Here is a 230,686-nt window from a genome sequence, read left to right as displayed (position 1 = left end):
CGCGACCGCTTGATAGGCATAATCGACAATGCTGGAAAGCTCGGTATCGTGCCAATCGTATTTTCTTTTGAACAGGTTGGTTCCGGGCACGCCCAGTGCGCCAACGGTATCCCACACGCCAATAAAATGAATCCTGGGCTGGCGGCTGAAGCGCTCCTTGAATTCTTTGCACACCTCAGAATCGGGGTGACAATCACGTTTTCGATAAATACGTTCGGCCTTATCGAGCAGCCCTGGCGTGACGACATGCACTAGCCCGCATTTACGAATTATCCCTACTAGGCTTCTGGCGGTGTAGGCACCGCGGCTGAATCCGAATATCCAGATTTCATCGCCTTCACTGTAATGCCTTGCCAGCCAGTCATAGCCTTCCCGTAGGTTTTTGCTTAGCCCATAACCAAAGGCTCCGCCGGAAAAGCGCTGAAATTTGGATGTCCCTACGCCGGAGTCGTAATAGAACCGCTGCCTGATACCGTCATCGTCATCATGGAGCAGCCGGGTAATACGATACACATTGGTTTGATCTTCAGGGTCGTTCCATGTGCCATCAAATAGCAGAATCAATTTTTGCTTTGCCATGGTGCCCCCCCATGATGATGCACGCCTTTGAACAGTGCTCATAATCGCTTAATGAGGGGCAGACGATGCGCTCTTGGCCAACGCGTACCTGCGACCTCCACATTATTTAATGAAGGTTAGTCGACAATTCATCCCGTCACCTGTTGATAGTCAACTGTTGATAGTCAACCGGCGGACTTCCTCACGTTTTCTGCGGCGATGCAGACACAGCTCGTTAGCAAAGCGCGTTGATGCGTACCGGAGCAAACTGTCGACGATATTCGCTGGGCGATAGCTGCACTAAACGATTAAAAAGAGCGCAAAAGCTTGCCACATCCCGATAGCCAACGCGTTCGGTGATCTGCGCCACGGTCAAGGATGTCGTGCGCAGTAAGCTCTTGGCCATATGCACTCGGTGGCGCTGCAGGCAGAGTAGCGGTGTGGTGCCACTCTCATTGCGGAAGCGGCGCAGCAGCGTGCGCGTGCTGACATGGAAGGCGTCCGCCAGGCGCTGTAGATCGTAGGGCTCGGTATATCGCTGCAGTAGCCAGCGCTCAACCTGGGTTGAAAAACGCTCTTCATTGCTTCGCAACAGCAGTGGTTCGATGTACGGCGCTTGGCTTTCACGCGCTGGAGGTGTCAGCGCCAAGCCACTTACCTGCTGGGCCAAATCTGGGCTAGCGTGCCTGCGAATCAGGTGCAGAGCGAGGTCTGCTGCGGCGCTGAATGCGCCAGCCGTGATCACTCCCCTGTCTTCTACCAACAGGGCATCAGAATCTACCTGGACAGCGGGATACAGGCGGGCTAACTGGGGCGAAAATAGCCATGCTGTCGTTGCACGCCGACCGTCTAACAGGCCGGCTTCAGCAAGTAGAAAGGCTCCCGCACAGATAGAAGCAACCGGCACTCCGCTTGAAAAGCATCTGCGGATAAAGCGGATTTCCTGGCCGAATTCGTTGAGGTCGTCCCGGCCTATCTCTAGTTGCGCAACATCTATTCCCGGCACAATAAGCAGATCAATCTTGCCCGTCGCGGGAGTCGTATTTAGCTCAATGCATCCGGCAGCCTTAATCCGTCGGCCTCGCATGCTAATCACTTCCACCTGGAACGGAGGCTGATCATTGTTCGTGTTGTACTGCGCAACACGGTTAGCCATTAGCAACAAATCGCTAACGGTGCACACTTCCATGCTCAGGCAGTGGTCGAACGCGAGGATCGCGACACGCATTGACGGGCTGACCTCCCTAATGGCGTTATCGCCTAATTATATGGCGATAACGCCTCTCCTCTCTAGTACCCAGGTACGTGACACTGAGGCCTCGTTTAAACAGTAAAATCCGAGGGCGAATAGCATGGCGAAACTGGGCTCAATGGCGTGGGGTGAGAAAAGTGACGGTATCTTATCGTCAACAGACCGCATGAAAATGCTAGCGGGCCTAGTGCGGGCGCAGCTTGGTGAAACGCTATCGCGCCTAGCGTTAAATCTAGGTGCCTACCAGCAGCAGCGGCGGCGGATAGCCGCTGATCGCGTTGTAGTGCCGGAATCGTCAATCACACGAATGGCGGATGAACTGGCCGCCCAGCACTACAGCGAGCCATTACGACTGCACTGCTTGCGAACCTTTTTTTTCGGCCAGCTATGGGCGCAGTTCCATGGGCTACGTATTGATGCTGAAACGCTCTATGTTGCCAGCCTTCTTCATGATCTTGGTCTGACCGGCCATTTTCATCAACAAACAGCTTGTTGTGGCTTCGCCATCGTGGGTGCGCGTAGCGCAAGAGATTTAGCGGCAAGCCAGCAATGGCCCCTAGAGCGACAACGGGCGGTTTACGAAGCGATCAGCTACCATCTCAATCCCTATCTATCTTTGGCCCACCACGAACCCGAGGCCGTTTGTCTGCAACGCGCTGCCCACCTTGATGTGATCGGCGCGGGGCATCATCTGTTACCGGATAGCGCAATTACGAAAGTGCACGCCGATTACCCACGCACAGGCTTTCGTGAAGAAATCCTGGCCAGCATGACTGAAGTAGTACACGCCCCTGGCTCACATGCGGCAGTTCTCTCGTCATTGGGATTCACCCGCCTTGCCAACCGCAACCCGCTTGATCGTCACTACAGGTGAATAGTGGGCTGTCACGTTAACGGCATCACACACGCTTGCGATTGACTCACGCTCATCGAAAGCAAACGCGGGCTGTTGAATAAGGCGGTGACAGGAGAGGCAATGAGGATGAGTTGGATGGAATAACATCGCGCTTTGCAGCGGCCCCAGAAAAGCAGCTCTCAGAAAAGCAGTTCGCCACAGCTCTGGGGGAGATTACGATGCCGCAATCTTGCTAATCGTGCCAAGAGAAACGGCTACCAGTTTTTCCTCACCATCTGCTTGAGCGTAGACCTTACACTCACAGGTCGCTTGCCGTTTTCCAGAATATAAGACCGTTGACCTAGCGATCAATTTATCGCCGATCGCGGGTCTCACATAGTTTACTTTGTACTCTGACGTGACACAGCTTCCTAGCACTGACGCTCCGGCAAAGGTAATACAATTATCCGCCAAGTAGCTAACGACACCACCATGCGCAAAACCATTGTTTTGCTTGAGATCATCTCTAATCTCAAGGCTCAATTCAGCACTTCCGGCAGCAAACGCTTCTAGCTTTGCTCCCAATAGCAAGCTGAAAGATTGCTGTGACAGTATCTCTCTTCCTTTCTCTAACATATCACTCAATGTTCAGCTCCTTGCCCTACTCTGGAGATCTAACAACTATTAGACAGCGTTTCTATCTCTGCTTCATGAACGCCACAGCCAGACCCGATGAGACAAACGTAACGCCTGCTCCAATATTTAACCCAGAAACCAATCTGGGTTTGCTTCTCAGCCATTCCGATAACCTAGATGAAAACACGCCCATAAGGCTGAAACCTAGCGCTGTTAAAGCCGCAAACCAAACCCCATAGCCAATCATTTGCCAGGTCACAGAGCCCAAATTGGGGTTTACAAACTGGGGGACAAACGCGAGCACAAACATACCCGGCTTAGGGTTGAGTGCCGCTGAAAGAAAGCCTGTTGAGAATATCGTTTTTAAAGACTGTTTTTTTGCAGGCTCTAAGGAAAACAGGTTTCGAGAGCGAAGGACTTTAACGCCTAACCAAATGAGATAGCCCGCACCAATAATCTTGACCACATAGAACGCCAGCGCGGACGTTTGAATTAAAAGAGTCAGCCCAAATGTCGCCGCTAGCACGTGGAATAGAATTCCCATTCCAGACGATAAACCGGAAACAGTTGCGGCCAGTCTACCCTGGCTTAAACCTCGTCCTATCGCCAGCATGTTATCTGGCCCAGGGGAAATCACTAACAGCAAACATGCCAGTGTATATGTAGCCAACACCTCTAGTGGAAACATGTACTCTCCTTCTACCTGCAACCGAACGCCATCGCCAGCGGGACTTCCTGTTCAGGTGGTGAAACGTCAGCCGTGAGGCAGCTTTACTTTTGCCTTAAAGCAAGCTTTTGCATGGGTTAGCGCAAGCTTACGAGCCTGTTAACGGGTTGCATGAGATGCAAGGTACACACGATCTCTACCGTCTTGCTTGGCTTTGTACATAGCCTCATCCGCACGAGCCAGTAAGCTTTCGGGAGACTCGCCATTTTCCAACATGGCGACCCCAACACTTATGCTTAGCGTAGTAGACTCTCCGCTGCCAACATCGATCGGCGCAGCGGCTAACCGCTTTCTCAGATTATTGCCCAACTTCTGACTAGCTTCCAAGTTTGCACCGGGTAAGAGAAAGACAAATTCCTCCCCCCCTATACGGCCACAACAATCGGTGTTGCGCCCTACCTCCGATGCTAAACGAGCAAACTCAGTCAATGCTAGATCACCTGCAGCATGCCCCCATTTATCATTAATCTTTTTGAAATAATCAATATCTATTGAAAGAACACTGAAACTATTACCAAACCGTGATGCTTGGTTTACTAGTTCACTCAGGCGCTCCATTGTTGCGCGTCGATTTGGCAAACCAGTCAACCCATCAATACTTGCCAGGCGCTTCATTTCCTCCTCAGACTGCTTCTTATATAAGAGATAACTAACAGTATCTGAGAGCAATGTAATAAGAATATGGTCATCCTTACAAAATGGCTCAACCGGAGATGGGCTAGAAAAATTTATAGTTCCATATAGTTGGCCAGATAACCTTATCGGGGCACCAATATACGACTCCAGTTTGAAGTTTGTGTAGCAGGGGTGCTTTTTAATTTCACTTTTCGCCACGAAATGAAAACCGACCGACTTATTCGCACTCACCGCGTGAACACAGTAAGTTCCCGACAAATCAAACGTTGTTAATGGCTCCAGCTCTCCTTTGAGATCAACGCAGTACTCAATGGTGTATTGGTTTCCCACAATACGAGCAACAATCGCTTTTTCGAGACCAAAGTGGTCCAGGCCAACCTGAAGCAATCGTTCTATTTTATTAATCTGGCTCAGCGTGACATCTGAAGTTATGTTTTGGATCTTTTGTAGCGTATCCAAAGACTGATCTGTTGAGCGAGCTGGGCGGACAATACCAATAAATCCGGTTACTGTCCCATCCTTAGCCCGCATAACTGCGCCCGTCGTCAGGCCAAAAAACTGTTCTCCATCCGAGCGACGATATGCAACCCTGTAGTTCTCAGCAGCTATTTTACTAGAAGCATTAAAACGTATCCGACCTTGTTCGGAAAAATCATTTTCATCGGCATAGAGTATTTTTGTCTCTTCACCATATAGCGCGTTTTTTGAGTATCCAAACAGCCGCTCTGTCGCCGAATTCACATAAACCATACGCCGACTTGCGTCGGCAACGACAACGGCTTCTTCAAAAGCGTCGAATACCTCGGTGAGTAGTGAGGGTGAAATCGAATTTACGCCGCCGCCATCAACCAAAGCTTTAGTCGTTTCTCCTAGCTTACCGTCTTTCATAGACACACCTTTCATGAAGCCATGCGACTTTATCCAGCAATAGTTGACACTAATTTAAGCGATCATTCGGGCTTAGAAAGTCTCAGGGCTGATTATTTCCCGTTAGCACTGTGCCGCCGCTGTTTATTGTACTCTACGATGCACTCAAACACCTGACACCTCATATCGCATCGCATTTTTAATGGCTACCCATGGATAGCCATCTCACAGTGCCTTTTAGGATCTGTTGTTACCTGTTGAGTCTAACCGCCATGATAGCTCTCTAGACGAGTGAAGGTGATTCAGGCTTTTTTGACAAACTGGGCGGTGACCATCATATCGCCAGCGCCATCGACCTTGCAGTCGAGCTGGTGGTCTTTGCCCTCTTTGAGCCGCTTGATAACGGCCTTAGTGCCAATCTTAAGCACCAGTGAGCTGCCTTTGACCTTGAGGTCTTTGATAAGCGTCACCTTATCGCCTTCAGCAAGCAGACTGCCATTGGCATCTTTCACCGTGACAGTATCTTCTGCTTCAACCTCGGAAGGATTCCATTCGTGGGCGCATTCCGGGCAAATAAACAGGCTTTGATCCTGGTAGACGAATTCAGATTGGCAATTGGGGCAAGGTGGGCATGACATGGGAGAAAACTTCTGTGGTTGGATTGGCTGCTTATGATACTGAGCCTTTGCAGCCTTGGCGAATGCACACAGGTAAGTTCAGGGAAAGCAGTGCTTATTGATGGCTCAGTGTTTGAATCGTCGCGGGCTAAAGCCACCTCCTACGGGGCGTGTTGCAGGAGGTATTGCAGGAGGTGTAGTACGATCAAACTGGCTCCAGGTGCCAGCCTTGTTCGGTTGCTAGCAGGCGGTCTGTTAGCGCTAGGTTTTCCAGAAAGGCATCGTCGTGGGATACCACCACTAACGCGCCTTGGTAACTGCGCAGCATGGTTTCCAAGGCTTGCGCTGAAGGCAGATCAAGATGGTTATTTGGCTCGTCCAGTAGCAGTAGTTGCGGTGGGCAATCGGCGTAGAGGATGCAGGCCAGCGCACCTTTCAAGCGCTCGCCACCGCTTAGCCGCCCACTGGGCGTGGTGATTTTTTGTGCGTCCAGACCTAGCTGGGCTAGCCGCATGCGCAGGTCCCCTTCACTCGCGGTTCGGTTGGCTTGCTGCAGTTGTGCAAGCAGCGTCTTTGCTGGGTCTAAATTCCCCAGTTGCTGGTCGAGATAGGCGCTTTCAGGCGTTATGTTGCAGGCTCCTGACAAGGGCTCAATGTGGCCCGCCAGCACGCGGAGCAACGTAGACTTACCACAGCCATTTGGGCCAATAATGCCTAGTCGATGCTGCCCTCTCAGCATGAGATTGATGTGCCTAGTAGCGCCCATAACGAACGGTAGCTCAACCCTTTCTAACTCCGCCAAACAGCGCTTGGCGGCCTGGGTAACGGGTATTTCATGCAGGTTGATTTGTCGCTCGTTTTCAACCTGCTTTGCGGCGTCACGCACACGTTGATTCAGCTGCGCCTGACTGGCCGCCTGCTTTTGGCGCAGCGCGCCCGCCGAGGTTTCGCTGCGCTCTTTCTGGCGATCTAACAGGATCTTAGCCTGGTTGGCTTCCTTGCCCAGCCGGTTGCCGCGAGCCTGGCGTTTCTCCTGACGTTCTCGCTGCTTGCGCATCGCGCGCTCTTCGCGTTGACGTTCGAGTTTTCGCTGGCTTAGCTGATCAAGGGCAGCCTGCTGCTCGTGCGCTTTGGCTTGAGCATAGAAAGTGTAGTTGCCGCCGTAGCTGTGCAGCCCTAAGGGGGACAGTTCCACGATACGTTCCATGCCTTCCAGCAGTTGTCGGTCATGGCTCACCACAATCAGCCCACGCGGCCAGCGCTGCAGCTGTTCAATAAGTGCCTGCCGATTGGGTCGGTCGAGATGGTGGCTTGGCTCATCAAGAATCAGGCAATCCACTCCCGAGAGCATGGCGCCCATCAAGGCCACGCGCATGGCTTCACCGCCGCTCAATGTGTCCGCAGGTGTGCTGGCCTCAAGATAGCCCAGGCCACTGCGTTCGAGTTCGTGGCGAAATCGCTGGGGCATATCCCAACGGTCATCGACTGCTTCAAAATCCTCAGACGCTGTGCTGCCAGCCTCAATGCGTGCCAGCGCATCCAACGTTGTTCGAACACCGGCAAGATCAGCGACACAAGCGCCCTTCGGCTGCGCTACCTGCTGGGCAAGGTAATGGACGCTGCCGGGGCGCTGGCATTCGCCCGTGGTTGGCTGTAACAGGCCCGCGAGGATTTGGGCCAAAACCGTTTTGCCGACACCATTACGCCCCACCAATCCGGTTGGGCGGTTATCGAACTGCTCGTGAAGATCCGTAAAAAGCGTTCTGCCATCCGACAGAACGTAGGAAACACCTTTTAAGGTGAGATGGGTATTTGTCATATATGATTCCAAGGATGCCAAGAACTCTCTCTAGAACCCCTCCCAAGGACTATTTCCCAAGGACTATCCTTGCTGCTGGGGGGATGGAGACTGGCCGTTATTGCAACGGCGGCATCAATGGTTCATTGGACAAATACCTCTGCTAAACGTGGGAGGATTTAAACCATAATACAAATAACACTCGCTAGCTATGCGGTGTTAGGAAGATTTTCGCTCAGCGCTTTTTAGCGCAATGCTGGGTGCCGATGACTAGGCAAAAGATAACTGCCTGGGCTATCGCTATGCAGGCAATTACTCCTTTCCATGCCCATATCGCAAAGGCATACGCCGCAAGGCTTGCGCCCATTGCGCCGCCTAAATAGTAGCAAGAGAGGTAGATGCCAGCGGCAACACCGGCGGGTACGCAACGAGTACTGCTTAATAACCGGGTCGTCACTGTTTGGAACAGATAGGTTCCTATGGCAAACAGCGCCACGCTCAGCATGATAGACAGGCGTGTTGTGCTAATCAGCCACAGCGCTGCCCAAATCAACGCGATTAGTGCTATGGCAATGGCTACTTCACTTAGGTAGCGCCGCAGTATGCTGGCAGTAAGCACGCAGAAAAGTGCCGGCAAACATGCTAGATAGATCGTGCCGATCTGCTGTGAATTCCAATGATAAGGGTCTTGGGCGAGCCATAGACCCAGCGCCGTAAACACCGCACTTTGCGTGAAGAGCAGTGCAAAACCCGCAAGATAGGCAGTGAGCAGCGTACTATCAGTCAACGCGCGCCTTGTATATGCCACCGACGTTTGATGCCATTCCGTACGCTGCATTGGTTCAGCGCCAGTTGTTTTCGGATAAGTAGTTTTCGGAAGAAGACAAATCGCCACCGCCGATAGCACCATTAGGAATGCAGAGCTTAAGAAGCCCAGCTCCCAGCCCATGGCATCAACTGACCAAGCAGGATAAAACCGACTGAGTGTGCTGCCAACAATAGTGCCGGTCACGTACAACGACACAAAGCTGCTTGGTCGCTGAGAGACCAAATTCATCGTTGCGGTTAATAAAAAGGGAATCACAATGCCCTGACCTAGCCGCAGTACAAAAAGCACATCTTGGCTAGTCGTCAATGCCATTGAAGCGTTAATCGCCGCCAATGCGATAAAGCCAACGACTAATAAGTGCAAGGGATTGGCGTGTCTTGTTACAGCGCCGGTTAGTGGCGCGGTGATCATCATTCCTAGCAGCGACGCCATCGTTAACCAGCCCGCGCCAGTGGCCGTTGTTCCGAAGCGCTCGACTAACGCTGGAAACAGCGCCTGAAGCTGGTACAAATTAAAAAAAGCGCCGAGCGATCCAATGATTAAGGCCGTACGCATGGCTTATTCCTGTTTAGACAGGCATTACCATACGTACGCTAAAGGCTCGAATGAAGGTCGGATTCGGTATCGCAGTGATAGCTGTTTCGACAGAGTGCGGCACCATAAAGTGGGGTATGTTGTGGTCACCGGAGGAGCGACGGGATGGTCGAACTGAAACAAATTAAGCACTTTGTTGCCGTTGCTGAGGAGCTTAACTTCCGGCGCGCTGCCGAGCGATTGCATATTACCCAACCGCCGCTGAGCCAGAGCATTAAATCATTAGAAGAAACCGTGGGTGTGAAGCTGTTTGAGCGCAATACCCGAGGCGCTCAGCTCACCAAAGCAGGCGAGGCCTTTCTTGGTGAAAGCCTGGAGATACTCAGCGCTGCACAACGAAGCATCAGTATTGCTAGGCAGGCAGCCCAAGGGGAAGTCGGCACGCTGCGCCTCGGTTATTCGGCCAGCGCGATTTTCTCCAAACCCCTCACCTCTGCCTTGGCTAAACTGCTCACCAAGCGCCCGTTGATCGAACTGCAGCTGTGCGCAGGCAATGCCCTCTTACATATCGCATCGCTGAAAGCTGGTAAGCTTGACGCTGCGGTACTACGAGCCGACCTGGACGAGAACGCTCTAGCGGGTTTATCGGTTTCCAGGCTGGGAGATGAACCGCTGCTCGTGTTACTCCCCCCGGGCCATCGGCTGCAGGCAAAGCCTTCCATCGATTTTAGCGAAATAACCAGCGAACGGCTTTTATTACAACCCGCCACGCAAAGAACATTTCTGAGGCGCCAACTGGAGACATTGGCCGATAAAGCAGGCGTTTCTCTCAGCCATGTTGTGGAAGTGCCCGATATTGGCAGTATGCTGTGCTTCGTTAGCGTCGGTATTGGCATTACCATCCTGCCCGCCAGCGCCGCATCGATGGCCCACGGTTTGATAGCCATACCGCTTGCCGACGAAGGCTCTTCCCCGCCGTTACTGTTAGCCTGCAAGCAAGGCAACCCTCTGAGTGAGCAGCTTAGGGATCTCGTTGAAGCTGAGATGGCGGCTGAGCTTAAGGGTTGACTTACTTGGTGCGTTTCGTGAGATGTTTGACGATGAGCACGAGAACTTATGCAACGGCGTTGCAGCACTTATTAACGCGTTAATTTAATTACTCGCTTAGTCACTCACTTAATTGCATAGCGTCAATCGCCGCCGCCACCCTTTTCCGCGCATCGCCTTGCAGCGTTTGTAGCGGCTGGGGCAAACAGGGTTGGCTTACTGTTCCGGTAAGTTCTGCAATAGTAGCAACTACCCGCAGGCTGCCGCCGAAGTCGCGGTAGAGCGCCCATAACGGCTCAAACGCAGCGGAAAGCGCGTTGGCGTCTTTTGCGTCTCCCGCTTGGGCGGCACGGGTTAGCGCCAGCGCAGTTTCAGGGTATAGCCCACCAATCACCGAGTACCAAGCATCGCAGCCAGCCAGCATGCCTGTGGCAGCCGCTGGGTCACCGCTAATGCCGATGGTTACGTCGCTGGGAATTAACCCCCGCAGCCGTGCTACGCGCTGCTGTGCAGCGGCAATATCATTCTGCACCGGAGGAATTTTAATCGAGCGAACCTGGGGCAGTTGGGCGATGCGACCATGCAGTTCATCACTGAACTCAAAGTGCGTAGTGCCTGGGTTGTCATAGACACATAGCGGCACACTCAGCGAACGACAAACCGTCTCGAAAAGGCCAAATACCTCATCCTCGGTCAGCTTTTGATAAGACACGGGCGCCAACAGCACGCCACTAGCGCCTGCTTGCTGGGCGCTTTCGGCATTGGCCAGTACATCACGGGTGCGGAGCGAACCTATGCCTGCCACTACCGGCACGCCGGCGGCATGCTCAACGCACAATTTGGCTACGCGGGCGCGCTCTTCAGCGCTTAAATAAGCGTAGCTGCCCGTCGACCCCAGCACGCCGATAGAATCCACCTTCGCCTCCACCAAGCGTTCCACTAAACGAGTAAATTCATGCTCATGAATACCCTGCTCATTCATAGGGGTTAGCGGAAAAGCGCTCAAACCAGTGAACATGGTGAATGATCCTTTTACGATGAAAGATAAGAGGCTATTAACATACGTGATGCTGCATGCTGAGGCTAGCGAGTCTCTCAAGGTTAGTTAGCAATTATGTACAAGCATTTGATACCCAGGAGCGCATAAGCTAGGTGGTGTGATTTATCAGGAGGGTTTGGCATGGCGAATACCAGCCGGTTTCAATTCATCAAAAGTCAGCATGTGCCAACACTAACGGTGCTTCAGGCGGCAATTGAGGATTTCAGCTATGACCGTCATGCCCACGAGGAGTTTGCCTTCGGCGTAACGTTGGCCGGGCGTCAGGATTTTTTTAGCGGCGGGCAGTTCCACAAGAGCCCGCCGGGCAATGTGATTCTGTTCAACCCTGAGGAGGTTCACGATGGCCAACCAGGCGGTGAGCATGCACTGGACTACCTGATGGTTTATGCCCATCCTGAACAGCTCAAGCCGCTGTTCGCTGATGCGCTTGGGCGCGAACATGCCACGGATTTTCGTTCCAACCAAACGCTGATTCAGGATGTTCAACTGCGCCACGCCATTTTGGAACTGGCGCGCTTGGTCACCTCCCAAACAGGTAGCTGTATTGATCAGGAAAATGCGCTTTATCGGGTTATCGAAAGAACCGTTCAGCTCGGCGGCATGTCGCAACCCAACCCAATCACAAGTCGACCCGATGCCCTGCTAGGTCTGGCTAAGGAGTATATTCACGCCCACTTGGAAAGCGATATGTCGCTGGATGATATTTGCCAGGCAGCGCATTTATCCAAGTACCATTTCCTGCGCCTGTTTCGCCAGCATTACGGCATTACCCCCCATCAGTACGTGATTAATTGCCGAATCAATGCGGCGCGCACTGCACTAGACGCTGGTGCCCCACTGAACGAAGTGGCACTTCGCTTTGGCTTTGCTGACCTTAGCCATTTTAATCGGCGCTTTAAGCGCATTTATGGCATGACTCCCCACCAATACCAACGCGATATCGCGCGTTAACTGCCAATTTTAGAACCGCCATTAAACAAACGAGGCTTCACCATGCTAGGAATCGTCGCCTATGCCCTGGGCGCTATGTATACGCCTGGGCCTGTAAATCTGCTGGGCTTAAATGTTGGCATTAATGGCCAGGCCCAAAAATCGCTAGGTTTTTGTCTCGGGGTAGGCACAGCAATGTTAATTTACTTATTACTACTAGGCTGGGCAGGCGCCGCGTGGATCGACGATGAGGCATTGATCATCGTGAGTGCGCTGGGGTGTAGCTATATTGTTTATCTCGCAATAAAAATTGCCCGCTCAAGCGCTGATTTAAGTAGCAACTTAAACAGCCAGTTAAACAACCATGACCACTCGCCATATCTACTGCGTTTTCGCCATGGGTTGGTAATGCAGCTACTTAACCCAAAAGCCATTATTGCCACCCTACCGATTGCCACACTGCAATTTCCTGCAGCGGGTATTGAGGGGCTTAGCTTGGTGATTTGGGCATTCGGACTGGCAATATTAGCTGCTGGCGCTCCCGGCAGTTATGTCTTGATAGGCAGCTTGGTTGGCCAGCGTATCCAAAGCGCAGGGATCATTAAGGGCTTCAACTGGGTAATGGCGGGGCTGCTGGTCGCCGTAGCGATATCGATTGGCTATGAGCATGTTTGGCTGGCGCTAAATGCTAGCTAGCCTGATGACACGATAGGCTAGCCATGGATTGCTCGCTACATTTGCGCTGTGTTACAGGCCTTCTTGCGCCCTGGCAATAGCAGCAGCAATGGCCGCCTTTGCCTGTGGGCTATTTTTCCAACAGGTTGTGTGCAGCATGGCGGCCACCATTTCTGCTATCTCATCCACTTGGCGAGCGGCCAGCTCAGCAAATGAGCCGATACCAATCTCTTCAAAACGCTTGAGGACGGTAGGACCAACGCCTTTGACACTCAGCAGTGCATCTCTTTCTGCATCAGAAAAGGCCACTCATGTACTCCTCTCTCACAAGCTCTTCTTTAACAAGCTCTTATTTAACAAGCTCGATGGGGTTAAAAAAATCGTTGGGGTTAAAAGGCCTTTGGGGCGTTAGCGTTTTAAGTGCGTGCTTCTGACCAAACCGCAAACTCATTGCCACTGGGTTCTAGGAAGTGAAAGCGAAAACCGCCCGGGAATTCGAAAATAGGCTGAATAACGTCACCGCCGCTTTGCTCTACTTTATCGAGCGTTGCATTAATATCCGCGCTATAGAAAACCAGCAATGCGCCGCCGTTAGCCGTTCGGCTGCAGGTATCTGAGTGATAAAAGCCGCCATCTAACCCTTGATTGGAAAACGCTGTGTATTCAGGGCCATAGTCGACGAACTCCCAGCCGAACACCGCCGAGAAAAAGTTTTTTGTCGCCACTAAGTCTTTGGCTGCAAACTCGACATAATTAAGCTTTTCATGCAGGTGCATAAGTTGTTCCTTTACGTTGCCGAATTCAGATTATGAGCACGTTTAATTGCCACCCAGTAACAGCTTAGCCTATCGTGACTGCTTAATAACCAGTTCAATCGCTTGCTTAACGTACGCGTACATTACCGGACAAGTGCTAGCGCGGGAGCCTGCAACATTAAGTGTCGTGATATGGCGGTCGTGTACAAAATCGGCCAGCAACATCGCCGCGTGCAGCGGGTCTATCAGCTCAATATCAATCAGCTTGTAGGGCTTTGACTGCTGAATACAGAACAGAGCCGTAGCTTCTGTTCCCCCTTGAAGATAAGACGCATAGAAGATAGCGGTGCCATCGGCATCTTGTACATTTTTCTTGGTACGTTGACGATATCCCCCGCCAATTTCTTCAAGGCTATAGACGCTGCTAATCGGTCCGTCTTCAGCCATTCGGCCAACGGGACAACATCCACCGATAGAAAAGTCCAGTGCTAATGCGGCATCCAGTGCCGCTCGATCAGCGCCGGTTTGGCCGCCGCTTATAATTTTGGAAAGCATAAATTAGCCACGTGTCTTTAATTGAGCGGCAAACGGATTGCCACGCGGTGTGAAAAAGTAAAGACGAAATCCGTATGGTTGCCGCCTTCGGTCAGCAGTCATTAGCGCTGATAATGCCTGCGCTAGTAGGTAGCTACAAGCACTGAAAAATGAACATTATTTACAAACCAGCGAGCAGGATTCTAATGGTGAGGTGTCGGGAGTAGGTGACATATTGTTCACTGCGAACATTGCCCGCAGCGACGCTTCCCCTTTGGCACTGAAAACGATAACGCGAGAGTCTTCCTGCCGTTTCGCCCAGCCAAGCGCCTGAATTCGCGCAAGCAGTGCCGCCCCGAGCGCGCCGGCAAGATGATTCCTACGCTCGCTCCAATCCAAACACGCTCGACAGAATGACCGCTTCGAAGAAGCCAGCGCGTCTGCATCGATGCCATGTTTCTGGAACCACAGCCGACCCTGGTTAGTCAGCTGTAGTCCGCCTGGAAGCTGCTGAAGGATACCTGTCTCGAGCATCTGCTCGTACACAAAAACCCCCATTTCCCCTGCAAGGTGGTCGTAGCAAACGCGGGCCTTGCGCAGCGCGGGGTCGCGCGGGCCGATGGACAAATGCTTATCGTCGCCTCGGAAAGCGAGACCCATCAGCGACTCCAAAAGCTCAGCCACATGTGGCCCCGCCAGCCTAAAATAGCGGTGGCGCCCCTGCTTTTCGACCGCGAGTAAACCTTCCTCTCGCAGCTTTCCGAGGTGGAAGCTCATGGTTTGCTTAGTCACACCGGCCATATCTGCCAGTTCAGTCGCCGTTAGCGCGCGATCAGACATTAAGGCACAGAGCGCCTCCGCCCGAGCGTTATCTCCGATCAGTGCGGCAACGCGCACAATGTTAGGGGCTTCATTCATGGTTCGATCTTAGTCGAACCATTGAGGTGCGGCAATTAAGTATCGTCTCCGTTGCCTTTCAACGGAGCTAATCAGATGAGCATTACCTGCATCATTCGCTACGAGATCGACCCTTTCCAGCGCGACGCTTTCAAGCAATACGCCGAAAACTGGGGAAAAATCATCCCCTGGTGTGGCGGCCATCTTATTGGCTACTTCCTGCCTTTAGAGGGCACCAACAATATCGCCTGGGGCCTCATTGCCTTCGATAGCCTGGCTTCCTATGAGGCCTATCGCGCTCGGCTGAGATCTGACGAGGGAGGTCACGCGAACTTTACCATGGCCCAAGAGCAGCGGTTTATCCTCAAAGAGGAGCGCAGCTTTGTTGAGGTGGTAGACGGCACCTTAGGCATTGAGGCTGTCGATGTAATGAACATATCGACGTAACAACGCTGTGACTATAAAGAAGCTGAGAATATAAAGAACTTAAGAATATAAAGAGCTTAAGAATATAAAGAATTTATGAATATAAGGAATTGGCCATGATCGCTGTGATATTCGAAGTGCTTCCGCATACTGACCGTTATCAAGACTACTTGGATACTGCCAGCGCACTGCGCCAAGATTTACAAACTATTGACGGCTTTCTATCGATTGAGCGCTTCGAGAGCCTGACGCAGCCCGGTAAAGTGCTTTCGCTGTCTTTTTGGCGGGATGAAGAGGCCGTGAAGCAGTGGCGTTCGCTTGAATCTCACCGAGCGGCCCAAAAAGCTGGTCGACAGGAAATCTTTGCCGACTACCGGCTACGTGTCGCTTCCGTCATCCGAGACTATGGAATGAATGAGCGCCACGAGGCACCTGAAGATTCGCGCCGCACCCACCACTCGTAGAACGATTGAGGTCGGCGGGCAACCCAATATGCGCCACACCGACCTCAAAATATTTAGCCAACTGACTGGATGCCAGCGAAGATGCGAAAGGTGATCTCGCCCGCTTTCATTCACGCCTCATAGCAGTCAGCAAAGGAATCTAGCGTATTTAAACAGCGAGTCTTAACGCTTACTCAGCCTTTTTTAGACAGTAATAGCCCTACTCCGGCACTGGCTAATAGAGTTGCGCAACCGCGGTTAAATAAGCGCCGCATAGCGGGGCGTGAAAACCATTGGCTCAAAAAGCTACCTGCATAGGCGTAACCAGCAATCGCTACCCATTCCAATAGTAAAAACAGCACACCTAGCACCAAAAACTGCAGACCGACATTGCCGCTAGGTTCCACGAACTGCGGTAGGAAAGCGGTAAAAATCAGAATGGCTTTGGGGTTACCAGCAGCAAGCAAGAACTCTTGTCGCGCCAGCTCAAATAAGCTCATGTGCCGGATTTCAGCGCTATCACTTGCGGTAGTATCGGCGCCCCATAGTTGATATGCCAGCCATAACAAATAGAGGCCACCAACCAGCTTAATAACGAGGAAGACTTTTTCAGAAGTGTAAAGCAGCGTCGCCAAGCCAGTCGCTGCTAGCGTAATCATGCCGACAAATGCTATTAGCCGCCCAATACCCGCTAAACAAGCTGTCCGAACGCCATAGCGTTTCGCATTGGTTAATGAAAGCAGATTATTGGGGCCAGGCGCCATGTTAAGGGCAAAGCAGGCAGGGATAAAGAGCAGCAGTGTTGTCAGGTTCATAAAAGCCCGTTCCTATTAGCTCGTGTGAGTTTTCACTCATTATTTCACCATCGAACCAGCTAGACTAACCTTAATTAGGATTTTGCTCAACGTTAAAAAAAAGAGCAGGCGCGTTGGCCTGCCCTCTTAATGTTTCGTTCTTTTTACGCTGCTTGTATCAACAAACTTGTGACTCACTCACCTTCCTGCACACCCTGACGCTTTCTGCCAGCTCACTGACTAAGCCATGCACTCGCTCAACGGCGTCATCAGGCGTACTGGCATGTTCGATGCAGTCAACAAGCGCGGACCCGACCACCACCGCATCGCTAAACCGTCCAATGGTAGCGGCTTGTTCGGCGGTGCGAATGCCAAAGCCAACGGCAATGGGTAGCTCAGTGTATTCGCGGAGCTGAGTGACCGACGCCTCTAACCGTTCTGGTGTTGGCGCACTACCGCCAGTAACCCCCGCCACCGATACGTAGTAGATAAATCCAGAGGTGTTGCTGAGTACTTTGGGCAACCGTTTGGCATCAGTAGTCGGAGTGGCCAGGCGGATAAAATCAATGCCATGCTGGGCTGCTGGCTGGCAGAGCTCTTCATCATGTTCGGGGGGTAAATCCACCACAATCAGACCATCGACCCCAGCGCTGGCGGCCTCCGTTAGAAAGCGCTCAACGCCATAGCAGTAAATCGGGTTGTAGTAGCCCATCAGCACGATCGGCGTGGTGCTATTTTGCTCGCGGAAACGGCGCACCATGTCCAAGGTTTTAACCTGGGTTTGGCCACCTTCAAGGGCACGCAGCGCGGCTTTTTGAATCGCGGGACCATCGGCCATAGGGTCACTGAACGGCATGCCGAGTTCGATGATATCCACCCCAGCATCTGGCAACCCATGCAGCAGACGACGTGAAGTCTCAGCATCTGGATCGCCTGCGGTGAGGTAGCTAACCAGCGCTGGGCGATTCTGCTGCTTGAGCGCGGCAAAGCAGTCTTTAAGACGAGTGGGGGTATTCATAACAGTCTCCTGGTTCGCACTCATTGGAATTTCTCACCTAGATGATGGGCGACGCTCATCATGTCTTTGTCGCCACGGCCGCTAAGATTGACCACCATTAGGTGCTCACGAGGAAGCTGGGGCGCACGCTTAGCCACTTCCGCCAAGGCGTGGGCAGTTTCCAGGGCAGGAATAATGCCTTCCTGACGGCAGCAGATCTGGAAGGCTTCCAACGCTTCATCGTCTGTGGCGGAAACGTACTCAACCCGCCCCTGCTCGTGGAGCCATGCGTGTTCTGGGCCGATACCAGGGTAATCCAGCCCCGCTGATATTGAGTGGGCGTCGATAATCTGGCCATCTTCATTTTGCAGCAGATAAGTGCGGTTACCATGCAGTACGCCAGGCGTCCCACCGTTCAAGCTGGCGGCATGCAGGCCGCTTTTAACACCTTTGCCGCCCGCCTCTACGCCAATCATCTGCACATCTGGGTCGTTTAAGAACGGATGGAACAGCCCCATAGCGTTTGAGCCGCCACCAATACAGGCCACCAGCGAATCCGGCAAACGTCCCTGCTTTTCGAGCATTTGGCTGCGGGTTTCATGGCCAATCACCGCTTGGAAGTCGCGCACCATCTCAGGGTACGGGTGCGGCCCAGCCACGGTTCCAATAATGTAGAAGGTATCATCTACGTTGGTCACCCAGTCGCGCAGCGCTTCGTTCATGGCATCTTTGAGTGTGCCGGTGCCGGAGGTAACGGGAATCACCTCAGCCCCCAGTAGCTTCATGCGGAACACATTAGGCTGCTGTCGCTCAATGTCGGTTGAGCCCATATAGATGACACAAGGCAGACCAAAACGCGCTGCTACCGTGGCGGTAGCCACGCCGTGCATTCCGGCGCCGGTTTCAGCAATGATGCGTTTTTTGCCCATCTGCTTGGCTAGCAGTACCTGGCCAATGCAGTTGTTAATCTTGTGCGCGCCAGTGTGGTTAAGCTCTTCGCGCTTGAGGTAAATACTCGCCCCACCGAAGTGTTCGGTCAGTCGTTCAGCGAAATAAAGTGGGCTTGGCCGCCCCACGTAATCCCCTTGAAAGTAGGCTAACTGGCGCTGGAATTCAGGATCATTTTTAGCGGCAGCGTATTCTTCTTGCAGCTCTAAAATGAGCGGCATGAGTGTTTCAGCGACAAAGCGGCCGCCGAAACTGCCAAACAGTCCATTGGCATCGGGCAGGTTCACGAATTGGTTCATCACGACCTCTGAGTACAAGGTGAAAATTAGGATTGGATTGAAGGTAGCGCAGGCAGGCGAGGATAAAAATCGATAAGATGTCACCAATAGGTGAGTTTTAATCAACTATTACAGCAGAACATCATAATGGGATAAGCAATGCAGAACAGCATGCCGCCGCTTAGCGCCCTACGCGCCTTTGAAGCCACTGCCCGATTGGGTAGCGTGACCGCTGCCGCCGATGAGCTAAGCGTTACCCACGGCGCGGTTAGCCGCCAGCTTAAAAGCCTGGATGAGCACTTTGGTGTAGCACTATTCGCAAAAGCAGGCCGTGGGCTGGTGCTGACTCACCATGGTGAGCAACTGCAAAGCGGCGTGGGCGAGGCATTTAGCAAACTGCGCAATAGTTGCGCAGCACTCAAGCGTGACGTGGAAGAAGCGCCCTTTACTCTGGCCTGCCCCGGCAGCCTGCTAGCACGCTGGCTAATTCCCCGCCTGGATCGCCTGAACCAAGAGCTGCCGCAACTAAAGCTAAAAGTCGTGGTAAGTGACAGCGAACTGCCCACTCAACAGGTAGATACCAGCGCTACCCTGGCGTTTATTGAACCGCCCTGGCCCGCGGATGTGGAGGTTATCGAGCTACTTCCCGAGCAGATTTGCCCAGTAGCAAGCCCACTACTAGCCGCGCACATTGACCCAGCCAAACCAGAATCGTTATTTGCCAACAAGCTGTTAGTGACCGCTTCACGTCCCCAGGCGTGGCCACAGTGGGCGAGCGCCAAAGGGCTGGAGCAACGTGCATTGGAAGATGCCCTTCAACAGGGCCAAGGTTTTGCCCATCTTTATTATCTGATTGAAGCAGCAGTAGCGGGCTTGGGCGTCGCAATAGCGCCCAAGCTACTGGTGGAAGACGATTTACGCAGCGGGCGGCTGGTGGCTCCCTGGGGGAGTATCGAAACACCCGCCCGTCTCTGCCTATGGTTGCCGGAACAAACCAGCAGCCGCCGCAGCGAACCACTGGCAAAGTGGCTTAAGCAGGCACTCAGCGAGTGATCCCCAGCCTTACCGGGAGGCTCCGTCTCCATTCGCGAGTGCCTCATTTGCTCGTCCCTCGCAAGATTCGTTACCCCGCGCAACATAACCCAAACTATTGAATTTTATTATGTTGCAGCGCGGTTTAAGCGTCATCGCACCCGCGGGAGGCTACACAAATGCCGTCTGCTGAAAACTATCTCTGGCAATTACTGCGGCATGCCACGCTTTGAGCTGTGGGTACGCTTCCTTCCAGTGCACTTCTGGCAACCTGAAAGACACGTACTCTAGCGCAACAGCGCAGGCGATTTCACCAAGCGTCATCGATGGCGCCAGCTGACTTTCGTGGAGTTCACTGTTCAGTTGTTCGGTTATTCGCTGCATGGCTCGCTGGCGCCTTCGCCCAAGCTCACTGTGATCAATCTCAGCGCCATAATGTTTTCTGGCGATAACGGTTGTAAACGCAACATCCATAAGATTCTGACCAAGCCCCGCCAGATGCAGCACATTCGCTAATCGGGCTTGGGGAATCATAGGCGAGTGAGAACTGACGCTATCAAGATAAACAGCAATCAACATCGACTCGCTAAGTGTTGTGCCTTCGTCTGTCACTAGCGCTGGAATTCGCCCGGCGGGATTAGCTTCTAGCAGCGCTTGGTCGTCTGCCCAAGGGTCGCACCAGCGCAATGTAACGTCATCCACCAGATCCTTCTCAAGTAAGATGATCCGCGCTAGGCGCGCATAGGGTGAGGTTGCGTTGAGAAAAAGCTGCATTATGGCCTCCGGTTTTTAGTAGCGAGAGGAACAGTAGAGAGGGAAACGTGACGCTGCTGGCATCGGCTCAGCAGCACCAGTACAAAGCCGCCTACCAATACCAGGCTGCTAATCGCAAATAGTGGTGAATAAGTGCCCCAAGCTACATAGAGCGCCGACATCGCGTAGCCAGAAAACGCTTGAGCCGCAGCGAAAGCAGCAGTCGCTTGCCCCCAGAGCTTTTTGTGGGCAGCGGGGCCGACCAATTCGGCCAGTCGCCCAGACGTCAGCGCAACAATACCTGGGATCATCGCGCCCACCACGAACGAGGAAACTGACTGACTAAGCAGTGCAAGTGAAAATACGGGCAGGGCCACAGCGGCAGCCTTGGCTAAAAAAGCGAGGGTTAAACCATGGTGCCAACCCACTTTTCTCGCCAACGTTCCTACCACCAGTGGCCCGCACACAGCGCCCAAGCCGAAAATACCCCACTGTAGAGAAGCCGCTTGATGCCCTAAGGCATTTTCTCTGGCGAGATAATCCACCCAAAATACGGTATGCGGAACAAACCCGACGGCGTCCAGGGCATACGCCCCGATCACCAGTAGCACAGCGACATTTATTCCGGCATACCCGGTCTGACTTGTTGACTTTTCCTGACTGGCCAACGGCGGTGAGGAGAGCTGCGTAACGCCCCAGTCACATACCAGAGCAGCGGCAATACAGAGCAGGCCCAGCGTTGCCCAGGTAACCGTTAAGCTTAACTCCAGCAGCACAGGCACCACCGATGCGGAAAGCAGCGCACCGAAGCCAATGCCAGTAAACACCAAGGCACCGACACTCGTCCGCCTTTCCGGAGGGGTGGTCGACAGAGCCAACGATGGGCCAACCACCATAAGAATGGCGCCAGCAATACCTGAGACCAATCGCCAAAAGAAAAACCAGCCAAAACTGCCCGCCCCTGCACAGAGAAAAAAGCTCAGTGCAATCGCTACGAAACTTGCCCCCATCACCGCGCGAACAGAAAAACGCTCACTTAGTGCATGAGCAGATAACGCACCAATAAAGTAGCCGAGAAGATTAGCAGCCCCTAGATAAGCCCCTTGGCTGGCACTGAACCACCCTTCTTGAATCAGTGCCGGTAATAGTGGTGTGTAGGCAAAACGTGCAATGCCTATTCCCGCCAAGGTGGCCATCACGCCAGTCATCAGAGCAGGCAAGTCTTTGCTATTGATCATGTCGTATCCTTACTAATCGCTGTGCAGCAAGATTGGCAACAAGCGTATTTACTTGTAGCTTACCCACCCCAACAATTCTTTAGAAACGATTTATAATGATAGCCTCTATCTTTTTTTGAGATAGTTTTTAAGATGGCTCTTGAGATAGTTCTTAAGATAGTTTTTGAGATGGCTCTTAAAATAGTTCTTGGGATAGCTCTTGAGATAGCCCTTGAGACAGTGGCCATTTAAGGGAGATGGGCATGCAATTTAAATCATTGCGGCTGTTTATGGCGGTGGCAGAAACCGGCAGCTTTATGGCCGCCGCAAAGCAACTGCACACGGTGCAATCTAACGTGACCACGCATATCAAAAAACTTGAGGAGGAATTAGGCGCGCAGTTGGTTCATCGCACGGGTGGCGTGCGCCTTACGTCAGCGGGGCTAGCGTTACTGGATTACGCAGAACGGTTGCTGGCAGTGCATGACGAAGCATTAATGCTGTTTCAAAGTGCAGAGAACGCAACTGGCCAGCTGCGCTTGGGGTCGATGGAAACGACTATGGCGCTGCGCCTTCCCCCAATACTGGCGGCCTATCATGCTGACTTTCCAGAGGTTGATATGACCTTGGCGACCGGCCCCACCGCCAGTTTGATCGAGAAGTTGATGGACGGTCAGGCGGATGGAGTGTTTGTGGCCGGCGCTATCGATCATCATCGCTATCATTCGCTCAAAGTCTTCAGCGAACAGCTTGTGCTGGTAAGTTCAACTCCCATGACGAGCGCCCCCAGCTCGGAAGAACTACTAACCGCAACGTTTCTCGCATTTCGTCAGGGATGTAGTTACCGGCAACGTATCGAACTGCTGCTGGCATCTCAAGGAATTAATGCCGTGCGTGTTTTTGAGTTTGGCACGCTAGACGCCATGCTTGGTTGCGTAGCAGCTGGGATGGGATACACCGTGCTGCCACGTATTATCATTGAAGCGCACCAGCACCGCTTCGGCATTCACGCGATGGAACTGCCCTCCGAGATTGCCAATATCGACACCTATTTTGTTACTTCAGAACCCGCTACTTGGTCGCCCGCATTAGCCCGTTTTGTTGATACGTTACACCAGCAAGCCAGGCTATAGACTCTTCATCCCTTCTGAACAATCAAGTACGCGTGCAGTTCAGGATGTTGGTCATACTCTAAGTGCTTGCATACTGCGCCAAGCTTTATCAGCAGGGATAAAAAGCCGTTAGTACCGAGCGATGAGTAGTAAACCGGTGGCCCCATGAAGCTGTCGGTGTGATCACCGGGTTCATCGGTGCCTCCGAAGGAGAAGATAAATACGCCACCTTCGCTCAGGCTATTAATAATCCTGGTTATCACAGTTTCCTGCTGAGCCAGTGGAATATGCCAGATGCTATCCCACGCAGTAATGACATCGTATTTGCCCGGCGGCTGCCATTGACAAATATCCTGGTGGTGAAAAGTCACGTCTGGATGTTTCTGTTTAGCCAGCCGCAGCATTTCAGCAGAAATATCCACCCCCTCTGGTGTAAAGCCTTCCTGCTGTAGCAGGTCAATAAAACGTCCTGTGCAACCACAGCCAATATCCAGCGCCCTGCCTCGATTCTTCACAAACGCTAGCGCTCTTTTGTGCGCGTCTACACCGTTCGTGAGATTAAATTTTTCGCTCTGCCAGAGATGAGTGATCTGATTGTATGCACGGCCAATATCGGTGGGGGACATAGGTGCTTCCATATTATTAATTTCCATCAAGATGAACGTTACGCGTCAGCGTCATCATCAGTCGCCAAAGATTCTGTTTCGGCAATTTCGATCAGCCGGCGTACCGCCGACAGCCCTGAATCCCTGCGCCATACCAGCATCAAAGGCAAAGCCAGCTTGAGATCCTCCAGGCGATGACTTACTACGCCTTCTGGTGCCCCTGCCATGGTCATAGCCGGCAAAATACTGCAGCCCATGCCAGCAGCTACCAAACACAACATAGTAGCGTTGTCAGTTCCCTCCTGAACCACATGGGGCGTGAAACCCTCTCGCTGAAAAGCATGAATCAGCTTGTCGTGATAGACCGGGGTGGCACTACGATCAAACCAGATAAAATTTTCGTCATTGAGTTCGGCTAGGTATCGAGGCGGTTGTCGCGCTAGGCGTGAGGTGGCACTGGTAACCAATACGAGGTGATCCTCATACAAGCAATGGCTACAGAGGCTGTCATCATCTTCTGGAGGGAAAAACAACATGCCAGCATCCAGCCTCCCACGGCGGATTGCATCGACCTGAGGCCCCGAAAGCACTGACTCTACTTTCAGCGTGACCTCGGGATATTGCTCGCGGAAACGGTTGAGCAAACCGATTATCTGGGGTACCCATAAATGCATCACCGTCACCCCTAGACGCAACTCACCGAATTGGCCATCGGCGATGCGCCGTGCATTGCGCTTGGCCTGTTCGAATTCGCCAAGCAAACGCCGGGTATCACGGTAGAACGATTCGCCTGCGGCGGTCAGGCGAACGCCATGCCGTGAACGAGTTAGCAACGTGGTACCGACCTCATCTTCAAGCAGCAGCAATTGACGCGACAGGGCTGGCTGAGCAAGTGGTATCCGTCGTGCTGCTGAGGAGATAGCTCCCTCCTCTACGACGGTCTGAAAATATTTTAAGCGTTTGAAGTCCATCTCATTCCCATTGAATGACACGCCGTGGCTCTTTCCATCCAATATAAGCATGGAAAGCTAATAAAAAAACTATTTTCTCTATGCCACCGAAACAACCAAGATGAATTGGTCCATCCAACAACTATGCGAATCGACTATGACAGAACTCATCAACGCAAATTTCTTCGAGCGTCACCACGCCGAGCTGACCCAAATGCGGCACGAGCTGCACCGTCACCCAGAGCTAGGGTTTCAGGAACATGCCACGGCTAAGCGCATCGCTGAAGAACTAGAACGTCTCGGTTTGACCTTTGAAACTGGCATCGGCAAAACCGGTATCGTTGCGACTGTCACCGGTGATCAGCCCGACAATGGACGCCAGATTGGTCTACGCGCCGATATGGACGCTCTACCGATCCAAGAGCTTAGCGAGCACAACCACACATCCGAAGTGCCCGGTCGCATGCATGCCTGCGGCCATGATGGTCACACGACCCTGCTGCTTGGCGTCGCCCGCTACTTGGCTGAACACCGCGACTTCGCTGGCACCATTCACCTAGTCTTTCAGCCCGCAGAAGAAGGTTTAGGTGGTGGCCGGGCAATGGTTGAAGAGGGGTTGTTCGAGCGCTTTCCTATGCAGGCCATCTACGCCCTGCACAACTGGCCTTCTCTGCCTGCTGGCCAAGTGGCCGTCCGCTCAGGTGCCATCATGGCAGCCACCGATCGGCTCGATATCCGGGTACGCGGAAAAGGGGGCCATGGAGGCGTCAACCCACACCTATCGACAGATCCTGTACGTATGGCGGGTGCCCTGATTCAAAATCTACACTCCGTGGTCGCCCGTGATATTAATCCTCTCTCCCCCGCGGCCCTCAGCCTGTGTGGATTGCAGGGGGGCGATATTGACGGTTTCGCCATTATTCCCGATGAAGTACGCATCAGCGGTACAGCACGAAGCCTTGATGCCGACACTCAGGATCGTATTGAGCATGCTGTTCGCCGTGTTTGTGAAGGGGTGGCCATTGCCCATGGCGGCGACATTGAGGTCGACTACCAACGCATATTCCCAGCGACGGTCAATAGCGAGGCGGAAACCCGCCACGTGGAATCCTGCGTAGTGCAAACACTTGGCGCAGCTGCCCTGGTGCGCGACGTCGACCCTAGCCTTGGCGGCGAAGATTTCTCCTTCATGCTGCAGCGCTGTCCAGGAGCCTACTTCTTCCTCGGTACAGCCAAGGATGAAGCCACCGCACCATTACACAACGCTCGTTACGACTTTAACGACGACATTATTCCCACTGGTTGCCAACTACTGTTGGCCATCGGCCTCGGCGCACTCGCTGCCGCCTAAACGAGGCCTGCTCTACTACCGATAACACCACAATAATGAGGTATGCATATGAAATCCCGCCCCTCGCTTCCCCCTAGGGGATTGCTGATTTACTTCACTATCTGTGCGCTGGCGATGATCTGGCCTGGCGCATTAGTAGCCAACCGCATCGAACCGATGGTGATTGGCTTGCCCTTCTTCATGTTCTGGTACGTCGCTTGGGTCTTTGTCCTATTTGTGGGACTAGTGATTGCCTATCGCCATGATGCCGCACAGGAGGTGAACGATGAGTGATTCACTGCTGATCACTACCATCACCCTAGCCTACCTGCTGATCGTTCTAGCGGTGGGCCTGCGAGCAAGGCATAACCAGAGTTCGTCTTTGGAAGGCTACGTCGCTGGTGGGCGCCACATGGGGCTACTGGTGCTGTTTTTCATTCTCGGAGCGGAGATATTCTCTGCTTTCGCCTTTCTTGGAGCTCCCGGCTGGGCCTACAGCAAAGGGGCGCCGGCACTCTATATCATCGCCTACCTGGCGCTCGCTGTGATTGTATGGTGGTTAATCGCGCCACACATTTCGCGGCTTGGCCGTCGCCATGGTTTTCTGACCCAGGCGGAGTTCCTCTCTGCCTGTTATCCAACTCGGGGGAATCTGCTGGGGCTGTTCATCGGTGTGGTCAGCGTCCTGGCGATGATCCCCTACCTAACTATTCAGATCGCGGGTGCAGGGCTGCTCTTCGAGGCGGCAACCTCAGGCACCATTCCGTTCTGGCTCGGCAGCTTACTAGCCTGTGGCGTGGTGGCGGCTTATGTCTACGCGAGCGGCTTACAAGGCATCGGCTGGACCAACTTGCTCCAGGGCGTGATGATGGTGGGTGTCGCGTGGTTTCTAGGCTTGGCAACGGCTGACCAGTTCTTTGGTGGAGTCGGTGAAATGTTCCGCGAACTGCAGCGCGAAGCGCCGGAATATTTAACCATGCCCGGTGCTGGCGGCATGGGCTGGGGAGCCTTCTCGACAGCCATCCTAGTAAGTGCTCTAGGTTGCGTAATGTGGCCGCACATTTTCATGAAGTTTTATAGTGCGCGCAGTGAGCGAACCCTGAAACAGGTGTTCGTGCTCTATCCACTTTATAGCTACTTGCTGGTGCCATTGCTGGTTATCGGCTTCGCAGGAGTATTACTACTCGAAGATAGCCCGCTCGACTCTGCTGATCGCGTGCTGTTGACGTTAGTGGTTGAACTAGCTGACTTCCCTGCGTGGCTAATCGGTATAGCCCTCTCCGGCGCGCTGGCCGCGGCAATGTCTACGGCTGCCAACTTGGCTCATACCTCCGCCACTATTCTGGTAAGAGACGTTGGGCAGCACCTGCCCGTGCTGCGTGGTATATCTGATGACAAGGCACTCAGGCTGACTCGCTACGGTGTGGTAGTAATCTCCTTAGCAGCCTACTTGCTAGCCCTAGCCAACCCTGGCTCATTGGTTGGCCTGTTACTCGGCGCCTATGGCATCGTGGTGCAGTTGCTGCCGATGCTGCTTGGCGCACTATTCTGGCGGCGAGCATCACGCTCTGGTGCCTTTGCAGGTTTAGCAGTAGGCGCGGCTCTAACCCTATTGTTCCAGTTTGGGGTCAGTACCCCATTCGGCTGGCACGCTGGCTTCTGTGGCCTAGTCGTCAATACCGTCGTATTCATCGGTGTGAGTCTCGTGACACACAGTGCATCATCTTACTCACCGGCTCAGGCTCTCAGCTCCAAAGGCTAACGCTTGGCTTTAACGCTCTCTCCTGGCTACGGGAATCCTGGCTACGGAGAGGGCATTGGCGTTGATGGCATCAATTAGAGTCATACCTCTCCGCTTCTCAGCCCATGCTCAAGCGAGCGTGGTTACTAGCGACTAGATCAATAAGAAAGTCCGCCACAGCACGGGTTCGGCGTGACTGCGTCAGGTCTGTTTGGATAACGAGGTAAATAGGCTGATCCACGCCAAGATCAGAAGCAATACAGACTAATCCAGCTTCCTGAGCCAAAAAGTGCGGTAGTACTGCAATACCTAGCCCTGCTTTAGCTGCGGCGACTTGAGTTGCCAAAGAGGTAGTGGTTAACGCTGGCTCTCGCCCTTGTAGAACGCGCTCGATCCACTGTGCTGCAGGCAGATGGGCCTGCGCCTCCCCCCAGGTGATAAAAGCATCCATGTCGTAGTCGCCAGTATCAAGCGCTGTTTTACGCTGCGCCGCATAGGCTGAGCTAGCGTAAAGCCCATAGCCTAAGGAACCCAAGCGGCGAAGGGTGACATTACCGCGCTCAGGTTTGACCATTCTGAGGGCTAAATCAGCATCACGACGGTGTAGATTGGCCGTCGAGATATCCGTCACTAGCTCAAGCGTAATACCAGGGTACTGACGCTGAAATTGCGCAAGCGCAGGTAGAATCAATGCCGTTGCCAAATTCTCTGCGGTAGCCAAACGCACTCTACCAGTCAGCTGTGAGTGGCGGGAAACATCGGTGGTAAACGCCATCGCAGCCGCTTCCAGTGCTTCAGCTTTCTCGACCAGCCCTGCTCCTTCCTCGGTCAGTTGGTAGCCCGACTGTTGGCGCACAAATAGCGGTAGCTGCAGCGCTTTTTCCAGCCGTTCAATACGTCGGGAGAGCGTTGCAATGCCCAAATGCAGTTCCGCGGCGGCACCACTCAGCGTGCCGTGACGAGCCACAGCCAAAAAGGCGCGGGTGTCATCCCACACCCACCCACGGGGCATCTGTTTTTCAAAATCGGAAAATGGCTTATCGAACTCGTTCATTTTTTTCATTATGGGATAGTGCCACGCTGTCACTCCGCTACTCAAGAACGGTTCACGGAGAGACAGCATGCAACAACGTACACTTGGCACCGACCTTTCTATTTCCGCCATTGGCCTGGGCTGCATGGGCATGAGCGAATTCTACGGCCCCCGGGATGACAGTGAATCGCTACGCGTACTGGCGCAGGCAGTGGAGCTGGGCATCAACTTTTTTGATACGGCAGATATGTACGGACCGCACCATAACGAAGAACTGATTGGCCGCTTTCTGGCTAAGCATAAGCCGCAAGTGCGTATCGCAACCAAGTTTGGCATTGTGCGCAAGCCCGGTGAGTATCAACGACGCCTGGACAACAGCGCCGAGTATGCGCGCAAGGCCTGCGAGGCATCGCTGCGACGGTTAGGGGTCGAGCAAATCGATCTCTACTACGTCCATCGCGTAAGCCCGGATGTGCCTATTGAAGAGACCATGGAAGGACTCACCCAGCTAGTCAAAGAGGGAAAAATTGCCCATATCGGCCTGTGCGAGGTCAGCGCTGACACCTTGCGCCGCGCCCATGCAGTGCATCCGATTACCGCCGTCCAAACCGAGTATTCGCTTTGGACACGCGACGTAGAGCAAGCGGTGCTCCCTACCTGCCAAGAGCTAGGCATCGGTTTTGTGCCCTACTCGCCATTAGGCCGGGGGTTTTTAACGGGAAGATTTCAGGACACGACGGATTTCGAAGAAGGTGATTTCCGTCCTAACTTGCCGCGCTTTTCAGATCAAGCCATAAGTACCAACCGCCGAATCGCCGACGTGATTGGTCAAGTGGCCGCCGACAAAGGCTGCACACCCGCACAGCTTTCGCTCGCCTGGCTACTGTCTAAAGGCCCCAATATCGTGCCAATTCCAGGAACTAAGCGGCTGCGTTATCTTGAAGAGAATGCAGCTGCAACGGCTATCACTCTGACCCTGAATGAACAACGCCAGTTAGAAGCAGCCACCGCTCGCATTCCGATCATCGGTGAGCGCTACACGCCGGAAGGCATGAAAGGGGTTAATGCATGAGTCAACTAACGCCTAATCGCCGCATTATTGGCAGCGGGCGCGGACTTGAGGTGTATAGCCAAACTCCGTTTTGAAGGCAGCCACAAAACTGCTGACGCTTTTATAGCCTACCGTATAGGCCACTGCGGTTGAGCTTTCGCCTCTATCCAGGGCTTCAAGCGCGTTCATCAACTTGAAGCGGGTACGCCATTGGCGAAAGGTCAGCCCGGTGTCGGACTTAAATAGTCTTTCTAGCGTTCGTACACTCGCCCCGGCAAGGCCCGCCAGCTCAGCTAATGTGTGGCGATTATCCGGATGGTTGACCATGTGGCTGATGATACGTCGCAACCGCGGGTCAGCCCCAGCAGGTAGCGACAAATTCTCAGCGGGTAGACTATTTAGCTCATCAATAGCGGCTAGACCTAGGCGCGTCGTGCTGGCATCGCCGTCGCGACACTTTAGGGAATCGTTTAGCCTTAGCACAATCTCGCGCATCAACGTGCTCATCGCCACCATCACCACCTGGGTGTCCTGATCACGTGCCCTACAAGTAGGATCAATGTAGAGGTTGCGGGTTTCCACCAGCGTTTCACAACTCACTTGGTGGAGACAGTCACTGGGTATCCACACGCCGTGAGTAGAGGGTACAACCCACACCGCTTGTTCACTGGTAACACGCAGCACGCCGTGTTTAGCCCATAGCAATTGCCCGCGTGGGTGAGCGTGCGGCAATACCCCGGTTTCAGCCTGCATACTGCGAGCGCGAGTCAATACAGGGCGACTAGGATCGAGGACAAACGCTATATCACTGGGTGGCGACATTGTCGCCTTATCGCTATTTATTGTCATATCTTGCCCTCAAAACGTCAGCATGCAAGCGCTATTGTAGGTCCAGCTGCGCGCACCGCGCAATTGAGTTCATCGCCACCAGGACCCCCTTCATGCTCCGTTCACTTCGCTTTTCCCACGCAATAACAGCAGCGGCTTTATTGGTGGCTTTGTTATTGGCATTTTTTCCCTTAACGGGCAATCCAGCGGCATTTTCTTACAGCGCTGGCATGGTACTGCTCACGCTGGTGCTGTGGAGTACCGGGATACTCCCCCCATTTCTGACTGGCCTGATCTTTTTCGCGCTGGTTAGTGTCTTTGGTCTGCTAGCGCCGGAGCAACTATTCGCCGGGTTTGGCTCAACAGCCGTGTGGATGGTTATTTCCGGGTTTGTAATTGGTTCTGCCATTACATCAAGCAAACTTGGCGATCGACTAGCGGCCGTATTGGCACCGCTTCTAACGGCAAGCTATCCACGGCTGATTGGGGGATTAGTGTTAACCGCCGTAGCATTAGGCTTTGTGATGCCCTCTTCAGCGGGTCGAGCAGTGGTATTGATTCCTATTGGTTTAGCATTGGCTGAACGAGTGGGCTTTGAGCCGGGCAGCGCTGGCCGGCTGGGCGTAGCAACCGCTCTTGCTGCCGCTTGTAACATGCCAAGTTTTGCGGTACTTCCATCCAACCTCCCTAATATGATTTTGGCAGGTGCAAGTGAAAGTCTATATGGCATTCATTTTGGCTATGCGGAGTATCTACTTCTGCACTTTCCTATTTTGGGAGTGCTAAAAGCGCTATTAATCGTAGCGCTGGTAATAGTGGTATTTCCAGCCCGTATTGACCCACAGTTTAAGCAAGCCGTCGCTGAAACCAAATTTTCCGGCGATGCGACACAGCAAAAAAAAGTGGCTGTCATACTCGGCATTACGTTGCTGTTTTGGGTAACCGATACGCTACACGGCGTGAACCCGGCGTGGGTAGGACTGATGGCAGCGGTGGTGCTAATGATGCCAAAAGTCGGTGTCATGGCCCCGAAATCATTCAATGGAGCGACAGATTTTGGCACCGTGGTATTTGTGGCCGCCGCGTTGGGGGTGGGAACACTGGTAAATGTTTCGGGGATTGGCAATGTAATGGGCAAAGAGTTTGGTCAACTGCTGGAGACGAGCAACAGTAGCCCCTTCTGGGACTTTATGTCGCTTTCATTGATGGCCACCTTGACTGGAGTAGTCGCCACCACACCCAATGTAGCGACCATACTAACTCCCATGGCCAGCGAATTCGCCGCTGCTTCAGAACTCCCACTTTCTACGGTGCTAATGACTCAAGTGGTAGGTTTTTCCACCGTCATCTTTCCTTATCAGGTGGCGCCCTTGATTATGGCCATGCAGCTATCTAAAGAGCCTCTGAGCCAATTGTTGAAAATCATCATTCCATTAGCGCTAATAACGATCTTACTATTGATGCCATTAGACTACCTTTGGTGGCAACTGTTGGGCTGGGTGGGTTAGAGGCACCCAGTAACGATTGCTCTAGCCCAACGAAGGAGCAATTGCCTCAAACAGTTTCTTCAAACAATTTCCTCAAACAATCTCATCGATTGAGCGCCTTCCATCCAGCAGCACATACTCCTGGCAGCACATACTCCTGGCAGCACATACTCCTGGTTAGTCATACCGGGAGTATGTGCCAACGACTAGCATCGTCGTCATTGCTCTTCTTGAATGGCCTCTTATCGGTAATTGCAGGCGTTTTTGAGTCATCCAACCTTTATAGAGCGACATCCTGAAAAAGCCGCTTAGCAGGTCCCAAATGTTGGTAACTCACTGTGAGCCTTTGAGTTTCTTTTCTCAAGTGCACTTGCCCGTGTTTAGAACACTCTTTAAACTACTGCGCCGCCCAGGAGATACCCCCATGAAAATCAATGTGGTCGGCACTAGTGGTAGTGGCAAAAGCACACTGGCAAAACAGCTCTCAGTAGCGCTGGATACGTCCTACATTCAGCTTGATCAGCTGTTTTGGCGCGCTAACTGGGAAGGCACACCCGACGATGTTTTTTTCGCTAAGCTGGAGGAGGCACTGTCAGTCTCCACCCAAGGGTGGGTATTGGATGGCAACTTTGATCGCACGCGGCCAATTAAGTGGCGCGATGTCGATATGGTGGTGTGGATCGATTTCCCCTTCTGGCGTGTCTTCAGCCAAGCCTGCTCACGAGCGATAAAGCGCATTATTAGCAAAGAAGAGATCTGGCCCGGCACAGGAAACCGCGAAAGCTTTCGCCAAACATTTTTAAGCCGTAATTCAGTATTGCTCTGGTCGCTTAAAACATGGCATCAAAACCGCAAACGTTACTTCGCCGATATGATTGATCCACGCTACGCCCATATTCAGTTTGTACGCTTAACGTCGCGTAAAGAAGCGCAGATACTCGTGGATAACCTCCACCGCAATGCCACTATCTAAACAATCTAAACTAGACGAGGCAGGTGTCTATACCTGCTCTGTGTGCATTATCTGTGCGTATTAACAGTGGCTTTCTGCAACTTATTTTATAAGCCGCCTAGCTGCGCTAAGCGACTTACCATAAAACCTTGGGAGGGTATGCTCAGTTTGGCATTTACGCTTACGGGCATGTAGGATAATTGAACAATTGTTCAATTAAGGGTTTTATATGCAACGTTATCCGTTGGTTACCGTGCTATCTCTGGGTCTTTTTGCTGGTGCTACTACGTCCACTGCACTCGCAGAGACAACGCCACTGGAGCAGCAGCTAAAGGATCTGGAGTCGTTCCAGGTAATCGCGCATCGCGGTGCCAGCGGACATGCACCGGAAAGCACCATGGCAGCTTATGAACTGGCCCATGAGTGGGGAGCTGATTACCTAGAAGTCGATGTTCAACTTAGCGCTGATGGTGAGTTAGTGGTATTCCATGATGATACCGTCGACCGCACCAGTGACGGCGAAGGTAGTATCAATGCTTACACGCTAGAAGAACTAAAGGCGCTTGATACCGGCACCTGGTTCAACGACGCCAATGCCGATAAGGCAGACTCGGCATTTGCAGGAGCGCAGATACTCACTCTGGAAGAGCTATTTGAGCGCTTTGGTCACGAGGCTCGTTACTACATTGAAACCAAGTCCCCTCTCTTAAACCCTGGTTTAGAAGAAGCCTTGGTGGAGGCACTTGAAGAGCACGACATGATTGAAAATGGTCGTGTGCTGGTGCAATCGTTTGAGCAGGGTAGCCTACTCAAACTACATGAGCTTAATAAACATATTCCCCTCATCCAGTTGGTTTGGTACTCACCCAGCGCAGAAGATAATGATCGTTTAGTAGAGTGGACAGGGGTTACTCCTGCGCCAGCAGATACCACTGACGAAGATTTTCAGGCTATTAAAGAGTACGCGGTGGGTATCGGCACAAATGTAACCTATAACGGCGAAGACGTTATTGATGCTGAGTTTATTAGCCAAGCTCAAGAAAACGGCCTTTCCGTTCACGTTTACACCATCAATGAAACTGATGAGATGGAGCGTTTGCGGGACTGGGGCGTCAACGGTTTGTTTACCGACTACACTGACCGGCTTCTGGAACTCGCGAACTAGCCCATCACTAGCTCGTCACTTTTACGCTCGGCTCTGGCCGGGCGTTTTAGTTGGTCGTGATGTAATCGCTCCCCTATTTCCCACCTTGATAGCAATTAGCCACAGCTTAACTATCGAGAAGTGGGTCTATTGAACGGGTGTATTTAGTGTTTCAAACACAGGCCTCGTGTGTCATCGTCAATCAACCTTGCGATGGGGCACTATCAGACGATATATACTTTAGTTTTATATAATTTTGTTGATTGTGATGTAGGTAAGATCAACAAAATTGATGTAGGGTTTAAAAACTGTGCAGTTTCGACTTACCGCTAGCGAGCCGAGGTCCAAAAATTTATCTGCCGTCACCCAAAATATTTATCAAACAATAGTTTGCCTCTAAAGGCTGAAGAGGAGTAAACGTCATCATTTCACACACGTATAGCATGCTGGCACAACTGGCATGCTGCATGGGTTGGGCGTTCAGCAAGCGATGGAAAAGACTCGCGCTATGCCGTCTCTTTGCTTGATACACACCGTTTGCCAACAAATCACACGGGGCCTTACTGGGTTAGCACTGGCTTTGCTTCTTGCCGGACAAACCCATGCACAGTCCGTTGATCAAGACGCAACCATACTTCTAGTAGCGCACCCAGCAGTAGCCACGCAATGGTTAAACCGTGATACAACACGGGCGATATTTGCTATGCGACAACGTACATGGCCGGACGGCGATGCCGTACAGGTATTCGTGTTGCCAAACCGAGATCCTGTCCATGCGCGTTTCACTAAAGAGCAGCTCGCCGTTTATCCACATCAGCTACAACTGGCATGGGATCGCATGGTGTTTTCTGGCATGGGGCAAGCGCCTAACCGCGTTGCTGATCAGTTCGAAATGCGTGAGAAGATTGCGAATACTCCTGGCGCGCTGGGATACCTTGAAAGGGAGTATCTGGATGAAAATGTCCAAGTTATTTCAATGGAATGAACATTTTTCCGTTACCCGCAGGCCCACTGCAGCCGTACTCACAAGCTTGCTAGCACTGCCTGTTTACTCGTCAGCCTGGGCAAACGACAACGTTCTCGACACTCTACAAGTGCATGGTTTCCTGAGCCAAGCGCTTATCATTACCAATGATAACGATTTCTTCGGTCGCAGCAGCGAGAATGCAGGAAGTTTGGAGTATACCGAAATAGGTGTTAACGCCTCTATCCGCCCTCACCGCAATGTGCTGGTGGCCGCTCAGGTACTTAGCCGTCGCGCCGGTGGTGAAACCAGCGATGCGGCCCCAACGCTAGATTATGGCGTAGTGGATTATCAGATGGTCTCCAACCAGCAACGTACGCTTGGCCTTCAGTTAGGTAGATTTAAAAATCCCTTCGGCCTGTATAACCAAACGCGTGACGTCGCTTTCACGCGCCCTAGCATCCTGTTGCCGCAATCAATCTATTTTGACCGCACTCGATCGTTGGGAATAGCTGGCGATGGCGCCAGTATTTATCATGAAGAGAGAACCCCGTCAGGCGTTTTTCGCTTTCAAGCAGGCGTTGGTAAAACACGTATAGAAGGTGATGTAGATCAAGCACTGGGGTTTAATCGTTTTCCAGGATCGTTACAAGCGGGCTCTTCTGCAATTGGCCAAATTCGCTATGAAGACAACAGCGGACACTTTCTAATGGCACTCAGCACCGCGAGTGCTAACGCTGACTATGAAGGCGCTCAAGCTCCACTAACTAATGGCAGCTTTCAGTTTCAGCCTTGGGTATTTTCATTGCAATACAATGACGAGCTGTGGAGCTTAACCTCTGAGTATGCACTGAGAACAATTGAACTAGATGGCTTTAATCCCGCCATCGATAATAAAAAAACCGGTGAAAGCTGGTATGTGCAATATACGCGCCGTATGGACAATGATTGGCAGTGGTTAATTCGCTTCGATCGTTTAGTAAACGACCGAAGTGACCGCTCAGGTACTCAATACGCACAAAGTGGTTTGGGCCCTGCCCATTCCCAATTTGCTGATGACGTTACCTTTGGCGTTCAGTGGACACCCAGACCTAACCTAATGTTGGCAGGTGAATATCATCATGTGGACGGTACTGGTTGGCTACCCTTACATAAAGATGCGGATGCGTCAGAAACAAGCCGACACTGGAATATGCTGCTCTTCCAGCTTTCACTGCGCTTTTAAGCGAGATATGTAGATGCCCACACGTTCGTTCTCCAAAGCGCGCTACCGGCTTAGTTTGACTTGGCGTGTTATCGCGCTGAGCAGTCTATTACTGCTCGCGCTTGTGGCACTCTTTATCTGGTTAGGTCAACACCAGCTCACTCAACAGTTAGAAAGTAGCCGGATAGAAAGCCATGAGCGGCAGCAGCGCGAGATCCGCTTAGCAATGCAGCGCTCAGCGGATAACTTACGCCAGTTGGCGGGTTTAACCGCTGCGGCGCCTGAGCTTGGAAGCGCACTACAAGAGAATAACCAGGACGAGCTAGCTAATGTGCTCAGAGCACAGTGGCCTTCTCTGCAATTAGAAGCGGGGATTGATGAAATCTTTGTTTTTAATACCCAAGGAGCAAGAGTGGGTTACTCAGGTGCCAGTGATCCGCCGGTTGATCTGCCCATTCAAGGCTGGATAAGCAGTGTACTAACCACAGAGTCCCCCATTACCACACTACGTTGCGCCGTAACATGCCAACAGTTTGCTGCGGTTCCTGTTCTTGTGGATGGCGCTAGCATCGGAATGGTAGTGCTATCGCGCTCACTTGCCGATGTTACGCGGCAAGCTAAAGAGGTCTCCAATAGCGAAATAGCGCTGATGGTGACCGGACGCATGACGGGTTCCCCTCCCGCCGAGGCGCTTTTACTGGCAGATTGGAACGGCCATATTCTAGCGCTGACAAACCGCGACCAGACGCTTTCGATACTTCAACGAGCATCTCAAGACGTCTTTCTGAATCAATTGGCTCATATGCCTTTCAGCCTTGAATACATGGGCCGGTATTTTGAATTAAGTGCCGTGTACATGGAGGAAGACGCCGACTGGCGCAGCACTGGGTACTTCCTACTTATTTCAGATATCACTTCTCAGATCGTCGCTATTCGTACAGCAACGAAAACACTACTTGTGGTGGGCTTGGTCGGCTGGTTAGCTGCCGAACTATTACTGTTGATTATCCTCTTGGGTCCCATGGCTCGGCTAAGGCGAGTCGCTGGTCTATTGCCCGCACTGGCAAACGGTGAATTTCGTCGTGTAAGGGATAAACTCCCATTACCAAGGCGGCATTTTTCTAATGAAATTGATAGGTTGGAAGATTCAACCCGGGAGCTTTCCCACCAGTTAGAAGCACTGGAACAGAGTGTCCAAGAGCATAGCGGACAGCTAGCCGAACGCGTAGATGAGCTAGCCAAAGAGCGTGATTTTGTAAATAGTCTGCTCAATACCGCACAAGTCTTTATTGTTGTTCAAAATAGTGCTGGGCGTATTCAACTGATTAATGGCTACACGCTAGAAAGGTTAGGGCTAAAAGACGCAGATATTATTGGGCGCCACTTCTCTGACATCTTTGATCACAATGCGTACCTGGCATCGCCCAGCAATACTGCGGATGAAGCCAACTGTAACAGTAATGCTCATGGCAGTACCGTGAATCGCCTCAGTACTTCCAGCCAGGAAGAAAAGACATTTCAAACTCAGGATAAACGCTCTTTTACCGTCGTTTGGTATCACGCTTTCTTGACGAACAGTAACAACCACAATGCTTCGAAGATATCCGTTGGGCTAGACATCACCGAGCGTAAGGCTGCTGAGGCGCGTTTAACGTGGCTTGCGGAACACGACCCATTAACGGAACTCTATAATCGCCGCTATTTCCAAGATGCTTTGAAGCGCACTATCGCTAATCAAGCCAAAGGCGCTGTATTACTACTAGACTTAAACCAGTTTAAAGAGATCAATGAACTGAGTGGCCACCATGTCGGCGACCGCCTATTACGAGAAGTTGCTGATACGCTGTTTTTAAATCTCAGTCAGCGAAGCATTATTGCCCGCCTCGGTGGTGATGAGTTTGCCCTACTGCTAGAAGATATTAGCAGCGAACAAGCAATTAATGTGGCTGAATACATTGCTCAATTGCTGGACGGCCTTAGCTTCTCAGCCGCAGGAAGAAAGCACCATGTTTCTGCCAGCATTGGTATCGCGCTGTTCCCTGTTAATGGGCAGACACCTGCTGACCTGTTAGCTAGCGCTGATATGGCCATGTACAAAGCAAAAGAGAGTGGCAATCAGCATTGGTACCTTCTCAAGCAGGCGGAAAATGCTAAAGATGAGCTTCAAGAACGCGTCTATTGGGTAGAGCGGCTGCACAAAGCACTAGAAAACGATGAATTTGAACTGTGGGCGCAGCCCATTGTGCGGCTGAAAGACCGCGATATTAAGCATTACGAAGTATTGCTTCGTATGCGCAATGACGATGGTAGCTTAGTCTCTCCGGCACAATTTATACCTGTTGCAGAGCAAAGCGGTTTAATTATTCAAGTTGACCGTTGGGTACTACGCCATAGCCTAGCTGCACTGGCGACGCTACAAAAAGAGGGCTTATCGTTGGCCGTCAATTTATCAGGCCAGTCTTTACATGATCTAGGTTTAAAACAGTTTCTGGCAGATCAATTAAAAACCTGTGGTGCTGACCCCCATCATCTCATTTTAGAAGTAACAGAGACGGCAGCTATTACAGATTTCTCAACAGCGCGCAACGTGCTGCAAGCCGTCAGGGATTTAGGTTGCCGAACAGCACTCGATGACTTCGGGATTGGATTTAGCAGCTTTCACTACCTTAGCCAGCTCCCGGTGGACTATATTAAAATTGATGGCTCATTTATTCGCAGCCTACTTATCGATACGGATAGCCACACGCTTGTCAAAGCAATTGCCGATATATCAAGAGGCTTCGGTAAGCAGACTATTGCGGAATTTGTAGACCAAGAAGCACTGGTACCTGTTCTGCTTTCTTATGGCATTCAGTATGGACAGGGCTATCATCTAGGGAAGCCTGAAAAAATTCGACTTCGGTAAGCAGCCGCACTCAGAAGGAAGCAACAGATGCTAGCAGGGAAAACCACCCAAGGAAGTGAGTTTGACGATAAAAGTAATCATAAGGGGATGATTGACAAATTTATCGACGAATATCATTTTTTTATTGCTAACACCGACGACCAAAAACGGCGCGCCTTCCGGCTACGGCACGATGTATTTTTAAAAGAATTCAACTACGAAATGCATGAAGATGAGGCGCATCTGTATGAGTCCGATGAGTACGATAATTACTCGGTTCATTGCCTTATAGAACATAAACGGAGTGGCATTCTTGCAGGATGCGTACGATTAGTCATGCCCTTTTCCGGTAACACACACCCTGCTGATCAGTTGCCTGTTCAAAACCAAGGGGAGCAGTTACTAAACCATGCGACATTAACGCCATTTAAGCTACCGCCTCTTGAAACGTGTGAAGTATCACGGTTAGCTATTTCTAAAAATTTCAGAACACGAAAATCTACCACTCCAGAAGAAGCCGCAGATAAAGAAGTTGTCTTATTTTCACAAGATGAGGCAAAGACGTTCTCACTTGTCGCCCTGGGTCTTTTTTTATGTACTTACTCTATCGTTGGTTTAACTAATCGCAGGCATGTTTTTGCAATGATGGAGCCTCGCCTTCCCCGTTTATTGGCGATATCAGGCTTTAAGTTTACCAAAGTAAGTGAGCCGATTGTGTATCACGGTACTCGCCATGCTTACTACATTGACTATCATGTGGCGAAAAAAGAGATGAGTGAGCGTCTGATTCCGTTATACGAACATATCGCAGAAACATTAAAGCCTCAGATCGCTCACACATTTATTTCTTAACGCATTTTTTAAATCTAGCTCGTTAAACGACTTAAGAAAGCGCTGTTTGCCGAAAATCCTGAACTGAAATGCTGGCGAATTTTTCCAAAAAAAACACCAGTGTTTCAGGGTACTGAAAGTAGCGCTCAAATGTCTCTTGCCCATTTTTGCCACGCCGCGTCACTTTGGCATGGTATTGGCTGCCTATTTTAGTAACGTTAACGCTATTTTCTTGTTCACCTTCGTAGTGAACAGCAGATAAAGGCGAAGCACTATCAAGCAATTTTGTAAGCTGCTTTGCAGCGTCAGCCTCTACAGGCGTTGCCCACAGCGGCTGATCACGTTCTCCATAGTGAAACAGCACTATGGTTAGCATCACTGAGAAGATACTGCTTGTCAGCATCCAGGTAAGTGCAATGTTGGAAACGGGAAAGATGAAGATCACCAGCATCTGACCTGCCGCCATAACAGCAAGTACCACGGCTAAGGGCTGCCACATGCGGGGGTTCATAAACCCACGTTTCAATACGTAGCCCCACAGCCCTATCACGGCAAGCCCTCCCAGCGTGAGGTGAGCCACCGCCAGCGGCGTCCCCCCACCAGAGAAAATGGCCACTAGCCCGATAAATGGAAACAGGCTGTAAAAAGCTGCTAGCAGGTAGTAAGCGCGCTGAAGATTCATCAATAGCTCCTTTTATTGTTATCGGCACTACTTTTGGCATGCAACCAGTATTGATGAACGCGATTATCGTGCAGCGCAAGAAACCTGCTCTTTTAAACGCCTTACCCCACGCTGATGACCTACTTCACACTCACTCCATTGGTTACTTCATTTCAAAACCACGCTTAACTAAAAAGTCACGCATGTGGGGACGCAGCTTTGAATCGAACAGCGGCGTTAGATTATGCGACCAATCAGTCGTTTTGTTGCCCGTGCTGCGGGTTTGGTAGTAAGCCTGCATAGTGCTGTCAAATGCCTCAACTTGCTCAATATCTTCACGGTAAGTATCTTCCTTGAGAATAGCCTCTACTGGTAGACGCGGCTTAACCTCAGGGTTATGAGCCGGATAGCCAAGGCACATACCAAACACCGGATAAACATGCTCAGGTAAGTGTAAAAGTTCGCTGATCGCCTGAGGATTATTGCGGATACCACCGATATAACAAATCCCAAGCCCTTCCGACTCGGCCGCCACTGCAACGTTTTGTGCCACTAGCGCAGTATCAACAGTGGCAACCAATAGCTGTTCTGTCATACCTCGTTCAACGTTGGCACCTGTCCGTTCAGATGCCTCTGTCGGGCGCTTCATATCCGCACAAAATACTAAAAACACCGCGCTACTGGCGACATAGCTTTGACCACCAGCGTATTCCGCAATTTTTTCGCGATTCGCTGAGTCGGTGACATTAATAATGGTGTAGGCTTGCACATGGCTTGATGTCGCTGCGGCCTGGCCCGCTTTGATGAGTTCTAACAGTAGCCCGCGCGAAATTTTCTGGTCGGTAAACTTACGGATAGAACGGTGAGCTTGAAGCAGTTTGATAACATCATTCATTTCGTCTCGCCTCTTAATACTTGATATAACGGATATGACAACTAAAGTGCCTTGGTTCCATGCATTTATTCCTGAGTTCAGGCTTAACGCATGCTATTGATAGCAAGCTATACTAAATGAAGCCACTGGGTCCCCCCTAAAATAAATAACGCCGCTAGGAAGCCGATATGTCGAACGCCCCTCTCACACCGCAAGGGCAGGAATGGAACGCCAGCCACTACGCGGAACACGCGAATTTTGTTCCCAAATTGGGAAGCGATGTAATGAAGCTTTTAGCACCACAGCCCGGACAGCGCATCCTGGATCTTGGCTGTGGTGATGGCGCGCTTACCGAGCGCATTATGCAATTAGGTGCCGATGTACTGGGTGTCGATGCCTCCGCAGAGATGGTCGCTGCCGCTCAACAGCGCGGGGTAACTGCGAGGGTTGTCGATGGACACCAGTTACCCTTTGACAAAGAGTTTGATGCGGTATTCAGCAACGCGGCGCTACACTGGATGCTGGACCCGCAAACGGTACTGGCTGGCGTAAAACGCGCACTAAAGCCCGGTGGGCGTTTTGTTGCAGAGTTTGGGGGGCATGGCAACGTGGCCGCTATTTGTACGGCGCTTATTGCCTCGCTTCAGTTTCGCGGCATTAGCTCACGCGGCCGCCATCCTTGGTACTTTCCCACCCCGGAAGAGTACACAAATCTACTGCAAACTGCGGGCTTTCATGTTGACTCTATCGAACTAATCCCTCGCCCTACACCACTACCCACGGGTATTGCTGGATGGCTCGAAACCTTTGCAAGCCCGTTTTTGCACGGCTTAGAGGAAGACCTGCAAGCCGCCATTATTGATAATACGATTAAACTGCTCTCTCACAGTCTTAGTGATGGGCAAGGCAACTGGACAGCCGACTACGTCAGACTGCGGGTTTCTGCCCACATGTGATAGTTTCGATAGCTAACAACGCTTCTGCAGTATTTTAAGCGGCTGCGCCTAACTAAGGCGCAGCCGCTTTTATTGCCCAAGAGCCGCGTGAACCAAGCAACGCAGCTAGTCGATTATCACAGCGCGCCTAACCATATTCGCTAACGCGGCCTTGTTGAGCGGTTTTCCTAGCGCACGTTTACTTGGCAAAAATCTGGCCCTGGTCTTTAAACGCTTTGAACTCCAGGGCGTTACCACAAGGATCGAGCAAGAACATAGTGGCTTGCTCACCGACTTCACCTTTAAAGCGAATGTATGGCGCAATCACGAAATCGGTATTGCGCGCTTTTAAGCGCTCGGCCAAGGCTTCCCACTCATCCCATTCTAGAATCACGCCAAAGTGCGGCACCGGCACGTTATGGCCATCAACCGGGTTAGTGTGAGCGCTCTGTTGGCCAGGTGTTTTCGGATGTTCGTGAATCACCAACTGGTGGCCGAAAAAGTTAAAGTCGACCCAATGGTCGCTCGAGCGCCCTTCTTCCAGGCCAAATACATCGTTATAAAACGTTCTGGCTAGGGCAACATCGTAAACAGGAATGGCGAGATGAAACGGGGAAAGACTCATGGTTATCTCCTGTTGCAGCGCTTTTGTTCGTTGCGTTATTGGCAAGGGGTAGCCGTATAACTTGGCTACTGTATAGCCATCCTAGGTCGCGCTATGTAAAAATAAAATCAATAGTTTTTTGATCCATTCACAAATATTTTTTATGAGTTTCCTTATGACAGCTCTTATAAAAGCAACAACGAATGATACGAGAACTTAAAACACTAGTCGCCGTGGCACAGTACGGTACATTTGCGGCAGCAGGCCTCCAAGTTGGTCTCACCCAAGCCGCGGTAAGTGCTCAAATGAAGCGCCTGGAAGAGACCCTGGGCATTGTGCTATTCGAACGTAGCGGCCGAACCGCGGTGCTTACCCAGCGGGGCGAAGAGACGTTGCTTCAGGCCCAAAGCTTGTTAGCGTTATACGCCACATTGGGCGTTTCACCGTCAGGCCAAGGGGCTGGTAGTCGTGTCACTATTGGCGCTATCGCCTCTATCCAGCGTACCGTCTTGCCGGATATTGTGGCGCGCTTTCATCAGCAGTTTGCCGAGTGTCGCACCCGCATTGTGCCGGGTCTTTCCATGGACCTAATGAACCAGGTAGATGCGGGTGAACTGGATATGGCTGTTATTATTCGGCCACCTTTTTCACTGCATAGCGATCTACGCTGGACGCCCCTTGCCCACGAGCCGTTTCGCTTGCTTGTCCCGCAGGAGTTAGCTGGTGATTGCTGGCGGACGCTGCTAACCCAACACCCGTTTGTTCGCTACGACCGCGCTTCTTTCGGTGGACGCCAGGTAGACCGTTTTTTAAGGGACAATCACTGCCAAGTTCACGATTTGTGTGAGCTGGACGAGCTTGAAGCCATTGTAAAGCTGGTGAGTAACGCCGTGGGTGTTGCCTTAGTGCCGCAGCCAATAGCGCTAAAGCGCTGGCCCCAAACAGTCCGCGCCATCTCGTTAGAAGCGCATACATTTCATCGCGATATTGGGTTAGTGCATCGCGCTACTGGCCATCTAAGCGAAGCTGCCCGCGGGTTTGCCCAGCTTCTGGCTGAATCATCACAGCAGCTCTAAACTGCCAACGTGCAACCGCCATTGATAAGGAGATGTAGCCCATGAACCCCGAAGACCTTGAGAAGCTGGTCACGCGTACTATGCCCTTTGGCAAATACGAAGGTTGGCTTATTGCCGATTTGCCCGGTCCCTATTTGAACTGGTTTGCTCGGGAAGGATTTCCAAAAGGAGAAATTGGCCAGCTGCTGCATTTAATGCATGAAATTGACCACAATGGGTTAAGCGACTTGCTCAACCCGCTGCGCAAAAATTGAGTTTTCGCAAAGCTAATTTCTCCTCAAAACTGTTTTCTGTTCAAAACTAAGAACGACACCATTCGTTAATGGCTTGCTCGCGTTCGGCATAGTAAAACGCTTCTTGCTGGGAAGGCGCTGAGGGAAAACGTCCTAATTCCACGGCAAGCTCAAAAAAACCTGCCGCTGGAAGCCCTTGGCCACTTCGGCTAATCACCAGCGTTGCAATAAAAGGCTTTGCTGCGGCGGCGTCTTCTCTCATTAGCTGTTCAAGTGCCTGTGCGATCCGTTGAATAGTCTTAGGTGGCGAAAGGCCTAGCGCATTCGCCGCTTGCTGATAGGTCATTGGTAAAGCACTGCTCGGCGTCGCCGCCAGTAACTCTCGCAAGGGGGGTGCTAATGCAGTCGCTAATGTCATGCTTTCTTTAGCCTCTCAAATTGTCAAAACTCATATCGTCAAAGCTGACGTCCATTTGCGTCACAGCAAATACTTGCGTTACTGCTAACAGCAGCATAGTAGGATGGCTGGTCTTAACCTACTCGTCTAACAAAGACAGATGATCTCGCGCAATCTATGCTAAGTGAGTCAATATCGTATTCAAAATGAGGGAATAACTATGGCAAAGGAGCGCTCAGCACGTTCACGTAGAGGAGGAGTGTTGCCAACGCTGCTGGCTTGGCTGGGTGTCATTGCACTGCTAGCATCGGCGCTGTTAATGGTCGGTGCGGGGCCCGCTTATCGCTGGGAGTTGATTAGCCTGGGCGACGCCTTCAACCTGATGCGCAACGGTGTCTATGCAGCAACCGCAGCCGTGGCAATCAGCATCTTGCTACTGCTTATCAGCGCCTTTACCCGTCGCATGGGCGCTGGCGTAGTCGCTATTTTCGTCATTGTTGCAACCGCTGCCTTGTTATATATGCCGTGGCAGCAATGGCAGCGTGCACAGCAAGCACCGCCCATTCATGATATTACCACCGACACCCAAAACCCACCCGGCTTTGTTGCGCTAAGAGATGCCCGCGAGGCAGCGCCAAATGCCGTTGATTACCCAGGCGAAGCCACCGCGCGACAGCAACAAAATGCTTATCCAAATGTGCGGCCTTTACAAGCCACAGCGCCTAAAGCGACCGTTCTTGCGGCAGTTCAGGCAGAAGTAGAAGCGTCCGGCTGGCAGATCGCTGCGATAACAGAGAACACTATCGAAGCAACCGCCACGACCCATTGGTTTGGCTTTGAAGATGACGTCATTATTCGTCTCTCTGAGCAACAAAACAGCGTGCAGGTGGATATGCGTTCAGCATCCCGCCTGGGAGCTAGCGATGTCGGCACCAACGCGCTGCGTATCGAGACCTTCCTGGATAACCTGGCTAAGCGGCTAGAATGACGGCCTTATCTGAAGCGGCTTGCATCTATTGATCGATTTAACAAAAGAGAGTCAATTTCAGCGCACTTCTTTCAATAATTTCTTTCAGTGCATTTGGTTAGTACGCGCGGCAGCTTCTCTGCTCAGAATTTGCTGCGCATCCAACGAGCCAATCGCCACGTCTACATTTTTTGGAATATCACCGCTAAGCTGTAGCGCTTGGTAACGTAGCGCGCAGACACGCAAAAATGAGGTGAAATTACCTAGATCGTGGCCGGCGTCAATTGACTCGTGATAAAGCCGCGTAATCAGTTGGGCCGTGTTCATCCCATCGCGTTGGGCCATCTCTTCCAGCAGGTGCCAGAAGTAGTTCTCCATACGAACGCTGGTCACCATGCCATCAATGCGCAGCGAGTGTGTGGCGCTACGCCATAGCTCCGGGTCGGCATCAATAAACAGCTTGCACATCGTTACGCCCTCTCCGCTATCAAACTCTACTATTAAGCTACTAGGCAAGATCTGCTATAGCGTAAATTCTGCTCTTTAGCATAGTGGTTAACAGGCAACGCGCCCAACCGTATTGAGTTCGATACCGCTGGGCGCAAAAGGGGTAGCCTATCAGTACTACTTAGCCAAGAGCGCCATAAACTGGGCAAGCCATGCAGGGTGTGCGGGCCATGCGGGTGCAGTGACCAAGTTGCCATCCGTCACGGCTTCCGTGACTTCCAGGTTTGCGAAGTGGCCACCGGCAAGTTCCACTTCTGGCTGGCAAGCCGGATAGGCGGAACACTGCTTGCCTTCTAGCACCTTAGCGGCAGCCAGTAACTGGGCGCCATGACAGATAGCAGCAACCGGCTTCTGGGTTTCAAAGAAGTGTTTCACCATCGCCAGTACTTGCTGGTTTAAGCGCAGGTATTCCGGTGCACGGCCACCAGGAATCACTAAGGCGTCGTAGTCAGCCGGGTTAATGTTGGCAAAATCAGCGTTCAGAGCGAAACGATGGCCGGGCTTTTCAGTATACGTTTGATCACCTTCAAAATCGTGAATAGCCGTTGCCACGGTATCACCGGCGACCTTGTCGGGACATACCGCGTCGACTTGATGGCCAACCGCCATCAGTGCTTGGAAAGGCACCATCGTTTCATAATCTTCAGTGAAATCGCCGGTAATCATTAAAATTCGTTTGTTGCTCATCTCACTTCTCCTTGTCGTTATTGGCCGAGGCACAGAGCACACGAATGGTGTGTTAAATGAGAGTAGCAAGCGCAGCTTCGCAGCGGGTAGTAAGCCACTACTACATCGACTCACGACAAGGCTTATGACATCGGTTAGCTAGATTATGCAGGCCGCTCAAGAGCAAACCGGTCACTGATGCGTACATAATCACTGCCGGCCAGGCGCCCTACTGGCTTTAGCATGTCCATGTTGATATGCCGACCATCCCATATTGCATCATCAATATGCATAGCGACAATCTCAGCAAGCACTAACGATCCCGCTAATGGCTGATCGCCGAAACGAATTAAGTCGCGCAGCTTGCAACCAAAGGCGACCGGGGCACCTGCGATACGTGGCACGCTGATTCCCGGCATTTCAGCCTTCTCTAGGCCCGCTAATAAGAACTCGTCTTGCTCGGGAGGAACACTCGCACTGGTCGTGTTGAGCGCTTCTATCAAGGTTTCATTGCCTATATGCACGACGCATTCAGCTAGTTCGGTTAAATTGCGCAGCGTATCTTTGGGCCGCCCACTGCCATCAAGCAACGGTGAAAAAGCCAGGATGGGGGGATTAACGCTGGCTACGTTAAAAAAAGAGAACGGTGCAAGGTTTGTATTGCCGTCCTTATCTTGAGTTGACACCCATGCAATTGGCCTGGGACAGACACTGCCTGACAGCAAACGGTAGATAACACCAGCACTCAAAGGTTGTTCATCGAGTAAGTAATCCATGGGTATTCCTATGGCAGTGGTTATAAAGAGTAGCAAGCTACTTTAAAGTTGCGCCCCTGGCTGGGCAACCCAACCAGCCCCGTAAGGTAGCCAATGAGCATAGTACTCGTGAGGACATGCCAACACCTGCCTTAACCCGCCCCACGTCGGCTGTTTAGCACTAAGTATGCTAGCCTTACGGGCTACACGCGACATAAAGGAACTGGATGCTCACTATCTCAAACAACGTGACGCTAGCGGACTGGGAAATTGATATTAGTCAGATCAGAGCGCAAGGCTCGGGTGGCCAAAACGTCAACAAAGTCGCCTCTGCAGTGCATTTACGTTTTGATATTCAACGCTCTACGCTACCGCCGATTTACAAAGAGCGATTAATGGCGCTGTCTGATCAACGCATCAGTAAAGAGGGCGTGGTGATTATCAAAGCGCAAAGTTACCGCACCCTGGAACTGAACAAAGAGGACGCTCTTGCACGCTTAAAGGCACTGATTCAAAGCGCGGGCAGGCAGCAGAAAGTGCGGCGGCCAACGAAGCCCACTAAGGGTTCACAGCGACGCCGTGTGGACCACAAAACGCGTAAAGGCAAAACGAAGTCGCTGCGTGGTAAAGTGCCACTCTCATAAGGCGTGAACTGAATGTATGCTATGCGCCGCATAAGAGATAAGCAGAATAAGTATGCTCGCCTAGCACCGTTTTCTCACCACTGCATTGAGCTTAGCCATCATGTCCAGCGACTCATCCCCTACACGTTGCGTTCCCCGTCCGCTGTCGCCCTGTATTCAGGTATGCAACATTGATCCAGCCTCTTCACTGTGCCAAGGCTGCGGCCGAACGCTAGATGAAATCGCCTGTTGGGGAAGTATGACCGAGGCCGAGAAGACCCCGGTATGGGAGCGACTTGAGCAAACAGGCTATGTCGACACATTACGCCAGGAAGAGCACTAGCTCTCTGGTGTATGTCGGTCACTCAGAATATGATGCAGTTCGCCACACGCCACCATCGGATCGTCGCAGTTAATCACAACCTTTGATTCTGCCAACACATAGCTACGGCCTGTGGTGGTATTTTCCACCACCTGATAAGCGCCTTCTTGATGCGTGCCGGTGAAAGTGCCAATAAACCCCGTTTCGCGTAGTGACACGGTTTCTAACTTATCACCGACTGCCAGCCGACCTTCATAATTCATCAGCGCCAACCGCGCAGAGGTGCCTGTGCCGGTGGTGCTACGGCAAATAACACCGGGATGTACATAGGTTGTTGAACGCGAGCGAATATAGCCTTCCGCCACTTTCTCTTCCGGCCCCATAAAATGCAAAAACGGCAGTGGCCCTACATCTCCCAGGGTGTAATGAGAATAGCCACGCTGCGCTTGGATCGCCTCAACAATTTTATAAGCACAAGCGGCAAGCGCCTGCTCTTCACTGCGTACTAGCTTGAAGCCCAACTCCTCGGCATCTACCAAGGCATAAAAGCCACCGCTGTAAGCGACTGAGTAGGTCACTGTCCCTAGTTCAGGAACTTGAATCGTGTCGCGATAGGTGTCGATATAGCTTGGTAGGCCTTCACAGGTAACAGACTCCACCACGCCATTGGACACCTTCGCTTCAATTTGCACTAAGCCTGCGGGTGCTTCTAGTTTAAAGCGTTGAATTCCTTCCCGCTTGGGCACCAATCCACTTTCCAACACCGCAGTGGCGGTACACAGCGTGTTAGAGCCCGAGTAAATTGGGTACCCCATGACTTCCATAATGATATAGCCCGCGACGGCCTCCGGGTGCGAGGGAGGCACCAACAGATCTACCGACATCTCAGGAATACCATACGGCTCTTCTAGCAACAGCCGTCGCAAACCATCGGCATCATCACGCAGAAACTCCATTTGCTGGCGTACTGTGGCACCAGGAAGCACGCCGATACCTCCCGTCACAATACGGCTAACATCACCACCGGCATGGGTATCCATCAGCTGAATCGTATGCAGATTCTTCATTAGCACTACTCCTAGGCGGTAGTGAGGGCAAACGGCGCACCATGGGTTTCCCACTGCGCATCAGGAACAATAACTATTTTTCCCAAGTAGTTACTGCCACGATTTACAAAGTAGCGTTCAGCGTTATGTAGATCTGAGAGTTTAAAGGCCCCATGTAGTACTGGCTTCAGCGCACCACTGCGAATCCACTCAATCAGTTGCTCAGCCTCTTCGCGAGTGCCATGGGAAACACCGAAAATCTGCACTTGGTACAAGTAGACGCGAGTCCACATAATCTCGCTGATATTGCCACCACTGGCGCCTGCAATGGAAAGCCGCGGATAACTGTTACGACCTTGCATATCAACTATCATGGTATCGATAAACAGATCGGTCATCTGCCCACCGACCAAGTCCATCACTGCATCAATCGGCTTACCATCAGTGGTCGCCAATACACGCTCAACAAACGTCGACAAATCACCTCGATCAATGACGGCTTCGGCACCCAACGCTAACAGCGCATCGGCCTTATCCGGCTGACTGACAGCGTAAGGAATAGCGCCCACAATGCGGCAAAGCTGAATTAACGCCGTTCCAACACCACCACTGGCGCCGGTCACTAACACACGTTCACCCGCGCTAACATTGGCAGACGTCATCATGTGATAAGCCGTCTGATACGAGCACATCCCCATCGCAGCAAGCTCTGCATCGCGCAGTTCAGGGTTGGGAACATGGTGAAACTGATCGGCTGGTACGGCGACAAAGTCAGCATAGCCACCATCAGCCCCATGGCCGTAATAGTCTGGCGTCAGATTGATATCGCGGCGCTCATCAGCGTAAATATTGAAATCGAGCAGGCCTCGTTCTCCAATACGAGCAGCATCCACCCCCTCGCCTACAGCCACCACACGTCCAGCAATATCAGCCCCTTGAATACGAGGGAACGTCAGCGTGGGCGATCCCCCCATCGCAAACGAGGTCACTTCCTCTTTGCCTTTCGTAGGGTAAAGACCTTCACGCGCTTTCCGGTCGGTATTATTTTTGGCTGTTGCGGTTACTTGAACCAGCACTTGTCCCACCCCTGGTTTAGGGGTAGTGACATCCTGCCGATACTGCAATTTATCTACGTCGCCATGGCCTGTTAACAACATGGCAGACATCATTTTCGGTACTTGATGTGCAGCTTCGGCCATAAATTTCTCCCTTATGACATGTTGGATGAACCTAGCTGACAATAGCAAACTTTTGCCACCGCTTAATAGTCATAATACAAACGGCGCCAACGAGCATAACCCATTGACGCCATTAATATTTATTAATAATCACTAACTAAAGACAGGTACACCAATAACTAACACATGCAGGTAAAGCGCGAACAAAACATAGGCTATTAAACCAATCACAACGGTGGCTATTGTTGCGGGAGTCGAGGTGGGTACTGGATTAGTGGGATGCAGGCGATCACGCTTTTTGGCTGCCTTAAAGGCCAGAATAGCCCACACCAAAAATGCCGCAAAAAAGACAATATCGCCAAGCCGTCCATTGGCCAGCAAGTGTGAAAATGCCCAAACTTTTACGGCCAACGCCATCGGATGACCAAGCTTCGCTTTGATAGCATTACGCGGTACATAGGCTGCCACCAGCATAATAAAGGCAGGCACCATCAGCAGTGCTACCGCATGGCGTAACCCCGTGGGGGGAAGCCAAACGTAGATAGGATCTAGCCGCGTTTGGCCAAAACCGTAAATAGCAATCGCCAGTCCAACTGCCGACACTACGGAGTAGGCAATCTTCCAGGTATTTTCGCCGTAGTTAACAATTTGTCGCTGACGCCAGTCTTCAGCAAAGATACGCACAGAATGGCTGCCAAGAAAAATCAGCAGGCCAATAATCATGATGGTCATAAAAGTGGCTCTCAGGTTATTTGCAGGTCATTGGTCGACTGCGAGGATGCCACACTAGCGCTCAAACCACATGGCGAACTATCAATTTTTCGCCGATGGCGAGCAGCTATTTAAGTTTAGAACCAGTTTTTGCGTTTAAATAGCCAGATTAAACTACCCCCGACACCCAGCATGGCTCCCCAGACAAAAAAGTATCCGTACTGATAGCGCAGCTCGGGCATGTACTCAAAGTTCATGCCGTAAATACCGGCAATAAACGTCAGTGGCACAAATATGGCAGTAATCACCGTTAATAAGCGCATGGTGATATTTAACTGGTGAGAGGAAATCGAAATATAACCATCAACGAGATCGCCGCAAATGTCATAGTACATTTGTGTCAGTGTATATAGGCGTTCAAAGCGCTCTTCTACGTCAGTAATAGCATGCAGTGTTTCACTTTCTCCACGGGGCAAATGAGCATAGTCATAGGCAGTAAGCTCTTGGGTAATGCCTTTGTGGTAGCTAAAAATACGGCGCATCTTTACCAATCGTGAACGGTAGGTGGTGATTTTCCGCATCAGCACATCATTACCAGCCTCCAAAAGCTCATCTTCTATGTCGCTTAGCTCGCTTTCAAATTCCAACAGGCTATCGATGTAGAAACCCGCCGAGGTGTACATAACTTTGAGTGCAACACGCTCAGGAGATAACGCCAGCAGCGTTTTGCCGTGCTCATTAAAGAGCCGTTCAATACTAAGCGCTTCACCAGCGTGCAGCGTGATTAGAAAACGCTCCCCAATAAAGAAGCATACCTGCTGAGGCACAAAGTTTAGCTGAGCATCAAACGATGAAATACCTCGGTAAATAATCAGGGTATGATGCTCAAACTCTTCAATTTTCGGTGGATGACGCTCTTTGTGGGCATCTTGAATTGCCATTGGATGACAATCAAAACCTTCCAATAGCTGACGTTCACACTCCTCTGACTCACCTTTCATGTCTATCCATAGGTGGCTGCCGGGTATTGTTTGCCAGTCATCGATGAGGCGTTCATCGCCTTCGCGCACGTCACCTTCTGGCGTCGTTAGTAGGCTGCGAATCATGATCGTCCCTGTTAATTGAGCTCACGGCTTAACGTTACGGCCTAGCGCTTCGTCGCTTAGGCAGGTAGGCCAGTGTAATGCTGACGACTATAGACGCCAGCAACGCCCCTAGAAAAGGCCCTAACGTTGGGATACTGCCTGGAAAGGTAGCCGCCATTATGCCAGCCGAAATACTTCCCTGGCTTAGCCACCCCGGTAGTATTGCCCCAACTAATCCAGCCATGCCGCCACCAATCGCCGCAACTGGCGTCATTCGCTGCCACAGGCCAAGCAGCACAGGCACCACAATGGCAGCGCAAAGCAAGTCTGCTATCAAGAAGAGCCGTAGAACCGACAATCCCTGCAGGGCAATAACTATCACCGGCACCATCAGTGCGACCGTTATCCAACGCGCGGTCGTTAAAGATGCTGCATGTCGCTCACCGCCACGCCCTACTATCAGCGACGCTATACCGTTTTGTAGCGTATCGACACTTGAGGTCACTAACGTGACGGCCAACACCAATGCAGGTAACGCCATCCAGGCAGGCGCATCGGTTAACAGCGCAAAGAAAGGAATAGGGGGTTCGCCCAAAGCAACACCGCTCATCGCGGCCATGATGCCGACACCGCCAATCACCATCACAACCAACACGGTCAGACCGCCACCTAGCCAAGCACCGCGACCTAAGCTCTGATCGTCCCGGGCAGCCCAGACACGCTGCCAATAACCTTGGTGAAAAAGATTGGCGGCGGTCACCGCAATCACAAGCGTCAGGGCAACACTCAACGCGCTTGCGATAGGAATCGAGGGCATGACTGCATCGCTTGGCATAGTGGGTAATCGCCAAATCGCCACACTACCTACGGCTAATAATAGGGCTAGCAAAAGCCAAGCCTGCCAGCGATCCGTTGCGAGACTTGCACGCAGTCCACCAATCACCGTATACACCAAAGTAGTGAGTGCAACGCCAATAATCACTAGTGCAGGCGGCACATCGGAAAGCAGTGCGGTAATAGCACCTATCGCGGTTAGCTCCGCTGCTAAAAAACAGCCCATGTAGGCTACGGACACCAGTAGCACCCAATGACGCACACCTTTGCCGTAACACGCGTGGGCGAATTCGGCGATGCTTCTGCCTTCTGGCAATGCACGGCGAATTTTTGGCCCGTACAACCCCAACACAATAAACGGCAGTGCAGAGCCCAGGGCATACCCTGCCAACGCTAACGGTCCCACAAAGGCACCAATTTCAGGCGGCGCAAACAGGATCCAGGCGCCCATTCCCGAGGCTAAAAAGGAGAATCCAAGTGTGGAAGCGGTTTGCGAGTTTCGTGCCGTGACATAGTCATCAAGCGACCCCTGCACATGACGTGCACGCAGGCCCAGCAAGGCAAAACAGAATAGCGCCGCACCAAGTACGGCTGACGTTAGGTAAGGCATGTCGCACTTCCTCCGCCGGTATGAACCGGATCAGGTTCCAGGGTCTGCGCAGTGCGCATTCTCAGCCCAACAGCTGTGGGCTCCCCTGGCGACAGTGAATGGAGACGCTATCCTCGGTGAAAGCGGCTCGTTAGTAAAGGCTGGGCGTTAGTAAAATCTATCCGAGAGTCACGCCTAGATGTGTGTATTTAGCCTGCTAACGCGGCAGGCGTCCCATCAAATAAAACTCCTCATTGGGCGGCGTCCCCGCCATGGTCACTAATCGATTCGACATGCCGAAAAAAGCAGCAATGGCGCCAATATCCCAACAGTCCTCTAGCGTAAAACCTACTTTCTCTAAGGTTGTTTGCCACGTGGCAGAGAACTCCCCAACCTCAATCCCGCAGTGCAGTGCAAAATCCAGCATGACACGATGGCGTTCGCTTAGCCCTGCCGTCAGATGATTGATAGCGACATTGTCAGCGACTAAGGGATCTTTACTATAAATTCTCAATAGCGCGCCATGGGCAACAACACAGTAGAGACAACGATTGCGAGCACTGGTAGCCACAACAATCATCTCTTTCTCAGCTTTAGTCAGCGTGTCGGATTCACGCTCCATCAAAGCATCGTGATAAGCAAAAAAAGCGCGAAACTCTGCAGGGCGATGCGCCAGCATTAAGAACACATTGGGCACAAATCCCGCCTTGCTTTGCACTTCTAATATTGCATCCCGAATATCGTCAGGTAGTTCATCCAGCGTTTCTGGTACACGGAAACGGCTAAGTCGATCAGTCATCGCTACACCTCACTTGCTGTTTTAGCTTTAAATTTTTGTTTTGCTTAAACAATTATGTTGTTAGATAACGCGATACGGTAACAAAACACTAAACAAAGTGACTTTCAATCGCGGCTAACGCTGTCCATACTCTCAACTATTCAATGGCCTATAAGCCGTGCAGAAAATGCATCAAACGGCAATTAACAGGAACACCAAAATGCATTATTCCGAAGCCAAAGAGCATACGCCTGGGCGCTTGCATACTCTTTTTGCCGACCCTTATTGCGCGTTTAAAAACAACACCGATGAGCGTCAGCTGCATATCCGGATAATGCTACATACCCTTCTTGCACTGCCTATGCATCACGCGCGTGCCACGCTCCGGGTTATCCATGGCTGGGAAAACGGCGGCTTCGAGCCAAGTGACCTAAAGCACAAAGACTTCCCGCTTGCCTCTTTAGATGATTTCCACCGAGTGGTTAACGAGATCCCTCCTAACCCTCAAGAACACGAGACGTCATTAAGCGCTAGCACGCCGCTCCTCTCAACACCACTGGCGAGCGTATTCGCTAACGCAGCAGCCGATGGCATCATCGTTTCTGACGCGCTGCGCAGCACACCTGCCCGCTGGCCTACTTTGAAAGGCGGTTTAGCCATTTATACGCTCTTCAAAATGTATCATCGCTTAGTTTATGGCGAAGATGACAACTACCGCTGCTCTCAGTGTGAAACGCCCGATGGCCTGCATGAGCTACATGAGTTTCATCTTGAAGAAGGCGAATTTGCACTGTTAGTTCCTCACAGCACAACAGCGCAAATGACCACTCCCACCATTCTCGTTATGCACGCCAGTCAGCTTGGCCCTATCGGCCAACTTTTAAAAAGAAGCCTGCCGTTATTTCAGATCACATAAGTTGAAACGGTCAAAGCCCCGCTTAGCGCGGGGCTTCTCCATGGTGCAATTAGCTCAACGAAATAGTGCTATTAATGCCGCTAGATACATTTTCTGGTTCGAACCAGCGGGCAGTGACCGTTTTGGTCTGCGTCCAGAAGGTAATTGCCTGCTTGCCGTTCGGCCCCAAGTCACCAAGCTTGGAAGCTCGCGAACCCGTAAAGCTGAAGTACGCGACGGGCACAGGAATCGGCACATTGATCCCAATCTGGCCGACATCGATATCCGTTTCAAAGCGCCGTGCTACCCAGCCTGAGTTGGTAAATATCGACGTACCGTTGCCGTTAGGGTTAGCGTTGATAAACGCAATCGCGTCATCCAGCGTCTCCACATTGACCACACATAGTACTGGTCCAAAAATTTCTTCCCGGTACACCGTCATATCAGCGGTCACATCGGCAAACAGAGTTGGGCCAACAAAGTTGCCGTTTGGATAGCCCTCTACCGTGCAACCACGGCCGTCTATTAGCAGTTTAGCGCCCTCTTTTTCACCCGCTGTAATCAAGCGCTCAACGCGCTCTTTCGCTTGTGGTGAGACAAGCGGCCCTAAGTCGGCATCGCGCTGGGTGCCTGGGCCAACTTTCATGCTGCGTGCGCCTTCCTCAATATCTTTCAGCCACTCTCGCGCTTCACCTACCAGCACCACTACAGAGTTAGCCATGCAGCGCTGGCCAGCGGCACCAAACGCCGAGCCAAGTAGGCTATCAATCGCTTGGCTACGGTTAGCATCCGGCATAACAACGCAGTGGTTTTTAGCTCCCATCATCGACTGCATACGCTTTCCAGCGGCGGCGGCACGGTCGTAAAGCAAGGAGCCCACATGGGTCGAGCCGATAAACGAGAGTGCTTTAATATCCTGGTGGTCGGCGATTTGGTTGGCCACATCAGGGCCGCCATGAACTACGTTTAAAACGCCAGCCGGGACGCCCGCTTCATGGGCGAGCTCAACCAGCCGCATGGTGGAACTAGGATCCTGCTCGGACGGTTTCAGGACAAAGGTATTACCCGTTGCGATGGCAAGCGGGAACATAAAACAGGGCAACATAATCGGGAAGTTGAAGGCGGTAATACCTGCGCCAACGCCCAGCGGCTGGTGCATGGTATAAACATCAACTTCATTAGCGGCATTTTCCGCTAACTCACCTAGCTGCAGCGAGGTAATTGAACAAGCGTGCTCAACGACTTCTAAACCACGCCCTACTTCACCTTCAGCGTCAGGCAAGGTTTTACCGTGCTCTTCGGTGATTAGCGCGGCTAATTCAGCCGTATTTTCGCGTATCAGTGCCTGAAGTTTCAGCATGATGCGCATGCGCTTGCCAAGCGGCACTTTACGCCACCCTTTAAAAGCTGTTTTAGCGCTGGCAATCGCGCGTTCTACCTCTTCGGCAGTACAAAATGGCACCCTGGCAACCACTTCCTGAGTGGCCGGGTTAACCACATCACGCCAATCCTGGCTTTGTGACATGACTGGCTGGCCATCGATATACATAGGGATTTCACGAACGGACATGACTACCTTCCTCAACGTTGTGTTTGTTATGAGACGCAAAGATGAACCCTAGGGTATATCAGCAAGTTGACGTAAACGTCAATTAGCCACTTGATAAAGAACAGGGCAATTTGGTGCCAAGCAGGCAGCCTGGGACTGATACTCCACCATTAAACGGCATCATAAACACCGAGGAGAGCATCAGTTCAGCTAGAGGTTGAAATGAATGTGATAGCGATTAACGCTGGATAAGCCCGTTGGTTAACCACGGCAGCCAGGCAAGAAGCATAAGGGTCACTAACGTTGCTAGCAAAAACGGCAGCAGCGAGCGAAATATTTTAAGCGGCGACGCCCCCGTCATTGAGGAAGCGATAAACAGTCCTGCCCCTACCGGGGGCGTTAACAGGCCTATTACCAGGGTTAAACACACCACTACACCAAACTGGTAGGGGCTAATCGCGAATTGGCTTTGGGCAATGGGCATTAAAATCGGTACCACTAAAATTAGCGCCGCAATGCCATCAATCACCATTCCCACTAACAGCAGTGCGCCAATCACCAGTAGCAAGAATACGAAAGGGTCGCTGGTCAACGCGGCAATCCATGCGGCGGCCATTTGCGGAAGCTGCTCATAAATCACCACCCAGCCAAACACACCAGCAGCGGCAATCAGCATTATCACTAAGCCGGCGTTAATCGCAGTACGCGTCAGCACCTGGGGCAACTGGCTGAAATGCAGATCACCGTAGACAAAACGTCCCATCAATAGCGCCGCCAGTGAAGCCAGCGCGGCCGATTCCGTTGGCGTGGCAACCCCCCATAGAATGCCGCCGATAATGATCACTGGAATGAGTAGAGCAGGCAGCCCCCAAAGCAGGTCGTGAAGCGCCTGACGGCGAGTAGGCCACTGACCTTTAGGGTATTGCTGGACCAAGCCTACCAAGGCAATCACGATAAAAAAGCTGGTTCCCAAGAGCAGCCCCGGCAGCAACCCAGCAATAAACATTTCCGCAATCGGCACTTGGGCCATGACGCCAAACAACACAAACAGCATGGAAGGTGGAATAATCGGCGACAGTAGCCCACCCGCGGCGGTAATCGCTGCGCTGTAGGATTTGTCATAACCTTCCTGCTCCATTGCTGGCACCATTGCCCGAGACATAATGGCAATTTGCGAGGCTGCCGAACCAATAATCGCCGCCATCATCATGTTGGCCACTAAATTGATATAGGCGAGACCACCGCGAAATCCTCCTACTAAAATACGCGCTAGGGCGATCAAGCGGCGGGTTAAACCGCCTTCATTCATTAATTCGCCCGCCAACATAAATAACGGAATCGCCAGCAATCCATAGCTTTCAATGGCGCTAAACAGCTGCTGTGGATACGAATCAAACAACACCGTATTGCCTGACATCTGGATGTACCACATGGCAGTCAATGCCAGTACTAGCGCAATGGGCACAGCACCGAGCAACAGCAGCAAAAAAACAGCAATCGTCATAAACGTACCGTCAACAGGGTAAGCAGAATTAGCGTAGCGCTTTGGCGGTGGATTCTGGGGTCGGCGTTCGCCACTGTTTGAGTGACTGGATAAGATTCGCCCAGCTATGCAGGCTAAGGGACAATGCAAACCACGGCACAATTAACCACGCCCAGAATTTTTTAATGCCAAGCGTGGAGGTGTTTTCAGCGTAAATAAAATTGAATGTTTGCCCTTGAAAAGCACGGGTATCAAACCCTGCTTGCACCAGTGCAAGTGGCTGATACCAGCGCCAGCAAAGCCACGCTAACAGCAGGGCAAATAACAGCACCATGGTATCTACCCAGATGCCTATCAATTTCCGGCCGGATTGCGGTAATAGATCGCTCAGCAACGTGACCGCTATCCCCTGGCGGCGTTTAAACACCGTGGCGGCTATCAAAAAGGTCATCCAGATCATGGCGTAAATCGCCAGCTCGCTAATCCAGTAAAGCGGGCTGCCTAGGGCGCGAAACGCAATATTGGTGAGAATCAGACAGGTAACCGCCGCCGCTAAAGCAGCGGCGGCAATCTCTTCACAGCGTGCAAGCCCTAATGAAAAACGTTGCAGCATGTTACTCTTCACGTAACCGGTCAGCCTCGGCGCGTAACGTTTCTAACATAGGTGCCTTAGGCGCCCAGATGTTTTCCCACTGTGCAATGGCGTCAGAGAAAAACTCAGCATCCGCTTCAACGATATTGATATCCAAGGCGCGGATCTCCTCTTCCTGAGCGGCATCCTTCTCTTCAAAACCCACCAGCACGTTCTCTAGATGCTCAGCCATCGCAGTATCAATCAGCTCACGATCTTGTTCAGAAAGATCGCGCCATACTCGCCCAGACACGACGCCCACCATAGGGAACATCATATGGTTAGAAATCAGCAGATTTTCCGCTTGCTCATAGAATTTCAAAATTAAAATAGAGTCGAAATCCATATCAATGGCATCGACCTGACCGTTAGCCAGCGCGTCATACACTTCTAAGAGTGGCATGGGGGCAGGGGCAGCACCCGTGGCCGTATAGAAATCCCGAATTGGCTCAAAAGGGGTAATACGTAAACGCTGCCCCTGCAGATCGTCGGCGCTTTCAATAGGATCACGGCTGAGCACTTGGCGCATGCCTACCATGCCATAGCCAACGCCAATTAAGCCGACTTCTTGTGGCATTAACTCGAGCAGCTCCCCTGCCGCATCAGAACGTAAAAGCCGTGCCGCGTGATTAACGTCATCAACCAAGTAAGGCGCGTATAGTGCGCCAAAATCTGGAATACGGTTGGAAATTTCGGCAATCGTCAAGAAAGCCATATCTAACGCGCCGGTTTGAAGCTGCTGAACCATTTGCGCTTCATTGCCTAGCTGCTGAGCTGGAAAGACACTAACGCTATGCTCGCCACCAGAGCGTTCGTTAAGTGTTTGGGCAAAAGCTTCTGCCTCGGTAGACCATAGATGCTGTGCTGGCGTGATAAGACCGAGACGAAAGTCCCGCGCCTGAGCACTCATGGCTGAAACGGCGAGCGTAACTGCTGCGCAGGCAAGCGTAAGCGTTTTGATGCGATTCATGCAAAGCCTCTTGTATCCAGCGGAAGCGTCGAGCGCGCTTCGCGCATTTTTTTAATTGATAGGCTTTGAGAATACCTTAGCGTTAGCGTTAATGGCACCCGCCATTACGCTAACGCAACGACACTACCTACGCCGCCTCATAAGCCGCCTTTAAGCGGTAGAATTCATCAACAATCGCTGCCATCTCAGTTGCGTTGTACTCACATAAGCCGCTGACCACTAATTTTTTCGAGCCTACCCCAACCGCTTCTCCAGCAGACTCAATCGAGAACTCAAGCAAGGCATCAGCACGTTTACCTTGAACCTCTAGCGAGGAGCTCGTTAGGGCTAAGTTCGGCGAGAAACCGTCTAGACGCTCTAAGGAAAACCCCATGCTGTCGTATATAACCAAGGGCCGCTTAGGGTTAAACATTACCCCATGCTGCTCCATTAAAGGCTTCAAATAGTGAGGAAAATTCTTACCTGAAAACGCCACATAGCAGCGGGCAAACGCCTCAATCGCCGCTTCATCGTGAGTAACTTCTCCGCTACGCGTCACCTGTAGATAGCACTTGCCACCTTCATCGCAGACAAGTAGATCACCATTCGCTTCTTCACTAAACTTGAGAGGAGTGTCAGCTCCCACCATATTGGTGAAGCGAAATTCCATTTGTCGCGACAACCCAAACTTCACCAGCACCAGTGTAAAGAGCAGGTCTCCAGGTACGCAAAAACGGCGCGCATCGGGATTATGAATCGGGTTGTAGTCGCCGGCCACGCCCTTGGCGAAACGGCTGGCCTGCTCAGCAGAGATCACAACATACTCTCCGCGCTGCGCGTAAAAATCCTTGAACATGGCTTTGCTGCCTGCCTAGCGTTGAAATCGAAAACCCATTACGGCCCCACGACGCGCATAATGCCATAAAACACGCGCCGACAGGAGTCATCTGCAAGGAAGCCCGTATGCCGAAAGAGAACCTTAGGTCAAAACGTCTCCCCCGTATCCTGATAATCACGCTATTAAGCGCATTAATCGCGACATTAGTATGGGTATTTGGCAGTACTTGGCTGCTAAATAGTCAATGGCTACCCAAACGGCTGTCTCAGATCGAGGGAGTCGAAGTGCGCTGGACGAATGCAAACAGTCTGCATCCAGGGCGCTGGGAAGTAGAGAACCTTTACTTGGCACGGGAAGACGACAGCTTACCGATTTCCGTTGAAGCCCAACGTGCAACGCTTTCGCTGTCGCTACTAGCTCTTCTGCGCGGTGAACTACACATACAGGCACTTAATGCCAACGGGCTTCGCCGCTTAACCATAGGCGATATCGCTCTCGAGGCACAAGGCCAGCTGCAAGTGGCTGATACCCAGCTAAGTCGCGCTGTATTAGCCGTTCCTAACGTGTCGTTGGATATCAGCCAAGGCCACCTGATACGCCTTAGTGACCAAGCCTCGTTAGTACAAAATATCCAGTTACGCGCAGACGCCTCCCTAGACAGTGTGAATACCGCGCAAATTCCTCGCGAAGAGCTCACCACTGAGCTGCTCAGCGCCCTGTCTGCACAACTGAGCATCGCGGCGCAGGCAGATGCCTGGGACGTGTTTATGCCCTACTTAGAAGCGCTTCCCTGGCTAACACTTGATGGCCACGGCAACTTAACGGGTGAATTGAACCTACACAATGGCGAACTACAGCATGGCAGCGAGCTAACCTTAAATGCACCTGAATTGCGCTTAGCGGTAAACGAGCAGCGCCTGCAACCCCGCGAAACAGACGACCTGCGTTGGTTGGTTGCAGAAACACCACCTCCGCTCCACACCGCCGTTGGTGAAGGCGCTGTACGCTTGGCGGTAGAGGACAACAAGCTCAACTTTTCAACGCAACTCGTCGATGTCGTCTTGGCGGATACTCACCCTTATGCCACCAATACGCAGCTTCACCTATCAACCAGCATGCCCAATCAGCGCCTCGACCAGTTAGACCTGCCCACTGGCGCCTCGCTGGCGCTACAGGGCGACGTCACTCGCCTGGACATGCTTGATCGCTACCTGGCACACACCTTTGACGGCCAAGGGGTTCGGCTTGAGGGTAACGGCCAAATTGAAGCCAGCGTGACGCTACGTGACGCCAAGCCACATGACGCCTTCTTAACGATTCAAGCACCAACACTTGCGGCAAATTTAGTTAATTTCACGGCTCAAGGAAGTGGTTCATTAGCCGCACAACTGTCGAGCGAAGAGACGATAGATGCGACACTCACCTTCACCGACGCCACCCTTAGCCACCATCAGCGAACGTTGATGGCGGACGCGGCCATCACGTTAACTGCACTAAGCCCACTGAACCCAGAGCTAGCGCGAGAAAACGCTACTGCCCGGCTAACTTGGCAGTCCGCTCGGTTACCCGACATTAGTGTGTTACAAACCTATCTTAAAGCCGCCCTGCCCGACCCTGCCCCATTGCAATTGCTTAGCGGCCAAGCGACTAGCCGTGGGCAGCTCGATTTCACCACCCAAAGGGTAAGCGGCGAGATATTGTTAGCAGGAGAGCGATTAGCCACCCGCTGGCAACACACTGAACAGAACGGCGTACTGGAAAGCGACGCACAGCTTAGGTTAGCCATTCGCCAAGCCGCTCTTGATGGCACAAGGCTTGATATCAGCGGCTCACGTCTAAGCTGGCAAGTGGCGGATACACAGTCTACCAGCGAGCGATTAGAGAGTATTTTAGTGCTCAATGACGGTCGCTTTCAGCGCAGCGACAGTAATGCTAATGAGAATAAGCCGCTCAGTGGCGAGTTTTCACTCGAAGGTAGCGTTCAGCGACTCGGATTCTTAAATATTTTTTTACCCGACGCCCATGGCTTGGCAGTTGCGGGCAATGGCCAACTGTTCGCTCAGGGGGCTTTTGGTAATGACCGATTACTTGCCCCCACCCGCCTACGTGTGAATGCCGATCAGCTTGAGGTGGCCTTTTTAGATTACCTTGCCACTGGGCGCGGCGAGCTCACCGCCCAACTCGACACATCTGAGCAGGCCCAGCTTTCGTTAGGCATTCCACACTTTGAACTTATGCGCCAGGGTGATGACCGTCCCCATTTGGAAGGCCGCCACTTTGCCCTCACGACCGAAACTGAACGTTTTAGTGACGTGCTAGAGTCACCAGAGCCCGATTTCTTCACTACTCGCATCGCACTGCCTATTACGGAAGTGCCAGACTTCACCCGCTATAACCGTTACCTGCCTGAAAATGCCGGGGTTTCATTATTGGGCGGCCAAGCTAGCCTAACCAGCGAATGGTTATTGGATGGACTTACCGCCCAGGGAAACATGACACTACGCGCATTTGGTGCAGAACTAGCACTGCTTGATCAACAGCTTAAGGGCGATGTTGAGTTACACCTGCAGCTCACCGAAGGTGATTTAGAAACACGCCACTTCAACGCAAATGACTCGTTTCTGCGTCTTGAAAACGTCTTCCGGCAAAGCTCGGAAGGCACACAGGATGCTGGCTGGTGGGTCCAGCTCACAATGGAAGAAGCACAGCTTGAGTGGGGAGATCCAATCAGTTTAACCAGCCAACTGCGCCTTGGCATGCGCGATACAGGGCTATTGGCGCGACTCTTTCTTGCCCGCGCCAGACAAAGTGATTGGCTGGGACGGTTATTAAACGTGCATGACATTAACGGTAGCGCGCAGCTGCAGATCAATGGCGAACGCATACGCCTACATGATCTCACGCTTAGCGGCGGCCCCCTTTTGCTGCTTTCCGATGTCACTTTGGCTGAAAAAAGCGCCAATGGTGCGCTCTATGCACACCTTGGTGCACTAGGGATAGGTGTAGAACTGATCGACAGCGAACCCTCATTAAAGGTACTGCAACCAAGACGCTGGTTTGATCGCTGGCGAGAAGCAAATGCGTTTTGAAAGACAAGAAAAAAGAAACAAGCAGAGGCGAATACGCCTTCCTTTCGCGACATCGCCATAGGAAGTCTGCTCAGCTAACGTTTTTTACGCTCTCGCCGGATCATGCGCACCCGCTCTTTGGCTTTCTGAGGGGTCGATAACGGTGCCGAGGCCTCATCTTGCGTTTTCGGTGGCAGCGTAACCCAGGCAAATACCGGTAGCGCCAGGTGCCAGTGAATCGCCGCTAGGCGCAACCCGAGTGTCGCCGTTAATGCAGCGGCAATCGCAACGGTGAGCGGTGCCTGTAATGCATCGAGCGCCACATACACAATCCCCCCCGCCAAGGCTGCCGTGGCGTAGATCTCCTCACGGAGCACCATCGGCACCCGCTGGGCTAACACATCACGGATCATGCCCCCCGCCACGCCGGTCATCATGCCCATTAACACCGCCACAACGCCTGATGTGCCCAGCAACAGTGCTTCATGGGTGCCAATGACAGTAAATAGCGCCAGCCCAAACGCATCAGCGACAGGCAAAAAGCCCCGAGAAAGGCGATGAATATAGTGAAACCCCACCAAAGACACGCCGACTGTGGCTAATATCACCCACAAATAGGTCGGATCAGTTACCCAGAATACCGGGCGAACGCCCAACACCAGCTCTCTGAGTGTGCCGCCGCCAATACCGGTCACCGCCGCCAACACCAGCATACCGAAGGGATCCATTCGCGAACGACAGGCTAAAATCACCCCTGACAAGGCGAATACGATGACACCCGCCATATCTAACCAATAAATCACACCCGACACACGACTCTCCTTAGAGACATGCTCAGTAAGGCAAGTAGGATAGCACTCCACTGCGTATTCAGGTCATCAACAAGAGGATGAGGCCACTAAACAGTGGCTGTTACGCAGTACACAGGCCAATATACGCCGAGTAGGTTACGCTAGTGAACAGCTTCATCCATAGACTGCAAGGAGCACACATGGACTGGAACCCTGCTTATACTTGGCTGGTGATTGCTCTGCTGCTGAGTCTCGCAGAATTGACGTCTGGCGCAATGTTACTGCTTGCACTGGGAGTTGCTGCGGCGCTCACCGCGGCGGTCACAGCACTGGGATTATCACTGCCGTGGCAGTTACTTAGTATGGGGATTTTCGCGGGTGTCTTAGTGCCTTTAGGCATTATGGTTATTCGTCCGCGCTTTTCACCAAGAGGCGTTGCCTACGGCACAACCGGCACAGGTGTCGAAAAAGGTAACCATTACAAAACACTGGTTCGCGACTTTGACAACGTAACCGGCATTAAAGTGAACGGTGATTTCTACCGTTTGCGTGTTATTGAGAGCGGTGATACCGACTTACCGCCTGGCACCCGAGTTATCTTTAAGCACTTTGAAGGTACCACGGCCGTAGTGACGCTGACACCTCCAGAAAATACCAACCACTAGGATGCATCTTCCCCACGCAAGGAGCCATAAACATGAATAACCTCATGGATTTATCAATTAGTCCTGGCCTGCTCATCAGCTTGATTATTGTCGTTATTGGCGTGCTCATTATCTCGAAAGGATTGGTTATTGTTCGCCAGTCAGAAGTGATGGTGATTGAACGACTGGGCTCCTTTCATCGCGTACTTGAAAGCGGCATCAATATCATCATTCCGTTTATTGAGCAGCCACGCGCGATCACAATGCTGCGCTACCGCAAAATGGGCGAGGATTACACCGCGATTACCAGCGATGAAGTCCGCATTGACCGTCGTGAAACGGTCATGGACTTTCCTGGCCAGCCGGTCGTCACTACGGATAACGTCACGGTGAGAATCAATGGCGCGCTTTATTATCAAATTATCGATCCTAAACGAGCTGTCTATGAAGTAGAGAATATGAGCCAAGCCGTCGAGGTGCTGGCCAAAACCACGCTTCGCTCGGTGGTCGGTAAGATGGAGCTAGATAAACTGTTTGAGTCGCGTGCCGAAGTTAACAATGAAATCCAGGCAGCAATGGAAGAGCCCGCTTCAAAATGGGGTGTCAAAATCTCCCGAGTAGAGGTGCAGGATATCGCCATGCCAGAAGAGGTAGAGTCTGCGATGCGCCTGCAGATGGCCGCGGAACGCAAACGCCGCGCGACAGTGACAGAAGCAGAAGGTGAAAAGTCTGCAGCCATTGCAATGGCTCAAGGACAGCGTGAGTCGGCCATTCTTAACGCTCAGGGGGATAAAGAGTCGGCGATTTTACGCGCTCAGGGTGAGCAGGAATCCATCAAACTCGTGCTTAGCGCCATCGGCGATAGCGAAGAGAATAAGCGCACCGTAGTGGGCTATCTACTAGGCCAAAGCTATATCAAAGGGCTGCCCCACATGGCGAAAGAGGGTGAGCGGGTATTCGTGCCTTACGAGTCTTCTGCTCTATTGGGGTCAATGGGCATGTTCCGTGAAATGGCAGGCTCACCTGAAGATACTGTCGCCAACCATCTCAAAAATCGCAGCCGTAGCGAGAGCAGCTTACGCAGCGGCATCGTCGGCGGCGCCGCATCCACTTAAAAAGTATGTTTTTACTCATACTGCGCTAGCTACTATTTCTACCAATAACTTCTATCAGTTATTTCTATCAGCGACGCAAAACCTAGCAAGGCTGGGCCAACAAAGGCTCAGCCCCCTCTGTCACTCTCTAGAAACATTTAGTAACGTTGACGAAACTACCATCGCCTTCGGCATATTTTTAGTTAAACTGGGAAGAATCTTTGTTGCTTACCTCATGTGCGCTTCAGTCAATTGCAGGCTTTGGCTGATGTACTTACTAGAAGAAGGATCATAATCAGGAGATTAGACGTTCATCATGCTGCCTCGTTGGCTTGCCATACGTCATTACCCTCAGCTGCTCCTAATGCTGACCACGCTTGTGATGCTTCCAAGTGGGCTTTGCGCAGCTTACTCACCACAACCATTGCAAAGTTGGGAGTATCGCTGGGGAGATTCTCCTCAGGATTCAAATAACCGCTTTCAATGGCTACACAGCAACGCAAGCGAGTGGCAGGCGACTGCTTCTCCACTTAACCCGCCTGGCCGCGAGGGGCACGAACATCTCTGGTTACGCACGACACTGCCCGCCGGAGACTGGAATGACCCTGTTCTCTTTATCACTAGCATGAACCTTATCGGACAGGTTTACCTAGGTGACAAACTTATTTATCAATACGGCGAGTTTGACGCTCAGGGTAAGGGGAGTTTTGCTGGTTGGCCCTGGCATATGATCGATTTACCCGACAATGCTGCCTGGCAACAACTCACTTTTCGCTTCTACTCTGACTACACCAGCATTGGTCTATGGGGCCAAGTGCAAGTCATGGAACGCAGTGATGTACTCAATCAGGTTATTCACGACTCTGCACAAGATCTTGGCGTGAGTGCACTGGTGTTGGTACTAGCAATTCTGGCAACTATTTTCGCGTTGATCGGGCCGCAACGCCAAGGCTTTGGTGCCATTGCTCTATTTGCCTATTCGTCAGGGTTGATGTTGCTTGCTGAAACCCCTGCTCGCCAGCTAATTTCCGGTTGCGCTCTGGGTTGGGACATGTTGCGAGCAGGCAGCTACTACACACTGCCAGTGGCATTAGGCTTATTGCTCAGCGACTGGCTGAAAGGCACGGCAAAACGCTGGATCACGCGGCTATGGATTACCCATCTGCTATACCTCGTTTTCGCCATGGGCTTGGTTCTGTTGGACGTAATCAGCCTTTCGCTAACGTTTCCTATCTTTGATGTCATGCTAGCCATCTCGCTCCCTGTCATGTTGTTGCTAGCACTTATGCGCTTTCAATGGCTAAAGGTGGAACAGCGGCTACTAGTGGTGAGTTTTACTTTCTTCGCCCCACTGCTGTTAGCCGACATGGCCGTTGCCCATGGTTTTATAGCCTGGCGCAGTGTGCCATTAAGCTATGGCACATTAGCATTCGCAGTCGCAAACGCTGCTATTTTCCTGTGGCACTATCGCCATACTCAACAACAACTCGCCCTTGCCAATGAAACTCTTGAGCAACAGGTAGCGTCCCGCACCGCTGACCTTGACCGACTCGTTCAGGAGTTAGATAGCCTATCCCGCAAAGATCCATTGACGGGCCTGCATAATCGTCGTCACTTCGACTCAGCATTTGAACACCAATGTCAGCGAGCAGGGCAGCCTACCAGCCAACTCTCTGTACTTATGCTGGATGTGGACTATTTCAAACAGATCAACGACGATTTTGGTCATGATGCAGGAGACGCCGTTCTGGTGGAAATTGCACAGTTGCTGCGACAGCATCTACGCGATCTCGACGTCATCTGTCGTTTTGGTGGCGAGGAGTTTGTTGCCTTGCTGCCTGCCACATCGCGAACTGTTGCCGAATCCAGAGCAAAAGCACTGCTGACGTCCATCTCGCACACGGTATTTGCTCATCAGGGTATACCGCTTCGGCAGATCACGCTTTCCTGCGGGGTGGCCACTTACCCTGATCACACCCAAGACCCCAAGATATTGCTACGACTTGCCGACGAGGCACTCTATCAAGCAAAACACAGCGGGCGAAACCGCTGCGTTGTTTGGGAGGACTCTCTTGAGGATAAAGGCTTTTTATTCGGTAAGCAGCAAACACTATGAACGTTAATGGCCCAGCTTGTTAAGCAGAATCTGCCTTCAAAAAGTGCTCCACGAACACCTTATAGTCTTGAGATACGCAGTCGGCATAGGCAATTGCCAGGGTCGTCACTACCTCAATAAACTGCGCTTCGCGACCTTCTAAACGTTGGCATACCGCGTTGGCAAATGGTGCTGAATGACCACGGTGAAGCGCCTGAGCACCGCGCAAATGCTCACGCGCGAGAATTTCACCCCATTGGCGCGCCAATTTCCGATAAGACTTACCCCCTGAAAGCTTGTGAGTAGGCACATCTTTTTTAAACGGAGAGCGCTCCCGAACCGAAAAAACTTTTCCATTCATGGTCAGCCAACCCAAATAGGCATCGGGGTGTTCTGCAATGGCATGAAATGCCGCCGCATGGCGAATGCCTTCATTAGGAAATAGCTTTCGCCACGCCTGTTGCTGGGCTTTATTCATTAAGCCATAAGCTTCTGGCGTTACCTGCTCTTTAACATCTAATATAACGTCGTCGTGCTCATGGTCCGCACCACCCTCAATCAAAACGTAATATCGCTCTAAACCTAACGACCCCGTTCCGGCATCAAGACGGCGAACGGTGTCTTTGACACGAAAGTGTTTTGGGTCACTCTCTTTGATCGGGTGCTGTAACGTCTGTTGATACTCTTGCTCAATCAAACGACGCAGCTGGCTAGCGACATCTGCTGGTAAGTTCGCAAGCTTCCCAGAGCGCTCAGCGAACATGCGCCCTTTCTGACTATCGAGGGTTGTCCATTTTTCCAGCATACGCGCCCGACTCTGCTTATCAGCGACGTTGCCCATGAAGGCCTTCAGCGGGCCCTTGGCGCTATCCAGAGTCACCGCCTCAATGGGCTGCTCTTTAGCCAGCGTATCTTTTTCATACGTTTCTTGGCTATAAACAGCTAGCGTATGGATATACCCCTCTAACAGCTTTTTCAGCGCTTTAGCCGTCGCTTTAGAACTTAACGCGGCGTTTTCACGGCTATCCAGTACCACACTGATCGCCAGCCGCCATACATCGTATTGATAGTCACCGATCAACGCGTCATCGAAGTCATCCATACCGTAGCGCACTTGGTCATCATGGTGACCATAAGCGCCAAAGTTATAAACGTGTGCATCGCCCTGCAGCCACGTTTGGGTATTAGGCCATCCACCAAATAACGCAAAGCGCCAGTCGTGCCAAACGTCTTGCCAATACAAGTGATTAGTTCCACGAAAGAATCGGTAAGGAGACACGGCCATTTTGGCGTACTTCGCTTGGCGGTGCGCTGCATTAAGCGGCGCATTCACCTGTTGAATTGCCTCGATCACTTGCTGTGGGCGGTTATGCCCGGTTAGTGCATGGCTCATTGCGTTGCCTTCATCGGTGCGTAAAAAGCAGTCTGCTATCAGCGTAGGTGATAAACGTTAACAGAATAAGTCATTCACAAACTATACCCATGCCCAGCTAACTAGCGCTGTTAGATTGATCAGCACCGTTACCCAGAACACACGTCTGAAAGCGCGCTTTTGTGTTTTGTGGCGAAGCCATTGCTGCGCAACAATAGCCCCAGGCCAGCCGCCTAATAGTGACAGCACATGTAAGGTATTTTCGGAAATCCGCTGCGCGTTTTTTTGCGCAGCGGATTTATCTAACGCATAGGTAAAACACATCACCACGCTGACCGCTAGATAAGCGCATAGTAACCATATAGGCAACTTTTCAATCATGACCGCGGCGACCAGCAGCGCAAAAAAGGTCAGCGTTATTACCAGTGAGCGCCCCACAGTGCCTTTTCCGTGCCGAGGTGAACGGGTCTTTCGATTCAACATGAGTGTGTTGCTCCTTTCCCTGAGCCTCGATTATTCTAAAGCAGTTAGAAGTGGGCTTTCTGTCAACGAACCGCCCCAGCCATCACAGTGCACCAATTCAGTTAATGAAAGCCGAGAGCGCCACCCTTTTGCTTCCAGCTCGGGCTGATCTAAAAACTCGCTGACGTAGCCAAGGCAAAGATAAGCTAATGGATAAACATGTTCAGGCAACTTCAACGCCGTGCTCAGTTGATCTTGATCGAGAATACTCACCCAGCCAACGCCAATGCCCTCTGCCCGCGCTGCCAGCCAGAGGTTTTGCACGGCTAAGCACGTGCTAAATAGGTCGGTATCCACAATGCTATTGCGCCCTAGCACATGGGGGCCTCCCCGGCTGCGATCACAAGTAATGCAGAGGTTAATCGGGCTTTCTAAAATGCCTTGTAGTTTCAAACCCTGGTAGCGCTCCTTGCGTTCTCCCTCAAACCGCTCAGCGGCCTTTTGGTTTTCTCGCTCGAACATCGCCACTATCGCCGCTCTCACCTCGCGGCTTTCGATCACAATGAAATCCCAGGGCTGCATAAAGCCTACCGAGGGAGCATGGTGGGCTGCCTTTAAAAGCTTGGCCAGAATCTCGGGAGCAATCGGGTCGGGTAAGAACTGTGAACGGACATCGCGCCGTTCATAAATGGCACGGTATAACCCGCGCTTCTCAGCATCTGAAAAGTGGTGACTCGGGGTACTCATTGGGTGTAAGGCCTTCGATAATACAAATATAGGTGCAGCCTACCCCAGAACTTCACAGCATTCATGAATAGAGCAATAGAGAGTTAGATTTCAAGCAGCGGTGAGTCAAATGATCTGGAATGCACGCTATCAACTGTCACCTATACGCTAAAGCCCCAGCCCGCCAACATCACCGGCCAGGGCAGTAACATAGATCGTTAGAATGAAACAGGCTCCATTTTTTGCGCCAACGCGTCATCTATTTCATTCGCGCGTTTAGCGGCAGGCCTGCTTTCGGTGCGTTCTATGTATTCTTTGAATACCTCTTTTGGCGGAATATTTTTCTGCATTATCCCCCACCAGAGATAGCTGCTGAGCACGATATCCGCTGCGGTGAATTGATCGCCACAGACGGCAGCGCTAGTTAATAACGAGGTCAATTTAGTCGCCAGCGCAGCGGCGCTGTTTGGCCTAAAACACCATCCGCGTCCCAATCATTCCAGCCCGTAAAGGGAATGGGTGACTCGGCATCCAAATTCACAACCCGGGAAGCCCAAGCTCCTTTACATGCCTCCAAGTGACCAGTGATCTCGGTCTCCTCTTGATAGCGAATGCCGCCGCCCTGGATGCCATAGCTAACCTGGGGAGCCAACACCTCAAAGCCAACGTAGTACAGCGATGAATGAATTGGCCATAGCCAATGAACCATATTGCCAGCTCGGCCAAAGGGCTGAAACGCCTTTTCTGGTGAACCGGTGGTTACCGATAGCATTGCTCGCTTGCCACGATAGTAGCCGTGATCGTAACGCATGCGGCTTGTATAGCGTCCGCCATATACCAGCACACGATCAAACCAACCTTTCAGAATGGCGGGCTGAGCGTGCCACCATAAAGGGAATTGGAATATCACCACATCTGCCCACTCCAGCCGGGCCAGTTCCCTCTGAACATCCTGCGCCAAGGTGTTTTGTTCGTAGTGAGCACGTTGCTCGTTAAGAGGATAAAAATAGTCCGCATCCACCGCTTTTTGCGGATAGAGCTCAGTACGCTCCACTGGATCAAACCGCTCGGCATAGAGATCATCCACTTCGATGGAGTGCCCAGCATCGACTAGCTGTTTTAGCGCAATATCCACTAAGCCGCCATTAAACGACTGGCGTTCAGGATGGGCCAAGACAATCAATACATTCATACTGCATCTCCCCTGTTGATTGGTTCGATGACAGACTAGCCTGTTCATATAAGACAAAACATTGGCCAAAAATAAGAGACAGATTTGCATGAATGAACAGCAAATAAGATGGGACGACCTACAAATTGTGCTAGCGATTGCCGAAACGGGATCGCTATCCGGCGCCAGCCGAGCGCTGCGTATCAGTCATGCCACCGTTTTCAGACGCTTAAACGAAATGGAGCGACGGCTGAAAGTGACTCTTTTTGAGCGCAGCCGCACCGGTTATATCCCCACCTTATCGGGAGATGATCTGGCGGCTTCTGCCAGACGCGTACAGAGTGAGGTCAACGGCGCCGAGCGCCGGATAATCGGGCAGGACTTAACCCTTTCTGGCAGCTTGCGAATAACCACTACCGACACACTTTTCGCGGGGTTATTGTCACCGCTACTGGCAAGTTTTCGCCAGCGCTATCCAGATATCACGTTGGAAGTGGTCATCTCCAACCAGCGCCAAAGCTTATCGCGGCGTGAGGCCGATATTGCTATTCGCCCTACCCGTCAACCACCGGAAACCCTTGTAGGCCGCAAGCTAAGCGATATCAGCCTGGCGATTTATGGACAAAAGGCGCTTTGGCAAAACGCCCCTCTCCTTCTAAACACCCCACTGCCGCTAGACCCAGTGTCACTACAACAAGAAGCCTGGATAGGCCCGGATGTTCAGCTAGGCGACACGGCACTTGAAAAGTGGATGATGGATAAACGTGCCGCCTACAAGCTAGACAGCATGCTCGGTATGCAATCCGCTGTCCGCCACGGGGCGGGAATTGCAGTACTGCCCTGCTACCTCGCTGATGCCGATGAAGCACTCCTCAAGCTAAGCGCTCCCATTGAAGCGCTGACCACTCCACTATGGCTACTTACTCACCCAGACTTACGGCATGTAGCCAGAGTCCGCGCGTTTATGCAGGCAATAGCGGAGGGAGTTGGTCAGCAAAGCGCCTAGCGCCGCACTGGATATGAGAACTCACCGTGACGGTTTCACTAACTCGGAAGCAGGTCCATTCCCGCAAGGTATTTGAAAGTTTTTAATTTCTTCAATTAACCAGTGCTTAAATGCCATAACACGTGGATTGTCAATTTCAGCCGGATGTGACACTAGGTAGTAAGCAAACTCATGACTACGCCAAGGCATAATCGCTTGGATTTTTCGATCCAAAAGAAGCTGACTGGCAATGGAGTGTCGACCAATACAAAGACCAAGCCCACTAACGCAGGCGGTTAAGGTTAAGCCGCTATCAGAGAACTGTAATTTCTGTAGCAATGAATGTAACTCAACGCCTACTTCACGCAACCAAGGTTGCCAAGTATTCCAGGGCTCTGTTGGGTGAACACTACTGTCTTCCAATAAAAGCTGCGAACGTAACAGGCTCTCAGGACGCGTATCCTGGAGGCTGCTAATTAATGATGAAGGAGCAAGTATCGTCACGGCATCGCCCATCAAGTGTTCAGCATGAAGGTTTGGGTAGTCTCCTGTGCCAAAGCGGATTCCGGTATCAGCTTGATTATCGCGGAAACTCAATAGCTCACTTTCACCACGTAACGTTAGCTCCAGCCCAGGATAAAGAGCTTTTAAGTTACCTAGCCGTGGAATCAGCCAGTAGTTAATAAAAGAGTGAGGGGCAGATAGTGTCAGCGGACCGTCCACCCCTTGTTGCCTCAGTTCTTTAGTTGCTTGTTCGATTTGGGTGAAGACATTAGCTAAACGCCCATAGTAGCGACGACCAGACTCCGTCAAAAGCACGCCACGTGGTAGGCGCACAAATAGCGATATATCGAGCCTCCCTTCTAGCTCTTTAATACGGTGGCTGACGGCGGCGGGAGTCAAGCTCAGTTCCTGCGCAGCAGACGCGAAGCTACCTAACCGTGCGGCGGCTTCAAAGGCTCGAAGCGTGTTTAAAGGTGGAAAAGGGACTCCGCTCATGGCTAAAATTTAGTAACCCTATGGATGACAATAATGCAGTTTCCATTATTTTTTTTAAGGTCACAATGATGTTCTCTCTAACATAATTCCTTCCGGAGCAGAACATCGTGAGTAAACCTCTATACCACCTAACCGCGTTTTCAACCGACCCTAGCAAAGGCAACCCTGCCGGTGTTTGGATAGGTGATGAGTTGCCGGATACTAAGACAATGCAGAGTATGGCCGCAGAGGTGGGTTACTCGGAAACCGCGTTTATCGCCCCAGCTAGCGGAAACATCAGAACCATTCGTTACTATAGCCCACTGACAGAGATCAACTTTTGTGGTCATGCCACGATTGCTAGCGCCGTCATGCTAGGGCGCTTAAGTGGTACCGGCACCTACCAGCTGGATACCGCCGTTGGCCGAATACCTGTGGAGGTTCGCTCGGTCGATGGTCAGATTCAAGCAGCACTAACCTCGGTAGTCCCCTCTCATAAACCTGCCCCTACAGCGTTGGTCGATGATGTGTTAGCGCTACTGCAATGGTCATCTGATGAGCTGGATCTAGCGATCCCCCCAGCCCTCGCCTACGGTGGCGTGTGGCACCTTATTTTGGCGGTCAACTCACAGTCTCGATTGAACCAGCTTGATTACGATTTTGAAAAACTGAAGGCTTTAATGTTACGAGAAGAGTTAACCACGCTGCAGCTAGTCTTTCGAGAGCATAACGGCCTGTTTCATTCTCGGAATCCTTTCCCAATAGGCGGCGTCGTGGAAGATCCTGCCACCGGCGCTGCAGCTGCAGCGCTAGGTGGGTATCTGCGAGATGCCAAGTTGATTGATGCACCAGGGAAGTTTCTTATCAGGCAAGGGGAAGCAATGGGACGCTTAAGCCTGCTGCAGGTCGAAGTACCTGAACAAGGAGGAATCGTAGTGGCTGGCACAGCCGTAGAGATCACTTAATTATTGCTATACGCTCATAGCTGGGTCGACAAATCCTGCATGCAACACCTCCCCTATTTGGTCGGTGTTGCATCCATTACCTATCGAGACACTGCAACCTTGAGAGACACTTCCAGGCCCGCTTAGCTATTTATAATGAGGCTTCAAAAGTAATTGCGCTAGGTGATTCCACATCGCTATCACTGATTGAAAACGGGTGTTTATAGTCCAACGTAATAGAAACATTTTTAAACCCGGCTTCATGCAACAAACTTCTGAATTCAAAAACACCCCAAAAGCGCAGAGAAAAAATCTCCAACTCTGAAGAGACTAAACTTCCTGCACGCCAGTGTTCATACCTCAATTGAGAAGCTGTGGTCTGATGTAAATAGCTGGTCTTCACCCTTGATTCTGTTAAGGTCAGCATATCCGCGCCTAAATTCCACATGCGCGCTTCAGGCCCAGAATCAAGCATAAAAGCCAATGAGTCTATATCTACAATAATTTTACCCGACTCTGACAAGCAGGCTTTTAAGCGCTTAAGAAAGTCTAAGCATGCAACAGGCGACTTAATTAACTGAATAGACCCTGCAGGCATTACTACAGCAGCAAACGTCTCCTTGTAGACAAAGTCTTCAAAATTTTGCTTGCTGACATTATCGGTTAAATTCCTTTTAGAAAGCTCCTTCTTGCAGATCTCCAACATATGAGGAGAGGCATCAAAGCCATGGACAACATGACCAGCCTCAAGCAGTGGTATAAGAAACCTTCCATTACCAACCGCAGGCTCTAAAATTGGCCCGTTAGTGTCCTTGAGGCGTGACAAATAAAACTCAATATCTCCAAACGTTCGGCCAATGGGTTTGTCCACATGGTAAACCCAGGAGGCTAGAGATCCATACTCATTATCCATAAAGCCACCCTACTCCTTAGGTATCAATGCACTAAACGGCGATTCCAAAATATCTTGCTTAGAAGAGATTGGAAGTTAAAACCAACCTTACTCAACTAGCTCATTTTCATATACAGCCAGAGCTTGTCTTGCCACTTTTTCAACATCTAAGCTAAGCGCCAGATTTTTTTCATTTACATCATCCAGATTAAAGAAGCAGGCATCTAGTGCATCATCACCCGCGAAGGGCTCACCTGAGACCCATACACAGAGTACAGCCACAAGCACAAAATGATATTCAAGCTCACCACGTTTATTGAAGTCTAATACGTCAACAGCATTGAACACTCTATGCACGTTGGCAATAACATTTGTTTCCTCGTAAAGCTCTCTCAGCGCAGCTTCTTCTATGGTTTCGCCTCGCTCAATTTTTCCACCTGGAAAGCCCCACCGACCAGCATCAGGTGGGTTAGAGCGACGCACTAAGAGTACTTTATCATCTTTTAATAGAACGGCGATGGTTGCGACCACCGGGCGTTGTTCCGACGTCTCTTGAAACTCACAGCCACTCTGACCAGACATCAAACCCTCTGTATCGATTAAAAATGACAACTCATATTACACAAAGGAAATCAGGCTGAAAGCTTCTCGAGTCGTGACGAAAGAAACTGTCTCAGCGCCTGAACCGCTGGACTAAACTGGCGCCGATCGGCACAAATCAGATTGAACGGCGTGCGTTCAGTCTCCCAGTCTTCGCACAGAGGAACCAGGCGCCCATTACTCAAATCTTCAATAACATCCAAACGAGCCTTGTAAGCGATTCCTTTGCCGGCCAGGGCCCAGCGCCGCACTGCCTCACCATCATCGGCGACACGGCTGCCCCTCACTTTCACTGACACTTCCTGAGCGTTTTTCCAAAAACGCCAGCGGCCATGCACGTCTTCACCGAGCATAAAACAGAGGCAGTTATGTTTCGTTAAATCCTCAGGACGAAGCGGCGTGCCGAACTGTTGGACATATTCAGGCGAGGCGCAGAGAACACGCCGGTTGTCTGGCACAAGCGGCACAGCGATCAAGCTGGAGTCCGGCAATTCCCCGTAACGTAAAGCGATATCAACCGGTTGGCGATATATATTAACCAATCGGTCGGATAGTTGAATACGCAGGTCGATCTGCGGATATAGGTCGAGAAACTCATCTAACCAGCCGAGTAGTAAGTTCCGACCTATATCGGATGGCATGGATAGTTGCAGCACATCCTGAATAACGGTTTGACCTTTCTGTATAGCTTGGCAGCCATCATCCAGTAGTTGGAGTGCCTGCTGACAGTGACCAAGAAAGGTCTCGCCCTGATGAGTCAGGCGCAAGTGACGGGTTGACCGGATAAACAGCGGCACGCCGAGTTCAGCTTCCAGCCTTTTTACTGCTGCACTTGTCGCAGCAGGTGATAGATCCAGCAGCCTGGCAGCGGCCGAAAGGCTTCCCTGACGAGCGGTTTCGATAAAAATCTTGAGATCCTGGATAGAGCGCATATTCAAATTTTTTTTGAAAGAATTTGTTCACAAGGCTAGTTTTTCAAACCGATCAGGTCAAATAAGCTGCTTGTGTTTGTAGTGCATTCCGCTAGTTCAGAAGTCGCCATATCTCTCTTTATCTCGCAATGGCGTTTCTATTACCGGTCGCTAGCCAAGTTTTAGGCCCGACTGATGGCGATGCACAGCAGTGGAGTCGCACGATTTTCCCATCCCGATATGCCGCTGTCTTATCTGTAGATGAGTCAGCTTAGTGGATGGCAATGGCATGCGATCAACACTACCCAGTTAATCAAAGGAGTCACTCATGAAGCTATTCAGCTCATATTCGCTGTCGGGAAAGTCTCTGCATAACCGTATCGTCATGGCCCCAATGACACGTGCTCGCAGTACTCAGCCGGGCAACATCCCCAATTCACTTATGGCTCGGTATTACGCGCAACGCGCCAGTGCTGGTTTGATCATTACGGAGGCGTCGCAGATTTCCCAGCAAGGACAGGGGTATAGCTTCACTCCCGGTATCCATAGTGCTGAGCAGGTGGACGGCTGGCGCAAAGTGACAGATGCGGTTCATGCCGAGGCTGGGTTTATATACCTCCAGCTATGGCATGTAGGGCGAATGTCGCACCCTGATTTTCATCAAGGGGCTTTGCCTGTAGCACCCTCGGCCATCAACCCCGACGCCAAAATCTGGATGGCAGATGAAAACGGTGCGGGTGGCATGGTGCCCTGCCCAACGCCACGCGCACTGGAAGCCGAAGAGATTCAAGGCGTGGTAGAGGACTATCGACAGGCCGCTCGGAACGCCATGGAAGCCGGTTTTGATGGTGTTGAGATTCATGCCGCCAATGGCTACCTGATTGATCAATTTCTACGCACCACCTCGAATATGCGCTCAGACGCTTATGGTGGCAGTCGTGACAACCGAGTACGTTTTCTGATTGAGGTTGCCGAAGCAGTGGCAAACGAAGTGGGTGCTGAAAAAGTAGGCGTGCGCCTGGCCCCGTTTATTACGGCGCGTGGCATGAACTGCCCAGATGTTATCCCCACCATTCTGCACGCGGCAACTCAGCTACAGGAACTGGGTATCGGGTATATCCATCTGGTTGAAGCTGACTGGGATGATGCCCCCGAGATACCGAGCGATTTCCGCCTAGCGCTTCGTCAAGTGTATCAGGGCACGCTGATTGTGGCTGGACGCTATGACAAGGAACGAGCCAGTCAAATGATCGATGCTGGGCTGTCTGACTTGGTGGCATTCGGTCGTCCGTTTATCGCAAACCCCGACCTGCCTATGCGCTTACATCACTGTTTGCCTTTGGCCAGCTTTCAAAGTGACAGCCTTTTCGGCGGTGATGCCGAGGGCTATACGACCTACCCCGCTTACTCGGCGACTTAAAATTTTCAGATAAAACTGGAGTACAGCATGGCACAGACAATGAAAGCAATCGGCTACCAACAGGCTCTGCGGATTCAGGAGGAGGCATCACTCTGCGATATCGAACTGCCGATACCGGAACCCAGCGGGCACGATGTACTGGTTGAAGTGAAAGCCGTGGCGGTTAACCCGGTGGATACCAAAATTCGCGCCAATGTCGCTCCTGACCAAGGTAGCTGGAAGGTTCTTGGCTGGGACGCTGCAGGTATTGTGACATCTGTGGGAGAGAAGGTTAGCGCTTTCAAGCCCGGCGATGCTGTTTGGTATGCTGGGGATCTCAGCCGCCAGGGCAGTAATGCTCAATACCAGCTGGTGGACGAGCGTATTGTCGGTCGCAAGCCCAGCTCTCTCGATTTCGCTAGTGCCGCTGCGTTGCCGCTGACAGCCATTACCGCTTGGGAAATGCTATTCGACCGACTGAACATCAAGCCCGGTCGGAAGCACGCAGGTGAGAAACTGCTGGTTATCGGTGCTGCTGGGGGTGTTGGCTCCATTCTGGTTCAGCTGGCGAGCCAACTAACCAGTCTGACCGTTATTGCCACGGCCTCTCGGGCGGAAAGTCAGGCCTGGTTGGAACAGTTAGGTGCGCATCATGTTATCAATCATAAAGCATCGCTGAGTAAGCAACTGCAGGAATTAGAGGTTGGAGAAGTTGACCATGTTGTCAGCCTTAACCACACCGAAGAGCATCTTGACGAGATTGTTGCTGCACTGAAGCCTCAAGGTCAGTTTGGCTTGATCGACGATCCTGAAGCACTGAATGTACGTGCACTAAAGAGTAAAAGTCTCTCCTTGCACTGGGAGTTCATGTTTACCCGTTCCATGTATAAGACCACAGATATGGTGGCCCAGCAAAAGCTGCTGAATGAAGTCGCCGCGCTGGTTGATCAGGGTATCTTGAAGAGTACGTTGGGTGTCAATGCGGGCAAGATCAATGCGACTAACCAGCGTAAGGCTCACGAAAAATTGGAGGCCGAGAGTATGATTGGAAAAGTGGTACTCGAAGGATTCGAATAAACAGCGTTAGCCAAGATGAGCGCTAGCGTCTAATGCGAGGGGAAGCCCGTTTTTACCGGGCTTCCTCTTGTTCAACCCACGAAAAACACTCAACCCCGTTAACATTAAAAATCACCCACAAAACATGATTTGGGCTCGCCTTTTATATGTCAGCGCTTCAATGGGGGCGCTTAGCCTGGGCAGTGCTGCCCTAGCTAGGATACTCGACAATATTGATGTGTACACGGCTATAACGCACACCACTACTGCTCTAACCCCGCTAAGAATTGCTTCAGCAGAGTATCTAATTGCGCCAGCTGCTCTTCACTGAGGGCACTCACCAACTGCGCCTGTGCTTCCACATGAGCGGTAACCGCTTCATCAATCAATTCAAACCCACGCTGTGAAAGAGAGATCAAAAAACCGCGCCCATCCTCTGGGTTCTTGACCCGCTCAATCAAGCCAGCCTTTTCCAACAGATTGATACGGTGAGTCATAGTGCCAGAGGTCACCATGGTGGAAGCCATTAATCCCCCTGGCGATAACGCAAACGGGGGACCTTCTCGGCGAAGGGTTGCCAAAACGTCAAAGCTTGCACCGTTAAGCCCGTACTTTGTCCAGGTCTTTTCCAGTTCACGGGTTAAGCAGTGGCTCAGCCGCTTAATCCGTCCAAGGGTGGCCATGGGTGCAACATTAAGGTCAGGCCTTTCCTGCCGCCACTGATTAAGAATGCTATCCACATGGTCTCTATCCAAATGGTCTCTATCCACATGATTTCTATCCACATGATCCATAGAAGTAGTGCGCTCCTGATTATTGCGTAGCTCATTTATCTTGACGTCAAGAGAGTCCGCATATATCTTGATATCAAGACATTAATTGAGAGCATAACTAATGACATTATCAAACACAATTGCGACACACCCACCAAAGAGAGTCTGGCTCGCACCATTGATTTATCTACTGTCAGGCGGCGCTCTACTCGGCCTATCAACAAATCTGGCTAAATTTGCCGGGGAGATGCAGCTATCTGCACTCGCATTTCTGTTTTGGTCAATCACTGGGGCAGCATTAATTCTGTTGGTCGTCTCAGCACTGCGGGGTCATTTACCACCTATTAGCTTGCGTTCAGTTGAATACTATTCCGTATCTGCACTGCTTGGCGTGGCTGGCTCTAACTTGATCTTTTTCTCCGCTATCCCACATGTGGGGGCTGGGTTCGTTGCCTTGATCATAACGCTACCGCCGCTGCTCACCTACATTGGTGCGCTGTTATTGAAAATAGAAAGATTTCAATTTATGCGAGCGGCTGGTGTTATGTCTGCGCTATTGGGTGCCATCACCTTAGCAGCCAATAAGCTATCGTCACCTGATGCCAATCACCTGTGGATCCTGGTTGCCCTGGCTGGCCCAGTCCTCTTAGCCATCGGCAACATTTACCGAACCCTACGCTGGCCGGCAGGTGTGTCGAGCGGCGCTCTGGCCCCCGGCATGTTGATTGCCGCCGTTGTAATCTTGCTAGGAATAGGCTTCCTACCAGGTTTTTCGTTGCGTGTGCCAACTCAACACCACTTGCCCATCATGCTGATCGCACTCCAAGCGCTAGTGTTCGCAGGCCAGTTCTTTCTTCTGTTTCTGCTCCAGAAAAGCGGTGGCCCCGTATTTCTGAGCTTATTGGGTTCCGTCGGCGCTGTGGTGGGGGTGCCTGTTGCGATCTTCCTCCAAGGAGAAGCCGCTCCCGAGGGCCTACTCCTAGGCATTGTCTTAATTGGCACAGGTATTTTCCTGCTCAACATTGGCAAAGCCAAACAGCTTTCTCGTACTAACTGAATATCTACTCAATCAAGATCCACTCAATCAAGATCCACTCAACCAAGGAATAACTATCATGAAAATCGCGATACTCGGTGCCGCAGGTGACGTTGGAACACGCATTATGAGTGAGGCGTTAGCGCGGGGACATCACGTCACAGGTGTAGTAAGAGCTGAAAGTCAGCGTAATAAGCTACCTGCTGAAGCAAGCTACTGTGTTGCCGATATATCAGACTCACACCAGCTAGCGCAGGCGGTCGAAGGTCAGGATTTATTGATCAGCGCTGTCCGCCCACCAGAGGGTCAGGAAGCGCTGCTGGTGAAACTCACGGATGTGATTCTCAACAGCGCCCTCGCCGAACAACGTGTGCTATTGGTGGGCGGAGCCGCTCGACTACTCATCCCCGGACGCAACGGGGAAACAGTGTTAACAGCCCCCGATTTTCTACCGGCAACAGCACTAGAAATTGCCAAGGCTTGCCAAGCACAGTACCAACGGTGCCTTGCCGAAACTCGCACAGCGTGGACTTACGTCTCTCCTGCCGCCATGCTCCTCCCTGGAAAACGGACAGGCAGCTTTCGTCTTGGCTCGGATACGCTTGTTATGGACAAGAACGGAGAATCACGCATTTCAATGGAGGATTTTGCAGTGGCGATGCTTGATGAAGCAGAAACGCCAACACATATTCAGCAAGCGTTTACCGTTGGTTATTAAGCCGGTAAAACGTAGAACACCAAGAGTCAGGTTAGCCTAACGATGCGACCAGCGCCTCTTACGACGTTACAGCTTAACGATGACAACCACGTTAGCCGCTTGCCCCCGTTGAAAAAATTCGGCTGGGGCCAGCGGCTAAATATATTTCTGGAAAATCGCTGATTAGCTCTCGGTGCTTTAATCATCATGTTTAGCGAGAAGCGCTTGATTGGCCTCCGCTATTTCATACTGATTAAACACCCGGATACCATGCTGGCGGAGCAGTGCGGCGGTTACTCCCATACCAGGCACTTTTGTGCCGGTAAAACTGCCATCATAGATAGCGGAGCTTCCGCATGATGGGCTAAAGTCTGCCAGTACCGCGACGTTGATATTAAATTTAAGGCATAAATCTAGAGCAACGGAAGCGCCTGCCAAAAACTCGGCAGTAACATTGCCTCCCTCTTTTTCAATCACATCGGCTTCGCCATTTATTACGCTCTGACCATTGCCTTCAAAAATCTCTGCAGGCTGCCTGGGAATACTCATTCCCGCCTCGACCTCAGGGCAGACAGAAACAATTCGTCTTTCAGAATGCCACTGCTCAATAATCTGGTCAGCCACAGGAAGGGCTCCACCATCATAGCGAACCTTTTTTCCTAAAAGGCAGGCACTCATTAATACTTTTTTCAAAATACCGATCTCTAGTTTTGGTGGTTAGCCGTTAGAGCGCTTAGCAAATACTAACACTCCCCTGCTGACCACTCCCCCTGAGCCGCGATCATTGCGGGTGCGCTGTAGGTTTACCACGCACTACCAATTATTTGAAGCCAATCCGTTGCAGTCATATACAATTAACGCCAAGGCTGTGCCTTGGCGTTTTTGCTGGGTGTACTGCTTACCCCAACTGAAACGGGTACACTGATCCCACTTTTAGCAATTGCGTCAGCTCATCTAATGCCGTGAGCACTTCTGTGGCGAGCTTAGGATCGGCCAGGTCATCTGCCGCAAGGCGATCGCGGTAGTGGCGATTGACCCAAGCAGTCAAATCATCGTACAGCGCATCATTCATTAATACGCGGCCGGTCAACGCTGCCCGTTCGGCTTCGGATAGGGCAACCCGTAGGCGCAAGCAGGCAGGCCCCCCGCCGTTGCGCATGCTCTGCTTAACATCTTTAACAACCACATCGCTAATCGGGTTATTGCCGGCCAGAATAAAGTCCTGGATCGTACGCCAAACCGCATCGCGCTCTTGGCATTCGCTGGGTACGACCAGCGTCATGGTGCCATCCGGGTTGGAAAGAAGCTGGGAGTTAAACAGATACGACGCTACCGCATCTTCCATGCTCACCGCGTCTAGCGACACCCGCACGGGAATCAGTGGCGTGGACATTTTGCTACGCAGCTCGTCTAAGGTGCGCGCTTCATCCAAAAAGGCCATTTCGTGATAGAGCAATACCGGGCCATTGCCCACGGCAATGACATCGTTGTGGAAGACCCCCGCATCGATAGCATCCGGATGCTGCTGAGCAAACACCGTTTGTGCATCCGTTAGCCCGTGTTGGCGAGCCACTGCTTGGCTGGCTTCCAGGGTTTGCCGAGCGGGAAAGCGTTTTGGCTCACGCTCGCCGCTACGCACGTCACCAAATGCTTGGCGACCATACACAAATAAGTGAACGCCTGGCTCGCCGTGCTCACCGCATAGCCGGGTGTGATTGGCCGCGCCTTCATCAGAAAAAGCAGGCGTTGCTGGCAGTACAGGGTGATGAGCAAAGTGCTGCTCATCATGGAAAATAGCCTGTAGCACACGGCCGGTGGTTTGCGGCTCTAGGTAGCGATGAAAACTGGATTGCAGGTTCGCCGGTGTAAAGTGCACTCGGCGGTCAGGCGCATCAACACTGGGGGTAACGGTGCCTGCGTTGGCCGTCCACATACTGGAAGCTGAGCAGACCGCCCTCAGCAGTTGGGGTGCCTCTTTGGCGGCACGGTTCAGCACGTCGCTATTGCTACCGCTGAAGCCTAAATCCCGCAATGCGCCCACATCAGGGCGCTGTTGAGGGGGTAATACGCCCTGAGCGTAGCCAGCATCCATCAGTGACTTCATTTTCAGAAGCCCTTGTAGTGCGCCCTCTTTAGGGTTGGACACCAGCCCCCCATGACTCATCGACGCCACGTTGCCATGGGCCAGCCCTGAGTAGTTGTGGGTGGGGCCTACCAAGCCGTCAAAATTAACTTCTCTGACGCTGTTATTAACCACGTTGCTATTCACCGCGTCGCTCATAGGTTGACTCCTGGCGGTAGCGTTTCGGGCATTTCCAAGCTATCGGCCTCCATCGACGCCACTGGGTAAGCGCAGTAGTCCGCCGCATAGTAAGCGCTGGGGCGGTGGTTACCGCTGTCACCTACGCCACCAAAGGGAGCGTCGCCAGAAGCCCCAGTGGTTTGGCGGTTCCAGTTCACGATGCCCGCACGAATGCGGAGTAGGAAGTCGTCCCAGTCAGCTTTATCACCACCGATCAGCCCTGCAGACAAGCCGTAGCGTGTATCGTTGGCAAGGGCTAACGCTTCGTCCCAATCGCTGTAACGATGGATTTTCAGTAGTGGGCCGAAATGCTCTTCATCGGGCACGTCCAACCCTGTGACATCAATCAGCGCCGGGCTTAACAGGCTAGTGTTTTCTTTAAGGCGCTGCATCCGGTTAATCACCGTACCGCCCAGGGCTTCCAGCTCGTCTTGCGCCTTAAGCAAGCCATCGGCAGCCGCCACGCTGACCAAACCGCCATAGAACGGCGCTGCGGGTGCTTCTTCAAACTGCCCTGCCACGTGTAGCTTGGCGATAGCGTCGGAAAGCGCGTCGATCAGGCGATCGCCAACGTTCCCCTGCGGCACCATCAAGCGGCGGGCGCAGGTGCAGCGCTGACCACCGGATAAAAACGCCGACTGCAGAATAGTCAGTACGGCAGCACGCTCGTCGTCGACATCCTTCACCACCAGCGGGTTGTTGCCGCCCAATTCCAGCGCCAGGATTTTATCCAACTGCCCAGCGAACTGCTGCTGCAACATGCCACCCACTTTAGCGCTGCCAGTAAACAGCAGGCCGTCAATGCCGGGGTGCGCTGCCAAGGCTTGACCTACAGCAACACCACCTTGCACTAAGTTAATCACCCCTGCAGGCAGCCCTGCCTCCACCCAGCACTGTAGGGTTAAATCGGCGGTCAACGGAGTTTGGTCGCTAGGCTTAAACACCACGGTATTACCGGCGAGCAACGCGGGTACCATATGGCCATTGGGCAAGTGGCCGGGGAAGTTATAGGGGCCAAAGACCACCATGACACCGTGAGGGCGATGGCGCAGTACGGCTTTCGCACTACCCACTTCTTTTTCCCGCTCACCAGTGCGCTCATGATAAGCCTTGATAGACAACGCCACCTTTCCGACCATCGCGCCAGCTTCAGTGCGTGCTTCCCAAAGCGGCTTGCCGGTCTCAGAGGCAATCGCTACCGCTAACTCTTCACGACGGGCGGTAAGTACCTCAACAAAACGCTCAACAAGTGCTTGGCGCTCAGCAAATGTAGTGCGCGCCCACTCAGGAAAAGCCCCACGCGCGGCATCAATAGCGGCGCCAACCTGTGCGTTTGAGGCCGAAGCACCTTGCCAAAGCAGTGTTCCTGAAACCGGGTCGTGCTTTGTGAAGGTATCGGCATCGCCCGTTACCCAGGCGCCGTTAATCAGTTGCTGCTGTTGGGCGTGCATGTTCATCTCCTTCCCGTGTGCGAGCTTGTTATGTGTACTTATTCTTAAAAGCTAGTGTGAAAAACTATTGTGAAAAGCTATCGTCAAAAGCTATCGTCAAAAGCTGTTCTTAAGCGCTGTTTTTGAAGACCTATTCTTGAAAAACGGGTCTTGAAAAGCGGTTCTTGAAAAACTAGGTTTCCAATAAACGTAGGTAGTCACCCGTCGTCACGCCCAGGCGATCCGCTTCTTGAGGGTTAAGCACAATGGTGTTTTCCTCGTTGGGTCCGCGGCCTATCCAACTAGCGGTGAAGTTAAGCATCTCAGTAGTGGCTGCCAGCCAGCGACTGACGCTTTCTTCTGGAGCGTTTTGAGAAACTTCCACTTGGCAGAGCTGCGAATTACGAATCGCTCGCACGTCGTCAATATAGGCTTCCACCGTGGGGCCACCATCGAAAATATCGATATAGCCTTCCCAACGCAGCCCTTCTTTCTTGAGCATTTCAAGGGCTGGTCGAGTATGGCGGTGCACTTGGCCAATACAGGCAAGTGCCTCTTCCGACATAAAGGTGGTGTAGATCGGGAACTTAGGCATCAGCTCACCGATAAAGCTTTTTTGGCCTAGCCCGGTTAACCGATCGGCCTCATTAAAGTCCATGGGAAAAAAGTGTTTACCCAGGCTTTCCCAAAAGGGACTGATGTTATTTTCATCAAACACGCCGCGCATTTCCGCCAGCACTTTTTGCGGAAAACGGTCACGGAACTGAGCCATAAACAGCCAGCGTGCTTTGGAAAGCAGCGCGCCATTACGTAAGTGTTTATTCGCTTCGCCGCGGTATTCAGGGCGTAAGAACAGCGAACATACTTCCGCATCGCCAGTGTGGTCGGAACTTAAAAATAGCGTGTCGATTGTACGGTGCAAGTCCAGCTGTACCGATGAATGGGCCAGAGTTCCCAGGCGGTAGTGGTAAAAAGGCACTTCACGACCTACTTGACCCTCAATAGCACAGCAACCGGCCAACTCTCCACTTTGCTCATCTTCCAGTACAAAAAAATAGAGTCGATCATCGACTGGCGTGCGCTCTTCAAAGGCACGGGCAGCGGCTTCAATCTTGCCAGCCAAAAACTCACGGTTATCCGGCAGTGAGGTAAAGCCAACGCCTGCCTGTTGCGCAAGCGCCTGGAGCCCATCCAAATCGTCGCGGGCAATGGGTCGAATGCGCATTACATCTCTCCTTCATCAAGCGCATCTACCGCGCTTGGCAGGCTTAATGGCGCGGCTAGCACCGCGCGCCCCTCTTCAACACCCAACTGTTTAGCGTGCTGTGGTGAAAGCATTAATTGCCCAGTAGGCGAAAGCGCATAACGCGCCACAACACAGCGGAAATCACCTAAGGTTTGATTGGCAATCATCGCTGGCTCTGCATCGGGCAGCGCGTGTTCAGGACGTACCCTGACAGGATGCCAAGCGGCACGACGGAAGGTTTCCAACCGCTCACGCTCGGCTTTTACAATCGGCCCTGCGTCGAAAATATCGACATGGCGGGAGCGTACAAAGCCTTCTGCCAGCATTTCTGCTAACGCCTCTTCATGGGCAGGATGCTCTCGGCCAATGGCAGCGCGTGCCTGAGGCGTTAGCAGCGGTAGATAAAGCGGAAATTGCGGCATCACTTCAGCAATAAAGCTTTTCGAGCGAACGCCGGCAATATGATTCATTTCTTGGAAGCTGCGCGCAAAAAAGTGGCGGCCGACGCTTTCCCAAAAAGGCGATTCGTTGTTGCTATCCAGATAGCCCGGAAAGGCGACCGCCAGAATGCGTGAAAAACGCTCGGGGTACTGAGCAATAAACATGAGTCGCGCACGGCGTAACAGACTTTCTGCACTGGTGCCTTTGTAGCGTGGGTTAAGCGATAGCGCGCAGAGCAGCGTGGCATCAGAGGCTTCATGAGAAAGCGCCAAGGTTTGCACTTCCCGGCGCACATTCAGCTGTTGAGAAGCATGAATCAGCGTTTCCTGACGATAGGTGTAGTAGGCTTCAGCTGCGCCTGCCTGGGCGCGAATAGTCGCTGTGCCGAGTACTTCCTCGCGGTCATCATCCGCCAGTACGAACATGTAGTGCTCGTTGCCAGGGAACTCTACGTCGCTATTAAAGGCTTCCTGGGAGCGCACAATGCGCTCCTCAAGCCGATCACGGTTGGCGGGCAGGTTGGTGAGCCGCGGCACCGCGTGCTCTGCCAACTGCTCCAGGGCTGGAAGATCAGCCATTGTTACCGGTCGAATTACCAGCATCCTTAACGCCCCCTCTTGTGTGGCTTCTTGCCTACTCATGCGCTGGCAACTAGCCGCTCAATAGCACGCTCTAAACGCGCCATACCCTCAGCGATATCTGCTTCCGGAATGACTAAAGATGGCGCCATGCGTAGCACGTTGGGACCCGCAACCAGTGCCATCACACCCTCTTCGATAGCCAGCGGCAGAATGTCTTTAGCGCGGCCTTCAAAGGCATCCGACATTTGTGCGCCCATGAGCATTCCCATGCCGCGAATTTCTTTAAATACGCCATGTTTGCGGTTAATGGTTTCTAAATGCTCGCGAAACAGGTCGTGACGATGCCTAACGCCGTTAAGTACTTCAGGAGTATCAATGAATTCCACCGCCGCCAGAGCAACCGCAGATGCCAACGCATTGCCACCGTAGGTAGAACCATGGGTACCAATTGCCAGAGATTTCGCAATCGCATCCGTAGTTAAAGTGGCGCCAATCGGGAAGCCACCGCCCAATGACTTGGCACTGGTGAGAATATCCGGAGTGATACCGAAATTTTTGTAGGCGTAAAGTTCACCGCTGCGGCCAACGCCCGTTTGCACTTCGTCAAAAATCAGCAGCGCGTTGTGTTCGTCACACAGATCGCGTAGCCCCTGAAGGAACTCTTGGGTCGCGGGAACAATGCCGCCTTCGCCCTGCATCGGCTCAACCATAATGGCACAGGTATCGTCGCCCACTAGCTTGCGCACGCTTTCCAGGTCATTGAAGTTGGCATGCAGAATACCGCCTGGCACCGGGCCAAAGCCTTGCGAATACTTGGGCTGACCACCCACGCTCACGGTAAAGAAAGTACGGCCATGGAAAGACTGATAAAACGAGATAATTTTATCTTTCTGCTCACCATGGTGGTCTACTGCCCAACGGCGGGCTAGCTTCAGTGCGGCTTCGTTAGCTTCGCCACCGGATGAGCACAAGAACACTTTATCGGCAAAAGTACGCTCAGTGAGTGTTTTGGCAAGTGCTAGTGCTGGCTCGTTGGTGAATACGTTAGACAGGTGCCAAAGCTTTTCGCCCTGCTCTTTAAGCGCGTTCACCAGCACGGGGTGACAGTGGCCAAGTGAGTTCACGGCAATACCACCAGCAAAGTCGATATATTCACGCCCCTGCTGATCCCATAAGCGGCTGCCTTCGCCACGCACTGGAATAATCTGTTGTGGCGAGTAGTTTGGCGCCATGTAGTTATCGAAATCCTGACGGCTTGGGGTGTAGCTCATGGGACGATACCTCCGGTGGAGTAAAGGATAGATTCAGTATACGGGGGGCAATAGACGCCGTGCTTTCAGTATTGGGACGGTAAATTATGAAAAGCCGCGCTTATCCAAGCCGTTCTTCCCGCGGTGTAATGCCAAAGTGATTACGATAGGCGGTAGAGAAGTGCGCACCAGAAGAGAATCCGGTCATCAGCGCGATATCACCTACCGGCCGATCACTCTCTCTTAATTGTTTGCGCGCATCTTGTAGGCGCAAATCCAGGTAATAGCGGCTAGGTACCGCCTGCAGATACTTTTTGAACAGGCGCTCTAACTGGCGTCGAGAAATACCCAAATGTTCGGCCAGCTCTAGGGTAGAAAGCGGTTCTTCAATATTAGCTTCCATCAGTGTGACGGCATCTACCAAGCTTTGTGGCGCATGGCCAAGGCGATTGCGCAGCGGTACATGCTGACGTTCATCGGCTAAGCGAATGCGATCACAGACAAACTGCTCAGAAACCTGCTCAGCAAGGCGCTGGCCATGATGCTTGCCGATCAGTGTTAGCATCATATCCATTGCCGCAGTGCCACCGGCACAGGTTATCCGATCGCGATCAATTTCAAACAGTTGCTGAGAGAGCGTAACTTGAGGATACGCCTGTGCAAACGCATCGAAGCGCTGCCAAGGCAATGTGGCGCGATAGCCTTCTAATAGACCACAGCGGGCAAGCACTTCCGTACCTCCCGCAAGGCCACCAATAGCCACACCTCTACCCTGATGACTACGCAGCCACTCATTAAGCTTAGCCGGCAGTGCATAGGGTAACGGTGTAGGGGCACATACCAACAACATATCAAGCGGACCGAGCGGCGCGCCTAAGACATGCTGAGCGAGTAAGGAAAGTTGTGCGCCACTGCGCACAGGCTCATCGGTTAAGCTTAACGTAACGGTGTGGTAAAGCATCTGCCCGCTTAGCTGATTGGCCATCTGCAGCGGTTCGATAGCGCTCGCATGGGCCAACAGCGAAAAACCAGGCAGCAACACAAAGGCCACCCGCCGACGCTCACTGGCGGATGACATCAACGTACTTGAGAACATAACAAGTTGCTTTGCTGCATAGAAATCGCCGCCAACTTAGATAAATAGCTAGAGAAAAAGCCATCTTACCCAATTGCGCAAGTGAAGGCAGCGCTATGGCTCTTAAAACTAAAATAGGAGGCATAAATACAAAATTGCCGGGCCCAGGCCCGGCAACAGAAGGAGTATGTGTCTTGGTTAACCGCCGCTATTGCCAAGCCCCAGGATGACCATGCCCGCAACGATAATGCCCATCACGATAATGACGAAAGGAAGCACCTTATGTAGCCCGTTAGGCGACTTTTTCGCTTCTGGCTGCCGTTGCGGCTGAGATGTTTCAAAGTCCTCAGGCAGACGTTCATTCATTACGTGCTCTATCTCTTCTTCCCGGGTTTTGCTTTCCTTGGTATCCATACAACACCTCTCGCTTTCCGGTTAGATGATTAAAAGCGCGGCGATTAACCCTCCTCGTCACGCTTAGCGCTATAGTGTAACGACATCAAAGTGAACATCAGGGTTCACATCTGCGTCGTAATCTACGTCATCACGCTCGAAACCAAACAGCTTCAAAAATTCGTGCTTATATCCAGCATAGTCGGTAATTTCGAACAGGTTCTCTGTCGTGACGGTTGGCCATAGGTCTTGGCAGGCTTGTTGTACATCGTCACGTAGCTCCCAGTCATCAAGACGAAGGCGGCCTTGGTCGTCAGTGACCATATCGTCAGTCTGGCCAGAGTAAAGACGTTCACCAAACAGGCGATTTAATTGATCAATCGTACCTTCGTGTAGGCCCTGTTCTTTCATGATGCGGTAGACCATGGCGATATACAGCGGCATGACTGGAATCGCGGCACTCGCCTGGGTAACGACCGACTTAAGTACGGCAACATTGGCACCGCCACCTGTCTCTTTTAGCTTGGCATCAATCGCAGCCGCGGCGCGATCAAGGTCTTCTTTCGCTTTACCCAACGCACCATGCCAGTAAATCGGCCAGGTAATTTCAGTACCGATATAGCTAAACGCCACGCTACGCGCGCCTTTGGCCAGTACACCCGCGTCGTCCAGGGCGCTCATCCATAGCTCCCAGTCCTCACCGCCCATTACCGTGATGGTATCGTCGATCTCTTGCTGAGTGGCAGGCTCGACTTCTGCCTCGATGATGGCGTCTTTATTCGTATCAATCGCAGTAGCACGATACGTTTCACCAATCGGCTTCAGGCTTGAGCGCTTTACTTCGCCAGTGTCTGGCAACTTGCGCACTGGTGAAGCGAGGGAGTACACCACCAGATCAACTTCGCCCATGTCCTGTTTGATCAATTCAATGGCTTTTTCACGCGCTTCGTTAGAGAACGCATCACCATTGATTGATTTACTGTACAGCCCTTCTTGCTTGGCAAATTTGTCAAATGCGGCACTGTTGTACCAACCAGCCGTGCCGGTTTTTTTCTCACTACTAGGCTTTTCAAAGAAAACACCTAGGGTATCAGCGCCATAACCAAAGGCAGCCGTAATACGGGCTGCCAAGCCGTAGCCGCTAGAAGCACCAATCACCAGCACCTTTTTAGGGCCTTGGCTTCTATCTAAGCCACGCGCACGGGTCGCTTCGATCTGTTCCAGAACGTTTTGCTCGCAGCCTTTAGGGTGAGTGGTGGTGCAGATAAAGCCACGCACTTTTGGTTTAATGATCACATTGGACCCCTTTATCAGATTGATGTCGCTATCAGCATGGCAGTGCCATTACCGTGTGGGGGTATTCTAGCGGTCTAGACGCGCCCTGTCCGCTCTTGAGCTTCTTCGCCATTCACGGCAGGATAGCGACCAGACAACTCCTTGCCGACGAGACCCTGATGAACGCACAGCAGCTAGTCGATGAACGCGGCGACCTATGGCTTGCTCTTGCGCCGCTATGGCTGGACCGTGAGCCAAGCGAACGTGATTACGCCCATATGATTGAGATGATCGAACAGCATGATATGTCGCTGAAAGAGCTAGAGTGGATGTTCCGCTTGGAGCTTGCCCCAGTGATGGCGAGGCACCAGCTGTCTATTGCCAGTGAATGGCGAAAATTCGATGACTATACGCTGATGAAGCAATTGGTAAGCCACAATCTGCGCCTGAAAGGCTGGCGGCGCAAAAGTTGGGCGCTGTTTTCTGGCTTAACCACGATGATGGTTCGTCATCGCTGGGTAGAGTTAATGCAGCGCCTAATGGTTACCCGCGGCGAGCTCTAACCGTTCACCTTACGCTTTACTCTTTATCAAGGGCGGCTTCCAGCGCAAGTCGCAGTGACAGGCCATGATCGTTGGGAGCAAACCGTGCGATCACCTTGCCATCGCGTCCCACCAAGAACTTGGTAAAATTCCACTTGATCACTTTAGTGCCTAACACGCCCGGTGCTTCTTGTTTTAGCACTACAAACAGCGGATGGGCGTTCGGGCCATTCACTGATACTTTTTCCATGAGTGGAAAGCTGACGCCAAACTGCTGTTCGCCGAAGATACAGAAAGCCTCTGCACTCTCCGGCGACTGCTTACCAAACTGGTTACAGGGGAAACCAAGCACCGTAAAACCACGGTCTCGGTAGCGCTGGTACAAACTTTCCAGTTCTCTTAACTGCGGGGTAAAGCCACACTTACTGGCCACATTAACGACCAACAACACCTGCCCGCGCAGCGCCCGCAAGTTAAATGGCTTGCCTTGATGGGTATAACAATCCTGCTCATAAATCATCATCGCAAGGCCCCCTAAATGACTCCACCAGCATAGGCTTTACCATGCCACGGCATTGGCAGTTACACCAGTGCGGCTTATCAACTAATCGGCCCTGCGACAACGCGCAGCGCCAGTGCAATCAGTAGCACCCCGGTGATTCGATTAATCCAGTGGGCATGGCGCTGGAGCCAAGGTAATACGCGAGAGTGTGAAAGCCCCACTGCTACTAACACATACCATCCCCCATCAATAATAATCGCAGTTGCGACGATAATTGCCTTGGCAAGCACACTCATTTCAGGCGTCACGAACTGACTTAATAGCGCCACAAAGAAAATGATCAACTTGGGATTACCCAACGCCACCAGCACCCCTTCCTTGGCAGCTTGGCGTGGCGTTGTCACTGCGGCATCCGGGGATAGCGCTCCACCTCTGCCCGCCCGTAGTGCTTTTATCCCAAGCCAAGCTAAATAGGCCGCCCCACACCATGTCACTAGTTGAAATAAATCTGGATGGCGCACAATAAGCGCACCTAAGCCCCACACGGTAAGCAACGCATAAAACCCGACGCCCAGCGCATGAAAAATCGCCGCCGTCATGCCGGGTAAGCGACCACCTCCTAGCGTATGGCGCAGTACCAGTGCCAAGCTAGGTCCTGGTGACATCGCCCCCATGGCGCAGATAGCGGCCAGCGATAGCCAGAGTGACAACGGCATTTTTCTCTCCTTGAAAGACAACAATGTAGGTTGGCTGAGTATACGACAGTCGCACAAGCGTTTAGCGAATAAATCTATCCCCTTAAATAACGCTGTTAGCATGGTACGCTGTTGGGTAAAATTTTCCCCTTTTTGAAAACGATGACGCCTGCTATGCAGGCGGTTCATGGCTAATAAAGGACTTCAATATGGGTAGGGCGTTTCAAAACCGTAAGGAATCCATGGCCAAAACGGCCGCTGCGAAAACCAAGGTTTACAGCAAGTATGGGCGTGAAATTTACGTCTGCGCTAAAGCAGGCGGCACAGATCCAAACGGTAACCTTGCGCTACGCGGTTTAATGGAGCGTGCTAAGAAAGATCAGGTACCGTCTCACGTTATCGATAAAGCCTTGGATAAAGCGAGCGGCGCAGGCGGCGAAGACTTTTCACCAGCGCGCTATGAAGGCTTTGGTCCCGGTAACGTGATGGTGATCGTCGACTGTTTGACCGACAACCCCAATCGCACCTTTGGTGATGTGCGCGGCTGCTTTACCAAAACGAAAAGCAAAATTGGCACTCCTGGCAGCGTTAGTCACATGTTTGATCACTGCGCGATTTTTTCGTTTGCGGGCAGTGATGAAGAAGCCGTGCTTGAAGCCCTCATGGAAGCCGATGTCGACGTTACCGACATTGAACAGGAAGAGGAGCGTATCACGGTGTTTGCGCCGCATACCGATTACGCCAAAGCCAAACAAGCGCTGTTAGATGCTTTCGGTGAGATTGATTTCGAAGTAGACGAAATCCAATTCTTACCACAAACCACCACGCCCATCGAAGGCGATGACGTGGCGATGTTCGAGAAACTGCTGGGCATGCTCGAAGAGCTGGACGATGTTCAGAATGTCTTCCACAGTGCCGAACTACCGGAAGCAACGGCTTAAACCGTCACTCGGTTGATACATCCCTCTTGTGGTCGTCAGCACTTATGTCGCTGGCGGCCGCAGGTCGCCGCCATTAACTAGTGGCACCCTGTGAGTCCATGGCTGCATCAGGCGGTAACAATGCCGGCGTAACGCCCGCTGCACTTAGCACTTGTTTACCGCGTACGGTCAAATCGGTGATAAACAAAAATTGCTGCCGAGGATCCACCGGATAAGCGCGAATACGGTAATGCGTGCCCCAGGGTTTCTCCTCAGCGACGACAATAATCGGCTTATCAAACTTAAGGTAAGCACTGGTTAACGCAACGTCTCGTAACGCTTTACGCACCCAGCCTGCTTCGTGCTCCGGGTGAAGATAAAAACTTGCCACGCACTGAAGACTAACGTCGCCATTGTTAGCGTTATAAATAGCGGAATCCCAAAGTTTAAGATGAGGCACCGCCACCAAATCATCGTCGGGCGTTACTATTTCTACTGTGCGCATGCCAACGTGCTTTACTTCGCCGTAAGTCCCTTCAATGTTGACCCAATCCCCTGGCCGATAGGGCAATTCAACGGCAGATACAACTCCGGCAATCAAGCTACTTACGTAATCTTTTAGGGCAAAGCCTATCGCTAGGCCAATGGCCCCCAGTAGCGTTACCATATTGCGCAATGAAGGCTCAATAACGATAGGTACAGCCACAGCCAGTGCGGTAATTAAAATCAATAACCGGGTGAGTGGCACCAGCGCAAATACTCTAAACCGTACTTGGCCATGCAAGCGATTGGCTAACCAGTTCAACCCTCGCTGGCTGACAATAATCAATAGCACCGTGCTCGCTAGAATGACTCCTAAGGTAATCAGCGCTTGACTATCAATATCATTAAACAGCTTGGCGTACTGCTCTTGACCGTCCATATCAGCTCCTAAAGCGGGTCAACTAGATAGTTCCGCGATTCCAGCAGTTGTCGCACGCTTGCGTAGCTTAATGGGTCGACTTGCCAGCGCCCTTGATGGCAACGGAGAATTCCCTGGCGAGCAAGTGCTAACCGTGCGTTTAGCGCTTCATGACTCGAGAAGGGCAGCACATACCCTAACGCTTGATCCTCTAGCCCCCCATGAATGAGCAGTGTATGTAGCAACAGCGTTGCCACATCCCTCATATCTGACGCTAGCTCCGCTTCCGCCAATGCATCCAATAGCCATAGCTCTTTTGAAGGCTCTTTTGAAGACTCTTTTGACGGCCCTTGAGACTGCTCTTGTGAACGACCACTCTCTCCATTTTCCGCCGGTTCGCGCAGTCGCTCTCGCCAGTAGTGCCAAGCAATACCTAAATGCCCTCGACAGTGGGCGGCAAGGCGTTGCAACTCTTTATAGGAACGCTCGTTACAGGAACGCTCGCCATCAGCGCTATCTTCACTCACGTCAGCAAGAACTGGTTGCCCAGTACGGGAGCTATACACCGTCGGGCGGATGCCACCATTGTCCGCCAACTGGGCAAAGTAGTGCGCTAGCTGCTCACCCTCTAACGCCTGCAGGGTAACCACAGGGACGCCTTCCAAGCCAACTGCATGCTGCAAATAAGCATACGTCCAGCTATCACAACCAATCACACCCTGCCCCAAACGACCACTTAACGCCCGCTCTAATAATTCACGAACGCCTTGTAGCCCTTGGGTATGGCGTAAAAAATGCCGCTCCAAGGCAGGGATTACCCACTGATGCTGGTGGCCACAGCGATCGACCCACTCTAGGCATCCTTCTGTGAGTTCGTTGAGGGTGGGTGCAGATATGCAGTTGACGCCCTGCTGCTGCGCCCAATGGCTAACGATAGCTCCATGGCCACCATAAGGTGGTGAAATAAACAACACGACTGGCGCATCGACATACTCTTGCGTTACTTGGCTGAGCGCGCGAGCCGCGGGCGTCCAGTCAATAGCAGGCACCCAGTGCGAAAGCGCGACTTCAGGCAACTTACGCAGCTCACTCTCTTGTTTTGCTTGGCGTTCCGAGGCCTCTCTGCCCACTATCCACATAGTTGCTGCTCGCCAACTACGTCGCCACTGGCTGGCTTGGGTGTGTTCTGGTGTTTGAAACGACTCAAGCGCCACCACTTCCCATGGCGAAAAAGCAGACTTCGTTGAGCGCTGCGTCATATGCCGCCTCGAACATAGATAAGTGGATTAAGGTTAGCATGCCTCATGAGGGGTTAGCCGAACTTATCGTCTAAAATAAAGTCGTTATACAATAGCTAACTTATATGAGAGCAAAGCGCAGGAGGCGACAATGAGCGTAGTTAACGTCACTATGGCAGAACTGCATGAAAAGCTTTCAAAGTGCATTGCAGGCGAACGGGTGCTGATCGACCACGAAGGAAATCGATTTAGCGCACGTATTCAACATGTTGGCTTTACGGGGTTAAAGGTCATTCCTGAAACGCAGATCAAAAACAGCACAGGGGACCCGGGTGATATCGAAGGAGTCACCGTTCCTTATGATGATATTTGGGAACTTGAAGTCAAAGGGGTCGTGTACAGCCGCTTGGAAACGTGATCTTTTTTTGCACACCCACTCCTCAGTGGGCGTGCAATGGCAACATTCCAAAACCAAAAAAGTTAACTCAACCTAGTAATAAGCACTGCCTAGCTAGAAAGTCAGACAAATCTTACCGAAGTGTTCACCGGACTCCTGATGGCGGAAGGCGTCGGCAATGTCACTCAGTGCAAACTCACGGTCAATAATCGGCTTCAAATTAGCCGCTTCGATAGCACGAACCATCTCAATTTGATGACGACGACTTCCCACAATAAGACCTTGCAGCTTAGCTTGCTTAGCCATCAACTTGGCTGTTGGTATTTCGCCTTCCCGACCGGTTAGCACACCAATCAGCGCGATATGGCCGCCAATTTTCACCGCCTCAATCGATTGCGGCAGCGTACCAGGGCCGCCTACTTCAACAACATGGTCGACACCTTCACCATTCGTTAACGCCTTAACGGCCTTGCCCCAGTCAGGCGTTTCTTTATAGTTAATGGTGTGTTCAGCGCCCAGCTCGCGCAGGCGGGTCAGTTTTTCATTAGAAGACGATGTGGCAATTACCCGCGCGCCCATCATCTTGGCAAACTGTAGCGCAAAAATGGAAACGCCCCCGGTGCCCAACACCAGCACGGTGTCTCCTGCTTTTAATCCACCATCAACGACTAGTGCTCGCCAAGCGGTCAAGCCTGCGGTCGTCAGCGTCGCAGACTCCGCATGACTATAACCTTGCGGCTGATGGGTGAACGAGGTAGCGGCAGCCACAACTTGCTCGCGAGCATAGCCATCAATGCCATCCCCTGGCGTGGTGACAAAGTCGCCTACTCGCGCAGGCCCTTCCAGCCAATCAGGGAAAAAGGTCGACACAACGGCATCACCAACTGCGAACTCGCTAACGCCTTCCCCAACCGCTTCGACCACACCGGCACCATCCGACATGGGAATACGGCCATCTGCGGTGGGAATCATCCCTGCTACCACGGCATAGTCATGAAAGTTAAGTGAACTGGCGTGCAGACGTACTTTAATTTCACCGGGACCAGGCTCACCTGGCGTCGTTAGTTCAACCACGTCCAGTTTAGCTAAACCGCCGGGCTCTCGAAGCTGAATGGCTTGCATCACTACCTCCTATTGAACACATGTCGTCCACAGTGACTAGTATTAAAAAGCCTAGTAAACGACTGGTCTAATATGAAATGAGGGCACTGGAGTCAGTATCAAGGCCAAGATCAAGATCGTGCCCCAAAAAGCCCCCGGACTGGCGCTGCCACAAGCTGGCGTAAATACCGTTCTGTGCCAGCAATTCTTGGTGAGTACCACTCTCCACCATACGACCTTCATCGACCACAATTAATCGGTCAAGCATCGCAATAGTCGAAAGTCGGTGCGCAATGGCAATCACCGTTTTGCCCTCCATCAGCGCATCGAGCTGCTCTTGAATCGCGGCTTCCACTTCGGAATCCAACGCTGAGGTAGCCTCGTCCAACACCAGAATCGGGGCGTTTTTAAGCAGCACGCGAGCAATAGCAATACGCTGGCGCTGACCGCCGGATAGTTTCACACCGCGCTCGCCGACATGGGCATCCAGCCCGCGTCGCCCTTTGGGATCGACCAACTCGTTGATAAACGTATCTGCGTGGGCGCGGCACACTGCTTGCCACACATCATCATCGCTAGCATGAGGGCTACCGTAGCGAATATTATCTCTCAGCGAACGATGCAGCAGCGAGGTATCCTGAGTCACCATGCCAATCTGATGACGTAATGAGGTCTGGGTAACGTCAGCAATATTCTGTCCATCAATCAGGATACGCCCGCCCTGTAAGTCATAAAAGCGCAGCAACAGATTGGCCAGGGTGGATTTACCCGCTCCGGATCGGCCAATCAGGCCAATTTTCTCGCCAGGTTTAATCGTCAGGCTCAACCCGTCAAAGACGTTTTTACTTTCCCCCTTCGCCTGGGCGTACTGAAAGCGCAGCGCATCAAACACAATTTCGCCATTGGGCACCACAAGCGCTTTGGCAGCGGGCTTATCTTTGATCGTGGGCTCTTGGGCGATGGTATTCATACCATCCTGCACCGTACCAATATTTTCAAACAGGCCAGCCACTTCCCATAAGATCCAATCCGACATAAAGCGGATGCGCATTACCAGCGCGATAGCAATCGCTAAAACGCCCAGAGAAATAGCGTCAAAATACCAAGCGCTAATCGCCATACCCGCCGTTCCTACCAGTAGCAGCGTATTTAGCAGCGTCAGGCAGACACTCATGATGGTGACCAGTCGCATTTGACGATGCACCGTGTCCATAAAACCTTGCATCGCATCCTTGGCGTAGCCCTGTTCACGTTCGGTATCAGCGAACAGCTTAATCGTTTGGATATTGCTGTAACTATCAACCACGCGCCCTGTCATCTGGGCACGGGCATCGGCCTGAGCCATCGAAACGTCGCGCAAGCGCGGGACGAAAAAGCGCATAATGCCTAAATAGCCAACCAACCAAACTGCTAACGGCAATAGTAACCATGGGTCTGCACGGCCTAATAAAATTGCTGCCCCGGTGAAGTACACAATGGCGTAAACCAGTAGATCCATCACTTTGGTGACCGTCTCACGAATGGCTAACGCTGTTTGCATGACTTTTTGCGACACCCGCCCTGCAAACTCATCCTGATAAAAGGCCAAGCTTTGGCTAAGCATATGGCGGTGAGAAAGCCAGCGACCGATCATCGGGTAGTTACCGAAGATGCTTTGGTGGGTCACCAGAGACTGCGCCAGTACCAGTAGTGGCAGGCCGATAATCACTAACACGCCCACGCCTGCCAGCCAAAGTCCGTGATCAGACCAGAAATTCGTTCGATCTACGCTACCCAACCAATCGACCAAGTCGCCCATATAACTAAAAAACACCACCTCCGCCGCAGAAACCAAGGCAGTCGCGACCGACATCAGCAATAGCCACGGCCATACAGGGCGCGAAAAATGCCAAATAAACGGCAGCAGACCTTTCGGTGGCGTGGCAACCTCACCTTCAGGATAGGGGTTCACCCGCGTTTCAAAGTAACGGAACAGCGGTGCTAGCGTACGTGACAACATGGAAAGTCCTTTCGTTACCTTGGTAGACAGACGTAGTTAAGAAGAGTGGCGACGCAATAGCCAACGAGCCCAAAAAGGAGCCACGATCATCAGTGTGACCATACGCAGTAAGTGGTGAAATGCTACAAACACAGGGTCGATATTCAGCGCAACAGCAAGAATAGCCATTTCACCGATGCCACCGGGAGCCAGCGCTAATAGGGCTACGTCACGGCGCACGCCCAACAGCTGATGGATCAGTTCAGCAAACAGTGCTAACACCACCAGTGCCAGCAGCGTCGCCACCCCCGACTGCCATAAATAACGCCCGAGCAGGCGCCGTGTCATGCCTTGAAAACGCGAGCCAATCGCGCTACCCAACACCCATAACATGAGGTTCATTCCCCAACTAGGCAAGGTAAGGCTGGCCAGCCCAAACCCAGAGAGCAAGGCCGCCATAATAAGCGGCGCAAGTAACGCCGAACTTGGAATGCGCAGCCACCGGCCCACCGGTAATAAGAAAGGAATAGTGAGCAGCATCCAGCCGTGCTCAAGGGTAGCCTGGGCTGGCCCAATGTCACCTGCACCGCCTTCAAATGCCCAAAACAGGGGAGGCAGAAACAGGATAACGAGAATAATACGTAGTGACTGGGCAATGGCGATGCGTTGCGGGTCGCCGCCACATTGATCGCCAAGCATAATCATTGCTGTCATGGCTCCTGGCGATGCACCAAACCAAGCACTGACCGGGTCGAAGCCACAGCGACGATACCACGCCGCGGCAACCGCGGTGGATGCCGCAACACCGGCCAGCAAGAGTGCTGCCGAGATTGGCCAGTCCAGCACACGATGGGCAAGCTGCGGCGTTACTTGACTGCCCAGCACCAACCCCATGACCGCTAAAAATACGTTGCGCAGCGGCTCCGGTACGCCAACGCTAATTCCTTTTGCCGATACCAGCAGGTTGGCAATCAGCGGGCCTAGCATCCAGGCTAGCGGTAAACCGGAGAGATGAAAAACGATGCCGCCCACGGCGCCTACGGTAAGCGATGTTACAAGTCCCTTTGCACTTTCTGCGCTGACACGGATGCCCTTCACGCTCTCCTTCACGCTCTCCTCCACCCTAACCTTTAACGTTAAAACGCAATTGTTAACCTGCTAATCGTAGACGTTAGATTACCACTGCTAAGGGCTTTCGGGTGTTATGAGCTAGTTGTTAAGTGCTAGTTGTTAAGTACTAGACTTTAAGTCACTGATATTAGGTGTTAAGTACTGCTATTTTTAATCTTCGTCATCATCACCGCGGATGCGCGCCTGACGATCAGCCTCTTCCTCAATGGCATCATCAATCACTTCCAATAGCTCATCGACATTGGCTATGTGGCTATCAAGCTCAAAATGGCCAGTCAGCTTGCTATCGGGATGTAGCTTGCCTGCTTCATATAAAGCCCACATTTCTTTACCGTAACGGGTAGTCAGTAGCTCAGGGGCGAAACGACCGAAATAGGCGCGCATATTATCCACATCGCGCTCTAGCATTGCCGCCGCGCTGTTGTTACCCGCTGCATCCACCGCCTGGGGCAAATCGATAATCACCGGCCCTTCTGCATCAACCAACACGTTGAATTCAGACAAGTCGCCATGGATCAATCCTGCGCATAGCATTCGCACTACGTCTTGAATCACTTTGGCGTGGTAGCGCAGCGCTTGCTCCTCGGTTAGTGTCACTTCGCCTAAACGTGGTGCTACGTTACCCTCGGCATCGCTGATCATTTCCATGAGCAGTACGCCATCAACAAAACCATGCGGCTCAGGCACGCGCACATCTGCGGCAGCAAGACGATACAGCGCATCGACTTCTGCATTCAGCCACGCCTGTTCCTGCTCTTTTTGACCGTAGCGAGTCTTTTTGGCCATGGCGCGCGAACGACGACTATTACGCTCCTTGCGCCCTTCTTGGTATTGCACGGCCTGCTTAAAGCTACGCTGTTTAGCTTCTTTAAAGACCTTGGCGCAACGTACTTCTTCGCCGCAGCGCACGACATATACCTGCGCCTCTTTACCACTCATTAACTGCACCAGCACCTCATCGATCATTCCATCATCGACCAGGGGCTGTAATCGCTTAGGGATTTTCATGGTTAGCTGCGTCGGCTCCTCTTTACTATCTGTGCACACTCATTAATAGATCAATAGCGAATACGGCGAACGCGGAAAGCGCGCCCTTTAAGCTTGTCACGTTCAAGTTTGGCCTGGGCTTTTTGAACAGCACCATACTCCACCGCCACATAAGCACTGCGGGCCAGCACTTTAATTTTGCCTACCTGATCACCACGCAGGCCACCTTCGCTGGTTAGCGCCCCCAGGATATCCCCCGGGCGCAACTTGTCTTTCTTACCCCCCGCCAACTGCAGTGTTGCCATAGGCGGCTCAAAGGGCGCTGAATGCTGGGGTTTGGGCAAGGGTTCGGTGGTAATCGATTGTTCTAGCAAGCCTTCCAAACGCTCCAGCCGATAATGCTCTTTAGGTGTGACTAGCGTACAGGCAATGCCGCTAGCCCCTGCGCGCCCGGTTCGCCCTACGCGATGCACGTGAACATCAAGCTCACGGGCAATCTGATAATTAAACACCGCGTCTAATTGGGCAATATCTAAACCACGCGCAGCAACATCCGTTGCTACTAGAATAGACGCACTTTGGTTAGCAAACAGAATTAGGCGACGATCACGATCTTTCTGCTCTAAGTCGCCGTTGAGCGCCACGGCACTAAAGCCGGCATCCACCAGTTGCTCAGCCACCGCCTGAGTTTCGCGTTTAGTGTTGCAAAACACCACGCTGGTCGCTGGCCGATAAACCAGTAGCAGCTGCTGAAGAGCTGCAAAACGCGCCTCTTCATTAGCAACGTCATAGAAGTGTTGATCAATCGTAGTGGCATCGTGAACCTCGGCCACTTTGACCATTACTGGCTCACGCATAATGCCGCGGGTCATAGCAGTCAGGCCACCTGACGCCTGATCGTCTGGGAATGTCGCACTAAACAGCAGCGTTTGGCGATCAGCGGGGGTCTCATCAATGATCGCATCAATGGTGTCTTGAAAGCCCATATCGAGCATACGATCGGCTTCATCAAGCACCAAGGTGGTAAGCGACCCCAGTGTCAACGAGCCTTTGCGCAAATGCTCGTCGATACGTCCCGGCGTGCCCACGACAATATGCGCACCATGTTCCAAGGAGCCTAACTGCGGCCCAAACGGCGCACCGCCGCATAGGGTAAGCACTTTAACGTTGGGCAACCCACGCGCCAAACGGCGTAGCTCTTCGGCTACCTGGTCGGCGAGTTCTCGGGTGGGGCACAGCACAAGGCCCTGTACAGCAAACGCTTCCACACGCAACTCAGCCAGCAGCGCCAAGCCAAAGGCAGCGGTTTTTCCCGACCCCGTTTTGGCTTGGGCCAACACATCACGCCCCGCCAACATCGGTGGCAGGCTTTGCGCCTGTACAGGCGTCATTGCGTGATAGCCAAGGGAATCTAAATTGCTTAAAAGCGCAGGAGAGAGCGCCAGCGATGCAAAAGAAGTGTCAGACACAAAATTATCCTGAAGGGGCTATATTGCCCAGCAAACCCATAATGTGAAGCACCATACCAGAAAGCACCCATCTATGCCTTGGCAAGGATAGGCGAACGGTACAACATAAGCGGCTACTAGGCTCATAGATGAGTGGTTGCTAGCCCCCTAGATAGTAGATCAGAAATTAGGAAAGAGCCGTTGCTAGCGCTGCAAAACGCCCCTGGCATAACGCTGCTAAGTCGTTCGGAGTCAGCTCAATCTCCAGCCCACGTCGCCCCGCGCTTACATAAAGTGTCGAAAATGTCTGCGCCGAGTCGTCGATAAACGTAGGCAGACGCTTTTTCTGGCCCAGCGGGCTAACGCCACCAAGCACATACCCTGTGGCCCGCTCCACGTCAGCGGGCGCCGCCATTGCCGCTTTTTTCGCCCCTGCCGCTTTAGCAATTTGCTTTAACCCCAGTTGACTGGTGACCGGTACAATACCAACGGCCAGCTGCTTACCATCTAGGGTAACGACCAAGGTTTTAAACACTTGCTGAGCGGCAACAGCCAGTTTTTCAGCTGCCTCCAGCCCGTAAGATTGCGCAGCAGCATCGTGTTGATACTCATGGATCTGAAACGCAATGCCTGCATGTTTCGCGCTATTAATCGCCGGTGTCATGTAATTCTCTTAAGTTAACATCATCAGCTCGTCTGAAAAGGACACTTCTCTCTACCAAGTTTAATATCGTGATTGGTTTAATAAAGTCAACTGACAGGCGTCAGTGATATTAAAGCAACTTCCAAAGCACAGCAGAAAGCTGCGGGGGGCGGTGCTTTCTGCCAAGCGTGGTGAAAAAAAGCCTAGCGAACTTTATGACGCTTCCAAAGGCCTGTCCCAAGATCTGTCCAAAGACATATCCAAAGACATGCATGGCTCCAAGAGCGCAGAGGAACTTGAAGGGATGACAAGCACTCAGCGCAAAGATAAACCTCAAAAGAGAGTAAGTGACTAAACGTTACTAGCAAAAAGCCGGGGGATTAAGTAACTAATGTAATGCTGGTCACTGCACGCAAGTTACGCAGCTTACAATGCTGCTCCACACTTTCGACAATTTCTTCAGCATCATTGATTTGCTGCTTATCTAACTGAATATCTACCATTAAAAAACTACCAACTTGGGCTAAACGCACGTCTTCGTTGGTAATATCAAAATCTGCTACCTCTTGCACCACGTCCTGACGAACGCTGTCTAATGGTTTGCCAAACATCAATTCGCGCAGCGCACCGCGTACCATGCGAATAGGAATTGGTAAGAAGTATCCGGCGATAATCAGCACCATCACAGGGTCAGCAAAACGCGCTAGATGAGCCCAAGGGGTAAACGTTAACCCCCACGTAAGCGCAAAGCCCAGCATCACAGCGGCACTCAGCCATGTATCCATTTGCCACTGGCGCAGCTCGGCGGCCAGCAGTGATGAACGCGCAATTCGGGCATAGCGCTTCAACCACCACCAAGAAAGTAAACAACCTGCCACATTCACCACGCCAAACATCAGCGCAAGATCTAACGTTACCAGCCGCCCGCCTTGTGCAAGGCTCCACACAGCAGACACCATTGAGAACAGACACACTAACGCGATCACTACGCCTTTAAGCAGTACAGCCAACGGCTCTACGGTCAGCCGCCCAAAGGGGTAATGATCATCGGCAGGTTTGCTCGCTTGCTGTAACGCAAACAACGACAGCGATGCCAGCACTAAACTTAATAGCGAATAGCCACTATCGAATAAAACAGTAATTGATCCACTGGCAAGCCCAAGCGCAAGACCGGTAAAGGCAAACAGGCTGGCTGAGACAGCAGAGAATCTGAGCGCACGACGCTCGGCGACAAAGGGGGTCACGCGAAATACTCCAGTAAAGTGTGTTAAACCCAGCGCATAATAGTGAGTACACTCACGTTTCACCAATCGCTCAGCGCCAACTTTTTTGGCTCTCCACGGAGTAACCTATGCGCGCAGAACAAGTGCAGGCGTTTATTGACGTTACTGAACACGGCTCCTTTGCAGCGGCCGCGCGGCACACAGGGATAAAGCGCAGCACCCTCAGTGCCACAGTGAATGCTTTAGAGGATAGCCTAGGGGTCGTGTTGTTCGAGCGCTCAGGCAATAGCCTACAGCTCACGGCGGTAGGTGAAAGCGTGCTGCCGGACTGCTACCGCCTGCTGACAAGTGCCAGCCGAATAAAAAAACACTGCCAACAGCACCTGCAAGGCGTAGAAAGCCAGCTGTGCATTGCCAGGGATGATGCGTTGCCTGAAGCATTTTGGCGACAAGTCATGCACGATTTAAAGCAGCGCTATCCGCTTACGGCCATCTCGGTATATTTATTGCCTCCTCAAGAGCACCCACAGTTCGTCCTTCGCCAAACCGTCGATATCGCCTTTGGCTTGTATACCGCTGAAGGGGCCGACGTAAGTGCTAGTAATCTAGCCCCGGTGAGCATGTGCCTAGTAGCGGCAACCTCGCACCCACTAAGCCGCTTACCCAGCGTTACCCGCGATGATCTCGCCCAATATACTCAGGTGTGCTTAACCTATGAGCAGGGCGATAAGCTAGTCAGTGAGGCACTTTTTTCGACAAACTACCTAGGGCTGACCATGTTCGAGGTCATTCGCGATGCCGCTATCAATGGCACTGGCTGGGCACTACTACCCTATCCATTAGTGAAAGAAGCCATAGAAAGCCATCAGCTTTGCGCGCTAAATCATGACCTCGCCCTGGACAGCCACTATTATCGCTACGTAGAAGGTGAAAGTCTGGGCGTGGTCGCTACCGCGCTGCTAACCAAGGTGTCACGCTTTTTAGGCACGACTCGGTGATACTTTGTCATAACGTTGAAATAGAGCATTGGAAAAAATTGCTTATGCCTTCCACTCTGTTAAGGAACTTGTAAAAAAGTGCTACATAAGGAGATCAAAAGGACACGCTAGAGAACCGGCACAGGTGAGTGTCATCTAAGCGTAAAGTGCATCTGCCAGTGTCGATGTTGCCGTCAACTAAGGAGTAGTTTCCACGATGGTACGACTCGATAAGAAAGCGACTAGGCTGTATGTCCTAGACACGAATGTCCTTATCCACGACCCCGCCGCGCTCTACCATTTTGATGAGCACGACGTTGTTATCCCCATGACTGTTCTCGAGGAGCTAGACAAGCATAAAAACGGCATCAGAGAGATCGCCCGTACGGCGCGCCAAATTAGCCGTACGCTTTCCGATTTAACCAGCCAAGTCACCTTCGACGAAATTCAGAAAGGCATTCCTATTCCTCGCATCAGTGGAGAATCAGGCCGCCTCCATTTTTTGTGCTACAACGACCTTAAACCCTTCGACTCCCTTGATGACAACCCCGACAACCGTATTCTGGCGGAAACCTGCCGGTTACGCGATGAGCGTCCGGATGCTTCCGTCATCCTGATCACTAAAGATATCAACCTGAGGGTGAAAGCTGCCGCGCTAAAAGTGCCGGTGGAAGATTACCTGAATGATCGCGCCTATTCTGACAGCGATGCCATGATTGAAGGCGCACAGGTTTACGCCACTGCCGGACAGGATGGTGCTTCGCTGTGGGAAGCGCTCAATGTCGACGTCACCGTTGAACGTGTCGACCACCACACCTTTTATCAGCTAAGTGGCAACATGCCTCGCCATTGGCATGTCGGCATGCTGGTCTCCGATAGCGAAAATGGCGCTGAGTTTGAAGCCATTGTCCGTGAGCTTTCGCCGTCATCTGCCCGACTACAGCTACTTACCAACTACCGTCACCATGCGGGCGTATGGGGCGTTCATGCTCACGACAGCCGCCAAAACTTCACCCTCAACCTACTGATGGATCCAGACATTGATCTGGTCACCATTGCTGGTAATGCAGGCACCGGCAAAACCTTTATGACACTCGCCGCAGCGTTCCAGCAAACACTGGATGCCAAACTATTTGAGCGCATTGTGTTTACCCGTGCACCGATCCCCATGGGCGAAGATATTGGTTTCTTACCAGGCACCGAAGAGGAGAAAATGTCACCGTGGATGGGCGCCTTCCACGACAATATGGACAACCTATTGCGTAACGAAGAAGGGGAATCTAGCTGGGATAATGGTGCGACTCGGCAGTTAATTGGCTCTAGGGTACAGATTCGCGCACCAAGCTTTATGCGTGGGCGTACCTTAAACGATACGTTCTTGATCATTGATGAGGCACAAAACTTCACCCCCAAACAACTGAAGTCACTGGTAACCCGAGCGGGTCGAAATACCAAAATTGTCTGTTTAGGCAACGTGGGCCAGATCGACACGCCCTACCTCACCGCTAACACCTGTGGCATGGCGGCTGTTGTCGAACGATTCAGGGATTGGCCCCATGCAGGGCACATCACCCTGAAAAGCGTTGAACGTTCACGCTTGGCGCTGGCTGCCGAAGAGCTGTTGTAACGTTTGCCGCAAAAACCCTACCGATTCCACACTTCCACTAAACAACACCGCTCAGCTTGGCTGGGCGGTGTTGATTGGTGCACATCGCTGTCGGGGTCATTTATCCTGCAACTGGCGTCGCGCATCAACATTTTCGCTATTCCAGGGATTTTCCACGCCCACCGTGTCGGCAGCAAATGCCTGACGCTCGCCAATAGAGCGAGCAGCTCCCACCGTTGTGTCGTTGCAGGTCTGGCGCTCCATTTCGCAGTTAAGTTCGGCACCAAACAGCACCACAAACGCTGACAGCCAAAACCACAGCATTAGCGCCACAACAGCACCAAGAGAGCCATACAGCTCACTAAAGGTAGAAAAGTAACGTGCGTAAAGCGACAAGCCGCCTGAGCCTAATAACCACATAGTGGTGGCAAACAGCGTGCCATAGCTTAACCAGCACCACTGGGCAGAACGCCGATAAGGCGCGTAACGATACAGCAAAGCAATAAGCACGCTCATCAGTAACAGCAGCGCGGGCCAACGCAGCCATTTCAAAATACTATCCAGCGGTGGCTCAATCGTCAGCGCATCCACCACTATCGGCACAATGGCGATAAACCCTAGTGACACTAGCGTCATTATGATCAAGCCAAAGGTCAACGATACCAGCACGACACCACGCAGCAATAACGGGCGCTTTTCGTGTTCGCCATACACTACGTTTAAGCCAACCACTAACACAGAAACACTTTTCGATGCGATGTACATGGCAACTAACAGCCCCGCAAGCGCTGTCATCACATTGCCAGACTCTGTCGTCTCGACCACCTCTTGAGCCTGCTGGTCAATTAATTTTGCCGCATCCGGTGGCATAAAGCGGCTAATTTCGTAAAGCTGGCGGCCTGCCTCAACAGGATCAAACAGCAAACCCCAAAGAGAAATAACGGCGGCAATGGTCGGAAATAGCGCCAGCAGGGCATAAAAAGCGATGCCCGCAGCAAAGATAGTAATCCGATCCCGACGTGCAGCACGCACTACACGCCAAATAATATCGAGCCACCCCTCACGAGGGATATCACTAGGTACGCCAGCTCTACGACCACGGTACTGCTTACCCACTTAGCTCAACCGCTCGCTCAACCACTTGCCAATATCATTTACCTGCTGCGGGCATAGCGCATGCGCCATCGGATACTGGCGATAATTAACCGTGTAGCCCATTTCTTTTAGGCGTTCGACACCACTGCGACCCAGAGTCTCAGGAACGATAGGGTCGAAATTCCCATGATGCACTTCGATGGGTATCTCACGATTGGATTCAGCTACATCGATGCTATCGGCTGTCGCAAAATAGGTCGACATAGCCAACAGTCCGCCAAGAGGCTGAGGGAACGAAAGTGCCGCCTGATAAGCGACTGCGCCACCTTGGGAAAAACCCGCGACGATAATACGACGGCTGTCGATCCCTTGATCAATCTGTTCTTCAATCAGTGCCTGGATACGTTCGGCAGACGTTTTCAGCTGCACTTCATCTACCCGACGCCCTAAGTCCATAGCGAGAATATCGTACCACGCGGGCATCACCATGCCGCCATTAATAGTGACCGGCAAGCGCGGTGCATGGGGCATAATAAAACGCACATGCGCTGAGTCCGGTAGCGTCAGGGCTGGCACTAGCGGCTCGAAATCGTGCCCATCGGCACCCAATCCGTGAATAATAAACACGCACGCATCGGCGGGTTGACCATTTTGCGGTTCAATAATCAGTTCGCCTGGGGCTGTCATGGGCTCTTTCCTTGCTAACGTTAAAAGCGCCACCCTAGCGTAAAGTGACGCGTTGGGCGAGTCATTTGCCTGCTTAAAGCGGCCAAACCAGTGGAATAAGGGTTAAGGCAATGGCGCCCGTCAAAAGGTTTAAGCCACCACCAACACGCAAGAAATCACTAACTCGGTAGCCGCCAGGACCATGGACCATAAGGTTCGTTTGGTAACCAATTGGCGTTAAAAAACTCGCCGAGGCAGCAAACATTACCGCCACCACGTAGGGCATCGGGTTAACCCCCAGGCTTTCTGCTGCTGCCATGACCACCGGAAAAATGATCACCGCAGCGGCATTATTGGTTACCAACTCGGTTAACATTGCCACGACGCAATAAGTGGCAATTAATAGCAACAGCGGGTTACCCGCCACCAACGATAGAACATTGCCCGCCAGGAAATCCGCCGCGCCGGATGTTTGTAGCGCAGCCCCCACCCCGAACGATGCTGCAATGGTCAACAACACTTGCGTATCCAGGCCACGCTTAGCAGCGCCCACGGAACAACAACCGGTTAACAGCGCGAGCGCCGCGCCCAACATGGCAGCATTGAGCATACTTAAGACACCTAATGCCGCCAACAGCACCGCCCCCAACAGAATCGCCCAAGCCAGCGGGGCTTTCTCATGCACAGGCCGCGCTGAGCCGTTCAACTCGCTAATTAAAAGAAAGTCTTTCGATTGGCGATGGCGCTCAATGAACGGAGGGCGCGCTTCTAACAGCAGCACATCAGCAGGTTGCAAACGGACTTGACCTAAGTTGCCGGTTACCCGCTCGCCGCCACGACAGATTGCTAGGACAGCAGCGCCATATAGCGTTCTAAAACGGCCGTCACGAATCCGCTGTCCAATAAACTGGCACTGGTTCGATACCACCGCTTCAACCAAGCGACGCTCTTTAAACTCTTTTTCCAAACTCGACGCGGCGTCACGAGAAGGGATGAGTCCACGAATCTGCTGTAGCTCTACAGCGGCATCCGAGGTACCCACAAAAACGAGTCGGTCACCTGCCTTTAGCTGCTCGCCTGGCCCCACCACACTCACCACATTACCTGCACGCTCAATTTCAACTAGAAAAAGCTCTTGAAGATGGCGTAACCCAGCTTCTTCCACCGTACGGTCAACCAGCACTCCCGCAGGATCAACTTCCATTTCGATAGTGAACTCGCGAGGGTTAGCAAACGCTTTCGACATCCCCTCTCGTGAGGGCAATAAGCGTGGCCCTAAGAAGATAAGATAAGCAAGCCCCACCAGCGCAACAGGAACGCCTACCCACGCTAAATCAAATAGACCCATCTCAAGCGCGGGATAGCGCTCTACTAACAAACCATGCACAACTAAGTTAGTACTGGTACCAAACAGTGTAATGGTACCGCCGAGAATGGAAGCAAAGCTGAGCGGCATTAACAGCCGTTGAGGAGAAAGCCTTAGTCGTCGACTCCAGCTCATGACAGCAGGGATGTAGGTAGCCACTACGGGCGTGTTATTGAGAAAGCCGCTCAGCGATGCCACGGGTAACAGCAGCCGAACAAGCGCGCCCCGTTCACTGTTAGGACGCCCCAGAACATAGCGAATAATCAGGTCAATGCCGCCCGTTTCACGAATACTGGCAACCAGCACATACATAAAGGCCACGGTGAACAAGCCACTGTTAGAAAAACCGCCCAGCGCCTGCTGAGGGTCAATGACACCTAAGGTCATTAACACCACGACGGCACCAAGCAGAATAATGTCTGGCCCCAATCGAGACAGTGTCATTAACGGGAAGATAGTGAGCACTACCCCCACGGCTATCCAAGCATCCAGCGACATATCCTGCATCCCTAACCTAAAATCTTAGGAGCATTGTGCCGCCTCGAGGATATTCTAAAAAGTTATTTTTAGAAACACAGTAAGAACAAAAAAGAATATGGGCGTGTGGCGTGTGGCGTGTGGCGTGTGGCGTGTGGCGTGTGGCGTGTGGCGTGTGGCGTGTGGCGTGTGCAGGGTATTGACTAAGCAGCAACAAAAAACCCCGCTTTCGCGGGGTTTTTTAGCATATTAGCGTTAACCGCTAACAGCGAACATCATCGTTTCTAATTAAAGAACTTTGATGTTGGAAGCCTGAAGGCCTTTTTTACCCTGAGTGACGTCGAAGGAAACCTTCTGACCGTCTTGCAGAGTTTTGAAGCCGTCAGCTTGAATTTCAGAGAAATGCGCGAACAGATCGTCGCCATTGTCGTCCGGAGAAATGAAGCCGAAGCCTTTAGTGTCGTTAAACCACTTAACGGTACCAGTTGCCATGATCGAAATCCTCGATGTAGCTTGATGTAGAGCCGGGTAATACCCGAGTTGCAGTGGGTAGAACAAGAAACTTTCACCAGACTAAACGCTTGGGCGTTTCGATACTGCTGACAACGTTCGACTTGCTAACCAACTGCATTCAGCATGCGCTTAACTTAGCCGCACGTCAATACAATGATGAAAAAAAATGTCAGGATGATGACTGATCCGCAACTGCCATCCACCCTGCTGCTTTCTCAGCAATCATTAAGGTAGGTGAGTTGGTATTACCGCTGGTAATGGTCGGCATAATACTGGCGTCCACTACTCGTAGCCCGCTCACCCCCTTGACACGCAGCTTGGAATCCACCACGGCGTCCGGATCGTCGTCACGGCCCATTTTCGCCGTCCCGACGGGGTGAAAGATCGTGGTCCCAATATCGCCCGCCAATTTGGCCAGCTCTTCGTCGCTTTGATACTGCAAGCCAGGTTTAAACTCTTCTGGCTGATACTTAGCGAATGCCTGCTGCTCGGCAATCCGCCGCGTAACCCGTAATGAGTCTGCCGCCACCTTGCGGTCTTCTTGGGTGCTCAGATAGTTAGGCTCTATGGCGGGCGCCGTTTGTGGATCACGGTTTTTGATCCTTACCGAGCCACGGCTTGTAGGGTTAAGGTTGCAGACACTGGCAGTAATCGCCGGGAAGTCGTGTAACGGCTGGCCAAACGCATCAAGGCTTAATGGCTGTACGTGGTACTCGATGTTAGCGTGCTGATACTCGTCAGAACTACGCGTAAAGATACATAACTGAGAAGGCGCCATGCTCATCGGCCCCCGACGTTTCAGCACGTATTCTAAACCAATCATGGCTTTACCCAACAGAGTACTGGCCATAGTGTTCAGCGTTTTTGCCCCTTTTACTTTATAGACGGAGCGAATCTGCAAGTGATCCTGCAAGTTTTCGCCTACGCCGGGTAGCGCTGACACCACCTCAATACAGTGTTGTTGTAATAACTCCGGCGCGCCAATACCGGAAAGCTGCAGAATCTGTGGCGAACCGATAGCGCCAGCACTCAGCACAACTTCTTTATTGGCTGTCACGTTGATCGTTGTGCCTTCACGCAAAAGCTCAGCGCCCGTGCAGCGTGGCTGGCCATCTTGTGGTTCAAATAGCAGACGATTGACGTGGGTAGAGTGCCAGATCGTTAGATTGGTGCGTTGCTTGATCGGCCGCAAAAACGCTTTAGAAGTATTCCAGCGCCAGCCATTGCGCTGGTTGACCTCAAAATAGTTAACGCCTTCGTTATCACCACGATTGAAATCGTCAGTGCGCGGAATACCCGCTTGCACCGCCGCTTCAGCGAAATCATCTAGCACTTGCCAGCTTAAGCGCTGTTTTTCGATCCGCCATTCGCCACCATGGCCATGATAACGGCGATGATCGGCGTCGCCATCACCGCCTTCATCCAAACGGTGGTGGTTTTCGTGTTTCATGAAATCTGGCAAGCAGTTGTCCCACCGCCAGGCATCATCGCCGGTCAACTCGGCCCAGTGATCGTAATCGCGTGCCTGACCACGTAGATAAAGCATGCCATTAATACTGGAACAGCCACCTAGCGTTTTACCCCGAGGATAAATCAGTGAGCGACCATTGAGCCCTTTGTCAGGCTCAGTACGAAACAGCCAGTCTGTGCGCGGGTTGTTAATGCAGTAAAGATAGCCCACCGGGATATGAATCCAGTGGTAGTTATCCGGCCCACCCGCTTCAATTAGCAGCACCTTATTATTTGGATTAGCACTGAGTCTATTAGCCATCAGGCACCCTGCGGTGCCTGCGCCGATCACAATATAATCGAAGTTATTAGCAGCATGTGACATGAACTGGTTCCCGTAACGTGATGGCGTTACTTCGCCGTAGGCATCACAAACTCAGCGCCTGAATCAATCGAGTCTGACCAACGCTGCATAATGGATTTCTGTTTGGTATAGAAACGCACGCCCTCTTCGCCATAAGCATGCGTATCGCCAAACAGCGAACGCTTCCAGCCGCCAAACCCATGCCACGCCATAGGCACCGGAATGGGCACATTGATACCGACCATGCCCACCTGAATACGGCGACCAAATTCCCGTGCAACACTACCGCTCTCAGTGAAGCAGCTCACTCCATTACCAAATTCATGGTCATTGATCAGCTGAATGGCGGTGGCAATATCCGGCACTCGAATACAAGCCAGCACTGGGCCGAATATCTCTTCTTTGTATATGGTCATCTCAGGGGTGACATGATCAAACAGAGTGCCGCCCATCCAGAAGCCTTCAGCACAGCCGTCACCAGTTTGCGCGGCATCGAATTCTCGGCCATCCACCACCAAGTGTGCGCCTTCCTCTATGCCTTTATTGATGTAACCGGTAATCCGCTCATGGGCCTGGCGGGTAACAATCGGCCCCATCTCCGCATCCAACTGCATGCCGTCCTTAACTTTCAGCGCCTTGGCACGTTCAGCCAACTGAGCTACCACACCATCCGCCACATCGCCCACCAGCACCGCCACGCTGATTGCCATACAACGTTCGCCCGCCGAGCCGTAGGCAGCACCAATCAGGGCATCCACCGCCTTATCCAGGTTGGCATCTGGCATCACGACCATATGATTTTTAGCGCCACCCAGTGCTTGCACCCGCTTGCCGTGCTTAGCGCCGCGCTCGTAAATCAGGTTAGCAATCGGCGTAGAACCAACAAATGACAACGCTTTAACATCCGGATGGTCGATCAACGCTTCAACGCTGTCTTTATCGCCCTGAACCACGTTGAATACGCCATCCGGCAGCCCTGCCTGCTTGAGCAGATCGGCGATCATCAGCGAAGCACTGGGGTCAAGCGGACTAGGCTTGAGGATGAAGGTATTGCCCGTAGCAATCGCAATCGGGAACATCCACATCGGTACCATAACCGGGAAGTTGAACGGCGTAATACCCGCTACCACGCCCAATGGCTGTCGCATGGTCCAGTTATCAATCCCGGTGCTTACCTGCTCCGTATAATCGCCCTTTAACAACTGGGGAATACCGCAAGCGAATTCAACGATATCAATCCCGCGGGCAACTTCGCCCTGGGCATCGGTAAACACTTTGCCATGCTCTTTAGTAATTGCTTCCGCCAGCACATCTTTATGGGTGTTGAGCAGCTCCAAAAACTTGAACATTACCCGTGCCCGGCGAATGGGTGGGGTGTCTGCCCAAGTAGGAAATGCCGCTTTAGCGGCTTGCACAGCACTATCAACATCGTGTGCAGAGGCGAGCACCACGTTTCCGGTGACGTTACCCGTCGCAGGATTAAATACATTTTGCGAAAGACTCGAGCTTCCCTGGCTGATCTGCCCATTAATGAAATGGTTAATAGTGGTTGTTGTCATGTGGCTACCTTTATAAGCAGATTAAAATAACGAATTAAGTATCGACAGATTAACCAGCCCTGCGAGGCAATCAATTGAGTATTTTTTAACCAGGATATAAGCTTTTCAAATAACACAGCGACAACAGGTGCTCGCTTATGCAAGAAAACTCTGCGCTACGGGCATTTGTAGCCGTCGCACGTACCGGAAGCGTTTCACGGGCAGCTGACCAGCTCTGCCTGACTCAACCCGCCGTCAGTCTAAAGTTGAAGCAGCTTCAGCAGCACTTAGGGTTAACCCTATTCACCCGTCGCCCTCAGGGGTTAACGCTCACTGCCGATGGCTATGCGTTATTACCCGCCGCAGAAAATGCCCTGGCCAGCGCCCTGGCCTTTGAGCAACGCGCTAGCGCATTGCACAGCACCCTGCGTGGAAAACTAAAAATCGGCACGATTGTTGATCCGGAATTTATTCGCCTGGGCAAATTTCTCAGCCGATTGATGGCCCGCGCCCCTCAACTGGAAACCGAGTTGCATCACGGAATGAGTGGCAACGTATTAACGAGGGTGGAGCAAGGCGAACTGGATGTAGGCTTTTTTCTCGCTCCTCCCGGTGAGGGTTCAGGAAGCGACCTCCTTGCTTGGCGTGAGCTGACCCACTTCCACTACCACGTCATTGCTCCAGCAGGCTGGGAAACCAAACTGTTAGATACTCGCTGGGAAGCTCTAGCCAAGCTTCCCTGGATAGTCACTCCCCCAGTCTCAGCGCACCACCGACTGCTAGATCGCGTCCTAACCTCAAGTGGCGCCACGCCGAATAGGGTTGCCCAAGTAGATCAAGAAGCTTGTATGCTGGATTTAGTCCGTGCGGGAGTGGGTCTAAGCTTAGCAAGGGATGCGCTGGCAATGGCCGAACGCCAGGAAAGCGGTTTGGCTGTAGCCGAAAATGTGCGCCTGCCCTGCGCACTTAGCATGATATGGCGCAAAGAACGCGCTGCGGAACCGGCGCTCAAAGCAGCCCTGGATACGTTAGACACAGTATGGCCTTACCGGCTGGGGTAGCGAATAGGTTATGTAAGGTAGTCGCCACCGTTGCCACTAATTGACTCTACAGCGAGCGATAACTCACTACGTCTACTGGAGTGATTACCATGATTCGATTCCAGCTTTTTCGCCCCTTATCTCAGCCCTTAACGCTGTGTGTCATAGCTGCCGCAGGTCTCGCCAGCACGCCACTCCATGCTCAGTCTAATGCGGAAGCTACGTTTGCTGGCGGCTGTTTTTGGTGCATGGAACCTCCCTACGATAAGCAGCCCGGCGTCAGCGCCACTACTTCTGGTTATATGGGCGGCGAGCTTGAAAACCCTAGCTACGAACAAATTTCTCGCGGCGGCACTGGCCACATCGAAGTAGTGCAAATCAGCTATGATGACAGCCAAATCAGCTACGAGCAGTTGTTAGAGATTTTCTGGCGCAATATTGATCCTTTCGCCGTAGACCGCCAGTTTTGCGACAGCGGCGACCAGTACCGCTCAGCCATTTTTTACCATAGTGAAGAACAGCGGAAACTAGCAGAAGCGTCGAAGGCTGACATGGAAGGGCGCTTTGGCCAGGCTATAGCGACTGAAATAACTCCCGCCAGCGAGTTTTGGGAAGCTGAAGAGTACCACCAGGATTACTATCAAAAGAATCCACTACGCTATCGGTTCTATCGCTTGAGCTGTGGTCGGGACAATCGCCTGGAAGAGGTATGGGGCGAAGAGGCCGGTGGGCCAATATTTGAGTAGCCTACCTTAACGCGCAAGTTTAACGGAACATTTTTTACCGATGACTGCCCTAGAGGGAGCGCTGTAGTTAAGACGCTAACAATCAATTTGGGCAAACCGGCGTTTTTCTACTAGAGTGGAGAATCAACATTAATAGACCAGTCGGCTAATAACTGGTCTATTCTTTAACGCCCCGTTGATCAAAAGATAGGAGATCTTATGAGCAACAGCATCACCACCGTCAACCCGGCCACCGGCGAAACGCTTGAGACTTATGCGCTAATGGATGCCAGCCAGGCCAAGCAGATTGTCGAGGCTAGCCATGAAGCGTTTCTTGATTGGCGACTTAAACCACTTGAGCAGCGCGCTAAGGTAGTCAAAGCCATTGGCGAAGCGCTTAACGCCAATAAAGAAGAGCTTGCCGAACTGATGGTGAATGAAATGGGCAAGCTACCCAGCCAAGCCCGCCAGGAAGTCGAGCTTTGCGCGGGTATATGTAATTACACCGCGAAACATGGCCCCACTATATTAGCTGACGAACAGCGCAACCCCAGCAACGGCGAGCGTGGCATTGTTACTTACTCTCCTATGGGCGTTATCTATGGCATACAGCCGTGGAACTTCCCCGCTTATCAAGTAGTGCGTTACTCCATCGCCAACATTATGGCGGGTAATAGCGTGCTACTAAAACATGCTGAGAATGTCACTGGCAGTGGCCTACTGCTCGAAAAGATTTACCGTGAGGCTGGCCTACCAGAAAACGTTTTCCGCACGATCATTGTCTCTCACGATGTATCTGATGAGGTGATTGCACACAAGGCGGTTCGTGGCGTCACGCTTACGGGTAGTGATGGTGCAGGACGTAAAGTAGCGGCAAAAGCCGCCGAACACCTGAAAAAAACCGTACTGGAGTTGGGCTCAAACGATGCCTATTTGGTGCTGGATGATGCCGATCTCGATGTTGCCGTCAAAACCTGTGTCACTGGCCGTGTGTTTAATACCGGACAGACCTGTGTGGCTGCAAAACGCTTCGTAGTGACCGACGCTAACTATGAAGCGTTCAAAGCGCGTTTTGTGGAAAAAATGAAGGCGCTGAAGGTAGGCGACCCCAGGGCAGATGACACTCACTTAGGCCCCATGGCGCGAGTTGACCTTCGCGATGCTCTCCACGAGCAGGTGGAGCAGAGTGTGCGTAAAGGCGCAAAAATCCTCTGCGGCGGCGAAAAACCATCTGGCAAAGGCGCGTTTTACCCAGTGACCGTGCTGGAGAACGTAACGCCCGGCCAGCCCGCCTACGATGACGAGCTATTCGGACCAGTCGCGGCGCTCATTCGCGCTAAAGACGACGAAGACGCCATGCGCATTGCCAACGACAGCCGTTATGGCCTCGGTGGAGGCATCATCTCTAAAGACGTGCAGCGTGCCACTGAGCTTGCCAGCAAGTACTTCGACACTGGCATGGTGTTTATCAATGGCTTTGGAGTTGCCACCCCGGAAATGCCGTTTGGTGGCGTTAAAGACTCGGGCTATGGGCGTGAGCATGGCGGTTTTGGCATGCTTGAGTTCGTTAACGCAAAGTCGGTCATTGTTGTTAAAGAGTGAGGCGATAAACGCTCAGAACCATAGGCCATAAAACGAACGCGCCGCTAGCTTTCAACAGGCTAGCGGCGCTTTTTTCATTACTCGTATTATTAGCAGTTTTAATGTTGCTCTGCGGTTCGGCGCTGCCAAAACTTCACTATCAGGGCCATCACTACCCACGTCACTAACGCCGCAATAACATCGTCTAACACAATACCAAAGCCACCCTGCACATACTCTGCCAAATGAATTGGCGGCGGCTTCAGCGAATCAAAGAAGCGATAAATAACGAATGCCAACGCCATCACCAGTGGATGGCGTGCTGCTTGCAGCCCAATAACCGCTAGCGGGAACGCCAAGTACTCATCGGCAACAATGCTGCCATGATCTAACCCTGCGTAGTGCCACGCAGCGACGTGACAAATCGGCACTGCAAGTGTCAGCAGAACAGCGATGATAACGCCCTGCTGCACCAGCGGTCGGCTTAACAACCACCATGCTAAGGGAATGCCCAGCAGCGAACCAACCGTACCCGGCGCGACTGGCGCTAGCCCCAGCCCAAAGCCGGTGGCTAGCCAAAAATTAAAGGTATCCAGCATTAACCTGCCTGCTGCGCCTGGCGCTCAAGCTCGGCAGCCATGTCGGGCGAGAGATTCAGCGCACTTGCCAATTGATCCAACCAAGCGCGCTCCATGGGATTTTGATCATCGGTCACCGCAACGCTGATCAGATACATCTCGCGGGCAGCCTGGGGAGAGTCAGCTTCACGGGCGAGTGTCTGAGCATCCAGCGGAGCATTGAGCTGCTGCTCGACCCAGCGGTGCATCTCCTGATCGGCACCTAGCGCATCGATCTGCTCTGTGATGAGTGCCTGCTCTTGCTCATCAATATGGCCATCGGCCCTGGCGGCCATAATCATTGCTTGCAACAGCTCAAGGCTGCGCCGCTCTTGATACTCACCGCTAAGCACTTCTACCCGTTCGCCCTCGGATGCATTTTGACCAGCACTGGACGAGCTAGCCGCATTTTTCCCTTCCTGGGAGCTTTGCCATGCTTTCCAGGCCAGCATGCCCACACCAGCAATTGCGCCGTACTTGAGCGCTTTACCGCCCATGCTACGACCACGCTTAGAGCCAATGAGCATGCCCATTGCGCCACCACCTAATAGGCTCTTAATATCAAAACCGCTAGAGCCGCCCCCTTGCCGCGAGCCCTGGCCTGCGCTACTGCTACCACCGCCTAGCTGGCGCGATAGCCCATCAATAACGCCTTTAACATCGATACCGCTTCCGCTGTTTCCACCACTGCTTCCACTACTTCTGCTGCCGCTGGCCTGCTTCATCAACTGTTGTAAAATCTTGCTTGCGTTCATCCTTGTACTCCTACGTGGATAGTATCTAAGTGGATAGTATCTAAGTGGATAGTATCTCTAGGGCTCGCTAGACGCTTCGCTTCCGTTATAAAACATGCTGTATGAACGCAGCATGAATTAACGCCACCCTAGGCATTAAACAAGCGCGCCCTTCACTTCCACCGAGCTACCAAATCGGCTGGCACGCACTTCAACACGGACAGGCATTTGCTCTTTGAGTTCGCTGACATGAGAGATAATGCCGATCATTCGCCCGCCCATTTGTAACTCACTGAGCATCGCAATCGCTTGGTCTAATGCATCCTGATCAAGGCTACCAAAGCCCTCATCAATAAATAGCGTATCCAACTGAATCCCGCCTGCGTAGGCCTGCACCACGTCAGAAAGCCCTAGTGCCAACGCCAAGGCCGCCATAAAGGACTCGCCGCCGGAAAGCGTCGCTACCGAACGGCTCTTACCGGTGTAGGTATCGGCCACATCCAGCTCCAATCCCGAAGCTTTGTTGCCCTTGGATGGGTCTTCGCGTCGTACCAACTGGTAGCGCCCGCGGCTCATACGCACCAGCCGTTCAGACGCCTGAATCAGTACATCATCGAGTAGCACACCCAGTACAAACCGCTGCAAGCTAATGCGATTACCGGTGCGCCCGTTCGCCACTTCGCTTAATGTCCCCCACACCCGATACTGGGCTTCAAGCTTGGCCTGGGCCGCACGGGCGGTGGTAAGTTTCTGGTGAACACCCTGCAGCGTATTTAGCCGCCCATCTAGCGCCCGCCATGCATCGAGTTGAGTATGCTCCTCCGCCTGGGCGGCTTCGGTGAGTGTGGTGAGTGCGACGAGATCTGGCGGCGTTTTTTCGGCCAGCTGGGCGTGGTAATTGTGTAGCGCGCCGTCAAGTTCAGCCAAACGGCGTTGATACGCCTCTACGTGGCGAGCCAAATCTTGCCGCTGGTTATCCTCTAGCTGAGCCGCCTGAAAATCAGCTTCGCAGTCAAACGAACTTGCCTGTAGCGCTATTTGCCACTCAGCCTGGGCCTGCTCAAGCGCTTGCTGGTTACGCGCCAGCTGTTGGTTTGCACTGCGCAGCTGCTCTTCTGCCCGCGCCTGCTGGGTTTCGCTCGTCGAAAGCACCTGCTGTGCACGCTCCCAAGCCTGTTCAAGCTCAGCAATTTGGTTATCAAGTTCAGTGAGCGTTTGGCGCATGGCTAACGGGTTACGGGCATCTTCTGGCAGTGACTGGCTTAATTGATCGCGCTGGCTCGCTAGCCGTAACGCCTCCTCTTTGGCCTTTTCAACCGCAGGCCGCTGGGCTTTGAGCTGTTTGTCCAGCGTGCCCCAGCTGCTACGTAGCTCGTCACGGGCAGCGCTTTGCCGGTTAATCTCGCTCTCGACCTGTTGCCGACGCGCGACTTGGCGGCGCAATTGTTCGCAGGCCTGTTGCAGCTCAAACGGCGGTTGGCTGGCCCACTCACCAAGCAGGTGACTAAGGCGCTGCGCCTGCTCAGCGTTATAGCTAAGCTGTTGTGCTAATTGTTGCTCCTGACGCTCGGCGGTTTGGAAGGCGTGGCGGGCCTGTTCCTGGGCTGAACGGGCTTCTTCTACCTGCGCTTGGGTAACAATATCAGCATGCTGAACCGCTGGGGATGGATGTTCAATGCTGCCACACACCGGGCAAGGTGCATCCGCTTCCAGAGTGAGCGCTAACAGTGCGGCTTGCCCTTGGTGCCAGCGCATCTCTTGCTCGGTTGCGTGGCGCTTAGCCTGTTCTGCTTCGCTGCGCCGACCTTGAAGTGCCGCCGTTGCCTGCTGTTGTTGAGCGACAAGTTCACGCCCCTGCCGCATCAGCGCCTCCAACTCCTGTCGCTGAGCTAGCAGGCTCTCATGGCGGCTCAGCTCTGCAGGGGCGCTGGCCAACTGCTGACTTTCCGTTTGCAGCTGCTCAAGCGTAACGCTTAGCGCTTCACCTTGCTGACGAATACCGTCTAACTGAGCTTCATCACGTTTTAGTATGTCATCGGCTTGCTGCCAAGCGGTTTGTGCCGCTTGCCAGCGCGCTTCAAGCTCACTTAACTGCTGGCTTTTGTGGATAAACTCGCCCAACTGACGATGGCGCTCGCGCAGTGCAGGTAGTTCGGTCTGGCGTTGGCGCGCCGCTTCAAAGGTACGCTTGGCTTGTTGAGTATTCGTACGCTGGGTAGTCAGCGCGGCATCGGCCTGTCGCTGCTCCTCTTGAGCGGTAGTGAGTGATTGCAGGGCCTGGACTAACGCAGCACTGTAAGGTCGCAGCGCTTGAGCGTGGTCGCTTTGGGTCAAGCGGCTCTGAAAGGCCGTTATTTGCGCCTGCTGCTCAAGGTGGCGTGCTTTCTCTGCGGCGAGGCTGTCCCGCGCTTCAAATTGGCGCTGTAACGCTTGGGCTTCATCTCGTCGCTGTTCAGCACTACGGCGTTGCCGCTGAGCGGTTTCAAAACGCTGACGGGCTTGCCCTACTTGCGGCGTTAGCGCCTCTACTTCTTGCGCCAATGCCGCTTCGCTTTCCAGCTCGCCACCAGCCAAAATGCCGCTGATATGCTGGCGGTGATCATTCACCGCTCGCTCTATCTGATTCGCCTGGGTACGCAGGCGCTCTTCAATACGCTGAAAAATCTGGGTTTGAAATAGCTGCGAAAAAATTTTCTCGCGGTCTTTCGATTCCGCTAACAACAGTTCACGAAACTTCCCCTGGGGGAGCACCATTACTTGGCGGAATTGATTAGCATCCAGACCTATTAAAGCGTGCAGCTGGCTGTTGGCATCGGTGACCTTACGCGCCACCAAACATTCATCCTCATCACCTTCAAGGGTCAGCCGCCACAGCTGGGCTTCAGCACTTTGTGTGGTTGTGCCTTCACCAGTGGCCTTGGGGCGCTCCTGCTGGGGCACTCGGCGCACTCGGTAAGCACTATCACGCAGGCGAAAATCCAAGCTGACCTCGGTCAACAAGCTAGCAGCAGCTTGGTCGCAGCGCATTTGGCCGGCATCGCGGTCATTACCGGTGGTCTGGCCGTAAAGCGCAAAACAGATGGCATCTAATATCGAGCTTTTCCCTGCGCCCGTGGGGCCGTTAATCAGAAACAACGGGCTTTTGCCCAGCGCAGTAAAGTCGATCGTTTCGCTGCCAGCAAAGGGGCCAAACGCCCGCATGGTGAGCGTCAACGGCGTCATGACTGGCTCTCCTGCTCACGGCTTAGGGTGGTGATGAGTTCGCGCATGGCACTGGCCTGCTCATCACTCATGTTGCCCCCGCTGGTTTGGCTAAAAAAATCACTAAACATATCCAACGCGCTGAACTGCAGCCGTTCGCGATCTAACTGCTGACGCCCTTGGGCTTCCAGCATGCCGGGCTTTTCTAAATGCAACACGTTGGGGTAGACCTCGCGTAGCTTGCCCATGGGGTCAAGAATCGCATGGCGGTCGGTCAAACGAACGAGTAGATAGTCATCGGCTTGGGTATCGGTTTTGCCTTGTGTTAGCAGCCCGGCCAGTTCGCCTTCCAGCACACGGACCTCTCGGCGCGGCGTCAGCGGGCGGTGTTCGATCTGGCTCACACCCTCGGGGCCAATATCCACCAGCGTGACGCCTTTGCGCTGGTTAGCCTCTGAAAAGCTGTATTTAAGCAACGAGCCGCTGTAGCGAATATGCTCACCACCGCGATATTGCGGTCCATGAAGGTGGCCTAAGGCGACATAGTCAAACGACTGCATCGGCTCCCAAGCGACGCTTTCCGCGCCTCCCAAGGTTAACGGTCGCTCTGAATCACTGGCGCTGCCGCCATCTACAAAGCAGTGGCTCATAAGCACAGTAGGTCGGCCCGCTTGGCGCTGGGCGTTGATACGTTCAACTAAGTAACGGTGGGCGCTGTCGAAATCGCGGACATCCACCGAAAACTGGCTGCGCACATACTCCGGGTCAGCGTAGGGAATACCGAACACATCCACCTCTTCCCCATTAATCGACAGTGTCACCGGGTGATCGCAGGCAGATAGATCAGACAAAATATGCAGCCCTGCTTGGCGCAGGTGCCGCGCCCCAAACCCGAGTCGCTCAGCGCCGTCGTGGTTGCCGGAAATCATAATCACCGGTAGGCCACGCTTTTCACACAGCTCGCCAAGCACCTCATCTAACAGGGTGACGGCAGCGGATGGCGGCACCGAACGGTCGTAGATATCGCCTGCAACCAGCACAGCATCCACCGCATCGCGGTCAATAATATCCAGGAGCTGGTTCAGCACATGGCGCTGGTCTTCCAGCAGAGAGAGGTTGTGAAACAGCCGCCCTAGATGCCAATCGGCGGTATGAAGTAGTCGCATGGCAGGCTCAACGCAAAAAAATATGCCCCATCATAGCAATCTGCCTTCCAAACTGTCCGTCACGCAGCACAAAAAGCTATCTACCAAAGCTATCTACCAAAGCTATCTACCAAAGCTCTCTACAAAAAGCCCCGCACATGGCGGGGCTTAAGCAACAGTAGTGACTGGCGGTTAGTCGCGGAACGCGTCCGGATAGGTGGTTAAGTCAATACCCCACATGAGGGGCAATAAGAAATAAACCGCTGCGACGATCAGCAGTAGCGCGAAAATATTCAGCCAGAACCCATTGCGTACCATTTCGATAATTTTGATTTTTCCGGTCGCAAAAATAATCGCGTTGGGAGGTGTGCCCACCGGCAGCATAAAGGCGCAGTTAGCTGCCATGGCAGCAGGTACCATTAGCACGAACGGATGGATATCCAACGCCAGCGCCAACGAGGCAAGCACCGGAAGAATCATCGTGGCCGTTGCTGTATTGGAGGTAATCTCGGTCAAGAACAACACCATTCCAGCGGCTAACAAGATCACTAGCAAGAAGTTAACGCCTTCCAGCACGCTCATCTGGCCACCAATCCAGGCAGCTAAACCAGAAGAACCAAAACCAGCAGCAATTGCCAAGCCACCGCCAAATAACAGCAGAATGCCCCAAGGCACGTCTTTGGCAATATCCCACCCCAGCAGGCAGCCGCCTTTGCTTGGCGAGGGAATTAAGAACAGCGCAATCGCCGCCACAATGGCAATCATCGTGTCGTTAATACCTGGGATGGTGAGTATTTGGCCTTGCCACAGGAAAGAACGGGTAATCCAGAAAAACGCCGCTAACAGGAAAACGACCAGCACGGCTTTCTCTTCAAAGGTGATCTTACCCAGCGCGGCCTTTTCCTTAGCAATGAGCGCTTTGCCACCCGGAAGGTTGCTGAAGTTAATCGGGTAAATAAAGCGTGTCAGCATTAGCCAACCAATAAACAGCAGCACCACTACGACCGGGAAAGCAAACATCATCCAACTGGCAAAGGTAATTTCAACGCCAAACAGCTCATTCACAATCGCTGCCAGAATAATATTGGGAGGTGTACCAATCAGGGTACCCAAACCGCCGATAGTGCCGCCGTAACCAACGCCAAAAATCAGCGCTTTACTGAATTTATCGATGTCTTCGCTATGATCACCCTCGCTCTTATTAAGCTCCTGGGTTACCTGATAGACAATCGCGGTGCCAATAGGCAGCATCATCATGACCGACGCCGTGTTGGATACCCACATCGACAAAAAGCCAGTGGCCGCCATAAAGCCGAACACAATACTGTTAATGCTGGTGCCCAATACCGAAATAATGGTGAGGGCAATACGCTTATGCAGATCCCACTTTTCCATCGCCAGAGCAATCATAAAACCGCCGAGGAAAAGGAAGATAATAGGGTTGCCGTATGCTGCCGTAACCGCACTACTCTCAAGGGCGCCGGTGATCGGCAGCAATACAATGGGCAAAAGTGACGTAACAGGAATAGGGATGGCTTCGGTAATCCACCACACGGCCACCCAAAGCGTAGTGGCAAGTACCATGCGGCCTTCTAAGCTAAGCTCCGCCGGATGAAAAAACAGCAGCACGAAGGCAAACAGCATCGGTCCTAGCACTAGCCCAACCTTTTGAGCAGTCGTATAGGCAGGTGGCTTTGGCGGTTTGCTACCCGAATGTTGTTGCTCACCTGACTTAGCAGAGGATGAGCGTCCAGCGCCGGCGGCTGGCAACGCACACATAAGTAGGTTTTTGGCTTGGTCATGGGAGTGCCAAAGCGACTCCCAGAGTGTCATAGTGGCAGTTCTGCGCATTATCAAAGTACCGTTCGCAGTCAGGTGATCGAAAGGGAGCTTCTCTCAGCTCCTCCTATGGCGTATTTAAACCAGCCTAGCTGGCTTTTTGGTGCCCTTTATTCACTGCAGCCAGGTATTAGTCCAGCGAATTGACGAAAACTACAACCAAAGTCTAACAACTTTAGTTGTAGCTGTTAGCGCTCCTTACCCTGATGTGACACGGCACTTTTATCCCGCTAGGTTTGAGTCTTTTTCCAGGGAGGTACTCACATGCTCGACCGTTTTACTATGCCGTTGACCCATCGACCACTTGCCAGTATGGCTCGGCATCTCAACAACCAGCAGATTACCCCTGACCAAGTTACCTTAGTGGCTTTTTTAGTGGGTATCAGCGCGCTACCGCTATTAGCCTTTGAATATTATGTTTTGGCACTGATGGCGATTTTATTGAACCGCCTCGGTGATGGGCTTGATGGTGCACTTGCCCGGCTAAGCGGCCAGCAAAGCGATGCGGGTGGGTTCATTGATATCGGGTTAGATTTTGTCTTTTATGCTGCGGTAGTACTGGGATTCGCGCTGGCTAACCCTGGGCAAAATGCGCTGGCAGCAGCGGTATTGCTATTCGCATTTATCGGCACAGGGACATCGTTTTTAGCCTTTGCTATTGCGGCGAAAGCACGCAATGTTGAACGGCCAAACTTTCCACAAAAGGCATTTTACTATTTAGAGGGGTTAACCGAAGGCACAGAGACCGTGATCGCGTTAGTACTCTTTTGCCTATTTCCTGACTATTTTCCATGGTTAGCGGGCCTATTCGCAGTCGCTTGCCTAATCACGACTGCCACGCGGCTATGGGGAGGCTATTGGACATTGCGGTCGTGGCCAAGGTGATAATTCTATCTCTATGCGATTAAAAGCCAATCTCGTTCTTATCACGCCACTAGCTAACCAATGGCTATATAAACGGCTTGCCTCTATGCCGAAGATTCATCAGCCGAGTTGCTGTTAAGGGAGGCAAACCGTTTAGAATTTCTTATCAGTCTAAATCATCTAGCGTAACCACAAGATCCCGGGTAGATACATCTACCTTCCAGAAGGTGTAACTGTCGTCGTCTTCATCGACTAAACGAATATCGAAGTAGGGACTGTCATACCCCGTGATCGCCACCCGTTGAGTATCACCATCCATCAAGACGTCATTACCGAGCACATCCTCTTCCCAGCTTTTTGAGTCGACGGGGCTTATATACATGTAATACAAGATATAGCCCGTACGATTAGTGATATCGATATGGTAGTCGGCAGCCATTGCAAGCGAAGAGCTACACAGTACCAGCAGTGCAGCGAATAACACTTTAATGCGCATTGATAAGTTCCCTGTTCTTTTCTCTTTCTTTTAAGAGAAGCGATAGATTGCAATCTAGTATCGCCAAGATCAAAACATAGCGATCAGCACATTATATCGTCAGTTACTTATCTAATTGAGAGCCTTAGCCAAGTTTTTCCTGCCACTGCCCGCGAGATACTCACAGCTGGTAGAATGCTGTCCCTTTCAGGCACGTCCACGGCCTATCGCCACAACGTTTCCCCCTTTCTACTACCTGAGAGTCGCGCAATGATCGCCACCGTCTACACCGTGTTCCAGCCACTTTTCCGGCTGGGCCTTATCCCGCAGATTTTAATTGGCATTGTTGCCGGGATATTTATCGCCCTTTTCACACCGGACATTGCAGGCAATGTGGCACTGCTTGGTCAGCTATTTATTGCCGCGCTGCAAGCAGTGGCTCCTATTTTAGTCTTTGTGCTGGTTACCGCTGCCATCGCTGCCCACAAGAAAGGCCAACCCACTCACATTCGCCCCGTGCTCATACTGTATGTGGTAGGCACATTAGTCGCTGCGCTAATTGCAGTGGCGGCAAGCTTTCTATTCCCTACCGAACTTGCATTGAATGCGGAGCAAATTGACGGCAATCCACCTGGGGATATTTTTAGCGTTTTAAGGGATCTGTTATTAAATGCGGTGGCTAACCCGGTAAGTGCGCTGATGGAAGCGAACTTTATCGCTATCCTGGCATGGGCCATTGGCCTTGGCTTAATGCTACGCCAAGCCAGCGACACCACCCGCCAAGCGTTAAACGATTTATCTACTGCTGTCACCCGCATTGTCACGCTGGTAATTCGCTTAGCGCCGATTGGCATCTTTGGCTTAGTCGCGGGAACCTTGGCAGAGTCAGGGGTAGAGGCATTGCTCAACTACGCTCAACTGCTAGGGGTCATCGTAGGCTGTATGCTGTTTGTTGCTCTTGTTAGCAATCCGCTGCTCGTTTATCTCACTACCCGTCAGAACCCTTACCCACTGGTGTTTACCTGCCTGCGCGGCAGTGCCATTACCGCCTTCTTTACCCGCAGCTCAGCGGCAAATATTCCCGTAAATTTAGAGCTGTGTCGCCGTCTAAAGCTGGATGCCGATACCTACGCTATTTCAATTCCGCTTGGTGCGACGATCAACATGTGTGGTGCAGCAATCACCATAACGGTGATTACCTTGGCGACCACCCATACGCTAGGCATTACCGTTGACTTCCCCACTGCCCTACTACTGTGTGTGGTGTCTGCACTGGCTGCCTGCGGTGTTTCAGGCGTAGCCGGTGGCTCGCTGATGCTCATTCCGATGGCCGCCAACCTATTTGGCATTCCCACAGAAGTCGCCATGCAAGCAGTAGCAATTGGCTTTGTCATCAGCGTGGTACAAGACGCGACCGAAACTGCGCTGAATTCCTCAACGGATGTGCTATTCACTGCTGCCGCCTGCCGAGCCCGTCAACCCTCCGGTTCTGACCACAGGTTATAACGCAATTTGGTTGACTTCTCGCTGTTCCTTATATAGAACGTTCTATAAAAGGAACAGCGAGATAATCGAATGGATGAGCACTCACTAAGTACCCTAGGTCAGCATTTGCAATCCCTTCGCCAAGCGCGGGGCTGGTCACTCTCCTATCTAGCCAATGCCGCTGGCATTGCCAAATCGAATTTGTGCCGTCTGGAACAAGGTAATGGCAACCCCACCTTGGATACCATCTGGCGGTTAGCAGTGCAGCTTAATGTCCCCTTCGGCACTCTGGTCGCGCCTATCTCTGTGCCTTTAGGTGAAGATGGCGTGCAAGTTCAGTTAATCGACCAGGGAAAAGGCTCGCCTCAGGTAGATGCCTATTGGATGCGCTGCGCTCCTCATACCCTGCGCCACGCCGAAGCTCACACCCTGGGTACTCAAGAGACGCTGACCTTGATCAGCGGCTGGTTAGAAGCCGGCCCAGAAGGTGCAGTGACGACGCTAACCCCTGGCGAAAGCATCACCTTCCGTGCTGATAAGCCTCACTTTTACCGCACCCAGGACCACGAGGCCACCATGCTACTTACCATTACTTACGGCGAACAGGGAGAAGCGCTATGAACCAACTCGTCAGCCACTCGCCGTGGCGCAGCGCGCTGCAAGGTGTGCAGGAAGCGATTCCGCTATTAGGCGGTTATATACCGGTGGCGCTATCGTTTGGTTTGGTAGCTAGCCAAGCTGGCTTTAGCACATGGGAAGCCACAGCCATATCGGCGCTGATTTACGCGGGTGCCTCGCAGTTTTTGTTTGTCGGCATGATCGCCACCGGCGCTCCACTGTGGTTGGTGGTAGCAATGACGTTACTGATTAACGTGCGCCACATGGTGTACGGCCCTAACCTAGCCGAGCTACTGCCGCGCAGCCGTCACTGGCCATGGTTAATGCACGGCCTAACCGACCAGGTATTTGCTCTGGCATTAACCAGACTTCCGCAACTGCCTGACGCGAAGCGCTTTAGCTGGTTTTTAGGTGCATCGTTACTGGCGTGGGGAGCGTGGGCAGTGGGCACTGCCGTGGGGGCTACTGCTGGTGAAGCATTTACCGCCCGCTGGCCGTTGTTGGGTGAAATTATGCCCTTCGCGCTGCCTGCCCTATTTCTCACTATGGTGGCTCCGCGTTTTACCGATAAACGCTGGGCAGTAGCAATGGGACTCACCATCATTGCAGCGCTGTGTTTAACGCTGACTGGGTGGGGCAACGTAGCCATCCCACTAGCGGCTGCCTGTGGCGCGCTGTGCTTCTATATGGTGAAGTTTGAAAAAGGGAGAGACAGTCATGAGTAGTGCATTGTGGTTAGCGGTGGTGATATCTGCGATAGGTACGTTGCTGATGCGTGTGGTGCCTTTTCTATGGATGCAGCGCCGAATTAATAGCGAGACGGGGATTAGCAATATGCCTCAATGGCTCAGTATTCTCGGCCCGCTGATGATCGCCGCTGTGCTCGGTGTTTCTATCGTGCCAGTGAGCCCAGGCGCCGTTTCATGGTTTGCCACGGCTATCGGTCTTGCCGTCACATTATGGGTATGGTCGCGGCTACGCTCATTAGGCTGGCCGGTCGCCGCAGGGGTAGCTGTATTTGGCATCGTCAAGGTAGGGGTAGCGCTAATATAACGCTACCCCACCTGACTAAAACGCTTTTGGAAACACTAATTGCGGTAAATACAGAAAGACGCTTGGCAGTAGTATCATGGCGATAATTATCGACATAATGAGCACTATTAGCGGTATTACTGCCATAAAAGCACGCGGCATGGAAACTTCGCCAATCTGTGTTGCGATAAGCAGGCAAATACCATAGGGAGGCGTAATCAACCCTAGGGTGAGCGATAAAATCACTACCAGTGCCATATGGACCTGGTTGATATCAGCCGCGATACACAGTCCCTGAATAATGGGGAGGAAGATAATGACTGCTGTCACCGGGCTGAGGACAGTGCCAATCACTAACATAAACAGCATCACCAACAGCATGATGCCCACCCGCGATTGCGTTACGGTGAGGATAAAGTTAGCGACCTCCTGAGCGATCCCCAAGTACGAAATTAGCCATCCCATAATGCCTGCGGAAGCGACAGCAAACATGGGTAACGAAAAGGCGACAACGGAATCTGACAAAATGCCGGGAAGCTGCCTAAAACGTATCGCTCGATAAAAAACAAAGGCCAGCAACACGCCTACCAAAACCGCTACCGAAGCAGCTTCCGTGGCAGTGAATACGCCTAGGGTGATGCCACCTAGCACCACTAGCGGCAGCACCATAGGTGGAGCAGCGGTGATCGCAGTACGCCCCATTTGGCGGAAAGAGAACTTACCCGTTGCTTTAATATCGTGCTTTCTCGCGATGTAATACACATAGCCCATCTGCATCAAACCGACGAGTATCCCTGGCAGAATGCCCCCCATAAACAGAGCACCCACGGATACGTTGCCAAAGGCACCGTAAATTACCATGAGAATCGAGGGCGGAATGATCCCCCCCAGCACAGACGATGCTGCCGTCAATGCCACAGCAAACGGCGCGGGATAGCCCGACTTCTTCATCGCCGGAATGAGCACCGCCCCCACGCTAGCAGTATCTGCAGCTGCAGACCCTGAGAGGCTGGCGAACATCATGGATACCATGACATTGATGTGGCCAAGACCGCCGCGAACATGCCCAACGGTACTATCAGCAAAGCGCAGCAGACGGTCGGTGATTCCCCCGTCGTTCATCAGGCGCCCTAGCAATAGAAAGAAAGGCACGGCCAGTAACGGGAATGAATTAATGCTGGCAAACATCTGATTAACGACCGATGTTAAGGGCAGTCCCAATTGCATGATCGTCAATATGGACGCCAAACCAATCGCAAAAGCGATAGGGACACTTAGGCCGATAAGAATCAGAAAGCTGCCAATCAAGGTAATCAATGGACTCATGATTCGGGGGCCTCTCCACCATTGGCCGCATCTCTACCAGCACGCAGCTTGGCGATATCATCGCGAATAGTCTCAATAGAAAATAGCAACATGGAGATACCTGCTACGGGGATCGCGGCGAACACATAGGCCATGGGCGTACCTAGCGCTACCGAGCGTCGGTTCCAGCCCATATCCACCAGTACATTACCGTGCACAATCAGTACATAGATCACGGGCAGACAGGCTAGGCTACCGAATAAGCGTAATACCCGCTGAGTAATAACAAAGCTTGGAGGGAAAACGTCCACTACATAGTGCCTACGCTTACGCAGTGCAATGGCCGCGCCAATAAAGACCGCCCAAATAAAACAGGCCATAGCGACTTCATCGGTCCACGATACTGATATTTTCAAGTAGTTACGTGCCACCACCTGATAGAGCACCGTTAGGATGAAGGCTGCAAACAGCGAGCCTGCGATAAATGTCAGGAGCTTCTCCAACAGATCGTTTATTTTCCGCATTTTTCTACCCTTACATTGGCGCACTGCTTGCAGATGAGACGCATAGCAGCACGCCAAAGCGCTGATGGCTCGCGGTTTACAGGTTGCGAATCGTGTCGAGCAGCTCAGTCAAACCACGCTCCTCAGCAAACTCGTCATGCAGAGGAACGACCGCATCAATGAAGGCCTGCTTGTCGACTTCGGTCACCGTTACCCCCAGATCCTCGAATTCCTGAATAAATTCAGCATCGTACTCCACTCCTTTTTCAGTGCCGAATTCACCCGCATGCTGGGCCGCATTGAGAATGATGGCCTGGTCCTCTTCCGAGAAGCGGTTAAAGCGGTTCTCGCTGATGGAAATATGGCTCATCATCACCTGGTGCTCGGTTTTGGCATGATAAGGAGCTACCTCATAAAGGCGGCTTGAGTAATAGCCGCTGATGGTGCTCTCGAAGGCCCCCACTACGCCGGTTTGCAAGCCAGTGTAAATTTCTGTCCATGGTAGCGATGTCGTCAACGCACCGACTGATTGCCACATCTCAGCATCCAGGCGCGAGCCTGTGACACGCATCTTGATACCTTGCAGGTCCGAAGGCTGGGTGACAGGTCCGGTATTGGTACTTAAATTGCGCGTTCCACCTCCCGTCAGGCTCAACAACTTCAAGCCTACGCCTGACTCCTGCATAGCGTTGGCGAAGTAGTCAAACACGGGCGAGTCGGGAGAGGTGGCAGCCCGAAATTTATCCATATCTTCAAACAGATAATTAAGACTGAAAATTTCAAACTCAGGGGTATACGGCGAAATATTCATCACACCGCCAATGATCATATCGGTGGTACCGATACGAATCTCATCGACCATTGTCTGGTCATTACCCAATTGGCCACCTGGGAAAATCTGTACATCGATACGCCCATCGGTCGCTTCTGCTACTTCGGCTTTAAACGCTTCAGCAGCATCAATCCATGGGTGAGGAGCACTTACTACCGTGCCCAGGCGTAAGGTTTCTGCCATAGCAGGGGAAATAAAAAGCATGGAAGTTGCGGCTGCCAGGGCCAAGCGCGAAAACGTACGTTTTGTCATGGGGACGTTCCTCTTATAGGTTTACTAGCTGTCCATAGGTGCTAACTGTCTATAGGTACTAACTGTCTATAGGTACTAACTGTCTATAGGTACTAAATGCCGATAGTGACTAGCTGCCGATAGATACTCGCCAGGGATGTGCCAACGTTTTAAAAAGCGGGTGTTTGCTTAAGCTATGCTCCCGATACAGGTTCACCAAGGGTGTGCATAAGCCGGTTTGCCCAACCAAATAGAGTGGTTGAGAGGGTAAGATCCAAAATTTCCTGATCATCCAGCCCCGCTTCACGTAGGCTGGCAATATCATCTTCGGTTACTTTAGGAGGGCACTCAGAGAGCCGCATGCCGAACTTAAGGATGGCACGCTGACGTGCATCGATATCCGCCTTTTCGCCATTGAAGAAGATCTCCTGCATCACCCGCTCATCACGCGTCAGGTTGTTATAACGCTGAGCGTGCACAGCCGCGCAGTAGATACAGCGGTTGACGACCGATGCTGCCACCGCTCCCAGTTCCCGCTCTTCACGGGATAAACCACCCTTGTCATACATGATGCCGTTAAATAGAGACGTGCGAATACGCAGCGGCTCAGGATCATGCGCCAACACCAATACATAGTCGGAAATTTTGGTGTTGGAAGGCGTCTCTTTCAGCGCTTCCCGTTGAGCAGGCGTCGCCTGATCAAAATCAATCGGGGTGATATGGGGACGCCACGTGGGTACCCGGGTAGTGAACTTGTGAATGACACGACTCATTGGCTTTTCCCCATCACACTCAGCACAGCGGCAACGCGCAGCTGGTAGTTAACGAAAGCAACCAGCCCGGCTAAGCGGACAATATCTGCTTCATCAATGCCTGCGGCACGTAGCGAACCGATTGTTGCTTCGCTGGCATCTCGCGGCCGTTCGGTGACCAAATCAACGTAATCCACCATTGCAACCAAACGCTGGTTATCCGCCGGTGGCATTTGTCCTGGAAGAGCTAGTTGGTAAGGGTCGGCATCATCGCCATACCCGGCAAGCAAATCAGCATAGTGCTGTGTCAGCCCAGCTTGCTGGCAAATTCTCGCCATACGGCATGCCAGCGCCGCTCTTAAGCTGACAGGCAGGTTCCCGGCATCATTGGGTAGCAGCGCGGCTTCATAGGATGCTTGTGTCAGCTCCATTAACTTGCCGCGCATAGTTAGGGCTTCGGCCAGCGGGCCGCTGCTGGGTACGCCAGCGGCTGTTTCAAGTACATGTGACATTTCGGTTCCTTAACATTGCAATACAAAGACGATGTTAGCGCTACGCATTCAAGGCAATGGGGAAGGCTCCCACTCATCCCCCAGTAGTTCCGGAGAGTCGTAGTGTTCGAGTAGCTGCCAGTGGCGTTCAATGTCTTCTCGATAAAAGCCTGCGGCAATTGCACCTGCCAACCAGCTGGCTCCTTCGCTGATCCCAGGAATGTCACCGCTGACCTTGCCTAAGCTAATAGAGGCGCCATAGTTGAAGCAGTGAATATTACGCAGCCAGGGTGCCGCTCCTGGCTCTCGTTCTTGGAAGGCAAAGTCGCGATCCACGTAAGGAAAATTGCCCAGTTCCTCATGCTCAAGCTCGGCGGGTGGCTGATATTGGTCACGCCACAGCAGAATGCGATCGGCATACCCAGCCAGCTCGGTACGCGCCAGTGGATCAACTTCAAACCCAGTTCCCAGAATCAGAAAGTCGCAGCGAACCTGCTTGCCCTGCTGGGTCGTGATCACCACTTCCGGCCCTTCAACTTGGATATTTTCAATGCCACAACCAAAGTGAAAATAAGCATTCTCATGGCGGCTGACACGCAACGTCGAGCCACGAGGAGGCGGCGTCTGGGTGATAAACGAGTAGTGCATAATGCGCCAGCGCCACTCATCCGGCAGCGTTGCGTAGCCATGAGTAAAGCCATAGCAGCCAATACCCATCATTTTGTTGATCGTCGGCATCTGCTGACGACGAATCAGAAAGCGAACCTCGCTGGCGCCATGCTCCAACGCCTCAGCTGCATTATCAATTGCCGAAGCGCCCACCCCCACCACGACCACGCGCTTCCCCTTAAGGGCAGTAAAATCGATATCGTCCGCCGTGTGTGCCCAGCGAGACGCCGGTAAACCAGCAACGAAATCGGGAATCTTGGGGGCACCGGTACCTTCACGGCCAGTCGCCATAATCAGTTTGCGTGTCAGAACACGCTCAGCCGTCGCGCCGGAGCCAGAAAGTTCAAGACTGAGTAGCTCTCCCTCAGGCTTAACATGCTCAACCTTGACACTATTTTCGACCGGTAGATTGAGAACTTCACGGTACCAGCAAAGGTACTCCATCCAAGTAGGCCGCGGAATCTTGTCAAGAGTTTCCCAGGCTTCGGTGCCAAACTGCGCCTCATACCAAGCCCGGAAGGTCAGTGAAGCAAATCCATAGCTGGGCCCTGGTAATGTTTTCGGCGAACGCAGTGTCTCCATACGGGCATAGTTCATCCAAGGCCCTTCTTTACCCGCCGGGTTGCGATCAAAAATGCGGATATTGGAGATACCTCCCGACAGTAGCGCGAAAGCCGCTACTAAACCGCACTGGCCACCGCCCACAATCACGACATCGTAAACGTGCCGCCCATCCTCTCTCTCTAATGAGGGGACCCAATTAGCAGGCGGCAGGTTCAGACAGGCGAGGTCGTGCTTAACACGCGCATTTAAGGCTTCAAGGCCGGCACCGGCCAAAGAGGGAGTGAGGGTCATGGCATCATCTCGGCTTGTGTCTGCATGGCCTGTTCGGCCTCATGGGGCCACCAGAACCAACGAACGGGTACATCTTCAGCGTGGCGATTAACGGGTAATGGCAGGGCTTCCGCCAGTTCAACCAATTCAAGCGCTCTGGCAAAGCAATCAAGCACTGTGGCCTCGTCAGCTGTTCCAACAGATGCATCCTTAGTGAAAAGCGTATCCAATAGGCATGGCGTTACTGACTCTTCGGATTGAGCTGATGCGTCAGGGCGCTGGGCAACCCAAACACCACTATGTTCATCCACAGAGTAAAGTTTCATTAATGCCGGGGCATAACGCGCAATAAACTCGACCGCAGATATTACATAGTTAGCCGACTCATTGCTAAAAAAGAAGTTAAATCCGAGTCTTACCCAACCTGGACGATATATGCTTCTACCTTTTTGGACTAACGCTTCATGCGCTGCGGCCGTATCGCTATCAATGGAGAGCAGTTCATGACCATAAGGGCCCGCACAGGAACAGCCACCTCTAGCCTGAATACCGAATAGGTCATTCAACATGGCAACAACCAGGTTATGGTGTATCGCCCGTTCTCCAGCAGTGATATTGAACGAGAAAATGGCCAACCTGGGCGCATTAAGTGAGCCAAGCAGGTTCAAGTTAGCTATTTTTTGCCAGCGCTCCACGGCCATGGCCACCAATTCTTGCTCGCGCAGCTCAATGGTCTCAGCGCCAACTTTTGTTTTGATTCGGAACGCCAATCCCGCACGAATATCGCCCAAAATATTAGGCGTACCCGCCTCCTCCCGGCGCTCGACATTCTGAACATAGCGATGATGGGAGGCAGTTACATAAGATACCGTACCGCCACCTGCAATAGAGGGCTTCGCATTGCGGCACACCGCTTTGCGAATCACCAGCACGCCGGAACTCCCAGGCCCACCGACAAATTTATGAGGAGAAAGGAAGACGGCATCCAGATGATCGCCTTGGCCGCTGCCTGCCATATTGATCGCCACATAGGGCCCACTTGCCGCATAGTCGAACACAGCCAAGCCGCCATATTGGTGCGCTAACTTGGCTATCTGGGCCACGGGCGACAGAATACCCGTGACATTGGAAGCTGCCGAAAACGCCACGACTTTAACGTCGCGCTCGGCATGTGCCTGCAATTGCTGCTCAAGCACCTCCAGATCAACAAGACCATCGCTATCCAGAGGAGTACGTACCAGATCAACATCGCACTCGCGCCATACCAGATCATTAGAGTGATGCTCATAGGGGCCAACGAAAACAACCGGCTTAGCGGCCTTCGCTGCCACTTGCCCATGGGTCAGCTCAAGAATGCGACAGCAACGATCTATCGCCGCGGTAGCACCAGCACCAGCAAAAATGACCGCATATTCGTCATCAGCACCTACAGACTCCGCCACAGCTTGGCGAGCAGCTTCCCGTAGTCGCGTGGTCATTTTACCGGTGTAAGAGGTTTCGGTATGCGTATTGGCATACAGAGGCAACACCTCCTCTTGAATTGCCCGCTCGACGATATCCAACGCCCTTCCCGATGCCGTGTAATCGGCATAGAGCAAGGGGCAATCTCCAAATGGGCCGGGGATCAAGCGCCCTTCTCCAATGACCCCACTCTGTAGGCGTTCTATCCACTCACGAGAGATCGCCGAGGGGGAGCTCGGTGGTTTTCTTGACTTGTTCCATTGAGAAGCACGATGTGACATTACTGAGCTCTATTTTCGCAATCAGCCTTTTATAAAAGGCGTCATAAGATTGGTTATTACGCGTAATGACCTTGAGTAAGTAGTCGTATTCACCTGCAAGGCGATTAACCTCTACGATCTCAGGAAAGTTTTTAACCGTCTCCTGAAATGTATCAAGCCAAGCTTGGTTGTGTTTATCCGTTTTAACCATCACAAACACAGTAAGACTAAGATTCAATTTCTCAGGGTTCAGCACGGCAATTCTTTTTTCTATAATTCCGTCTTTTTCCAGCTTTTGTATTCGCCGCCAACACGGCGTAACAGAGAGACCAACCCCTTCTGCAAGCTGTGCAATAGAAAGACTATCATCGCGCTGAAGCTGTTCAAGAATTTTTAAATCAAAACGATCAATAAGCAATTTATTTCCCCTCTATACGATTACAAGGAATTTTATTCTTTATAACCTTTCCTTCATACGGTCAAGAGAAATAATTTTTCACCATCAACCCAGTTAAAACCAACCAAGTGCTTACTCCCACTAAAAGAGCATCCCAAAATGGTGCAGCAAACAATATGCTGCACCACAAAGAGCTATACATAAGAGTTTAAAGTCGAGCCGACTAGGAATTTAAAGCACACAATTGATTAAAACTCCTTGACCGTTCATTAACATATACGCTTTTGAACACATACTCTTGAGCTCATAATTTTAAAAATCATAATCTTGAAAAAAATAGACTCTTGAACATACCCGTAGCAAACTACTTTTTAATCGCTAGAAATATTAGCCTCCCAATAGCCGCACTTATTCTATGAATGCAGGCCGAATCCGCTGCTTTATCAAAGCCGCTATCCGCTCCTGGAACTGGTCAACAGCCACCAGAGCGCACCATGTTTGGGCAGATGGAAGGCCTATATTTGATAATGCTTTACATTAGCTTTTAACACGTGCCATCATTCTGTCTTTCAAACGTCTAGCTACCTGTGACACGTATGCCAACAATACACGCTCATTGCGGCAAGGCTTGGAGACGTGTTTTGCTACTAGCATGCGCGGCGCTGATAGCCTGTTCCGTGCTAGCCAATCCGCTGCAAAGCGCTGCTCAGAACGACAATCCCTCCCCATCCGTATCGACGCCACGTATTGTTACGCTCTATCAAGGTGCTACCGATAGCGCTGTCGCTCTTGGGCTTACGCCGATTGGTGTCGTCGACTCCTGGTTAGAAAAACCGATGTATCGTTACCTGCGTGAACCGTTGGAAGGCGTCGAGCATGTTGGTTTGGAAACTCAGCCCAACCTGGAAAAAATTGCCTGGCTCGATCCTGACTTGGTCATTGCTAGCGACTTTCGCCATGCGCGAATAGCACCGCTATTGGCAGCCATTGCACCCACGGCATCTACTCACACCGTTTTCGGCTTTAAAACTACGCTGACGATGATCGCCAATGCCACTGGCCGCGAAACGGAGGCCAGCCAATTACTTCGGCTCTGGGATGACCGAGTGAGCGATTTCCGCCAGCAGATAGCCGCTGAGCTGGGCAGTGAATGGCCTCAGAAAGTGGCCGTGGTACGTTTTAAAAGTGACCACGTGCGCATCTATACTCACGGCTTTGCTGGCTCTATTTTAGATGAGCTTGGCTTCGAGCAGCCGGATACGCTGCATACCCAAGGCTGGGGAATGAAACTTTCCAGCACTGAGAACATTCCGGTTCTGAATGCGGATGTTATGTTTGTGCTGCTAGAACCGGACGACCCTGCCATTGCGGATAACTATCAACGCTGGACGGCTCACCCACTATGGCAACGCCTTTCAGCGGTGCAAAACGGGCGCGTATTTGAAGTCGATCCCGTTAGTTGGATGATGGGCGGTGGCATCTTAGCGGCCAACGCTATGCTAGATGATCTCTATGACCATTATAAGCTGCAACATCAGACTTGCTTCCCCCACGCCATCGATCACACCGGGGAGCACCTTCAATGCTAAACAGCGCCGCTGGAAAAGGCATAAGCCTGGTCATCGGGATAGCACTAACGTTTGGTGCTTTTTCCGCTAGTGTGATGTTAGGCACGACGGAGATCGCCCTACCCACGCTGTTCGATGCACTCACCCACTATGACGCTGCCAACGTATCCCACATTATTCTATTGACCGAGCGCTTACCCCGTGCCGTGATTGCCGCCCTAGTCGGCGCCAGCTTAGCTATCGCAGGTGCACTGATGCAAACCATGACGCGCAACCCACTGGCATCACCGGGTATTTTGGGGATTAACGCTGGCGCGATGTTTTTTGTAGTGGTCGCAGTCTCACTGCTGCCGCTTCACACCCCCACTCACTATGTCTGGGCAGCCCTGTTGGGCGCACTGGTCGCCGCAAGCCTCGTGGTGCTGCTTAGCCGGGGTCGCCACGGCGAACTTTCGCCACTGCGCGTTGTGCTAGCGGGGGTGGCGGTCACGGCAATGTTCGTATCATTTAGCCAAGGACTGCTGGTGATTGATCAGCAAAGTTTTGAGAGCGTTCTTTACTGGCTGGCAGGTTCTGTCTCAGGGCGCGACCTCTCGGTGGTCATGCCCTTGCTGCCGCTCTTCGGCGGGGCACTGCTACTCAGTGGACTACTTGTACGCCACGCCAATGCGCTGCTGCTGGGAGACGATATGGTCACCGGGCTTGGCATGCAGGCCACCACCATCAAACTGCTGCTAGGGCTGATCGTGATCGTGCTAGCAGGTAGCTCTGTGGCGCTGGCAGGCATGATTGGTTTTGTGGGATTAATTGTGCCCCACATGGCACGGGGACTATTTGGTATTGATCACCGCTGGCTGCTACCCGCTTGTGCGGTACTGGGCGCCTGCCTACTACTGCTGGCCGATATCGCTTCGCGGTTTCTAATGCCCCCCCAGCAAGTACCTATCGGCGTCATGACCGCGCTTATTGGCACGCCCTTCTTTATCTATCTGGCGCGACAAAAGATGGCTAGCCAATGACGCAAGAAACAGCACTCCACCTCAATCACACGATAGAACACAAAAGCGCCCGCCTCTTGAATAGCCTGCTGCTGTTAGGCGGTCTGCTTTTCTTCAGCGTCGGCGTATCCCTCTGCTTGGGTAGCTTTCCCACGCCACCTCTACAGGTTTTACAGACGTTGATTGCTCCTCAAAGTAGCGATATCGCTTTTATTATTTGGGAGCTAAGACTGCCCCGCATCGTGCTGGCGATACTGGTCGGTGCCGCCTTAGCGGTAGCAGGTGCCATTCTGCAAAGCATTGTGCGTAACCCGCTAGCATCGCCAGATGTCATCGGTATCACCAGCGGCGCGGCGCTAGCTGCCGTACTGTTTTTAGCGCTGCTCAGCACAACCCTCAGCATTCGCTGGCTGCCTGTTGCGGCCATGCTCGGTGCGCTGGCATCCGCTCTACTGGTGGTCAGTTTGGCGTGGAAGAGCGGCATTAGCCCAGCACGTATGGTATTGGTAGGCATTGGCTTGGCAGCAGCCATGGGGGCTGCCACTACCTTATTAATCGTCATTAGCGATGACACTGCGGCTATGACGGCCTATGTATGGCTTACCGGCAGCCTTTACGCGGCGCAATGGGAAGATGTGTGGGGTCTATTGCCGTGGATATTGGTCGCAGTGCCTATCAGCCTTGTCTTCGCTCGGCATGCGGATGCCATGGCGCTGGGCGACCATGTAGCCGAAGGACTTGGCGTGCCTATTCTGCGCAGCCGAATAGTACTGCTGGCCTGCAGCGTGGCATTAGCTGGTGCCGCCGTTGCGTTTGCGGGTGGGTTAAGCTTTGTGGGATTAATTGCGCCCCACTTAGCGGCTAGGCTCGTAGGGCGCAACCTGGCACGGTTGGCGCCCACCTCAGCGCTAGTCGGGGCCCTGATCGTTTTAAACGCCGATTTATTAGGCCGCGTAGCCTTTTTACCCAAAGACTTGCCTGTCGGTATTTTCGTGGCCGGGATAGGCGCGCCCTTCTTTGTGTATTTGCTGCACAGGGCGCGCTACCGTCCTTACTAAACCGAAATTAAAAATCGACGCGATAACCGAAGGTCACGGTTCTACCGCGTCCGGCAAAATAGCGCTCGTCGTTCACCAGTGCACTTTGTGAGTAGTAGCTAACGTACTGCTCATCAAGCAGGTTAGCGATGCCTACGTTGACCTGTCCAACGGGAAGTTGGTAGCCCACGGCGGCATCCATTAACAGATAGCCGTCAAACTCACGGTTGGCTGCGTCGAAGGTTTTATCGAAGGCGTAGTTAGCTTGCACAAAGGTGGAAAGGTTATCTGTCCAATTGGCAGACCAACTGGCCGTCAGGCGATCTGGCGAGACATCCAGTCCAGACAACTTGGCGTCTAAACTGCCATCATCATTACTGTCGTAGCGCCCTTCCATGCGTGAGTACGCCAAACGACCGGTGTGCTGGTCGGTAAATTGATAATCTACCGAGGCCTCAAAGCCCTTAATTTCAGTCTCCTGACGCTGCATATAAAAGACGTCGTCGACTTCCGTGAGTCGGCTGCCGAAGTCGGAGGAGGATTCGTAATAACTAAGCTCAGCAGCTAAGCGGCCATTCTCAAAGCGAACGCCTGTCTCGATATTGTCGGTAACGATCGGACTTAGGTTTTCAATGCTATTAACCGATTGATTAGGGGTACTAATGCCCCTCAATGCTCGACCAACATCAGGAATAGAAAAGCCTTCAGAGTAATTGGCAAACAGGCTCCAATGATCCACAGGTTTCCACACTGCGCCGACGTTATAGAGCGTTTCATTGAAACTGGGGTTACCACCGGCAACATCAACACTATTGTTAGCCGCCACCGTCTGATAGTCATTGATCTTTAGCTTGGCGTACTCATAGCGTGCGCCAGCGGATAGCAGCAGTGAATCCACGGGCCTAAACTCGGCCTGAATGAAAGGCGAAAGGTCGGTGTACTCTGTTGGTGGCACATAGGTACGGTCGGACTGATATAGGTACTGTTCGGTTTCATCAAACAGCGTATCAAAACCACCCGTTAAGGACAGTCGATCATTCAGCAGATCATCTTTAGTCAGCGAGACTTTAGTGCCAAACTTGCTCGTTGATGCCATGGATTGGTCGTAAAAAGATCCCACTGGGGCAAGCGCAGGATCCTGGAAAGTCGCTGAGTTGGTTGCCCCAAACAGCGCTTCATAATCCTGATAGAACGCCTGGGCGCTTAAACGCATCCCCGCCAAGTCATAGTGATCGTAACTTAGTCCTGTGGTCCAGACTCGGTTATAGGGGGCATCTCCCTCGGGAGTGCCACGCTCAGACGTCGTTACCACACCATTGGCACGATCTCCCGTTACGCTCACATAATTATTGTGACCCTCAATATTGTAGTGATTGAGGGTAAATTGCAGGCGTTGATCGTCGTCAATCCAGTAAGCCAGCTTACCTAAAACATTGAAACTGCGAGAGTCCATTAGGTCGCCCTGGGTATTGTCCACACCCACAGGGTCACCATTTCCATCCAGGAATAGCCCCTGATCTTCAAGGCTGGCCGAAAACAGATAATCCACATCACCGCGATTACCACTGACCCCATAGCTAGTTTTATAGCTGAGTGTCTCGCTATCCAACTCGCTAGTGGGAGTCGTTACCTGAACCTCAGCATGCTGATTAAACGAACCTGGCTCTGGACGTTTAGTGATCAAGTTAATCACGCCACCTGCCGCTCCCACCCCATTAGTGGCATTAGCCCCTTGAATCACCTCGATCTGCTCAACCATGGAAAAATCGATCGTATGTGCTTCACGCCCCGTTGGGCGCAGAGGGTTCGACTGTGGAATACCATCAATCAGGATCAGCGGCTTACGCCCACGAAGGGTTTCACCGCTACCAGTCATCTTTTGGCGGCTGGGGGAGTAAGAGGGCAGCAGGTTACTTAAAATCTGCGATGAATCGCTGGTTAGCTGTAACTGTTGGTTGATCTCCTCCTCGGTGATAACACGCACCGTTTGAGGAGAATCCTGTTTTGAGGAATTAGTACGGGAAGCAGTCACCACCACCGTTTGATTTGTGTTTTCTCGCTCACCTTGTACTTCAGCGATTACAGGCGACTGAGCATGTGCCTGGGTAGCCGCTACCAACCCAGCAAGCGTTACTGTTGGCCAAAACACGTGGCGTTTTTTTATCGACATCCGCTTCTTTTCCCTTACAGTGAGTGAGTCGCCCAAAAGACAATGCACATCTAAATGATAACGATTAGCTTGTGCATATATTACCAACATGACTTCATCAACGAAACACGCCGTTCGATCTATCGAAATAACAGCGATAGAAATACATCGATTGAAATATATTGATTGGAAACACAGAGCTGGAACAAATATTTGAAAATGAGAATATTTTGTCTTACGGTGCTGGCTGCTTAGATCATGCAGGCGACTCTTCCCATGACACTCACCTCCCGTCTTACACCTCGGCTCAGAGGTGAAAGCCTTCATGCTGGGTATGAAGACAAGCGCGTGCTGGACGGTGTCGATATCGGCATACAGGAAGGCAAGCTAACGGTCCTTTTAGGGCCGAACGGTAGTGGCAAATCCACGCTGTTAAAAACGCTGGCACGTACACTCACGCCAAGCGCCGGGCATGTCTACCTGGATGGCAAAGATATTCACCGCAGCAATACGCGGGAAGTCGCTCAACGGCTGGGTATTCTGCCCCAGGGGCCAGTCGCTCCTGAGGGGCTGAGCGTAAAACAACTGGTCGGAATGGGACGTTTCCCGCATCAGCGTATGTGGCAAAAAAATCCCGAACAGGATGCCCGCGCAATTCGTGAAGCCATGGCCTACACCAACATAACCGAGTTTGCTGAGCGTAACGTCGACGCTCTCTCCGGCGGGCAGCGTCAGCGCTGCTGGATTGCTATGGTGTTGGCTCAGCAAACGGATCTGATCTTGCTGGATGAACCCACCACTTTTCTAGATCTCAAGGTTCAGGTTGACTTACTGGCGCTATTGTTACGTTTGGCCCATGAGCATGGCCGCACACTGCTACTAGTGCTTCACGATCTGAATCTAGCCGCCGCCTACGCTGACCAGTTAATCATGATGCGAGATGGAAAGATCATCACCAGCGGAGCGCCTAACGAAATATTTACCGCTGCCAATCTTAAGCGCGTTTTCGACCTGAATGCCCACGTACTTCATGACCCAGTAAGCAACAGCCCAGTGTGCGTTCCCCATAAATTCAAGGCTGACACCCAACAGCAGCATGCCGCCTCGGAAGAGTATATCGCCCTATGAAGCATACTTTCTGCGCCGACCTCAGCCGTGAGCAGAATGACCCATTAGCCGGTAGTGCTGCCCATGCCGAACGCAATCTATTAATCAGTTGGCCGCGTGCCAAGTGGCTGCGCAAGTTGCGCCATGCCAGCGACATGAACGACACGCTGAAACAGACACTAGATGACATTGCCGATAGCGGCCTACGTATTAACCTGATTCAGCAACTGGGAATGGATAAACATCAGCACCAAGTATTTCTGATGCCAGAACGACGGCGCTTTCTGATTGCCCGCCATCACTTAGAAGACTTTTTAAGCGCCCTGCAAACAGGCAACAGCTTGGCAGAGTGGGAACAGCCACCGCTAGAAACCGACCTGCTACTCTGCTGCACCCACGGCACAAAAGACAAGTGCTGCGCCAAGTACGGCTACCAAACCTATAAGGCGCTGGCTCAAACGATTGCTGACCACCAGCTACCGTTTGAGGCTTGGGAAAGTAGCCATCTGGGTGGCTGCCGCCTAGCAGCCAGTTTGATTTTACTGCCCAAGGTGCGCAAATACGGACGCATTACCCCGGCGCAAGCACTGCCCTTCCTACAGGCAGAAGCGAACGGCCAACGCTACTTGCCTGGCTATCGGGGCAGTTCACAACTCACCCCTGCCCAACAATGTGCAGAACTAGCCGCCCTGACTCACCTAAGTACCCAACTAAGCACGGATCAACACCAACCCCAGCTAACGCTGTTGGACGATAGCGGCAGTGAGCAAGAACGCCTGATACGCTGGCAGTGGCAACGGGGCAACACTCAAGGCCAACTCAGCGTGCGCTGCCAAGCCACCACCATCATGCGAATTGACACCTGCGCCGACCTTGAGAAAGGGCCCACGGAAAGTACCGTTTGGCGTATTTCTAAGGTGTCATAGCCGCTTTTTCCATTAAATACTCTGCAACCGCCTGATAGGCGGGAAGTGAAGTCGGGTCATTAGCCGCATTTCCCGCCACCGGGTGCGATGCAAAACGCACAATGACCATCTCAGCGGTGGGGTCAATATAAATGGTTTGTCCATGCACCCCTCTTGCGGCAAAGGCGCCATGCTCGTTATGCAGAGACCACCACATGCCACGGTAGCTACCGCCCGGTAAATAACGGTATCCCGCGGCGGCAAACGCTTGCCTGTCGCCACCTTCCCGAATGCGCTCAACCGCCGCTGCGGGAAATAGCCGCTCACCATTCATTACGCCTTCATTGAGCACCAACTGGCCGACCCTGGCCAGATCCCGAAGGCCAGCGCTCAAACCGCCCCCTGCGAACGGCGTACCAATGGAGTCCACGGTAAAGTAAGCATCCTGCTCCATGCCTAACCGCTGCCAAAGACGCGATGACAGCAATGACGCCACCGATTCACCCGTCGTACGCGCAATCACCCAGCCAAGTGCATCGGTATTAATCGTTTTATAGCCAAAGACCTGCCCATGCTCCCCTTCCGGTTGTACCGTTGCGAGATACTCATAATAAGTACGCGGCCCAGTGTAATCGTCTGGCTTGGGGAGCGGGCTCGCCGCTGCATTGTAGGCCCAGATCTCAGCGTTGGGGTCACTGTAATCTTCGCTGTAAGCAAGGCCTGTGGTCATCTCAAGTAGTTGTTTCACCGTAGCGTTACCAAAAGCACTATCGGCAAGTTCCGGCAGTATATCGCCTACGATGGCCTGCTCATCCAACACGCCTTCTGCCACCAATATCTCACCGAGCAAGCCGGTCATCGATTTAGTCACCGACATCGCGCCGTGCTGGCCTGTTTCATCCAAACAGCCAGAGTAAGTCTCATACACCACTTGGCCTTGATGAAGAATCAGCAGGCCGTCGGTGTAGTTTTCATTTAGCGACGCCTGCCACGACATAGGCTCACTAGCGCCAATCGGCGTAAAAGTAACCTCGTTGATTGCATCGTCTAATGCATAAGGCAAAGGAACAGGTGCCCCCAACCCTCGGCTGACCTGCTTAGTAGGCAACAGCTCGCGAAAGTGGCACACCGTCCAGCGCATTTTAGGAAAACTAAAGTAGTTGGAGTCTGGCTGGCCAATCACCTGCTCCGGCGCCGGTGGGAAGCCCTGCATCCAGCCTAAACGGTTAGGGTCAGAAGCTTCCGCGCTTAATACATCGGCTGCCCCCTGCTGAGTAGAAGCAGTAGCTGCCTCGCTTATCAATACAACAGGAAGCGTCAGCATCAGTAGCGACGTAAAACGGCTATTCAGCATTGGCATAAGCCACTCCTTGGTAATCGATGCTACCGACACACATGCCGACAGTCATCTCAGTATAGCGAAAGAAATCCACCGATTTATCACCCAGACACTAAACCAGGCACTAAAAACAAAAACGCCCGGCTAAATCGCCGGGCGTAAAAGCAAGTCAGGATTTCCAACAGCGTTTCAGCCTACCATTGATATTTAACACTCCCAATGACGCTGCGAGACTCACCGTAGTAGCACCAATATTCACAGCTCGCTACGTACTCTTTATCGGTGAGGTTATTAACGTTTAATTGGGCCTGCCAACCATCCGCAAACTCATAGCCCACCATCGCATCAACTAGCGTGTAGCTGCCTACGGCAGTGTTATCTGCCACACTGGTGTCTATTGTGCTACCTACATAACGCACACCACCTCCTAAGGTAACGCCCTTCAAGGCGCCACCGGTAAAGGCATAGTCCAGCCAGGTTGACGCCTGGTGACGTGGGATCAAGGGCGCCCGCTGATCATCTTCAAGGCGTGAATCGGTATAGGTATAAGCCGCCGTCACTTTTAAATCATCTGTTAGGTAACCAACCCCCTCCAACTCAAAGCCCTGAGAGGTCCGTTCACCTTCTTGCACCTGGAAGCCGCTCGGTGAGTTGATCAGCGTATTACTCTCTTGCAGGTCAAATACTGCGGCCGTGACATAGCCGTCCCAGCCAAAGGGCGCGACTTTGACCCCTGCTTCCCACTGGCGACCTTCGCGTGGCTCGTAAAGATCACCATCGCTATCGACTCGACCCAACGGGTCAAAAGATTCGGTATAACTGATATAGGGGTTAACACCGTTTTCCCCCAAATACATCGCACCACCGGACCAGGATACTTGGTCATCGTCTGAGCGTTGCGTTGTTCCCGCGGTAACATTCGTGTTTTCGGTATCCGCCTGATCATAGCGAACTCCACCCAAAAGTACCCAACGGTCATCAATACGCAGTTGGTTTTGGGCGTACAAACCGGTTTGCTCTTTATCAATTTCGCGGGTTAACAAATCATCCGCCCCTACAGGCGTAAAGTTGCCGTAGGTGGGGTTGAAGATATCGATAGGATCGCCAAAGGGGAATGGGTCAGCCTCTTGGCCACTCACCCCAAGGTTCTGATAATCCGCCCCCAGCAGCAGGGTATTTTCTGTACGATCGGTGTACCAAGTGCCCACCATACGGTTATCAACCGTCAAACTATCAATGGTGCCATCCCGGTACACATGCCCGCGTGCCGCCTGACGTTCATCAGCCATAAAGAAGGCGTACGTACTGCGCAGCTCTAAATCCAGTTCGCTGTAGCGTAAATCCTGCTCGAAGCGCCACGTATCATTAAGCTGATGGCGTAGTTCATAGCCTAACGCCCACTGGGTACGGTTATCCTTATCGTAACCCGGCTCACTCAGGTTAGTCTGAGGGTCGACACGGCCAAAGGGAGTGTCTTGGACCGTACCATAGGGCAGTTTGAAGGAGTTGACGGGAACACCGTCATCTTTCTGCACACTGGCCAAAAAGGTAACCGTTGTATCGTCGCTAACATCCACCGCCAAACTCGGCGCAAAGTAGTAACGCTCGTTGTTAGTCGCGTTCAGATCACCATCACGTTCTTTATAAAGGCCGACCAAACGGTAACGAACATTATCACTCTCGCCTACCGGACCGCTGGTATCAATGCCCACTTGACGATGATCGCGATTGCCAAACTGTATATTCACCTCGCCCTGAGGCGTTTCTGTTGGGCGCTTGCTAACCGCATTAATCAAGCCCCCAGGAGGCGCTTCGCCATAAAGAATAGACGATGGACCTTTGAACACATCCACACGCTCCAAGCCAAATGGCTCCGGCAGCCATTGGTAGAAGCCTTCACGATAGATCCGCAGGCCATCTTGGTAAGTGGACTGATCAAACCCACGCACCTTAAACCAATCAGTGTTGTTATCACTGCCGAAATGCCCCGAGAGTACACCGGCACGATAACGGAAAGTTTCATCGAGTTGCTGAACGTTGCGCGTTTCCAGCTCCTCACGATCAACGCTGGATACAGGGCGCGGCGTTTCCACCAGCGGCGTTTCCACTTTTAGTGCAGTTGCGGTTACCACGACAGGATCGTTAGCAATACGCTCTTCTTGAGCAAGTACCGCCAAAGGCGCAACGCTGAGCACTCCACTCAGCGATACCAACAGCGACCGGCGAACCGCCGCAGGCAGCGGCGCGACAGAAAACGACATGGACGTAGGGAGCATAGGAAGGTCTCACGGGCATGAGGAGAAACATCATTATAGTAAGACGAATGATACGGATTTTTATTTGCATGCACAATAACGACAACGGTGCACGCCAATCACGCTTTTAAGCGAATGTTCCGTAGCAATCTAAAACAGCTAGAGATGCGGGAATAATCAATGAAGGCATTCTGAAATGTATTGTTAACCGACAGTTGTGCCAAGACGACTGGACACTATCATCGCTGCTGATTTATAGGCTGTTACACAGCCTCGGACAGGAGCGCTGTTTTAGCCAACATTGATGCAACTTTTAAGCTAACCGGCGGCAATGGAACACAGCGGAATTGCCATCCGGTGCAAAGCCTTGTTCAGCATTTTCCTTGTTGGACATTGCAAGCATCGAACACGCCTGCATTAGTACTCATCCGAAAATATGAAACCCTTGCTGCAGCCTTCCGATGATTGCGAACAAACCGCTTCCCATTACCAGAGCGAGAAGGAACACTCCTGCAATGAGACACACATAAAGTAATGTCCAAGAACTGGCGGAGGCTGAATTCAGCTGCTCGTTGGAAGCTTTAGTGGAGCAACGGTGGATTCGGCTCAAACTTCGCTCCACGCCAAGAGCAATGCCACCAATAACGCCAAACAGCAGCGCGACCGCAAAAGTGATGGCTCGGTACTGCTCATTAATACAACCATCCCACACCAAAATAGCACCGTTAGTCCAAGCTAATGCGGTGCCACCCCATGAGACAAGTTGATAGATAAACCTAAGCGTATGGGTCATTGCTTGCTCGTACTATTGGTTTGCCTGCCAAATATTAATGATACACCTGTCTACATAAGCAGAATGACCCCGACGATGCCAGTCAGATAGTTGTCACGACATTTCTCAACGAAAACCTGGTGGATCAACTGCTTCTCACGAGCTAATATAGGCCTCTTCAAAGGAGGACGACCTCCCCCATCTTGGGCAATAATGACCAGGACGACCTGGCCCCGTTAGATTCCGGAGGGGTCAATGCCTTGGTTCTATCTTCTCGTTGCCGGTGTTCTTGAAGTTGTATGGGCTTACGCAATGAAGCAATCTCATGGCTTCAGTCGACTCATACCATCACTCATTACAATCTCAGCGATGGTGGCCAGCTTCTGGCTGTTAGCCGTTGCCATGCGAACTATTCCGCTCGGAACGGCCTATACGATCTGGACTGGAATAGGGGCTGTCGGGGCGTTTCTGGTCGGAATTGCCTTTTTGGCTGAGCCGGTTAGTACATCAAGAATCATTGCTATGATTCTGATTGTTTCAGGATTGGTGTTGATGAAGCTATCAAGCGCCTAAGTCGCGGGTTGATCACTTCGTTCAAGGGCCTGGGATGCCCCAGCAGATAGACCAGGAAGCCTTCGAATACGCTTCGATCGAGGCCGCCCTGGTTTAGAAGCAGCTTCACATCGAAAAGGTCCCGGGGGTGCTGGCGATCCAGCGCAGCGCAAATCTTGCCGCCGTACAGGTCCGGCAGCGACACCACCTGCACCGCCGCAAAGCCGTACTCGTCCTCAACGGATTCAACGACACCGCGCTCCTGGGTCGGGTGCAGAGTGCCACGTAGTACCGGCGATACCTCCACCTTCACCTGGCTACGCCCTCGGCGCACCAGGATCCTCAGCTCGTCTCGGCGATTATCCTGAAGCTCGGCCCGCACGCCTGGCAGCCGAGAGTTGAAGGCCTCTGCGAGGCGCTGCAGCGCCTCGCGACAGCGTCGTAGTGCCTCGTCACGGGGCTCCAACGGCAGGTAGGCCAGGTCGATATCGACCGATAGACGGGGTAATGGCTGCACGAAGAGGTTGATGGCCGTACCGCCCTTCAGGGCGAAGCACGGCTCGTCATTGAGGAAAGGCAGCAGCGAGACCAACAGCCTGACCTGTTCATGGTAGCGAGCTTCAATCGGCATGCAGGAACGCCTCCGGCACCGTCACGTGATATTCCCTATCCAACTTGCCGCCCTGGCAGAGCTGCCGCTTACCTTTGCCAAGGTCCAGTTGGCGTGGTTCCAGACGACCGTACCAGGCATGTCCGGCGTGGCGAGCCAGCACCAGAAAGGCCCGCTTGGTTCTCACCGAACGGCACCCCTCTAGCAATGCCTGCAGCCGGCGCGGGCGCAGCGTGTTAAGCCCGCCGAAGGTGTCCACCAGCTCACTGCTGAACAGCAGCGCATTCGGCGTCACGGCGATCCACTCCAAGACCGCTCGCTCGGGGGTCGATACCTGCAAGTTGAAGGCCCTGCCATCCGGCGCGTAGTCCGTGAAGCTGCCGGGAAGCTGCACCGGCAGGCCCTTTTCGGAGTGGAGCACCATCCGCCCTGCCCACTCGGCATCATTCAACCAACGGGGCAGCCGAACGGCTTCCTTGCCATACAGATACGTTGTGCTCTCCCCCATGGGCAGATAGTGGGCAAAGCCATGCAGTGCCAGGGCCGTCTGGCCACCGGGCCAAAGCGGTGGTAAACCCGTGTCGTCGCTCGTCTGCAGGGCGAAGACAGCGCTCTCCCAGGTAAGAGGCTCCCCCGCTTGGCAGTAGGCGCCGTGCCCCACGCGTTGCAGCCAGCCACTGCTGGCCAGCTTACGCGCCTGATCAGATGTGACGCCGTGTGACGCCAGCCAAGCGGTCGTCACCACGGCACCATACGGGTTGTGCAGTAAATGGTTTATCTTCAAGTACAGAAACGCCATTAAAGGACGTTTTTAGCGAAGAATTTAAACCGAAAGCTGAGTCTCCGACCCTGCTTGAATCCAAGTTTAGCCGGATCAGATAGAGCTGAACATCGGCAATTTCGTCACGCACGGCGGCCAGTTGCTGCTCATCCAGTTGCACTCCTGCAGCTTTACGCGTGTAGTAAACGATGCCAGAGCCTGCTACCGGACCAAGCCACTCCACTGCCTATGCCAACGCCAGAGCGTGAAGCAAAAATGTACTCGGGTCGATACACCACACACCAATGACAAGGCAGAGCGGTTCATTCAAACCGCTCTGCCTGAGAGTGGGCCTAAGCCTAGCACTATGAAAGTTCGGAAGCGCCAAGCGAGCCTCTGCCCGCTTGGCTTTACCAGTACAACTGGCATCGGCCCCATATCAGCCTGAATGATCAGCTTCCTGTTAGCAGGCCAATTATTTCAGTGAAAAAACCTAGTGGGTTGACACACTTAGTGCGCTGCTTGCTCAGGCATTGGCTCGCCTCCCACCAGTGTGTCCAACTGTCTCTTCGAGCTTTCCCGAATGGCAATGAATCCGATGATAAAGGCGCCGATGGGAATCACAGCAAGTACCGAGCTGACAGCCACGCTGAGTCCAGTCACCTGAGTGAAGTTGCCAAGTACTAGGTACAGGATAAAGGTCAATAGCAGACAGGCAACAACGGGGACCACACGGGTCGCCACCACCCGGCCTTGGGCGAGGGAGGGAGAGCGGTAAAAGAACACGACCGTCGCCACCGAGGTTAGCAGCATGAGAAGCACCATGCCGACCGTGGCAATGCCAGCCATGGAGCCGAATACTCCGACCAGCGGGCTGGCACCACTGAGCGCGCACAGCGCCACCAACACCAGGGCGCTCGCAGACTGGATCAGCGACGACACATGTGGCGAGCCATGCGAGTGGTGAACCTTCGAGAAGATACTGGGCAAGATATCGAAGTTCGCCAGCACGAACTGGTAACGCGCCACGATATTGTGGAACGACAGGATGCAGGCGACGAGGCTGGTCAACAGCAACACTTCCATGATGTCGGTAAGAACACGGCCGGTATAGAAACGTGCGGTATCCAGCACCATGTTGCCGCCGTTGCCAAGGTAGTCGTTGGCGACGGCATGTACGGTATCCGGGCCCCAAGCGTACACTAGGCACCAGCACGATACGGTATAGAAGCCGCCGATGATGAAGACCGCCCAGTAGGTTGCCCGGGGAATAGTACGATCCGGGTCATGCGCTTCATCGCGAAACACGGCGGTGGCTTCGAAGCCGATGAACCCCGTCACGCTGAACAGTACCGCGATGCCAAACGGCCCCCAGTCGCCGGTCGCGGCAGGCACCGCAGGCAGAATGCCCAGGGCACTGCCACTGGGTTCAAGCACAATGAACGCGTTCATGACAATGACCACCCCGATTTCCAGGATGAGCGCTACCGCCAGCACCTTCGAACTAAGCTCGATATCGCGATACCCTAGGGCGGCGACCACCACAAGCGCTCCACCGGCATAGAGCCACCAGGGCAGCGACGGCCCCCCGATAGTGGTCATCGCCTCGGCGGCGGCCCAACCAAAGAACCCATAGATGCCTAACTGAATGGCCGTATAGGTGATCAGAGCCACAAAGGCGGTTGCCTGGCCCGCTCGCGGCCCCAGCCCGGTACCCACATAGGTAAAAAAGGCGCCAGCCTCCTTCACGTGGGGTGTCATCGCGACAAATCCTACCGAAAATAGGAACAGCACGAGGGAGGCAAACAGAAAGCCCAGCGGTGCCATCGCGCCATTGCCGAGTCCGAGCGCCAGCGGAGTATTGCCGTTGACGACTGTCAACGGAGCGGCGGCGGCAACGACCATAAACACGATGCCCGCGGTGCCGAGTTTCCCCGACAGCCGATTGTGCTGGCTCGAGAGAGCCGTGGAACAAGCTTGAGAAGTCTTCATGAGTAGGTGGTTTCCTTATTGTTGTTGGTCGGAAAACATCAGTTGCACGTTTTAGGCAGGCATCGGCGGCTTCGCCTCCATACCCAATCCGGCCCGACGCATGAGCGGCGCCAGCCGCTGTAGATCCAGTGCGGGGCACCATCCCTGGGGCTTGGCCATCGGTGCGCCTTCGGCCATAAACATGGCGTTGAGAACGGCCTCGTCGGTGGCTTGCACTACTGCCATATAAAGGTCGTCGAAGCACTCGTCGTTGAGGTGGCACATCTGCTGTCGGGCTTTCCCCAGTTGAGGCAAGGGCCCGTCATTTGCGGTGCTGAAGGCCAGGAAGATGTCGCCCGAATCATTGCCACCGGGACTGCCGGTGCGCGAGATGCCGAGCCCGGCACGCTGGGCCAGGCGCTTCAGCTGGTGTGGCAGCATGGGGGCGTCCGTTGCGATAATGGCGACGATGGAACCGCGCTCACGGTTGAGTTCCTTGGGCCAGTTGCCGTCATCCAGAGACTTGCCGACAGGAACCCCTAGCACGTTGAGCCAGTCGCGCTTGCCATGGTTGGCCTGGACCAGCACACCGACGGTATACGCCTGGTCATCGATGACGACTCGCCGCGACGAAGTCCCCGTTCCGCCCTTGAAGCCATAGCAGATCATGCCGTTGCCGCCGCCGACGTTGCCTTCTTCGAGGTTGCCAGCATGGGCGCTGGCCAGGGCCGCGTGGACATGGTGAGCCTCAACGTGCTGGCCGTTGATGTCGTTGAGCACACCATCGTAGGTTTCTGCGACCACCGGCATCGCCCACAGGTGGTGTGACTCGAAGGTTGCGGCGTACTGCTCCAGCATCCAGCGCGTGGTGGCATGGTGGACGATGCCCACGCTATGCGAATTCGTCAGACAGACCGGGCCGACAAAGTAGCCGCCATGCTCAATCCAGTGGGTACCGGTCATTTCGCCGTTGCCATTGAGCGCGTGAAACCCTGCCCAGACGGGGCGCGGTGTGCGACTTCTCCCGTGGGGCAGAATGGCGGTCACACCGGTCTTGACCGGCCGCCCGTTGGCAGCCTTGCCATCGAGCGTCTCATAGCCGACCAGCACACCGGGGACGTCGGTGATGGCGTTGTACACGCCTGGCTCCCCGGGCGGTGACAAGCCTGCTTCGCGTACTCGCATTCTCTGCATAGACATAACCTCCCCATCATCGGTGGTAGAATCCCATCGCCGACGCAAGCTTCGCGTGGCCTTGAAGCGGTCGGGCACTCTCCTGTTCGGGAAGCCGACGGTATTCGTGCTCGACTTCGCTGCCCCAGACTTACTTTTCTACGACATTAAAATACCAAAATCAATAAAGGTGACATTAAAATGTCAGAATCGCGAGCTTCAGCTCATCTGAAACAGGACGTCGACGCGCTAGAAGGCGAGCTTTCGCGGGCGGAGCGAGCGCTCTATGCAACGCTACAGGCCAACCTGGAAAATCTGGCATTTGAGACCGGCGCAAGCCTTGCCCAGAAAAGTGGCGTGAGCCCAAACACGGTGAGTCGGTTCATGCGACGCCTTGGTTACAAGGGGCTGAACGGTCTGAAGGATGCATTGCGCGACGAACTGCGCTCCGGTTCACTGCTGAACGCCACCCTAATCGAGCGGATGGAACACCAGTCTGCGGACTTAGTAAGGCATTTCAGCGCCGAGATTGAAGCGCTCAAAGTCTTCGCCGAACAGCTTTCTGGCCAACACTGGCAAGACATCGTGGAGCGCGTCAGCGCTGCCGAGCGCGTCTTCGTCTGTGGGTTCCAGACCGTGCGGGGGCTGGCCGAGGATTTTGCTAACCGCCTGGCGTTGGTCAGACCTGGCGTGGAATTCATCGACCTCTACAGCGGCGTCCTGGGGCAATGGATGGACAGCCAGAACAGTCGGTGCTGCGTTATCCTGATCGATATCACGCCCTACGCTGAGGCTGGCATCACCTTTGCCAACGAGTGTCTGGCCAACGATACCGATCTGGTGGTGTTCAGTGATGAGTACGGTATCGCTCGCTATATCGATACCCCCTACATCGTCAGCATGACTACCGAAACCAGTCTTATTCTGGAGTCCACTGGGGGGCTGACGAGCGCCTTGAATGTACTGCTGCACTATGTGGCAAAAGCACACAAGAGCAATTTGCGCGAACGCCTAGAAGCATACCGCGCCCGGGTACAGCAGCTGCGGCTATATGCAAATTGAAGGAATAGGTACGACGTCGTAAAGCGACATGACGATGGAAGCTAACCTAGTTCTGTGATCGACCAGCACTCGCTGACCGCCCCCTTTCTTAGGTTGTTCGACGCGAACATTGTTGGCTGCGAACGTGCAGGTCGGGTAGCTGTCGACGTCATCAACTAATTCGCCGTTGGCGCTGAATGACAAAGGCCCGCGCTTGGCGGGCCCAGTGCACAATAGCAACTACCTTATCTTACTCAGGACAGAATTGAGCGACCCCATCCTGGAATGACCAATCGATATCTCGGTTTTCAGTGATAGTAATCATCACGTTACCAGGATCGATGCCGGGATTTCGAGCGAGTGATTCGACCACTCTGGCGTAGAACGCTTTTTTGGCATGATCCGGTCGTCCAGCTCTCATCACTAGATGCATCATGACGCGATCTTCAGCGCGTGTTTGAAGCTGAAGATGATCAGCTTCGCACTCATTGATTACCTGATAGCGATCATCTTCAGGAAAATCCATGGTATCGATCACCGCGGCGTTGACCTCATCGGCAATCGCTTTGATGTAGTCTCTCGACTTTCCTTTAAGCACATTGATAGTGACAAACGGCATCATTAACTCCAGTAGCAACCAGGACATTGGTTGTCATCGATTCATAGAAAAATAAAAATACGCTATCCATGGCAGTCTTCACGTCGGGAGATACTCTCGGCTCCAGCTCTCTGACACGACGCCATCTTCTATCAGGCGATCAATCTCGTCGGTGGAGTGGCCAAGTTCTTCGAGCACGCTGCGGGTCGAGGCTCCATACTTTTCAGATGGCGCCAAGGGATAGATCCTTCCCCTTTTGGGGCGAATGGCATAGGGGTCGAGCTGAGTGATCACGTGCCCACTCGGGTGATCCTCGTAGACTGAGAATGAATAGCTGCCACGGTCAACACCTGTACTGTCATCAGCCGGATAGGCATTGTAGGAGCGTAGCGTCTCAAGGTTTTCACAGACGGCAGCGGCGATGTCGGCAGCCTGCAAGCGCTCTACCCAGTCCAGAGCACGCATGGTCAAAAAGCGGGGTGCCAAGAAGGCGGCGCGCTCCTCCTTTGGTAGCTCGACCAGATCTTCCAAACCCTCTACATTGGCGAATTTGGGCAGATCATACTCATAGGCGCTGATCAGCAGGATGCCATCTGAAGCGGAATAGAAACGCGACAGATCATCGTAACCATTGACCTCACGGCCCGCCGGTTCATCGAATAGCCCGCGACGCTCGTAGTCGTAACAGAACGGCAGTTGAGCCAGACCGCTCAGGGCCGACAGCGAGGTCTTTACCCGGTCAACCTTGCCGGTCTTGAGCTTTTGGTACAGCGCCGTGGCGATACCGAGCGAGGCACCAAAGCCACACATGACATCGATGGTGCCGACGTGGGCGTGTTCTTCGGGCGTGTCCATGCTGCCGCCGAAGCGCAGCATGATGCCAGTTGTCGCCTGCACCAGGTCGTCGTAACCCAGGTAATTGGTTCGCGGGCCCGGTAGCACACCGCTGAAACAGTCCAATTGACAGAAGATAGCCTGGGGATTTAGGCGCTTCATGCCCTCTTCGGTCAGGCCCATACGCTCCACCTGCTTGTCGGTGGCATTCCAGACCACCACATCGCTCTGGCGAATGAGTTCGTCGAGAATTTCCCGGCCTCTCGGCTGCGTGATATCGGTCAGCACGGATTGCTTGGAGCGCATATGAGACAGGCCGAAGATGACCGTATTCCAGCAATCATAGAAGGGTTTGGCCGGATCAATCTTGATGATTTCCGCACCGAAGCGAGCCAGATACGCCACGGAATGGGGTCCAGCGATCACATTGCACAGATCAAGGACACGAACTCCCTCTAGCCAACCATCGCGGGCATTCTTGGCGCGCACCCGCGGCAGTTTGGTCTCGATTCTGAGCAGTGCGTTCAGCGCATCCTGATAGCCCACCCAACGGCGTGGAGAAGGAGACAGCATCTCCGTGCCACTGCCCTGCAGCCATATCATCGGACCCGGTTGTATCATCAGGCCAAATTCTGGATCGTCCACCTCGACCATCAGGCCGGCAGTCTCGGCATGGTCGTCGTGGATCCACTCTTGCAACCAGCGCTGGGGGGCACCGGGAAACTTGCCACGGCCGAAAATCTTCTCCCACTCCTTCGAGGTGCGGGTCATGAAGACATCTTTCATGCGGGCGGCGATATGGTCGGCCCAATGCTTGGGCAAAGGGTAGACCCCAAGCGACATATCGGAAGACCATTCGCTGGTCGGACGATAGGTATCCGGTTCCTCGTTCATACCTTCGGCAACTAGGTCATCGTAGATACCTAATACCTTCAGACAGCGTTTGGCATGCTGATTGTGGCTCGGACAGACCACATAGAACATGCGCCCATCCTTGCACTTATAGCTACGATAAAAGGGATCCAGCAGTTCCTGGAGCTCATCGTAGCTGAGGTTCATGGGCAGGCCTTCGATACGCCGACGCTCGATTTCCTTCTCGCGCTGCGTCTTGTAGCGCTCCGGCAAGCCATCGATCTTGATCGAGTTGTACGTCAGGCCTTCCATCAAGGCGCAGACCAGCGGGACTTCGATTTCATCCCCCAACCCCGTGCGCTCACGGGCCTGCAGTGCCAGCATGACCGACGATGCCGCCAGCATGGTGCCGTAAGCAGAGCCCAGTGGCAGCGGTGAGAACGACGGATTGATCCCCATCAGTACCCGGTTGAGACCCATATCCGTGAAGACACCGGAATTGGCCGCGATGACGCTCTCAAAGGCATGCCAGTCACGCCGAAGCTGGTCGTTGGAGGCAAAGCCGGGAATCGATAGCGTGATCAGCTCCGGACGCTCCTCACGCAAGGCGGAGAAGTCGATACCGAGACGCGCCATCACGCCGGGACGGAAGCTCTCGATGACAATATCGGCTTCCTCGATCAGCGCCAGGGCCTGGTCACGCCCCTCTTGCTGTTTGAGGTCGATAGATACGATCAGCTTGTTGCGATTAAGCGTTGCATTGGCAGGTGACGTCCAAAGGGGCCCCCCGGGGGGATCGACGTGGACGACCGTGGCGCCAAGATCCGCCAGAATCATGGCCACCGCAGGACCAGCAATGAACTGACCAAAATCGATAACCTTGACATCTTTCAATGGCAGGTTTGAATGGGGGTTTAATGCCATTATAGGGCTCCTTATCATGCCGATTTGTTGCTTGTTTGGATCGTAAGGAGGCATCCCTGCCTCCTGAAATGGGCAATTACTTGCGGTGATCTTCGATGACTAGGTGCGGCTCCAGAACCTTCTTGGCAAAGTCCTGACGCAGCCAACGAATAAGTGACCACGTCAGAATGCCCAATACCGGGATCATGGGGAGAGCCACGACGATGGTCGATGTCTGGACAGCCTTGAGTCCGCCCAACTGAATCAGAGCCACCCCCACTCCCGCTATCAAGAAGGCCCAGGTTAAGCGAATGGATCGCTTGGGTTCCTGATAACCAGACAGTTTTCGAGAGGTAACCGATGCCAAGACATAAGCGGAGCTGTCCAGCGTGGTTGCCAGAAAAATGAAACACAGCAGGATAAATACGCCCGTGACCACCTCTGACATGGGCAGCGTATTGAGAATGGCTTCTACGGCTGCGGGTATACCGCCTTCATCGAGAATAGCGGCCACATCCAGCGCACCACTGATCTGCAGGTCAAGCGCATAGCCTCCCCAGATAGCGAAGAAGACCCAGCATCCCAGCGCACCAAACACCATCTCCGCGATGATCAGCTCACGAATGGTACGTCCGCGAGAGATACGCGCCACGAACAACCCCATCATGGGCGCGTAGGCGATCCACCAGGCCCAATAGAAGACAGTCCAGTCTTGCCAGAAGGTCGAGCCGCCGACTGGATCGGTCCAGAGGCTCATTTCCACGAAGTGAGAGGTCATATTGCCAAGACTGTTCACCCAGCCTTCAATCATGAACAGCGAATCACCTACCAAAAAGGTGAACGCGAGTAGGAAGATGGCCAGCCAGACATTGATGTCGGACAAGATACGAATCCCCTTCGCCAGCCCGAACCATACGCTGGCCGAAAAAATCGCTGTCCAGACCAACAATATTCCAACATCGAGCATGAAAGACGGCGCGATACCAAACAACCCACTGACCAGCTGAGACACCAGTGGTACCGCCAAACCCAGCGACGTCCCCACACCGCCCACGATACCAAACACGACAACCGCATCGAGTATCGAGCCTATCCAGCCATCAGAGTGACGGCCTAGAACGCCACGCGAGGCGACAGAGAGCCTGACACCGGGACGATTGTGGACATACATCGAATAGGCAATCGGAATCGCGGGCAGGCAATAGATTGCCCAGGGAGTGAAGCCCCAATGGAACTGGCCGTAGCTGAGGGCCCACTCAGCGGCAGCATTACTCGAAGGCTCTACACCAAAGGGAGGGCTCGTAAAATAGTAAATGGGTTCAACCCATGCCCAGTTGACGATTGCAATACCGATACCACCGGCAAAGATCATCGCCACCCAGCTAAAATAGGAAAACTCAGGCTTGTCGTCCGGCCCACCTAGACGCACATTGCCAAACCGACTTAACGCCAACCCTATAAGAAACAGGACGATGCTAAGCCCAGCAAGCATATATAACCAACCGAAATTTCCGGTTGCAAAGGCGAAAGCGGCATTAACCAGGAGAGTCCCCGAGTCTGGGAACATTATAAGAGGAACTATCAGCCCAAGGATAACAAGGACCGAAGGTATAAAAACCCTTAAATCCATGCTATCGCCAGGCTTGTTTGGCGTGTTCATGTTATCTACCTATTAGTTGTTGATATTTGTTTTTTCTAGGTTTATTGACAGGGCTTTGAATATATCTAACGGTGACGAAAAACCGGAGCACGCTTCTTGACGAAGGCACTCATACCCTCCTTCTGCCCCTCGGTCGCGAAAGCCGCCTGAAAGAGCAGGCGCTCCTGACGTAAGCCTTCAGCAAGGGGAGTTTCAAAGGCAGCGTTAACGGCAGACTTGGCCATCTTGACGGCCGGTTCGTTGTAGCCGGCGATGGTATGAGCCGCCTCAAGCGCGTGTTGCATCAAATCATTCTTTGGCACCACCCGAGCAACCAAGCCAATCTCCTTGGCTTCCTGGGCGCCGATGTTGCGACCTGTTAGTACCAGATCCATTGTCATCGCTTTACCGATGGAGCGAGCCAAACGCTGCGAACCACCAATACCTGGTAGTATGCCCAGCTTGATTTCCGGCTGGCCGAACTGTGCATCGTCCGAGGCGATGATAAAGTCGCACAACAAGGCCAGCTCACAGCCGCCACCTAGCGCGAACCCACCCACCGCAGCAATGATGGGTTTGGAGATCTGCCGTACCTGATCCCAAGGCGATAGGAAGTCATCCATATAAAAGTCGGTGAAGGACTTCTCAGCCATCTCCTCGATATCCGCACCAGCCGCGAACGCTCTTGGGTTGCCGGTGACGACAATCGCACCGATGCCCGGATCCGCATCCATCTCGCGAAGCACGGCGAGTGTTTCTTCCGCCAATTGCCGATTGAGTGCATTCAGACTCTTCGGACGGTTGAGGATGATGAGGCCAACCCGTTCGCGCCGCTCAACAACGATCATCTCGGGATCGTTGTTGCTCGACTTATCTGAAGAGGCGGGCGCAGCGTGCTTCGTTTGTGTTTGCAATTTCTTATCCATTTTCCATCTCCGATTTACTTTTGGCGGTCGACTTGGGTTGTGGCTCAGAGTTTGACGATCGGCCCCGCTCGTTTTCAGACGCTACTTGGGCGTTCTTACTCTTCGGCTCGTTTCTCGAAAGAGCGGCCCCTGAATCACCGGATGCGACAGGACGAAACGCCCATGGAGTGTCCGTTCCAGATTCCGGTAACGAGCCCTGAATGTCCGGCTGTGTTGGCAAATGATAGGAACCATGACGAGCCATCAACTCCGTCAAGATGGCTTCTCGATGTTGCCCAAGACCCGGCGCACTCATTGGGACGCCACTATCAAAGTCCTCGCGCCCGGTCAGCTTGATCGGATTACCCGCTGTTTTGAAAGGCTTACCGGCCTTACCCTGAACCTGAACGATCATATTTCGAGCTTTCAGCTGCGGATGATCGAATAGCTTGTCGATGGTGTTGATCGGCGAACAAGGCACCCCCTCCTCGTTCAGCAGATCCACCCAGTGCTGCACGGGCTGCTCCAGTAGGATCTTTTCCATTTCAGCGACCAACTCGGGCCGGTTGTGACAACGCAAGTCGTTACTGATAAACCGAGGATCGAAGGCGAGCCTTGCCGCACCGATGGCATCGGCCATTAATAGGAAAAGGGTATCGTTGCCAGCGGCGATGACGAGCTTGCCGTCCTTGGCATTGAAGCTTTCGAAGGGCGCCAGTGAGGGGTGGCAATCGCCGGTTCGGTTCGGCACTTTCCCCTCGATGTCATAGCGAGCCAATGCGGTTTCCATCAGTGCCGCCTGGCAGTCGAGCATGCCGATATCGACACGGGTTCCCTGAGCATCCTTGGTTCGGCTATAGAGCGATGCGATGATACCGATCGCCGCGAACAGTGCCGCACTCAGGTCACCGAAGCTGGTTCCCACGCGAGCCGGCTCACCATCGGGCCACCCCGTCAGGCTCATAATTCCCCCCATGGCCTGCACCACCATGTCGTAGCCGGGTAACTCACTGAAGGGGCCGGTATGACCGAAGCCAGAGATCGATGAGTAGATTAAGTGAGGGTGCGTCATGGCCAAGCGTTCCGGGCCATACCCCAGACGGTCCATCACTCCAGGCCGAAAGTTTTCGACTAGCACATCAGACTCGTCCAGTAATCGTTCCAGCAGCTCGCGGTCGCGCGGCGACTTAATATCCAGGACAATGCTTTCCTTGTTCCTGTTGAAGCAGCTGAAATACGCGCTCTCGCCCTCGACGAACGGTCCAAACTCCCGCGTGTCATCGCCGGTTCCTATCTTTTCAATCTTAATGACACGGGCGCCTAAATCGGCCAGCACCATGGTGCAATAGGGCCCGGCGAGTACCCGAGAAAAATCAAGCACGGTAATCCCGTTGAGAGGGCCCTTCTTAAGTTCCGTTTGCGTTGAGGTGGTCATCGGTGTTCTCCCAAATTTCTGTCAGTTTTATTGTGATTTTAGGATCCAGCCCGCTGCCTTCTCGGCGATCATCAGTGTCGGTGAGTTGGTATTGCCGCTGGTGATAGTCGGCATGATGCTGGCATCCACCACGCGCAGGCCGGTCACGCCCCTCACCCGAAGGTGGGAATCCACTACTGCCATGGGGTCATCGTCGCGCCCCATCTTGGCGGTGCCTACCGGATGGAAGATGGTGGTACCGATATCACCAGCCAGCCGAGCGAGGTCTTCGTCGCTCTGGTACTGCACCCCAGGCTTGAACTCTTCGGGATCGTACTTGGCGAAGGCTGGCTGGGAGGCGATGTGGCGTGTGACCCGCAGGGAGTCAGCGGCGACCTGGCGATCCTCCTCCGTGCTCAGATAGTTGGGAGAGATAGCGGGCGCCTGGCGGGGGTTGCCACTCTTGATGCGCACCGTGCCACGGCTGGTCGGATTGAGGTTGCACACACTCGCCGTGATGGCTGGAAAGTCATGCAGCGGCTGTCCGAAGGCCTCGAGGCTCAGCGGTTGAACGTGATATTCGAGATTAGGATGCTCATACTCCTTGGAGCTTCGAGTGAAGATACACAGCTGGGAGGGCGCCATGCTCATTGGACCGGAGCGTTTTAGGATGTATTCCAGTCCGATCTTCGCTTTCCCTATCAACGAATTGGCCATGGTATTGAGTGTTTTGGCACCCTTGACCTTGTAGATCGAGCGAATCTGCAGATGATCCTGCAGGTTCTCGCCCACACCGGGCAGATCGGCCACCACCGGGATGGCGTGCTCGGCAAGCAGCGCTGTCGGACCGATCCCCGAGAGTTGCAGCAATTGCGGCGAGCCGATGGCACCGGCAGAAAGTACCACCTCGCAACGGGCTGTCGTCACGACCTTCTTACCCGCACGTTCGACCGTGACACCACAGCAGCGAGGCTCGCTGCCCTCGCCCGAAGCGAAGTCGAGTTTCAGTACCTGGGTGGAGTGCCAAACCGTCAGGTTACCGCGCTGCTCAACGCCCCGCAGGAACGCCTTGGAGGCATTCCAGCGCCAGCCCGAGCGCTGGTTGACCTCGAAAGCGTCCACCCCCTCGTTGTCACCTCGGTTGAAGTCGCGGGTGCGTGGGACGCCGGCCTCCACCGCCGCGGTTGCGAAGTCGGCCAATACCTGCCACTTCAGGCGCTGCTTCTCGATGCGCCACTCGCCACCATGACCATGGAATTTATAGTGGTCAGGATCGGCGTCGCCCCCTTCGTCCAAGCGATAATGATCCTCGTGCCGCATGAAGTCGGGCAGGCAGTTATCCCAACGCCAGGCATCGTCACCGGTTAGCTCGGCCCAACCATCATAGTCGCGAGCTTGGCCACGCAGATAGAGCATGCCATTGATGCTGGAGCAGCCACCCAGGGTTTTACCCCGCGGATAAATCAACGAGCGACCGTTCAGGCCCGGGTCGGGCTCGGTACGGAATCGCCAGTCAGTCCGCGGATTGTTGATGCAGTACAGGTAGCCCACCGGAATGTGGATCCAGTGATAGTTGTCACGGCCGCCGGCCTCGATCAGCAGCACCCGGTTGGCCGGGTCCGCGCTGAGTCGGTTGGCAAGCAGGCAGCCGGCAGTGCCGGCGCCCACCACGATATAGTCAAAGGCATGGGTATTGTTGGTCTGATCAGCCATGGCGTGCTCTCGCTGGGCATGCCGACCCGCCTGCGGGCGATCTCCGATCGGGGACTCGCCCCGATCGGCCGGCATACCGGTCAGTCAGTGAAGGGAGGAATTATTTTGCCGTCGGCATGGCGAACTCGGCGCCTGCGTCGATGGAGTCTGACCAACGCTGCATGATCGACTTCTGCTTGGTGTAGAAGCGTACCCCTTCTTCACCATAGGCATGGGTATCGCCGAACATCGAACGCTTCCAGCCACCGAAGCCGTGCCAAGCCATGGGCACCGGAATCGGCACGTTGATGCCAACCATGCCGACCTGAATGCGCCGACCGAACTCGCGAGCCACGCTGCCGCTCTCGGTGAAACAGCTAACGCCGTTGCCAAATTCGTGATCGTTGATTAGCTGAATGGCGGTGGCGACGTCCGGTACACGCACGCAGGCCAGTACCGGGCCGAAGATCTCCTCCCGGTAAATGGTCATCTCCGGGGTCACGTGGTCGAACAGGGTGCCGCCCATCCAGAAGCCGTCGGCACAGCCCTCTCCGGTGACGGACGAATCGAAATCGCGGCCATCGACAACCATCTCAGCGCCTTCGGCCACGCCCTTCTCGATGTAGCCAGTGATACGCTGATGCGCTTGGGAAGTGACAATCGGCCCCATCTCGGCATCGAGTTCCAGTCCATTCTTGATCTTCAGATCACGGGCCCGCTCAGCCAGTCGTGGCACGATCTTATCAGCCACGTCGCCGACCAGTACTGCTACGCTGATCGCCATGCACCGCTCACCTGCAGAGCCATAAGCCGCGCCGATCAGGGCATCGACGGCCTTGTCGAGGTTGGCATCGGGCATCACCACCATGTGGTTCTTGGCGCCACCCAGCGCCTGGATGCGCTTGCCGCTGCGCGCTCCACGCTCATAGATCAGGTTGGCGATGGGCGTCGAACCAACGAAAGACAGCGCCTTGACGTCGGGATGGTCAATCAGCGCTTCCACTGAGTCCTTGTCACCTTGCACTACGTTGAAGACGCCATCCGGCAGGCCAGCCTGCTTAAGCAGATCAGCCATCATCAGCGAAGCGCTGGGGTCCAGCGGGCTCGGTTTAAGCACGAAGCTATTCCCAGCAGCAATCGCCAATGGGAACATCCACATCGGCACCATCACTGGGAAGTTAAACGGTGTGATACCTGCGACCACGCCCAGCGGCTGACGGGTCGTCCAGTTGTCGATACCAGTGCTGACCTGCTCGGTGTAGTCACCCTTGAGCAGTTGCGGAATACCACAGGCGAACTCGACGATATCGATACCACGCGCCACTTCGCCCTGGGCATCGGTAAATACCTTGCCATGCTCACGGGTGATCGCTTCGGCCAGCTCGTCCTTATGCGCATTCAACAGCTCGAGAAACTTGAACATCACTCGCGCTCGGCGAATCGGCGGCGTATCAGCCCATGCAGGGAAGGCAGCCTGGGCAGCGGCCACGGCGCTGTCCACGTCAGCTTGGGAAGCTAGCGCGACCTGACCAGTCACTTGGCCAGTGGCCGGGTTAGTGACTTCTTGGTGGCTATCGGCTACGCCATTCGTCTTATGGCCGTTGATATAATGCTCGATTCGCTTGATGGTCATACCTGCCTCTCTTCTTATGTTGCACTGCAGCTTTTAAAGCCCTATACACTAGGGCTCTGTCGGCTCAAGACTAACGTAAGGCGGCATGTAATCAATTGAGAAAGTCAAAAGAAAGATATAAGTTTTACAAATATCTTGACGCTCTATGAACCGATCATTTGTAAGGAGGCATTCATGCATGACCTTAAGGCGCTACGCGCCTTCGTCGCCGTTGCTCATGAAGGTAGCGTGTCGCGCGCAGCCGAAGCGCTGCATCTGACTCAGCCCGCCGTCAGCCTCAAGCTCAAACAGCTGCAGGAGACACTCGGACTCACGCTCTTCAAGCGTCATGCTCAGGGGCTTGCACTGACGACCGATGGCCAGAATCTCTTAAAACCCGCGGAGACAGCACTTGCTGCACTAAAAGCCTTTGACATTAGAGCTCAGTCGATGCACGACACCCTACGTGGACGCCTGCGCATTGGCACTATCGTCGACCCGGAATTTATTCGCCTGGGTGCTCTATTGCATCAATTGGTTCAGCGGATTCCCCAGGTCGAGACGGACTTACATCATGGCACCAGTGGCTTGGTGCTGGATTCCCTGTTGCACCGCGAATTGGATGTCGGGTTTTACCTCGAATCCCCGGGGCAACAGCCGGAGACAGTTGAAGGGGCGCCGGAGGTAGAGATGATTGAACTGACGTATTTCGCTTACAACATCATTGCCCCTGAAGGCTGGTCATCAAGTTTGGTACGAACCGATTGGCCTAGCTTGGCCGCCCTGCCCTGGATTGTCACGCCAAGACGCTCCGTTCACTACCGGTTACTGGCCAAACAACTGCTACCTCTTGGCCTCACACCGAACCGTGTGGCCCAGGTCGATCAGGAGCCCTGCATGATCGACCTAGTGCGTGCTGGCGTTGGACTCGCCCTAGCCCGTGATGCCAATGCCCTGCAGGAGCGCCAGGAACGAGGGCTCATCGTTGCCAAAGGTATCAGCCTGCCCTGCGCACTGAGCTTCATATGGCTCAAGGAGCGGCGCGACGAGCCGGTCATCGCCGCCGTACGCGATGCGTTGGCCGATATCTGGTCATTGTGAGGGCCATACAGGACTAGGTGAGTAAACACCGTCAGTCTTCGGTAACAGATCTATTCCGGGGCGGTGCTCGACTTCCATGGCCGGTAACGGGTGGTCGAGCACGATGGTCGGTTGTAATTAATAGACGATCAGTCTATATTATTTCTATGACAACTACCCAACTCCCCAAGGCTCGACGCCGAGGCCGTCCCCCCAAGGTACCGCGGAAGGATCCCGATACCCGCGCCGCGCTAATTCGGAGCGGACTAGAGGTGCTAACTGAGCAAGGTTTCATCGCCTCAGGCATCGATGGCATTCTCAAGCGGGTCGGTGTACCCAAGGGCTCCTTCTACTACTACTTCGACAGCAAGGAGGCCTTCGGGCGTGCCGTGATAGAGCACTACGGCGCCTACTTCGCTGCCAAACTGGATCGCCACTTGAGCGATATGTCGCAACCTCCCCTAGCGCGCCTGGAGACCTTCGTCGAAGATGCCTCTGCTGGCATGGCACGCCATGGTTATCGGCGGGGTTGCTTGGTAGGAAACCTAGGACAGGAGGCGGGCGGGCTACCGACGGGCTATCGCGACTGGTTGCTCGCAACCCTAGCCGACTGGGAGCAGCGCTTGGCCCATTGCCTTGAAGAGGCTCGCGAGGCGGGCGAGCTCGCCAAGGGAGCCGATTGCGACCTCTTAGCTAAAGCTTTCTGGATTGGCTGGGAAGGCGCCGTGATGCGAGCGAAGCTAGAGCACAGCGCGCATCCACTGAGGATCTTCATCTCAACGTATCTTCAAGGCTTGCCCCGCTAAACGAGGCTTCTTCAGGCCTTTTTATAGACGATCGGTCTATAAAAGGGACTCTCACAATACGAGGTGCTACATGTTTAAGGCCATACTGATCGAAAAGCATGACGACAAACAGCAGGCAACGCTAAAAGACATCGATGAGTCGAAGCTGCCTGAGGGCGATGTCACCGTCCGGGTCGACTGCAGTACTCTCAACTACAAGGATGCATTGGCGATTACAGGCAAGGGGCCAGTAGTTCGTCAGTTTCCCATGGTGCCGGGTATCGATCTGGCCGGAACAGTGGAACACACCACCAATGACGCCTTTGCCCCCGGTGACGCAGTGTTGCTCAACGGCTGGGGCGTGGGTGAGGCTCACTGGGGAGGTCTGGCCGAAAAGGCTTGCCTGGATAGCCGCTGGTTGATTCCGTTGCCAGCAGCCTTTACGCCGCGCCAGGCCATGGCGATTGGTACTGCCGGGTATACAGCCATGCTTTCGGTGATGGCTCTTGAGAAGCAGGGCATTACGCCTGAGCAGGGCAAGATACTGGTGACCGGTGCTAGCGGTGGTGTGGGCAGCTATGCTATTGCACTGCTCGCGCGGCTGGGCTACCAAGTGGTAGCTTCCACTGGCCGCCCAGAGGAAGCCGACTACCTCCAGGAACTCGGCGCCGTAGAGGTGATCGATCGTGCCACACTCTCCGAACCGGGGCGCCCCTTGGGCAAAGAGCGCTGGGCGGGGGCAATCGACTCGGTAGGCAGCCACACTCTGGCCAACGTTCTGGCCTCCACCTGCTATAGTGGCAGCGTGGCCGCCTGTGGCCTGGCTCAAGGCATGGACCTGCCTGCCAGCGTCGCCCCATTCATTCTGCGTGGAGTGACACTGGTAGGAGTCGACAGTGTGATGCGCCCTCGCGAGGATCGCCTCGAGGCATGGCGGCGGCTGGGAGAGCTGCTGGCTCCCGAGCAGCTTGATGCTATCACTCGCTCTATCACTCTTGATGAGGCTATCGAAGCGGCCGACGACCTGCTTTCTGGACGAATTCGCGGGCGTGTGGTGGTGACGATGACCTAAAATGACCTAGAGATACGGTTGTTCCCTTACTTGTCGGATCCAGTGATGGCAATGATATGCGTACGACATGCCTTGGCCAGCTGGATAGCAATACCCTTCCCCCCCTTTGATCAGGCGCGAACACCGCCTGATCAATCTGGGAAGGTCACAGACGAATGGCATGGTGGAATATCCAACGGACGTATTAACGACGTGCTGGCGACTCGGCGTTATGCCTCAGGCGATGACCTGAAGCAGATACTCAAGCTCTTAGCTTGTTTGCACAATTACACGAGATCCAACACGCCCCAAACTGTTAAAACGCTTGTCACGGTAGTTGGCGACTAGTTCTGGCGTAAGAGCTGCTAGAGAATATTTATCCAAGTGCTCGATCAGCGTATTCACCTTGAAGCGTTCGCTCTTCTGGCTGCTGAGTTTCTTAGTGGGGATAACGTAGGCAGGTGCCGCTTGCCAATCCGATTTGCTGATGCCGGCTTTCCAGCTACCAGAGGGGGCTTGACAACGAGGCTACAAAAACTCCCAGGGCCTGAAAGATCAGCTCTGTACCCTTGGACTATGGGACAGAAAATTCTTCAGTAGTTGATCTGAATGGTGGGCCCAGTAGGACTTGAACCTACGACCAAGGGATTATGAGTGCAACCAAACCAACTTTGGGATCGCGCCTGCAATGCGAAAAAAAGTATTTTCAAAGAGTTAGGGTTTTACATGGTTTACATTATCCACATCGCTTTCACCCTGTTAGCAGCCAAATAACAACCAAGCGTCGACCAGTTAGCAACCAAGTTGCTACCGCTGCAGCAAGATGACGGGGACGACACAGCAAACTACACAAAGTGTCTTACAATGAGCCAGGGTGTAACCTGATAAGCGCAATACGCGCAGTAATGGAAAACAGGGTTTAGCGCTCAGCCCTGACTTCCGCCAGCGGCTATTGAGCTAATTCGTTCACTATTTTAAAGCTTTATTCCAGGTCGCTGGCTCATCGCGATGAGCCAGCGGGTCGATAAAGCGCTCGTAGCGATCCTGATGGATGGTCTGTAAGTACCCGAGGCCATATAGAAGTTCATCTGCTGGGCTGGTGACAAGTTGCGCATGCTGGTTGCCGAACTGAGCCACCTCCGTCTGTATTACCGCCTTATCAGTGTGCGTAATGCGGCCCTGTCATATCCACCGGATGTCGTCATTTGAGGGTCATAGACGTGCATCACCAGCGTTTCGCCGTCTTTTTGGGAAGGATCACGATTCCCCTGGGCTGTGCGACATAGCAAGGCCACTAGCTTCTCGCTGATCGTGGTAGGTAGGCTAATCACAGGAAAGGTAGCTACTTATTGGTGTAAATTAAGAACATCGGCATACAAGGAGCCGACAGAACGCACTACGACGAACCCATTAAGCTCCGATGCTGTGACATCTAGCTTCAAACCAGGTCGAAGCGCAGAAATGCTGCCCTGGGTACGGGGGGTAGTGAACGATAAACTCTGCATACCAGTGCTCGTTACGCTTGACGATCCCAGCATCGGGATCAAATTCTAGGATCGGACGTCGGCTAATAATTGTTTCTATTTATGTCAACATCGCTTTTCGTTCTGCCTTCAGCGCCGTTCTAGACATAGGAGCACTCCTCTTTTGCAAATAATTGCGGTATGTGAATATCAGGACGAAGCAGCGACTGCAGGGCCTTCATGGGTCCAATCTACATCTGGAGTGCCGATGGTTGATAGTGTCGATCGCAAGATCCGCAGCTGGATGATGAGCAAAATTCGCCACAAGGATACCAAGCCGGAAATGATTGTACGGCGTCTCATCCATAAAGAAGGGTATCGATATCGTTTGCACGATAAGCGGTTGCCTGGAAAGCCGGATTTGGTATTCCGACAAAGATCGAAGGTGATTTTTGTACATGGATGCTTTTGGCACTTACATGAAAATTGCAAAAAATCGAGACCTCCAAAATCCAGACAAGACTTTTGGCTACCCAAGCTGGAAGCAAATAGGGAAAGGGACGACAGAAATATTGCTAAGCTCAGGGAAATGGGCTGGGAAGTATTGGTGATATGGGAATGTGAATTAGGCGAAACCGATAGATTGTTAGCTAAAATTAAATATTTTTTGAATAATTAACCTTTTAAATTCAAACGCTTAAAGATTTTACAACACCAGCCACTTTACCCTGTAAAAACACCGGTTGACGAGCAAAAAATCTTCCTTTACCATCCTCCCTGTAAATAAACAGGGAAAAATATCGTGACTAAATTCAACGCAGCTATGGCGAATGAGTTCAAGGCCGAAAGTGGTGCCTATTCTGTAATCACTGACCGTGAAGCAACAGGTGATAAATCAGTTACCCTGGACAAAGATGAGAAAGCCGTTTTACTTTCTAAGTATAGAGCTGAAAGTATCACACGTGCAGGAGGCGGTCCCGCAGACGGTAAACCAGACAAGCAAGAGTTCAATATTTACGATTTTAAGGCAAAAAAATATAAAAAAGAGCTTTTAGCACTGAAGTTTCCCAAAGCGAAAGGTAATGAACTTCGCTTATATTTTTCTAAAAGCACTGGATTTTATCCCGAGCCCGGTGATACTTTTTTTATCTTTACTCAGCAGAATGAGGATTTACCTTTCATTGGCTTTACAAGCAATATTGATTGGAGCGTTTTTTCTGATATTGGTGAGAAAGCAGTTCAATACGAAAATAACTATCTGATTGACGAGGATGATGCGGAATATCAAAAGGCAGTTAATTCGCCAAAACCACCAATGAAATTACGCTCTACACAGGGTTTTCAATATGAACGTAGCCCTGTACTAGCTGTTGAGGCATTAGAAGCTGCGGGTTACACCTGCGAGAACAACCCAGAACACACTACCTTTATATCTGCTTCCACATCCAAACAGTATATGGAAGCCCACCACTTGATCCCAGTTTCAAAAACCGAATATTTTGAATCATCGTTGGATGTGGTGGAAAACCTTGTATCTCTCTGCCCTAACTGCCATCGGAAAATTCATTTTGCGGCCGAGGTTGAAAAAAAAGAAATAATAGCTAATCTTTATGCAAAACGAGAAGATGCTTTACAAAAAGCCGGTTTGATCGCAAGCCTTGAAGAAATCTATAATCTCTATGGCGCTTAAGCGTAAGATAAGCGGGCAGCTTACTGCCCACTTCCATACCTATAGATACTCGAAAATCTTTCTGGCTATTCTTTCAACTACAGGAACTACGACAGAGTTTCCGAATTGTTTATATGCGGATGTTTTCGAACCAGGCAAAATAAAGCTATCCGGATAACCGAATAATTGACGACATTCATTCACCGTTAGTTTTCTTGGGTTGCTATTTTCTTGAGGCACAAGGCACTCCTTACCGTCTTTTCCGTACCTGGCAACTATTGTATTTGAGGGCCTATCCAAATCTGCTTCAAAAGCTGTGAAGCCTGTCTTTCTGGCCAGATTCCTTTGGGTTCGATTGATATGCCCTTTCCACAAGGCATCTGAAATTGTATATTCCGCCGCCTCTATCGGCAATGTGTTTTCTACAACCTGACGCAAAGGTATGCTTTCTCCGCCTATGTCAGGAAAAGCGAAGCCAATCTTTTCTTTCGCTTCCCAAACATCCTCTCTTATACAAACCATATAACAGCGTACCCGTCTCTGGGCCACGAGTGATTCGGAATTGATGAGCGAGTAATAAAATCTGTAATTTTCTTTCTCGGGGTTTCCTTGGGAAAGGCTTTCCATTGTTGTTTTAATAACGTTAAAAGTAGCTCCTTTGTCATGGCTGATGATATTTTTAACATTTTCCATGAAGACTATTTCAGGTTGCTTGACATAGGCAATTCTGGCTATTGAGTGGAATAGTGTCCCTTGTGTCTCACACTCGAATCCATGCGGTGTGCCCAAGGCGTTTCTTGCTGAAACTCCCGCATTGCTAAATGGTTGACAAGGAAAACCAGCAGCAAGCACTTTATGATCAGGTATTAGAGCGTCCAGCTCATGGTCATCAACATTCTCACCAGTAAACTGATTGATATCACCAAAAGGGATTTTCCCGTAGTTATTCATATATGTTTTCTTGGCAAACTTATCCCATTCACTAGATAACACACAACGTCCACCAACACTTGTTAAAGCCAGATTGAAACCACCGATCCCAGCGAACAAGTCAATAAAGTCGAACTGATCACCGTTAGAATAAAAAGGAATTTTATTAAATATTTCTCGTTCCGACGTATTTTTCATTCGCAAGAAATTATCAATTTCCGTTTTCCAGAAATTTATAACCCGCTCATCCTGCATTTTATACAAGAACTCCCTGTTCTGAAGCCAGTGTGTAAATGAGGCTTTCAGTTCGGCGTCTTCAGATAATTCAGGAAAACTATTAACAGTGCTTGCTAAGATATGGTCTATTAATTCAAAATACATAACTAAATTCCTATAATAAATTTCAACTACAAATATCGAGCACTGTATATTTTCGCAGATCGATATTATGCCACGGATAATTTCTCGATGCGCCGCTCCATCTCTTCATGAAAGGCCTCAACCCGCTCGGCAATCGTGCATATCAGAGCCTCGTCTCGGTAAGCACGCTTCACAAACAGCGGCATACCCGGCCAATAGCTTACAAAGTCGATCCATTCCCGTTCACTGACCCAGAGCCCACCCTGGCATTGGGGCACGTGCTCGTCGGGTATCTTCCCGCTAAGCAGCACCTCAATCTGAAACTTGGGCAGCTTGGTCTTAATCTCTAATAGGCCGTTTTTGCCAATCAAGCTATCCGGTGAGTAGCCCGCGTTGTGATTGAGGATCAGGCCCACTTCTTTGGGTTTCGGTGCGCCGGTCATATCGCGATACAGCGAGCGAGCGACGCTCTCTAGCTCCTGGCCCCGCTTGGTATGGGCATTGCCTTGAAACGGCTCGGCCAGCTCTCCGGTCATACGCTCGCCGATCAACTGATGCATGTAGGTGATGGCTCCGGCACCCAACCCACTGGGACCTTTGCCATTCACCAGCAACGTCTTGAGTTCTGACATGGTTACGCGCCCAAGACGCGCTGCCAGCCACTCCGGTGAGCCTTGTGGCATGGTGAGTATCTTCATACACGCCTCATGTAAGCGATGAGTGGTCAGGCTGAGCCGCTATTTCACGGCTCGCTTGGTGAGGGATGCACGGAGTTTGTCGAAATCTGCCTGGGGCACCTGAACCGCAGCGCCGTATTTGCCGCTGAACCACTCCTGGGTAGTAGCTGGGCACTGGCTGAACAAACGCTGAATCTGCCCCGCCTGGAAAGCCGTGACCCTCTTAACGGCCGCTCGTGTACTGATCTGCCCGTTATCGTCTTGCCCACGAGTGGTGATGTTGAGCAGCGCAGAAAGTACATAGCGCTTGCCGTAGCTGGTAGACGAACCAAACGCCTGTACCGCGTTTTTGTTACCGCTCATGTCCGCAGGCAGCAGCATGCTGGTCTCTTCTCGGTGGCCATCCTTGTGCATCAGTACTCCGGTGACCTGAATACCGCGTTCCTGGGTCTGAATACGGAAGCTCACCGCAAAGCCGTGCTTTTGCAGGATGGGCCGCACGGTGTCGACGATATCCTCCAACGTGGCATAGAAGCCGTTGTTGGTTTTACCCCGCTCTTCAATACTGGGTAGTTCAGTCTGCATCGCGGCCATGGCAGTGCTATAAGCCATCATGGCCTGTCGATCCATCACGCGTTCCTGCATTTGCAGCAAGCGCTCCATTTTGTCGATATCGACGTCGGGATTAAGTGCCGCGCGCTCAATCACTTGAATAATGGCGGTGCTATCAGCCGTAGGGTGCGCTTCTAGCGCCGCTGAGCTGGGGGAATATTGAGCGTTGGCGTCTGCTTTAATGGAAGGTACTGAGCCTTTTTGGGGAGACGCATTTACTACATGAGTACGCTGTGCCATGGGGCACCTCCTGTTACGTGAATAGGGAAATGCGGGCTGGTCAGCCCTGTTCATGGGGTGTGTCATTTAAGGAGTGGAGGAACGTCAGGTAAGTGACGCGCAATGTCTGCGGGATCGATACGCTCCAGGCGTATCTCCGCGCGATAAAACTCGCCCTGTGCACACACCAGCGACGTTGCTTTGTGTGCGTCGTGTTCAAGCAGTTGTTTGGTCAGTCGAATGAGCGCCATCTCAATGGCGTCGGAAACAAAGCTCATGCGGGTACCTCGCGGCATAAGCCCCACAGCAAAACGCCCAGCCTTTTTTAGGGCTGGGCGTCTATGCCGTGAGGGTTAGGATGATCATTTGTTGGATCGCTTGTGGGTATGGATGTATGGACGACTACGACATCAGCTGCAGGGCGGCATCCAAGGCCTCTTGTTTGAGCTGAGCCCCTTGACCAAACCACGCTGAATCCAATCGAGTATCGTTACTGCGCGCACGCTTGTCGTGATCCACATACTCGGTAATAGCATTTAGCAAGCCCCAAGCCGTATCTTTGGCAGTGTCGAGATGAGAGCCGCGGCCTTCGCCGTGGTAGAGCTTTTGTACCTTGTTAAGCGCCCGATAGTTAGGCAGTTTGGAAGGATCGTCTATCGCTTTATCAATACCGCAGAGCACTGACTGAAAATACTGCTGAGCCTCGCTGTGGTCGATCTTACGTTCTGCTAGCGCCTTCATGCGGTACATGAAGTCGTTCCACTGAGAAACAGAAATACCCAGTTGGCGTTTCACTGCACTGGGGTCGAACTCCGAGCGGTGGGGCACCTTCACCGCTTGCGACGTGCCATCGATGGCAATCTGCAGCGTGTTATTGCACACCACCCGCACCGTGGTCGGCGTTGCCATGGTGGCGAGAGTGCCATCGCAGGAAGTGGCCAACAGCAAATAGTCGTTGACCTCATCCTGACCTTTGAGCGACGTACTTAAGCCGCTCCTAGCTAGCGCCCAGAACTTACGTCCGCCTTTGAGCACGCCAGCTGTTTCTAGCTCATATCCGGCGTACTCCGTCAGGTCGCGATAGAACTCCAGGATCTCTTCAGGCTGCACCACCTTATAGCGCTGTGACACCACCGACAGCGGTGCTTTGGTATCTGAGCGATAGAGCACCTTTTGCTCAGGGAACGAGTAAATGCTGCCCAGGTGGCTAGCCCCTTCGGCAATAAAGCGCACCGGTGCTTCTTCAATATGCCAGTCCATACCAGCCTGTTGCTGCCAGACCTCCAGCGGTTGATGACGAGACAGATGTTGCCCCAGGCCATGCCAAGGGGTATCACCAACGTAAGCCATGTGTTCAACACAATGTGCCATAGGTCAATCTCCTCGATAAAACGGTCAGACACGGCATAACAGCCCGCGCCAAAAGGTAGCGAGCTAAACCGTAGAGAATCAGTAAATATAAAATGGGGTAAAGGATTACACCGGCGTTCAGAACAACCCTGCGCGTTTAATAGGTGGGATACTCATTCGTGGGTAAGCGAAAGGTGTGGCCACAGTTACGGCATTCGACGTTATCCAGCACATGACTATCTAACGTTTCACCCAATCGCCCTCCGGCAACGCCGCCTGCAGCGGCTCCAGCCAAAGCCCCAAAGACCGCTCCGGCTAAAGTGCTTGCACCGGCTCCGAATGGGCCCATAACGCTGCCAGCAGCAGCACCGGTTCTCGCGCCGTGTAACGCTCCCAGGACGCCACTAACACTGCCAGTAGCCATCCCCGTGGTCGTACCAACCTTGTGACCCAGGTGGCGTGGGATAATTTGTGACGAATCACAGTGTGGACATCGAAACATAAGGTTCTCCTGAGTGAGGGAAATGATCCAAAGCCCAAGGAAGGCTTCACTCAAGTAATACGGGGCTGAGATTTTTTTAAATTAAGCTGGGTAGGGAAAAGTGTCACCGGCTTAGCGGGTACTCCGTCACTGCCGTGACATACTATGTAGGAAACAACGAGATAGAACGATTCAGTGCTGTCCATCGCTCAGCGTTATCGCTGAGCTTTATATCGCTTCATCCTGCTGTATATAACTCCAGAGTGAGGTCAGCTAGGACATTGAAGGGCTTTCCCAGCCCTTTTTGATAAAAGGTCTCGGGGCACAATACGTCTTGGCAGATCATAGAGTTAGGATACGTTAGTATTACCTATACTTTATTTATGTCAATTACCTACGTGTAACAGCATTAGTGCTCACGGATCAAACGACACCACCCAGGTGTCGTTATTACTCATGCAGACGTATCACCTCATTCCTACATGCCTCACACGCCTTCTGACTCACTCAACACTCACCCACAGTGAGTGTTGAAACATCTGATATTGCATCTTCAATTGATTAGCATGGTTTCCTACGGGAAGCCTGATAGCTAATCGCCTCCCTCAGCATCGACGCACGCCTTGCAGGGCGATGCATCTCAGAGCACCTTGAAACAGGAGCCCCTATGCTTGATGTGACCTGTGCAAACCGCAACCTCACGCCGATTGATACGCCTACCTACTCACCTGGGTCTGGCGTAGAGCTGCCTATCCAGACGCATAAAGGCCCAGTAGCGAAAGAATACCTGGATATCCTCTATAGGGTAGCGCGGCAAGCCATTGACGATCATCGGCGGGTGCTGGCCTGCCGATTTGATCTGACCTTACCGCATGGCGTGCCCTTGCCTGCAGACGCCTTCACCAACGCTCCTGTGCAGCGCTGTATCGACTCGTTTAAAGCCAGGGTCAAACACGACGGGCAGCGCCGAAGCAGCCCTCACAACCGCCGTGTGCGCTATGTGATCGCTCGAGAGTACAGCCAGCACGGACGCCCCCACTTCCACCTGATGCTGTTCTTGAACCTGAATGCCTATAATTCGCCTGGTACCGTCGATTATGACCGAACCAATCTCTTTAACATGCTGGTAGGAGCTTGGGCAAGTGCCTTGAATCTGCCGGAAGAAGTGGTTAAGCCCCGTGTGCAGCTGTGCTGTGGACATTCTGTGGAGCATGAGGCTTGGAATGCCTTCAGCCTTCAGATGCCGTTATACAGCCATTACTACCTGGAGTCTGCCAACCAGTATGCAGTCTTTCCGGCCATGTTCTTTCGAGGCAGCTACCTGTGCAAGCTCTACAGCAAGCGGTATGGAGACGGCCACCGAGCTATCTTGCATAGTCACCGCTAACTGACTGAATCTTGGCATTAAATTAACCAGAGTGAACCATTATTGGCGGAGCACTATATAAGGTGTTGTGGTAATTTACTTAAATTAACCAATTTCTCTTAAGGACGCAGTAAATGAAGTCGTCACCCAACAACCGTATCAATGCCATCATGGATGCCTTGCTTTCGGCACACGAAGAAGCACAGCGTATTTCATACTCTTCCCTGCATCGCATGCCTGAATACTTCATGACGATGCGTGTGGCTGACTATTTTGCAGAGAATTTTGTAAATTTCGGGTATCGGCTTGAAGCACAGGTAAAACGGACATTTGAAGCATCTGATATGAATGTCAGTGACATCTCTGACCTACTCTGTGAGACCGACCTGAGATCAGATGGACGGTTCGACCTAGTGCTTCATACTGGCAAGAAAGGTCGCCCAGCACATATTCTGGAGTTCAAACGTGGAGACAAGACAAGTGGAATGCTCAGCGATATTAGCCGCTTAGCACAGATCAGCAAAAGCGCTGGTCGACATAGCTTGAAAACAAATTACCTAGTATTAACACGTCGATGTCCGTCCGAAAAAAACACCATTGACCGTCTAATTCAGCGCCTTGATACGGCGCTACATGAAGTTGGCTTAGGCGACATTGAGGTCAATATAGTGAGCTCTGACCCACAATTCCCCTACCTAAACGCAAATCGTGAAGTAGTACCTGATCGCGCTTTCCAGATTGTGATTCTTGAAATTCAGGGATGATCTTGAGCGCTTCTCAACTTTTGTTAGCTGAGCGCCAGTAGGACACTGATTGCTCAGAGACAACACCTTGAGTGGTCCCGATCACAATGACAGCCTGCTGGAATGCTTCAGCTAATCCTGGCTGATGACAAAGATGCAGGCTACGGATAATGCGCGAGATACGCAGATGGTTATGGCCACCCCGCTTCAACCAGGTGTGCTCGCGCATATTCAGCTCAGGAAGTGCATTTATCCCTCCCCCCTGACGTTCAAGCCCAAAAAACGCCAACATCACGTCCAGAGAACGACGCTGGCTAGACTGTAGTGATTCCTCATTCGCAAATGCGATCTGATCTTCATACTGCAGCAGTGGCGCAAAGCTATTAAACCGGCCTGCTTCAGGAATAGGGAATAACCACTGAATATAGTCGTGGGTATGTTCTAGCCAAAAATGGGAGAGCTGCCAAACTTCTCTAATCGTTCGTCCTTGGTGGTCAATACCTTCACCTTTATAAAAGCTGACTAGCTGGCTGCTTGATTCCTTCATCTCACTATATTCCTGATGTAATTCTTTTTCACAAGGCTAACTGGTCAAGGCAATCGTAGCCACCCCGCACTACCTCATCTCTATGAGTCAATACGGCAATGACGGTTGCAGCAGTGTGAAATAACCGCCCCAAAACACCACTGAGCGCGCCCTTGCAAAGCGCGCTACGGCAGCGCCTGTCATCCCGCCGTCTTTTTCCCAGGCTTAACGTTCACACCCGTCAGGAGCTTCCCATGCCCCGCCACGATTACGATGGTTACTTCACCCAACTGATTCAGGATCACCCCGAGCAGGCAGAGACAATTCGTCAATTTGCCCAACAGCACGGGATCACCTTTTCTGAGCCTAGCCCTATACCGAAGGAAGAAATAGCCCCACACTTTTCGCCTCAGCCTTCCAGTGCCCCCTTATCCTCGTCAGCTATCCCTGAGCCGTATCCTGTCCAGCCAATTCTTCCGGAATCGACAGACGCATTGATCGCTTGCCTAATTGATTACCGGCGTCAACGAGGATTAACCCAAGTCGCGTTTGCTCGTGTACTGAATCTCAATCCACGCACCTACCAGGAGTGGGAACAAGGTCGACGGCGGCCTTCTGGACCAGCGCTTACCTGGCTTAGACAGTGGTGGCTATCGCGGCATGACGATTGACAGCATCGTCGGCTGAGAACGGCTTAGTACAAGACAAGTTTTCGGCTTGACGCACTCTGATAGAGCCATTTTTCTCATAGCTATTCATGAAAAAAGGATCCCTGAATCCAAAATTTGAGCAGCAAATCAGTCAATCTTGTGCAGCGCAGCAAAAATTTGTAGCAAAAGAATAAGTCAAGATAGATGGAAAAATGACCTCAACGACTCTCAGAAACCTGCTATAGCGGCTACGAATAGCCAAAATAGCCATTTTCTTCTAGCTAGCTGAAAACACGGATTATCGCTAAGGTAAAAATGATATTTTGTCAATAGCCATGCTTGATAAATTTTTCTCTTTAAGCTGAGCAGCATACTTAAAGATTGGTAAACGTCATCCTGCGGCTTGTCATCAGAACGCGTCTGATGACGGTTCAATCTAAACAGGAGACAGTGACAATGAGCTACCCTTTTCAACCCGTACTGCCTGCACCAGGCCAATTCGATGTTCAGAGACTCGCTCCCACTTTGCTGTGGAGAGCATCAAATGACCTCCATCTGCACTGCCAAGTATCTATGGAACTAACTGTCCTGACACTGATTGCAGGCATCAGCATGGTGGCACAAGGCCGCTATGATTTGAAGATGCCCTACGGAGCAATCAAGCCCACTTCAACTAGCGTGCTGGGAGTGGGAGGCTCAGGTGAGGGGAAATCCACTCTTTACGATAAAGTACTACACCCTATCCAAGAAGAGCAGCGCAAGCAGCGAGGAGAATGGCGAAAACGTCTGGATAATTACCGAGGTGAGCTGGAAGAGTGGCGTACTGAAGAGAAAGTATTAACCCAATTGATTTACCGCAAACGGACAAAAAAATGTACAGCAAATCACGAGCGTCAGTTATTGAAAGAGCTACATCAGCGGCGACCTAATCCACCTCGCGAATTCCGACTATTGTATGAAGATACCACACCTGAGGCTCTCTTCTCGGGCTTGGAAAAAAACATACCCAGTGCAGCTCTAGCTACCGACGAAGCGGAAGTATTCTTCAAAGGTGCCATGAACCGATCACGTAGCCATATCAACTCACTATGGAGCGGCGGTAATACGGTTATCACACGAGCCACCAAGGAGGATATCATTTTGGACGATAAACGATTGATGCTACTCTTGATGGTGCAGCCCGGCATTCTGAAAACATACATGGAGAGCCAAGGGCAGCAGGCAAGAGATTCTGGAATGTTAGCTCGCTTCCTAGTCTGCGCACCTGCATCTGTAATAGGTCAGCGTTTTTACTCATTACATACTAATCCAGAACCTGAGGCCTGGAAGCAGGCAGAATCACGCTTAGCCACCCTAACCCGAGAGAACCTAATCTTAGCACACGTGCCTGACACGCCACGTGAAGTATTGGAGTTTACCGAACAAGGTTCACTCTACTGGGTACAGATAGCCAATGAAATCGAACGACAGATGGGGCCTGGTGGATACTTCGAAGCTTGCCCCGACCACGGGTCAAAACTCGCTGAGAACGTGGCTCGTGTTGCAGCACTGCTTCACCTATTTGAGGGTGAAAAAGGGGGCATCAGCGCTGAGACAGTACAGATGGCTACAGATCTGTGTCTCTACTATTCGGGAGATTTCCAGCAAGTGTTTATGCCGCCTCCTCAGGAGGAGCAAGATGCCTATCACCTACACGGATGGTTCAACGAACTCCGACAATTTAACTGGCGTATAATGCGATACAATGATGTACGCCAACGTGCTCCGCGCTCCTTGCGTGATAAGAAGCGGCTCAAGACAGCTCTGGATGTGCTCATTGCTCAACAACAAGTGGTAGTATTTACCCACTGCCGAACGCGCTTTATCGACCTGATGCCATGGATGGGGCCACCAAACATGAGTACATTATGATCTCCCTCCTTTGCCGCCCCTTTGGGGCGGCAAGCTTTGTAAATCATCTCAAGTTATTGGACTAGAATTCAAACATAATTCATCAGGGTCACCTTGTATTTCTCTAGCACATTTTGACACATACTTTTCGCATTTTAACTGGCTCTTTAAGAGCATTTTTTGCATTCTCATTGTAAGCCTTTCTTAACTGTGGTTCTTTCCAAATCATACTTTCAACCATCTCTGAAAGCTCATCTTCTTTTTCTAAAATAGGTAACTGCAGGGAATCAGCAAAACTAGCTAGTTTAGGAGTAATTTCTTGCGCAGCAAGAACATGGCTACTCCACCCATTCCGTGGTCTCAGCCGACTAAGCCAGGGAAGTATAAGACTACGAAGCAAAACTTCTCTATCGTTATTTTTCTCTTGCTTTATTTGATTTGCTTTTTGAGATCTAATTACATAACTATTATTACGCACTTCACTCAAAACCCTCCACGCCGTAGCATGCTGATGCGCGCATTCCAAAGCAGAAATCATTTTTTTTCCAACTTCCATTATCTCGATTGCCTTTAAACCATCTACATATTCTTTCACAATCTTATTCATATTGTATTCAAACAGTATACGAACAAATACCGTTTGACGGAATGCGACTTCCAAAGCCTCTTCTATTTTCTCGTCAAGCTTAGCTTTGTTATTAACTGGCTTAATAATTAACGACCAGTCATCTTCAGGGTTAATACACCCTGCAGATATATCTTGCGCAATACGCTGGATCTTTTCTTCTATGTCTAGACAATCAATTTCACTATTCATTTGTTCTTTTGTTAAAGAAACAGATAGTTCAATTGCCCGTTTATAGACTATCTGCCAAGAATCTATTTCTGTCATTCCTGCCTCCAAATTAAATAACCATGTTGTACGCACCACGAGCTTCATGATTCGGGTAATTTTAAAAAAGTCTGATATTCCGATAATGAGTTCTCCGACAACATCACCATCCGAGCACAGGCTTTTATGGAAATAGTCAATACAGTCCTACAGCAGATGTCCAGTCTCAACAAGCCTCAGTGGCAGTTTATCTTCGTCCTGTTGCCCTTGCTGATGTGCTTGAGAGGGCGTGTCAATCTCCGTAACCTCAGTCGTTACAGTGATCATCATGAGAAGACCTTTTCGCGGTGGTATCGGTGTGATTTTGACTTCAACGAGCTCAACCGTCTAAGCCTCCAATCACTCCATGAAGAGACGGCCGACACACCAAGGTGGTGGGAAAGTTCTACAGCCACGGCACAGGCAAGCTTGAAAAGGAGCTGGAAATATCGACGCTAGCCGTGATGAACGTGACGGAAAATACGACCTATCACCTGTCAACGCAGCAAACGATAGATAATCCCAATAGCGAACAGTCGCGGGTGGATAGCTATTTTCATCATTTCCAGCAGGATCGGACATCGCTACTGCCTCAGGTACTTTATCTGGTGGCGGATGGGTCTTGCAGTAGAACCCGCTATCTCCAGAGCGTCGTAGCCCTGGGGTTACATTAGATCCGCAAGCTACGTCATGACGCTAACCTGGGTTAACTGTATCAGAGAAAACAGAAACCCCGAAGGCAAAAGCACTGTTACGATGGAAAATTTCGTATTGATGACGTGAGCAGATACAACATGAACGAGACGCAGGAGTATATCGCGATCGTCAACAGTGCGCATTCCAAACGCGATCTACAGGTCGTGTATCCTGTCAAGCGCATAGATGACAAGATGAAAACGGCCTTACTGTTTTCGACGGATACGTCGCTGAAGGCCATGACATTAGTGGCGTACTACAAGGCGTGTTTCCAGATTAAGCTCCTGTTTCGCGATGCCAAACAGTTTCTGGGGCTAAATAACTGTCAGGCACGTAAGGAAAAAGCGCTGCACTTTAATTTTAACGCGTCGATGACGGCGTTGAACCTTCTCAAGCTTGAGGATCGACAGCAACTCTCAGGCGATAGGCGAGTGATTTCCATTACCCGTTAGCGCACCTTCAATGCCAACGAGCATCTGCTGGAGCGCTTTTATTCCTACTTGGGCCTGGACTTCAATTGTATAAAATCCCAGCTCGACTTTGACGAGATGTGCCACTACGGCGCTATCGTGTCATGAAACTGTCCGAACCATTGCCCCCCTAAAACAGAAAAAAAGAAAAAAATCAATACAGAAGCTTAAATTCTTAAACAGAGTTTGGAAAGCCAGTGTGCATTTCACAGCAACTTGCAAAAATTCAACCACTAATCCAGTGCAGAACAAGGTAAGAGCTATGAACAGAGCCCTACTGAAACCCGAACAGGTTGCTGAACATTTGGGAATGAGCCTTAGCTGGGTGTACAGCAACAAGCAAACCATCGGGTTTCTTCAGTTTGGGAAAGCCATTCGCTTTGAGCATGAAACGGTTGAGAGGTATGCTAGAGGATGCAGGCGTGATCCTCAGCGGGAGGAGGATCAAGAATGGGGTACACAGTTTCAAAAAGAAAAGATCGTGACACGTGGGTCGTCCGCGTCAGGCTCAACGGCCAACGTACTCAGCGAACTTTTCGCACAGAAGGAGAAGCAAGGCAGTATGCACTGAAGGCAGAAGCACAGCGCCAAGAAGATGAGTTCAACGGTGTCATGGGCCGTAAGCCCAAATACACCTTCTCGGAAGGATTGCAGCGGATGGTCAGCGAGTACGATGTTCGCTCCCAGAAGCAGCATATCCTTCTTGTGGCTAGGTGGATGGACGAAAATGCCCCAGGCGTGATCATCGGGCAGGAATTACTGGATGCTGCACGGAGAATGCAGAAGGCGCTCAAGGAGAAGGGGTTGGCACAGTCGACTATCAATAATCGCATTCAGGTCGTCAAACGAGTGCTCTCGCTATCTTATCGCGAATGGGACTGGATCGACTTGCCGCTCGACGGAAAACTGCGTAAGCCCTCGCCAAAAAACGAGCGCCACGTTTACCTTTCGGAGTTGGAACTTGCCGAACTACTGGAAGCAGTTCCCGCACGGTATGAAATCGAACGGAAGGTGGTTTTACTAGCCATGCTGACAGGGATGAGACGTGGTGAGTTGATTGCACTGGAGCCGAGAAATGTCTACAACGGTCGAATTGTGCTCAAACCACACCAGACGAAAAACGGTAAACCCAGGGTCATTCCGCTGTCAGAAGAGGCAATACCGCTGCTTGAAAACTTACCGTTTGCAACAACGGGAGATAGAGTCAGGGGAGCGTTTGAAAGAGCCCGGGAAGCCATTGGGCGGCCGGATATTCGTTTTCACGATATGCGCCACTGCTACGCTTCATTACTTGCCAGTAAGGGGGAATCACTAACGAGTATCAGGGATTTGCTGGGGCATTCATCGCTTACCGTAACAAGCCGGTATGCCCATGCAGACCCGACACGATGGGATAGCGTGGTTGCCAGATTGCCGCGCATCGGCAACCAGATGGCAACCAAGCACTGACGAAAAGAAGCGCTAATCTCTGTAACCAATTGATTTAATTGGTGGGCCCAGTAGGACTTGAACCTACGACCAAGGGATTATGAGTCCCCTGCTCTAACCAACTGAGCTATAGGCCCGTAAAGCGTGCATATAATAGCGAATGTGTTCGGGCGAGGCTACCCCTTCCGGTGCTATCTTGTAGTGATAGCAGCAATTTTTTAGCGGCACTTATTGAAAAGTATGGGGTCTGGTAGTGAGTTACTGATGCGGAGGCGTGCTGTGAAAGCTTTGATTGCTCTTATCCCACTATTATTGGCGGTGCCGGTTCACGCGGATTGGCAGCTAGATCCCGGACAGTCGCAGGTACAGGCGTCTATTACTCAATTAGATGGCAATGCCCCGCAAACCCATCACCATCAGGTGAACAATTTGCAGGGTGATATCTCTGCCGATGGCACCCTGCGCCTGCCGTTACGTTTGAGCCAAACGGATTTGCTGACTCGCTTTGGTGATTTGCCGCCATGGGTGGGCTTACTAGCCAATACCACGCTAGTCACACTGATCGCGCAAATGCCACCGGAGCGGTTAGATGGCTTGGATATTGGTGAATCCATGGTAGAAACACTTACCTTTCGGGTACAAACCGATTTGATCAACCAGGAAGAGTCGGTGCCGCTGCGCTTTACCCGTGAAGGGTTGAACGAGGTGCGCGTTACCCATGCTGAACCGATGGCGATGGATGGCCGCGCGCTGATGGCCAACAGCACGGTGCGAACCGTGCTGTCGTTGCTGGGCTATCAGGAGATTGACGAGCATGTACCGGTCACCTTGAATGCCCTGCTAGTGAACCGCTAACGCGCCGCAAGGCGCGTTCAGTGGCTGAGTGCTTCCACATCGCCTGCCTGGGCGGCGCCGGTTTGTACTCGCCACTGGGCCGCATAGTGGCCATCAACCTCCAGTAAGCTTGAGTGGTTACCGCGTTCAGCAACGCGTCCTTTTTCAATCACCACAATTTCATCGGCATGCACAATGGTTGAAAGTCGATGGGCAATCATAATCACCGTACGGCCATGGGCGATGCGCTTTAGCGAACGCTGAATGGCAGCTTCAGTTTCGTTGTCCACCGCGCTGGTGGCTTCATCCAGCACCAGGATTGGCGGATCTTTAAGCAGCGCCCTAGCCAGGGAAAGCCGCTGACGTTGGCCACCTGAGAGCAATACCCCTCGCTCGCCAACCGGGGTCTCCAACCCTTGGGGCAACGTTTCAATAAAACTCCAGGCTTCGGCGGTTTTCGCGGCGTCAATAATCGCGGCCTCTGAGGCATCGGGTTTGCCGTAAGCAATATTGTCGCGAATGCTGCCTTCAAACAGGTACACATCCTGACTCACCAAGCCTATCGCTTGGCGCAGCGAGTGCATGCTGACCTGTGTGATCGGCTGGCCGTCGACCAGTACGCGGCCGCTGGCGGGGTCGTAAAAGCGCAGCAGCAATTTGATCAGGGTCGATTTACCGGAACCGGTAGCGCCTACCAGCGCTAGGGTGTTGCCTGCGGGCACGTGCAGATCAACGCCATTTACGCCTACTTGGCTAGCGGCATAGTGGAAGCTCACTGCTTCGAACCGCACCTCGCCTTTCACAGGTGCAGTGAGAGGCATCGCACTTTGATCTTTAACTGTGATTGGCACTTCCAGCAGATCGAGAATCCGCTTGGTGCTGGCCATCGCGCGCTCGAACAGGTCGATCACTTGGGCAAGACCGGTGAGCGGCCACAGCAAGCGCTGGGTAAGGAAAACCAAGACGCCATAAGCGCCTACATTCAGGCTGCCGTTCAGCGCCATCATGCCGCCGACGGTAAAGGTAGCGAGAAAGCCCGCCAGAATCGCCATACGGATCACGGGTATAAACGCGGAGCTGACCTTTATCGCCCGGCGGTTGGCCTCCAAATAGGCTTCACTGGCATCGCGGAGGCGCTCGGCTTCCCGTGCTTCACTGGTAAAGCTTTTGATGGTGGCAATGCCACTCAGGTTGTTGGAAAGGCGGCTGGCAAGATCCCCCACCTTTTCACGCACATCGCTATACAACGGCCCGGCTTTGCGTTGGAAAAAGAAGGCGCCCCAGATAATCAACGGAATCGGCGTGAATGCCAGCAGCGCAATTAGCGGTGACAACACAAAGAACACGGCGCCTACCGCGATTACCGTCACACCCACTTGAATCAGCGCGTTGGCTCCGCCATCCAGGAAGCGCTCCAACTGGTTTACGTCGTCGTTCATGGTGGCGACAAGCTGGCCGGAGCTTTTAGATTCGAAAAATGCCATATCCAAGCGTTGGGCGTGCTCGTAGGTGTCCTGGCGCATATCGGCCTGTAGCCGCTGGGCAAGGTTGCGCCAGAGAATTTGGAACAGGTACTCGAACAGCGACTCCCCCGCCCAGATAAAGAACGTCAGCACCGCTAGGATGGTGATTTGCTGATGAGGCGTTTCAAAACCCAGCCGCGCAACAAAGCTGTTTTCCTGATTCACCACCACGTCAATCGCCACACCGATCAGAATTTCCGGAGCGATATCAAACAGTTTATTGATAATAGAACAGGCAGTAGCCGCGGCAATCCGCCGCCGGTAACCTTTGGCATAGCGCAGCAGTCGTAGGAGCGCTTGAAAGCTTTGGTTTGAAGACGTCGCTTGAGCGCGAAGTGGTGAAGAAGCCACATCGGTTCCTTTTAGAAGTTATCGAAAGAATTATGTAGAGAGAACGAGAGCGGTGGCTAGAAGTTGCTGGGGGCGCTTAGGCAGGCTGAGCCACGCGGCGCACGTTAGCCAGCAAGGGGCTGCCGGTATCCGGGTCAAGCAGCAGCGTACAGTCTACTTGGTAAAGCTCGCGCACTAGCTCGGGTGTCACCACCTCAGCAGGTGCTCCCTGAGCAATAATCTGGCCATCACGCATCGCAATCAGGTTGTCTGAATAACGACAAGCACTGGCGAGGTCGTGCAATACCATCACCACCGTGCGGCCATGGCAAGCCAAGTGGCGCACTAGCTCAAACACTTCAATCTGATGGCCTAAGTCTAGCGCAGAGGTGGGCTCATCTAAAAGCACAAGCGGCGTTTGCTGAGCAATGGTCATGGCGATCCAGGCACGCTGGCGTTGGCCGCCGGAAAGCGCTTCTAGCGGCCGATCGGCGAGGTCTTCCAAACCAGCGGCATCGAGCGCGTACTGCACCACGCGCTGGTCTTCCGCCGACCATTGACGCAGCCAGCCTTGGTGGGGCTGACGACCAAAGCGAATCAATTCCGTAACGGTTAAGCCTTCCGGGGCCACCGCCTCTTGGGGCAGCAAGGCTAACTGAGTGGCTAACTGACGCGCAGGCAGGCGTTGAATATCCTGGCTATCCAGCAGTACCGCGCCGCTGTCTGGCTTGTGCAAACGAGCAAGGCCGGAAAGCAGCGTTGATTTACCGCAGCCGTTAGGGCCAACAATGGCGGTGACCTGTCCGCTAGGCAGGCTAACGCCCAGGTTTTCAATCACTCGGTGCTGGCCGTAGCTCATGCACAACGCATTGGTGGCTAGCGTTGGTGAAACAGGCGTTGCTGATACTTGGCCTGGTAAACGAGATGATTTGTTCATGGGCGGCTCCGTTGTGGGCGCATTAATATCCATAACAGCCAAGGCCCGCCAACCACTGCGGTAACAATGCCAACGGGAATTTCAATCGGCGCTAAGAGGGTGCGCCCGGCAAGGTCGGCCAACAGCATCACTAAAGCGCCAGCTAAGGTGGCAGCTAGGATTGGCACATGTCGAGCACTGGAAAGAGAGCGGGCAATCTCTGGGCCAATCAGCGCAACCATGCCCACTGGACCGGCCACAGCAACCGCAAAGGCGGTAAGCACGACGGATAGCATCAGGATCTGTAGCCTGCGGGCTTTAACACGAAGCCCGAGACCACTGGCGGTGGCATCTTTAAAGCGTAGTAGTGTCAGTGAACGCGCCAGCGCCAAGGCGGTAATCACCCCCAATGCCAAACCAATCCCCAGCAGTTGTACTGCGCCTCCAGGACGAGCATTGAGCGATCCCACTGTCCATGGGTAGGCGGCATTGGCGACGTCAATCGCTACCCGCGCCAGCATTAATTGGGTGACAGCACCAAACACCGCCCCCACGCCAATGCCCGCGACAATAAACCGGTATCCTTGGGTGCCACTGCCCGCCGCGAGCCCAAAGGTCAGCACGGTGGCGGTTGTTGCTCCAGCCAATGCCATCGCGGGTGGCGCAATAGACACGCCCATACCTACAACTGAAGCTACCGCGAAGGCCGTTGCGCCATTATCAATACCGATAATGCCGGGTGTGGCTAGGCGATTGCGTGCCAGGGTTTGCATCAAAATACCTGAAAGTGCGAATGCCGCCCCGGTAAAACAAGCAGCGGCCAAACGAGGCAAACGCAGCTCCTGCACCATAAAAGCCGTCATTACGTCGCCCTTACCTAGCACGGCAGGAATAACCTCACTAGGCGCCAGCGGTACGCTACCTAAGCTTAGATAGAGCAAGCAAGATGCCAGCAACGCAATCAACAAACCAATATTGACCGCTAGCGCGCGCTTTTCGAACAGAAAACTATAGCCCCAACGGGGTAGCACGATATGCCAGTAGCCTTCTGGTACTGGCACGCTACCAGCATGTGCTGCGGCATCGACTGGCACATTGTTTAAAACATGGCTGGGGGTGACAACATCCGTTAAAGGCGGATGATTCGCCATTATTTTCATATCAACACATCACCAAGATGACACCAAGACGCCTGGGCGGCAGGGTGTTTAAAAAAAGCTATAGCATGGGTAATCGCTTAGCGCGCACCACGGCAATGAGTACCGGTGCGCCACATAGCGCGGTAAGCACCCCTAATGGCAGCTCAGAAGGCGCAACGACAACACGCGAGATAATATCTGCCGAGAGTACAATCAATGGGCCAATGGGCAGGCAAAACCACAGCGTGCGGCGAATATCAGGCCCGGCAAACGCGCGCGCTACAAATGGCACCACCAGCCCAACAAAGGCGATCGGCCCAGCAATCGCAGTTGCCGCACCAACCAGCAGAGCCACGCAACCAACGGCTACCCAACGGATCAGCGTGGGGTGATGCCCCAGGCCACTCGCCGCTCGCTCGCCTAACGCTAGTGCCGCCAGCGGCCGCGCCATGATCACCACCGCGATGGCAGCAACCAGTAAGCTCGGCAGCACCGCGACAAGATCATCCAGCCGTCTTCCTGCTAGGCTGCCTACCACCCAAAAACGAATTTCATCAGCGGCGCGCTGGTCGTACAGCAGCATTAATGAGGTGAGCGAGCCTAACAGCCCAGAAAATGCCGCCCCCGCCAACACTAAACGCACGGGGTCATTTCCCACTCCGCGAAAACGCGCCACGCTGAGGACACACACACAGCCGATCAACGCCCCTAACTGAGCAACCGAAATGCGTAGCGTGGCAGCGCTAGCCCCTAGCACCAGTGCCAGCGCTACCGCAAAGGCCGCCCCTGCGCTAACCCCCAGCAGGCCAGGCTCGGCGAGCGGATTGCGGGAGATGGCTTGTAGCAGCGCCCCGGCAACGCCCAGCGCAATGCCTACCACAATGCCAATTAAGGTACGCGGAGCGCGAAGTTCCCAGACGATAAACTGCGCCTCACTGTCGCTTACCCCATACAGCAAACCCAACACTCGGCGGGGCCCTACCTCCCCTGCCCCAATTAGTAAACTAACGACGCTCACCGCCACAAGGGCGGTGAGCAGAATAAGCAGCCATGTACGGGGAGCGTAGCGCCGACTGGCGCTACTCACTGCGCTAGATAGTGATGTCACGGCATCTTTCACGGCAACAATGCGTTCTCAATGTCGTCCAAAATGGCTTGGGCGGCTAGCGGGCCATTAGCACTGCTCCACAGCTGGCCATTCACCGCCACAACCTGGTCTCGTTTAACAACGTCTAAACGTGTGAAGGCTGCGCTTTGCTTGGCGGCATCTAACGCCGCTTGACCATCGGCGTTTAGCGTAGCCAAAAACAGCCAATCGCTGTCCACTTGGGAAAGATTTTCAAGGCTGAGTATATCGCTATGGGGGTGACCTTCAGCAACCAGACCGGCATCCTGAACCTCTAACCCCACCTCCGCTAACAGCCCAGTGGCGATTAGCTCTTTGGACATCACCATCGGGCCATTGGGCATCCAGCGAGCCAGCACCGCGGTGCCACCCGCGTTAGCATCATCAATCGCAGCGGCCAATTCACTGATACGTTGGTCGACGGTCGCAATAGCATCGTCGATTTCTGCTTCACGGTTAAGTGCCTGTCCATAAAGCCGCGCTTCCGCTTTCCAACTATCAAACGCTAACGGCTGGGCATGCGGCACCACGGTGGGCGCAATGCGCGATAGCAACTGGTACTGCTCTTCCGATAGCTGAGCCGCGGCCAAAATTAAGTCGGGCTGCTGGGCCAAAACCGCTTCAATATTGATTTCACGTGTAACGCCGACAATCTCAGGACGCTCGCCATCAAAGTGGGCTTCCACATACTCAGCAACATTATCACCACCGCGCGTAGTGATCGCGCCAACGGGGGTAACGCCCGCGGCTAACGCAGCATCTAACGCCCCCTCATACAGAGTGACAACACGCTCTGGCGCATCATTAACTTCAACGTCTCCGTATGCGGTATCCAGCGTGCGCGCCTGAGCAACGCTTGCTAACGACCCGCCTACCAATAACCCGCCTACTACAATACCTACTAGTCCGTTGCGCAGCGATGAGTAACCCATAAGTAACGCTCCTGAGAGTTTATGGTGATGATAATAACGATTCTCAAAAGCACTTGCATTATTATTCCAACGAATCGAACGTTCCAGATACAGCAACACCTGCTCAGTTAGCCGCCTAACAACCTTATAGGGGTATATTTTTCTCACAACTTTGTTCGATATTTTGCAACGCAATGTTCGATGAAACAAACTCGCATATGGGAACTTTTCTTCTTAGAATCACCACCTCGCTTGATAACCATTTTCATTAGCAAATAAGTTTCATCTCAGGGGATCACCATGCCACGCTTCACTCGCACCGCGTTAGCCAGCGCCGTCGCTCTTAGCGTCACCGCCACCGCGGCGTTAGCTCAAGAAAATACCCAGTTGAATAATGTGGTGGTTACTGCTGCTGGGTATGAGCAGTCGTTGAATAACGCTCCTGCGAGTATTGCCGTGGTCACCCGTGAAGAACTGGAGCAAAAACAGTTCTCTAATATTGCCGAAGCAATTGCTAACGTGCCGGGCGTCGACGTGCGCGCGGGCACGGGAAAAACGGGTGGAATGAATATCTCTATCCGTGGCATGCCTAGCGACTACACACTGATTTTGATCAATGGCCGTCGTCAGAACACCTCAGGCAGCGTCACGCCTAACGGCTTTGGCGCAACCTCTACCAGCTTTATGCCACCGCTCTCTGCCATCGAACGTATCGAGGTCATTCGCGGCCCAATGTCGACGCTCTATGGTTCAGATGCCATGGGCGGGGTAATCAACATCATCACACGCCGTATCGGTGAAGACTGGGCGGGTTCGGTGAGCGTCGAAAATACCTTCCAGGAGGATCGAGATGCAGGCAACAGCTCGACGATCAACCTTTATAGCGCCGGGCCGCTAGTGGAAGATACCGTTGGCCTACAAGTGCGTGGCCGCCTATTCGATCGAGACAGCTCTGAGCGAATGGTCGAAAACAGTGCTGGCCGCGACCCACGACCTACCGAAGCACGCATTTACTCCATCGGTGGGCGTTTGAACGTTACACCGGACGAAGCGAACGAGTTCTGGCTAGACGCCGAGCGCGCCCGCCAAGTGTACTCCAACGACGATAACCGACTGGGCACCCAGGACGGTACCAATCGTGCAGGACAGCCCTCACTCGGCAGCGTTAACGGCTATAAAGATGAGCTGCGTTTCAACCGCGACCAGATCGCTATTGGCCACACAGGCCACTATAGCGCAGGCACCTGGGAAAGCAGCATAACGCGCAACTTCACCGAAACGCTTGGCCGCACGCTGCCAGCGGGCAGCGCGCCGGATTACGGCTACGAAGCCCAAGGCGGTGAAGACCGTCTGCTGGAGAGCCGCGACATCATCGTTGATACCAAGTTTGTGGCACCTCTGGGCGACCATATCGCCACCATTGGCGGCCAGTACATTGATGCCGAGCTTCAGGACGGTACCGCAGGCGACATTACCTTCGAACAAACCAGTTGGTCACTGTTTGCCGAAGACGAGTGGATGCTACGAGACAACCTTGCATTGACCCTGGGGGGCCGCTATGAGCACCACGATGCCTTTGGCGGTCACTTTAGCCCACGCGGCTACTTGGTATGGAACACCACGCCAAACTGGACACTCAAAGGTGGCGTGAGCCGTGGTTACAAAACGCCAAGCCTGAATGACCTGCACAGCGGTATCAATGGTTTTGGCGGCCAGGGCACCACAGTGAACATTGGTTCGCCGGACCTAGAGCCAGAAAAGAGCACCAACTACGAAATTGGCGCGGTCTACGACAACCAGAGCGGTTTCTCGGCAGGTGCGACGGTGTTCTACAACCAGTTCACCGACCGTATTGCCAGTGCTGCGGACATTCCTAACTGCCAATTCGTCGACAGCAGCGGTAATACGCCGAACGCAGGATTGGCGAACTGCTTGAGCGTCGGCAACTTCACCCAGCAGGAGAGCTTCGGTCAGTTGACCAATATCGACGAAGCCGAAACCCGCGGTGTGGAACTAAATGCTAGCTATCAGATTGCCCCAGCGTGGCGAGTTAGCGGTGGCTACACCTTCACAGATTCCGAAATCACCTCGGGTGCTAATGAAGGTCAGGTACTCACCAATACGCCTGACCACAAGCTGACCGCCGACCTGACCTGGGCGATCAATGATCGCTGGAGCACCACGCTGGAAGGTGAGTACTACTCTTCCCGCGAGCGTTTCGTGGGCGATGTAAGCGGTGAATCCGCCTCGCTTGTCGAGCAGCTAGGCAACAAGCTGGACGGCTACGAGCTGTTCAACTTGCGCAGTTCCTACCGCTTCAGTGACAACGTGCGCCTAACCGGCACCATCTACAACCTATTCGATAAAGACTTCACCGGCGCCGATACCTTCGTGCACAACGGCGATACACTGCTGGCTTATCGCTTTACCCAAACGGGCCGTTCGACCGATGGCGTAGCGTTGGATGGCCGCAGCTTCTGGGTTTCTGCCACGTACGATTTCTAATACAAGAGGTTTCCTTACTGTTTCAATGCTGACTTACTGCCCTGGCCATGCGCCAGGGCTTTTTTACGCCCGCTTAACAGCGAATTCGATGTTTATTAGGGAACTGTCTGTCATGACCGCGCACCCGCTCGTCCGCTATCTTGCCTTGGTTCTACTGTTGCTCTGCGGCCTAATGCTCTCTAGTGCTTCCTTCGCGCAATCAGCCCCCAGGGTTGAACTAGCGCCGGTAAACCGCGAACCAATTTATACCGAAACAAACCTAGTCGGCACCGTAAACTCCCTGGAAGATGCCCTCCTATCAGCATCGGTAGCAGGGCTAATTGTTCAGGTAGCAGTTAATCCAGGCGACCATGTCAGCAAAGGCGACACGCTAATAGCGCTGGATGACGACCTGGCTCGTTTTGACGTAGCAGCGGCGGCTGCCGCAGAGCAAGAGGCCCAGGCCACGCTAGCGGAAGCAGAACGGCTATTGCGAGAAGCAGAATCGGTGGGCGTGGGGCGTAACATCGCGGCGACTGAAGCTAGCGCCCGCCGTAGTGCCGTTAACGAGGCCCGCGCCGCGCGCTCGCGTTTAACAGCGGAGCAAGCGCGCCTAAGCGCGCTACTGGCTCGCCATGTAATTAACGCTCCTTTTGATGGAGTCGTCAGCGCTCGCAGCGTCAATCTCGGTGAGTGGGTCACGCCAGGAGATAGCGTTGCGCGACTGGTTAACCTAAACGAGCTGCGCGCTGATTTTCAGGTGCCCGAAACCTTTTATACCGCCATTCAAGGCGAAACGTTTATCACTCTACGTGCGGGGCAACAAACCTATGAGACGACTATCGCCACCGTGGTGCCGATCAGTGACCCTAGTGCCCGCACATTTCTATTACGCGCCCATGTGCCCGAAGCAGCGTCCCTATACCCAGGCAATGCAGTGGATGCTGTGCTACGGGCGCCGACCAATAGCGATGGACTAACGGTTCCCCGCGATGCGTTAAGCCGCTACCCAGATGGGCGAGTCACCGTATGGGTAGCCACCCCTAACGAAAACAACACCTACCACGTGACTGAACAACGTGTGCAGTTGGGCATTAGCTTTGCCGACCGTGTGGAAATTATCGAGGGTCTCACCGGTGATGAGCAGGTCGTCATTCGTGGCAATGAATCGCTGGTCGAAGGTGTCAGTGTTGAGGATATCACGGCGGGGAGCGAGTAATGTTTGCAGCCCTTTTGCGCCAGCAAACGCTGGTTACGGTTATCGCACTAATCTTCCTGCTGCTGGGCATTGCCGCCACGCTGCGCATCCCAGTTCAGATGATTCCCGATATTGAAACCCGCACAATAACGGTCGAGACGCGCTGGGCGGGAGCGACACCCCAGGATATCGAAAAAGAGATCCTCATTGAGCAGGAGCAGTACTTGCGCAATGTGCCGAACCTTACCCGCATGACGGCGATAGCCGAAAGCGGCAGCGCTGAAATTGAGCTTGAATTCCCGTTTAGCGTGGATATGACGGCAGCGCTGATTCAAGTCAATAACGCGCTCAGCCAAGTATCGCCATATCCCACTAATGTAGACCAGCCACGGATTGTTTCTGCCGCCTTTTCGACAGACGCGTTTTTGCGCTTTCACGTGGGAACGCTACCCGGTAATCCTAAGGCGCTAGATATCCAACTGATGAACGACTTTATCGACGATCGTGTGCGGCCCCGCATGGAAAGCGTTAAAGGCGTGTCCGAAGTCGGCGTCAATGGCGGCGCTCAGCGGCAGCTACAAATTTTGCTCGACCCGGGCGCACTGGCCCAGCGCGGGATTTCACTTACCGAGTTACGCGATGCCATCACCCAACGTAACCGGGATATTTCCGGGGGCGAACTAGAAGCCGGTAAACGCCGCTATCTGATACGCACACTGGGTCGCTTTGATGATGCTGAAGACTTGGCGCAGCTGGTTATCGCTCGTCAAGGCGATAGCATCGTGCGGCTTGCCGACGTTGCCGAGGTCCGCCAGGGACAGTCTCGCTTAAGCCAGCTATCGTTTTATAACGGCCAACCGGGCATTGGTATGGACCTGCGGCGGGAAAGCGGTGCTAACGTCATCGATATCAAATACGCCATTGAAGAAGAAATGGCAGCTATTAACGATAGCATTCTGCGCCCGGCAGGTATGGAAATGGTGTTGACTGCCGATGATGTGCGCTATGTAGAAGCCTCGGTCAGTAATGTATGGAGCAACCTGCTACTTGGGGCGGCCTTTGCAACGTTGGTGATGTACCTGTTTTTGCGCTCCGCTCGCATCACCTTTATTGGCGTTATCGGCATCCCCTTCTGCACCATTGCGGCTTTTTTAGGGCTGATGCTCACCGGGCGCACGATTAACGTGATTTCCATGGCAGGCATTGCCTTTGCCATAGGCATGAGCGTCGATAACAGTATTGTGGTACTGGAAAATATTGAGCGATACCGCCGTTTAGGGCTCGACCGCATTGAGTCGGCGCTACGCGGCGTACAGGAAGTATGGCCTGCGACGCTAGCATCGACGGCCACCACCATTTTGGTGTTCCTACCGATTGTGTTTATCGAAGAAGAAGCTGGGCAGCTGTACTCTGACGTGGCCATTGCCGTTTCCGCTGCTATTTTCGCTTCAATGCTGGTGGCAGTTACGCTAGTGCCGTCCCTCTGTTCGCGCTTTAGTTTTTCGATGCGCAACCAACATGAGAATAGCCCCGCGGCCTCTCCCGCTTCGTGGGCTGGGAAGCGACTTGAGCGTTTGATCGCCACCCCTTTTCGGCGCGGAGCGATCCTGGTAACCACGCTAGCGATCAGCGGCTGGACTCTCTTGGTACTCACTCCGCCCGCCGAGTACTTACCCGAAGGCGAGGAACCTAAAACCTTTGCGGTGATGAGCCCACCGCCAGGCTATAGCCTGCAGGAGATGGCGGGAATCGCCGCGCAGGTAGAGGATTACTTTTTACCTCATGTAGGCGCTGATCCAGCGGCATTTTTAGCAGGCGACACTGAGGTGCCACCGCTGGCCTATATGAACATGCGAGTCGCCCCGACGCGGCTGTTTATCGTCGCGGAAGCAGCGGACCCCGGCGACATCGAAGCGTTAATGGATGCACTTACCAGCTACTACGAGCGCTTTCCAGGAATGCGCGCCTTTGCCTCAAAAGGCTCGATCATTTCCAGTAACGATGGCGGCACACGGAGTATCAACCTGGATATCTCTGGCCCAGACTTGGCGACTGTTTATGAAGCCGCCAATAACCTCTACCGAGAAGCCCGCCAAGAGTTTGGTAATCCGCGCATTCAGAGCCAACCCTCCTCGCTGTCGCTAGATCAGCCGCTGATTCAAATTCGCCCCGACTGGGCACAGGCGTCAGCGCTTGGCTTAGCGGCAGGAGATGTCGGTTTCTCGGTCGCCGCACTCACCGAAGGTGCCTATGTGGATGACTTCTTTCTCGACGACGAAAAGATCGATATCTATCTTTATGGCCCCCAGCGGTCGCTACCTCTGGACCAGCTACCCAACCTTCTGCTCCATACTCCCAGCGGCGCAACATTGCCGCTCTCTGCCGTCGCCAGCATTGATGAAACCATGGATACCAGCGTTATTCGTCGTGTCGATGGTAGCCGAACGGTGACCCTGAATGTCATCCCACCCCCCAGTATTGCCCTGGAAGCGGGAGTTGAGCAGGCCGAGAGGATGCTGGAGCGGCTTCGCCATGAAGGGGTATTATCTTCGGCAGTGGCTATTTCAATTTCGGGAGCTAGTGATCAGTTAAATGCTACGCGAGACGCGCTAATGGGTAACTTCTTGATTGCGATTGTGATTGTCTATTTGCTTTTGGTAGCGATTTTCTCTCACTGGGGGTACCCGTTACTGATCCTTACCTCAATTCCTTTGGGCGTGGTAGGCGGCATTATTGGTTTAGCGGCCATGAATACAGTGGGTAGCTTGCTGCCTCTCATTGGCATCGCGCCACTCACTCAGCCCTTCGATATGATTACCATGCTGGGCTTTTTGATACTCATGGGGACGGTGGTTAATAACCCTATCCTGGTGGTCGACCAGGCACGGCGGCGTCTTCACGATAAGCAACTGTCCGTTCAGGAAGCCGTGTCTCAAGCAGTTCAAACCCGCCTGCGCCCGATTGCGATTACCACGCTGACAACGCTGTGCGGGCTTTCGCCATTGGTGTTTTTGCCCGGTGAAGGCACCGAACTCTATCGTGGCGTGGGAGCGATCGTCTTATTTGGTTTGCTGGGAGCTTCCATCGTGACAGTGACCTTCCTGCCAGCCTTGATGATAAGCGTGCTGCAGCTTAGCAAACGCAATACGCAGCCTGCCCAAGCCCAACATTCGTAAATAAACACGTGGTTCACTTAAAAGCGCGGCCACCTAATCAGGTGGCCGCAACGTTTAATCGCTTGGCAAAACCGGGGCTAGAACGCGACGTTCAGCCCCAACCAAACACGGCGTCCATCGTCTACGTAGCCGTACTCTTCGTAAGTAATGCGCTCATCAAATAGGTTGTAGATACCCGCATTCACCGTGGTGCTATCGTTGAGCTTGTAACCCATTCCTGCATCCACAAAGGTGTAGGATGGCGCGACGATGGAGCTTTGCGACGGCCCGGTGGTGGGCTGGCTCTCTTCGCCACGGTAGCTCACTTTGGTCCACTGGCTGAGTCGCGAGTTGACCTGCCAGTCGAGTGTAGCCGAGACCTGATGGCGTGGTAGCTGCGTCAAAGGCTCACCAGCATATTGACCACTTTTCTGTTCGGAGTCAGTGAAGGTATAGCTAGCCGTTAACGACACTGCATCTGTCAACGGCGCTGCCAGGCTGGCTTCTACCCCTTGCGTAATCGCTTCATCCACGTTGACGCGATAAGTAGGATCACTGCCAAAATCATTAGGGCCATCGGTACAGATATCGACAGGGCAAGCAATACGCGTAATCTTGTCTTCAAAGTCGTTGTGGAACAGCGTCAAGCTGCCGCTTAGACCGGCATCATTGGCGTAGAGCAGTGCAATCTCTTTGTTAAGCGACGTTTCAGGTTTAAGGTCCGGGTTACCGTAAATATTGCCACCACGGCTGACCTGCCCCCAATCGGGAGTGATTTCACGTAGGCTTGGCGAGCGATAACCGGTTGAAACGCCCCCTTTAAGGGTCCAGTCCGGTGTTGCATTCCAAACGCTGTACAGGCGCGGGCTGACGTGACTGCCGAAGTTATCGTCGTCATCAACGCGTAAACCACCGGTCAACGCCCAGGTGTCGGTCAACATCCACTCATCTTCTACAAATAGCGCCCGTTGGCTATTTTCGATTTCGGTCCGGTCAGATATTCGGTTGGTGGTGGTATCGTTCAGCGACTCTTCTTCGTAGCTCGCGCCAACAGTCACTAGGTGCATGCCTAATGGGATCACTGCACTGGTTTTAGCGGTAGTATTGGTAATTTCAATATCGCGGGATTTGTTATCGCTACGCTCACGCTGTACAAAGGTCTCGCTGGTGCCCCAGTCAAAGCGGCCACTATGGGTAACCGCAACGTGAGTATTGGTGTATTCGCCGATACTATCGGTGCAACCACCTCGACACCCTTCAGCAGCACCAGACCGCCCTACCCGTGAGTAACGATCCTGTTCGGTAACGCCAGCTTCGGCGGTGAAGTCGTGATTATCGTTAGCGGCGAAGTTTAGCCGTGCGGTCAGACTTTGCAGGCTTTTCTCTTCGTAGCCGTTCAAAATATCATCTTCATCCCGCTCTGAGGCACGCCCATAAACCTGCAGACCTAACCGGTCACCCACTAACGGCCCGCTTAGGTAGAAATTCGCTTGGCGGCTGTCTCCAGAATTGCTGTTTTCTTGTAGCACCGTGTCGAGCTGTACATTGCCGTGCCACTCATCGGCCACCTTGCGGGTAATTACGTTGATCACCCCACCGATAGCGTCTGAGCCGTAGAGCGTCGACATTGGCCCACGCACTACTTCAATACGCTCAATCGCTTGGAGTGGTGGGAGCCAGTCCTGCTCGAATCCAGCGCTGCCATTCGGGCGTGATTCACGAGAGTTTTGCGGACGCCCATCGACCAAAATCAAAGTGTACTGGGAAGGCATGCCACGAATTGAAATATCATTGCCACGGTCACCTGCGCCGCCGCCGGTAACAATCACACCCGGCACGTCACGCAGCGCGTCGGTGACATTTTGATAGTGGCCACGCTCAAGCTCTTCCCGAGAAATAACGCTAATAGAAGCAGGCGCACTGGAAATTTGCTGTTCAAACCCCGATGCGGTAACCACAACATCATCTAGCCGAGGTGTTTCTTGTGCCAACACGGCACTACTGGCCAATGAAGAGATGGCACCGGCCAATAGCGTGCGACGCAAACGAGTAGACATAGCAGGGTTCCTTTAGTGTGAAAGAGCACTTGCGATCAAATACGAATCATTAACATTCGTATTTTTGCATAATTCTTACACAAAGAGGTCGCACAGTACGTTCAGCCATCCGGAACACAAATGCCAATTATTTTCATTAACATCATTAAATGGCACAATAGCGCTTCAACTGTTGCCTAATGGCCCGACCATGTACGATTTTGATGAACTCGCCGCTTTTGCCGATGTGATGACTAGCGGCAGCCTAACGCGCAGCGCACAAAAGCTAGGACTTGCTAAATCGACACTGAGCCGCCGCATTAGCCAGTTAGAAGCAAGATTGGGCCAGCCTCTGCTTAGGCGGCAAGCCAATCGACTGATTCCTACGGAAGCGGGTCTGCTGTTTCATAACTACTGCACAGAACTGCTAGCGATGGCGGCACATAGCCAAGAAGCGCTGGCAGAACTGCGTGAGGAAATCAGCGGAAAAGTAACACTGGAAGTTCACGGGGCATTAGCACGAGGTTGGATGGCAGGCGTCGTTGATGCGTTTCTCACTCGCTATCCCAAGGTGGAATTAACCCTCCACACGCGAGAATCTCCACCTACTAAAATGCACAGCAACAGTGTGCACATCTGGCTAGGACCAACGCACGAGTGCGGTCTCAATCAGGAGCGTTTAGGACACTTGACTCGCGGCCTTTATGCCAACCCCAGCTACCTTGCCAACGCTGGTTACCCTCAGCATCCAAGCGAGCTTGAATCACACGCGTGGATTGATTTACTCGATAGCGCTTCTAGTGGCTTGCTGTTCCACCATGCTCATCACGACGACTTTCTGTTTAATGCGCCCCGTTCACGGCTGCGCGTTGATCTAACGGTGCTTCAAATTGATGCCATTGCTTATGGCCAAGGCATTGGGTTGCTGCCCCACTGGGTGGTTGAAAAACGCGAGAAGCATCATCCCGGTGATTTAGTCAGCTGCTTGCACGGCTGGGAACCCGCCCCGCTGCCCATCACCATGTTGTACGCTTATGGCCACCATTCGCGCCGAGTTAACGCACTGCTCGAGTTTTTACGCGAGCAAGTTCCGGCTGCCTGGCAAACCAACCACGCCACCGCTAACGCTGAATAACCAATTCGCCTTGCCAGTTAGCGGCCTAATTAACGACAATGAGCCGCTAATCATCGTCAAGGAATGGTAATGCTCGCCGAACTTTTTGCCGTGATGGCTCCGGTACTCGCCGGTGCTGGGCTGGGATATCTATGGGTACGCTTAGGGCATCCCTACCCCGTCGATTTCATTACTCGTTTGGTGTTTAACATCGGCACACCCGCGCTGGTGCTTGCCTCACTTTCTGGGGCTAATATTGATGCCAATAGCTTTGGGCAGGTGATGTTTGCCACGGCTATTGTGATACTGACCATGGGTGCAGCGAGCTTTGTGGTCGCCAAACTATTGCGCCGTAGTTGGCGCGTATTACTCGCCCCGATGATGTATCCCAACACCGGCAATATGGGACTCCCCGTCGTTCTGTATGCCTTTGGCAGCGCAGGGTTTGCCTATGGCATTACGGTGATGGTGACGGTCTCGCTCTTTCAGTTCACTTTAGGGGCGGTTCTCAATAGCAACGCAAGCCCGACTAAAACGCTGCTGAAAACGCCCACCGTCTATGCCATTTTAATTTCGATGGCGCTACTGCTAACCGACACATCGCTGCCCCCATGGCTGGCCAATACGGTCGATTTAATGTCTGGCTTCACCGTACCGCTGATGTTGATAACGCTTGGTGTTTCTCTAGCCAGCATCCAAGTAAAAAGCCTGCGTTCTGGCATCGGTTTTAGCCTAGTACGTATTCCCCTTGCTGCGGGGACAGCGTGGCTAATTGCAAGTTGGGTTGGCCTGCCCCCACTGGCACAAAGCATTCTGGTGCTACAAATGTGCATGCCTGTCGCCGTGTTTAACTACTTGTTCGCCCAGCGTGCCCAGCGCGAACCGGCGTATGTCGCCAGCCTCGTGTTTTGCTCGACGCTGCTTGCTCTGGTGTATTTACCGATACTGCTGGCATTTCTGATGTAGTCTCTTTGGCCTACCCCACCTGATTTAGCCCGCCGCATATATAGCGACACAGGGAACCCCGCTCGCTTTAAGCAGTCATTGCTAGACATGCAATATGATCATCGAAAGCCCCGACCACAGGAGTGACCGTGATGCACCAAGCACAGGAACGCCAGACAGGGCTAACGACGCCTTCTCAGCGTTGGTTTCTGGCAGCTATTGGCGGGCTAATGCTGGCGGACCCGGTTAGCAATGCCCGAGCAGAAATGCTTCACGACGCGATCGAAACCGAGCAAATGACCTTGTCACTTGAACGTGTGGCGAGTGGTTTGAACGCCCCTTGGGCAGTGGCTTTTTTGCCTGATGGGCGCTTTTTAGTCAGCGAACGCCGCGGTCAACTCGTCTTAGTGGATCACGAAGGTAACCAGCAAACGCTCGAAGGACTGCCCACGGTTAGCCACCAGGGGCAAGGTGGACTTCTCGATATCACCTTGCATCCTTCCTTTGGTGACGGTGAACATGACTGGATTTATTTCACCTGGAGCAAACCAGACGGCAATAACAGTCGCTCAGCACTGTCACGGGTTAAGTGGCAAGGGAATTCACTCGGTGAGGTCGAGCACCTTTTTGAACAGGATCGCGCCTCGTCCCCCGGCCGTCATTACGGCTCGCGTATGGCGTGGCTAGCAGACGGCACGCTATTAATGAGTATTGGAGACCGCGGCGCTACCCCATCCCGTGCCCAGGCAAGCGATGATCATGCAGGCTCAACACTGCGGCTAACGGATACCGGCGGCGTACCCGACGATAACCCATTTGTGGGTACTGATAGCACTTTGGATGAAATTTACTCCATGGGCAATCGTAATATCCAAGGGTTGACGGTACTTAGCAATGGTGAACCCTGGGCGACCGAACATGGCCCGCGCACAGGCGATGAGCTTAATCACATCAAGGCAGGCAGCAATTATGGCTGGCCTGAGGTTAGCCTGGGCAATGACTACCGGACAAATGAGCCGATTGGCGTCGAATCGAAGCCCGGCATGGTTGACTCGGTTTACCGCTTTGAAGGCCGATTTGCGCCTTCGGGCCTTACCGAAGTCACCAGCAGCGCGTTTGGAGACTGGCAGGGGCAGCTATTAGCCGGCGGTTTAGCTAGCGAAACATTGCTGCGCCTGCAATTGGAAAACGGCAACGTGGTGGATGAAGAGGTCATTCTGGATGGCCACATTGGGCGCATTCGCGATGTGCGCCAAGGTCCTAACGAGGCCATTTATCTGCTAACCGATGGTAGTCAGGGCGGCCTTTATCGTTTAAGGGTGGCGGATTAACCTACATTAACGTTATCTGAACCGCGACTCTTTATACTGCCTATTGATACTGTCTATTTATTTATACTGTCTGTGCACGCTGCCAATGCTGTTCTGCGCTGAACAGCCGATACTCATTACGGATGCCTGATGCGACTACGTAATTTAATTATTTTGACGGTTATCGTGCCACTGTTTGTCGTTCTAGTGGTTTTTAGCCTAGTGGCTATCAAGTCGCTAGAAGATAACGTGCGTTCCAAGCTGCAAACCGAAGTTGAGATTATCACCCGTGCATTGGGCACATCACTGAGTTACGCCGTTACTCGTGATAGCGACACCCCACTAGGAGAAGCGCTGCAATCCGCTTTTTCATTCCATCGTATCTATGGTGCTTATGTGTTCGACACCCAAGGCCGGGAGGTTTATGGCCTAGGTCTGGGCAAGGACCTATTTTCGCCGGATGAAATTCAGCAGGTTATCAAACAAGATGACCTGTACAGCAATTACCGCCAGCAGGAAGGCTGGACGTACTACTCAGCATTGATTCCGCTGAGGGCGCAAAACGGCACGGTGAAAGGTGTTCTGCAAGTTAACCGGCTTAATACCGGCATCGAAAACTACACAGGTTTTATCAGTATTGTGGCAGTGCTGGTATTTGTGATCGGAGCGGCCGGTATTGTTTTTAGCATTTGGTGGGGCTTTAGGCACTATATAGAACGGCCACTCAATCGTCTTTTGCACGTGATGTTGCTGGTGGAAGATGGTGATCGCAGTCAGCGGGCTACCGAAGATGGCCCGACTGAATATCGCCGCTTAGCATCAGGCTTAAACGGCATGCTCGATGCTATGGCAGAAAAAGATCGCGATATTGATGCCCGTCGGCAGCGCGAAATCGAACTAGAGAAGCGCCTACGAAAATCTAAAAAGCTGGCTGAATTAGGCGTTTTGGCGGCTGGTGTCGCCCATGAAATTGGCGCCCCATTAACCGTCATCAATGGTCAAGCCCAGCGCTTAGCCCGCAGGGACATCATTGGCGATGACGAACGTGCTCGATTAGGCCGTATCCGAGGAGAAGTCGAAAGAATTGTCCAAATTGTCCGCCAGTTAATGGAACTGGGCAGACAGCATAACGTAGATAAAGACACGCAAGCGTTGGATCAGCTTATCCTGAGTGCCAGTGAGCTCGTGGAAGAGGAGTTGGAGCCACGAAATATTCATTTGGATATTGATCTTCCCTCTCCTACCCCCCATTTATTAGTCAATGGGCAGCAAATCGTACAGGTACTCACCAATCTATTACGCAACGCAGCGCAAGCACCAGACGTTAGCTGTATACGCCTTAGTGCCAAGCAATACAGTGAAGAGCTAACGCTTTGGGTTGAAGATGATGGGCCTGGCATTCCAGCGTCGCATCATCAGCAAGTATTTGATCCTTTCTTTACGACGAAACCGGTGGGCCAAGGCAGTGGCTTAGGGCTCTCCATGGTGCATCGCATAATTAACGACCACGGCGGGACAATTGGCGTATTTGATAGCGGCCTTGGCGGCGCTGGATTCGAGATTACGCTCCCCCTTAGTGAAACCGCAGCCGCTTGAGGAAAACGTTTGTGACCCATCAGGAACACCTTTTACCTTTATTGGTAGTGGAAGATGACGCCGCTATACGTGAGTTATTAGAAGAAGAACTCAACGACGCGGGCTATGACACCCTAGGCGTTCCCAGTGCTGAAGACGCCTTGGCGCTGCTCAGCCATACAGCTGTGGCTATGATGATTACGGATGTACGTCTTCCAGGAATGACCGGCATTCAGCTACTTCAGCAGCTGCGTCAAAGCGGTAGCGAGCTGGGCATTATTGTCATCACGGCCTTTGGCACCATTGACCAAGCCGTCGAGGCACTAAAGTTAGGTGCCGATGACTTCCTAACGAAACCATTGGACTTAGATGCCATTCGCGAGGCAGTTTTTCGTGTCCTAGAGCGCCAGCGCTTGTCGCTCTCCCGCGAGACTGAATTGAGCCAGTTTCACGGTATTGTCGGAAAAAGCTCAGCCATGCAGTCGCTGTTTCATGATGCCTCTCGGCTGGCTAAAAGCGATGCGCCTATTTTGATTCTGGGCGAAAGCGGTACCGGTAAAGAGCTGCTGGCCCGCGCTATTCATCAAGAAAGCAAACGCCACGAAGCACCCTTTGTGCCCGTTAACTGCGCCAGTATTCCTGCCGATCTAATGGAAAGTGAGTTTTTTGGTCATGTAAAAGGAGCATTTACCGGGGCTAACGAAGCACGCCGCGGTCTGTTTCATAGCGCTCAAGGTGGCAGTCTGTTTTTGGATGAGATTGGTGAAATGCCGGTCAATCTTCAAGCCAAATTGCTGCGTGCGCTGCAAGAAAAGACCGTGCGCCCCGTCGGTGGCGAGCGTGAGGAGCCGGTAGATGTCCGTATCATTGCCGCAACCCATCGCAATCTTGAAAAAGAGATCGAGCAAGAAAACTTTCGTAGTGACTTGTTCTATCGCCTTGAGACGTTCTCACTGCGCATTCCGCCACTACGTGAGCGTGGCACCGATATAGAGCACCTTGTATTTGCGTTAATCGACAAACACGCCGAAGCGCAAAGTAAGCAGATTGAACAAATCGAGCCCGAAGCGCTCAATAGTCTGTTGAACTACACCTACCCCGGCAACGTACGCGAGCTGGAAAATGCCATTATGCGAGCCGTAACACTGAGCGAAGAAGGCATATTGCAGCACCAGGATTTACCAGAGCGCTTACGCGAACAGGCTAGCCAACATAGCGGCTCGGCAATAACGCCGACACTTACCGGTGAAGTATTACCTGGCACCCAGCTTCCAGCCCCCGCCCCGACCCGCTGGCCCAGCCTGGAAGAAGTTGAAAAGCGCTATATACGCAAAGTGTTAGAGGCCACTGGCGGCAATAAACGGCGCACGGCTGAAGTGCTGGGTATAGCTCGCCGAACACTTTATCGTCGTTTGGAAGATAACGAGGAATAAATTAACGCAATTTGCTGGCTACTCACCAGAGAGACCGGCTGTGCGTATATGCCGACAGGCTATACACAACATGCCAAACATGGGCACACGCTGGGTAATGCCAGTCAGTTAAGGCTGACTGGCATTACCACCTAGTTCCGTATAGCAAAGCGTGCACCGCACGCCACTCCCGAGTCCCCGCACTATCATTCCCGAGTCCACGCACCGTCATTCCCGAGTCCCCGCACCGTCATTCCCGAGTGGGGTTATCGGGAATCCACCTCGACCTTGGCCTGCAGCAGCCCGAAATCCCAGGTCAACATGGATTCCCGCTAAGGGCCTGCGGGAATGACGAGGGCGGCTCGGAGGGCTGAGGTGGAGAGACTGAGTTGGATAGTCTCTTTCTAAAGATGGCTTTCCAGCTTAGCCTTTCAAACTTAGTCTTTCAGACGATATAGTCACTGCCATAAAAAACCCCCGCGGGCGCGGGGGAAAAGAATGATAAACCGTGTGGAGCAGCCGCAGGGAACAGACAGCTGGGTCGGCTTATCATCGTAGGGAGCGTTAACGATTACTGGCTGCTATTCATCTCGTCGTCATTCTCATCAGCACCTGGCATCGGGTCAGTACCTTCACCAAATCCTGGATTTTCTTCAGGGTCTACTGGGTTACTAGCCTCTTCATCGGGCATAGCCCCTTCACTAGGCATCGATTCTTCGCCGGACATAGACTCTTCACCGGGCATAGGCTCTTGTGATGCCGTTGCATCATCGCTTAGCCCAGGATCGCCCATGGCTGAGCTGTCTGATGCTGCAGGATCATCATCCATCACAGGATCCGACGCAGTAGCTTTACCTTCATCAGTTGCCTGTTCAATAGAAGAAGTCGCATCTTGCTCCATCGTTTCTGGCTGTTCGGCAGGCGGCACTGGCTCATCATCGTTACCACAACCTGCAAGGGCTAAAGTGCTAACGGTGGCTGCTAACATACACAATGTAAGAACGCGGGGGCGTTTGGTAACTTGTTTATCCATTAGGCTTACCTCCCTTTTAGCCAAAATATCGATTTACTACTTAACCTGCTGCATAGCTCATACCAAAAATCAAAAAAATGTAATTTTATTTTAAAAATCAAATTCTTATAAAAAAACAGTATATTAATTTCATGCCCGGCAAATTGTTACTTTGGGTTAAAAATGACACATGTGACACCTTTTGACGCTTAGCGGAGGAGGCGTTGTGACACACCCTGCTCACTTATGTATAATAAATATTAATAAATAACCAAGTAAAAGCTTAAATTCTAATTATGAACCGTTTTGTGTCGCTGTTTGCAGGGAAAGCCATCGGGTACTGGAAAGCGAGCTGAGCAACGACACAAGGCTGCTCATTCACGCAAAAGGCATTGCTGATGGACGAGAAACGCCCTGTAAAAATTCAGGTTCGCGGCTTAAGCAAGGTATTTGGCAAGCAGCCGAAAAAAGCCCTTGAGCTTCGTGACCAAGGTTTAAAACGCCCTGAAATTCTTGAAAAAACCGGTCAAACATTAGGTCTTTCAAACATCTCATTCGATGTCTATGAAGGCGAACTTCTCGTTATTATGGGACTTTCGGGTTCTGGCAAGTCAACGTTAATCCGCTGCCTGAACCGCCTGATTGATACCACTGAAGGCGAAATAATCATTGATGACGAGAATATTCCCACGTTAAGCGAAAAGGCGCTGTTAGAGTGTCGTCGCCGTCATTTTTCTATGGTTTTTCAAAATTTTGCGTTATTCCCACACCGCACTGTACGCCAAAACGCTGAGTTCGGGCTCGAAATACGCGGTGTCGATAAAGCTGAGCGTCAGCAAATTGCTCAAAACGCGCTAACCCAAGTGGGACTAGATGGCTGGGAAGAGGCCTATCCGAATCAGCTTTCTGGCGGTATGCAGCAGCGTGTCGGCCTAGCCCGCGCCTTGGCAAATGATTCTACCGTGCTATTAATGGATGAAGCCTTTTCAGCACTGGATCCTTTAATCCGCAAGGATATGCAGCAGGAGCTGTTGCAACTGCAATCTAAAATGCAGAAAACAACTGTCTTCATCACCCATGATTTAGATGAAGCACTCAATATTGGTGATCGCATTGTGCTGCTTAAAGATGGCGAAGTCGTACAGATTGGTACCCCGGAAGAAATATTAACCCAACCTGCTGATGACTATGTGCGCCGCTTTATCGAAGGTGTTGATCGTTCGCGTGTATTAACCGCCGAGAGCGCCATGCGCCCCGTGCGCTCTACCGCCCGCGACAGCGACGGCCCGCGCACGGCGCTGCATCGCATGCGTGACCACAGTATTGACTCAATTTATGTCACTGATCGTGACCGACGCCTAATAGGCCTGCTCGAGGCCGAGGCGGCGAGCAAGGCGATTGATGCCAAGTCAGATACTATTACTGATCACCTGACCCAAGACTTCCGCAAAGTCCCCCCTGAAGAACCCCTGCAAAACCTGTTCGCTATGTTTAGCGATAAAAGCTTTCCTATCGCCGTTATTGACGAGCAACAGCGGTTGCTAGGTGTTGTTGTAAAGGGCGCAGTACTGGATGAATTAGCACGGGCAGGAGAACAGTAATGGATATTCCAAGCATCCCCCTTGGCGATTGGATCGAAAACGGCCTGACCTGGTTGACCAGCGAATATTCAGCCGTCACCCGGGCAATTTCACGCTTTACTCAAACCGGCATTGATGTTTTAAACGACAGCTTGATGTGGCTACCTGAGTGGGCGCTACTCGGGTTAATCACCCTACTCTGCTGGAAGCTCGCGGGTGCTCGCTTAGCGATTGGCTCATTAGCCGGGCTGGCCTTGATTTGGAATCTGGGTCTCTGGAACCCGATGATTGAGACGCTCACCCTCGTGGTTTTCGCAACCCTGGTTGCAGTGGTTATCGCATTGCCCGTCGGTATTGCGGCGGCATTATCTAATCGGCTGTACCGATTAATCATGCCAATACTAGATTTTATGCAGACCATGCCTGCCTTTGTTTACCTGATACCAGCCATTCCGTTTTTCGGCATCGGCTCTGTATCCGCCATTTTTGCAACGGTAATTTTCTCGATGCCGCCGGCAATTCGCTTCACAACGTTAGGTATCCGCCAGGTACCGGTTGAGCTAATTGAGGCCGCCGACGCCTATGGAGCGACGCGTAGCCAAAAACTTTTTAAAGTTCAGCTTCCGCTCTCACTACCAACAGTGATGGCGGGTATCAATCAGACCATTATGCTGGCACTTTCGATGGTGGTTATCGCCGCCATGATTGGTGCAGATGGTCTGGGTAGCGAAGTGTGGCGTGCTATTCAGCGGCTACGTCCTGGCGATGGCTTTGAAGCAGGTATCGCCGTGGTCATTCTGGCTATGTTACTTGACCGTTTGACTCAATCATTGCGCAAAACACGCCGCTCACAGTGAATCAAACTAAAAAAGTCGTGCAGCGGCAATGGTACTGCGATTACGGCTCTTCTTGATTCACTCTTTTTGCATACGCATGCTGGTCGTGCATTCAAATCCAAAAAAATGCATTTGAGAATCTGTTTACTACGGTTGTGGCGCTTTATCGCCCTATTTGATAAAGCCCACGACTATTTCCCAAGGAGCAAGTGAATGAAAACTCGTACGTTGAATCACCGTATCCGCCTAGCCTCATTGGCCCTTATTGCAGGCACTGGCGTTGCCGCTGGAAGTCTGGCCCACGCCGACGACCAGGGCACCGTAAACCTTGCCTATGTTGAGTGGTCGTCTGAAGTAGCTTCTACCAACGTAGTGGCTGCTGTATTAGAGCAGGCTGGCTTCGATGTTGAGCTAACGTCGCTTTCTGCCGCCGCCATGTTCCAGGCTCTTTCGACTGGCGACGCCGATGCTATCGTCGCTGCTTGGTTACCCACGACTCACGCTGACTACATGGAGCGTGTGGGTGACAATATTGAAGATCTCGGTATGAACTTGGATGGCACCAAACTGGGACTGGTCGTACCAGCTTATACTGAGACTGATTCTATTGCCGACCTAAACGACAACGCCGACAGCTTTAACGGCGAGATCATCGGTATTGACCCTGGTGCGGGCCTGATGGCTCTTACTGAAGAGGTCGTGGATACCTATGACCTTGGGCTGCGTCTGCGTAGCGGTAGCGGTGCCACTATGACCGCAGCACTTTCAAGCGCGATTAACAATGAAGAGGATGTCGTGGTCACTGGCTGGACACCACACTGGATGTTTGCCCGCTTCGATCTGAAATACCTCGAAGATCCGGAAAATGTCTATGGCGGTGCTGAGCAGATTCACACTGTGGTGCGCCAAGGTCTAAAAGATGACATGCCAGAAGCCTACGCCATCCTTGATGCCTTCGAGTGGACGCCCGAGCAGATGGGTGAGGTTATGCTGATGAACCAGGAAGATGGCAGCGACCCCTACGAAAATGCCAAGCAGTGGGTTGAAGATAATCAAGATGTAGTCGAGCAGTGGCTTAATGGTTAATGCCACCAGTCTGGCGATAGGGACAACAGAGGGCTGCGGCTCTCTGTTGTCAGCGTGAATATCGCTTTGGCAAAAGCTAATTTTATGACTGTGTGTAGCCCGTTGAATAAAGCTTAAGCAACATTTGCTATTGTACGGATGGTACGCCCGCCAGCTAATGCCTGCTAGGAGTGAGATGTTGATGACATAACGATGTTGATGTCAAAACATAGTACTCCTCGAATGCATAGCCGTTTTTGTTTAACATGGAGAGGCTAAAGTGGATAATCCTGACTCGAAACACTCCCCAGCCGAGCCGGTATCAGACGGCATACCCGCCCCTGATGGCCCAGCGAACCTAATAGATACCGATTACGTTATCGGTCAAGACAACATTACCACCACCACGATGGGTGTGAACCTTGATCTACATGGCAAGGTATTCACCATTTCATCGATTGTGGTTTTACTGTTTGTCGTTTTAACCCTGGCCCTACAAGACACTATTGCACCGGTGTATGACGCTATTTTTAGTTTCTTGACCGGTAATTTGGCGTGGTTCTTTATCCTTGCCGCCAATATTTTCGTTATTTTGTGTCTGGGGCTAATTATTTCGCCACTCGGCAAAATCCGCATCGGCGGCGCTGATGCAAAGCCCGACTTTACCTATGTGGGCTGGTTTTCAATGCTGTTTGCTGCGGGCATGGGTATCGGCCTGATGTTCTTTGGCGTGAACGAGCCATTGACTCACTTTGGTACGTCCTTTGATGGGGGTAGCTGGGCACCGTTAGCGGGCGCTGAGGGCGATGCCGAAGGCGCAGCTGCACTGGGTATGGCAGCGACTATCTTTCACTGGGGCCTTCATCCCTGGGCGATTTACGCAGTAGTAGCACTGTCACTTGCCTTGTTTTCGTTTAACAAAGGGCTACCGCTGTCTATGCGCTCGGTATTCTACCCAATCCTGGGTGAGCGCGTCTGGGGCTGGCCGGGGCATCTAATCGATATTCTGGCGGTCTTTGCCACACTATTTGGCTTAGCGACATCGCTTGGTTTGGGGGCAACACAAGCGGCGGCAGGGTTAACCTACCTGTTTGGCGCACCAGAAAGCGATATTACGATGATTCTGCTCATCATCGGCATCACGATTATCGCTATCGGGTCGATTACAGCCGGTGTCGATAAAGGCGTTCAGCTGCTTTCAAAAATCAACATTGCCATGGCGGCACTGCTGCTTTTCTTCGTTATTGCCGTTGGCCCAACCCTGCTCATTGCGACAGGTTTCTTTGAGAACCTAATTAGCTACGCCGTTAACCTGCCGGCTCTGTCGAATCCGTTTGGCCGTGAAGATGCCAACTTTAGCCAAGGCTGGACTGCCTTCTACTGGGCTTGGTGGATCTCCTGGTCTCCTTACGTCGGTATGTTTATCGCTCGCGTTTCCCGTGGCCGTACCGTGCGTGAATTCTTAGTCTCGGTACTGATTGTACCCTCGGTGGTATCGGTACTATGGATGACTACCTTTGGCGGCACCGCCATTGATCAGTACGTTAGCCAAGGCATTGAAGCGGTACGCGACGCAGGTGTAGATCTGCAACTGTTCATCATGCTTGAGCAGCTACCGCTGTCACAAATTACTTCCTTCATTGCGATTCTACTGGTCATCATTTTCTTTGTGACCTCTTCTGACTCCGGTTCGCTGGTTATCGACTCCATTACCGCAGGCGGCAAGGTAGATGCACCGAAGCCTCAGCGCGTGTTCTGGGCGATTATCGAAGGGGCTATCGCCATTGCATTGCTGCTCGGCGGTGGTTTGACTGCACTGCAAACCATGGCAGTTTCTACCGGCTTTCCGTTCACCATCATCTTGCTAGTGGCAAGTTATGCCATTATCAAAGGTCTGATGAGCGAACCTAAAGCGGTATGATGTGAATCATCCTTGCACTAAACCACAAACGGGCAGCCAAAGGGCTGCCCGTTTGCGTTACGTAACGTTGCGCTGCTCAAACCCAAATATCTTTCAACTGCGTTTCCGGCGTGTAGTGATAGCTGATCTGTGCTTGCAACAGCTCTGCTGTCGCCAGCGCATCAACCAGCGCGTGGTGCCCTTGATAGGCGGGCAAGCCATAGCGTTCACGACTGGCATGTAGACGAATCGAAACCGGCGGACGCCCTAGCCAACGGCGAAACCGTGCCCATAACGTTTGTCGGTGCATGCGCGCTTCAAGTGACATCGTATCGATCATCGGAAACATCACCCCTTCTCCCCGTCGTGCTTTTACGGCAGCATCGAGAAACGGACGTTCGATGTTGCGAAAATGCACCACCACCAGTCGCCCAGCCAGCACTGCTAATAGCTCATCCAGCACGGCATCAAAGTCTGGAGCAGTGGCGATTTCAGAATGAGTGATGTGATGGTAAGCAATGGATGCCTCATCTAAGGGGCGGGAGGGTTTCACTACCCAGTAGCGACGTTGAGCAAGCGGAATGCGATCCAGTGTGAAAGGCACCACGCCAATGCTGATAATCGCATGGCGCCGCTCGTCCAACCCCGTTGTTTCCATATCTAGCGCCGCCATCGGCACTTGCGCGATAGGTGTGTCCGGGCTGGGTAGCGGCGTGGCAAAAAATTCCCTAAGCGAGCCATCATGAGCCTTTTCGGCACGCTCAGCCATATAGCCTATCCAGTTAGCTTGGACTACTTTTTGGCGGGGCCGGATTCCATGCATGTTATCGCCCCTGCCGCTGAGTGGGTACAGGATAGCGGAATTTCAAAAATTTTTGTGCGTTGTTGAGTGCCTGGAAAGCATCTTTAAGCGTATGGCGCTCGCTATCCTCAACATTCTCCGGCTCGATATTGTTATCGGGGAAACGGTCTTCCTGCAGGTCTATCACTTGATGGCGAATCCGTGACATACACAAAAACTCAAATGCGTAACTAAGCTTATCGCTTACCCCCGTCGCCAGTAGCTGGGTATTGCTAATGTCATTTAAGCGTTGGAACGAGTTTTGCGCTTTAGATCCACAGGCCAACGCATGCACCCGAATAAGGTCAACCATAGGGGCAGTACCACGCCGTTTTAGGTTGATGGAGTTGTTATGCTTGCCATCCTTTTCCATCACAAAGGTGCGGAAAAACCCAAGCGGCGGCGTTCGATTCAATGCGTTACGGGCCATGGCTGCCAAAAATAGCGGCGATTGCGGTGCCGTTTGGGCAATCAAATCCTGAAGCGCTTCAACAAAATGGTCCTCGCCGTAAATGCTGTCTAGATCGAAAAAGATCGAACTATGCAGGAGCCTCTCAGGGGTTGGATTTGCCATCCAATCTAGGAAATAACGCTTCCAAACATGCAACGGCTGGCGCCACTGGCGATTAGTCGCCATCACATCGCCTTTGCAGTAGGTATAACCGCAGGCATCTAAGCCATCGCTGACAAAGGCCGCTAATGCGTGGAAGTAGTCGTCATGCTCGTCGGGATTGAAATCGTCTGACAAGATCAGTGCATTATCCTGGTCGGTGACGATACTTTGCTCATTGCGTGCCATAGAGCCATTCACCATAAAGCAGTAAGGCACCGGCGGTGGCCCCAGCGCTTCTTCGGCAAGCTCTAGCAGTCGCCGCGTAAAACTACGCCCAATGGTCGACAGGGCACTCCCCACCATTTGTGAATTAGCCCCTTCTTGCACCATTCTTACAAAGGCTGCGCGTACATCTGGAGCAAGTTTTGCCAACCCCTGTGCGCTGGACTGATTGAAAATATTGCTTACTAAGTACAGCCCACTTTGCGTCTCGTAACGAATAATATCGGAGAGGTGGACAACCCCAACCGGACGCTGGCGGTAAAGTACCGGTAAGTGGTGAACGTTGTTGCGCAGCATCGTCAGCATGGCTTCGTAAACCGACGCATCCGACTGGATAGTAATTAGCCGTTCGGAAACCACTTCTCCAATAACCGTTTGCGCAGATAGCCCCTCAGCTACCACGCGGGTACGAAAGTCACTATCCGTCAAAATGCCACACATTTGCCAAGTTTTGCCTTCGCTATCCTGAAAGCTGTAGCGAGGGTTATTACCGCCTTCATTAATGACCAATACGGCCGACGCCTGTGCCTCACTCACCTGTTTGGCAGCTTGCTGGACGGTAGTAGTGGATTCAACCATGACAGGATAACGCGTTACCAATTTGCGTATCCGCGTGACCATCATGTCGTTAGATTTTTTCTGCTGCTCTGCGGCAGTTTCTAAACGAGGACGCTCTAGCTCAACAAAGTCAGCAAAATCATCGTCTTCTTCGCAAAGCCGCTGAAAGACAGCGTTGGGAATAAAGTAAATCAGCGTATCTTCAATCGCTTTGGCAGGAAAACGTACTTTATAGTTTCGAAGCAGGCTAAAGTGGCCAAAAATATCCCCCTCGCCCAAGCGGTTATATAACTCGCCCTGACGACGATAGACTTCCACTGCACCGCTACGGATAAAACACAGCTTATCAAGCGTATCGTTGAGCTCTAAAATGTCGCTACCGGTTTTGAAATAGCGCACTTCTACTTGCTCAGCTATGGCGTCTAGCAATACATCCGATAAGCCATCAAACGGGGGGAACTGCCCCATATGCTGACGTATTTCTAACAGTTCAACATCCATGCGATCTCCTGCACTTGGCGCGGCAGCATCATCAATAGATGAAGTTTGTCTTGGATAGCCTGTAGCGTAAACCCTTCGATCACAATTGAGCGTTAACAAACGCAAAAAACCCAGCGAAATACGCTGGGCTTTGTGCAGTAACAGACTTTCAGTAGGCGGACAGAATGCTTCGCAGGTTAAGAAAAATCTGTCACTATCCTCTATGTTACTTACTGGAACTAATTATGACTGGCTGATTATGACTGGTTGGCCATTTCCTGAACACGCTGCATCATTTCAGGATCTTGCTGGATTGACTGGCCAATGGCATTAAAGGTATCAACATCTAGACCGCTATCTTCAACAACCTCGATCATGCGGTCGTTGGCTTCAGCGCGAACTTCCTGTTGGGCGTTTTCATCTTCTGCTTCCTGCAGACGCTGTGTGTACTCTTGCGAGATCACGGCGATTTCTTGAGAAGCATCGGCGAACTGCTGTAGCTGCTCATCAGAGAAATCCTGAACAGGCGCTTGCTGGGTAGCCATCGTATCCTGAGCGGATTCTTCGGCTTGCTGTGCATGTGCGGTGCCAGCCAGCAGACCAGTAGCAAGAAGAGCAGCAGAGAACAGAGCAGTCATACGTTGCATAGTAAGAAACCTCATTGACGCGTTATGAATGTGCAGCTGTGACGCGTTGTTCAAGCACAGGTTCAACTTTTTATGTAAAAGTTAGTAACAGGAAAAACATTTAAGTAACACGGAACCAAGCAAAAAGGACCCACGCCGAGGAACTATGTTCAACACTATCAATAGTTTAAAAAATGTAAACATGGCTTCTTTAGGCCTTGCCGCCATGCCAGGATTATTTGTTTTGCTCTGGAGCACGGGGTTCATTGGCGCAAAATTTGGTCTGCCCTACGCAGAACCTTTTACCTTTTTGTTTGTTCGTTTCGTGCTCACTCTTATGCTGCTTGTGCCACTGACGTGGCTAATGCGCATTGCATGGCCTTCATCGCCAGCACTGTGGCTGCATATAGGCGTTTCAGGACTTTTGGTACACGGCACGTATTTAGGTGGGGTTTTTTACGGTATCTACTTAGGCATGCCTGCTGGACTGGCAGCGCTATTGGTGGGCCTACAGCCACTACTAACAGCAGCCTGTGCGGGCCCCCTTCTGGGAGAGCGCTTAACCTCCCGCCAGTGGCTGGGGCTGCTGCTTGGCCTAGTGGGTATCTGTCTAGTATTGGGCAGCAAGCTAGAGTTCGGCACCTCACTTTTTGCTGGATTTGGCCTAGGCGCACTGGTTAGCGTAATGGCCGCGCTAGTGGGGATTTCACTGGGGACACTTTATCAAAAACGCTACTGCACCAGCATGCCACTGCTTTCCGGGGCGGTTATTCAATATATAGCGGCAGGCATGCTGCTAGGCATGGGAGCACTGCTGTTTGAAACCCGCCAGGTCGAATGGAGCATAACGTTCTTGCTCACTCTTGGCTGGCTAGTGCTTATTCTGTCTATCGCCGCCATCCTGCTATTAATGATGCTGATTAAAAAGGGCGAAGCATCCCGCGTTGCCAGTCTGTTTTATCTGGTGCCACCGGTGACTGCGCTACAAGCATGGTGGCTGTTCGACGAACGCTTACCCCTGCTCGGACTGGCAGGTATGGTCATTGCCATTGCGGGGGTGGTCATGGTGGTACGCAAACCTAGCCTCACAAAAGAGACTTAAAGCACTACAAGCGCTCCAAGTACCTGACACCACCTAGATTACGCATTTGCTGAAGAATCCACTGGCTGCGGCGCTCTACCTGGGCATCCGGGCGTGATGCGCTGCGGGTACGCGGACTCGGAAGAATCGCCGCGAGCAGGCTTGCTTGCCGTTCGGTCAAGGCACTGCCAGAAGCACCAAAATAGTGCCCTGCCGCGGCTTCTAGCCCAAATACTCCGGTATCCCACTCAGCGACGTTTAAATACACTTCCAGTATGCGCTGTTTGCTCCACAGCGTTTCAATCAGCAGTGTAAACCATACTTCTAGCCCCTTTCGGGCCCAGCTACGGTCGCTCCATAAAAAAACATTTTTGGCGGTTTGCTGACTGAGCGTGCTGGCCCCTCGCAACCGCTCACCATCGAGACTAGCCTTCAGGGCGCGCTTCAACTCAACTAAATCAAACCCACTATGCTGAGGAAAGCGCTGGTCTTCAGCCGCTATCACCGCCAACTTGGCATTGCTGGATAGGTGTTCCCAGCTTCTCCATTGGCGTTGAATATCAATAGGCTCGCTGTTTATCCAGCTTTGTATTTTGCGCTCTACCATGACCATTGAGCCAGGAGGTGGCACAAACCGGAAGAGTAAAACCAGTGCAGTTGAGAAGACAACAAAAGCCAGCGCGCCACGCCAAGCAAGACGCCATATCAAACCAAGAAAACGGCGCAACGCGCGATTAAGCATTTCGATATCCTTAGCGCTTCATGAGGTGTTCTGCATGATAGCGCAAATGCTCCTCAATGAACGAGGCGATAAAGAAGTAGCTATGGTCGTAACCTGGCTGGCGGCGCAATGTCAGTGGGTGATCATGCTCTTCACACACCGCTTCCAAACGCTCTGGCATCAGTTGCTCATCCAGGAACTGGTCGGCCTCACCTTGATCGATAAATAACCGCTGTCGGGAAGCGCCATTCGCAACCAGCTCACAAGCATCATACTGGCGCCAACGCGACTGGTCGTCACCCAAATAGCTGGTAAACGCATTTTGCCCCCAAGGACAGTTCATGGGGTTAACAATAGGCGCAAACGCAGAAACCGAACGGAACCGACCGGGGTGACGCAATGCCATGATTAGCGCGCCGTGGCCGCCCATGGAGTGACCACTGATCGACTCACGCCCATTAACAGGGAAATGCTGACGCACGACCGAAGGCAGCTCTTCAATCACGTAGTCATACATGCGGTAATTCGATTTCCAGGGAGCTTGGGTAGCATTCACATAAAAACCAGCGCCTGACCCTAGATCATAACTTTCATGCTCACCGGGTAGCTCAGTGCCGCGTGGGCTGGTATCGGGGCAAACAATCGCCACTCCTAGTTCCGCAGCAATACGGTGCGCCCCCGCTTTCTGCATAAAGTTTTCATCATTACAGGTTAGACCTGATAACCACCAAAGTAGCGGTACGCGCTCGCTCTCTGCTTGAGGAGGCAGATAAACCGCGAACACCATGTCGCAATCCAGCGCCCGGGAGTAGTGGCGGTAGCGCTTGTGCCAGCCACCAAAACTGCGATTGGCAGACACTAGTTCTAAGGTTTCACTCATGCTCATGGGCAGGCTCCTTCAAAAGATGAAAACGCGGCGGGTTTCCCCTACCGCGCTCATTTACCCTATTACCAATGATACTCAGTAATGCAACACGGTACGAATGCTCTTACCTGCATGAAGCAAATCAAAGGCTTCATTAATTTGCTCGAATGGCATGTCGTGGGTAATAAAGTCGTCGATATTCAACTCACCATTCATATAGCGCTCGACGTAACCCGGTAACTCACTGCGTCCTTTTACACCGCCAAACGCAGAGCCTTTCCAAACACGCCCGGTGACCAGTTGGAATGGGCGCGTTGAGATCTCTTCGCCCGCCCCCGCGACGCCAATAACAATCGACTCTCCCCAGCCTTTATGACAGCACTCTAGAGCCGAACGCATCACGTTAACATTGCCGATACACTCAAAGGAGTAATCAACACCACCGTCGGTCATATCGACGATGACCTGCTGAATCGGGTCGCTATAGTCTTTTGGATTGACGAAGTCTGTAGCGCCAAACTGCTTGGCTAATTCAAATTTATCGGGGTTCACGTCGATGGCAATAATCTTTGAAGCTTTTGCCATTACCCCGCCTTGGATGACCGCCAAACCAATCGCGCCCAACCCAAAAACGGCGATAGTGGAGCCTGGCTCTACTTTTGCCGTATTCAGTACCGCACCAATACCAGTTGTAACGCCGCAGCCCAAGAGGCAGATTTTATCCATCGGCGCTTCTTTGGAGACCACCGCAAGCGATACCTCCGGCAACACGGTGTACTCGCTGAAAGTCGACGTGCCCATGTAGTGATGCAGCATTTTGCCATCTAGTGAAAAGCGCGAGGTGCCATCAGGCATCACACCTTTACCTTGCGTAGCGCGCACGCTACCGCATAGATTTGTTTTACCGGATAGGCAGAATTTGCATTTGCCGCACTCGGCGGTGTATAGCGGAATAACATGGTCACCTGGCTTAACGCTGGTCACTCCCTCGCCAACTTCCTGTACCACGCCAGCGCCTTCGTGGCCCAATACCGCTGGGAAATTACCTTCAGGGTCAGCGCCCGAGAGGGTATAAGCATCGGTATGGCATACGCTCGTCGCAGCCATCTTCACCAACACCTCACCCGCTTTCGGACCTTCCACATCGATTTCAACTAATTCCAGCGGTTTGCCCGCTTCGAGTGCTACAGCAGCGCGTGATTTCATCTATGCATCTCCTTAACGGTCACATAAGAGTGAATACTGTTTTGCCGGATTCGTTTTAATCGAACCCGATTGAATGGCTGCAGTGTAGGCCAGCTAGGCGAGTGGGATAAAGCGGGATACACTCACAAGATTATTGCCATAGAGCAACAATCACCAATTAATAAGGACAGCCGTGCAGCGTTGGGATCGTATCGAGGCATTCGTTGAGGTGGTAAGGCTGGGCACATTCTCAGCAGCCGCACGCCATTTAAAGGTGTCGACATCGCATATTAGTCGCTTAGTGAGCCAGCTAGAAAATCAGTTGGGGGTACAGCTTTTGTACCGCACCACACGACAAATTCGTTTAACCGATGCTGGAGCCATCTACGTTGAGCACTGTCGCCACCTTTTTGATGGCCTGCGCGATGCAGAGCAAGCGGTCAGCGAACTTCAGGCAAATCCACGTGGGCTGCTGAAACTGACGTCAGCAACAACATTTGGCGAGCGCTATATCGCGCCACTGGTGAATGATTTTCAGTGTCTGCACCCACAGCTTGAAGTACATATGCACTTCACTAATCGCCCTGTAGAAGTTATTGAAGAGGGCTACGATATCGCCATTCGCATGGGGGTACTCAAAGACTCTAGCTTGATTGCGCGGCGATTATGCGAACGGCAGGAGTATGTTGTCGGATCCCGGGCTTACTTCCGTCAAGCACCCAGGCCACATACCTTATCGGAACTTAGCCAACACCGTTGTCTGATGGGTTCGCGGCCGAACTGGTTGTTTGAAGTCAACGGTCAGCGCCGCGAAGTTAAAGTGGAAGGCTGTTGGAGCGGCAATTCAGGTCCTGCTCTACTGGACGCCGCGCTTAAAGGGCTAGGGCTTGCTCAACTGCCGGATTACTACGTTGCCCCTTATCTAGCCAGTGGCGAACTGGTGTCCGTATTGGAACCTTTCCAACACAACGATACGGCGGTTTGGGCGGTATACCCCCGTCACCGCCACCTATCACCTAAAATCCGTCAGCTCGTCGATTACTTAGTGGCCAATATTGACGCAACGCTGCCACCTTGCCCGACTCACTAACACTCAATGGCGTTAACAGCCAAACCACCCTTTGACGTCTCTTTGTATTTATCTTGCATATCTCGGCCGGTGTCACGCATGGTGCGAATCACTTTATCCAACGATACAAAATGATCACCATCACCATGCAGCGCCATACGTGCAGCATTGATCGCCTTTACCGAGGCAATGGCATTACGCTCGATACACGGCACTTGTACCAACCCCGCCACAGGGTCACAAGTAAGGCCAAGATTATGCTCTAAACCAATTTCAGCCGCGTTTTCTACCTGTTTTGGCGAGCCGCCCAGCACTTCTGCAAGCCCCGCTGCGGCCATCGCACAAGCAGAACCAACTTCTCCCTGGCAGCCAACTTCCGCACCAGAAATAGACGCATTCTTTTTGCACAAAATACCCATCGCCCCCGCGGCCAGCAAGAAGTCCACTATGTCGTCGTCACAGGCATCTGGCTCAAATTTCAAATAGTACGCCAGCACAGCAGGCACAATACCGGCAGCACCATTCGTTGGTGCAGTAACCATCCGTTTACCCGCAGCGTTCTCTTCATTCACAGCCAACGCAAACAAATTGACCCAGTCCATTACAGTAAAACTTGAGACAATTAAGCGTTGATTCTGCGGTGGTGAAAGCAACTGTTGGTGCAAGCCATGGGCACGTCGGCGAACATTTAACCCTCCGGGCAAGTGCCCTGTCGCTTTTAAGCCATTTTCAATACTGCTGCGCATGGCTTGCCAAATCGTCAGTAGCTCTGTGCGAATCACCTCTTCACTGCGCCATGCTTTTTCGTTTTCAAACATTAACTCACTGATACGCAAGCTATTTGTTTGACAGAGCGCCAACAGCTCATTTGCCGTTTCAAACGGGTAAGGTAGCGCGGTTTTATCTTCGTCTAACCCACCCTGGTCGGCGCAGGCTTGATCGACATAAAAGCCACCGCCCAGGGAGTAATAAGTATTTGTCGCAATAACCGTATCGTGCTGATAAGCCGTCAACACCATAGCGTTCGGGTGAAATGGCAAGCAATGGTCGTCCCATTCAATATCTTGGGTACGATTAAATGGTAGCGCTTGCCCATTGGGCAGCATTAACAGAGCGCCTTCATCCAGCGCACGTAGCCGCTCAGTAATGGTGTCGGGATCAATTGACTCAGGCGCTTCCCCCATCAAGCCCATGATGACCGCGCTATCAGTACCATGCCCGATGCCGGTAGACGCTAACGAACCGTGAAGCCTGACCACAACGCGCGTCAGCGACGGTGAAGTAATTGCTTGGCTAAAATCGCACGCCGCGCGCATAGGCCCAACCGTATGAGAGCTTGATGGGCCAATCCCAATTCTAAAGAGATCAAAAACGCTTATTGCCATTGTGTTGTCTGCCCTTCATCGGTAGTGGGTGATTACCTCTTAACGTTGATTACCTCTTAACCTAGCTACTTTGCAGCCTTAATCCATCATTAGTCGAGCAGCTCCCATTAAGTTCAACGTGCGAGCACAGAAGTGTGGCGATATAATGAACATTCTTGTATGCATGTTTCTAAACTTCTCTCTTATAACGTCATCTCTCCGAAAAGGATGTTGGTATGTCATCTTCCCCACCGCAGTGGCCACTCAGTTTTGGATACACGCTTCTGCGCGCAACGCTTTATATGTTTTTTATCGCTGGTATCGCCCAGGGCGGATATTTTGAAGCTCTCTACCTACCCGATGTGCGCTATACCGAACTAGGCTTTACAGAGTTCGCTCAAACTCTGGTGCTGGCCAGCTGCTGTGGCTTACTCATCTACGTGCGCCAAGTACTCAAGGTATGGCCTACTGTTACGCTACTATTGTTGGCGTTTGTGGCTGCGTCACTGGTACGCGAACAGGATTACTTTTTTGATTACTACGTTGCAGAAAATACTTGGAAAGTGCTGGTAGCACTCATTGTCATCCCTAGCCTTACCTGGGTGGTCGTGCAGCGAGGTCGATTTATTGAGGAATTCTCTCATTATAGCAACACCTTCGCATTTGGGCTGTTCACAGCCGGTGTTCTCGTCACCTACATTTTTTCCCGCCTATATGGTCGCCAAGACTTCTGGCGAGCCGTCATGCAAGACACTTATATTCGCGAATTCAAAGATGTCGCGGAAGAAGCCATTGAGCTTTTAGGCTACAGCCTGATTCTATTTGCCATGATTGAGCTTCTGCTGATTGCTCGGCGTATTTACAAAGCGCGACAAGTCGCACGCTAATCCTCTCATCTCCCGCTAGCAGCCCTTCTCTATCGCCGTCTTACGCTCTGCATAGGCGGCATTCATTTTTTACATCTCGTTATACACAAAGCCATTTGCGACCCTGTTGGCTTCAACGTAGTGTCGTCCCCCCGATTCATGGGCATTTTTTCTGAAAAACAACCTACTGACGACACAAACCTTATGACAAACTCACAAAATCGCCAAGAAACCCTAAAGCGAGGTGCATTTACTCGTTTTCTTGATAGCGTTGAGTGGCTGGGTAATCTACTCCCACACCCTGTTACTCTTTTCGCTATTTTATGTGTGCTGGTAGTGGTCGCCAGCGGCATCGCCGGTGCATTAGGGGTATCTGTTGCTGACCCTCGCCCTGCTAACGAAGGTGAATGGATAGCGGTTAATTCACTGCTCAATGCCGAAGGTCTGCGCCGTTTAGTCACTGAAATGGTGACCAACTTCACTAACTTTGCACCGCTGGGCACAGTACTGGTAGCCATGCTGGGAGTCGGCGTTGCTGAGCACTCAGGACTGCTTTCAGCCAGTATGCGTGCGCTGGTTCTCAATCGCTCGCCGCGTATTGTCACCTATGCAGTGGTGTTTGCCGGCATCATGTCGAACATGGCGGCTGAGCTTGGCTATGTCGTATTAATTCCTTTAGCGGCCATGATTTTCCACTCATTAGGACGCCATCCATTGGCGGGCCTAGCGGCTGCGTTCTGCGGTGTTTCTGGAGGCTACAGCGCTAACTTACTGATCGGTACTGTTGACCCACTGCTATCGGGCATCACCCAGGAAGCAGCGCGTCTGCTTGACCCCGCTTACATTGTGGGCGCAGAAGCTAACTGGTTCTTTATGTTTGCCAGTACGTTCTTTGTCACGCTTATTGGTGGCTTTGTTACTGAGCAAATCGTAGAACCCAAGCTGGGTAAATTCGATTCTGCCTATGCTAATAGCGACATTGAAAACCAGCGCATGGAAGGGCTATCCGACTCAGAGAAGCACGCCTTAAAAGGGACTGGACTTGCGACATTAGCATTAGCCGCTCTGGTCGCGGTCATGGTTGTGCCCGAAAGCGGCATATTGCGTAACCCCGAAACAGGACTAATTAGCGGCTCGCCCTTTTTGCGTGGCATTGTGGTAATTGTCGCGGTGTCCTTCACCGTGCTGGGGTTTGTCTATGGCCGTCTAGCAGGCACCATGCAAAACGATCGCGATATTGTCAACGCTATGGCGAAAAGCATGAGCAGCCTCGGTCTCTATATCGTTCTGGTCTTTTTTGCGGCGCAGTTTGTAGCGCTATTTAGCTGGAGCAACTTTGGCACCGTAACAGCCGTTGCCGGTGCCGATCTACTGCAATCTATAGGGCTACGCGGCCCGGGCCTATTCGCGCTGTTTATTATTATGTGTGCGTTCGTCAACCTATCACTAGGCAGCGCCTCAGCACAGTGGGCGGTAACAGCTCCCATCTTTGTACCGATGCTAATGCTGATGGGCTACGCCCCTGAAGTAATTCAGGCGGCATACCGAATCGGCGACTCAGTGACTAACTTAATTACGCCTATGATGAGCTACTTTGGCTTGATTCTTGCCGTGGCAACCCGCTACCGCAAAGATATGGGCATTGGTACGCTGGTGGCGGTTATGCTGCCCTACACGCTATTTATGCTGATTGGCTGGAGCCTGATGTTCTTTATTTGGGTATTCGTTTTTGGCTTGCCTGTCGGCCCAGGGTCAGCCACGCATTACACGCTATAGCCCTTTTGTTATATAACGCTCATGGCATAACGCAAAAAGCCCGCCGTTCTATGAACGGCGGGCTTTTTGTTTATGGTGACGACTATCAGCTCACCACTTTCTATTTACCACATACCACTTACTACACAGCCTACAAATCACTCATCAAGGAACGAGCGCAGCGGCTCAGAGCGGCTGGGGTGGCGTAGTTTGCGCAACGCCTTTGCTTCGATCTGACGAATCCGCTCGCGAGTAACGTCGAACTGCTTACCCACTTCTTCTAGCGTGTGGTCGGTATTCATATCGATACCGAAACGCATGCGTAGCACTTTCGCTTCACGTGCGGTTAAGCCGCCAAGAACGTTACGCGTCGCTTCAATCAAGCCTTCACCGGTGGCCATATCAATCGGCAACAGCATTGTGCCGTCTTCAATGAAGTCACCTAAGTGCGAATCGTCATCATCACCAATCGGCGTCTCCATAGAGATCGGCTCTTTGGCAATTTTTAGCACCTTGCGCACTTTGTCTTCCGGCATTTCCAAACGTTCGCCCAGCTCTTCCGGCGTTGGCTCGCGGCCCATTTCCTGCAGCATCTGGCGAGAAACACGGTTGAGCTTATTGATCGTTTCGATCATGTGCACCGGAATACGGATGGTGCGTGCTTGGTCAGCGATAGAACGCGTAATCGCCTGACGAATCCACCATGTGGCATAGGTCGAGAACTTGTAACCGCGACGATATTCGAATTTATCAACCGCTTTCATCAAGCCAATATTGCCTTCTTGAATTAGATCCAAGAACTGCAGGCCACGGTTGGTATATTTCTTAGCAATCGAAATTACCAAACGCAGGTTAGCCTCAACCATCTCTTTCTTGGCACGACGTGCTTTCGCTTCGCCGATAGAGAGTTTACGGTTAACTTCTTTGAGGTCGGCCACGGTGAGCTGCACCATGTCTTCTTCAAAGGCAATTTTGCGCTGCGAACGAGCAATATCGGCGCGCAGTGGCTCAAGGCGATCAGCATACTTGGGCTGAGCCTCCTGGAAGATGTCTAACCATGCTGGATTAGACTCGTACCCAGGGAACGACTTAATGAAGGTTTTGCGCGGTACTTTGGCTTTCTTCACGCACAGCTGCATAACCGCTTTTTCTTGGGCACGCACCTGCTCAACGCTAATACGCACTTGACCAACCAGACGCTCAAAATGCTTCGGCACCAGCTTAATAGGCGAAAATAGCTCGGCTAAACGCGATTGCTCACTTTTAAGCTCAGCGCTACCACGCCCATATTTCGCCAACGCAGCTTCAACAGCGACATTCTGCTCACGGATTTGCTCGAAACGTGCTTTCGCTTCTTCCGGATCAGGGCCGCCTTCGCTGGCTGTGCTGTCCTCGTCTTCGTCGTCATCGTCGCTGTCGAGATCGTCATCATCGCTCAGCTCGGTTTCCGGCTCAGGCTCAGGCACTTCAGCTTCTGCAACGCCAGGAATTCCCTCATCGGGATCGATAAAGCCAGAGAACAGATCGGACAAGCGCCCAGGCGCTTCTTCATCCTGTGTGGCGTCATAGGCATCTAGGATAGAGGCAACAGCGCCTGGCAAATATGCCAACGCTGACATTACTTCCCGCGTACCCTCTTCTATCCGCTTGGCGATTTCGATCTCACCTTCGCGGGTTAGAAGTTCAACCGTTCCCATCTCGCGCATGTACATGCGCACAGGATCGGTAGTGCGACCGACGTCGCTTTCCACGGCGGCGAGTGCCGCGACGGCCTCTTCCGCAGCGGACTCGTCCGTGGAGTGATCCGACATCATCAAAGTGTCTTCATCTGGCGCTTCTTCAACGACACTAATACCCATGTCGTTAATCATGCCAATGATGTCTTCCACTTGATCCGGGTCGGCGATATCCTCGGGTAGATGGTCGTTGACCTCGGCATAGGTCAGGTAGCCCTGTTCCTTGCCGCGCGCGATCAACTCCTTCAGACGTGACTGCTGCTGCGCATTTCCAGCCATAGAAACCCTATCTCGACGAAGAAGAATGAAACACCTGGGGCGCTGAATCGATTAAACTCAACAAGCCGAACAGTATAGCGTAAATAGCAGGAATTTTTCCAGCGAAACG

The 230,686-nt window shown here is 52.5% G+C and carries 215 protein-coding genes, 1 tRNA gene, 2 pseudogenes and 1 riboswitch (1 of these 219 only partly in view); of the genes and pseudogenes, 87 read left to right on the top strand and 131 right to left on the bottom strand.

The window, feature by feature from the left end; translation table 11 throughout:
* Positions 1–579: the 5' portion of a DUF2235 domain-containing protein gene (locus HVE01_RS01930; protein WP_146942083.1), read on the bottom strand. It extends 471 nt beyond the left edge of the window; only the first 579 of its 1,050 coding nucleotides appear in the window; the start codon lies at positions 577–579; its stop codon lies off the left edge, out of view.
* Between the two features lie 307 nt (positions 580–886).
* Positions 887–1,786, bottom strand: a pseudogene (locus tag HVE01_RS01925) (GlxA family transcriptional regulator); the annotation flags it as partial.
* Between the two features lie 124 nt (positions 1,787–1,910).
* Here HVE01_RS01925 and HVE01_RS01920 point away from each other — a divergent pair.
* Positions 1,911–2,684: an HD domain-containing protein gene (locus HVE01_RS01920; RefSeq protein ID WP_146942079.1), complete on the top strand. Its 774-nt coding sequence runs from the start codon at positions 1,911–1,913 to the stop codon at positions 2,682–2,684.
* A 195-nt stretch (positions 2,685–2,879) separates the two neighbouring features.
* Here the strand turns inward: HVE01_RS01920 and HVE01_RS01915 are convergent, their stop codons facing one another.
* From HVE01_RS01915 to HVE01_RS01890, 6 genes are all read right to left on the bottom strand, one after another.
* Positions 2,880–3,281 (bottom strand): PaaI family thioesterase, encoded by a 402-nt coding sequence (locus tag HVE01_RS01915; RefSeq protein ID WP_146942154.1) that lies wholly within the window; start codon positions 3,279–3,281, stop codon positions 2,880–2,882.
* 61 nt (positions 3,282–3,342) lie between these two features.
* Positions 3,343–3,969, bottom strand: coding sequence for a LysE family translocator (locus HVE01_RS01910; protein WP_146942077.1), 627 nt, complete (start codon positions 3,967–3,969; stop codon positions 3,343–3,345).
* A 138-nt stretch (positions 3,970–4,107) separates the two neighbouring features.
* The gene (locus HVE01_RS01905; protein WP_125750327.1) at positions 4,108–5,532 is read right to left on the bottom strand and encodes a bifunctional diguanylate cyclase/phosphodiesterase; all 1,425 of its coding nucleotides are present in this window, start codon (positions 5,530–5,532) and stop codon (positions 4,108–4,110) included.
* A 281-nt stretch (positions 5,533–5,813) separates the two neighbouring features.
* Positions 5,814–6,149, bottom strand: a complete 336-nt coding sequence (locus HVE01_RS01900) for a zinc ribbon domain-containing protein YjdM (protein WP_125750330.1) — start codon at positions 6,147–6,149, stop codon at positions 5,814–5,816.
* A 184-nt stretch (positions 6,150–6,333) separates the two neighbouring features.
* Positions 6,334–7,947 (bottom strand): ABC-F family ATP-binding cassette domain-containing protein, encoded by a 1,614-nt coding sequence (locus HVE01_RS01895; RefSeq protein ID WP_146942075.1) that lies wholly within the window; start codon positions 7,945–7,947, stop codon positions 6,334–6,336.
* Between the two features lie 214 nt (positions 7,948–8,161).
* Complete coding sequence (locus HVE01_RS01890; RefSeq protein WP_146942073.1) at positions 8,162–9,310, bottom strand: MFS transporter; 1,149 nt, start codon at positions 9,308–9,310, stop codon at positions 8,162–8,164.
* Between the two features lie 144 nt (positions 9,311–9,454).
* Between HVE01_RS01890 and HVE01_RS01885 the strand changes: the two genes are divergently transcribed.
* Positions 9,455–10,357, top strand: coding sequence for a LysR family transcriptional regulator (locus HVE01_RS01885; protein WP_146942071.1), 903 nt, complete (start codon positions 9,455–9,457; stop codon positions 10,355–10,357).
* A 100-nt stretch (positions 10,358–10,457) separates the two neighbouring features.
* Here HVE01_RS01885 and HVE01_RS01880 read toward each other — a convergent pair whose 3' ends face one another.
* Positions 10,458–11,354, bottom strand: coding sequence for a dihydrodipicolinate synthase family protein (locus HVE01_RS01880; RefSeq protein WP_146942070.1), 897 nt, complete (start codon positions 11,352–11,354; stop codon positions 10,458–10,460).
* Between the two features lie 162 nt (positions 11,355–11,516).
* Here HVE01_RS01880 and HVE01_RS01875 point away from each other — a divergent pair, with 162 nt between their 5' ends.
* Together HVE01_RS01875 and HVE01_RS01870 are read left to right on the top strand one after the other, a co-directional pair.
* Entirely contained in the window at positions 11,517–12,347 is an 831-nt protein-coding gene (locus HVE01_RS01875) for a helix-turn-helix transcriptional regulator (protein ID WP_125750350.1), read from the top strand.
* Between the two features lie 42 nt (positions 12,348–12,389).
* Positions 12,390–13,022, top strand: coding sequence for a LysE family translocator (locus tag HVE01_RS01870; RefSeq protein WP_125750353.1), 633 nt, complete (start codon positions 12,390–12,392; stop codon positions 13,020–13,022).
* A 51-nt stretch (positions 13,023–13,073) separates the two neighbouring features.
* On the opposite strand, the gene HVE01_RS01865 is transcribed toward HVE01_RS01870, so the two are convergent.
* The 4 genes from HVE01_RS01865 to HVE01_RS01850 all read right to left on the bottom strand — a co-directional run bounded on the left by HVE01_RS01865 (position 13,074) and on the right by HVE01_RS01850 (position 15,208).
* Positions 13,074–13,310 (bottom strand): helix-hairpin-helix domain-containing protein, encoded by a 237-nt coding sequence (locus HVE01_RS01865; RefSeq protein ID WP_125750356.1) that lies wholly within the window; start codon positions 13,308–13,310, stop codon positions 13,074–13,076.
* A 107-nt stretch (positions 13,311–13,417) separates the two neighbouring features.
* The gene (locus HVE01_RS01860) at positions 13,418–13,777 is read right to left on the bottom strand and encodes a VOC family protein (protein WP_125750359.1); all 360 of its coding nucleotides are present in this window, start codon (positions 13,775–13,777) and stop codon (positions 13,418–13,420) included.
* Between the two features lie 69 nt (positions 13,778–13,846).
* Positions 13,847–14,311, bottom strand: a complete 465-nt coding sequence (locus tag HVE01_RS01855; RefSeq protein ID WP_125750362.1) for a YpsA SLOG family protein — start codon at positions 14,309–14,311, stop codon at positions 13,847–13,849.
* 156 nt (positions 14,312–14,467) lie between these two features.
* Positions 14,468–15,208: an ArsR/SmtB family transcription factor gene (locus tag HVE01_RS01850; protein WP_146942067.1), complete on the bottom strand. Its 741-nt coding sequence runs from the start codon at positions 15,206–15,208 to the stop codon at positions 14,468–14,470.
* A 75-nt stretch (positions 15,209–15,283) separates the two neighbouring features.
* Here HVE01_RS01850 and HVE01_RS01845 point away from each other — a divergent pair, with 75 nt between their 5' ends.
* Positions 15,284–15,634, top strand: coding sequence for an NIPSNAP family protein (locus HVE01_RS01845; protein WP_038477161.1), 351 nt, complete (start codon positions 15,284–15,286; stop codon positions 15,632–15,634).
* A 95-nt stretch (positions 15,635–15,729) separates the two neighbouring features.
* Entirely contained in the window at positions 15,730–16,077 is a 348-nt protein-coding gene (locus tag HVE01_RS01840; RefSeq protein WP_146942065.1) for an antibiotic biosynthesis monooxygenase family protein, read from the top strand.
* Between the two features lie 173 nt (positions 16,078–16,250).
* Here HVE01_RS01840 and HVE01_RS01835 read toward each other — a convergent pair whose 3' ends face one another.
* The 3 genes from HVE01_RS01835 to trpB all read right to left on the bottom strand — a co-directional run bounded on the left by HVE01_RS01835 (position 16,251) and on the right by trpB (position 19,094).
* Entirely contained in the window at positions 16,251–16,871 is a 621-nt protein-coding gene (locus HVE01_RS01835) for a LysE family translocator (protein ID WP_146942064.1), read from the bottom strand.
* Between the two features lie 157 nt (positions 16,872–17,028).
* The gene (gene trpA / locus HVE01_RS01830) at positions 17,029–17,868 is read right to left on the bottom strand and encodes a tryptophan synthase subunit alpha (RefSeq protein WP_146942062.1); all 840 of its coding nucleotides are present in this window, start codon (positions 17,866–17,868) and stop codon (positions 17,029–17,031) included.
* A 20-nt stretch (positions 17,869–17,888) separates the two neighbouring features.
* Positions 17,889–19,094, bottom strand: coding sequence for a tryptophan synthase subunit beta (gene trpB, locus HVE01_RS01825; protein ID WP_146942060.1), 1,206 nt, complete (start codon positions 19,092–19,094; stop codon positions 17,889–17,891).
* A 138-nt stretch (positions 19,095–19,232) separates the two neighbouring features.
* Between trpB and HVE01_RS01820 the strand changes: the two genes are divergently transcribed.
* Positions 19,233–20,126 carry a LysR family transcriptional regulator gene (locus tag HVE01_RS01820; protein WP_146942058.1) on the top strand — a complete coding sequence of 298 codons (894 nt, stop codon included), beginning with the start codon at positions 19,233–19,235 and terminating at the stop codon, positions 20,124–20,126.
* Positions 20,127–20,276: 150 nt separating this feature from the next.
* Here HVE01_RS01820 and HVE01_RS01815 read toward each other — a convergent pair whose 3' ends face one another.
* Together HVE01_RS01815 and HVE01_RS01810 are read right to left on the bottom strand one after the other, a co-directional pair.
* Positions 20,277–20,879: a glutathione S-transferase N-terminal domain-containing protein gene (locus HVE01_RS01815; RefSeq protein ID WP_146942056.1), complete on the bottom strand. Its 603-nt coding sequence runs from the start codon at positions 20,877–20,879 to the stop codon at positions 20,277–20,279.
* Positions 20,879–22,096 (bottom strand): YbfB/YjiJ family MFS transporter, encoded by a 1,218-nt coding sequence (locus HVE01_RS01810; protein ID WP_146942055.1) that lies wholly within the window; start codon positions 22,094–22,096, stop codon positions 20,879–20,881. The genes HVE01_RS01815 and HVE01_RS01810 overlap by 1 nt, the downstream gene beginning before the upstream one ends.
* Positions 22,097–22,338: 242 nt before the next feature.
* Here HVE01_RS01810 and HVE01_RS01805 point away from each other — a divergent pair, with 242 nt between their 5' ends.
* Positions 22,339–23,208, top strand: a complete 870-nt coding sequence (locus tag HVE01_RS01805; RefSeq protein WP_120386560.1) for a LysR family transcriptional regulator — start codon at positions 22,339–22,341, stop codon at positions 23,206–23,208.
* Between the two features lie 5 nt (positions 23,209–23,213).
* Here HVE01_RS01805 and HVE01_RS01800 read toward each other — a convergent pair whose 3' ends face one another.
* Positions 23,214–23,813, bottom strand: a complete 600-nt coding sequence (locus HVE01_RS01800; RefSeq protein ID WP_146942152.1) for a class I SAM-dependent methyltransferase — start codon at positions 23,811–23,813, stop codon at positions 23,214–23,216.
* 38 nt (positions 23,814–23,851) lie between these two features.
* Positions 23,852–24,784, bottom strand: coding sequence for a LysR family transcriptional regulator (locus HVE01_RS01795; protein WP_164517106.1), 933 nt, complete (start codon positions 24,782–24,784; stop codon positions 23,852–23,854).
* 115 nt (positions 24,785–24,899) lie between these two features.
* Between HVE01_RS01795 and HVE01_RS01790 the strand changes: the two genes are divergently transcribed.
* The 3 genes from HVE01_RS01790 to HVE01_RS01780 are packed head-to-tail and all read left to right on the top strand — an operon-like array spanning position 24,900 to position 27,834.
* Complete coding sequence (locus tag HVE01_RS01790; protein WP_146942053.1) at positions 24,900–26,093, top strand: M20 aminoacylase family protein; 1,194 nt, start codon at positions 24,900–24,902, stop codon at positions 26,091–26,093.
* A 48-nt stretch (positions 26,094–26,141) separates the two neighbouring features.
* Positions 26,142–26,366 carry a DUF3311 domain-containing protein gene (locus HVE01_RS01785; protein WP_054641024.1) on the top strand — a complete coding sequence of 75 codons (225 nt, stop codon included), beginning with the start codon at positions 26,142–26,144 and terminating at the stop codon, positions 26,364–26,366.
* Positions 26,359–27,834 carry a sodium:solute symporter family protein gene (locus tag HVE01_RS01780; RefSeq protein WP_062363614.1) on the top strand — a complete coding sequence of 492 codons (1,476 nt, stop codon included), beginning with the start codon at positions 26,359–26,361 and terminating at the stop codon, positions 27,832–27,834. The genes HVE01_RS01785 and HVE01_RS01780 overlap by 8 nt, the downstream gene beginning before the upstream one ends.
* 97 nt (positions 27,835–27,931) lie before the next feature.
* On the opposite strand, the gene HVE01_RS01775 is transcribed toward HVE01_RS01780, so the two are convergent.
* Complete coding sequence (locus tag HVE01_RS01775; protein WP_422822477.1) at positions 27,932–28,867, bottom strand: LysR family transcriptional regulator; 936 nt, start codon at positions 28,865–28,867, stop codon at positions 27,932–27,934.
* A gap of 67 nt (positions 28,868–28,934) precedes the next feature.
* Here HVE01_RS01775 and HVE01_RS01770 point away from each other — a divergent pair, with 67 nt between their 5' ends.
* Positions 28,935–29,918, top strand: a complete 984-nt coding sequence (locus HVE01_RS01770; RefSeq protein WP_146942049.1) for an aldo/keto reductase — start codon at positions 28,935–28,937, stop codon at positions 29,916–29,918.
* Positions 29,919–29,942: 24 nt separating this feature from the next.
* Here the strand turns inward: HVE01_RS01770 and HVE01_RS01765 are convergent, their stop codons facing one another.
* Complete coding sequence (locus HVE01_RS01765; protein WP_125750400.1) at positions 29,943–30,746, bottom strand: AraC family transcriptional regulator; 804 nt, start codon at positions 30,744–30,746, stop codon at positions 29,943–29,945.
* 92 nt (positions 30,747–30,838) lie between these two features.
* On the opposite strand from HVE01_RS01765, the gene HVE01_RS01760 reads away from it, so the two are divergent.
* The 7 genes from HVE01_RS01760 to HVE01_RS01730 all read left to right on the top strand — a co-directional run bounded on the left by HVE01_RS01760 (position 30,839) and on the right by HVE01_RS01730 (position 40,212).
* Complete coding sequence (locus tag HVE01_RS01760; protein ID WP_125750403.1) at positions 30,839–32,233, top strand: SLC13 family permease; 1,395 nt, start codon at positions 30,839–30,841, stop codon at positions 32,231–32,233.
* A 403-nt stretch (positions 32,234–32,636) separates the two neighbouring features.
* Positions 32,637–33,185: a P-loop NTPase family protein gene (locus HVE01_RS01755; RefSeq protein ID WP_125750406.1), complete on the top strand. Its 549-nt coding sequence runs from the start codon at positions 32,637–32,639 to the stop codon at positions 33,183–33,185.
* Between the two features lie 208 nt (positions 33,186–33,393).
* A complete protein-coding gene (locus tag HVE01_RS01750; protein ID WP_146942047.1) occupies positions 33,394–34,329 on the top strand; it encodes a glycerophosphodiester phosphodiesterase family protein in 936 nt (311 codons plus the stop codon).
* A gap of 682 nt (positions 34,330–35,011) precedes the next feature.
* Complete coding sequence (locus tag HVE01_RS01745) at positions 35,012–35,293, top strand: hypothetical protein (protein WP_232060242.1); 282 nt, start codon at positions 35,012–35,014, stop codon at positions 35,291–35,293.
* Positions 35,262–36,497 (top strand): hypothetical protein, encoded by a 1,236-nt coding sequence (locus HVE01_RS01740; protein ID WP_198350368.1) that lies wholly within the window; start codon positions 35,262–35,264, stop codon positions 36,495–36,497. Before HVE01_RS01745 ends, HVE01_RS01740 begins: the two co-directional genes overlap by 32 nt.
* 13 nt (positions 36,498–36,510) lie before the next feature.
* Positions 36,511–39,381: a bifunctional diguanylate cyclase/phosphodiesterase gene (locus HVE01_RS01735; RefSeq protein WP_146942045.1), complete on the top strand. Its 2,871-nt coding sequence runs from the start codon at positions 36,511–36,513 to the stop codon at positions 39,379–39,381.
* Between the two features lie 27 nt (positions 39,382–39,408).
* The gene (locus HVE01_RS01730; protein ID WP_146942043.1) at positions 39,409–40,212 is read left to right on the top strand and encodes a PEP-CTERM/exosortase system-associated acyltransferase; all 804 of its coding nucleotides are present in this window, start codon (positions 39,409–39,411) and stop codon (positions 40,210–40,212) included.
* Positions 40,213–40,243: 31 nt separating this feature from the next.
* Here the strand turns inward: HVE01_RS01730 and HVE01_RS01725 are convergent, their stop codons facing one another.
* Both HVE01_RS01725 and nfsA read right to left on the bottom strand, forming a co-directional pair.
* The gene (locus HVE01_RS01725; protein ID WP_146942041.1) at positions 40,244–40,873 is read right to left on the bottom strand and encodes a hypothetical protein; all 630 of its coding nucleotides are present in this window, start codon (positions 40,871–40,873) and stop codon (positions 40,244–40,246) included.
* Between the two features lie 142 nt (positions 40,874–41,015).
* Positions 41,016–41,747, bottom strand: a complete 732-nt coding sequence (gene nfsA, locus HVE01_RS01720; protein WP_125750422.1) for an oxygen-insensitive NADPH nitroreductase — start codon at positions 41,745–41,747, stop codon at positions 41,016–41,018.
* Positions 41,748–41,914: 167 nt separating this feature from the next.
* Here nfsA and HVE01_RS01715 point away from each other — a divergent pair, with 167 nt between their 5' ends.
* Positions 41,915–42,682 (top strand): class I SAM-dependent methyltransferase, encoded by a 768-nt coding sequence (locus HVE01_RS01715; protein WP_146942039.1) that lies wholly within the window; start codon positions 41,915–41,917, stop codon positions 42,680–42,682.
* 178 nt (positions 42,683–42,860) lie between these two features.
* On the opposite strand, the gene HVE01_RS01710 is transcribed toward HVE01_RS01715, so the two are convergent.
* On the bottom strand, positions 42,861–43,286 hold the full coding sequence (locus HVE01_RS01710) for a VOC family protein (protein WP_146942037.1): 426 nt from the start codon (positions 43,284–43,286) through the stop codon (positions 42,861–42,863).
* A gap of 182 nt (positions 43,287–43,468) precedes the next feature.
* Here HVE01_RS01710 and HVE01_RS01705 point away from each other — a divergent pair, with 182 nt between their 5' ends.
* Both HVE01_RS01705 and HVE01_RS01700 read left to right on the top strand, forming a co-directional pair.
* Positions 43,469–44,341 (top strand): LysR family transcriptional regulator, encoded by an 873-nt coding sequence (locus HVE01_RS01705; RefSeq protein WP_125750432.1) that lies wholly within the window; start codon positions 43,469–43,471, stop codon positions 44,339–44,341.
* A 41-nt stretch (positions 44,342–44,382) separates the two neighbouring features.
* Positions 44,383–44,595: a DUF3820 family protein gene (locus tag HVE01_RS01700; RefSeq protein ID WP_038477229.1), complete on the top strand. Its 213-nt coding sequence runs from the start codon at positions 44,383–44,385 to the stop codon at positions 44,593–44,595.
* A 46-nt stretch (positions 44,596–44,641) separates the two neighbouring features.
* Here HVE01_RS01700 and HVE01_RS01695 read toward each other — a convergent pair whose 3' ends face one another.
* The gene (locus tag HVE01_RS01695; protein ID WP_146942035.1) at positions 44,642–44,992 is read right to left on the bottom strand and encodes a hypothetical protein; all 351 of its coding nucleotides are present in this window, start codon (positions 44,990–44,992) and stop codon (positions 44,642–44,644) included.
* Between the two features lie 199 nt (positions 44,993–45,191).
* Here HVE01_RS01695 and HVE01_RS01690 point away from each other — a divergent pair, with 199 nt between their 5' ends.
* On the top strand, positions 45,192–45,959 hold the full coding sequence (locus tag HVE01_RS01690) for a DUF1499 domain-containing protein (RefSeq protein WP_146942033.1): 768 nt from the start codon (positions 45,192–45,194) through the stop codon (positions 45,957–45,959).
* A gap of 84 nt (positions 45,960–46,043) precedes the next feature.
* Here HVE01_RS01690 and HVE01_RS01685 read toward each other — a convergent pair whose 3' ends face one another.
* The 3 genes from HVE01_RS01685 to HVE01_RS01675 all read right to left on the bottom strand — a co-directional run bounded on the left by HVE01_RS01685 (position 46,044) and on the right by HVE01_RS01675 (position 47,887).
* On the bottom strand, positions 46,044–46,406 hold the full coding sequence (locus HVE01_RS01685) for a ribbon-helix-helix domain-containing protein (protein WP_125750441.1): 363 nt from the start codon (positions 46,404–46,406) through the stop codon (positions 46,044–46,046).
* A gap of 156 nt (positions 46,407–46,562) precedes the next feature.
* Complete coding sequence (locus tag HVE01_RS01680; protein WP_146942031.1) at positions 46,563–47,132, bottom strand: DJ-1/PfpI family protein; 570 nt, start codon at positions 47,130–47,132, stop codon at positions 46,563–46,565.
* A gap of 143 nt (positions 47,133–47,275) precedes the next feature.
* Complete coding sequence (locus HVE01_RS01675) at positions 47,276–47,887, bottom strand: flavin reductase family protein (RefSeq protein ID WP_125750447.1); 612 nt, start codon at positions 47,885–47,887, stop codon at positions 47,276–47,278.
* 206 nt (positions 47,888–48,093) lie between these two features.
* On the opposite strand from HVE01_RS01675, the gene arfB reads away from it, so the two are divergent.
* Together arfB and HVE01_RS01665 are read left to right on the top strand one after the other, a co-directional pair.
* Positions 48,094–48,510 (top strand): alternative ribosome rescue aminoacyl-tRNA hydrolase ArfB, encoded by a 417-nt coding sequence (gene arfB, locus HVE01_RS01670; RefSeq protein ID WP_146942029.1) that lies wholly within the window; start codon positions 48,094–48,096, stop codon positions 48,508–48,510.
* Positions 48,511–48,610: 100 nt separating this feature from the next.
* Entirely contained in the window at positions 48,611–48,832 is a 222-nt protein-coding gene (locus tag HVE01_RS01665) for a DUF1289 domain-containing protein (protein ID WP_125750452.1), read from the top strand.
* Here HVE01_RS01665 and HVE01_RS01660 read toward each other — a convergent pair.
* The 6 genes from HVE01_RS01660 to HVE01_RS01635 all read right to left on the bottom strand — a co-directional run bounded on the left by HVE01_RS01660 (position 48,829) and on the right by HVE01_RS01635 (position 55,053).
* Positions 48,829–49,878: a proline racemase family protein gene (locus HVE01_RS01660; RefSeq protein WP_125750455.1), complete on the bottom strand. Its 1,050-nt coding sequence runs from the start codon at positions 49,876–49,878 to the stop codon at positions 48,829–48,831. The genes HVE01_RS01665 and HVE01_RS01660 overlap by 4 nt on opposite strands.
* An 11-nt stretch (positions 49,879–49,889) precedes the next feature.
* Entirely contained in the window at positions 49,890–51,056 is a 1,167-nt protein-coding gene (locus HVE01_RS01655) for a zinc-binding dehydrogenase (protein ID WP_125750458.1), read from the bottom strand.
* 132 nt (positions 51,057–51,188) lie between these two features.
* A complete protein-coding gene (locus tag HVE01_RS01650; RefSeq protein ID WP_125750461.1) occupies positions 51,189–51,767 on the bottom strand; it encodes an NnrU family protein in 579 nt (192 codons plus the stop codon).
* Positions 51,768–51,883: 116 nt separating this feature from the next.
* On the bottom strand, positions 51,884–52,852 hold the full coding sequence (locus HVE01_RS01645; RefSeq protein WP_125750464.1) for a magnesium transporter CorA family protein: 969 nt from the start codon (positions 52,850–52,852) through the stop codon (positions 51,884–51,886).
* 34 nt (positions 52,853–52,886) lie between these two features.
* On the bottom strand, positions 52,887–54,275 hold the full coding sequence (locus HVE01_RS01640; protein WP_125750467.1) for an SLC5/6 family protein: 1,389 nt from the start codon (positions 54,273–54,275) through the stop codon (positions 52,887–52,889).
* A riboswitch (TPP riboswitch) is annotated at positions 54,265–54,372 on the bottom strand. It overlaps the preceding gene by 11 nt.
* A 99-nt stretch (positions 54,373–54,471) precedes the next feature.
* A complete protein-coding gene (locus HVE01_RS01635; RefSeq protein ID WP_125750470.1) occupies positions 54,472–55,053 on the bottom strand; it encodes a peroxidase-related enzyme in 582 nt (193 codons plus the stop codon).
* 199 nt (positions 55,054–55,252) lie between these two features.
* Between HVE01_RS01635 and HVE01_RS01630 the strand changes: the two genes are divergently transcribed.
* On the top strand, positions 55,253–55,948 hold the full coding sequence (locus tag HVE01_RS01630; protein ID WP_125750473.1) for a hypothetical protein: 696 nt from the start codon (positions 55,253–55,255) through the stop codon (positions 55,946–55,948).
* A 49-nt stretch (positions 55,949–55,997) separates the two neighbouring features.
* Here the strand turns inward: HVE01_RS01630 and HVE01_RS01625 are convergent, their stop codons facing one another.
* The 5 genes from HVE01_RS01625 to HVE01_RS01605 form a co-directional block, all read right to left on the bottom strand.
* A complete protein-coding gene (locus HVE01_RS01625; RefSeq protein WP_125750476.1) occupies positions 55,998–57,497 on the bottom strand; it encodes a CoA-acylating methylmalonate-semialdehyde dehydrogenase in 1,500 nt (499 codons plus the stop codon).
* A 217-nt stretch (positions 57,498–57,714) separates the two neighbouring features.
* Entirely contained in the window at positions 57,715–58,980 is a 1,266-nt protein-coding gene (locus HVE01_RS01620; protein WP_146942027.1) for a TRAP transporter large permease, read from the bottom strand.
* 28 nt (positions 58,981–59,008) lie between these two features.
* Entirely contained in the window at positions 59,009–59,572 is a 564-nt protein-coding gene (locus HVE01_RS01615; RefSeq protein ID WP_125750482.1) for a TRAP transporter small permease, read from the bottom strand.
* Between the two features lies 1 nt (position 59,573).
* Positions 59,574–60,560 (bottom strand): TRAP transporter substrate-binding protein, encoded by a 987-nt coding sequence (locus HVE01_RS01610; protein ID WP_125750485.1) that lies wholly within the window; start codon positions 60,558–60,560, stop codon positions 59,574–59,576.
* Positions 60,561–60,687: 127 nt separating this feature from the next.
* Entirely contained in the window at positions 60,688–61,395 is a 708-nt protein-coding gene (locus HVE01_RS01605; RefSeq protein WP_125750488.1) for a DUF3581 family protein, read from the bottom strand.
* A gap of 107 nt (positions 61,396–61,502) precedes the next feature.
* Here HVE01_RS01605 and HVE01_RS01600 point away from each other — a divergent pair, with 107 nt between their 5' ends.
* Positions 61,503–64,466, top strand: a complete 2,964-nt coding sequence (locus HVE01_RS01600; RefSeq protein WP_146942025.1) for a hypothetical protein — start codon at positions 61,503–61,505, stop codon at positions 64,464–64,466.
* A 74-nt stretch (positions 64,467–64,540) separates the two neighbouring features.
* Here the strand turns inward: HVE01_RS01600 and HVE01_RS01595 are convergent, their stop codons facing one another.
* Entirely contained in the window at positions 64,541–65,257 is a 717-nt protein-coding gene (locus tag HVE01_RS01595) for a trimeric intracellular cation channel family protein (RefSeq protein ID WP_089039499.1), read from the bottom strand.
* Between the two features lie 179 nt (positions 65,258–65,436).
* On the opposite strand from HVE01_RS01595, the gene HVE01_RS01590 reads away from it, so the two are divergent.
* The 3 genes from HVE01_RS01590 (at position 65,437) to HVE01_RS01580 (ending at position 69,090) form a co-directional block, all read left to right on the top strand.
* Positions 65,437–65,901 carry an NfeD family protein gene (locus HVE01_RS01590; protein WP_146942023.1) on the top strand — a complete coding sequence of 155 codons (465 nt, stop codon included), beginning with the start codon at positions 65,437–65,439 and terminating at the stop codon, positions 65,899–65,901.
* Positions 65,902–65,945: 44 nt separating this feature from the next.
* Positions 65,946–66,995, top strand: coding sequence for an SPFH domain-containing protein (locus HVE01_RS01585; RefSeq protein ID WP_125753722.1), 1,050 nt, complete (start codon positions 65,946–65,948; stop codon positions 66,993–66,995).
* A gap of 343 nt (positions 66,996–67,338) precedes the next feature.
* Positions 67,339–69,090: a GGDEF domain-containing protein gene (locus tag HVE01_RS01580; protein ID WP_244973741.1), complete on the top strand. Its 1,752-nt coding sequence runs from the start codon at positions 67,339–67,341 to the stop codon at positions 69,088–69,090.
* 19 nt (positions 69,091–69,109) lie between these two features.
* On the opposite strand, the gene HVE01_RS01575 is transcribed toward HVE01_RS01580, so the two are convergent.
* From HVE01_RS01575 to HVE01_RS01555, 5 genes are all read right to left on the bottom strand, one after another.
* Positions 69,110–70,462, bottom strand: coding sequence for a DUF2252 domain-containing protein (locus HVE01_RS01575; RefSeq protein WP_146942018.1), 1,353 nt, complete (start codon positions 70,460–70,462; stop codon positions 69,110–69,112).
* Positions 70,463–70,543: 81 nt separating this feature from the next.
* Positions 70,544–70,924: a DUF1294 domain-containing protein gene (locus HVE01_RS01570; RefSeq protein ID WP_146942016.1), complete on the bottom strand. Its 381-nt coding sequence runs from the start codon at positions 70,922–70,924 to the stop codon at positions 70,544–70,546.
* A gap of 30 nt (positions 70,925–70,954) precedes the next feature.
* Positions 70,955–71,650 carry a 5,6-dimethylbenzimidazole synthase gene (gene bluB, locus HVE01_RS01565; RefSeq protein WP_146942014.1) on the bottom strand — a complete coding sequence of 232 codons (696 nt, stop codon included), beginning with the start codon at positions 71,648–71,650 and terminating at the stop codon, positions 70,955–70,957.
* Positions 71,651–71,847: 197 nt separating this feature from the next.
* The gene (locus HVE01_RS01560) at positions 71,848–72,069 is read right to left on the bottom strand and encodes a glutathione S-transferase family protein (RefSeq protein WP_244973742.1); all 222 of its coding nucleotides are present in this window, start codon (positions 72,067–72,069) and stop codon (positions 71,848–71,850) included.
* The gene (locus tag HVE01_RS01555; RefSeq protein WP_146942012.1) at positions 72,066–72,821 is read right to left on the bottom strand and encodes an NAD(P)H-dependent oxidoreductase; all 756 of its coding nucleotides are present in this window, start codon (positions 72,819–72,821) and stop codon (positions 72,066–72,068) included. The genes HVE01_RS01560 and HVE01_RS01555 overlap by 4 nt, the downstream gene beginning before the upstream one ends.
* 88 nt (positions 72,822–72,909) lie before the next feature.
* Between HVE01_RS01555 and HVE01_RS01550 the strand changes: the two genes are divergently transcribed.
* Positions 72,910–73,806, top strand: a complete 897-nt coding sequence (locus tag HVE01_RS01550) for a LysR family transcriptional regulator (RefSeq protein WP_146942010.1) — start codon at positions 72,910–72,912, stop codon at positions 73,804–73,806.
* 21 nt (positions 73,807–73,827) lie between these two features.
* Here HVE01_RS01550 and HVE01_RS01545 read toward each other — a convergent pair whose 3' ends face one another.
* Positions 73,828–74,784, bottom strand: a complete 957-nt coding sequence (locus tag HVE01_RS01545) for a LysR substrate-binding domain-containing protein (protein ID WP_146942009.1) — start codon at positions 74,782–74,784, stop codon at positions 73,828–73,830.
* Between the two features lie 107 nt (positions 74,785–74,891).
* On the opposite strand from HVE01_RS01545, the gene HVE01_RS01540 reads away from it, so the two are divergent.
* A complete protein-coding gene (locus HVE01_RS01540; RefSeq protein WP_125750519.1) occupies positions 74,892–75,728 on the top strand; it encodes a PhzF family phenazine biosynthesis protein in 837 nt (278 codons plus the stop codon).
* A gap of 130 nt (positions 75,729–75,858) precedes the next feature.
* Here the strand turns inward: HVE01_RS01540 and HVE01_RS01535 are convergent, their stop codons facing one another.
* The 3 genes from HVE01_RS01535 to HVE01_RS01525 form a co-directional block, all read right to left on the bottom strand.
* The gene (locus tag HVE01_RS01535) at positions 75,859–76,620 is read right to left on the bottom strand and encodes a class I SAM-dependent methyltransferase (RefSeq protein WP_146942007.1); all 762 of its coding nucleotides are present in this window, start codon (positions 76,618–76,620) and stop codon (positions 75,859–75,861) included.
* Between the two features lie 87 nt (positions 76,621–76,707).
* Positions 76,708–77,181 carry an NUDIX hydrolase gene (locus HVE01_RS01530; protein ID WP_125753725.1) on the bottom strand — a complete coding sequence of 158 codons (474 nt, stop codon included), beginning with the start codon at positions 77,179–77,181 and terminating at the stop codon, positions 76,708–76,710.
* Between the two features lie 50 nt (positions 77,182–77,231).
* On the bottom strand, positions 77,232–78,131 hold the full coding sequence (locus HVE01_RS01525) for a LysR family transcriptional regulator (protein WP_146942005.1): 900 nt from the start codon (positions 78,129–78,131) through the stop codon (positions 77,232–77,234).
* Between the two features lie 307 nt (positions 78,132–78,438).
* On the opposite strand from HVE01_RS01525, the gene HVE01_RS01520 reads away from it, so the two are divergent.
* Together HVE01_RS01520 and HVE01_RS01515 are read left to right on the top strand one after the other, a co-directional pair.
* Positions 78,439–79,530: an alkene reductase gene (locus tag HVE01_RS01520; protein WP_146942003.1), complete on the top strand. Its 1,092-nt coding sequence runs from the start codon at positions 78,439–78,441 to the stop codon at positions 79,528–79,530.
* Between the two features lie 39 nt (positions 79,531–79,569).
* Complete coding sequence (locus HVE01_RS01515) at positions 79,570–80,586, top strand: zinc-binding alcohol dehydrogenase family protein (RefSeq protein WP_146942150.1); 1,017 nt, start codon at positions 79,570–79,572, stop codon at positions 80,584–80,586.
* A 242-nt stretch (positions 80,587–80,828) separates the two neighbouring features.
* Here HVE01_RS01515 and HVE01_RS01510 read toward each other — a convergent pair whose 3' ends face one another.
* The gene (locus tag HVE01_RS01510; protein ID WP_146942001.1) at positions 80,829–81,359 is read right to left on the bottom strand and encodes a MarR family winged helix-turn-helix transcriptional regulator; all 531 of its coding nucleotides are present in this window, start codon (positions 81,357–81,359) and stop codon (positions 80,829–80,831) included.
* 100 nt (positions 81,360–81,459) lie between these two features.
* On the opposite strand from HVE01_RS01510, the gene HVE01_RS01505 reads away from it, so the two are divergent.
* Positions 81,460–82,395: a DMT family transporter gene (locus HVE01_RS01505; RefSeq protein ID WP_146941999.1), complete on the top strand. Its 936-nt coding sequence runs from the start codon at positions 81,460–81,462 to the stop codon at positions 82,393–82,395.
* Between the two features lie 58 nt (positions 82,396–82,453).
* Entirely contained in the window at positions 82,454–83,092 is a 639-nt protein-coding gene (locus tag HVE01_RS01500) for an NAD(P)-dependent oxidoreductase (protein WP_146941997.1), read from the top strand.
* A 177-nt stretch (positions 83,093–83,269) separates the two neighbouring features.
* Here HVE01_RS01500 and HVE01_RS01495 read toward each other — a convergent pair whose 3' ends face one another.
* From HVE01_RS01495 to fabV, 9 genes are all read right to left on the bottom strand, one after another.
* The gene (locus HVE01_RS01495; protein ID WP_241006738.1) at positions 83,270–83,764 is read right to left on the bottom strand and encodes a 2-thiouracil desulfurase family protein; all 495 of its coding nucleotides are present in this window, start codon (positions 83,762–83,764) and stop codon (positions 83,270–83,272) included.
* A 205-nt stretch (positions 83,765–83,969) separates the two neighbouring features.
* Positions 83,970–85,352, bottom strand: a complete 1,383-nt coding sequence (gene astB / locus HVE01_RS01490) for an N-succinylarginine dihydrolase (protein WP_146941995.1) — start codon at positions 85,350–85,352, stop codon at positions 83,970–83,972.
* On the bottom strand, positions 85,349–86,824 hold the full coding sequence (gene astD / locus HVE01_RS01485) for a succinylglutamate-semialdehyde dehydrogenase (protein ID WP_146941993.1): 1,476 nt from the start codon (positions 86,822–86,824) through the stop codon (positions 85,349–85,351). The genes astB and astD overlap by 4 nt, the downstream gene beginning before the upstream one ends.
* A 172-nt stretch (positions 86,825–86,996) precedes the next feature.
* Positions 86,997–88,028 carry an arginine N-succinyltransferase gene (astA, locus tag HVE01_RS01480; protein ID WP_125750546.1) on the bottom strand — a complete coding sequence of 344 codons (1,032 nt, stop codon included), beginning with the start codon at positions 88,026–88,028 and terminating at the stop codon, positions 86,997–86,999.
* Positions 88,028–89,092: an arginine N-succinyltransferase gene (locus HVE01_RS01475; RefSeq protein ID WP_125750548.1), complete on the bottom strand. Its 1,065-nt coding sequence runs from the start codon at positions 89,090–89,092 to the stop codon at positions 88,028–88,030. Before HVE01_RS01475 ends, astA begins: the two co-directional genes overlap by 1 nt.
* 35 nt (positions 89,093–89,127) lie before the next feature.
* Complete coding sequence (locus tag HVE01_RS01470) at positions 89,128–90,342, bottom strand: aspartate aminotransferase family protein (RefSeq protein WP_146941991.1); 1,215 nt, start codon at positions 90,340–90,342, stop codon at positions 89,128–89,130.
* 100 nt (positions 90,343–90,442) lie between these two features.
* Positions 90,443–91,417: a GlxA family transcriptional regulator gene (locus HVE01_RS01465; protein WP_171880231.1), complete on the bottom strand. Its 975-nt coding sequence runs from the start codon at positions 91,415–91,417 to the stop codon at positions 90,443–90,445.
* A 177-nt stretch (positions 91,418–91,594) separates the two neighbouring features.
* Positions 91,595–91,810 (bottom strand): hypothetical protein, encoded by a 216-nt coding sequence (locus HVE01_RS01460; RefSeq protein ID WP_125750554.1) that lies wholly within the window; start codon positions 91,808–91,810, stop codon positions 91,595–91,597.
* Positions 91,811–91,879: 69 nt separating this feature from the next.
* Positions 91,880–93,085 (bottom strand): enoyl-ACP reductase FabV, encoded by a 1,206-nt coding sequence (fabV, locus tag HVE01_RS01455; RefSeq protein WP_146941989.1) that lies wholly within the window; start codon positions 93,083–93,085, stop codon positions 91,880–91,882.
* Between the two features lie 158 nt (positions 93,086–93,243).
* Here fabV and HVE01_RS01450 point away from each other — a divergent pair, with 158 nt between their 5' ends.
* Positions 93,244–93,627 (top strand): DUF7079 family protein, encoded by a 384-nt coding sequence (locus HVE01_RS01450; protein WP_089039527.1) that lies wholly within the window; start codon positions 93,244–93,246, stop codon positions 93,625–93,627.
* Positions 93,628–93,643: 16 nt separating this feature from the next.
* Here HVE01_RS01450 and HVE01_RS01445 read toward each other — a convergent pair whose 3' ends face one another.
* Together HVE01_RS01445 and HVE01_RS01440 are read right to left on the bottom strand one after the other, a co-directional pair.
* The gene (locus tag HVE01_RS01445) at positions 93,644–94,129 is read right to left on the bottom strand and encodes a glutathione peroxidase (protein ID WP_125750564.1); all 486 of its coding nucleotides are present in this window, start codon (positions 94,127–94,129) and stop codon (positions 93,644–93,646) included.
* 77 nt (positions 94,130–94,206) lie between these two features.
* Complete coding sequence (locus tag HVE01_RS01440; protein WP_051626348.1) at positions 94,207–94,824, bottom strand: LysE family translocator; 618 nt, start codon at positions 94,822–94,824, stop codon at positions 94,207–94,209.
* A gap of 188 nt (positions 94,825–95,012) precedes the next feature.
* Here HVE01_RS01440 and HVE01_RS01435 point away from each other — a divergent pair, with 188 nt between their 5' ends.
* Positions 95,013–95,744 carry a YebC/PmpR family DNA-binding transcriptional regulator gene (locus HVE01_RS01435; RefSeq protein WP_125750567.1) on the top strand — a complete coding sequence of 244 codons (732 nt, stop codon included), beginning with the start codon at positions 95,013–95,015 and terminating at the stop codon, positions 95,742–95,744.
* 73 nt (positions 95,745–95,817) lie between these two features.
* Here the strand turns inward: HVE01_RS01435 and HVE01_RS01430 are convergent, their stop codons facing one another.
* Complete coding sequence (locus tag HVE01_RS01430) at positions 95,818–96,645, bottom strand: mechanosensitive ion channel family protein (RefSeq protein WP_125750570.1); 828 nt, start codon at positions 96,643–96,645, stop codon at positions 95,818–95,820.
* An 8-nt stretch (positions 96,646–96,653) separates the two neighbouring features.
* Positions 96,654–97,883 carry a hypothetical protein gene (locus HVE01_RS01425; RefSeq protein WP_146941987.1) on the bottom strand — a complete coding sequence of 410 codons (1,230 nt, stop codon included), beginning with the start codon at positions 97,881–97,883 and terminating at the stop codon, positions 96,654–96,656.
* A gap of 130 nt (positions 97,884–98,013) precedes the next feature.
* Here HVE01_RS01425 and HVE01_RS01420 point away from each other — a divergent pair, with 130 nt between their 5' ends.
* Entirely contained in the window at positions 98,014–98,280 is a 267-nt protein-coding gene (locus HVE01_RS01420; RefSeq protein ID WP_125750576.1) for a hypothetical protein, read from the top strand.
* Between the two features lie 93 nt (positions 98,281–98,373).
* Here the strand turns inward: HVE01_RS01420 and HVE01_RS01415 are convergent, their stop codons facing one another.
* The 6 genes from HVE01_RS01415 to ybaK all read right to left on the bottom strand — a co-directional run bounded on the left by HVE01_RS01415 (position 98,374) and on the right by ybaK (position 105,568).
* On the bottom strand, positions 98,374–99,381 hold the full coding sequence (locus HVE01_RS01415) for a zinc-dependent alcohol dehydrogenase family protein (RefSeq protein WP_146941985.1): 1,008 nt from the start codon (positions 99,379–99,381) through the stop codon (positions 98,374–98,376).
* A 67-nt stretch (positions 99,382–99,448) separates the two neighbouring features.
* Positions 99,449–101,359: an ABC transporter ATP-binding protein gene (locus HVE01_RS01410; protein WP_146941983.1), complete on the bottom strand. Its 1,911-nt coding sequence runs from the start codon at positions 101,357–101,359 to the stop codon at positions 99,449–99,451.
* A 36-nt stretch (positions 101,360–101,395) separates the two neighbouring features.
* A complete protein-coding gene (locus HVE01_RS01405) occupies positions 101,396–102,436 on the bottom strand; it encodes an AbrB family transcriptional regulator (protein ID WP_146942145.1) in 1,041 nt (346 codons plus the stop codon).
* 183 nt (positions 102,437–102,619) lie between these two features.
* Positions 102,620–103,477, bottom strand: a complete 858-nt coding sequence (locus tag HVE01_RS01400; protein WP_125750588.1) for a PA4780 family RIO1-like protein kinase — start codon at positions 103,475–103,477, stop codon at positions 102,620–102,622.
* Between the two features lie 50 nt (positions 103,478–103,527).
* Positions 103,528–104,925, bottom strand: coding sequence for an ATP-dependent RNA helicase DbpA (dbpA, locus tag HVE01_RS01395; RefSeq protein WP_146941981.1), 1,398 nt, complete (start codon positions 104,923–104,925; stop codon positions 103,528–103,530).
* A 166-nt stretch (positions 104,926–105,091) separates the two neighbouring features.
* The gene (ybaK, locus tag HVE01_RS01390; protein ID WP_146941979.1) at positions 105,092–105,568 is read right to left on the bottom strand and encodes a Cys-tRNA(Pro) deacylase; all 477 of its coding nucleotides are present in this window, start codon (positions 105,566–105,568) and stop codon (positions 105,092–105,094) included.
* Positions 105,569–105,671: 103 nt separating this feature from the next.
* On the opposite strand from ybaK, the gene HVE01_RS01385 reads away from it, so the two are divergent.
* Positions 105,672–105,902, top strand: coding sequence for a DUF3008 family protein (locus tag HVE01_RS01385; RefSeq protein ID WP_307725258.1), 231 nt, complete (start codon positions 105,672–105,674; stop codon positions 105,900–105,902).
* A gap of 25 nt (positions 105,903–105,927) precedes the next feature.
* Here the strand turns inward: HVE01_RS01385 and HVE01_RS01380 are convergent, their stop codons facing one another.
* Positions 105,928–106,791, bottom strand: a complete 864-nt coding sequence (locus tag HVE01_RS01380) for a cation diffusion facilitator family transporter (protein ID WP_089039537.1) — start codon at positions 106,789–106,791, stop codon at positions 105,928–105,930.
* Between the two features lie 107 nt (positions 106,792–106,898).
* Here HVE01_RS01380 and HVE01_RS01375 point away from each other — a divergent pair, with 107 nt between their 5' ends.
* Together HVE01_RS01375 and HVE01_RS01370 are read left to right on the top strand one after the other, a co-directional pair.
* A complete protein-coding gene (locus tag HVE01_RS01375; protein ID WP_089039538.1) occupies positions 106,899–107,768 on the top strand; it encodes a LysR family transcriptional regulator in 870 nt (289 codons plus the stop codon).
* A 196-nt stretch (positions 107,769–107,964) separates the two neighbouring features.
* On the top strand, positions 107,965–109,374 hold the full coding sequence (locus tag HVE01_RS01370) for a PhoH family protein (protein ID WP_089039539.1): 1,410 nt from the start codon (positions 107,965–107,967) through the stop codon (positions 109,372–109,374).
* 96 nt (positions 109,375–109,470) lie between these two features.
* On the opposite strand, the gene HVE01_RS01365 is transcribed toward HVE01_RS01370, so the two are convergent.
* The 6 genes from HVE01_RS01365 to HVE01_RS01340 form a co-directional block, all read right to left on the bottom strand.
* Positions 109,471–110,469: a YihY/virulence factor BrkB family protein gene (locus HVE01_RS01365; protein ID WP_146941977.1), complete on the bottom strand. Its 999-nt coding sequence runs from the start codon at positions 110,467–110,469 to the stop codon at positions 109,471–109,473.
* On the bottom strand, positions 110,470–111,135 hold the full coding sequence (locus HVE01_RS01360; protein ID WP_146941975.1) for an alpha/beta hydrolase: 666 nt from the start codon (positions 111,133–111,135) through the stop codon (positions 110,470–110,472). It lies immediately after the preceding gene.
* A gap of 73 nt (positions 111,136–111,208) precedes the next feature.
* Complete coding sequence (locus HVE01_RS01355; RefSeq protein ID WP_146941973.1) at positions 111,209–112,978, bottom strand: SLC13 family permease; 1,770 nt, start codon at positions 112,976–112,978, stop codon at positions 111,209–111,211.
* Between the two features lie 267 nt (positions 112,979–113,245).
* Entirely contained in the window at positions 113,246–113,449 is a 204-nt protein-coding gene (locus HVE01_RS01350) for a cold-shock protein (protein WP_009101184.1), read from the bottom strand.
* Positions 113,450–113,639: 190 nt separating this feature from the next.
* On the bottom strand, positions 113,640–115,304 hold the full coding sequence (locus HVE01_RS01345) for a GMC family oxidoreductase (RefSeq protein ID WP_146941971.1): 1,665 nt from the start codon (positions 115,302–115,304) through the stop codon (positions 113,640–113,642).
* A gap of 26 nt (positions 115,305–115,330) precedes the next feature.
* The gene (locus HVE01_RS01340; protein ID WP_146941970.1) at positions 115,331–116,842 is read right to left on the bottom strand and encodes a CoA-acylating methylmalonate-semialdehyde dehydrogenase; all 1,512 of its coding nucleotides are present in this window, start codon (positions 116,840–116,842) and stop codon (positions 115,331–115,333) included.
* A gap of 137 nt (positions 116,843–116,979) precedes the next feature.
* On the opposite strand from HVE01_RS01340, the gene HVE01_RS01330 reads away from it, so the two are divergent.
* The 3 genes from HVE01_RS01330 (at position 116,980) to HVE01_RS01320 (ending at position 120,188) form a co-directional block, all read left to right on the top strand.
* Complete coding sequence (locus HVE01_RS01330) at positions 116,980–117,882, top strand: LysR family transcriptional regulator (protein WP_146941968.1); 903 nt, start codon at positions 116,980–116,982, stop codon at positions 117,880–117,882.
* 89 nt (positions 117,883–117,971) lie between these two features.
* Positions 117,972–118,607 (top strand): peptide-methionine (S)-S-oxide reductase MsrA, encoded by a 636-nt coding sequence (gene msrA, locus HVE01_RS01325; protein WP_146941966.1) that lies wholly within the window; start codon positions 117,972–117,974, stop codon positions 118,605–118,607.
* A 198-nt stretch (positions 118,608–118,805) separates the two neighbouring features.
* Positions 118,806–120,188 (top strand): NAD-dependent succinate-semialdehyde dehydrogenase, encoded by a 1,383-nt coding sequence (locus tag HVE01_RS01320; RefSeq protein ID WP_146941964.1) that lies wholly within the window; start codon positions 118,806–118,808, stop codon positions 120,186–120,188.
* A 98-nt stretch (positions 120,189–120,286) separates the two neighbouring features.
* On the opposite strand, the gene HVE01_RS01315 is transcribed toward HVE01_RS01320, so the two are convergent.
* From HVE01_RS01315 to HVE01_RS01295, 5 genes are all read right to left on the bottom strand, one after another.
* Complete coding sequence (locus HVE01_RS01315; protein ID WP_146941962.1) at positions 120,287–120,766, bottom strand: phosphatidylglycerophosphatase A family protein; 480 nt, start codon at positions 120,764–120,766, stop codon at positions 120,287–120,289.
* A complete protein-coding gene (locus HVE01_RS01310) occupies positions 120,766–121,539 on the bottom strand; it encodes a tellurite resistance TerB family protein (RefSeq protein ID WP_146941960.1) in 774 nt (257 codons plus the stop codon). The genes HVE01_RS01315 and HVE01_RS01310 overlap by 1 nt, the downstream gene beginning before the upstream one ends.
* Before the next feature lie 135 nt (positions 121,540–121,674).
* Entirely contained in the window at positions 121,675–124,740 is a 3,066-nt protein-coding gene (locus HVE01_RS01305) for an AAA family ATPase (RefSeq protein ID WP_146941958.1), read from the bottom strand.
* Complete coding sequence (locus HVE01_RS01300) at positions 124,737–125,885, bottom strand: exonuclease SbcCD subunit D (RefSeq protein ID WP_146941956.1); 1,149 nt, start codon at positions 125,883–125,885, stop codon at positions 124,737–124,739. Before HVE01_RS01300 ends, HVE01_RS01305 begins: the two co-directional genes overlap by 4 nt.
* A 171-nt stretch (positions 125,886–126,056) precedes the next feature.
* Positions 126,057–127,697 (bottom strand): SLC13 family permease, encoded by a 1,641-nt coding sequence (locus HVE01_RS01295; RefSeq protein ID WP_125753734.1) that lies wholly within the window; start codon positions 127,695–127,697, stop codon positions 126,057–126,059.
* Between the two features lie 270 nt (positions 127,698–127,967).
* Here HVE01_RS01295 and HVE01_RS01290 point away from each other — a divergent pair, with 270 nt between their 5' ends.
* Entirely contained in the window at positions 127,968–128,588 is a 621-nt protein-coding gene (locus tag HVE01_RS01290) for a CDP-alcohol phosphatidyltransferase family protein (protein ID WP_125750637.1), read from the top strand.
* A gap of 145 nt (positions 128,589–128,733) precedes the next feature.
* On the opposite strand, the gene HVE01_RS01285 is transcribed toward HVE01_RS01290, so the two are convergent.
* On the bottom strand, positions 128,734–129,063 hold the full coding sequence (locus tag HVE01_RS01285; protein ID WP_125750640.1) for a hypothetical protein: 330 nt from the start codon (positions 129,061–129,063) through the stop codon (positions 128,734–128,736).
* A 249-nt stretch (positions 129,064–129,312) separates the two neighbouring features.
* Here HVE01_RS01285 and sstT point away from each other — a divergent pair, with 249 nt between their 5' ends.
* From sstT to HVE01_RS01265, 4 genes are all read left to right on the top strand, one after another.
* Positions 129,313–130,548 (top strand): serine/threonine transporter SstT, encoded by a 1,236-nt coding sequence (gene sstT / locus HVE01_RS01280; RefSeq protein ID WP_146942141.1) that lies wholly within the window; start codon positions 129,313–129,315, stop codon positions 130,546–130,548.
* Between the two features lie 69 nt (positions 130,549–130,617).
* Positions 130,618–131,148, top strand: a complete 531-nt coding sequence (locus HVE01_RS01275; RefSeq protein WP_146941954.1) for a helix-turn-helix domain-containing protein — start codon at positions 130,618–130,620, stop codon at positions 131,146–131,148.
* Entirely contained in the window at positions 131,145–131,870 is a 726-nt protein-coding gene (locus HVE01_RS01270; RefSeq protein WP_125750645.1) for an AzlC family ABC transporter permease, read from the top strand. Before HVE01_RS01275 ends, HVE01_RS01270 begins: the two co-directional genes overlap by 4 nt.
* Complete coding sequence (locus HVE01_RS01265; RefSeq protein WP_146941952.1) at positions 131,863–132,198, top strand: AzlD domain-containing protein; 336 nt, start codon at positions 131,863–131,865, stop codon at positions 132,196–132,198. Before HVE01_RS01270 ends, HVE01_RS01265 begins: the two co-directional genes overlap by 8 nt.
* Positions 132,199–132,213: 15 nt before the next feature.
* Here the strand turns inward: HVE01_RS01265 and HVE01_RS01260 are convergent, their stop codons facing one another.
* The 8 genes from HVE01_RS01260 to HVE01_RS01225 form a co-directional block, all read right to left on the bottom strand.
* The gene (locus HVE01_RS01260) at positions 132,214–133,503 is read right to left on the bottom strand and encodes a TRAP transporter large permease (RefSeq protein WP_146941951.1); all 1,290 of its coding nucleotides are present in this window, start codon (positions 133,501–133,503) and stop codon (positions 132,214–132,216) included.
* A complete protein-coding gene (locus tag HVE01_RS01255) occupies positions 133,500–134,006 on the bottom strand; it encodes a TRAP transporter small permease (protein ID WP_125750654.1) in 507 nt (168 codons plus the stop codon). Before HVE01_RS01255 ends, HVE01_RS01260 begins: the two co-directional genes overlap by 4 nt.
* A gap of 76 nt (positions 134,007–134,082) precedes the next feature.
* Positions 134,083–135,069, bottom strand: coding sequence for a TRAP transporter substrate-binding protein (locus tag HVE01_RS01250; RefSeq protein ID WP_089039560.1), 987 nt, complete (start codon positions 135,067–135,069; stop codon positions 134,083–134,085).
* A gap of 173 nt (positions 135,070–135,242) precedes the next feature.
* The gene (locus HVE01_RS01245; RefSeq protein WP_125750660.1) at positions 135,243–135,821 is read right to left on the bottom strand and encodes a peroxidase-related enzyme; all 579 of its coding nucleotides are present in this window, start codon (positions 135,819–135,821) and stop codon (positions 135,243–135,245) included.
* The gene (locus HVE01_RS01240; protein WP_125750663.1) at positions 135,818–136,312 is read right to left on the bottom strand and encodes a CMD domain-containing protein; all 495 of its coding nucleotides are present in this window, start codon (positions 136,310–136,312) and stop codon (positions 135,818–135,820) included. Before HVE01_RS01240 ends, HVE01_RS01245 begins: the two co-directional genes overlap by 4 nt.
* Before the next feature lie 48 nt (positions 136,313–136,360).
* On the bottom strand, positions 136,361–137,815 hold the full coding sequence (locus HVE01_RS01235; RefSeq protein ID WP_125750666.1) for an NAD(P)-binding domain-containing protein: 1,455 nt from the start codon (positions 137,813–137,815) through the stop codon (positions 136,361–136,363).
* Entirely contained in the window at positions 137,812–139,536 is a 1,725-nt protein-coding gene (locus HVE01_RS01230) for an aminotransferase class V-fold PLP-dependent enzyme (protein WP_146941949.1), read from the bottom strand. Before HVE01_RS01230 ends, HVE01_RS01235 begins: the two co-directional genes overlap by 4 nt.
* Positions 139,466–139,933: an Lrp/AsnC family transcriptional regulator gene (locus HVE01_RS01225; RefSeq protein WP_099049290.1), complete on the bottom strand. Its 468-nt coding sequence runs from the start codon at positions 139,931–139,933 to the stop codon at positions 139,466–139,468. Before HVE01_RS01225 ends, HVE01_RS01230 begins: the two co-directional genes overlap by 71 nt.
* 671 nt (positions 139,934–140,604) lie before the next feature.
* On the opposite strand from HVE01_RS01225, the gene HVE01_RS01220 reads away from it, so the two are divergent.
* Genes HVE01_RS01220 through HVE01_RS01210 form a run of 3 tightly spaced genes read left to right on the top strand, consistent with a single transcriptional unit; the run spans position 140,605 to position 143,536 of the window.
* Positions 140,605–141,501, top strand: a complete 897-nt coding sequence (locus HVE01_RS01220; RefSeq protein ID WP_244973814.1) for an ABC transporter substrate-binding protein — start codon at positions 140,605–140,607, stop codon at positions 141,499–141,501.
* A complete protein-coding gene (locus HVE01_RS01215; RefSeq protein WP_146941946.1) occupies positions 141,495–142,499 on the top strand; it encodes a FecCD family ABC transporter permease in 1,005 nt (334 codons plus the stop codon). Before HVE01_RS01220 ends, HVE01_RS01215 begins: the two co-directional genes overlap by 7 nt.
* Positions 142,496–143,536: a FecCD family ABC transporter permease gene (locus tag HVE01_RS01210; protein WP_146941944.1), complete on the top strand. Its 1,041-nt coding sequence runs from the start codon at positions 142,496–142,498 to the stop codon at positions 143,534–143,536. Before HVE01_RS01215 ends, HVE01_RS01210 begins: the two co-directional genes overlap by 4 nt.
* A gap of 7 nt (positions 143,537–143,543) precedes the next feature.
* Here HVE01_RS01210 and HVE01_RS01205 read toward each other — a convergent pair whose 3' ends face one another.
* On the bottom strand, positions 143,544–145,685 hold the full coding sequence (locus HVE01_RS01205; RefSeq protein ID WP_146941942.1) for a TonB-dependent receptor: 2,142 nt from the start codon (positions 145,683–145,685) through the stop codon (positions 143,544–143,546).
* A gap of 255 nt (positions 145,686–145,940) precedes the next feature.
* Here HVE01_RS01205 and HVE01_RS01200 point away from each other — a divergent pair, with 255 nt between their 5' ends.
* Positions 145,941–146,792, top strand: coding sequence for an ABC transporter ATP-binding protein (locus HVE01_RS01200; RefSeq protein ID WP_146941940.1), 852 nt, complete (start codon positions 145,941–145,943; stop codon positions 146,790–146,792).
* Positions 146,789–147,697 carry a sucrase ferredoxin gene (locus tag HVE01_RS01195; RefSeq protein WP_125750686.1) on the top strand — a complete coding sequence of 303 codons (909 nt, stop codon included), beginning with the start codon at positions 146,789–146,791 and terminating at the stop codon, positions 147,695–147,697. The genes HVE01_RS01200 and HVE01_RS01195 overlap by 4 nt, the downstream gene beginning before the upstream one ends.
* Here HVE01_RS01195 and HVE01_RS01190 read toward each other — a convergent pair.
* The 3 genes from HVE01_RS01190 to HVE01_RS01180 form a co-directional block, all read right to left on the bottom strand.
* A complete protein-coding gene (locus HVE01_RS01190) occupies positions 147,684–149,036 on the bottom strand; it encodes a serine hydrolase domain-containing protein (RefSeq protein WP_146941938.1) in 1,353 nt (450 codons plus the stop codon). The two genes, HVE01_RS01195 and HVE01_RS01190, sit on opposite strands and share 14 nt — an antisense overlap.
* 173 nt (positions 149,037–149,209) lie before the next feature.
* Positions 149,210–151,291, bottom strand: a complete 2,082-nt coding sequence (locus HVE01_RS01185; protein WP_244973743.1) for a TonB-dependent siderophore receptor — start codon at positions 151,289–151,291, stop codon at positions 149,210–149,212.
* A gap of 403 nt (positions 151,292–151,694) precedes the next feature.
* Entirely contained in the window at positions 151,695–152,063 is a 369-nt protein-coding gene (locus tag HVE01_RS01180) for a hypothetical protein (protein WP_125750693.1), read from the bottom strand.
* 234 nt (positions 152,064–152,297) lie between these two features.
* Between HVE01_RS01180 and HVE01_RS01175 the strand changes: the two genes are divergently transcribed.
* Positions 152,298–152,615, top strand: a complete 318-nt coding sequence (locus HVE01_RS01175) for a DMT family transporter (protein ID WP_146941936.1) — start codon at positions 152,298–152,300, stop codon at positions 152,613–152,615.
* Here the strand turns inward: HVE01_RS01175 and HVE01_RS01170 are convergent.
* The 4 genes from HVE01_RS01170 to HVE01_RS01150 form a co-directional block, all read right to left on the bottom strand.
* A complete protein-coding gene (locus HVE01_RS01170; protein ID WP_449204457.1) occupies positions 152,563–153,225 on the bottom strand; it encodes a nucleotidyl transferase AbiEii/AbiGii toxin family protein in 663 nt (220 codons plus the stop codon). The two genes, HVE01_RS01175 and HVE01_RS01170, sit on opposite strands and share 53 nt — an antisense overlap.
* Positions 153,215–154,003, bottom strand: coding sequence for a type IV toxin-antitoxin system AbiEi family antitoxin domain-containing protein (locus HVE01_RS01165; protein ID WP_240645090.1), 789 nt, complete (start codon positions 154,001–154,003; stop codon positions 153,215–153,217). The genes HVE01_RS01170 and HVE01_RS01165 overlap by 11 nt, the downstream gene beginning before the upstream one ends.
* Positions 154,004–154,474: 471 nt before the next feature.
* Positions 154,475–155,956: an APC family permease gene (locus HVE01_RS01155; RefSeq protein WP_146941934.1), complete on the bottom strand. Its 1,482-nt coding sequence runs from the start codon at positions 155,954–155,956 to the stop codon at positions 154,475–154,477.
* Positions 155,957–156,007: 51 nt separating this feature from the next.
* Positions 156,008–157,075 carry a DmpA family aminopeptidase gene (locus HVE01_RS01150; RefSeq protein WP_240645091.1) on the bottom strand — a complete coding sequence of 356 codons (1,068 nt, stop codon included), beginning with the start codon at positions 157,073–157,075 and terminating at the stop codon, positions 156,008–156,010.
* A gap of 234 nt (positions 157,076–157,309) precedes the next feature.
* Here HVE01_RS01150 and HVE01_RS01145 point away from each other — a divergent pair, with 234 nt between their 5' ends.
* The gene (locus tag HVE01_RS01145) at positions 157,310–158,170 is read left to right on the top strand and encodes a MurR/RpiR family transcriptional regulator (RefSeq protein ID WP_125750709.1); all 861 of its coding nucleotides are present in this window, start codon (positions 157,310–157,312) and stop codon (positions 158,168–158,170) included.
* A gap of 229 nt (positions 158,171–158,399) precedes the next feature.
* Here HVE01_RS01145 and HVE01_RS01140 read toward each other — a convergent pair whose 3' ends face one another.
* The 7 genes from HVE01_RS01140 to HVE01_RS01110 all read right to left on the bottom strand — a co-directional run bounded on the left by HVE01_RS01140 (position 158,400) and on the right by HVE01_RS01110 (position 168,619).
* A complete protein-coding gene (locus tag HVE01_RS01140; protein ID WP_240645092.1) occupies positions 158,400–158,795 on the bottom strand; it encodes a tautomerase family protein in 396 nt (131 codons plus the stop codon).
* Positions 158,796–158,846: 51 nt separating this feature from the next.
* Positions 158,847–161,357 (bottom strand): CoA transferase, encoded by a 2,511-nt coding sequence (locus HVE01_RS01135; RefSeq protein ID WP_146941932.1) that lies wholly within the window; start codon positions 161,355–161,357, stop codon positions 158,847–158,849.
* A 76-nt stretch (positions 161,358–161,433) separates the two neighbouring features.
* Positions 161,434–162,966, bottom strand: coding sequence for a BCCT family transporter (locus HVE01_RS01130; protein ID WP_280529892.1), 1,533 nt, complete (start codon positions 162,964–162,966; stop codon positions 161,434–161,436).
* Positions 162,967–163,061: 95 nt separating this feature from the next.
* On the bottom strand, positions 163,062–163,901 hold the full coding sequence (locus tag HVE01_RS01125) for an enoyl-CoA hydratase-related protein (RefSeq protein ID WP_125750716.1): 840 nt from the start codon (positions 163,899–163,901) through the stop codon (positions 163,062–163,064).
* Entirely contained in the window at positions 163,894–165,315 is a 1,422-nt protein-coding gene (locus HVE01_RS01120) for a CaiB/BaiF CoA transferase family protein (RefSeq protein WP_240645093.1), read from the bottom strand. The genes HVE01_RS01125 and HVE01_RS01120 overlap by 8 nt, the downstream gene beginning before the upstream one ends.
* Before the next feature lie 27 nt (positions 165,316–165,342).
* Positions 165,343–167,007: a GMC family oxidoreductase gene (locus tag HVE01_RS01115; protein WP_146941928.1), complete on the bottom strand. Its 1,665-nt coding sequence runs from the start codon at positions 167,005–167,007 to the stop codon at positions 165,343–165,345.
* Positions 167,008–167,107: 100 nt separating this feature from the next.
* On the bottom strand, positions 167,108–168,619 hold the full coding sequence (locus HVE01_RS01110) for a CoA-acylating methylmalonate-semialdehyde dehydrogenase (RefSeq protein WP_146941926.1): 1,512 nt from the start codon (positions 168,617–168,619) through the stop codon (positions 167,108–167,110).
* A gap of 174 nt (positions 168,620–168,793) precedes the next feature.
* Between HVE01_RS01110 and HVE01_RS01105 the strand changes: the two genes are divergently transcribed.
* From HVE01_RS01105 to HVE01_RS20000, 4 genes and pseudogenes are all read left to right on the top strand, one after another.
* A complete protein-coding gene (locus HVE01_RS01105; RefSeq protein ID WP_125750726.1) occupies positions 168,794–169,699 on the top strand; it encodes a LysR family transcriptional regulator in 906 nt (301 codons plus the stop codon).
* Between the two features lie 146 nt (positions 169,700–169,845).
* Positions 169,846–170,484 carry an acrylate utilization transcriptional regulator AcuR gene (gene acuR / locus HVE01_RS01100; protein WP_146941925.1) on the top strand — a complete coding sequence of 213 codons (639 nt, stop codon included), beginning with the start codon at positions 169,846–169,848 and terminating at the stop codon, positions 170,482–170,484.
* A gap of 70 nt (positions 170,485–170,554) precedes the next feature.
* A complete protein-coding gene (acuI, locus tag HVE01_RS01095) occupies positions 170,555–171,535 on the top strand; it encodes an acrylyl-CoA reductase (NADPH) (protein ID WP_146941923.1) in 981 nt (326 codons plus the stop codon).
* Positions 171,536–171,653: 118 nt separating this feature from the next.
* Positions 171,654–171,805, top strand: a pseudogene (locus HVE01_RS20000) (IS481 family transposase); the annotation flags it as partial.
* A gap of 678 nt (positions 171,806–172,483) precedes the next feature.
* On the opposite strand, the gene HVE01_RS19785 reads toward HVE01_RS20000, so the two are convergent.
* Entirely contained in the window at positions 172,484–172,651 is a 168-nt protein-coding gene (locus HVE01_RS19785) for a hypothetical protein (RefSeq protein WP_186808792.1), read from the bottom strand.
* A 510-nt stretch (positions 172,652–173,161) separates the two neighbouring features.
* On the opposite strand from HVE01_RS19785, the gene HVE01_RS01080 reads away from it, so the two are divergent.
* On the top strand, positions 173,162–173,656 hold the full coding sequence (locus HVE01_RS01080; protein WP_244973746.1) for a very short patch repair endonuclease: 495 nt from the start codon (positions 173,162–173,164) through the stop codon (positions 173,654–173,656).
* A gap of 123 nt (positions 173,657–173,779) precedes the next feature.
* Positions 173,780–174,667 (top strand): HNH endonuclease, encoded by an 888-nt coding sequence (locus HVE01_RS01075; RefSeq protein WP_146941921.1) that lies wholly within the window; start codon positions 173,780–173,782, stop codon positions 174,665–174,667.
* 39 nt (positions 174,668–174,706) lie between these two features.
* Here HVE01_RS01075 and HVE01_RS01070 read toward each other — a convergent pair whose 3' ends face one another.
* From HVE01_RS01070 to HVE01_RS19995, 6 genes are all read right to left on the bottom strand, one after another.
* Positions 174,707–175,957: a DNA cytosine methyltransferase gene (locus tag HVE01_RS01070; RefSeq protein WP_146941919.1), complete on the bottom strand. Its 1,251-nt coding sequence runs from the start codon at positions 175,955–175,957 to the stop codon at positions 174,707–174,709.
* 65 nt (positions 175,958–176,022) lie between these two features.
* Positions 176,023–176,634: a lambda exonuclease family protein gene (locus HVE01_RS01065; RefSeq protein WP_146941917.1), complete on the bottom strand. Its 612-nt coding sequence runs from the start codon at positions 176,632–176,634 to the stop codon at positions 176,023–176,025.
* Positions 176,635–176,673: 39 nt separating this feature from the next.
* A complete protein-coding gene (locus HVE01_RS01060; RefSeq protein WP_146941915.1) occupies positions 176,674–177,465 on the bottom strand; it encodes an ERF family protein in 792 nt (263 codons plus the stop codon).
* Positions 177,466–177,527: 62 nt separating this feature from the next.
* Positions 177,528–177,722 (bottom strand): hypothetical protein, encoded by a 195-nt coding sequence (locus tag HVE01_RS01055; RefSeq protein ID WP_146941913.1) that lies wholly within the window; start codon positions 177,720–177,722, stop codon positions 177,528–177,530.
* Between the two features lie 124 nt (positions 177,723–177,846).
* Positions 177,847–178,815, bottom strand: coding sequence for a DUF932 domain-containing protein (locus HVE01_RS01050; RefSeq protein WP_146941911.1), 969 nt, complete (start codon positions 178,813–178,815; stop codon positions 177,847–177,849).
* A gap of 136 nt (positions 178,816–178,951) precedes the next feature.
* Entirely contained in the window at positions 178,952–179,296 is a 345-nt protein-coding gene (locus tag HVE01_RS19995; protein ID WP_146941909.1) for a hypothetical protein, read from the bottom strand.
* A 646-nt stretch (positions 179,297–179,942) separates the two neighbouring features.
* On the opposite strand from HVE01_RS19995, the gene HVE01_RS01040 reads away from it, so the two are divergent.
* Positions 179,943–180,662: a YagK/YfjJ domain-containing protein gene (locus tag HVE01_RS01040; RefSeq protein WP_146941907.1), complete on the top strand. Its 720-nt coding sequence runs from the start codon at positions 179,943–179,945 to the stop codon at positions 180,660–180,662.
* A gap of 113 nt (positions 180,663–180,775) precedes the next feature.
* Positions 180,776–181,405, top strand: coding sequence for a hypothetical protein (locus HVE01_RS01035; protein WP_146941905.1), 630 nt, complete (start codon positions 180,776–180,778; stop codon positions 181,403–181,405).
* 13 nt (positions 181,406–181,418) lie between these two features.
* Here the strand turns inward: HVE01_RS01035 and HVE01_RS01030 are convergent, their stop codons facing one another.
* A complete protein-coding gene (locus HVE01_RS01030) occupies positions 181,419–181,931 on the bottom strand; it encodes an opioid growth factor receptor-related protein (protein WP_146941903.1) in 513 nt (170 codons plus the stop codon).
* A 233-nt stretch (positions 181,932–182,164) separates the two neighbouring features.
* Between HVE01_RS01030 and HVE01_RS01025 the strand changes: the two genes are divergently transcribed.
* Both HVE01_RS01025 and HVE01_RS01020 read left to right on the top strand, forming a co-directional pair.
* The gene (locus HVE01_RS01025; protein WP_146941901.1) at positions 182,165–182,581 is read left to right on the top strand and encodes a helix-turn-helix domain-containing protein; all 417 of its coding nucleotides are present in this window, start codon (positions 182,165–182,167) and stop codon (positions 182,579–182,581) included.
* Between the two features lie 435 nt (positions 182,582–183,016).
* Complete coding sequence (locus HVE01_RS01020) at positions 183,017–184,471, top strand: YfjI family protein (protein ID WP_186808791.1); 1,455 nt, start codon at positions 183,017–183,019, stop codon at positions 184,469–184,471.
* Between the two features lie 103 nt (positions 184,472–184,574).
* Here HVE01_RS01020 and HVE01_RS01015 read toward each other — a convergent pair whose 3' ends face one another.
* A complete protein-coding gene (locus HVE01_RS01015; RefSeq protein ID WP_146941897.1) occupies positions 184,575–185,342 on the bottom strand; it encodes a hypothetical protein in 768 nt (255 codons plus the stop codon).
* A 374-nt stretch (positions 185,343–185,716) separates the two neighbouring features.
* Between HVE01_RS01015 and HVE01_RS01010 the strand changes: the two genes are divergently transcribed.
* The 3 genes from HVE01_RS01010 (at position 185,717) to HVE01_RS01000 (ending at position 187,936) form a co-directional block, all read left to right on the top strand.
* Entirely contained in the window at positions 185,717–185,995 is a 279-nt protein-coding gene (locus HVE01_RS01010; RefSeq protein ID WP_146941895.1) for a hypothetical protein, read from the top strand.
* A gap of 120 nt (positions 185,996–186,115) precedes the next feature.
* Positions 186,116–186,469 (top strand): transposase, encoded by a 354-nt coding sequence (locus tag HVE01_RS01005; RefSeq protein ID WP_146941893.1) that lies wholly within the window; start codon positions 186,116–186,118, stop codon positions 186,467–186,469.
* A gap of 468 nt (positions 186,470–186,937) precedes the next feature.
* Entirely contained in the window at positions 186,938–187,936 is a 999-nt protein-coding gene (locus tag HVE01_RS01000; protein ID WP_146941891.1) for a tyrosine-type recombinase/integrase, read from the top strand.
* A 39-nt stretch (positions 187,937–187,975) separates the two neighbouring features.
* On the opposite strand, the gene HVE01_RS00995 is transcribed toward HVE01_RS01000, so the two are convergent.
* Positions 187,976–188,052: transfer RNA gene (locus tag HVE01_RS00995), tRNA-Ile, on the bottom strand.
* A gap of 142 nt (positions 188,053–188,194) precedes the next feature.
* Between HVE01_RS00995 and HVE01_RS00990 the strand changes: the two genes are divergently transcribed.
* Positions 188,195–188,770: a hypothetical protein gene (locus tag HVE01_RS00990; RefSeq protein WP_244973747.1), complete on the top strand. Its 576-nt coding sequence runs from the start codon at positions 188,195–188,197 to the stop codon at positions 188,768–188,770.
* Positions 188,771–188,787: 17 nt separating this feature from the next.
* On the opposite strand, the gene HVE01_RS00985 is transcribed toward HVE01_RS00990, so the two are convergent.
* From HVE01_RS00985 to HVE01_RS00965, 5 genes are all read right to left on the bottom strand, one after another.
* On the bottom strand, positions 188,788–190,623 hold the full coding sequence (locus HVE01_RS00985; RefSeq protein WP_146941887.1) for an ABC transporter ATP-binding protein: 1,836 nt from the start codon (positions 190,621–190,623) through the stop codon (positions 188,788–188,790).
* Between the two features lie 76 nt (positions 190,624–190,699).
* Entirely contained in the window at positions 190,700–191,461 is a 762-nt protein-coding gene (locus HVE01_RS00980; protein WP_125753749.1) for an ABC transporter ATP-binding protein, read from the bottom strand.
* Between the two features lie 74 nt (positions 191,462–191,535).
* Positions 191,536–192,678: a FecCD family ABC transporter permease gene (locus HVE01_RS00975; protein WP_146941885.1), complete on the bottom strand. Its 1,143-nt coding sequence runs from the start codon at positions 192,676–192,678 to the stop codon at positions 191,536–191,538.
* A gap of 58 nt (positions 192,679–192,736) precedes the next feature.
* Complete coding sequence (locus HVE01_RS00970) at positions 192,737–193,705, bottom strand: FecCD family ABC transporter permease (RefSeq protein WP_125753752.1); 969 nt, start codon at positions 193,703–193,705, stop codon at positions 192,737–192,739.
* A gap of 68 nt (positions 193,706–193,773) precedes the next feature.
* Positions 193,774–194,715, bottom strand: a complete 942-nt coding sequence (locus HVE01_RS00965) for an ABC transporter substrate-binding protein (RefSeq protein ID WP_146941883.1) — start codon at positions 194,713–194,715, stop codon at positions 193,774–193,776.
* Positions 194,716–194,994: 279 nt separating this feature from the next.
* On the opposite strand from HVE01_RS00965, the gene HVE01_RS00960 reads away from it, so the two are divergent.
* From HVE01_RS00960 to HVE01_RS00950, 3 genes are all read left to right on the top strand, one after another.
* The gene (locus tag HVE01_RS00960; protein ID WP_146941881.1) at positions 194,995–197,199 is read left to right on the top strand and encodes a TonB-dependent receptor domain-containing protein; all 2,205 of its coding nucleotides are present in this window, start codon (positions 194,995–194,997) and stop codon (positions 197,197–197,199) included.
* Positions 197,200–197,311: 112 nt separating this feature from the next.
* Positions 197,312–198,397, top strand: coding sequence for an efflux RND transporter periplasmic adaptor subunit (locus HVE01_RS00955; protein WP_146941879.1), 1,086 nt, complete (start codon positions 197,312–197,314; stop codon positions 198,395–198,397).
* The gene (locus HVE01_RS00950) at positions 198,397–201,552 is read left to right on the top strand and encodes an efflux RND transporter permease subunit (protein ID WP_146941877.1); all 3,156 of its coding nucleotides are present in this window, start codon (positions 198,397–198,399) and stop codon (positions 201,550–201,552) included. Before HVE01_RS00955 ends, HVE01_RS00950 begins: the two co-directional genes overlap by 1 nt.
* A gap of 77 nt (positions 201,553–201,629) precedes the next feature.
* Here the strand turns inward: HVE01_RS00950 and HVE01_RS00945 are convergent, their stop codons facing one another.
* On the bottom strand, positions 201,630–203,588 hold the full coding sequence (locus HVE01_RS00945; protein ID WP_125750767.1) for a ligand-gated channel protein: 1,959 nt from the start codon (positions 203,586–203,588) through the stop codon (positions 201,630–201,632).
* A 190-nt stretch (positions 203,589–203,778) separates the two neighbouring features.
* Here HVE01_RS00945 and HVE01_RS00940 point away from each other — a divergent pair, with 190 nt between their 5' ends.
* The 5 genes from HVE01_RS00940 (at position 203,779) to HVE01_RS00920 (ending at position 209,944) form a co-directional block, all read left to right on the top strand.
* A complete protein-coding gene (locus HVE01_RS00940; RefSeq protein WP_125750770.1) occupies positions 203,779–204,702 on the top strand; it encodes a LysR family transcriptional regulator in 924 nt (307 codons plus the stop codon).
* 69 nt (positions 204,703–204,771) lie between these two features.
* Positions 204,772–205,647 (top strand): AEC family transporter, encoded by an 876-nt coding sequence (locus HVE01_RS00935; RefSeq protein WP_146941875.1) that lies wholly within the window; start codon positions 204,772–204,774, stop codon positions 205,645–205,647.
* Between the two features lie 131 nt (positions 205,648–205,778).
* A complete protein-coding gene (locus HVE01_RS00930; RefSeq protein ID WP_146941873.1) occupies positions 205,779–206,957 on the top strand; it encodes a PQQ-dependent sugar dehydrogenase in 1,179 nt (392 codons plus the stop codon).
* A gap of 129 nt (positions 206,958–207,086) precedes the next feature.
* A complete protein-coding gene (locus HVE01_RS00925; RefSeq protein WP_125750780.1) occupies positions 207,087–208,532 on the top strand; it encodes a sensor histidine kinase in 1,446 nt (481 codons plus the stop codon).
* A gap of 11 nt (positions 208,533–208,543) precedes the next feature.
* Positions 208,544–209,944 (top strand): sigma-54-dependent transcriptional regulator, encoded by a 1,401-nt coding sequence (locus tag HVE01_RS00920; protein ID WP_125750783.1) that lies wholly within the window; start codon positions 208,544–208,546, stop codon positions 209,942–209,944.
* Between the two features lie 550 nt (positions 209,945–210,494).
* Here HVE01_RS00920 and HVE01_RS00915 read toward each other — a convergent pair.
* Entirely contained in the window at positions 210,495–210,956 is a 462-nt protein-coding gene (locus tag HVE01_RS00915) for a prolipoprotein diacylglyceryl transferase (RefSeq protein ID WP_146941871.1), read from the bottom strand.
* 377 nt (positions 210,957–211,333) lie between these two features.
* Between HVE01_RS00915 and HVE01_RS00910 the strand changes: the two genes are divergently transcribed.
* The 4 genes from HVE01_RS00910 (at position 211,334) to HVE01_RS00895 (ending at position 216,337) form a co-directional block, all read left to right on the top strand.
* On the top strand, positions 211,334–212,536 hold the full coding sequence (locus HVE01_RS00910) for a quaternary amine ABC transporter ATP-binding protein (protein WP_125750789.1): 1,203 nt from the start codon (positions 211,334–211,336) through the stop codon (positions 212,534–212,536).
* The gene (locus tag HVE01_RS00905; RefSeq protein WP_146941869.1) at positions 212,536–213,372 is read left to right on the top strand and encodes an ABC transporter permease; all 837 of its coding nucleotides are present in this window, start codon (positions 212,536–212,538) and stop codon (positions 213,370–213,372) included. Before HVE01_RS00910 ends, HVE01_RS00905 begins: the two co-directional genes overlap by 1 nt.
* Before the next feature lie 192 nt (positions 213,373–213,564).
* Complete coding sequence (locus HVE01_RS00900) at positions 213,565–214,437, top strand: glycine betaine ABC transporter substrate-binding protein (protein ID WP_125750795.1); 873 nt, start codon at positions 213,565–213,567, stop codon at positions 214,435–214,437.
* 259 nt (positions 214,438–214,696) lie between these two features.
* Entirely contained in the window at positions 214,697–216,337 is a 1,641-nt protein-coding gene (locus tag HVE01_RS00895) for a BCCT family transporter (protein WP_146941868.1), read from the top strand.
* A 76-nt stretch (positions 216,338–216,413) separates the two neighbouring features.
* Here the strand turns inward: HVE01_RS00895 and HVE01_RS00890 are convergent, their stop codons facing one another.
* The 3 genes from HVE01_RS00890 to HVE01_RS00880 form a co-directional block, all read right to left on the bottom strand.
* Positions 216,414–217,139 carry a 3'-5' exonuclease gene (locus tag HVE01_RS00890; RefSeq protein ID WP_125750802.1) on the bottom strand — a complete coding sequence of 242 codons (726 nt, stop codon included), beginning with the start codon at positions 217,137–217,139 and terminating at the stop codon, positions 216,414–216,416.
* Position 217,140: 1 nt separating this feature from the next.
* Positions 217,141–219,051, bottom strand: coding sequence for a DUF294 nucleotidyltransferase-like domain-containing protein (locus HVE01_RS00885; RefSeq protein WP_125750805.1), 1,911 nt, complete (start codon positions 219,049–219,051; stop codon positions 217,141–217,143).
* 236 nt (positions 219,052–219,287) lie between these two features.
* A complete protein-coding gene (locus tag HVE01_RS00880; RefSeq protein WP_125750808.1) occupies positions 219,288–219,677 on the bottom strand; it encodes a DUF4168 domain-containing protein in 390 nt (129 codons plus the stop codon).
* Positions 219,678–219,858: 181 nt separating this feature from the next.
* Here HVE01_RS00880 and HVE01_RS00875 point away from each other — a divergent pair, with 181 nt between their 5' ends.
* A complete protein-coding gene (locus HVE01_RS00875) occupies positions 219,859–220,758 on the top strand; it encodes a DMT family transporter (protein ID WP_422822476.1) in 900 nt (299 codons plus the stop codon).
* A 4-nt stretch (positions 220,759–220,762) separates the two neighbouring features.
* Here HVE01_RS00875 and mtgA read toward each other — a convergent pair whose 3' ends face one another.
* The 3 genes from mtgA to HVE01_RS00860 form a co-directional block, all read right to left on the bottom strand.
* Positions 220,763–221,479, bottom strand: coding sequence for a monofunctional biosynthetic peptidoglycan transglycosylase (gene mtgA / locus HVE01_RS00870; RefSeq protein ID WP_146941864.1), 717 nt, complete (start codon positions 221,477–221,479; stop codon positions 220,763–220,765).
* 10 nt (positions 221,480–221,489) lie between these two features.
* On the bottom strand, positions 221,490–222,344 hold the full coding sequence (gene fghA / locus HVE01_RS00865) for an S-formylglutathione hydrolase (RefSeq protein WP_125750816.1): 855 nt from the start codon (positions 222,342–222,344) through the stop codon (positions 221,490–221,492).
* Positions 222,345–222,419: 75 nt separating this feature from the next.
* Positions 222,420–223,529, bottom strand: a complete 1,110-nt coding sequence (locus HVE01_RS00860; RefSeq protein ID WP_125750819.1) for an S-(hydroxymethyl)glutathione dehydrogenase/class III alcohol dehydrogenase — start codon at positions 223,527–223,529, stop codon at positions 222,420–222,422.
* A 172-nt stretch (positions 223,530–223,701) separates the two neighbouring features.
* On the opposite strand from HVE01_RS00860, the gene HVE01_RS00855 reads away from it, so the two are divergent.
* Complete coding sequence (locus tag HVE01_RS00855) at positions 223,702–224,598, top strand: LysR family transcriptional regulator (RefSeq protein ID WP_125750822.1); 897 nt, start codon at positions 223,702–223,704, stop codon at positions 224,596–224,598.
* Here HVE01_RS00855 and HVE01_RS00850 read toward each other — a convergent pair.
* Positions 224,595–225,962 (bottom strand): L-serine ammonia-lyase, encoded by a 1,368-nt coding sequence (locus HVE01_RS00850; protein ID WP_146941862.1) that lies wholly within the window; start codon positions 225,960–225,962, stop codon positions 224,595–224,597. The genes HVE01_RS00855 and HVE01_RS00850 overlap by 4 nt on opposite strands.
* Positions 225,963–226,177: 215 nt before the next feature.
* Between HVE01_RS00850 and HVE01_RS00845 the strand changes: the two genes are divergently transcribed.
* Together HVE01_RS00845 and HVE01_RS00840 are read left to right on the top strand one after the other, a co-directional pair.
* On the top strand, positions 226,178–226,828 hold the full coding sequence (locus HVE01_RS00845; RefSeq protein WP_125750827.1) for a hypothetical protein: 651 nt from the start codon (positions 226,178–226,180) through the stop codon (positions 226,826–226,828).
* A 183-nt stretch (positions 226,829–227,011) separates the two neighbouring features.
* On the top strand, positions 227,012–228,583 hold the full coding sequence (locus HVE01_RS00840; RefSeq protein ID WP_125750830.1) for an AbgT family transporter: 1,572 nt from the start codon (positions 227,012–227,014) through the stop codon (positions 228,581–228,583).
* A 137-nt stretch (positions 228,584–228,720) separates the two neighbouring features.
* On the opposite strand, the gene rpoD is transcribed toward HVE01_RS00840, so the two are convergent.
* Entirely contained in the window at positions 228,721–230,577 is a 1,857-nt protein-coding gene (gene rpoD, locus HVE01_RS00835) for an RNA polymerase sigma factor RpoD (RefSeq protein WP_125750833.1), read from the bottom strand.
* Between the last annotated feature and the right edge of the window lie 109 nt (positions 230,578–230,686).

The organism is Vreelandella venusta (genome assembly GCF_007989605.1).
GTDB classification, from domain to species: domain Bacteria; phylum Pseudomonadota; class Gammaproteobacteria; order Pseudomonadales; family Halomonadaceae; genus Vreelandella; species Vreelandella venusta.
This window is presented reverse-complemented; position numbering and strand designations above follow the sequence as displayed.

What these genes read in the sequence shown, in the direction of transcription:
- HVE01_RS01035 (WP_146941905.1), top strand. Translation starts at nt 180,776, where the DNA reads ATGAAGTCGTCACCCAACAACCGTATCAATGCCATCATGGATGCCTTG.
- HVE01_RS01105 (WP_125750726.1), top strand. Translation starts at nt 168,794, where the DNA reads ATGCATGACCTTAAGGCGCTACGCGCCTTCGTCGCCGTTGCTCATGAA.
- bluB (WP_146942014.1), bottom strand. Translation starts at nt 71,650, where the DNA reads ATGAGTACCCCGAGTCACCACTTTTCAGATGCTGAGAAGCGCGGGTTA.
- HVE01_RS01360 (WP_146941975.1), bottom strand. Translation starts at nt 111,135, where the DNA reads ATGACAGCCCCAGGCGAACTGATTATTGAACCGCAAAATGGTCAACCC.
- HVE01_RS01530 (WP_125753725.1), bottom strand. Translation starts at nt 77,181, where the DNA reads ATGTCTGGTCAGAGTGGCTGTGAGTTTCAAGAGACGTCGGAACAACGC.
- HVE01_RS01650 (WP_125750461.1), bottom strand. Translation starts at nt 51,767, where the DNA reads ATGACCATCATGATTATTGGCCTGCTGATTTTTCTTGGCAGCCATTCT.
- HVE01_RS01005 (WP_146941893.1), top strand. Translation starts at nt 186,116, where the DNA reads ATGAACGAGACGCAGGAGTATATCGCGATCGTCAACAGTGCGCATTCC.
- nfsA (WP_125750422.1), bottom strand. Translation starts at nt 41,747, where the DNA reads ATGAATGATGTTATCAAACTGCTTCAAGCTCACCGTTCTATCCGTAAG.
- HVE01_RS01235 (WP_125750666.1), bottom strand. Translation starts at nt 137,815, where the DNA reads ATGACCCTCACTCCCTCTTTGGCCGGTGCCGGCCTTGAAGCCTTAAAT.
- HVE01_RS01120 (WP_240645093.1), bottom strand. Translation starts at nt 165,315, where the DNA reads ATGACCACCTCAACGCAAACGGAACTTAAGAAGGGCCCTCTCAACGGG.
- HVE01_RS01375 (WP_089039538.1), top strand. Translation starts at nt 106,899, where the DNA reads ATGCGCGCAGAACAAGTGCAGGCGTTTATTGACGTTACTGAACACGGC.
- HVE01_RS01585 (WP_125753722.1), top strand. Translation starts at nt 65,946, where the DNA reads ATGGATTTATCAATTAGTCCTGGCCTGCTCATCAGCTTGATTATTGTC.
- HVE01_RS00860 (WP_125750819.1), bottom strand. Translation starts at nt 223,529, where the DNA reads ATGAAATCACGCGCTGCTGTAGCACTCGAAGCGGGCAAACCGCTGGAA.
- HVE01_RS01725 (WP_146942041.1), bottom strand. Translation starts at nt 40,873, where the DNA reads ATGAATCTTCAGCGCGCTTACTACCTGCTAGCAGCTTTTTACAGCCTG.
- HVE01_RS01905 (WP_125750327.1), bottom strand. Translation starts at nt 5,532, where the DNA reads ATGAAAGACGGTAAGCTAGGAGAAACGACTAAAGCTTTGGTTGATGGC.
- HVE01_RS01600 (WP_146942025.1), top strand. Translation starts at nt 61,503, where the DNA reads ATGCCGAAAGAGAACCTTAGGTCAAAACGTCTCCCCCGTATCCTGATA.
- HVE01_RS01635 (WP_125750470.1), bottom strand. Translation starts at nt 55,053, where the DNA reads ATGACTGATCGACTTAGCCGTTTCCGTGTACCAGAAACGCTGGATGAA.
- HVE01_RS01645 (WP_125750464.1), bottom strand. Translation starts at nt 52,852, where the DNA reads ATGATTCGCAGCCTACTAACGACGCCAGAAGGTGACGTGCGCGAAGGC.
- HVE01_RS01770 (WP_146942049.1), top strand. Translation starts at nt 28,935, where the DNA reads ATGCAACAACGTACACTTGGCACCGACCTTTCTATTTCCGCCATTGGC.
- HVE01_RS00940 (WP_125750770.1), top strand. Translation starts at nt 203,779, where the DNA reads ATGTACGATTTTGATGAACTCGCCGCTTTTGCCGATGTGATGACTAGC.
- HVE01_RS01760 (WP_125750403.1), top strand. Translation starts at nt 30,839, where the DNA reads ATGCTCCGTTCACTTCGCTTTTCCCACGCAATAACAGCAGCGGCTTTA.
- HVE01_RS01785 (WP_054641024.1), top strand. Translation starts at nt 26,142, where the DNA reads ATGAAATCCCGCCCCTCGCTTCCCCCTAGGGGATTGCTGATTTACTTC.
- HVE01_RS01625 (WP_125750476.1), bottom strand. Translation starts at nt 57,497, where the DNA reads ATGTCCGTTCGTGAAATCCCTATGTATATCGATGGCCAGCCAGTCATG.
- HVE01_RS01700 (WP_038477229.1), top strand. Translation starts at nt 44,383, where the DNA reads ATGAACCCCGAAGACCTTGAGAAGCTGGTCACGCGTACTATGCCCTTT.
- HVE01_RS01030 (WP_146941903.1), bottom strand. Translation starts at nt 181,931, where the DNA reads ATGAAGGAATCAAGCAGCCAGCTAGTCAGCTTTTATAAAGGTGAAGGT.
- HVE01_RS01675 (WP_125750447.1), bottom strand. Translation starts at nt 47,887, where the DNA reads ATGGATTACTTACTCGATGAACAACCTTTGAGTGCTGGTGTTATCTAC.
- msrA (WP_146941966.1), top strand. Translation starts at nt 117,972, where the DNA reads ATGATTCGATTCCAGCTTTTTCGCCCCTTATCTCAGCCCTTAACGCTG.
- HVE01_RS01370 (WP_089039539.1), top strand. Translation starts at nt 107,965, where the DNA reads ATGGTACGACTCGATAAGAAAGCGACTAGGCTGTATGTCCTAGACACG.
- HVE01_RS01820 (WP_146942058.1), top strand. Translation starts at nt 19,233, where the DNA reads ATGCAGAACAGCATGCCGCCGCTTAGCGCCCTACGCGCCTTTGAAGCC.
- HVE01_RS01655 (WP_125750458.1), bottom strand. Translation starts at nt 51,056, where the DNA reads ATGGCCGAAGCTGCACATCAAGTACCGAAAATGATGTCTGCCATGTTG.
- HVE01_RS01310 (WP_146941960.1), bottom strand. Translation starts at nt 121,539, where the DNA reads ATGAACGCAAGCAAGATTTTACAACAGTTGATGAAGCAGGCCAGCGGC.
- HVE01_RS01450 (WP_089039527.1), top strand. Translation starts at nt 93,244, where the DNA reads ATGAACGCACAGCAGCTAGTCGATGAACGCGGCGACCTATGGCTTGCT.
- HVE01_RS01190 (WP_146941938.1), bottom strand. Translation starts at nt 149,036, where the DNA reads ATGCCAATGCTGAATAGCCGTTTTACGTCGCTACTGATGCTGACGCTT.
- HVE01_RS01915 (WP_146942154.1), bottom strand. Translation starts at nt 3,281, where the DNA reads ATGTTAGAGAAAGGAAGAGAGATACTGTCACAGCAATCTTTCAGCTTG.
- HVE01_RS01885 (WP_146942071.1), top strand. Translation starts at nt 9,455, where the DNA reads ATGGTCGAACTGAAACAAATTAAGCACTTTGTTGCCGTTGCTGAGGAG.
- HVE01_RS01730 (WP_146942043.1), top strand. Translation starts at nt 39,409, where the DNA reads ATGCTAGCAGGGAAAACCACCCAAGGAAGTGAGTTTGACGATAAAAGT.
- HVE01_RS01130 (WP_280529892.1), bottom strand. Translation starts at nt 162,966, where the DNA reads ATGGATTTAAGGGTTTTTATACCTTCGGTCCTTGTTATCCTTGGGCTG.
- ybaK (WP_146941979.1), bottom strand. Translation starts at nt 105,568, where the DNA reads ATGACACCGGCGATTAATAGCGCGAAACATGCAGGCATTGCGTTTCAG.
- HVE01_RS01020 (WP_186808791.1), top strand. Translation starts at nt 183,017, where the DNA reads ATGAGCTACCCTTTTCAACCCGTACTGCCTGCACCAGGCCAATTCGAT.
- HVE01_RS00930 (WP_146941873.1), top strand. Translation starts at nt 205,779, where the DNA reads ATGCACCAAGCACAGGAACGCCAGACAGGGCTAACGACGCCTTCTCAG.
- HVE01_RS01815 (WP_146942056.1), bottom strand. Translation starts at nt 20,879, where the DNA reads ATGCAGCTTTTTCTCAACGCAACCTCACCCTATGCGCGCCTAGCGCGG.
- HVE01_RS01110 (WP_146941926.1), bottom strand. Translation starts at nt 168,619, where the DNA reads ATGACCATCAAGCGAATCGAGCATTATATCAACGGCCATAAGACGAAT.
- HVE01_RS01290 (WP_125750637.1), top strand. Translation starts at nt 127,968, where the DNA reads ATGCTCGACCGTTTTACTATGCCGTTGACCCATCGACCACTTGCCAGT.
- HVE01_RS00950 (WP_146941877.1), top strand. Translation starts at nt 198,397, where the DNA reads ATGTTTGCAGCCCTTTTGCGCCAGCAAACGCTGGTTACGGTTATCGCA.
- HVE01_RS00875 (WP_422822476.1), top strand. Translation starts at nt 219,859, where the DNA reads ATGGCTTCTTTAGGCCTTGCCGCCATGCCAGGATTATTTGTTTTGCTC.
- HVE01_RS00975 (WP_146941885.1), bottom strand. Translation starts at nt 192,678, where the DNA reads ATGAAAATAATGGCGAATCATCCGCCTTTAACGGATGTTGTCACCCCC.
- HVE01_RS01500 (WP_146941997.1), top strand. Translation starts at nt 82,454, where the DNA reads ATGAAAATCGCGATACTCGGTGCCGCAGGTGACGTTGGAACACGCATT.
- HVE01_RS01440 (WP_051626348.1), bottom strand. Translation starts at nt 94,824, where the DNA reads ATGCCGTTGTCACTCTGGCTATCGCTGGCCGCTATCTGCGCCATGGGG.
- HVE01_RS01115 (WP_146941928.1), bottom strand. Translation starts at nt 167,007, where the DNA reads ATGGCTGATCAGACCAACAATACCCATGCCTTTGACTATATCGTGGTG.
- HVE01_RS01140 (WP_240645092.1), bottom strand. Translation starts at nt 158,795, where the DNA reads ATGTCCTGGTTGCTACTGGAGTTAATGATGCCGTTTGTCACTATCAAT.
- HVE01_RS01805 (WP_120386560.1), top strand. Translation starts at nt 22,339, where the DNA reads ATGCAATTTAAATCATTGCGGCTGTTTATGGCGGTGGCAGAAACCGGC.
- HVE01_RS01855 (WP_125750362.1), bottom strand. Translation starts at nt 14,311, where the DNA reads ATGCTTTCCAAAATTATAAGCGGCGGCCAAACCGGCGCTGATCGAGCG.
- HVE01_RS01285 (WP_125750640.1), bottom strand. Translation starts at nt 129,063, where the DNA reads ATGCGCATTAAAGTGTTATTCGCTGCACTGCTGGTACTGTGTAGCTCT.
- HVE01_RS01520 (WP_146942003.1), top strand. Translation starts at nt 78,439, where the DNA reads ATGAAGCTATTCAGCTCATATTCGCTGTCGGGAAAGTCTCTGCATAAC.
- HVE01_RS01870 (WP_125750353.1), top strand. Translation starts at nt 12,390, where the DNA reads ATGCTAGGAATCGTCGCCTATGCCCTGGGCGCTATGTATACGCCTGGG.
- HVE01_RS01695 (WP_146942035.1), bottom strand. Translation starts at nt 44,992, where the DNA reads ATGACATTAGCGACTGCATTAGCACCCCCCTTGCGAGAGTTACTGGCG.
- HVE01_RS01340 (WP_146941970.1), bottom strand. Translation starts at nt 116,842, where the DNA reads ATGACAACAACCACTATTAACCATTTCATTAATGGGCAGATCAGCCAG.
- HVE01_RS01775 (WP_422822477.1), bottom strand. Translation starts at nt 28,867, where the DNA reads ATGAACGAGTTCGATAAGCCATTTTCCGATTTTGAAAAACAGATGCCC.
- HVE01_RS01575 (WP_146942018.1), bottom strand. Translation starts at nt 70,462, where the DNA reads ATGAGCCATGCACTAACCGGGCATAACCGCCCACAGCAAGTGATCGAG.
- HVE01_RS01355 (WP_146941973.1), bottom strand. Translation starts at nt 112,978, where the DNA reads ATGTCGCTGGATGCTTGGATAGCCGTGGGGGTAGTGCTCACTATCTTC.
- HVE01_RS01315 (WP_146941962.1), bottom strand. Translation starts at nt 120,766, where the DNA reads ATGCTGGATACCTTTAATTTTTGGCTAGCCACCGGCTTTGGGCTGGGG.
- HVE01_RS01615 (WP_125750482.1), bottom strand. Translation starts at nt 59,572, where the DNA reads ATGCTGCAACGTTTTTCATTAGGGCTTGCACGCTGTGAAGAGATTGCC.
- HVE01_RS01845 (WP_038477161.1), top strand. Translation starts at nt 15,284, where the DNA reads ATGAGCATTACCTGCATCATTCGCTACGAGATCGACCCTTTCCAGCGC.
- HVE01_RS00980 (WP_125753749.1), bottom strand. Translation starts at nt 191,461, where the DNA reads ATGAGCTACGGCCAGCACCGAGTGATTGAAAACCTGGGCGTTAGCCTG.
- HVE01_RS01065 (WP_146941917.1), bottom strand. Translation starts at nt 176,634, where the DNA reads ATGAAGATACTCACCATGCCACAAGGCTCACCGGAGTGGCTGGCAGCG.
- HVE01_RS01580 (WP_244973741.1), top strand. Translation starts at nt 67,339, where the DNA reads ATGCTGACCACGCTTGTGATGCTTCCAAGTGGGCTTTGCGCAGCTTAC.
- HVE01_RS01740 (WP_198350368.1), top strand. Translation starts at nt 35,262, where the DNA reads ATGAAAATGTCCAAGTTATTTCAATGGAATGAACATTTTTCCGTTACC.
- HVE01_RS00885 (WP_125750805.1), bottom strand. Translation starts at nt 219,051, where the DNA reads ATGGATGTTGAACTGTTAGAAATACGTCAGCATATGGGGCAGTTCCCC.
- HVE01_RS01790 (WP_146942053.1), top strand. Translation starts at nt 24,900, where the DNA reads ATGACAGAACTCATCAACGCAAATTTCTTCGAGCGTCACCACGCCGAG.
- HVE01_RS01765 (WP_125750400.1), bottom strand. Translation starts at nt 30,746, where the DNA reads ATGACAATAAATAGCGATAAGGCGACAATGTCGCCACCCAGTGATATA.
- HVE01_RS01410 (WP_146941983.1), bottom strand. Translation starts at nt 101,359, where the DNA reads ATGTTGTCACGTACGCTAGCACCGCTGTTCCGTTACTTTGAAACGCGG.
- HVE01_RS01275 (WP_146941954.1), top strand. Translation starts at nt 130,618, where the DNA reads ATGGATGAGCACTCACTAAGTACCCTAGGTCAGCATTTGCAATCCCTT.
- HVE01_RS01055 (WP_146941913.1), bottom strand. Translation starts at nt 177,722, where the DNA reads ATGAGCTTTGTTTCCGACGCCATTGAGATGGCGCTCATTCGACTGACC.
- HVE01_RS01145 (WP_125750709.1), top strand. Translation starts at nt 157,310, where the DNA reads ATGTCAGAATCGCGAGCTTCAGCTCATCTGAAACAGGACGTCGACGCG.
- HVE01_RS01875 (WP_125750350.1), top strand. Translation starts at nt 11,517, where the DNA reads ATGGCGAATACCAGCCGGTTTCAATTCATCAAAAGTCAGCATGTGCCA.
- HVE01_RS01460 (WP_125750554.1), bottom strand. Translation starts at nt 91,810, where the DNA reads ATGGATACCAAGGAAAGCAAAACCCGGGAAGAAGAGATAGAGCACGTA.
- HVE01_RS01255 (WP_125750654.1), bottom strand. Translation starts at nt 134,006, where the DNA reads ATGCGGAAAATAAACGATCTGTTGGAGAAGCTCCTGACATTTATCGCA.
- HVE01_RS00840 (WP_125750830.1), top strand. Translation starts at nt 227,012, where the DNA reads ATGACAAACTCACAAAATCGCCAAGAAACCCTAAAGCGAGGTGCATTT.
- HVE01_RS01545 (WP_146942009.1), bottom strand. Translation starts at nt 74,784, where the DNA reads ATGAGCGGAGTCCCTTTTCCACCTTTAAACACGCTTCGAGCCTTTGAA.
- HVE01_RS00845 (WP_125750827.1), top strand. Translation starts at nt 226,178, where the DNA reads ATGTCATCTTCCCCACCGCAGTGGCCACTCAGTTTTGGATACACGCTT.
- arfB (WP_146942029.1), top strand. Translation starts at nt 48,094, where the DNA reads ATGCTCACTATCTCAAACAACGTGACGCTAGCGGACTGGGAAATTGAT.
- trpB (WP_146942060.1), bottom strand. Translation starts at nt 19,094, where the DNA reads ATGAACCAATTCGTGAACCTGCCCGATGCCAATGGACTGTTTGGCAGT.
- HVE01_RS01605 (WP_125750488.1), bottom strand. Translation starts at nt 61,395, where the DNA reads ATGTTCAAGGATTTTTACGCGCAGCGCGGAGAGTATGTTGTGATCTCT.
- HVE01_RS01735 (WP_146942045.1), top strand. Translation starts at nt 36,511, where the DNA reads ATGCCCACACGTTCGTTCTCCAAAGCGCGCTACCGGCTTAGTTTGACT.
- HVE01_RS01665 (WP_125750452.1), top strand. Translation starts at nt 48,611, where the DNA reads ATGTCCAGCGACTCATCCCCTACACGTTGCGTTCCCCGTCCGCTGTCG.
- HVE01_RS01445 (WP_125750564.1), bottom strand. Translation starts at nt 94,129, where the DNA reads ATGATGATTTATGAGCAGGATTGTTATACCCATCAAGGCAAGCCATTT.
- HVE01_RS01050 (WP_146941911.1), bottom strand. Translation starts at nt 178,815, where the DNA reads ATGGCACATTGTGTTGAACACATGGCTTACGTTGGTGATACCCCTTGG.
- HVE01_RS01890 (WP_146942073.1), bottom strand. Translation starts at nt 9,310, where the DNA reads ATGCGTACGGCCTTAATCATTGGATCGCTCGGCGCTTTTTTTAATTTG.
- HVE01_RS01430 (WP_125750570.1), bottom strand. Translation starts at nt 96,645, where the DNA reads ATGGACGGTCAAGAGCAGTACGCCAAGCTGTTTAATGATATTGATAGT.
- HVE01_RS01745 (WP_232060242.1), top strand. Translation starts at nt 35,012, where the DNA reads ATGCGACAACGTACATGGCCGGACGGCGATGCCGTACAGGTATTCGTG.
- HVE01_RS00905 (WP_146941869.1), top strand. Translation starts at nt 212,536, where the DNA reads ATGGATATTCCAAGCATCCCCCTTGGCGATTGGATCGAAAACGGCCTG.
- HVE01_RS01320 (WP_146941964.1), top strand. Translation starts at nt 118,806, where the DNA reads ATGAGCAACAGCATCACCACCGTCAACCCGGCCACCGGCGAAACGCTT.
- HVE01_RS01305 (WP_146941958.1), bottom strand. Translation starts at nt 124,740, where the DNA reads ATGACGCCGTTGACGCTCACCATGCGGGCGTTTGGCCCCTTTGCTGGC.
- acuI (WP_146941923.1), top strand. Translation starts at nt 170,555, where the DNA reads ATGTTTAAGGCCATACTGATCGAAAAGCATGACGACAAACAGCAGGCA.
- HVE01_RS01555 (WP_146942012.1), bottom strand. Translation starts at nt 72,821, where the DNA reads ATGAATGTATTGATTGTCTTGGCCCATCCTGAACGCCAGTCGTTTAAT.
- HVE01_RS01880 (WP_146942070.1), bottom strand. Translation starts at nt 11,354, where the DNA reads ATGTTCACTGGTTTGAGCGCTTTTCCGCTAACCCCTATGAATGAGCAG.
- HVE01_RS01135 (WP_146941932.1), bottom strand. Translation starts at nt 161,357, where the DNA reads ATGGCATTAAACCCCCATTCAAACCTGCCATTGAAAGATGTCAAGGTT.
- astB (WP_146941995.1), bottom strand. Translation starts at nt 85,352, where the DNA reads ATGAGCGACGCGGTGAATAGCAACGTGGTTAATAACAGCGTCAGAGAA.
- HVE01_RS01040 (WP_146941907.1), top strand. Translation starts at nt 179,943, where the DNA reads ATGCTTGATGTGACCTGTGCAAACCGCAACCTCACGCCGATTGATACG.
- HVE01_RS01835 (WP_146942064.1), bottom strand. Translation starts at nt 16,871, where the DNA reads ATGAACCTGACAACACTGCTGCTCTTTATCCCTGCCTGCTTTGCCCTT.
- HVE01_RS01630 (WP_125750473.1), top strand. Translation starts at nt 55,253, where the DNA reads ATGCATTATTCCGAAGCCAAAGAGCATACGCCTGGGCGCTTGCATACT.
- HVE01_RS00915 (WP_146941871.1), bottom strand. Translation starts at nt 210,956, where the DNA reads ATGGATAAACAAGTTACCAAACGCCCCCGCGTTCTTACATTGTGTATG.
- HVE01_RS01505 (WP_146941999.1), top strand. Translation starts at nt 81,460, where the DNA reads ATGACATTATCAAACACAATTGCGACACACCCACCAAAGAGAGTCTGG.
- HVE01_RS00955 (WP_146941879.1), top strand. Translation starts at nt 197,312, where the DNA reads ATGACCGCGCACCCGCTCGTCCGCTATCTTGCCTTGGTTCTACTGTTG.
- HVE01_RS01590 (WP_146942023.1), top strand. Translation starts at nt 65,437, where the DNA reads ATGGACTGGAACCCTGCTTATACTTGGCTGGTGATTGCTCTGCTGCTG.
- HVE01_RS01690 (WP_146942033.1), top strand. Translation starts at nt 45,192, where the DNA reads ATGGCAAAGGAGCGCTCAGCACGTTCACGTAGAGGAGGAGTGTTGCCA.
- HVE01_RS01470 (WP_146941991.1), bottom strand. Translation starts at nt 90,342, where the DNA reads ATGAGCTACACCCCAAGCCGTCAGGATTTCGATAACTACATGGCGCCA.
- HVE01_RS01155 (WP_146941934.1), bottom strand. Translation starts at nt 155,956, where the DNA reads ATGAAGACTTCTCAAGCTTGTTCCACGGCTCTCTCGAGCCAGCACAAT.
- HVE01_RS00925 (WP_125750780.1), top strand. Translation starts at nt 207,087, where the DNA reads ATGCGACTACGTAATTTAATTATTTTGACGGTTATCGTGCCACTGTTT.
- HVE01_RS01535 (WP_146942007.1), bottom strand. Translation starts at nt 76,620, where the DNA reads ATGGATAATGAGTATGGATCTCTAGCCTCCTGGGTTTACCATGTGGAC.
- HVE01_RS01810 (WP_146942055.1), bottom strand. Translation starts at nt 22,096, where the DNA reads ATGATCAATAGCAAAGACTTGCCTGCTCTGATGACTGGCGTGATGGCC.
- HVE01_RS01465 (WP_171880231.1), bottom strand. Translation starts at nt 91,417, where the DNA reads ATGTTCTCAAGTACGTTGATGTCATCCGCCAGTGAGCGTCGGCGGGTG.
- HVE01_RS01660 (WP_125750455.1), bottom strand. Translation starts at nt 49,878, where the DNA reads ATGAAGAATCTGCATACGATTCAGCTGATGGATACCCATGCCGGTGGT.
- HVE01_RS01570 (WP_146942016.1), bottom strand. Translation starts at nt 70,924, where the DNA reads ATGTTGAATCGAAAGACCCGTTCACCTCGGCACGGAAAAGGCACTGTG.
- HVE01_RS01210 (WP_146941944.1), top strand. Translation starts at nt 142,496, where the DNA reads ATGACGCAAGAAACAGCACTCCACCTCAATCACACGATAGAACACAAA.
- HVE01_RS01350 (WP_009101184.1), bottom strand. Translation starts at nt 113,449, where the DNA reads ATGGCAACTGGTACCGTTAAGTGGTTTAACGACACTAAAGGCTTCGGC.
- HVE01_RS01200 (WP_146941940.1), top strand. Translation starts at nt 145,941, where the DNA reads ATGACACTCACCTCCCGTCTTACACCTCGGCTCAGAGGTGAAAGCCTT.
- HVE01_RS00935 (WP_146941875.1), top strand. Translation starts at nt 204,772, where the DNA reads ATGCTCGCCGAACTTTTTGCCGTGATGGCTCCGGTACTCGCCGGTGCT.
- HVE01_RS00850 (WP_146941862.1), bottom strand. Translation starts at nt 225,962, where the DNA reads ATGGCAATAAGCGTTTTTGATCTCTTTAGAATTGGGATTGGCCCATCA.
- HVE01_RS19995 (WP_146941909.1), bottom strand. Translation starts at nt 179,296, where the DNA reads ATGTTTCGATGTCCACACTGTGATTCGTCACAAATTATCCCACGCCAC.
- HVE01_RS01840 (WP_146942065.1), top strand. Translation starts at nt 15,730, where the DNA reads ATGATCGCTGTGATATTCGAAGTGCTTCCGCATACTGACCGTTATCAA.
- HVE01_RS01165 (WP_240645090.1), bottom strand. Translation starts at nt 154,003, where the DNA reads ATGGCGTTTCTGTACTTGAAGATAAACCATTTACTGCACAACCCGTAT.
- HVE01_RS00880 (WP_125750808.1), bottom strand. Translation starts at nt 219,677, where the DNA reads ATGCAACGTATGACTGCTCTGTTCTCTGCTGCTCTTCTTGCTACTGGT.
- fghA (WP_125750816.1), bottom strand. Translation starts at nt 222,344, where the DNA reads ATGAGCATGAGTGAAACCTTAGAACTAGTGTCTGCCAATCGCAGTTTT.
- HVE01_RS01435 (WP_125750567.1), top strand. Translation starts at nt 95,013, where the DNA reads ATGGGTAGGGCGTTTCAAAACCGTAAGGAATCCATGGCCAAAACGGCC.
- HVE01_RS01070 (WP_146941919.1), bottom strand. Translation starts at nt 175,957, where the DNA reads ATGTATTTTGAATTAATAGACCATATCTTAGCAAGCACTGTTAATAGT.
- HVE01_RS01345 (WP_146941971.1), bottom strand. Translation starts at nt 115,304, where the DNA reads ATGTCACATGCTGCTAATAACTTCGATTATATTGTGATCGGCGCAGGC.
- sstT (WP_146942141.1), top strand. Translation starts at nt 129,313, where the DNA reads ATGATCGCCACCGTCTACACCGTGTTCCAGCCACTTTTCCGGCTGGGC.
- HVE01_RS01205 (WP_146941942.1), bottom strand. Translation starts at nt 145,685, where the DNA reads ATGTCGATAAAAAAACGCCACGTGTTTTGGCCAACAGTAACGCTTGCT.
- HVE01_RS01640 (WP_125750467.1), bottom strand. Translation starts at nt 54,275, where the DNA reads ATGCCTTACCTAACGTCAGCCGTACTTGGTGCGGCGCTATTCTGTTTT.
- trpA (WP_146942062.1), bottom strand. Translation starts at nt 17,868, where the DNA reads ATGAATACCCCCACTCGTCTTAAAGACTGCTTTGCCGCGCTCAAGCAG.
- HVE01_RS01025 (WP_146941901.1), top strand. Translation starts at nt 182,165, where the DNA reads ATGCCCCGCCACGATTACGATGGTTACTTCACCCAACTGATTCAGGAT.
- HVE01_RS01330 (WP_146941968.1), top strand. Translation starts at nt 116,980, where the DNA reads ATGCAAGAAAACTCTGCGCTACGGGCATTTGTAGCCGTCGCACGTACC.
- HVE01_RS01230 (WP_146941949.1), bottom strand. Translation starts at nt 139,536, where the DNA reads ATGTCACATCGTGCTTCTCAATGGAACAAGTCAAGAAAACCACCGAGC.
- HVE01_RS01400 (WP_125750588.1), bottom strand. Translation starts at nt 103,477, where the DNA reads ATGAAAATCCCTAAGCGATTACAGCCCCTGGTCGATGATGGAATGATC.
- HVE01_RS01265 (WP_146941952.1), top strand. Translation starts at nt 131,863, where the DNA reads ATGAGTAGTGCATTGTGGTTAGCGGTGGTGATATCTGCGATAGGTACG.
- HVE01_RS00965 (WP_146941883.1), bottom strand. Translation starts at nt 194,715, where the DNA reads ATGGGTTACTCATCGCTGCGCAACGGACTAGTAGGTATTGTAGTAGGC.
- HVE01_RS01780 (WP_062363614.1), top strand. Translation starts at nt 26,359, where the DNA reads ATGAGTGATTCACTGCTGATCACTACCATCACCCTAGCCTACCTGCTG.
- HVE01_RS01895 (WP_146942075.1), bottom strand. Translation starts at nt 7,947, where the DNA reads ATGACAAATACCCATCTCACCTTAAAAGGTGTTTCCTACGTTCTGTCG.
- HVE01_RS01860 (WP_125750359.1), bottom strand. Translation starts at nt 13,777, where the DNA reads ATGCACCTGCATGAAAAGCTTAATTATGTCGAGTTTGCAGCCAAAGAC.
- HVE01_RS01510 (WP_146942001.1), bottom strand. Translation starts at nt 81,359, where the DNA reads ATGGATCATGTGGATAGAAATCATGTGGATAGAGACCATTTGGATAGA.
- HVE01_RS01240 (WP_125750663.1), bottom strand. Translation starts at nt 136,312, where the DNA reads ATGTCACATGTACTTGAAACAGCCGCTGGCGTACCCAGCAGCGGCCCG.
- HVE01_RS00890 (WP_125750802.1), bottom strand. Translation starts at nt 217,139, where the DNA reads ATGCATGGAATCCGGCCCCGCCAAAAAGTAGTCCAAGCTAACTGGATA.
- HVE01_RS01920 (WP_146942079.1), top strand. Translation starts at nt 1,911, where the DNA reads ATGGCGAAACTGGGCTCAATGGCGTGGGGTGAGAAAAGTGACGGTATC.
- astD (WP_146941993.1), bottom strand. Translation starts at nt 86,824, where the DNA reads ATGCACGCCCAACAGCAGCAACTGATTAACGGCGCCTGGGTAACGGGC.
- HVE01_RS01000 (WP_146941891.1), top strand. Translation starts at nt 186,938, where the DNA reads ATGGGGTACACAGTTTCAAAAAGAAAAGATCGTGACACGTGGGTCGTC.
- HVE01_RS01060 (WP_146941915.1), bottom strand. Translation starts at nt 177,465, where the DNA reads ATGGCACAGCGTACTCATGTAGTAAATGCGTCTCCCCAAAAAGGCTCA.
- HVE01_RS00900 (WP_125750795.1), top strand. Translation starts at nt 213,565, where the DNA reads ATGAAAACTCGTACGTTGAATCACCGTATCCGCCTAGCCTCATTGGCC.
- HVE01_RS01245 (WP_125750660.1), bottom strand. Translation starts at nt 135,821, where the DNA reads ATGAGTCGTGTCATTCACAAGTTCACTACCCGGGTACCCACGTGGCGT.
- HVE01_RS01415 (WP_146941985.1), bottom strand. Translation starts at nt 99,381, where the DNA reads ATGCAAGCCATTCAGCTTCGAGAGCCCGGCGGTTTAGCTAAACTGGAC.
- HVE01_RS01180 (WP_125750693.1), bottom strand. Translation starts at nt 152,063, where the DNA reads ATGACCCATACGCTTAGGTTTATCTATCAACTTGTCTCATGGGGTGGC.
- HVE01_RS01125 (WP_125750716.1), bottom strand. Translation starts at nt 163,901, where the DNA reads ATGGATAAGAAATTGCAAACACAAACGAAGCACGCTGCGCCCGCCTCT.
- HVE01_RS01900 (WP_125750330.1), bottom strand. Translation starts at nt 6,149, where the DNA reads ATGTCATGCCCACCTTGCCCCAATTGCCAATCTGAATTCGTCTACCAG.
- HVE01_RS01015 (WP_146941897.1), bottom strand. Translation starts at nt 185,342, where the DNA reads ATGACAGAAATAGATTCTTGGCAGATAGTCTATAAACGGGCAATTGAA.
- HVE01_RS01195 (WP_125750686.1), top strand. Translation starts at nt 146,789, where the DNA reads ATGAAGCATACTTTCTGCGCCGACCTCAGCCGTGAGCAGAATGACCCA.
- HVE01_RS01620 (WP_146942027.1), bottom strand. Translation starts at nt 58,980, where the DNA reads ATGACGATTGCTGTTTTTTTGCTGCTGTTGCTCGGTGCTGTGCCCATT.
- HVE01_RS01250 (WP_089039560.1), bottom strand. Translation starts at nt 135,069, where the DNA reads ATGACAAAACGTACGTTTTCGCGCTTGGCCCTGGCAGCCGCAACTTCC.
- HVE01_RS01185 (WP_244973743.1), bottom strand. Translation starts at nt 151,291, where the DNA reads ATGCTCCCTACGTCCATGTCGTTTTCTGTCGCGCCGCTGCCTGCGGCG.
- HVE01_RS00960 (WP_146941881.1), top strand. Translation starts at nt 194,995, where the DNA reads ATGCCACGCTTCACTCGCACCGCGTTAGCCAGCGCCGTCGCTCTTAGC.
- HVE01_RS01680 (WP_146942031.1), bottom strand. Translation starts at nt 47,132, where the DNA reads ATGAGCAACAAACGAATTTTAATGATTACCGGCGATTTCACTGAAGAT.
- HVE01_RS01715 (WP_146942039.1), top strand. Translation starts at nt 41,915, where the DNA reads ATGTCGAACGCCCCTCTCACACCGCAAGGGCAGGAATGGAACGCCAGC.
- HVE01_RS01475 (WP_125750548.1), bottom strand. Translation starts at nt 89,092, where the DNA reads ATGCTGGTAATTCGACCGGTAACAATGGCTGATCTTCCAGCCCTGGAG.
- HVE01_RS01525 (WP_146942005.1), bottom strand. Translation starts at nt 78,131, where the DNA reads ATGCGCTCTATCCAGGATCTCAAGATTTTTATCGAAACCGCTCGTCAG.
- HVE01_RS01425 (WP_146941987.1), bottom strand. Translation starts at nt 97,883, where the DNA reads ATGACGCAGCGCTCAACGAAGTCTGCTTTTTCGCCATGGGAAGTGGTG.
- HVE01_RS01215 (WP_146941946.1), top strand. Translation starts at nt 141,495, where the DNA reads ATGCTAAACAGCGCCGCTGGAAAAGGCATAAGCCTGGTCATCGGGATA.
- HVE01_RS01420 (WP_125750576.1), top strand. Translation starts at nt 98,014, where the DNA reads ATGAGCGTAGTTAACGTCACTATGGCAGAACTGCATGAAAAGCTTTCA.
- HVE01_RS01710 (WP_146942037.1), bottom strand. Translation starts at nt 43,286, where the DNA reads ATGAGTCTTTCCCCGTTTCATCTCGCCATTCCTGTTTACGATGTTGCC.
- astA (WP_125750546.1), bottom strand. Translation starts at nt 88,028, where the DNA reads ATGCGCATTCGACCCATTGCCCGCGACGATTTGGATGGGCTCCAGGCG.
- HVE01_RS00945 (WP_125750767.1), bottom strand. Translation starts at nt 203,588, where the DNA reads ATGTCTACTCGTTTGCGTCGCACGCTATTGGCCGGTGCCATCTCTTCA.
- HVE01_RS01515 (WP_146942150.1), top strand. Translation starts at nt 79,570, where the DNA reads ATGAAAGCAATCGGCTACCAACAGGCTCTGCGGATTCAGGAGGAGGCA.
- HVE01_RS01705 (WP_125750432.1), top strand. Translation starts at nt 43,469, where the DNA reads ATGATACGAGAACTTAAAACACTAGTCGCCGTGGCACAGTACGGTACA.
- HVE01_RS01260 (WP_146941951.1), bottom strand. Translation starts at nt 133,503, where the DNA reads ATGAGTCCATTGATTACCTTGATTGGCAGCTTTCTGATTCTTATCGGC.
- HVE01_RS01685 (WP_125750441.1), bottom strand. Translation starts at nt 46,406, where the DNA reads ATGTGCAAGCTGTTTATTGATGCCGACCCGGAGCTATGGCGTAGCGCC.
- HVE01_RS01270 (WP_125750645.1), top strand. Translation starts at nt 131,145, where the DNA reads ATGAACCAACTCGTCAGCCACTCGCCGTGGCGCAGCGCGCTGCAAGGT.
- HVE01_RS01300 (WP_146941956.1), bottom strand. Translation starts at nt 125,885, where the DNA reads ATGCGACTACTTCATACCGCCGATTGGCATCTAGGGCGGCTGTTTCAC.
- HVE01_RS01910 (WP_146942077.1), bottom strand. Translation starts at nt 3,969, where the DNA reads ATGTTTCCACTAGAGGTGTTGGCTACATATACACTGGCATGTTTGCTG.
- HVE01_RS01800 (WP_146942152.1), bottom strand. Translation starts at nt 23,813, where the DNA reads ATGTCCCCCACCGATATTGGCCGTGCATACAATCAGATCACTCATCTC.
- HVE01_RS00910 (WP_125750789.1), top strand. Translation starts at nt 211,334, where the DNA reads ATGGACGAGAAACGCCCTGTAAAAATTCAGGTTCGCGGCTTAAGCAAG.
- HVE01_RS01550 (WP_146942010.1), top strand. Translation starts at nt 72,910, where the DNA reads ATGAATGAACAGCAAATAAGATGGGACGACCTACAAATTGTGCTAGCG.
- mtgA (WP_146941864.1), bottom strand. Translation starts at nt 221,479, where the DNA reads ATGCTTAATCGCGCGTTGCGCCGTTTTCTTGGTTTGATATGGCGTCTT.
- HVE01_RS01170 (WP_449204457.1), bottom strand. Translation starts at nt 153,225, where the DNA reads ATGCCGATTGAAGCTCGCTACCATGAACAGGTCAGGCTGTTGGTCTCG.
- HVE01_RS01850 (WP_146942067.1), bottom strand. Translation starts at nt 15,208, where the DNA reads ATGAATGAAGCCCCTAACATTGTGCGCGTTGCCGCACTGATCGGAGAT.
- HVE01_RS01610 (WP_125750485.1), bottom strand. Translation starts at nt 60,560, where the DNA reads ATGAATCGCATCAAAACGCTTACGCTTGCCTGCGCAGCAGTTACGCTC.
- HVE01_RS01750 (WP_146942047.1), top strand. Translation starts at nt 33,394, where the DNA reads ATGCAACGTTATCCGTTGGTTACCGTGCTATCTCTGGGTCTTTTTGCT.
- HVE01_RS01755 (WP_125750406.1), top strand. Translation starts at nt 32,637, where the DNA reads ATGAAAATCAATGTGGTCGGCACTAGTGGTAGTGGCAAAAGCACACTG.
- HVE01_RS01295 (WP_125753734.1), bottom strand. Translation starts at nt 127,697, where the DNA reads ATGACACTCTGGGAGTCGCTTTGGCACTCCCATGACCAAGCCAAAAAC.
- HVE01_RS01175 (WP_146941936.1), top strand. Translation starts at nt 152,298, where the DNA reads ATGCCTTGGTTCTATCTTCTCGTTGCCGGTGTTCTTGAAGTTGTATGG.
- rpoD (WP_125750833.1), bottom strand. Translation starts at nt 230,577, where the DNA reads ATGGCTGGAAATGCGCAGCAGCAGTCACGTCTGAAGGAGTTGATCGCG.
- acuR (WP_146941925.1), top strand. Translation starts at nt 169,846, where the DNA reads ATGACAACTACCCAACTCCCCAAGGCTCGACGCCGAGGCCGTCCCCCC.